General features: G+C 58.4%; 199 protein-coding genes, 2 tRNA genes, 1 other RNA gene and 7 pseudogenes. 116 read left to right on the plus strand and 93 right to left on the minus strand.

Going from position 1 to position 230397, the window contains the following annotated elements; genetic code table 11:
• Positions 1-147: 147 nt before the first annotated feature.
• Positions 148-843 carry a tRNA (adenine(22)-N(1))-methyltransferase gene (locus LIX91_RS11570; RefSeq protein ID WP_308460641.1) on the minus strand — a complete coding sequence of 232 codons (696 nt, stop codon included), beginning with the start codon at positions 841-843 and terminating at the stop codon, positions 148-150.
• Positions 844-1010: 167 nt separating this feature from the next.
• Here LIX91_RS11570 and LIX91_RS11575 point away from each other — a divergent pair, with 167 nt between their 5' ends.
• Both LIX91_RS11575 and hopI1 read left to right on the plus strand, forming a co-directional pair.
• On the plus strand, positions 1011-1394 hold the full coding sequence (locus LIX91_RS11575; RefSeq protein WP_003340858.1) for a RidA family protein: 384 nt from the start codon (positions 1011-1013) through the stop codon (positions 1392-1394).
• 122 nt (positions 1395-1516) lie between these two features.
• Entirely contained in the window at positions 1517-2530 is a 1014-nt protein-coding gene (gene hopI1, locus LIX91_RS11580; protein ID WP_226488512.1) for a type III secretion system effector HopI1, read from the plus strand.
• 92 nt (positions 2531-2622) lie between these two features.
• On the opposite strand, the pseudogene LIX91_RS11585 reads toward hopI1, so the two are convergent.
• A pseudogene (locus LIX91_RS11585) lies at positions 2623-3963 on the minus strand (PLP-dependent aminotransferase family protein).
• Positions 3964-4155: 192 nt separating this feature from the next.
• Between LIX91_RS11585 and LIX91_RS11590 the strand changes: the two are divergent.
• Positions 4156-5334 (plus strand): MFS transporter, encoded by a 1179-nt coding sequence (locus tag LIX91_RS11590; RefSeq protein WP_226488513.1) that lies wholly within the window; start codon positions 4156-4158, stop codon positions 5332-5334.
• Positions 5335-5905: 571 nt separating this feature from the next.
• Here the strand turns inward: LIX91_RS11590 and LIX91_RS11595 are convergent.
• Together LIX91_RS11595 and LIX91_RS11600 are read right to left on the minus strand one after the other, a co-directional pair.
• Complete coding sequence (locus LIX91_RS11595; RefSeq protein ID WP_226488514.1) at positions 5906-6274, minus strand: hypothetical protein; 369 nt, start codon at positions 6272-6274, stop codon at positions 5906-5908.
• A 245-nt stretch (positions 6275-6519) separates the two neighbouring features.
• Positions 6520-6756 (minus strand): annotated as a pseudogene (locus LIX91_RS11600) (mannose-1-phosphate guanylyltransferase/mannose-6-phosphate isomerase); the annotation flags it as partial.
• On the opposite strand from LIX91_RS11600, the gene LIX91_RS11605 reads away from it, so the two are divergent.
• The 3 genes from LIX91_RS11605 (at position 6757) to hrpB (ending at position 10273) form a co-directional block, all read left to right on the plus strand.
• Positions 6757-7332, plus strand: a complete 576-nt coding sequence (locus tag LIX91_RS11605) for a hypothetical protein (RefSeq protein ID WP_226488515.1) — start codon at positions 6757-6759, stop codon at positions 7330-7332.
• A 22-nt stretch (positions 7333-7354) separates the two neighbouring features.
• Entirely contained in the window at positions 7355-7636 is a 282-nt protein-coding gene (locus tag LIX91_RS11610) for a hypothetical protein (RefSeq protein ID WP_226488516.1), read from the plus strand.
• A 99-nt stretch (positions 7637-7735) separates the two neighbouring features.
• A complete protein-coding gene (gene hrpB / locus LIX91_RS11615; RefSeq protein ID WP_226488517.1) occupies positions 7736-10273 on the plus strand; it encodes an ATP-dependent helicase HrpB in 2538 nt (845 codons plus the stop codon).
• Between the two features lie 197 nt (positions 10274-10470).
• Here hrpB and LIX91_RS11620 read toward each other — a convergent pair whose 3' ends face one another.
• Together LIX91_RS11620 and LIX91_RS11625 are read right to left on the minus strand one after the other, a co-directional pair.
• Positions 10471-11367, minus strand: a complete 897-nt coding sequence (locus LIX91_RS11620) for an EamA family transporter (protein WP_153221677.1) — start codon at positions 11365-11367, stop codon at positions 10471-10473.
• Complete coding sequence (locus LIX91_RS11625; protein ID WP_410524753.1) at positions 11364-12605, minus strand: MFS transporter; 1242 nt, start codon at positions 12603-12605, stop codon at positions 11364-11366. Before LIX91_RS11625 ends, LIX91_RS11620 begins: the two co-directional genes overlap by 4 nt.
• A 185-nt stretch (positions 12606-12790) precedes the next feature.
• Between LIX91_RS11625 and LIX91_RS11630 the strand changes: the two genes are divergently transcribed.
• Positions 12791-13246 carry a winged helix-turn-helix transcriptional regulator gene (locus LIX91_RS11630; RefSeq protein WP_004411893.1) on the plus strand — a complete coding sequence of 152 codons (456 nt, stop codon included), beginning with the start codon at positions 12791-12793 and terminating at the stop codon, positions 13244-13246.
• A 60-nt stretch (positions 13247-13306) separates the two neighbouring features.
• On the plus strand, positions 13307-13669 hold the full coding sequence (locus LIX91_RS11635; protein ID WP_046236142.1) for a hypothetical protein: 363 nt from the start codon (positions 13307-13309) through the stop codon (positions 13667-13669).
• Between the two features lie 133 nt (positions 13670-13802).
• Here the strand turns inward: LIX91_RS11635 and LIX91_RS11640 are convergent, their stop codons facing one another.
• Entirely contained in the window at positions 13803-14060 is a 258-nt protein-coding gene (locus LIX91_RS11640; RefSeq protein WP_032703259.1) for a hypothetical protein, read from the minus strand.
• Positions 14061-14366: 306 nt separating this feature from the next.
• Here LIX91_RS11640 and LIX91_RS11645 point away from each other — a divergent pair, with 306 nt between their 5' ends.
• Positions 14367-15137 (plus strand): hypothetical protein, encoded by a 771-nt coding sequence (locus LIX91_RS11645; RefSeq protein ID WP_032703280.1) that lies wholly within the window; start codon positions 14367-14369, stop codon positions 15135-15137.
• 112 nt (positions 15138-15249) lie between these two features.
• On the opposite strand, the gene LIX91_RS11650 is transcribed toward LIX91_RS11645, so the two are convergent.
• From LIX91_RS11650 to LIX91_RS11675, 6 genes are all read right to left on the minus strand, one after another.
• The gene (locus tag LIX91_RS11650) at positions 15250-15459 is read right to left on the minus strand and encodes a hypothetical protein (RefSeq protein ID WP_032703258.1); all 210 of its coding nucleotides are present in this window, start codon (positions 15457-15459) and stop codon (positions 15250-15252) included.
• Positions 15460-15522: 63 nt separating this feature from the next.
• Positions 15523-16419: a DMT family transporter gene (locus tag LIX91_RS11655; protein WP_003419133.1), complete on the minus strand. Its 897-nt coding sequence runs from the start codon at positions 16417-16419 to the stop codon at positions 15523-15525.
• On the minus strand, positions 16416-17429 hold the full coding sequence (locus LIX91_RS11660; RefSeq protein ID WP_003419131.1) for a fatty acid desaturase family protein: 1014 nt from the start codon (positions 17427-17429) through the stop codon (positions 16416-16418). The genes LIX91_RS11655 and LIX91_RS11660 overlap by 4 nt, the downstream gene beginning before the upstream one ends.
• Positions 17413-17949 (minus strand): hypothetical protein, encoded by a 537-nt coding sequence (locus tag LIX91_RS11665; RefSeq protein WP_226488519.1) that lies wholly within the window; start codon positions 17947-17949, stop codon positions 17413-17415. The genes LIX91_RS11660 and LIX91_RS11665 overlap by 17 nt, the downstream gene beginning before the upstream one ends.
• 583 nt (positions 17950-18532) lie before the next feature.
• The gene (locus LIX91_RS11670; RefSeq protein WP_103696316.1) at positions 18533-19675 is read right to left on the minus strand and encodes an endonuclease/exonuclease/phosphatase family protein; all 1143 of its coding nucleotides are present in this window, start codon (positions 19673-19675) and stop codon (positions 18533-18535) included.
• Positions 19676-19708: 33 nt separating this feature from the next.
• Positions 19709-20371 carry a YciC family protein gene (locus LIX91_RS11675; protein ID WP_003368738.1) on the minus strand — a complete coding sequence of 221 codons (663 nt, stop codon included), beginning with the start codon at positions 20369-20371 and terminating at the stop codon, positions 19709-19711.
• Positions 20372-20568: 197 nt separating this feature from the next.
• On the opposite strand from LIX91_RS11675, the gene LIX91_RS11680 reads away from it, so the two are divergent.
• The 3 genes from LIX91_RS11680 to LIX91_RS11690 all read left to right on the plus strand — a co-directional run bounded on the left by LIX91_RS11680 (position 20569) and on the right by LIX91_RS11690 (position 22780).
• On the plus strand, positions 20569-21273 hold the full coding sequence (locus tag LIX91_RS11680) for a DUF2076 domain-containing protein (RefSeq protein ID WP_004411886.1): 705 nt from the start codon (positions 20569-20571) through the stop codon (positions 21271-21273).
• A gap of 397 nt (positions 21274-21670) precedes the next feature.
• On the plus strand, positions 21671-22147 hold the full coding sequence (locus LIX91_RS11685) for an NYN domain-containing protein (RefSeq protein WP_003419124.1): 477 nt from the start codon (positions 21671-21673) through the stop codon (positions 22145-22147).
• A 21-nt stretch (positions 22148-22168) separates the two neighbouring features.
• A complete protein-coding gene (locus LIX91_RS11690) occupies positions 22169-22780 on the plus strand; it encodes a PolC-type DNA polymerase III (RefSeq protein WP_003340797.1) in 612 nt (203 codons plus the stop codon).
• Between the two features lie 10 nt (positions 22781-22790).
• On the opposite strand, the gene LIX91_RS11695 is transcribed toward LIX91_RS11690, so the two are convergent.
• On the minus strand, positions 22791-23258 hold the full coding sequence (locus LIX91_RS11695) for an Lrp/AsnC family transcriptional regulator (RefSeq protein ID WP_003419123.1): 468 nt from the start codon (positions 23256-23258) through the stop codon (positions 22791-22793).
• Positions 23259-23425: 167 nt separating this feature from the next.
• Here LIX91_RS11695 and yedA point away from each other — a divergent pair, with 167 nt between their 5' ends.
• Both yedA and LIX91_RS11705 read left to right on the plus strand, forming a co-directional pair.
• Positions 23426-24340 carry a drug/metabolite exporter YedA gene (gene yedA / locus LIX91_RS11700; RefSeq protein WP_100073510.1) on the plus strand — a complete coding sequence of 305 codons (915 nt, stop codon included), beginning with the start codon at positions 23426-23428 and terminating at the stop codon, positions 24338-24340.
• 62 nt (positions 24341-24402) lie between these two features.
• Positions 24403-25731 (plus strand): DEAD/DEAH box helicase, encoded by a 1329-nt coding sequence (locus tag LIX91_RS11705; RefSeq protein WP_032703256.1) that lies wholly within the window; start codon positions 24403-24405, stop codon positions 25729-25731.
• Positions 25732-25979: 248 nt separating this feature from the next.
• Here LIX91_RS11705 and LIX91_RS11710 read toward each other — a convergent pair whose 3' ends face one another.
• Positions 25980-27218 (minus strand): TIGR03862 family flavoprotein, encoded by a 1239-nt coding sequence (locus tag LIX91_RS11710; RefSeq protein WP_226488551.1) that lies wholly within the window; start codon positions 27216-27218, stop codon positions 25980-25982.
• A 106-nt stretch (positions 27219-27324) separates the two neighbouring features.
• A complete protein-coding gene (locus tag LIX91_RS11715) occupies positions 27325-28242 on the minus strand; it encodes a histone deacetylase (protein ID WP_100073508.1) in 918 nt (305 codons plus the stop codon).
• Positions 28243-28362: 120 nt separating this feature from the next.
• Between LIX91_RS11715 and LIX91_RS11720 the strand changes: the two genes are divergently transcribed.
• From LIX91_RS11720 to LIX91_RS11730, 3 genes are all read left to right on the plus strand, one after another.
• A complete protein-coding gene (locus tag LIX91_RS11720) occupies positions 28363-28932 on the plus strand; it encodes a GNAT family N-acetyltransferase (RefSeq protein ID WP_003313831.1) in 570 nt (189 codons plus the stop codon).
• A gap of 139 nt (positions 28933-29071) precedes the next feature.
• Positions 29072-29941 (plus strand): acyl-CoA thioesterase II, encoded by an 870-nt coding sequence (gene tesB, locus LIX91_RS11725; RefSeq protein WP_003424653.1) that lies wholly within the window; start codon positions 29072-29074, stop codon positions 29939-29941.
• Positions 29938-30528, plus strand: coding sequence for an HAD family hydrolase (locus LIX91_RS11730; RefSeq protein WP_003419117.1), 591 nt, complete (start codon positions 29938-29940; stop codon positions 30526-30528). Before tesB ends, LIX91_RS11730 begins: the two co-directional genes overlap by 4 nt.
• A 240-nt stretch (positions 30529-30768) precedes the next feature.
• On the opposite strand, the gene LIX91_RS11735 is transcribed toward LIX91_RS11730, so the two are convergent.
• From LIX91_RS11735 to LIX91_RS11750, 4 genes are all read right to left on the minus strand, one after another.
• On the minus strand, positions 30769-31758 hold the full coding sequence (locus LIX91_RS11735; protein ID WP_003313828.1) for a hypothetical protein: 990 nt from the start codon (positions 31756-31758) through the stop codon (positions 30769-30771).
• A 4-nt stretch (positions 31759-31762) separates the two neighbouring features.
• Entirely contained in the window at positions 31763-32656 is an 894-nt protein-coding gene (locus LIX91_RS11740) for a neutral zinc metallopeptidase (protein WP_003313827.1), read from the minus strand.
• Between the two features lie 170 nt (positions 32657-32826).
• Entirely contained in the window at positions 32827-34113 is a 1287-nt protein-coding gene (locus tag LIX91_RS11745; RefSeq protein ID WP_226488520.1) for an MFS transporter, read from the minus strand.
• 137 nt (positions 34114-34250) lie between these two features.
• Positions 34251-34682 (minus strand): Bro-N domain-containing protein, encoded by a 432-nt coding sequence (locus LIX91_RS11750; RefSeq protein WP_003340777.1) that lies wholly within the window; start codon positions 34680-34682, stop codon positions 34251-34253.
• Positions 34683-35184: 502 nt separating this feature from the next.
• On the opposite strand from LIX91_RS11750, the gene LIX91_RS11755 reads away from it, so the two are divergent.
• Entirely contained in the window at positions 35185-36315 is a 1131-nt protein-coding gene (locus tag LIX91_RS11755) for a DUF6861 domain-containing protein (protein WP_003419110.1), read from the plus strand.
• The gene (locus LIX91_RS11760; protein ID WP_032703253.1) at positions 36315-36800 is read left to right on the plus strand and encodes a hypothetical protein; all 486 of its coding nucleotides are present in this window, start codon (positions 36315-36317) and stop codon (positions 36798-36800) included. The genes LIX91_RS11755 and LIX91_RS11760 overlap by 1 nt, the downstream gene beginning before the upstream one ends.
• Before the next feature lie 173 nt (positions 36801-36973).
• Here LIX91_RS11760 and trmA read toward each other — a convergent pair whose 3' ends face one another.
• Positions 36974-38059, minus strand: coding sequence for a tRNA (uridine(54)-C5)-methyltransferase TrmA (trmA, locus tag LIX91_RS11765; protein WP_003419108.1), 1086 nt, complete (start codon positions 38057-38059; stop codon positions 36974-36976).
• Complete coding sequence (locus LIX91_RS11770) at positions 38056-39351, minus strand: NCS2 family permease (RefSeq protein WP_003396212.1); 1296 nt, start codon at positions 39349-39351, stop codon at positions 38056-38058. The genes trmA and LIX91_RS11770 overlap by 4 nt, the downstream gene beginning before the upstream one ends.
• 265 nt (positions 39352-39616) lie before the next feature.
• Between LIX91_RS11770 and LIX91_RS11775 the strand changes: the two genes are divergently transcribed.
• The 6 genes from LIX91_RS11775 (at position 39617) to LIX91_RS11800 (ending at position 46377) form a co-directional block, all read left to right on the plus strand.
• Positions 39617-40147 carry a (2Fe-2S)-binding protein gene (locus LIX91_RS11775; protein WP_003368718.1) on the plus strand — a complete coding sequence of 177 codons (531 nt, stop codon included), beginning with the start codon at positions 39617-39619 and terminating at the stop codon, positions 40145-40147.
• Positions 40144-41133, plus strand: a complete 990-nt coding sequence (locus LIX91_RS11780; protein ID WP_003419107.1) for an FAD binding domain-containing protein — start codon at positions 40144-40146, stop codon at positions 41131-41133. Before LIX91_RS11775 ends, LIX91_RS11780 begins: the two co-directional genes overlap by 4 nt.
• Positions 41130-43331, plus strand: a complete 2202-nt coding sequence (locus LIX91_RS11785) for a xanthine dehydrogenase family protein molybdopterin-binding subunit (RefSeq protein ID WP_226488521.1) — start codon at positions 41130-41132, stop codon at positions 43329-43331. Before LIX91_RS11780 ends, LIX91_RS11785 begins: the two co-directional genes overlap by 4 nt.
• A 406-nt stretch (positions 43332-43737) precedes the next feature.
• A complete protein-coding gene (locus LIX91_RS11790; protein ID WP_003419102.1) occupies positions 43738-45177 on the plus strand; it encodes a cytochrome ubiquinol oxidase subunit I in 1440 nt (479 codons plus the stop codon).
• Between the two features lie 3 nt (positions 45178-45180).
• Positions 45181-46188: a cytochrome d ubiquinol oxidase subunit II gene (cydB, locus tag LIX91_RS11795; RefSeq protein WP_003419100.1), complete on the plus strand. Its 1008-nt coding sequence runs from the start codon at positions 45181-45183 to the stop codon at positions 46186-46188.
• Positions 46189-46209: 21 nt separating this feature from the next.
• Entirely contained in the window at positions 46210-46377 is a 168-nt protein-coding gene (locus tag LIX91_RS11800) for a DUF2474 domain-containing protein (protein ID WP_002555239.1), read from the plus strand.
• A gap of 92 nt (positions 46378-46469) precedes the next feature.
• Here the strand turns inward: LIX91_RS11800 and LIX91_RS11805 are convergent, their stop codons facing one another.
• A complete protein-coding gene (locus LIX91_RS11805; protein ID WP_003419098.1) occupies positions 46470-47594 on the minus strand; it encodes a methyltransferase in 1125 nt (374 codons plus the stop codon).
• Positions 47595-47724: 130 nt separating this feature from the next.
• Positions 47725-47958 carry a helix-turn-helix domain-containing protein gene (locus LIX91_RS11810; protein WP_003419096.1) on the minus strand — a complete coding sequence of 78 codons (234 nt, stop codon included), beginning with the start codon at positions 47956-47958 and terminating at the stop codon, positions 47725-47727.
• A 336-nt stretch (positions 47959-48294) separates the two neighbouring features.
• Between LIX91_RS11810 and LIX91_RS11815 the strand changes: the two genes are divergently transcribed.
• A complete protein-coding gene (locus LIX91_RS11815; RefSeq protein WP_004416059.1) occupies positions 48295-49071 on the plus strand; it encodes a ferredoxin--NADP reductase in 777 nt (258 codons plus the stop codon).
• Between the two features lie 138 nt (positions 49072-49209).
• Here LIX91_RS11815 and mscL read toward each other — a convergent pair whose 3' ends face one another.
• Complete coding sequence (gene mscL, locus LIX91_RS11820; protein WP_003313807.1) at positions 49210-49656, minus strand: large-conductance mechanosensitive channel protein MscL; 447 nt, start codon at positions 49654-49656, stop codon at positions 49210-49212.
• Between the two features lie 196 nt (positions 49657-49852).
• On the opposite strand from mscL, the gene radA reads away from it, so the two are divergent.
• Positions 49853-51220, plus strand: a complete 1368-nt coding sequence (radA, locus tag LIX91_RS11825) for a DNA repair protein RadA (protein ID WP_002555235.1) — start codon at positions 49853-49855, stop codon at positions 51218-51220.
• A 14-nt stretch (positions 51221-51234) separates the two neighbouring features.
• Here the strand turns inward: radA and LIX91_RS11830 are convergent, their stop codons facing one another.
• A complete protein-coding gene (locus LIX91_RS11830; RefSeq protein ID WP_003419091.1) occupies positions 51235-51609 on the minus strand; it encodes a PilZ domain-containing protein in 375 nt (124 codons plus the stop codon).
• A gap of 285 nt (positions 51610-51894) precedes the next feature.
• Here LIX91_RS11830 and LIX91_RS11835 point away from each other — a divergent pair, with 285 nt between their 5' ends.
• The 3 genes from LIX91_RS11835 to yjiA all read left to right on the plus strand — a co-directional run bounded on the left by LIX91_RS11835 (position 51895) and on the right by yjiA (position 55268).
• Positions 51895-53970 (plus strand): carbon starvation CstA family protein, encoded by a 2076-nt coding sequence (locus LIX91_RS11835; protein WP_003419090.1) that lies wholly within the window; start codon positions 51895-51897, stop codon positions 53968-53970.
• 27 nt (positions 53971-53997) lie between these two features.
• Positions 53998-54195, plus strand: coding sequence for a YbdD/YjiX family protein (locus tag LIX91_RS11840; protein ID WP_003419087.1), 198 nt, complete (start codon positions 53998-54000; stop codon positions 54193-54195).
• 95 nt (positions 54196-54290) lie between these two features.
• Entirely contained in the window at positions 54291-55268 is a 978-nt protein-coding gene (gene yjiA, locus LIX91_RS11845) for a GTPase (RefSeq protein ID WP_003419085.1), read from the plus strand.
• 106 nt (positions 55269-55374) lie between these two features.
• On the opposite strand, the gene glyA is transcribed toward yjiA, so the two are convergent.
• From glyA to LIX91_RS11870, 5 genes are all read right to left on the minus strand, one after another.
• On the minus strand, positions 55375-56628 hold the full coding sequence (gene glyA, locus LIX91_RS11850; RefSeq protein WP_003419083.1) for a serine hydroxymethyltransferase: 1254 nt from the start codon (positions 56626-56628) through the stop codon (positions 55375-55377).
• Positions 56629-56830: 202 nt separating this feature from the next.
• The gene (locus LIX91_RS11855; protein ID WP_226488522.1) at positions 56831-58282 is read right to left on the minus strand and encodes an amidase; all 1452 of its coding nucleotides are present in this window, start codon (positions 58280-58282) and stop codon (positions 56831-56833) included.
• A 47-nt stretch (positions 58283-58329) separates the two neighbouring features.
• Positions 58330-59265, minus strand: a complete 936-nt coding sequence (locus LIX91_RS11860; protein WP_226488523.1) for a transporter — start codon at positions 59263-59265, stop codon at positions 58330-58332.
• Positions 59266-59361: 96 nt separating this feature from the next.
• Positions 59362-60354 carry a helix-turn-helix transcriptional regulator gene (locus tag LIX91_RS11865; protein ID WP_003419076.1) on the minus strand — a complete coding sequence of 331 codons (993 nt, stop codon included), beginning with the start codon at positions 60352-60354 and terminating at the stop codon, positions 59362-59364.
• Between the two features lie 139 nt (positions 60355-60493).
• Positions 60494-64258: an EAL domain-containing protein gene (locus LIX91_RS11870; RefSeq protein ID WP_410524754.1), complete on the minus strand. Its 3765-nt coding sequence runs from the start codon at positions 64256-64258 to the stop codon at positions 60494-60496.
• Between the two features lie 454 nt (positions 64259-64712).
• Between LIX91_RS11870 and ettA the strand changes: the two genes are divergently transcribed.
• Positions 64713-66377, plus strand: coding sequence for an energy-dependent translational throttle protein EttA (gene ettA, locus LIX91_RS11875; RefSeq protein WP_003399986.1), 1665 nt, complete (start codon positions 64713-64715; stop codon positions 66375-66377).
• Positions 66378-66437: 60 nt separating this feature from the next.
• On the opposite strand, the gene LIX91_RS11880 is transcribed toward ettA, so the two are convergent.
• From LIX91_RS11880 to LIX91_RS11895, 4 genes are all read right to left on the minus strand, one after another.
• Positions 66438-66935 carry a GreA/GreB family elongation factor gene (locus tag LIX91_RS11880; protein WP_046236449.1) on the minus strand — a complete coding sequence of 166 codons (498 nt, stop codon included), beginning with the start codon at positions 66933-66935 and terminating at the stop codon, positions 66438-66440.
• 74 nt (positions 66936-67009) lie between these two features.
• Complete coding sequence (locus LIX91_RS11885) at positions 67010-67363, minus strand: lipoprotein (protein ID WP_003368687.1); 354 nt, start codon at positions 67361-67363, stop codon at positions 67010-67012.
• A gap of 134 nt (positions 67364-67497) precedes the next feature.
• A complete protein-coding gene (locus tag LIX91_RS11890; protein ID WP_226488525.1) occupies positions 67498-69354 on the minus strand; it encodes a DUF4105 domain-containing protein in 1857 nt (618 codons plus the stop codon).
• 62 nt (positions 69355-69416) lie between these two features.
• Positions 69417-69905: a DUF3015 domain-containing protein gene (locus LIX91_RS11895; protein WP_002555221.1), complete on the minus strand. Its 489-nt coding sequence runs from the start codon at positions 69903-69905 to the stop codon at positions 69417-69419.
• 276 nt (positions 69906-70181) lie between these two features.
• Between LIX91_RS11895 and LIX91_RS11900 the strand changes: the two genes are divergently transcribed.
• The 5 genes from LIX91_RS11900 to LIX91_RS11920 all read left to right on the plus strand — a co-directional run bounded on the left by LIX91_RS11900 (position 70182) and on the right by LIX91_RS11920 (position 75085).
• A complete protein-coding gene (locus LIX91_RS11900) occupies positions 70182-72617 on the plus strand; it encodes a Lon protease family protein (protein WP_226488526.1) in 2436 nt (811 codons plus the stop codon).
• A gap of 167 nt (positions 72618-72784) precedes the next feature.
• Positions 72785-73114, plus strand: a complete 330-nt coding sequence (locus LIX91_RS11905; protein WP_032703252.1) for a hypothetical protein — start codon at positions 72785-72787, stop codon at positions 73112-73114.
• 295 nt (positions 73115-73409) lie between these two features.
• Positions 73410-73898, plus strand: a complete 489-nt coding sequence (locus tag LIX91_RS11910; protein ID WP_003313787.1) for a TIGR00645 family protein — start codon at positions 73410-73412, stop codon at positions 73896-73898.
• Positions 73899-74006: 108 nt separating this feature from the next.
• On the plus strand, positions 74007-74315 hold the full coding sequence (locus LIX91_RS11915; RefSeq protein ID WP_004411837.1) for a DUF6482 family protein: 309 nt from the start codon (positions 74007-74009) through the stop codon (positions 74313-74315).
• A gap of 152 nt (positions 74316-74467) precedes the next feature.
• Complete coding sequence (locus tag LIX91_RS11920) at positions 74468-75085, plus strand: FKBP-type peptidyl-prolyl cis-trans isomerase (protein WP_003419060.1); 618 nt, start codon at positions 74468-74470, stop codon at positions 75083-75085.
• Positions 75086-75164: 79 nt separating this feature from the next.
• Here LIX91_RS11920 and LIX91_RS11925 read toward each other — a convergent pair whose 3' ends face one another.
• Both LIX91_RS11925 and LIX91_RS11930 read right to left on the minus strand, forming a co-directional pair.
• Complete coding sequence (locus tag LIX91_RS11925) at positions 75165-75407, minus strand: hypothetical protein (RefSeq protein WP_002555214.1); 243 nt, start codon at positions 75405-75407, stop codon at positions 75165-75167.
• Between the two features lie 456 nt (positions 75408-75863).
• A complete protein-coding gene (locus tag LIX91_RS11930; RefSeq protein WP_003396266.1) occupies positions 75864-77447 on the minus strand; it encodes a peptide chain release factor 3 in 1584 nt (527 codons plus the stop codon).
• Between the two features lie 343 nt (positions 77448-77790).
• On the opposite strand from LIX91_RS11930, the gene LIX91_RS11935 reads away from it, so the two are divergent.
• Genes LIX91_RS11935 through LIX91_RS11950 form a run of 4 tightly spaced genes read left to right on the plus strand, consistent with a single transcriptional unit; the run spans position 77791 to position 81233 of the window.
• On the plus strand, positions 77791-78504 hold the full coding sequence (locus LIX91_RS11935; protein WP_003340453.1) for an ABC transporter permease: 714 nt from the start codon (positions 77791-77793) through the stop codon (positions 78502-78504).
• Positions 78505-78518: 14 nt separating this feature from the next.
• Positions 78519-79412, plus strand: a complete 894-nt coding sequence (locus tag LIX91_RS11940; protein WP_003419047.1) for a glycine betaine ABC transporter substrate-binding protein — start codon at positions 78519-78521, stop codon at positions 79410-79412.
• Between the two features lie 13 nt (positions 79413-79425).
• On the plus strand, positions 79426-80079 hold the full coding sequence (locus tag LIX91_RS11945; protein WP_003313779.1) for an ABC transporter permease: 654 nt from the start codon (positions 79426-79428) through the stop codon (positions 80077-80079).
• On the plus strand, positions 80076-81233 hold the full coding sequence (locus LIX91_RS11950) for a betaine/proline/choline family ABC transporter ATP-binding protein (protein ID WP_003400013.1): 1158 nt from the start codon (positions 80076-80078) through the stop codon (positions 81231-81233). Before LIX91_RS11945 ends, LIX91_RS11950 begins: the two co-directional genes overlap by 4 nt.
• Positions 81234-81273: 40 nt before the next feature.
• Here LIX91_RS11950 and LIX91_RS11955 read toward each other — a convergent pair whose 3' ends face one another.
• The gene (locus LIX91_RS11955) at positions 81274-83754 is read right to left on the minus strand and encodes a M60 family metallopeptidase (RefSeq protein ID WP_226488527.1); all 2481 of its coding nucleotides are present in this window, start codon (positions 83752-83754) and stop codon (positions 81274-81276) included.
• Between the two features lie 477 nt (positions 83755-84231).
• Between LIX91_RS11955 and LIX91_RS11960 the strand changes: the two genes are divergently transcribed.
• Entirely contained in the window at positions 84232-85395 is a 1164-nt protein-coding gene (locus LIX91_RS11960; protein WP_003368674.1) for a type III PLP-dependent enzyme, read from the plus strand.
• Positions 85396-85456: 61 nt separating this feature from the next.
• Here the strand turns inward: LIX91_RS11960 and LIX91_RS11965 are convergent, their stop codons facing one another.
• The 3 genes from LIX91_RS11965 to LIX91_RS11975 all read right to left on the minus strand — a co-directional run bounded on the left by LIX91_RS11965 (position 85457) and on the right by LIX91_RS11975 (position 88624).
• A complete protein-coding gene (locus tag LIX91_RS11965; RefSeq protein ID WP_226488528.1) occupies positions 85457-86251 on the minus strand; it encodes a hypothetical protein in 795 nt (264 codons plus the stop codon).
• A 128-nt stretch (positions 86252-86379) separates the two neighbouring features.
• Positions 86380-87372: an alpha-xenorhabdolysin family binary toxin subunit B gene (locus LIX91_RS11970; RefSeq protein ID WP_032703249.1), complete on the minus strand. Its 993-nt coding sequence runs from the start codon at positions 87370-87372 to the stop codon at positions 86380-86382.
• A gap of 7 nt (positions 87373-87379) precedes the next feature.
• Positions 87380-88624 (minus strand): alpha-xenorhabdolysin family binary toxin subunit A, encoded by a 1245-nt coding sequence (locus LIX91_RS11975; protein ID WP_032703248.1) that lies wholly within the window; start codon positions 88622-88624, stop codon positions 87380-87382.
• Positions 88625-88966: 342 nt separating this feature from the next.
• Here LIX91_RS11975 and LIX91_RS11980 point away from each other — a divergent pair, with 342 nt between their 5' ends.
• Positions 88967-91489, plus strand: coding sequence for a PepSY domain-containing protein (locus tag LIX91_RS11980; RefSeq protein ID WP_226488529.1), 2523 nt, complete (start codon positions 88967-88969; stop codon positions 91487-91489).
• An 85-nt stretch (positions 91490-91574) separates the two neighbouring features.
• Here LIX91_RS11980 and LIX91_RS11985 read toward each other — a convergent pair whose 3' ends face one another.
• From LIX91_RS11985 to LIX91_RS12035, 11 genes are all read right to left on the minus strand, one after another.
• Entirely contained in the window at positions 91575-92549 is a 975-nt protein-coding gene (locus LIX91_RS11985) for a peptide ABC transporter ATP-binding protein (RefSeq protein WP_003313770.1), read from the minus strand.
• Positions 92549-93517 carry an ABC transporter ATP-binding protein gene (locus LIX91_RS11990; protein WP_003419031.1) on the minus strand — a complete coding sequence of 323 codons (969 nt, stop codon included), beginning with the start codon at positions 93515-93517 and terminating at the stop codon, positions 92549-92551. The genes LIX91_RS11985 and LIX91_RS11990 overlap by 1 nt, the downstream gene beginning before the upstream one ends.
• Before the next feature lie 10 nt (positions 93518-93527).
• Entirely contained in the window at positions 93528-94439 is a 912-nt protein-coding gene (locus LIX91_RS11995; RefSeq protein ID WP_003419030.1) for an ABC transporter permease subunit, read from the minus strand.
• A 10-nt stretch (positions 94440-94449) separates the two neighbouring features.
• On the minus strand, positions 94450-95460 hold the full coding sequence (locus LIX91_RS12000) for an ABC transporter permease subunit (protein ID WP_003400038.1): 1011 nt from the start codon (positions 95458-95460) through the stop codon (positions 94450-94452).
• A 74-nt stretch (positions 95461-95534) separates the two neighbouring features.
• Complete coding sequence (locus LIX91_RS12005) at positions 95535-97130, minus strand: ABC transporter substrate-binding protein (RefSeq protein WP_100072559.1); 1596 nt, start codon at positions 97128-97130, stop codon at positions 95535-95537.
• 66 nt (positions 97131-97196) lie between these two features.
• Positions 97197-98576, minus strand: coding sequence for an OprD family porin (locus LIX91_RS12010; protein WP_003419028.1), 1380 nt, complete (start codon positions 98574-98576; stop codon positions 97197-97199).
• Positions 98577-98732: 156 nt separating this feature from the next.
• Entirely contained in the window at positions 98733-100325 is a 1593-nt protein-coding gene (locus LIX91_RS12015) for an ABC transporter substrate-binding protein (RefSeq protein ID WP_226488530.1), read from the minus strand.
• Positions 100326-100644: 319 nt separating this feature from the next.
• Positions 100645-102273, minus strand: a complete 1629-nt coding sequence (locus tag LIX91_RS12020; RefSeq protein ID WP_003419025.1) for an ABC transporter substrate-binding protein — start codon at positions 102271-102273, stop codon at positions 100645-100647.
• A gap of 257 nt (positions 102274-102530) precedes the next feature.
• Complete coding sequence (locus LIX91_RS12025; RefSeq protein WP_226488531.1) at positions 102531-104138, minus strand: ABC transporter substrate-binding protein; 1608 nt, start codon at positions 104136-104138, stop codon at positions 102531-102533.
• 96 nt (positions 104139-104234) lie between these two features.
• Positions 104235-105791 carry an HET-C-related protein gene (locus LIX91_RS12030; RefSeq protein WP_003419021.1) on the minus strand — a complete coding sequence of 519 codons (1557 nt, stop codon included), beginning with the start codon at positions 105789-105791 and terminating at the stop codon, positions 104235-104237.
• Positions 105792-105997: 206 nt separating this feature from the next.
• On the minus strand, positions 105998-106711 hold the full coding sequence (locus LIX91_RS12035) for an SIMPL domain-containing protein (RefSeq protein WP_003419020.1): 714 nt from the start codon (positions 106709-106711) through the stop codon (positions 105998-106000).
• A gap of 192 nt (positions 106712-106903) precedes the next feature.
• On the opposite strand from LIX91_RS12035, the gene LIX91_RS12040 reads away from it, so the two are divergent.
• From LIX91_RS12040 to LIX91_RS12080, 9 genes are all read left to right on the plus strand, one after another.
• A complete protein-coding gene (locus LIX91_RS12040) occupies positions 106904-108163 on the plus strand; it encodes an ATP-binding protein (RefSeq protein WP_003419018.1) in 1260 nt (419 codons plus the stop codon).
• Positions 108160-108723: a response regulator transcription factor gene (locus LIX91_RS12045; RefSeq protein WP_003395104.1), complete on the plus strand. Its 564-nt coding sequence runs from the start codon at positions 108160-108162 to the stop codon at positions 108721-108723. Before LIX91_RS12040 ends, LIX91_RS12045 begins: the two co-directional genes overlap by 4 nt.
• Positions 108724-108812: 89 nt before the next feature.
• Positions 108813-110531 (plus strand): ABC transporter ATP-binding protein/permease, encoded by a 1719-nt coding sequence (locus tag LIX91_RS12050; protein WP_226488532.1) that lies wholly within the window; start codon positions 108813-108815, stop codon positions 110529-110531.
• Between the two features lie 113 nt (positions 110532-110644).
• A complete protein-coding gene (locus LIX91_RS12055; RefSeq protein ID WP_003313750.1) occupies positions 110645-111394 on the plus strand; it encodes a FadR/GntR family transcriptional regulator in 750 nt (249 codons plus the stop codon).
• 547 nt (positions 111395-111941) lie between these two features.
• Positions 111942-112853, plus strand: a complete 912-nt coding sequence (gene kdgD, locus LIX91_RS12060) for a 5-dehydro-4-deoxyglucarate dehydratase (protein WP_003313748.1) — start codon at positions 111942-111944, stop codon at positions 112851-112853.
• Between the two features lie 165 nt (positions 112854-113018).
• Positions 113019-114404 (plus strand): MFS transporter, encoded by a 1386-nt coding sequence (locus LIX91_RS12065; protein WP_100072553.1) that lies wholly within the window; start codon positions 113019-113021, stop codon positions 114402-114404.
• Between the two features lie 10 nt (positions 114405-114414).
• A complete protein-coding gene (gene garD, locus LIX91_RS12070) occupies positions 114415-115968 on the plus strand; it encodes a galactarate dehydratase (protein WP_003368648.1) in 1554 nt (517 codons plus the stop codon).
• Between the two features lie 461 nt (positions 115969-116429).
• Positions 116430-116669 (plus strand): PLDc N-terminal domain-containing protein, encoded by a 240-nt coding sequence (locus LIX91_RS12075; RefSeq protein WP_032703244.1) that lies wholly within the window; start codon positions 116430-116432, stop codon positions 116667-116669.
• 190 nt (positions 116670-116859) lie between these two features.
• Positions 116860-117054 carry a hypothetical protein gene (locus LIX91_RS12080; protein WP_046237380.1) on the plus strand — a complete coding sequence of 65 codons (195 nt, stop codon included), beginning with the start codon at positions 116860-116862 and terminating at the stop codon, positions 117052-117054.
• 251 nt (positions 117055-117305) lie between these two features.
• Here LIX91_RS12080 and LIX91_RS12085 read toward each other — a convergent pair whose 3' ends face one another.
• The 3 genes from LIX91_RS12085 to LIX91_RS12095 form a co-directional block, all read right to left on the minus strand.
• On the minus strand, positions 117306-117506 hold the full coding sequence (locus LIX91_RS12085; protein ID WP_003313743.1) for a hypothetical protein: 201 nt from the start codon (positions 117504-117506) through the stop codon (positions 117306-117308).
• A gap of 219 nt (positions 117507-117725) precedes the next feature.
• The gene (locus tag LIX91_RS12090; protein ID WP_003419013.1) at positions 117726-118511 is read right to left on the minus strand and encodes a sulfite exporter TauE/SafE family protein; all 786 of its coding nucleotides are present in this window, start codon (positions 118509-118511) and stop codon (positions 117726-117728) included.
• Positions 118512-118602: 91 nt separating this feature from the next.
• A complete protein-coding gene (locus tag LIX91_RS12095; RefSeq protein WP_003419009.1) occupies positions 118603-120426 on the minus strand; it encodes an EAL domain-containing protein in 1824 nt (607 codons plus the stop codon).
• 363 nt (positions 120427-120789) lie between these two features.
• Between LIX91_RS12095 and LIX91_RS12100 the strand changes: the two genes are divergently transcribed.
• Positions 120790-121245: a GNAT family N-acetyltransferase gene (locus tag LIX91_RS12100; RefSeq protein ID WP_003419007.1), complete on the plus strand. Its 456-nt coding sequence runs from the start codon at positions 120790-120792 to the stop codon at positions 121243-121245.
• Between the two features lie 13 nt (positions 121246-121258).
• On the opposite strand, the gene LIX91_RS12105 is transcribed toward LIX91_RS12100, so the two are convergent.
• The 5 genes and pseudogenes from LIX91_RS12105 to LIX91_RS12120 all read right to left on the minus strand — a co-directional run bounded on the left by LIX91_RS12105 (position 121259) and on the right by LIX91_RS12120 (position 125862).
• Complete coding sequence (locus LIX91_RS12105; RefSeq protein ID WP_004411778.1) at positions 121259-121759, minus strand: GAF domain-containing protein; 501 nt, start codon at positions 121757-121759, stop codon at positions 121259-121261.
• 408 nt (positions 121760-122167) lie between these two features.
• Positions 122168-123049: a methyl-accepting chemotaxis protein gene (locus tag LIX91_RS25810; protein ID WP_370737611.1), complete on the minus strand. Its 882-nt coding sequence runs from the start codon at positions 123047-123049 to the stop codon at positions 122168-122170.
• Positions 123026-123889, minus strand: a pseudogene (locus LIX91_RS25815) (MCP four helix bundle domain-containing protein); the annotation flags it as partial. The gene LIX91_RS25810 and the pseudogene LIX91_RS25815, both read right to left, overlap by 24 nt.
• A gap of 171 nt (positions 123890-124060) precedes the next feature.
• Positions 124061-125002, minus strand: coding sequence for a proline iminopeptidase-family hydrolase (locus LIX91_RS12115; protein ID WP_226488533.1), 942 nt, complete (start codon positions 125000-125002; stop codon positions 124061-124063).
• Between the two features lie 95 nt (positions 125003-125097).
• Entirely contained in the window at positions 125098-125862 is a 765-nt protein-coding gene (locus LIX91_RS12120) for a LuxR family transcriptional regulator (RefSeq protein ID WP_003368638.1), read from the minus strand.
• A gap of 326 nt (positions 125863-126188) precedes the next feature.
• Between LIX91_RS12120 and LIX91_RS12125 the strand changes: the two genes are divergently transcribed.
• The 9 genes and pseudogenes from LIX91_RS12125 to LIX91_RS25825 all read left to right on the plus strand — a co-directional run.
• Positions 126189-126344 carry a hypothetical protein gene (locus LIX91_RS12125; RefSeq protein ID WP_003368637.1) on the plus strand — a complete coding sequence of 52 codons (156 nt, stop codon included), beginning with the start codon at positions 126189-126191 and terminating at the stop codon, positions 126342-126344.
• Positions 126344-127291, plus strand: a complete 948-nt coding sequence (locus LIX91_RS12130; protein WP_003418995.1) for an ABC transporter permease — start codon at positions 126344-126346, stop codon at positions 127289-127291. The genes LIX91_RS12125 and LIX91_RS12130 overlap by 1 nt, the downstream gene beginning before the upstream one ends.
• The gene (locus LIX91_RS12135; RefSeq protein ID WP_226488534.1) at positions 127288-128151 is read left to right on the plus strand and encodes an ABC transporter permease; all 864 of its coding nucleotides are present in this window, start codon (positions 127288-127290) and stop codon (positions 128149-128151) included. The genes LIX91_RS12130 and LIX91_RS12135 overlap by 4 nt, the downstream gene beginning before the upstream one ends.
• Positions 128148-129140 (plus strand): ABC transporter ATP-binding protein, encoded by a 993-nt coding sequence (locus LIX91_RS12140; RefSeq protein ID WP_032703242.1) that lies wholly within the window; start codon positions 128148-128150, stop codon positions 129138-129140. Before LIX91_RS12135 ends, LIX91_RS12140 begins: the two co-directional genes overlap by 4 nt.
• Entirely contained in the window at positions 129137-130117 is a 981-nt protein-coding gene (locus LIX91_RS12145) for an ABC transporter ATP-binding protein (protein WP_226488535.1), read from the plus strand. Before LIX91_RS12140 ends, LIX91_RS12145 begins: the two co-directional genes overlap by 4 nt.
• A 49-nt stretch (positions 130118-130166) precedes the next feature.
• Positions 130167-131681, plus strand: a complete 1515-nt coding sequence (locus LIX91_RS12150; protein ID WP_226488536.1) for an ABC transporter substrate-binding protein — start codon at positions 130167-130169, stop codon at positions 131679-131681.
• Between the two features lie 166 nt (positions 131682-131847).
• Entirely contained in the window at positions 131848-133026 is a 1179-nt protein-coding gene (nhaA, locus tag LIX91_RS12155) for a Na+/H+ antiporter NhaA (RefSeq protein ID WP_226488537.1), read from the plus strand.
• Positions 133027-133585: 559 nt separating this feature from the next.
• Positions 133586-134305: pseudogene (locus LIX91_RS25820) on the plus strand (PAS domain-containing protein); the annotation flags it as partial.
• A gap of 21 nt (positions 134306-134326) precedes the next feature.
• Positions 134327-134593 (plus strand): annotated as a pseudogene (locus LIX91_RS25825) (methyl-accepting chemotaxis protein); the annotation flags it as partial.
• 89 nt (positions 134594-134682) lie between these two features.
• Here the strand turns inward: LIX91_RS25825 and katG are convergent.
• Positions 134683-136953, minus strand: coding sequence for a catalase/peroxidase HPI (katG, locus tag LIX91_RS12170; protein ID WP_226488538.1), 2271 nt, complete (start codon positions 136951-136953; stop codon positions 134683-134685).
• Between the two features lie 389 nt (positions 136954-137342).
• On the opposite strand from katG, the gene LIX91_RS12175 reads away from it, so the two are divergent.
• Entirely contained in the window at positions 137343-137774 is a 432-nt protein-coding gene (locus LIX91_RS12175) for a GNAT family N-acetyltransferase (RefSeq protein WP_004411750.1), read from the plus strand.
• 15 nt (positions 137775-137789) lie between these two features.
• On the opposite strand, the gene LIX91_RS12180 is transcribed toward LIX91_RS12175, so the two are convergent.
• Positions 137790-138875, minus strand: coding sequence for a GGDEF domain-containing protein (locus LIX91_RS12180; protein ID WP_226488539.1), 1086 nt, complete (start codon positions 138873-138875; stop codon positions 137790-137792).
• 807 nt (positions 138876-139682) lie between these two features.
• On the opposite strand from LIX91_RS12180, the gene LIX91_RS12185 reads away from it, so the two are divergent.
• The 3 genes from LIX91_RS12185 to LIX91_RS12195 all read left to right on the plus strand — a co-directional run bounded on the left by LIX91_RS12185 (position 139683) and on the right by LIX91_RS12195 (position 149489).
• Complete coding sequence (locus tag LIX91_RS12185; RefSeq protein ID WP_226488540.1) at positions 139683-147194, plus strand: neuraminidase-like domain-containing protein; 7512 nt, start codon at positions 139683-139685, stop codon at positions 147192-147194.
• Between the two features lie 444 nt (positions 147195-147638).
• Positions 147639-149216, plus strand: a complete 1578-nt coding sequence (locus LIX91_RS12190; protein WP_100072542.1) for an anti-phage dCTP deaminase — start codon at positions 147639-147641, stop codon at positions 149214-149216.
• Between the two features lie 6 nt (positions 149217-149222).
• Entirely contained in the window at positions 149223-149489 is a 267-nt protein-coding gene (locus tag LIX91_RS12195) for a hypothetical protein (protein ID WP_143524609.1), read from the plus strand.
• Positions 149490-149566: 77 nt separating this feature from the next.
• Here LIX91_RS12195 and LIX91_RS12200 read toward each other — a convergent pair.
• Positions 149567-149752, minus strand: a pseudogene (locus LIX91_RS12200) (site-specific integrase); the annotation flags it as partial.
• Here LIX91_RS12200 and LIX91_RS12205 point away from each other — a divergent pair.
• Positions 149747-150334, plus strand: a pseudogene (locus LIX91_RS12205) (SGNH/GDSL hydrolase family protein); the annotation flags it as partial. The pseudogenes LIX91_RS12200 and LIX91_RS12205 sit on opposite strands and share 6 nt — an antisense overlap.
• 81 nt (positions 150335-150415) lie before the next feature.
• On the opposite strand, the gene LIX91_RS12210 reads toward LIX91_RS12205, so the two are convergent.
• The 7 genes from LIX91_RS12210 to smpB all read right to left on the minus strand — a co-directional run bounded on the left by LIX91_RS12210 (position 150416) and on the right by smpB (position 154443).
• Complete coding sequence (locus tag LIX91_RS12210; RefSeq protein WP_100072541.1) at positions 150416-150841, minus strand: DUF1493 family protein; 426 nt, start codon at positions 150839-150841, stop codon at positions 150416-150418.
• A gap of 2 nt (positions 150842-150843) precedes the next feature.
• Positions 150844-151275: an STM2901 family protein gene (locus LIX91_RS25830; RefSeq protein WP_371675902.1), complete on the minus strand. Its 432-nt coding sequence runs from the start codon at positions 151273-151275 to the stop codon at positions 150844-150846.
• Between the two features lie 11 nt (positions 151276-151286).
• Positions 151287-151790 carry an Hcp family type VI secretion system effector gene (locus LIX91_RS12215; RefSeq protein ID WP_100072539.1) on the minus strand — a complete coding sequence of 168 codons (504 nt, stop codon included), beginning with the start codon at positions 151788-151790 and terminating at the stop codon, positions 151287-151289.
• Between the two features lie 185 nt (positions 151791-151975).
• Positions 151976-152701 carry a hypothetical protein gene (locus LIX91_RS12220; protein ID WP_143524608.1) on the minus strand — a complete coding sequence of 242 codons (726 nt, stop codon included), beginning with the start codon at positions 152699-152701 and terminating at the stop codon, positions 151976-151978.
• Between the two features lie 161 nt (positions 152702-152862).
• Positions 152863-153250: a transfer-messenger RNA gene (gene ssrA, locus LIX91_RS12225) on the minus strand.
• A gap of 110 nt (positions 153251-153360) precedes the next feature.
• Positions 153361-153645 carry a hypothetical protein gene (locus tag LIX91_RS12230; protein WP_003364180.1) on the minus strand — a complete coding sequence of 95 codons (285 nt, stop codon included), beginning with the start codon at positions 153643-153645 and terminating at the stop codon, positions 153361-153363.
• Between the two features lie 315 nt (positions 153646-153960).
• Positions 153961-154443 (minus strand): SsrA-binding protein SmpB, encoded by a 483-nt coding sequence (gene smpB / locus LIX91_RS12235; RefSeq protein ID WP_003400147.1) that lies wholly within the window; start codon positions 154441-154443, stop codon positions 153961-153963.
• A gap of 113 nt (positions 154444-154556) precedes the next feature.
• Here smpB and LIX91_RS12240 point away from each other — a divergent pair, with 113 nt between their 5' ends.
• The 3 genes from LIX91_RS12240 to LIX91_RS12250 are packed head-to-tail and all read left to right on the plus strand — an operon-like array spanning position 154557 to position 156709.
• Complete coding sequence (locus tag LIX91_RS12240) at positions 154557-155960, plus strand: sodium-dependent transporter (RefSeq protein ID WP_226488552.1); 1404 nt, start codon at positions 154557-154559, stop codon at positions 155958-155960.
• 7 nt (positions 155961-155967) lie between these two features.
• Positions 155968-156402, plus strand: coding sequence for a type II toxin-antitoxin system RatA family toxin (locus LIX91_RS12245; RefSeq protein WP_003400153.1), 435 nt, complete (start codon positions 155968-155970; stop codon positions 156400-156402).
• A complete protein-coding gene (locus tag LIX91_RS12250; RefSeq protein WP_004411727.1) occupies positions 156395-156709 on the plus strand; it encodes an RnfH family protein in 315 nt (104 codons plus the stop codon). Before LIX91_RS12245 ends, LIX91_RS12250 begins: the two co-directional genes overlap by 8 nt.
• A gap of 75 nt (positions 156710-156784) precedes the next feature.
• Here the strand turns inward: LIX91_RS12250 and LIX91_RS12255 are convergent, their stop codons facing one another.
• Positions 156785-157306, minus strand: a complete 522-nt coding sequence (locus LIX91_RS12255; RefSeq protein WP_003418851.1) for an outer membrane protein assembly factor BamE — start codon at positions 157304-157306, stop codon at positions 156785-156787.
• A 98-nt stretch (positions 157307-157404) separates the two neighbouring features.
• Between LIX91_RS12255 and fur the strand changes: the two genes are divergently transcribed.
• On the plus strand, positions 157405-157812 hold the full coding sequence (fur, locus tag LIX91_RS12260; RefSeq protein ID WP_003313643.1) for a ferric iron uptake transcriptional regulator: 408 nt from the start codon (positions 157405-157407) through the stop codon (positions 157810-157812).
• A 44-nt stretch (positions 157813-157856) separates the two neighbouring features.
• Here the strand turns inward: fur and recN are convergent, their stop codons facing one another.
• A complete protein-coding gene (gene recN / locus LIX91_RS12265) occupies positions 157857-159530 on the minus strand; it encodes a DNA repair protein RecN (RefSeq protein ID WP_003340554.1) in 1674 nt (557 codons plus the stop codon).
• A gap of 270 nt (positions 159531-159800) precedes the next feature.
• Here recN and grpE point away from each other — a divergent pair, with 270 nt between their 5' ends.
• The 7 genes from grpE (at position 159801) to greA (ending at position 169871) form a co-directional block, all read left to right on the plus strand.
• Complete coding sequence (grpE, locus tag LIX91_RS12270; RefSeq protein WP_046269279.1) at positions 159801-160364, plus strand: nucleotide exchange factor GrpE; 564 nt, start codon at positions 159801-159803, stop codon at positions 160362-160364.
• 111 nt (positions 160365-160475) lie between these two features.
• Positions 160476-162392, plus strand: a complete 1917-nt coding sequence (dnaK, locus tag LIX91_RS12275) for a molecular chaperone DnaK (RefSeq protein WP_003418845.1) — start codon at positions 160476-160478, stop codon at positions 162390-162392.
• 327 nt (positions 162393-162719) lie between these two features.
• Complete coding sequence (gene dnaJ, locus LIX91_RS12280; protein WP_003395180.1) at positions 162720-163862, plus strand: molecular chaperone DnaJ; 1143 nt, start codon at positions 162720-162722, stop codon at positions 163860-163862.
• A gap of 21 nt (positions 163863-163883) precedes the next feature.
• Positions 163884-164687, plus strand: a complete 804-nt coding sequence (gene dapB / locus LIX91_RS12285) for a 4-hydroxy-tetrahydrodipicolinate reductase (RefSeq protein ID WP_003418843.1) — start codon at positions 163884-163886, stop codon at positions 164685-164687.
• A 216-nt stretch (positions 164688-164903) separates the two neighbouring features.
• Positions 164904-166040 (plus strand): glutamine-hydrolyzing carbamoyl-phosphate synthase small subunit, encoded by a 1137-nt coding sequence (gene carA / locus LIX91_RS12290; protein WP_003418841.1) that lies wholly within the window; start codon positions 164904-164906, stop codon positions 166038-166040.
• A 136-nt stretch (positions 166041-166176) separates the two neighbouring features.
• The gene (gene carB, locus LIX91_RS12295; RefSeq protein ID WP_003340565.1) at positions 166177-169398 is read left to right on the plus strand and encodes a carbamoyl-phosphate synthase large subunit; all 3222 of its coding nucleotides are present in this window, start codon (positions 166177-166179) and stop codon (positions 169396-169398) included.
• Positions 169395-169871: a transcription elongation factor GreA gene (gene greA / locus LIX91_RS12300; RefSeq protein WP_003418840.1), complete on the plus strand. Its 477-nt coding sequence runs from the start codon at positions 169395-169397 to the stop codon at positions 169869-169871. Before carB ends, greA begins: the two co-directional genes overlap by 4 nt.
• Before the next feature lie 79 nt (positions 169872-169950).
• On the opposite strand, the gene LIX91_RS12305 is transcribed toward greA, so the two are convergent.
• Entirely contained in the window at positions 169951-170262 is a 312-nt protein-coding gene (locus LIX91_RS12305) for a YhbY family RNA-binding protein (RefSeq protein ID WP_003418838.1), read from the minus strand.
• Between the two features lie 103 nt (positions 170263-170365).
• Between LIX91_RS12305 and rlmE the strand changes: the two genes are divergently transcribed.
• The 16 genes from rlmE to LIX91_RS12385 all read left to right on the plus strand — a co-directional run bounded on the left by rlmE (position 170366) and on the right by LIX91_RS12385 (position 186378).
• Positions 170366-171016, plus strand: a complete 651-nt coding sequence (gene rlmE, locus LIX91_RS12310; protein ID WP_003313635.1) for a 23S rRNA (uridine(2552)-2'-O)-methyltransferase RlmE — start codon at positions 170366-170368, stop codon at positions 171014-171016.
• Positions 171017-171209: 193 nt separating this feature from the next.
• Complete coding sequence (gene ftsH, locus LIX91_RS12315; RefSeq protein WP_003313633.1) at positions 171210-173114, plus strand: ATP-dependent zinc metalloprotease FtsH; 1905 nt, start codon at positions 171210-171212, stop codon at positions 173112-173114.
• Positions 173115-173122: 8 nt separating this feature from the next.
• On the plus strand, positions 173123-173974 hold the full coding sequence (folP, locus tag LIX91_RS12320; protein ID WP_003418837.1) for a dihydropteroate synthase: 852 nt from the start codon (positions 173123-173125) through the stop codon (positions 173972-173974).
• A 16-nt stretch (positions 173975-173990) separates the two neighbouring features.
• Positions 173991-175334, plus strand: a complete 1344-nt coding sequence (gene glmM / locus LIX91_RS12325; protein ID WP_003395197.1) for a phosphoglucosamine mutase — start codon at positions 173991-173993, stop codon at positions 175332-175334.
• A 66-nt stretch (positions 175335-175400) separates the two neighbouring features.
• Positions 175401-176156 (plus strand): triose-phosphate isomerase, encoded by a 756-nt coding sequence (tpiA, locus tag LIX91_RS12330; protein WP_003400166.1) that lies wholly within the window; start codon positions 175401-175403, stop codon positions 176154-176156.
• Positions 176157-176160: 4 nt separating this feature from the next.
• Complete coding sequence (gene secG, locus LIX91_RS12335) at positions 176161-176541, plus strand: preprotein translocase subunit SecG (RefSeq protein WP_003313628.1); 381 nt, start codon at positions 176161-176163, stop codon at positions 176539-176541.
• A 46-nt stretch (positions 176542-176587) separates the two neighbouring features.
• A tRNA-Leu gene (locus LIX91_RS12340) sits at positions 176588-176673 on the plus strand.
• A gap of 95 nt (positions 176674-176768) precedes the next feature.
• Positions 176769-176845, plus strand: a tRNA-Met gene (locus LIX91_RS12345).
• Between the two features lie 130 nt (positions 176846-176975).
• Positions 176976-177434 (plus strand): ribosome maturation factor RimP, encoded by a 459-nt coding sequence (gene rimP / locus LIX91_RS12350; RefSeq protein WP_002555126.1) that lies wholly within the window; start codon positions 176976-176978, stop codon positions 177432-177434.
• A gap of 59 nt (positions 177435-177493) precedes the next feature.
• Positions 177494-178975, plus strand: coding sequence for a transcription termination factor NusA (gene nusA / locus LIX91_RS12355; protein ID WP_003340582.1), 1482 nt, complete (start codon positions 177494-177496; stop codon positions 178973-178975).
• A 27-nt stretch (positions 178976-179002) separates the two neighbouring features.
• Positions 179003-181528, plus strand: coding sequence for a translation initiation factor IF-2 (infB, locus tag LIX91_RS12360; RefSeq protein WP_003424545.1), 2526 nt, complete (start codon positions 179003-179005; stop codon positions 181526-181528).
• A 159-nt stretch (positions 181529-181687) separates the two neighbouring features.
• Complete coding sequence (rbfA, locus tag LIX91_RS12365; RefSeq protein ID WP_226488542.1) at positions 181688-182104, plus strand: 30S ribosome-binding factor RbfA; 417 nt, start codon at positions 181688-181690, stop codon at positions 182102-182104.
• 3 nt (positions 182105-182107) lie between these two features.
• Positions 182108-183025, plus strand: a complete 918-nt coding sequence (gene truB, locus LIX91_RS12370) for a tRNA pseudouridine(55) synthase TruB (protein ID WP_003400189.1) — start codon at positions 182108-182110, stop codon at positions 183023-183025.
• Between the two features lie 159 nt (positions 183026-183184).
• The gene (gene rpsO, locus LIX91_RS12375; protein WP_002555121.1) at positions 183185-183454 is read left to right on the plus strand and encodes a 30S ribosomal protein S15; all 270 of its coding nucleotides are present in this window, start codon (positions 183185-183187) and stop codon (positions 183452-183454) included.
• Positions 183455-183629: 175 nt separating this feature from the next.
• Positions 183630-185735 carry a polyribonucleotide nucleotidyltransferase gene (pnp, locus tag LIX91_RS12380; protein WP_226488543.1) on the plus strand — a complete coding sequence of 702 codons (2106 nt, stop codon included), beginning with the start codon at positions 183630-183632 and terminating at the stop codon, positions 185733-185735.
• 289 nt (positions 185736-186024) lie between these two features.
• Positions 186025-186378: a BON domain-containing protein gene (locus tag LIX91_RS12385; protein ID WP_003313621.1), complete on the plus strand. Its 354-nt coding sequence runs from the start codon at positions 186025-186027 to the stop codon at positions 186376-186378.
• A 145-nt stretch (positions 186379-186523) separates the two neighbouring features.
• Here the strand turns inward: LIX91_RS12385 and LIX91_RS12390 are convergent, their stop codons facing one another.
• The 3 genes from LIX91_RS12390 to LIX91_RS12400 all read right to left on the minus strand — a co-directional run bounded on the left by LIX91_RS12390 (position 186524) and on the right by LIX91_RS12400 (position 190983).
• Positions 186524-186862: a DUF2845 domain-containing protein gene (locus LIX91_RS12390; RefSeq protein ID WP_032703184.1), complete on the minus strand. Its 339-nt coding sequence runs from the start codon at positions 186860-186862 to the stop codon at positions 186524-186526.
• Positions 186859-189843, minus strand: a complete 2985-nt coding sequence (locus tag LIX91_RS12395; protein WP_226488544.1) for a DUF748 domain-containing protein — start codon at positions 189841-189843, stop codon at positions 186859-186861. Before LIX91_RS12395 ends, LIX91_RS12390 begins: the two co-directional genes overlap by 4 nt.
• Before the next feature lie 123 nt (positions 189844-189966).
• Positions 189967-190983, minus strand: a complete 1017-nt coding sequence (locus LIX91_RS12400) for a class I SAM-dependent rRNA methyltransferase (RefSeq protein ID WP_004411696.1) — start codon at positions 190981-190983, stop codon at positions 189967-189969.
• A gap of 157 nt (positions 190984-191140) precedes the next feature.
• Here LIX91_RS12400 and LIX91_RS12405 point away from each other — a divergent pair, with 157 nt between their 5' ends.
• Both LIX91_RS12405 and LIX91_RS12410 read left to right on the plus strand, forming a co-directional pair.
• A complete protein-coding gene (locus tag LIX91_RS12405; protein WP_226488545.1) occupies positions 191141-192724 on the plus strand; it encodes an alkaline phosphatase D family protein in 1584 nt (527 codons plus the stop codon).
• Between the two features lie 107 nt (positions 192725-192831).
• Positions 192832-193773, plus strand: a complete 942-nt coding sequence (locus LIX91_RS12410) for an AEC family transporter (protein ID WP_003395218.1) — start codon at positions 192832-192834, stop codon at positions 193771-193773.
• Here LIX91_RS12410 and LIX91_RS12415 read toward each other — a convergent pair.
• The 6 genes from LIX91_RS12415 to gatC all read right to left on the minus strand — a co-directional run bounded on the left by LIX91_RS12415 (position 193770) and on the right by gatC (position 199230).
• The gene (locus tag LIX91_RS12415) at positions 193770-194153 is read right to left on the minus strand and encodes a carboxymuconolactone decarboxylase family protein (protein WP_003400208.1); all 384 of its coding nucleotides are present in this window, start codon (positions 194151-194153) and stop codon (positions 193770-193772) included. The genes LIX91_RS12410 and LIX91_RS12415 overlap by 4 nt on opposite strands.
• A 33-nt stretch (positions 194154-194186) precedes the next feature.
• Positions 194187-195218: a calcium/sodium antiporter gene (locus tag LIX91_RS12420; RefSeq protein WP_226488546.1), complete on the minus strand. Its 1032-nt coding sequence runs from the start codon at positions 195216-195218 to the stop codon at positions 194187-194189.
• Between the two features lie 78 nt (positions 195219-195296).
• Positions 195297-195665 carry a septal ring lytic transglycosylase RlpA family protein gene (locus LIX91_RS12425; protein ID WP_024641676.1) on the minus strand — a complete coding sequence of 123 codons (369 nt, stop codon included), beginning with the start codon at positions 195663-195665 and terminating at the stop codon, positions 195297-195299.
• A gap of 355 nt (positions 195666-196020) precedes the next feature.
• Positions 196021-197466: an Asp-tRNA(Asn)/Glu-tRNA(Gln) amidotransferase subunit GatB gene (gene gatB, locus LIX91_RS12430; RefSeq protein WP_003313612.1), complete on the minus strand. Its 1446-nt coding sequence runs from the start codon at positions 197464-197466 to the stop codon at positions 196021-196023.
• Between the two features lie 10 nt (positions 197467-197476).
• Positions 197477-198928 carry an Asp-tRNA(Asn)/Glu-tRNA(Gln) amidotransferase subunit GatA gene (gene gatA / locus LIX91_RS12435; RefSeq protein WP_046269285.1) on the minus strand — a complete coding sequence of 484 codons (1452 nt, stop codon included), beginning with the start codon at positions 198926-198928 and terminating at the stop codon, positions 197477-197479.
• Positions 198929-198942: 14 nt separating this feature from the next.
• On the minus strand, positions 198943-199230 hold the full coding sequence (gene gatC, locus LIX91_RS12440; RefSeq protein ID WP_002555109.1) for an Asp-tRNA(Asn)/Glu-tRNA(Gln) amidotransferase subunit GatC: 288 nt from the start codon (positions 199228-199230) through the stop codon (positions 198943-198945).
• A gap of 205 nt (positions 199231-199435) precedes the next feature.
• Here gatC and mreB point away from each other — a divergent pair, with 205 nt between their 5' ends.
• The 8 genes from mreB (at position 199436) to tldD (ending at position 210712) form a co-directional block, all read left to right on the plus strand.
• On the plus strand, positions 199436-200473 hold the full coding sequence (gene mreB / locus LIX91_RS12445) for a rod shape-determining protein MreB (protein ID WP_002555108.1): 1038 nt from the start codon (positions 199436-199438) through the stop codon (positions 200471-200473).
• A gap of 231 nt (positions 200474-200704) precedes the next feature.
• Positions 200705-201772 carry a rod shape-determining protein MreC gene (mreC, locus tag LIX91_RS12450; RefSeq protein WP_003340611.1) on the plus strand — a complete coding sequence of 356 codons (1068 nt, stop codon included), beginning with the start codon at positions 200705-200707 and terminating at the stop codon, positions 201770-201772.
• Positions 201765-202256: a rod shape-determining protein MreD gene (gene mreD, locus LIX91_RS12455; RefSeq protein WP_003364106.1), complete on the plus strand. Its 492-nt coding sequence runs from the start codon at positions 201765-201767 to the stop codon at positions 202254-202256. The genes mreC and mreD overlap by 8 nt, the downstream gene beginning before the upstream one ends.
• Positions 202257-202323: 67 nt before the next feature.
• On the plus strand, positions 202324-202926 hold the full coding sequence (locus LIX91_RS12460; RefSeq protein ID WP_103688748.1) for a Maf family protein: 603 nt from the start codon (positions 202324-202326) through the stop codon (positions 202924-202926).
• On the plus strand, positions 202923-204380 hold the full coding sequence (gene rng / locus LIX91_RS12465) for a ribonuclease G (RefSeq protein ID WP_226488547.1): 1458 nt from the start codon (positions 202923-202925) through the stop codon (positions 204378-204380). The genes LIX91_RS12460 and rng overlap by 4 nt, the downstream gene beginning before the upstream one ends.
• A 180-nt stretch (positions 204381-204560) precedes the next feature.
• Entirely contained in the window at positions 204561-208376 is a 3816-nt protein-coding gene (locus tag LIX91_RS12470; RefSeq protein WP_103697172.1) for a YhdP family protein, read from the plus strand.
• Positions 208377-208424: 48 nt separating this feature from the next.
• Positions 208425-209270, plus strand: a complete 846-nt coding sequence (locus tag LIX91_RS12475) for a carbon-nitrogen hydrolase family protein (RefSeq protein WP_003418822.1) — start codon at positions 208425-208427, stop codon at positions 209268-209270.
• Positions 209271-209272: 2 nt separating this feature from the next.
• Entirely contained in the window at positions 209273-210712 is a 1440-nt protein-coding gene (tldD, locus tag LIX91_RS12480) for a metalloprotease TldD (RefSeq protein ID WP_003413412.1), read from the plus strand.
• Between the two features lie 48 nt (positions 210713-210760).
• On the opposite strand, the gene yjgA is transcribed toward tldD, so the two are convergent.
• Positions 210761-211282 carry a ribosome biogenesis factor YjgA gene (gene yjgA / locus LIX91_RS12485; protein WP_003364101.1) on the minus strand — a complete coding sequence of 174 codons (522 nt, stop codon included), beginning with the start codon at positions 211280-211282 and terminating at the stop codon, positions 210761-210763.
• 107 nt (positions 211283-211389) lie between these two features.
• On the opposite strand from yjgA, the gene pmbA reads away from it, so the two are divergent.
• The 3 genes from pmbA to LIX91_RS12505 all read left to right on the plus strand — a co-directional run bounded on the left by pmbA (position 211390) and on the right by LIX91_RS12505 (position 214713).
• A complete protein-coding gene (gene pmbA / locus LIX91_RS12490; RefSeq protein WP_032703230.1) occupies positions 211390-212736 on the plus strand; it encodes a metalloprotease PmbA in 1347 nt (448 codons plus the stop codon).
• A gap of 902 nt (positions 212737-213638) precedes the next feature.
• A complete protein-coding gene (locus LIX91_RS12500; protein WP_003418820.1) occupies positions 213639-214100 on the plus strand; it encodes a tetratricopeptide repeat protein in 462 nt (153 codons plus the stop codon).
• A gap of 1 nt (position 214101) precedes the next feature.
• On the plus strand, positions 214102-214713 hold the full coding sequence (locus LIX91_RS12505) for a superoxide dismutase (RefSeq protein WP_226488548.1): 612 nt from the start codon (positions 214102-214104) through the stop codon (positions 214711-214713).
• A 186-nt stretch (positions 214714-214899) separates the two neighbouring features.
• Here LIX91_RS12505 and LIX91_RS12510 read toward each other — a convergent pair whose 3' ends face one another.
• From LIX91_RS12510 to LIX91_RS12555, 10 genes are all read right to left on the minus strand, one after another.
• Positions 214900-215172, minus strand: a complete 273-nt coding sequence (locus tag LIX91_RS12510) for an HPr family phosphocarrier protein (protein WP_226488549.1) — start codon at positions 215170-215172, stop codon at positions 214900-214902.
• 15 nt (positions 215173-215187) lie between these two features.
• Positions 215188-216045, minus strand: coding sequence for an RNase adapter RapZ (rapZ, locus tag LIX91_RS12515; RefSeq protein ID WP_003413405.1), 858 nt, complete (start codon positions 216043-216045; stop codon positions 215188-215190).
• 2 nt (positions 216046-216047) lie between these two features.
• On the minus strand, positions 216048-216512 hold the full coding sequence (gene ptsN / locus LIX91_RS12520) for a PTS IIA-like nitrogen regulatory protein PtsN (protein WP_032699712.1): 465 nt from the start codon (positions 216510-216512) through the stop codon (positions 216048-216050).
• Positions 216513-216522: 10 nt separating this feature from the next.
• The gene (hpf, locus tag LIX91_RS12525; RefSeq protein WP_002555091.1) at positions 216523-216831 is read right to left on the minus strand and encodes a ribosome hibernation-promoting factor, HPF/YfiA family; all 309 of its coding nucleotides are present in this window, start codon (positions 216829-216831) and stop codon (positions 216523-216525) included.
• Positions 216832-216906: 75 nt separating this feature from the next.
• Entirely contained in the window at positions 216907-218400 is a 1494-nt protein-coding gene (locus tag LIX91_RS12530; RefSeq protein WP_003340639.1) for an RNA polymerase factor sigma-54, read from the minus strand.
• Between the two features lie 183 nt (positions 218401-218583).
• Positions 218584-219309, minus strand: coding sequence for an LPS export ABC transporter ATP-binding protein (gene lptB / locus LIX91_RS12535; protein WP_003313594.1), 726 nt, complete (start codon positions 219307-219309; stop codon positions 218584-218586).
• Positions 219310-219855 carry a lipopolysaccharide transport periplasmic protein LptA gene (lptA, locus tag LIX91_RS12540; protein ID WP_003413399.1) on the minus strand — a complete coding sequence of 182 codons (546 nt, stop codon included), beginning with the start codon at positions 219853-219855 and terminating at the stop codon, positions 219310-219312. It lies immediately after the preceding gene.
• Positions 219842-220414 carry an LPS export ABC transporter periplasmic protein LptC gene (gene lptC / locus LIX91_RS12545; RefSeq protein ID WP_003413393.1) on the minus strand — a complete coding sequence of 191 codons (573 nt, stop codon included), beginning with the start codon at positions 220412-220414 and terminating at the stop codon, positions 219842-219844. The genes lptA and lptC overlap by 14 nt, the downstream gene beginning before the upstream one ends.
• An 8-nt stretch (positions 220415-220422) precedes the next feature.
• A complete protein-coding gene (locus LIX91_RS12550; protein WP_226488550.1) occupies positions 220423-220962 on the minus strand; it encodes a KdsC family phosphatase in 540 nt (179 codons plus the stop codon).
• Positions 220962-221936: a KpsF/GutQ family sugar-phosphate isomerase gene (locus tag LIX91_RS12555; protein WP_003418815.1), complete on the minus strand. Its 975-nt coding sequence runs from the start codon at positions 221934-221936 to the stop codon at positions 220962-220964. Before LIX91_RS12555 ends, LIX91_RS12550 begins: the two co-directional genes overlap by 1 nt.
• A 304-nt stretch (positions 221937-222240) precedes the next feature.
• Between LIX91_RS12555 and LIX91_RS12560 the strand changes: the two genes are divergently transcribed.
• The 10 genes from LIX91_RS12560 (at position 222241) to hisC (ending at position 230232) form a co-directional block, all read left to right on the plus strand.
• Complete coding sequence (locus tag LIX91_RS12560; RefSeq protein ID WP_003313589.1) at positions 222241-223050, plus strand: ATP-binding cassette domain-containing protein; 810 nt, start codon at positions 222241-222243, stop codon at positions 223048-223050.
• A complete protein-coding gene (gene mlaE / locus LIX91_RS12565; RefSeq protein WP_003313588.1) occupies positions 223050-223847 on the plus strand; it encodes a lipid asymmetry maintenance ABC transporter permease subunit MlaE in 798 nt (265 codons plus the stop codon). The genes LIX91_RS12560 and mlaE overlap by 1 nt, the downstream gene beginning before the upstream one ends.
• The gene (gene mlaD, locus LIX91_RS12570; RefSeq protein WP_003313587.1) at positions 223847-224314 is read left to right on the plus strand and encodes an outer membrane lipid asymmetry maintenance protein MlaD; all 468 of its coding nucleotides are present in this window, start codon (positions 223847-223849) and stop codon (positions 224312-224314) included. The genes mlaE and mlaD overlap by 1 nt, the downstream gene beginning before the upstream one ends.
• Positions 224315-224324: 10 nt before the next feature.
• The gene (locus tag LIX91_RS12575) at positions 224325-224975 is read left to right on the plus strand and encodes a phospholipid-binding protein MlaC (protein WP_003418814.1); all 651 of its coding nucleotides are present in this window, start codon (positions 224325-224327) and stop codon (positions 224973-224975) included.
• Positions 224972-225277, plus strand: coding sequence for a lipid asymmetry maintenance protein MlaB (locus tag LIX91_RS12580; protein ID WP_003418813.1), 306 nt, complete (start codon positions 224972-224974; stop codon positions 225275-225277). The genes LIX91_RS12575 and LIX91_RS12580 overlap by 4 nt, the downstream gene beginning before the upstream one ends.
• A gap of 115 nt (positions 225278-225392) precedes the next feature.
• Positions 225393-225632, plus strand: coding sequence for a BolA family protein (locus tag LIX91_RS12585; RefSeq protein WP_002555079.1), 240 nt, complete (start codon positions 225393-225395; stop codon positions 225630-225632).
• Positions 225633-225654: 22 nt separating this feature from the next.
• Positions 225655-226920, plus strand: a complete 1266-nt coding sequence (murA, locus tag LIX91_RS12590) for a UDP-N-acetylglucosamine 1-carboxyvinyltransferase (protein ID WP_003418812.1) — start codon at positions 225655-225657, stop codon at positions 226918-226920.
• A 154-nt stretch (positions 226921-227074) separates the two neighbouring features.
• The gene (gene hisG, locus LIX91_RS12595) at positions 227075-227710 is read left to right on the plus strand and encodes an ATP phosphoribosyltransferase (RefSeq protein WP_002555077.1); all 636 of its coding nucleotides are present in this window, start codon (positions 227075-227077) and stop codon (positions 227708-227710) included.
• Between the two features lie 123 nt (positions 227711-227833).
• Positions 227834-229180: a histidinol dehydrogenase gene (hisD, locus tag LIX91_RS12600; protein WP_003418811.1), complete on the plus strand. Its 1347-nt coding sequence runs from the start codon at positions 227834-227836 to the stop codon at positions 229178-229180.
• Complete coding sequence (gene hisC / locus LIX91_RS12605) at positions 229180-230232, plus strand: histidinol-phosphate transaminase (protein WP_100072524.1); 1053 nt, start codon at positions 229180-229182, stop codon at positions 230230-230232. The genes hisD and hisC overlap by 1 nt, the downstream gene beginning before the upstream one ends.
• Positions 230233-230397 lie beyond the last annotated feature (165 nt).

A 230397-nucleotide genomic window follows, 5' to 3' on the forward strand; every position in this document is an offset into this window, starting at 1 on the left:
CTCCGCGTGGGAATGCAGTTCGTGACGCTCCGCGTCACCCATTGCAGCGTTGACGCCTGATTCAGGCTGTACCAGATGCAGGCAGCATTACAGCCTGAACTGCGGATCATGCGGGTTTGAGAGCCGGTTCGGGCATGAGTTCGATTTTCAGGCCAGCAACGCGGTAATCCAGCGGACCTGTTGCGCAACGTCCTGCCGCTTCTCTTCGTTCACGGCTTGCTGCGCGCGTTCGAAGTTGTGCAGCGTCTTGTGTTTCTTGCCCAGCAGACGCTGCCACTTGAGCAGAAACGCCGGGCTGCGCGCCTGCATCTGCAGCGGGCCGAAATACAACTCTTCAGCCGTGTACTCCACGGGGCCTGTGCGCTCGGCGACGATGATTTCGTAGTCGAAACGGTTTTCCCGCAGCACCTCTTCGCTGACGATGCGGTAGTCATGCTTCATCAGCCAGACGCGCAATGGTTGCTCGCCGCCGTTGGGTTGCAGGATCAAGCGCTCCTGACCGCTCAGGCGCGCCTTGCCCGCTTCAAGGATGTCGCGAATTGTCTCGCCGCCCATGCCGCAGAGGCTGATCGCCGTGATCGCGTCTTCCGCTTCGATCGCCGCCAGACCATCGGCCAGGCGCACACTGACCTGATCCTCCAGATCGTTCTCGCGCACGGTACGCTCGGCTGCGCAGAACGGCGTCAACGCCACCTCGCCAGCCACCGCTGCCGCGATGACACCCCGGTTCAGCAGCGCCACCGGCAGATAGCCGTGATCCGAGCCGATATCAGCCAGCCGTGCACCGGCGGGTACGTGCGTCGCCACACGCTCAAGGCGCATGGACAATCTCTGTTCGTTCAACGGCAACCCCTTTCACCCCAAACGCCCGACAGCGTGGCCGGGTCCGGGCGCGATTCTGTAGAGCAACGCGGCGCATTTCAACCTTCCGCGGCAAAGCCCACGGCTCGACCCCCACCTGTCGCTCGCGTAGGCTTGGCGTTTTCCATCCTTTGCAAAGCAGAGATCCCATGGCAAACGCAGACATCACCTTCACCCCCGATCCAGACCCGGAGTCCATCTCCTCGGACGTCGCCGACTTCAACGGCGTGCTGGTCAGCACCCAGATCCCCACCCATCCCGACGGCAGCCTGGAACTGGGTGGCATCACCGAGCAGAGCGAATGCACCCTGCGAGCCCTGAAAGACGCCCTCGAACGCGCCGGCAGCTCGATGGACCGGGTCATGCATCTGACCATCTACCTGACCGACATGGCCGATCGCGCTGCCTTCAACGAAGTGTACAAACGCTTCTTCAAAAAACCGTGGCCCGTGCGCGCAGCCGTGGGCGTGGCGGCGTTGGCGGTTGAGGGGATGCGGGTGGAAGTGACGGCGATGGCGGCCAAGGCGGGCTGACCGTTAGGCGCATACCGGACTGATGCTCGCGTCAGCGCTTTGCACCTGTGCAGAGTTGCACATCCTGTGGAACCGGATCTCGTTGCTTGCCACCAAGGCGGTATGAGTTTCCGGAGAAGCAGATGATCAACCTCACCAACCTTGCATCTTCGTTGGCGCGAGTGGCGCTCAGCGATTCGACAAAGCCAACGATAGACCGCGCGCTAAACGTCGTCAGCCATATCGCTGGCAAAGTGGCGTTGCAGGTCAACAGCTCATTGCTGGAGCAGAAAGGCCGGCTCAACGAGCGCCAGCAGAAAGGCCTCGAGGTGATTCTGGACGCATTGCTCGGCAAGGAGCCGGTGACCCATGTCGAGACGCACGAAGGGGGAGGCCGATTCAATCTGGCGCGAGCTGCCTTCGACGTGGCCAGCGTTGTCTGGGAGCGCGACCAGTCGATGCGCAACGTGATGAGCTTTTTGGGCGTCAGCGATAGCCAGGGCAAGATGTTGTTCTCTCTGGGCAAGACGCTGGCCGAGGCGATGGTTAAACCCGAACCTGAGCATGGCAAGCACAACAGTGGGGCGAACTACGCATTCTTCTCCAGCAACTTGAAGCTGAACAAACTGATGAACGACATCGCTGACCAGGTGATCAACGAGATTCATCAGCAGAACACCGATCGCGTGCGACGACCCACACCGGGACCCTCCTGGAGACCTGAAAGCACTCAACAGCAAGCGCGCCCGCAAACGCCTCCAAGCGCTCGCCCCCAGGCCAACAGCGCGCCGCCACCACCGCCGAAAGCCCAGCCCAATTCAGGCGCTCAGCGGCCGTCAACAGAGCGGCCCCACAAAACACCCGCTGCTGGCGCGTCCGCGAAGGTGGACGATTCCGCCCCCGCCAAGCCACCCGTCAAGCAGTTGTACGAGCACTTGGGCCTCTCGGACATGACGGCGGACCTCTCCGCAGTCAAAAAGGCTTACAAGAAGGCCTCGCTGAAGAATCATCCTGATAAGAACGTCGGTAACGAGGCTGAGGCGACTGAGCGTTTCAAAGTGATTTCAAATGCGTTCAGGATTTTGTCCGATCCAGAATTGCGCAAGAAATACGACAATGGCCTTATTGATGAGAAAGGTAACGAGTTCAATACCTGACTTTTCGGCGTGAGGCATGCTGGCGGCAGTGCTATTGAGCCGCGGGCTCAACGCGCAAGCAGCTCCGATAACTAAACGCTGTTCTTCGTTGATCACACTGAAAAGCGTTCTTCTATTGCCTCGGAAAAATGCGTGCAGTTTATTCGCGCAAAACGCTGGTAGTCGCGCGACACCGAGAACGCCGAGCCCGGCATCAGCAGGATCTTGTGTTGTTCAAGTTTCTTTATGAAGGGCTCCAGGTTAGGGATGTCCGGGTGATAGGCCCAGATGAACATGCCGCCCTGCGGTGCTATATCGAATTGCCAGCCTCTTGCTCGCAGGGCGCGTTGAGTCTGGACCTGCTGGCTGATAAGCCTCTGTTGAACATCCTGCATGTGCCGGGCATAAGTACCATCCGCCAGAATGGTGTTGACGAACCGCTCGCAGAACGCAGGAACGGCAACGCACGTCAGTAGTTTCAAGCGTGTCAGCGGCTCAATGAGCTCTTGTGAGCAGGCGATATAACCCACGCGCAGCGAAGCGGAAAGGCATTTGGAAAAACTGCCGACGTAGATCACACGATCCAGATTATCCAGCTCGGCAAACGTCTGGCGGACAGTGGGGCTGAAGTCGCCGTAGACATCATCTTCGACCACAAAGAACTCGTGCTCTACAGCAAGACGCAAAACCTTGAAGGCGTTGTGCGGGCTGATGTTGCTGCCGGTCGGATTGTGGAAGGTGCTATTGCAGAAAAACGCTTTGACCGTGCGCTTCGCCAGATAACTCTCCATCTCGGCGATGTCCGGCCCGTCCTGAGTCCGCCTTATACCCACTACATGACCGCCCGCCAACTGAATCAACCTGATCAGGTTGCCATTGCCCGGCTCGTCCACGAATACATGGTCACCGGGCTTGATCAATAGGCGGGCAACCAGGTCCAGGCCCTGCGTCGCTCCCAGAGTGGTGAGGATCTGACTGGGTCTGATGTCGATACGGGTGAGACGCTTCATGTGAACGCAAAGCTGTTTACGCATCGGGAGATAGCCGGAAATGTCGCCGTATTCGGCCAGCGAACTTTGCTCCAGCCGCGCCGTGCGCCGAATGGCCTTGGCCAGCAATTCGGTATCTCGCCATGCCGGTGGCAGCCAGCCACATCCCAGCTTGGTGTAGTGCGGCCCTGCCTGTAGCAGCCTGAACAGTGGGTCGGCGCCCATGCACTCTATTTCCCGCACGTTATCTACATGGGTAGCATGACTGCTCACAAAGTAGCCGCGTCCGGGAGAAGCCTACAGCACGCCGTCACTCACCAGACGCGCATAGGCCGAGACCGCATCGTGGTAACTCGCGTCGGCAGTCAAGGCCAGTTTCCTTATCGACGGCATGCGTTGTCCAGCCAGCCATTCGCCTGATTCAAGGCGCTGCTTAAGCGACTCATAAAGGGCGTTGGTGGGCATGGCGGCTTCGTCAAACTGATAGAAAAAATAGCCTAACAGTTAATCAGAAAGCTCGTCGACTGTGTGCCTGCGGACGCCGTACAGATGCGAGCATGCATCTGCTGCTGGGGCTGAGTACAAGGCGACGCATCCATTGATGTCTGAGCTTTTTGTCAAAAAGACGGCAGCTCCTTTCCACCATGAGCACTGTCCATGACGAACACGCTGCCTCGACGCACCTATCTGTATTTCACCGCGCAGTCCATTAATCTGACCACTGCCGTCATGTCTGTAACCATGGCAGCCATTGTCGGCTCGGCACTTGCACCCGATATCAGATTCTCGACCGTACCGTATGGCTTTCAATTCTTATTGCTGATGCTGGCGACATACCCCGTTTCCAGACTGATGAGTCGCATCGGCCGAAAAAAAGCTTTCATGCTGGGCGCTATCCCGCTGGTGATCTCTGGCCTGAGCGGCTTTTGGGCCGTTGAGCATCAGCATTTCCCACTGCTGGTTTTCAGCCATGCTGCGCTTGGGGTGTATATCGCTGTTGCCAACTTCAACCGGTTCGCGGCGACCGATAATCTGCATCAAACGTTAAAGCCCAAGGCTATCTCGCTGGTTGTAGCCGGCGGGGTCATCGCCGCCATCGTTGGGCCCACACTTACTGAGGTGCTCAGAGACTTGGGCGGCTATCCCCTGTTTTCGTTGTGCTATGCGTCGTTCATTGGCCTGGCAGCGTTATCGTTGTTGATAGCCGTTTGTCTGCCTGACGATCCGGTAATGCCTGTAACTCTCAGCGGAAATGGAGCGCCCGCGAATGAGCCCCGGAGCTCGATCACGCCGACGATCATGATTGCCATGGCAGTCGCAGCCTTGGGTTACGGAGTCATGAACTTGCTGATGATTCAGGCTTCGATGCACATGAAGCATATGCATCAGGACTTCTCGGATGTGCGCCTTGCGATTCAGTGGCATGTGATAGCCATGTTTGCGCCCTCTTTTTTCACCGGGGTGATCATCCAGAAAATCGGGATCAAAACCACCATCTGTGCAGGCTTGATCATGTTGATTGGTTGCTCGGCCATAAACATGGGATCGAGCAGTCATGAGGTCATGATTTTTTCGCTGATCGTTCTAGGGCTAGGCTGGAACCTGACCTATGTTGGAGGCGGCGCACTGTTGGCCAATGCTCAGCAGAGCAAATCGGTAGCCATGCAGATGCAAGGCAAAAACGATCTGGCTATCGCAATCCTTGCAACGATTGGCGCGTTCACTCCTTCGCTATTGCTCTGCACGGTAGGTTGGGCTGGCACCAACGCTATTTGCATGGCGCTGTGCATCGTGTTGTTGGTGGCGACTGCCGTTCAGCTAAAACACACCGCCTGATTCCCCAACACCACCCCGGTATACTCCCCGCATTTCTCCGGGAGCCCGCGTGGCCGTCCAGACGAGGGGGCGGTAAAAGCACCGACTGCGGTGTATGAGTCACACCTCTCGTGATGACCTGATAGCAGAGCTCTCGAAGGGGTATGCAGGCGGGCGACGAGATTCGATGTCGGCACCTCGGCAGGGGAGAGCTTGCGATTCTGGCTATCAGCAAAACAAGAAAGCCCTTCATCCGCTCCAACGCAAAACGGGCAACGCTTTGGAGGGATAGCGCAGAAGCAGGACCAGTCAGGTGAACAGGAGTACGGCGCCGAAAATCATCGTGTCGATCTCGCGATTGCAGGTGAGGGCATCGTACCGAAAGGGGAGGGAGAGACCAAATCGCTGATTTTGGTATCGCTGCGTTCGCGCGCGTGCCCGCGAAAGCTGAATCCCTGTAAGCGCTGCCGAGCGCGTGCGAAGGCTGCGATGCGATGGGTCATTAACTCGGATCGCAGCCTTCACTTGGGTTTGGCAGTTCCAACAGGTCAACCAGGCACGTAGATGAGGTGTTTGGTGGGCCAGGGGCCGATTAATCGACAACGGTGTACCGTTCTGACTTTATAGGAGCGGAAACTGCGCTTTCTCCTGACTGGGGCGAGTAACGTTCCCCCAGTATCAGTGACTTGATTTTTGGCCCGGCTATATAGTTCATCTCTTCCAGTGTCAGTTCAAATTGCGTCTCTCTGCCTGCAACAGGCTGCACGAAAGGTGCGGTTTCCACCGTATTTGCTGGAGTTCCATCGTCATTCTCGCGGTGGATTCCTATAGCTACGTAGGCAGGACGAACTCCATCAGATAGATAATCGGGCAAAATGATCGTTGCTGGCTGATTTCGTGTAATTTTGAAATCCTCAGCATTTTTAAACATTGGAATGGGGCGAATCGGTCCTTGATCCATTTTTTTTCTCCAGAGGTGAGTGCGGTAAAAAGGCTTTGTCACAGCAACACCAAGATAAGAAATTCAGGAGGCGATGAGTACTGTCACTAATGACAGTGCTTAGTCAGTTTCGCGATGAATGCAGAGGCTTTAATAGTCCACAACAAAACGGTATTCCCCGCACAATAAAAAGCCTCTGAAAACCCTCTGCGGATGGGGAATACGCAGAGGATTGACGGGGGCTAGTACTACTGGGTGAAGCGGTATTAACGGGCGATGGTCTGGGTCTTCACGCCGGCTTCGATACCTGGGGTGGAGCGGCCGTAGACGTCTTCGAAACGCTCGATGTCGTCTTCGCCCAGGTAGCTACCCGATTGAACTTCGATAATTTCCAACGGGATTTTGCCCGGGTTGCGCAGACGGTGAACCGAAGCAATCGGGATGTAGGTCGACTGGTTTTCGGTCAGCAGGAACACGTTGTCGTCACAGGTGACCTGAGCGGTATGGATAACACTGGATCAAATACAGTTCATGATGCATCGCCAGCCGCGCTGGGATTCTATTATCAGAGCCAGTTTGCATTGCTGACGCTGTTGTCTCAGATAGCTGATGACGCAGCTATGGCCGTGGAGAGATTGGACGATGTGGAGCTCAAGGCCGACGGGCAGAAGCTGCTCTTCCAGCTCAAGCATTCCGTCCAGCAAAATCCTCCCCCTGTCACTCTCGCATCCGTAGCTCTATGGAAGACAGTCAGGGTGTGGATCGATGCCTTGCCGTTGGTGTCACTGGCGGATACGACCTTCCATCTTGTCTCGGTGGGGAAGGTGCCCGACAACTCGCCATTACTGGCGTTGTGCAACAAGAATGCTGATCGCGAGGAGCTCCTCATTTCGATGGTTGAGGAGGCTGTCAGAGTGCTCAACGACCGTGCTAGCGCCAAGTCTGCGGGTGACAAAACTCCTCATGGGCCACGTGCCGCTGGTTGTGAAGCGTTTCTAGCTCTTGATGCTTCGGTCAGATTGAGTCTGCTCCGAAGAATTCACATTCAGCAGGACAGCGTCACCATCGGGCAAACGTGAGCGGGTCATCCAGCGTAGCGAGATGGAACACTGTATTTCCTCAGTCATTGCGCAGTTGGAAGAGGATAAGCTTGTAGCCGAGTTCGATATGGTCAGCCACCCCGAGGATTATCAGGCTGACGGCATGCTGTACCGCCAGATTGCTTTGGTCGGTGGCAAGGGATCGGATGTGTCCAAGGCTGTTCGCGAGCAATGGCGAGCAAAGGAGCAACGATCAAAATGGATCGTCGATAATCCGCAGATGCGCTCGAAGATAGCCGGCCTCCATTTACCCCGCGAAGCGATCAGGAAACCACCAGTTTGAGCGTCCAAGTGCTCAAGGTCGGATCTGGTCGTCGGGTATGTCGGTATGACGTGCCTGCCCCTGCAGCCTGTATAATCCGGTAATACTGCGGGAGACACCATGAATTCGCTGCCGATCGATGCCGCCCTGCCGGCCCTTCTCAAAGCCCTTCACGATCGCAATGAGGTAGTGCTCCAAGCTCCGCCAGGCGCAGGTAAAACTACACGCGTCCCTCTTGCGCTCCTTGATCAGTCATGGCTGGCCGGCCAGACAATCGTCATGCTCGAACCCCGTCGATTGGCAGCTCGTGCCGCAGCAGAAAGGATGGCAAAGGAAATCGGGGAGCAGGTGGGCGAAACTGTCGGCTATAGAATCCGTCTCGAAAGCCGGGTTGGCCCCAAGACCCGCATCGAAGTCGTGACTGAAGGTATTCTTGCACGCCGGCTGCAGGACGACCCTTCGTTGGATGGCGTAGGCCTGATTATCTTCGACGAGTTCCATTTGCGGAACCTGGACGCAGACTTGGCTCTGGCGCTCGCCTTGAATGGTCGTGAACTCTTCCGAGAAGACTTGCCGCTAAAGGTGTTGGTGATGTCCGCCACGCTGGACGGCGAGAGGATATCCGCACTGCTTAACGGTGCACCGATCGTGAGCAGTGAAGGCAGGATGTATCCTGTGGACGTTGTCTGGGGCAAATCCCTGCAACCAGGAGAGTATGTAGAGCCTCGCGTCGTTTCTGCCTGCATTGATGTGCTTGAAGAGCAGATGGGCAGTGTTCTGGTGTTCCTCCCAGGCCAAGCTGAAATTCGACGTGTACATCGTGATCTGGAGGATTGGCTCAGCAAGCAGTCACCTGGTCACGCTTCACAGATCCTGCTCTGTCCGCTGTACGGCGAGCTTTCGCTGAGCGAACAGCGGACAGCCATTGAGTCCGCGCCGTCCGGAAAACGCAAAGTTGTACTGGCCACCAACCTCGCGGAGACCAGCATCACTATCGAGGGCGTACGCATCGTCATCGACGCCGGCTTGGAGCGGGTGCCACGTTTCGATCCGCGCAGTTCAATGACCCGCCTCGCGACTCAGCGAATTTCCAAGGCCAGCGCCACTCAGCGGGCTGGCCGGGCAGGGCGGCTCGAGCCTGGAGTCTGCTATCGGTTGTGGTCAGAAGCCCAACATGAGCAACTCTCCAGCTTTAGCGCCCCAGAAATCCAGCAGGCCGATCTCGCGGCATTGGCCCTGAACTTGGCTCGCTGGGGTGTTACACCTGATCAGCTCCATTGGTTGGATGCCCCACCGACTGCAGCGTTCTCTCAAGCCTGTGATCTGCTCTGTCGGCTGGGTGCTCTGGATGCTAACGGTGTCCTCACACCCCATGGGCAAGCAATGGCGCAGTTGCCAGCTCAGCCTCGTATTGCCCATCTTCTCATTCGTGGGCATGACCTTGGCCTATCTCCGCAAGCCTGTGACCTCGCAGCCTTGCTGGGCGAGCGCGATATCTTGCGGGGTGCTGGCGCTGACTTGCACAGTCGCCTGACTCTGCTGGCAGGCACAGAACGCGCGGCGCGCGGCGCACAAGGCGGGGTACAACGGGCCAGACAACTGTCGCGGCAATATCGCGGGTATCTGCGCGGCGGGGCGAGCAGCCCGGTCAGCGATCCGGACCACTCACGCTGGCTGGGCGCCTTGCTGGCGCTGGCCTACCCGGATCGCGTCGCACAGCAACGCCGAGCGGGCGGAGCCGAATACCGACTGGCCAACGGCCGCGCGGCACTGTTTGCCGAGGCGGATGCACTGATGAAACAGCCATGGCTGGTCATCGCGGATTTGGGCAGTCGTCAGGGCCAGCGCGAAGAACGCATCTACCTCGCCGCCGAGTTCGATCCGGCACTGTTCGATTCGGTTTTGGCCGAGCAAGTCATCAGCGTGGACCAGATCGACTGGGACGAACGCGAAGGTGTATTCCGCGCCGAGCGACAGCGCAAAGTCGGTGAATTGATCATCAGTCGCGAACCACTGACCGGTCTCGACGAGACAACCCGCAGCCACGCGCTGCTGGCGCTGGTGCGTCGCAAAGGCCTGGAACTGCTGCCCTGGACGCCGGAACTGCGTCAGTGGCAGGCGCGTGTTGCACTGTTGCGCGGCCTGGATATCGAGAAAAGCTCAGCAAGCGAGTGGCCAGATCTGAGTGACGCACAACTGTTGGCGACACTCGAAAGCTGGCTGATGCCCTACCTGGGCAAAGTCACCCGGCTCAGTCATTTCAGCCAGCTCGACCTGTCCTCCATCCTGCGCAACCTCCTGCCATGGCCGTTGCCGCAACAGTTGGAGGCGCAGGCACCCCAGACCCTGCAAGTGCCGTCTGGCTCGAATATTCGTATCGACTACAGCGAACATCCGCCGATTCTGTCGGTGCGGCTGCAAGAGCTGTTTGGTTTGTCCGATACGCCGCGCATTGCCAACGGGCGGCAGGTGCTGAAACTGCACTTGCTGTCCCCGGCACGTCGCCCGGTGCAGGTGACGCAGGATCTGGCTAACTTCTGGCGGTCGACCTACATCGATGTGAAGAAAGACTTGAAGGGGCGCTATCCCAAGCATTATTGGCCGGATGATCCGTTGGTGGCGGAGGCGACGGCGCGGGTCAAGCCTAGGGGAACGTAGTAGGGCCAAACACTGGCTACGCCTTAGTAGGCCGGACGTTCTCTGGAGTCTTCCTTGACGCATCAGGCGTAAGGGCAACAGCGATAGTTTGAGGAAATGCCTTTTCAAACCGCCCGACGAAGCGCGAGCAGGAAAATCGCAGGGGGCTATCTACCCGTTCAAGCTCAGGCCCCTGCGTGGATAACCGGCTCAACCTGTCACCTCAAAACTCTGCCGTCCCGCCCAATCAACCCATCAAAAATCCGTCTTCCATACAACCCAACGCTCAGTCCCGTAACAATCAAAAGCACCGCCAGTACCTTGCCCGTCGACATATGCTCGTTGAATATCACAACCGAGCCCAGCATCCCGAAAATCGGCACCAACAGCGACAGCGGAGCCACAGTTGAAATGGGATAGGTCTTGAGCAACGAGTTCCATATCCAGTAGGCGAACAGGGTGTTGGGATAGACCTGAAACAGAATCGACAGTACTGCGGTGGTGCCGATATGGTTCACAAACATGATGTAGCCGACGCTGCCGTTAATGGCGTAATCAAGGGCGAACAGGGGGATAGGCGAGAAGGCGCTGGACCATACCAGAAAAGCAAAGACATCCCTGGTATTGGCTTTTTTGTTAATGATGTTGGCCACACTCATGGACAACGCTCCCACCAGCACCAGTAGCATGCCGAGAAGGCTGACCGAGCCGTCGCTGATCAATATGACGCTGAGCAGACCGCTGAGCGCAATGAGCATGCCCAATATCTGGAACCGGTTCAGTGCTTCCCTGAATACCCAACTGCCTAGGAGGATGCTGAAGAACGCGCTGAACTGCAGTACCAGCGAGGCGATCCCGGCCGAAAGCCCGGCTTTGATGCCCAGATTGACTATTCCCCAGAGCCCGATGCCGAAGACCAGCCCATAACCGATGAGATATCGCCAAGGCACATTGGGTCTACGGACGAAAAAGATCGCTGGCAGGGCGCAAAGACTAAAGCGCAGCCCTGCCAGAATGAGTGGATCGACGTTTGTCAGCCCCAGTTTGATCACTGAGAAGTTGATTCCCCAGATGGCCATGACCAGCACAGCCAGCGCTATGTGCAGTGGTTTCATTGATGATTTGCCTTGTCATGAATCACGGACGGAATTTGCAGGTACGCCCAGTACAGCAGCGCAATACCGCTGATGGCTGCCCCCAGTAGACATACAGCGACCCAGCCAGAATTCGCATAAGTGTAAGTGGCCGCCAGGGCGCCGACGCCGCTGCCCAACGAGTAGAAGCACATATAGGCGCCTAGCAGCCGGCTTTGCGCATCGGGCTTTGCAGCGAAGATCAGGCTCTGGTTGGTCACATGCACTGCTTGCACGGCAAAATCCAGCAGAATTACTCCGACGGCCAACGCCAGCAATGAGCTGTCAATAAATGCGCTTGGCAGCCACGACAAGGTCAGCAGTGCCAGCGCAATGCCTGTTGTGCGGTTACCTAGCCCTTTATCTGCGAGACGTCCCGCTTGCATTGCCGCAAGTGCACCAGCTATCCCGGCCAGGCCGAATAGGCCGATCTGCGTGTGTGAGAGCGAGTGAGGCGCTGCGCTGAGCGGAAGAACCATGGCGGTCCACAGCACGCTGAATGCCGCGAATATAAGCAGGGCAAAGGTGCCTCTGACGCGTAATGTGCGTTCGGTTCTGTAAAGCGTGAAAACAGAGCCCAGAAGCTGCCAGTAGTTACCTTTTTCTTGCGACACTTGAGACGTCGGCATGGCGCGATACAGCAGCAGTGACATGCCGACCATCAAGGCAGCCGAAACGAAGTAGACACCTCGCCAGCCCGCCAGATCAGCCATTGCGCCGGAAACGAAGCGCGCTAGCAAGATGCCCAGAATAACGCCGCTTGTCACCGTTCCTACGGCCTGACCACGTTGTTCGGGGCTCGTCAGCGATGCGGTGTAGGCCACGACCACTTGAACCACAACGGCCGTCAGCCCGACCAGCATCATTGCGCCGAGTAGCATGCCCCAATTCTGCGACAGGCCCACCGCGCACAAAGCCACGGCTGAGATCAGCATCTGCGTCAGGATTAGTGTCCTGCGGTTCAACATATCGCCCAGCGGCACCACGAACAGCAAGCCCAGGGCGTATCCGATCTGTGTCGCAGTGACGACTATGCCAATGACTCCTGTACCTACCGAAAGGCTGGCTGACATTGAATCCAGCAGTGGTTGAGCGAAATAGACGTTGGCAACGGACAAGGCGCAGGTGGTGGCAAACAAGAACATCAGGCGTCTGCTGATAGTGCGCGGTGTGTGCGAAAGCAATGCTGCCGTATTGCCGGATTCACGATCAGTTTCCATGCCTGCCTTCAAGGAAGATCGAGTATTCAGTGTCATAATTCGTCCCTGATGTGGTTTCTAATTAAAACCAGATGTTGATTTTTAGCAGCACTGGTTTTAATTTGCAACTACCGTTGTGGGTTTTGCATCCACCCGACAGAATGTCTTCTGCACACTATTTGGTTGGCGCCTGACGTCGGAGATACATGGCCAGACAGAAATTGATGGCACAAAGCGAATGCCCTGTGGCCCGCGCGCTTGAGGCAATTGGAGATCGCTGGGTATTGATGATCCTCCGAGAGGCCTTTGACGACGTTCGCCGTTTCAGCGAGTTTCAGAAAAACCTTGGGCTGGCCAAGAACATACTTGCTGCAAGGCTCAAGCTGCTGGTTGAGCTAGGAGTGTTTGATGTGCAGCCAGCGTCGGATGGCAGTGCTTACAAAGAGTACGTGCTTACCGAGATGGGGCACGCCGTATTTCCTGTTGTAGTAAGCATGCGCCAGTGGGGCGAACGCTTTCTGTTCAGCAAGGGCGATACTCATTCGGTACTGCTGGATAACGAATCGTCGCAGCCTGTGGAAACTCTCATGGTTCGCTCGAAAACCGGTAAGGCGTTGACTTCAGCAGACTGTCATCGGCTTCGGATCAAGCGTGAGTCCTGAAAGCTTCATGTTTATTTGTCAATTGCTCAAGTGAGCATGCCGCGTCATGAGGTTGGTTCTATGTACGTCGAAGACATCGAAACCCTCGCCTTGTCACCTGACGGCCGCTATCGGGTCGAGGCAACACCGTGGGAAGCGGGCAATTCACACTGGGTTTTTCCGCCCGTCATCATCGATACACAGCAAAACAGTTGTGTCTTTACGTTTAAAAGCAGCCTCTGGACAGCCGATCGAGCAATCTGGCTGGATGCAACAAGAGTCGAGCTGAAACTACGTAAATACCCCGGAGGGCTCACCGGGACCGGAATAACCGTCGCTATCGACTGCGCGCGCGGCATAGCTGTTTACGGAGCTGGGCTAGAAGTAGATTTATCGAAGTTCGAGGAGGCCCTCGATACGATGGTGAGTGATGTGAAGGCCTGAATGCCAATCTGGTCGGTGCTTTAGCATCGAATGCTTGCTATTCAACGTACCCGGTCTGGAACACTTAATCAAATGTTGGATATTCAGATACCCAGAGAACGCCAGGGCGCAACGCCCTGGCAGGCAGCAGATGTCACTTTTTCTTTTTAGCCTGCTTCTCAGCCTTTTCAACCTTATCTGATTTCTTGGCCTTTTCTGGCTTGCTATCCGCTTTTTTGGCCGCTTTCTTTGGCTCGGCGTCTTTTTTCTTGTCTTTCTTTTCGGAAGACTTGGAAAGCGTCGAGGCCGCTTCAGATTTCTTGGCAGGTGATGCCTTCTTGTCTTTCAAGTCCTTGCTGGCTTTCGAGGCTTCGCCTTTACTTTTCTTGTCGTCTTTAGCCATGTTGATCACCCTTTGGTGTATGCCGGTATTGGCACGTCGTCCATGGAAGTATCCATGGGCTAATCATTAGGCGAGCGCGCTCAGAAACCGTTCAAACTGTTTTGACCCTGTCGAACGCTGAAGGACGACATTCAGATGCTCGGTGACTCGCCAGCTTATCGACGGCTATAGGGCTGCCATTTTCGCTTGGCTCCGGTATTTTCAACCACGCGAATACTCAGGAATCGATCGCGGAACGTCGCCGAGCAATCGGGTAACCAGGGAAAGACATTGAACACTGCCAGATTTGTTTTCAAATCCCTTATCAAGCGCTGGATGAAAAGCATCTTTTCACGGGGTGATAACCGTAAACGCGAGTTCAAACCCCAGTGGACATCCCAAGGCCCGGGTTCAATCCTCATGGAGCGGTATCACCATATCGACGCCAGCGAGCAGGATAAGGACGGCTTCTACGACTATTACTATGAGTACGATATGTACTACTTCACGGAAGGCACCTTGTCCCTCGTCGCGCGCTGTTACACGGATGATGCTGATGAGGCCAACTTTATGGGCATCGAGTTTGATGGGTATGACCGCGCGCTTGAGCCTGACGATCGGTCTCTCCCGTTGGTGAACGCAGCCTTGGCCCAGTTGACGGCTGATGGAAAAACGAAATTCTTTACGTTCACCGGAAAAGGTTATGAGCCCATATTTGCGGGCAATGAGCATGAAGGCGACATCACGCACGGAGAGCGCATCGAAGTAATCGCGCTGTCCCCAAGTGCTCGCTACCGTGTTCAGGCGACGCCTTACGAGGCACTTGCCACGCAATGGATTTACCCACCCGAGATAATTGACGTCAGGCGCGGCATCCGTGTGTTTGCTTTCGAAGACAACGGCTGGTCGGTCGATCAAGCGCGCTGGCTGGACTGCTCTTGTGTCGAGCTGACCCTGCGCAAATACCCTGGAGGGCTCACCGGTGCTGGAATAGCGGTGATGATTGACTGTGCTCGTGGCTCGGCGGTTTACGGAGAGGGTATTGAGGTGGAGCTATCGAAGCTTGAGCAGGCCCTAGACGCGATGTTGGGTAATATTCAAACCTGAATGCTGGAGTTGACGCCGTTGGGTTTGGTGCTGATCTGGATTGCGCGATGATCGCCTTTTCGGCCTGGAAACATTCCGTGGTCCAGCGCTCCGAATGTTTTCAAGGAAGGTTTTACATAACCTGGCGAAGGTGGGTAGGGCGCAACTCGATGAGCGCATCGGCTCGGTAAAAACCAAAAACATGACGTGTCTTGTGTTCGTAGCAGCAGCTTACCAAATCGATATCACCCGATTCTTTCACGGGCATCAGGGGCGAGCAGACCTTCATTTCGTTGCCCCCCGTTCTCAAGCGCACAACCGTACCTTCGTTGAATAGCTGCATTCTTTTGGCTCCTAAGTCAGCTGTTTCGATATCTATTGCTGAGTCACCCGGGGCATCGAAAGATCAGGGGTTGACGTGGTTGACACCCGGTACAGTGCGTGACGCCAGAAGACTGCATAGCAGACCCACGATGACAAAACATGCCCCCCACGCCGCCGGCAGGCTTAAAACTTCTCCGAACAGAATGAAGGCGAACACAGTGGCAAATAGCGGGTCAGAGGTTTCAATAATTTGAACCCTGCCAGCTTCGCCCAACTTAATGGCCCGAGTCGTTAAATAGAACCCGCCGATAGTTGGAAATACCACCAAGGCTACCAGCGACAGCATTGCGGACAAAGAGGGTGCGCTGAAACCGGCGACGAGCGCTGGCGGGAACAGGTACAGGCTGCCAAAACCGAAAAGCCAGACTAATTGGCAAAGGCCACTGCCGATATTGTTGTATTTGGCGAAAAATATGAACAGTGCGTAACCCAGCCCGCCGAGGAGTGCCAGGGTAGCGCCTTTCATGGAGCCTGACATTTCGCTCCCGGCATTAAACATAAGAAGAATGCCAGCAATAATGGTCAGAAAGCTCACGAGCTTTAGCACCGTCAAGCGTTCCTTCAGGAAGATGGCAGAGAGGAGGATGGTAAAACCACCTGCCGCGTAAGTCAGAAAAGAAACTAGCGAGACGGACGCCTCTGCAAAGGCTTGTGTCTCAAAGAAATACAGGCTGAATATACCCAGGAACGCCAAAACCGCCAACGTTGGCCACTGTTTGCCGACGTTCAACAGTTCGCGTGCCTTGCCCGCCAACAGGCAATAGCCGAGCAGTAAGAAAAAGGCGATGAATGCTTTGGTAAAGGCAATTTGCGACGCCCCCACACCTTGCAGTAACGTCAGTCTGGTGAGCGGGCCAATCAAGCCGTTTAACGCGGCAGCGGTCAGCGCGCATATCGCAAAGTTATTGAAGATTTTCATTTGATCACTTCTGAGAATACGGGTGCGTTGGGCCTTGAAAACGGATGAAAATTTATGAGGTAGGCTAGTAAACTGACCTTTCCTGGCTCACTTGTAAAAATGCCACCCCAGAAATCATCCCATGCCTTGAAGGCTTCATTTTCTCTGAGGATCGCCGTCGCCTTTGCCAAATTCCAATGAGGAATACCTGGCAGGAGGTGGTGAGTCAAATGATAGTTATCCCCGTGCATGCCGATAAACAGTTTTTCGATCCCCCCCGCATAGCGGTTTCGTGAGAAAAAGCTACGACTCGAAAACGCCGCAGACATCATTGGAAAATGTTCCGCCAGCTCGCTGTACCAACCGACAAGCGGGTAGACGATCAAGAAGGGTAAAAACCACAGCAGCAGTACATCAGTGATAACGCCCATTGCGTAGCTGGCAAGTAACACGCCCAGATGAAAGGCAATGATGGCGAGCACTTCTCCACGTTCTTTGGGTGTTTGCAATGCCTTCCCAAGCCGTTCGCGAACGAGATAATAAATGTACTGAGGTGTGAGCCTTCCAAGTGCCGGGCTCAACAGAAAGCGCCACAGGAACGAGGCCCGGGACATTGTATCGTATACGCCAGAATCGACCATGTACTGATAGTCGGGATCGTGTTCCGGATTACCAATGTGGGGGTGGTGAGTCAGTACATGGGATTTGCGATAGCTGTCGAACGATTGGAGTATTGTCCAGCCACACAGTACCCTTCCCAACGTCACATTGAGCAGTTTCGACTTGAACAAGGTGCCGTGCGCCGCTTCGTGCAGGAGGCTGGCCAGCGCGCGCTGACGAGTCCCAATAATCAGAACTGCAATTATCCAGCCCAGCCAGCCAAGGGTTTGACTGGCAAGAACACCCACTGCGATCCAGGCCAGGCTTTCAAGAATAGACAGCATGCCTCTATAATTATTTCTGGCGTACAACGCTTTGATGCGCCGCTTTTGATCGGAGGTCAACACGACCTTATTAAAGTTTCCTTTCACAATACATTCCTGTTATCAATAAATTGCTAGGCGTTCCAAAACAATATTTAAACGCCTCTGTGAAGTTATTTAAAAATGCGGAGCCGAGCAAAAATACCAGCTCTAGAACGGCCTGTTGAAAAGTTGCGACCGACAGGCTCTCCGTAAACCAATAAAGCGCGATTAAAAACAGCACGGCAGCGCAAAGAACTTCCCGGCCCGGGGTGGTTACCTTTCTGACGATAGTATTAATGATTAAGGTGACTACTGGAATGACGCCTGCATAAGGCACCGAGACCGCAGGCGCCGACAAGTACTTTAATGAGTCATAGAGCCCGAACCTGTTGCCCGGCCTGACAATGTTGAGCGCTATCATCACAGGCAGAACTGTGCGGGCTGAAACGCGCACAAGCGCCGTGTCGGTTTTAACCTTGCTGACCACCCGCTCTAAAACAATATCTTTGGTGTACGACAATATGACGTACGAGAATACTAACAGCAGCCCGAGAGAATCACGGCCAAATAACCGATTGCGCGTCACGTTCAGGAGTCTTGCTGAAACATTGAAAAGCAACGACGAAGTCGTGGGGCGTTCAGGCCAGCAGATAATTGAGCTACATCGCACAGAGCGTGCAAGTAACAATCGGAATCTGGGGTGATGGATTTGGGGCGAGGCGCAAGAGCACCCTTCATATAGAGGGTGCAGCATGTGAGGAGGTTAGATGAACTCACCTCAGTACAAAAAACGTTCAAGCGAAAATAAAAACTATCTGACATTTTTACGCTTCCATGCTCGTTGAATCTGTCCGGGCGTGAATTTAATCAATTCTCGATTCTTATGTCAATCCTGTACAGCAGAAAAGACCGTTGTGGCCACTGATGATCAAGTTTATATGATGGTGTTATCGATTAAAGTAATGTTGTCAATTCGTGGCATAACATCCAGCATGAATGGACGCTTTTTGTTTTTCTGATGAATGACCGCGAGTCGTACCTCGCCGTTGTTTTGAACTCGTCTATGGGGCGCGGAGTGCCGCCGTCCCCAAAACAGCCTTGACGGTGCGGAGATTCTTTAATTTTATTTCCTTGATTTAAAACGTTATCTGATCACAGGGCCGACCCCCTCAGGGCAAAACCGGCAACAAAAACCTTCCAATCACCGGCAAATGATCAGAGATCAACAACGTGTCATCCCTGCGCACCCGCGCACTGACACGCTTCAGGCTTGGGCTGTAGAACAGATAATCCACAGTACGGTCCGGCCCGTTGATGCGGCTGTCGTTGGGGAAGCGCGTCAGCCATTTGCTGCGGTCGATGCCGCTGGATTCGGCGTTGTCGGGGATCATCGGGTATTTGTCCCACAGCTCGTGCAGTTCGCTGTCGGCGGCGTAGCCAAGACGCTGTTGCTCGGGGAGGCGCTGGTATTGGCCCAGCGGCAGCAGGTTGAAGTCGCCGCCGATCAGCCAGGGCGTGCCGCCGCTTTCCAGCTTGTCCAGCTGCGTTTCAGTGGCCGCGACCTGTTTTTGTGCGGTGTCGCCGGCGTGTCTGGCGGTGGTCAGGCTGGTGTTGATGACGGCCAGTTTGCCGCCGTCACGCAAGGGCAGGTAGCTGACCAGCAAGGCATCCTTTGGCTGGAACTGACGGCTGATGATGTTGGCGTCGGGCACCGGCAGTTGTATACGTTCGGCGCTGTCGATGTGGAAGCGGCTGAGGGTCGCCAGTTTTCTGCCGACGCTGCCCCAGATATGCGGGTTGGGTACGAACTCTGCCTTCCAGTAGAAGGCCTGCGTGCTGCACGGGTAGAGGTCCGCCACACGCTCCTTGATCAGCGCCAGCTGATCCTGATAGTCGGAGTTCTTGGCGCCATCGTCGACGCCTTGCAGCAGCACGACGTCGGGTTGTTCGTCACGGATGACCCGCGCCACTTCATCCAGATTGTAGGCAAGGTCTTCATGGGTCGGGCGTTCGTCCGGGCCGCTGCCGTCGGCCATGTCGTACCAGAACACGTAGCGTTTACCCGCCAGGTACTGGATGTTCCAGGTCATGACTTTCAGCGCTTGCCCCGGCACCAGTTTCGGTGCCTCGACCGCAGGGTTGCAACTGGCCGTGAGTAATTCACGGGCTGGAGGACGCCAGGTCAGTTGGAAAACCAGTAACAGCAATACGGCGACCAGCAGCAAGCCGTACAGGGTCAGACGTAGCAGTAAACGGGGCATCGGCTCGACTTGGAGCGCCTGGCGCTCAGTGAGGGATTCGGCATCGAGCATACCGAATCGACGCGCCTGACGTCAGCCTTTGCTTCAGGCGCGGTGTGCGGGCTCGCTGATCAGCATGAACAGGCGGAACGTCACAATGGTGGTGAACAGTTGCAGGAAGCTGCCGATGCTGTCGGTGATCACGGAAACCGCTGCACTTTGCGGCTCCGGAAACAGGTACAGGCTGGCGCCCTCAAGCAGCCACAGGGGAATGTAGACGCTCAGCACGCACACCAGAATGCGCGTGAAGTGTCCGGTGGTCATCTGCATGCTTTCGCGCATGGCCATGAACGGTGTGAGTTTGCGCAGAACCAGCAGGTATTCGCTGAACGCCAGTTTGATCATCACCCAGATGCCGGGCACGACGAACAGTGAAAGGCCGAACATGATCAGCAGGGTGCTCATGGCCGACAGCACGGCGAAGGTCGGCCACAGGCGCACGGCCATGGCCAGTACATCGCGGGTGTGTACGTCCTCGCCACGGCTGCGTGCGTCGAGAAACAGGATCAGCGCGGCCGTATAGACAGGGTAGAAAAACAGCCCGATCACCAATGCGTAGGCAGGTGACGTGTCGGCGGACATGGCGCTGCCCAGCGCTTGTTTGGCCAGCACTTCAAGGATCACGACAGGCAGGCACAGCAGCGCGATGCTGCCGAGATTGCGCCGAAAGAAATAAAGCGAATCCTGGATGATGTTCAACGGGTTCATGGAGATAGATCGCAGGCTAAAAGCAGGCGCACACTTTAGCCCATGGCCCCTGTCGAACCAAGCGCAGTGGTTTTCGACGCACGCCTTGTTATCTTTTTCTTCATGTCATTGAAGCGCGTCGATGAGGCCCCATTTTCTGCACATGGTCCTGCCATTGCGGCAGGGAAGAATTCCAGTGGCAACTCAGTGAGGTGGTCATGAACAGCGAAGAGCAAACCCTGATTGACGGTCTTTTCTCGAAACTGAAAGACGCTGAAACGGCATCCGCCCCGCGAGATGCTGCGGCCGAGGCGCGTATCAAGGAGCATCTGACCCGCCAGCCCGCTGCGCCGTATTACATGACGCAGGCGATTCTGGTGCAGGAAGCAGCCGTCAATCAGCTCAATCAGCAGGTAAAACAGCGCGACGAGCAGATTCAGCAGTTGCAGGCCGAGCTCCAGCAGGCCAAGGGGCAAGCCTCATCCGCGCCAGCGAGTGGCGGGTTTTTGTCGAGTATCTTTGGCAGCAGCGCCCCGCGCGCATCGCAGCCGCAACCGAGCCAGCCTTCCAGTGGCGGCTGGCGTGATGGTGGTGGTTTCAATCCTGCACCTGCGCCCGCAGCGCCGCAGGGCGGTTATGCTGCGCCGGCTCCGGCTGCCGGCAGTGGCTTTCTTGGCGGCGCGCTGAAGACCGCGGCCGGTGTAGCGGGCGGTGTGTTGCTGGCAGAAGGTATCAGCAGCATGTTCAGCCACCACAGCCAGCCGCAGGAGATCGTCGAAGTCATTCACGACGCGCCACAGGCTCAGGACACCGGCTCGTTCAATGATCAGGGCGGTTGGGGACAGCCGGATCAGCAGTACACGGCTGACGACAATTTCGACGATGGTGGCGACAGTTTCTCGGACGATGATTCGTTCGTTTGAGGATGTGACGGTCGTTCTTCACGTTCCAGCGCTCATCGTTATGCACAAATCTCCAAGAGCCCGAAAAGCGTGACTTTCGGGCTTCTGCCCGCAGGTCGGGGGCGGCGATCCGCGTTGCTCACGAATACGATGGTACAGATGCTCCATCTTCAGGGGTTACCGGCCTCTTCGCGAGCAAGCTCGCTCCCACGGCCTGCGGCCAGAATCAAGAGCAGACTTGTGTATAACGATGAGCGCTGGAGCGTGGGAACGATAATCTGTGCCATGACGCGCGGGCTTCGCAGCGGCCGGTACCGATCCATCCCTCAATTCCTTCCTCAAACTGGCATACTGGGCGCCGATTCACGTTCCGGATCGCTGTAACCCGTGGGCATGTTGCCCGCCATGAGGAATTGCGGTGAAGAAGATCGCGGTGTTCGCCGACGTGCAGAACCTGTATTACACCGTGCGCCAGGCGCATGGCTGTCATTTCAATTACGCCGCCTTGTGGGCGGATATCAGCAAGCGCGGCGAGATCGTTCACGCGTTTGCGTACGCCATCGATCGTGGCGACAGCAAGCAACAGCAGTTCCAGCAGATCCTGCGCAATCTGGGGTTCACGGTCAGGCTCAAGCCCTACATCCAGCGCAGCGATGGTTCGGCCAAAGGGGACTGGGATGTCGGCATCACCATCGATATCATGGATTTCGCGCCGCAAGTGGACGAAGTCGTGCTGGCGTCCGGTGATGGCGATTTCGACATGTTGCTCGAACGCGTGATCAGCAAGCATGGGGTCGAGGCGGTCGCCTATGGCGTGCCGGGGCTGACCGCGAACTCGTTGATCCGCGCCGCCAGCCATTACGTGCCGATCGAAGGCGCGTTGTTGTTGAAATGAATTTACAGGGCCAGGCCAGTGTTGGAACGTATTGCAGTCATCGACTTTGAAACCACCGGGATTTCCCCGGGCCATAGCTGCCGGGCGACCGAGATTGCGGTGGTGATCATGGAGCAGGGGCGTATCGTCGAGCGTTTTCAGAGCCTGATGAATGCGGGCGTGCGTATTCCTGCGTTCATCGAAGGGTTGACCGGCATCAGCAACAACATGATTCGTACCGCCCCCAGCGCCGAAAGGGTGATGGGCGATGTGGCGGATTTCGTCGGTTCGACCCCGCTGGTGGCGCACAACGCCTCGTTCGACCAGAAGTTCTGGGATTACGAGTTGTCGCGTATCGAGCGCACGCGCGAACAGAGCTTCGCCTGTTCGCTGCTGTTGGCCCGACGCCTGATGCCTGGCGCACCGAATCACAAGCTCGGCACGTTGACCCGTTATGCGCGGCTGCCCGACACCGGCAAGGCTCACCGGGCGATGGCCGATGCGGAAATGGCGGCCAACCTGACGGCGTACCTGACCAACGAATTGCGCCAGACCCACGGCATCTCTGCCATTTCTCACAAAATGCTGTGCTCCCTGCAGAAAGTCCCCGCCGCGAAGATCAACGAAACGCTGAAGCGCCAGCGCGGCGTCTGACCTGTTCTTGTCAGTGCTCCTTTTTGCCGTTGCTGATCAAGTAATCGGCCGGCAGGCTGCGCTCAACTGCCGTCGACAGCACGATTGACGTTTTGCTGAAGCCAAACTTGGCGATTCGGTTGATCAGGTCTTCCAGGTGCGGCATCGAATCGACCGCCGCGCGCATGATCACACACGGGTCGCCCGTCACCCGGTAACACTGGATCAGTTCGGGGACTTTCCACAGGTCCTTGTAGGCCTGCTGATTGCCATGGCTGCCCATGCGCAGTTCGATGATGCATTGAATCGGCAGGCCGACTTTCGACAGATCGACCTTGGCCTCGTAACCGGTAATCACGCCACTGGCTTCCAGCTTGGCGACCCGCTCGGCCACCGCGGGCGCGGACAGGTTGACCAGTTTCGCCAGCTGCGCAAAAGACGCCCGGCCATTTTTCAGCAGCTCATCGAGCAGAATCCGATCGTATTTATCCAGGGTCATGGCGTGCCTCGTGCCGAGCGATGGGCGGTTTTAAAATAAAAGGAAAGAAGGCCTGACAAGCATTGAATCGTAAGTTTCAGCGCGTTTTAAACAGGTTTGTCTGCTTAATATCCGCCTTCGGCCTTCATACAATAGGTCAACCATAACAATGATCCCAGAGCCTAGCCATGCCTCAATCCGTTCGCGTTTCGCCCTTGCTCATCGGCGCCTTTCTGGCTTTGTACCTGATCTGGGGTTCTACCTATCTGGTGATCCGCATCGGCGTGGAATCATGGCCGCCGTTGATGATGGCCGGTGTGCGCTTTCTGATTGCTGGTTGCCTGATGTACGGCTTTTTAAGGTTTCGCGGCGTGCCGGCGCCGACCTGGGCTGAGTGGAAAGCCGCGTTCGTGATTGGCTTCCTGCTGCTGGCCTGCGGTAACGGCGGTGTGACCCTGGCCGAACACGCAGGCGTTGCGTCAGGTGTGGCAGCGCTGGCGGTGGCGACCATGCCGCTGTTTACCCTGCTGTTCGGGCTGTTCTGGGGCAATCGCACCACTAACCTTGAATGGGCAGGCATCGCGCTGGGCCTGATCGGCATCGGCCTGTTGAACCTCGGCTCCAATTTGCAGGCCAGCCCTTATGGCGCCGCCGTGGTGATCTTTGCCGCCGCCGCCTGGGCATTCGGTTCGGTGCTGAGCAAGCACCTGCCGTTGCCGAAGGGGCCGATGGCCAGTGCGGCGGAAATGATCACGGCGGGAGCGACGCTGCTGATCGGCAGTGCCTTGAGTGGCGAGCGTCTAACGCATATGCCGACGGCGGCGGGCTGGGGCGCGCTGCTGTATCTGGTGGTGTTCGGCTCTATCGTCGCGTTCAGCGCTTATATGTACCTGCTCAAGAACGTGCGCCCGGCAGCGGCGACCAGCTACGCCTACGTCAACCCGGCTGTGGCAGTGATGCTCGGCGTGGTGTTCGCTGGCGAAACGATTGGTGTCGAAGAGTGCATGGCCATGGTGGTGATCATCAGTGCTGTGGTGCTGATTGGCCTGCCGCAATGGCGCCGGTCGCCGCCGCAAGAGGCCGTATCGACACGCACAAGCTAACCGAGGCGCGCCGGACAGGTTAAACTGCGCGCCTTGCGTTGAATCTTTCCTACGGTATTTCCATGACATTCGCCTCTCTCGGCCTGATCGAACCCTTGCTGCGCGCCCTCGAAGCGCTCGGTTACCAGACTCCGACGCCTGTACAGACTCAGGCAATTCCTCCGGTACTGGCGGGCCGCGATCTGATGGCTGCTGCGCAGACCGGCACCGGCAAGACCGCAGGTTTTGCCCTGCCGCTGCTGCAACGGCTGACCATGGAAGGCCCGAAAGTCGCGCCCAACTCGATTCGCGCGCTGGTGCTGGCGCCGACCCGCGAGCTGGCCGATCAGGTTCATGAAAGCATTCGTCAGTACGCCGAGCATCTGCCGCTGACCACCTACGCGGCTTACGGCGGTGTGAGCATCAACCCGCAGATGATGAAGCTGCGCAGGGGCGTGGACGTGCTGGTCGCGACCCCAGGCCGCTTGCTCGATCTGCATCGCCAGAACGCGGTCAAGTTCTCCCAGTTACAGGCGCTGATCCTCGATGAAGCTGACCGTATGCTCGACTTGGGCTTTGCCGAGGAATTGCGCGGTATTTATGCCGTGCTGCCCAAGCAGCGCCAGACCCTGCTGTTCTCCGCAACGTTCTCCGACGAGATTCGTCTGCTGGCCGCGCAGATGCTCAATGACCCGCTGACCATCGAAGTCAGCCCGCGCAATGTCGCGGCGTCGTCGGTCAAGCAATGGGTCGTGACTGTCGACAAGAAGCGCAAGGCGGATCTGTTCATCCATCTGATGAAGAAGCATCGCTGGGGGCAGGTGCTGGTGTTCGCCAAGACCCGGGTTGGCGTCGATCAACTGGTGGATCGCTTGCAGGGTTTGGGCATGAACGCCGACGGCATTCACGGCGACAAGCCGCAGGCCACCCGCCAGCGTGCGCTGGACCGCTTCAAGAGCAATGAAGTGAAGATTCTGGTGGCCACCGACGTGGCGGCGCGCGGTCTGGACATCGATGACCTGCCGACCGTGGTCAACCTGGACCTGCCGATTGTGGCCGAGGATTACATCCACCGTATTGGCCGCACCGGCCGTGCGGGGCTGACGGGCGAGGCGATTTCGCTGGTGTGTGCCGATGAGGTTGAGTTGCTGTCAGCCATCGAAGTGCTGACCCGCCAGACTCTGGAGCGCAAGGAAGAGCAGGACTTCGAACCGGAGCATCGCGTGCCGAGTACGGATGCCAGCGGCCAGATCCTGAAAAAGCCCAAGAAACCGAAGAAACCCAAGGTGTCGGGCAGCAAGCGCAACCTGGGCAAATGGGTCGACAGCGGCGAGTCCGAGCCTGCGCCGGTGGTCAAGCCGGTGCGTAAAGTCCCGGTCTTCAACACCGGTCCGCGCAAGAAGAAGCCTTGAAGCGCAGTGCGCATTCAACGCGGACGGAGCGCTCATTGCTATACACAAGTTCGTTTTTGATTCTGGCCGGAGGCCGTAGGAGCGAACTTGTTCGCGAAGGGGCCCGTATAATCGCCGAAAATGCATCGATTGAAACACCCTCTTCGCGAACAAGCGAAGCGTCGCCCGGTTCGCTCCCACGGCCTTCGGGCAGAATCAAAAGCGGACTTTTACATAACAATAAGCGCGGAGCGTGGCGACGATCATGATCAGCGCGATTGCAGCCACTCGACCATCCCCAACCCCGCAGCGCGGCCGCTGGCGAAGCAGGCGGTCAGCAGGTAGCCGCCGGTCGGCGCTTCCCAGTCGATCATTTCACCGGCGCAGAATACGCCGGGCAGTTGCCTGAGCATCAGGCGCTCGTCCATGGCCTCGAAGGTAACGCCCCCTGCGGTGCTAATGGCCTCATCAATGGGGCGCGGTTTGATCAGGGGCAGTGGCAGCGCCTTGATGGCCTCGCTCAACAGCTGCGGATCGGCAAACGCTTCACGAGGCGCCAGCTCGCGCAGCAGCGCTGCCTTCGCGCCGTCCAGCCCCAATTGGCTGTGCAGATGCTTAGACATCGAGCGAGAGCCGCGGGGTTTGCTCAGGGCTTTTTGAATGTCTGTCAGCGCTTTGCCGGGCAGCAGATCGATATCCACAACCGCTGAGCCGTAGAGGTTGATCTGTTCACGAATCTGCGCCGACAGCGCATACACCAGGCTACCTTCCACGCCCGTCGCGGTCAGCACACATTCGCCCAGACGCAGGGCATGGCCATGCAGGCCCATCGCGATATTTTTCAGTGGCGCACCGGCAAACTTGTCACGCAGCAGGTCGCTCCAGGCGCTCACCTCGAAACCACAATTGGCGGCCTGCAAAGGCGCAACCTCGACCTGCCTTGCCTGCAGCCATGGCAGCCAGGCCCCGTCAGACCCCAGCCGCGCCCAACTGGCGCCGCCCAGCGCCAGCAACGTGGCTGCAGGTTTGATCGCCAGTTCACCGTCAGCATTCGTGATACGCAGGCTGCCATCGGCGTTCCAGCCCGACCAGCGATGCCGCGTGTGAATCGTGACACCCGCGTCACGCAACCGCTTGAGCCAGGCGCGTAGCAGGGGGGCGGCTTTCATGTCTGTGGGAAACACGCGCCCCGAGCTGCCGACAAAGGTCTCGATGCCCAGTACATGAATCCACTGGCACAGCGCATCAGCGTCAAAGCCGCGCAACAGCGGTGCGATCATCGGCGACCGTTCGGCATAGCGCGCCAGAAAAGCCGGGTAGGGCTCGGAGTGGGTTATGTTCATACCGCCCACCCCGGCGAGCAGAAACTTGCGCCCAACCGACGGCATGCCGTCGTACAGGTCGACCCTCAGTCCGGCCTGGCTCAACACTTCTGCTGCCATCAGCCCCGCAGGGCCGCCTCCGATGATGGCGACGGTTCGGGCAGTGGAGGGGGCGAGGTCGGTCATGGTCAACGAAATATCGATAGCAGAGGGGTGGGGCATTCTACCCGAGCGCTCTTTCAAGGTGTGGCGCACGTCATGCGCTGCGACTGAGGCGAAGTACCGCGCAGGGTCACAGGCCCATGTCGTTCCAGACCCGTTGCGCACTGTGATGGAGGATCCCGTGGCGCCTTGCCAGTGCCTGGCGGTCCTTGCTGTAGCCACCGCCGATCACGCCCATGACCGGAATGTCGCGGCCCAGGCAATGACGCAGCACCGCTTCGTCGCGATTGGCCAGCCCCTGGTCGCTGAGCTGCAGATAGCCCAGCGCATCATCCTTGTGGACATCCACACCTGCGTCGTACAGCACCAGGTCAGGCTTGTAGAACGGCAGCAGGTAGTTGAGCAGGTCGTCGACCACATTGAGGTAATCGGCGTCGCCCATGCCCATTGGCAGCGGGATATCCCAGTCGCTCTGCGCTTTGCGTGCCGGGAAGTTCTTTTCGCAGTGCAGCGAGACGGTAATGGCGTCCTCGGTATCGGCCAGAATGCGCGCCGTGCCGTCACCCTGATGCACATCGCAGTCAAAGATCAGGACCTTGTCCACGCGGCCGCTTTGCAGCAGGTACTGACTGATCACCGCCAGGTCATTGAAAATGCAGAAACCCGCCGGGTAGTCATAGTGCGCATGGTGGGTGCCGCCCGCCAGATGACAGGCCAGGCCATGCGTGAGGGCCTGTTCGGCCGTCAGCAGTGAGCCGCCTACCGCACGGATGGTCCGGCGTGCCAGAGCCTCGCTCCACGGCAGTCCGAGACGCCGCTGGTCTTCGCGCGACAGATCGCCGCTAAGGTAGCGGCTGATGTAGGAAGGATCGTGAGCCAGCGCCAGAATGTCCGCCGGGCACAACTCGGGACGCATTAATTGAACGTCACTGGTCAGGCCGCTGTCGATCAAGTAATCGCGCAACAAACGAAACTTGTCCATCGGGAAGCGATGATCCGCCGGGAAGTCCGGGCTGTAGTCTTCGTGGTAGATAAGCGGTAGGGACATTTTGCGTCCGTTGAGGGGCCGAAGCCCGATAGTGCCAGTAAAGTATTCGCACGCCCAGTTGTGTGGCGCAGTGGATACCCGCACTGACGCCCATTCATGTCTCGTTACACGGGGGAATCGATGGAACCGATACTCAAGCTTGATAGCGCCCGGCTGCGGATGCGGCAGTGGCGTGACGATGACTTGCCGGCGTTCGCCCGGATGAGTGCGGACCCTCGCGTCATGCGCTATTTTCCGAAGCCCCTGAGCCACCTTGAAAGTGCTGCCATGATCGGGCGGCTGCGGGGTCATTTTGCCGAACTGGGTTTCGGGCTCTGGGCGCTGGAGCGCAAGGACACCGGCGAGTTCATCGGTTTTACCGGGCTGCATGTGGTGGGTTTCAAGGCGCCTTTCACCCCGGCCGTGGAGATCGGCTGGCGCCTGGCTTATGACCACTGGGGCCTGGGCTTTGCCAGCGAGGCGGCCTGGACCGCGCTGGGCTGTGGTTTCGAGCGCCTGGAGCTGAAGGAGATCGTGTCGTTCACGGCGGTCAATAATCAGCCGTCACAAAAGGTGATGCAGGCAATCGGTATGCAGCAGGATGAGTCCGGCAGTTTCGATCACCCGAACCTTGAGGACGGTCACCCGCTCAAGCCGCACGTGCTGTACCGGATCAGCCATGAGCAGTGGCTCAAGACGCTGAAGCCTTGATCAGGGTGCAGATTGAATTAAGCCAACCATCTTAAGTCTGTATCATTCCGTTCCAGTGGGATGGGCCCGAGGCCTGTCGGAAAATGCAGCGACTGCTGTTGCCGTACCAGTGCAAAGTCGATGTACGAGAGGAATGAGAATGAGCCAAGTGCTGGATGATCTGGTTGAGTTGCTGACGCTGGAAGCCATTGAAGAAAACCTGTTCCGCGGGCATAGCCAGGATTTGGGCTTTCGCCAATTGTTTGGTGGTCAGGTGCTGGGTCAGTCGTTGTCCGCCGCCAGTCAGACGGTCGAAGAGGACCGTCATGTTCACTCGTTGCACGGCTACTTCCTGCGTCCCGGCGATGCCGGTTTGCCGGTGGTCTATCAGGTGGACCGCGTACGTGACGGCGGCAGTTTCAGCACGCGCCACGTCACTGCCATCCAGAAGGGCAAGCCAATCTTCACCTGCAGTGCTTCGTTTCAGTACGACGAAGAGGGCTTCGAGCACCAGGCGACGATGCCGCAGATTGTCGGCCCGGAAGACCTGCCGTCCGAGCTGGAGTTGCTGACCCGCCGCGCGCACCTGATTCCTGAAGCGATGCACGACAAGTTTCTGCGCCCCAAACCGATCCAGTTCCGCCCGGTGACTTCCGAGGATCCCTACGACCCCAAGCCCGGCGAGCCCGTGAAATACGTGTGGTTCCGCGCCGATGGCAGCCTCTCGGATGTGCAGGCGCTGCATCGTTACATGCTCGCCTATGCCTCCGACTTCAACTTGCTGACCACATCATTGCTGCCGCACGGCAAGACGGTCTGGCAGCGCGACATGCAGGTTGCCAGCCTTGACCACTCGCTGTGGTTCCACAACGACCTGCGCACCGATGACTGGCTGCTCTACGCGATGGACAGCCCGTGGGCAGGCAACTCGCGCGGCTTCTCGCGCGGCAGTATCTTCAACCGCGCCGGGCAACTGGTCGCATCGGTCAGTCAGGAAGGGCTGATCCGCCATCGTAAGGATTGGGCATGACACTCGAAGGTATACGGCACTGGGTGTTCGACATGGACGGTACCTTGACCGTCCCTATCCACGACTTCCCGGCCATCAAACGTGAATTGGGCATCCCCCAGGACGACGACATTCTTGGGCATCTTGCTGCGTTGCCCGCTGAGGAATCGGCGGCCAAGCACGCCTGGCTGCTGGAGCATGAACGCGAGCTGGCACTGGCTTCGCAGCCTGCCGAGGGCGCGGTCGAACTGGTTCGCGAGTTGTCGGCGCGCGGTTATCAACTGGGCATACTCACCCGTAACGCTCAGGAGCTGGCGTATATCACCTTGAAGGCTATCGGCCTGGATGACTGCTTTGCCGTCGAGGATGTGCTGGGCCGCGACGAGGCGACTCCCAAACCGGACCCGGCAGGTTTGCTGCAGCTGGCCACTCGCTGGAGTGTCGAGCCGGAGCAGATGGTCATGATCGGCGACTATATGCATGACCTGAACTGCGGCCGTGCGGCGGGCGCCAAGACCGTTCTGGTCAACCTGAAGGACAACCCATGGCCAGAGCTGACTGACTGGCACGCGGTGGATTGCACAGTGCTGCGCGGGATGCTGGGGTGATCTGAGCTGCTTATTGTGCCAATGCGGAGCGCTCATCGTTATCCACAAGTCTTTGTGGGAGCGACCGGGGCGGCGATCCGCATTGCTCGCGAAGACGGTATTTCAGTCGATGCATTTTCGACGATTATGTTGACCCTTTCGCGAACAAGTTCGCTCCCACGGCCTCCGGCCAGAATCAAAAGCGGACTTGTATGTAGCGTTGAACGCGGAGCGTGGGGACGATAGTTATATCCATATCACTCAAAACGGCTTGAACAGCACCGCCTGGCCTTGCGGTGAGGTGAAGATCCCGTCGCCGTTGTGGCCGACTTTCGGCACGATCACCAGGCGCTGGTTCAACCCTTCCGGGTGACGCTTCTGCAGATAGTTGAAGTAGTTCTGCCCGCGAATCAGGCGGTAGGCGCCTTGCGCTTCGGCGGCACAGGTCTTGTCCAGCGCCGGGTGGTTGCGGTCGGTGTCCAGCTCGCCCATCAGGTAAGTGATGTCGCGCTTCACGTAATTCTTCTCGATGTCAGCCGGCTTTTCCTTGCCCGAGTAGAACGGCATCTTGTTGAGGCCGTATTTCCAGTCGTTGAAGTTCGGGCAGCTTTGCGCGGTTACCGGTTCAGGCCGTTCCGCGTCGAAGTAAGCGTAGGACGACGGATTGGCGATCACGTAGCGCAGCTTCACCCCTTCACGTTGCAGCAGGGCGTCTTCCTTGCCGCCGATCATTGCGTAGCGCTGCACCACCTGGGCACCACCGGAGTGCCCGGCAATGACGATTTCCTTCAGGTTGGGAAACAGCTTGCTGTCGCTCAGGCGCTTGAGGATGTGGTCCAGCACCAGGAACGAGCTGACCGGCTTGGGATCGGTGGAAGTCGCGCCTTCCATCCAGCTGTTCTGGCGCCAGCGCAGGATCGAGTCAGGCAAGTGGTGCGCAACGATATCCCTTTCATCCAGAAATTGCGGGGCGATCAGCAAGGTCTTGCCGCGCTCTCTGGACTGGTTGGCCGCGCGTTCTATGCTGCGCAGGTAGGTTTGCGCATTGCGCAGGCGACCGTGCAGGACGATCACCACGCGTTCGATCTTCGGCTTGGGGTGTACCCACTCCTGGCTCAGCCCGAGGGTCGCCTCTGCGCCATTGATGGCGAGGCGATCCGGGCTGATGGAATTGACCGCTTGATCCTCGGCATGCGCCCCGAGGCTCACGAAGGCAGTGCTCAACAACAGGACCAGAAGCGGTTTAATCATGTGCTCAGAGACTCTTGGCGGCGAATGTATCGCATTGATTGATTTGACCTTGGGCAAAGCCTGCCTTGAACCAGCGTACACGCTGTGCAGACGTGCCGTGAGTGAAGGAGTCTGGGGCGACTCGACCACTGCTTTGCTGTTGCAAGCGATCATCGCCGATAGCGTTGGCCGCGTTCAATGCTTCTTCAATATCACCCGGCTCGAGCCAGTTCAAACGATTTTGTGCGTTGTAGGCCCAAACACCGGCAAAGCAGTCCGCTTGCAGCTCCTGGCGGACCAGTAAACCGTTGGCACCTTCCATTTTCTGTCCGGCTTGGCGAGCCTTGTCGACCTTGGCGGAAATGCCCAGCAGGGTCTGCACATGGTGCCCGACTTCGTGGGCGATCACGTAAGCCTGAGCGAAGTCGCCAGCGGCGGAAAAGCGCTGGGCCATTTCACGGAAGAACTCCATGTCCAGATAGACCTGCTGGTCAGCCGGGCAATAGAACGGACCTGTTGCCGACGTGGCGCGACCGCAGGCGGAGTTGACCTGGCCGCTGAACAGCACCAGCGTAGGGTCCTTGTATTCGCGACCGTTCTGGGCGAATACGGCGCGCCAGGTGTCTTCGGTATCGCCAAGGATGCTGCGCACGAATTCGGCCTGCTGGTCGTTGGCCGGCGGCGCTTCACGCGTTTGCGCGCTGGGCGGGGCACTTTGCTCGGTCACTTGGCCGGTCAACTGGCCAAGAATCTGCATCGGGTCCTGGCCGGTCAGCAGGCCGATGGCGACGATGATCACGATGCCGCCGATACCCAGCCCTTTGCCGCCGATGCGCATGCCACCGCCGCCGCCACCACTGCTGCCGCCATCGCGCGCATCGACTACGTTGTCGCTGCGTCGGCCTTTTTTCCAGAGCATGTCGGATCCCTCTTCTTTTCGTGCAATGAGTGTCGCTGCTGATACGCGAATACGCCAGTCCGGCGTTCCGGCCAGCGTCGTGTGCAGAATGCGAGGGTATAGAGGTGTAACGGGGCTGATTGGTTCGCGCAAGCTGTGCCGCGGCTGTGTTTTGCTGAAACCTGCCGCTGTCAGGCCTGTTTCACGGGCTGCGCGTTGAGTACATCCGACGGCGAGGCGTCGGCAAAACGGTCGACCTGGCGCAACGATTTGAAGCCCGTCATCCAGGCGCCGACCACGCCCAGCGTGCAGACACCCCCCATAATTGCGGCAGGAATTGCGCCGACCAGCGAGGCGCTGGTGCCTGCACGGAACTCGCCCAGCTCGTTGGAGGAGCCAATAAACAGCATGTTCACCGCATTGACCCGGCCGCGCATGTTGTCCGGCGTCGAGAACTGCACCAGCGCCGAACGGATGAACACGCTGACCATGTCGGCCGCGCCCGCGATCAGCAGGGCCAGGCACGACAGCCAGAACAGGGTAGACAGTGCAAACACCAGATTCGCTACGCCGAACAGGCCGACGGCGAGAAACATGGTCATGCCGACGTTGCGCTGCAACGGGCGGATGCTCAGGTAAATGCCCACGCCCAGTTCTCCCAGGCTCATCGACGCCCGCAGCATGCCCAGCCCTTGCGGCCCGAGGTGCAGCACTTCATGGGCGTAGATCGGCAGCAGCGCCACCACGCCGCCGAGCAGCACGGCGAACAGGTCCAGCGAAATGGTGCCAAGTATGATCGGCCGCGAGCGAATGAAAGCAATGCCTGCGGTGAACCGGCCCCAGGCGCTGGAGCCCAGTTCCACCGGCTTGCCGGCAAAGGGCGTTGCCACGGGGGCCAGAAACAGGATGCCGGCTATGAATGCTGCGACGCAGACCGAATAGGTCAACTCTGCGCCGCCCAGCCAGTAAAGATAGCCACCGATCAGCGGGCCACCGACGGTCGAACAGCGCATGATCACGCTGTTGGTGGCGATGGCCGAGGCAAGCTGGTCGCGCGGGACAATCTGCGGCAACAGACTTTGCAGCGCCGGACCGGTAAAGGCGCGGGCGCAGCCGTACAGCATCAGCGCGCCGTAGATCAGCCGCAGGTCTTGCAGCTTCAGCGCCGAGAACACCAGCAGAATGACGCCACAGATCGCCTGCACACCCCAACTGAGCATCAGGATGACCTTGCGGTTGTAGCGGTCAATCAGATCCCCGGCAGGCATCAACAGCAGCAACATGGGAATGAACTGAGCAAGACCCACATAGGCCAGCGCCATCGGCTCGCGGGTCATGTCATAGACCTGCCAGGCAACGACCACCGCCTGAATCTGCATGGCAAACACGGCCATCAGGCGCGAGAGGATAAAACTGACGAAACCGGGCTGGCTGGACAACTTGACCGGTACAGAAGGCGCGGAAGACTCGGAGCTCAAGAAAAAGGATCCCATCGAAGCAGCTGATTCAGGTTTTGGTTTATACCCCAGCGTATCGATAGGAAGCTAATAAATATTCTGACAGTTTCGCGGTGATGAGCATGAACAGATGCACCCTTGCTCCTTATGCAGAGTGCTCACGCGGCGAACTTTTCTCTTGCAGGCGGCAGGCCAAGCATTCGACGCCACCAGACCACCGTAATGTGACGTGCAGGCGGTGTGAATTCGCTACGTAGCGTCGGAATTACTTCGCTGCTGAGCCATAGGCGCAATGCGCGGTTTTCCGGTACGTAGTGATGCACCAATAGCGCGTAAATGCCTGAATCGCTGATCATCAGGCATTTTTGCCATTCGCCATGACTGTGCAGCCACACATGGCGGTGTTGATCGCTGTCCAGTTTACGGGTCGAGCGCTCGTCCAGCGCCTTGCCCATCAGCCGAGCCATGTCCTGCAGGGAAAACCAGCATTGATACCCCAGGCGTACCGCACGCAGCGCACGGTGATGGCGGATGAATATCAGGGGTTCTACACAGTCGGTGCAAAGGATAAGTTTCGGGTCGGTCTTCATGGGGCACTCAGTCTTTGATGTTGAGTCACCAGCTGTCGTCGCTAAACAACAGGGTGGCGACTGTGCGCAGGTTAGCGAACCGGCCATCAAAGAAACCGGCAGACCCGAAGGCCTCCCACACACAGTCACCATAACAAGCACTCACGCATTGTAATGCGTGAGGCCGATTGCGGTGCACTGATGCTTTTGATGGTTCGGATCGCTAAATCCGGCCGCTGATTCAGCAGCGACGGCACGTAGACTAGAGTGGGGTTGGCGTGTGGACAAGTAGTCAACCGCGGGATCAGATTAGTCCTACATGTTGTAGCTGCTTATTCCCACAAATGAGGCTCAACGATGTCCAGCCAGAGGCACAGCGCTCGAAGGACATTTGAGCAAGTTGGCGCGTTGTAAGAACTTTCCGAATTTCACGGGTTTGATGTGCAGCCCCAAAACTCTTGCATGCCTTCTGGTAGGTTCCATTGGCAATGGGCTGTATCAAGAGTTGTCAGGGAGACACTGAATGTTGTTTTTCCACATGCTGCCTTCGTGGAGTGAGCTGCGACAAAGGCTGAACCACGACATGGGGTATCAGCCAGGCGGCCACTTTCGCAATCAACGTAACGAACCTGCACCTTCGCGATCGCTGATCATTCGTCGTTTTGATTGCGTAAGAAGGGCATTCGTCCTCGCTGAATGGGAGGCTGGTCGCATATTGGTACAGCGTTTTTCGGACCTCGACATCGCCAGCATCATCAAGGATTTGATCAATGTTGTTGCCCAGACGGCCATGATTGTAGTGGGCAGTGCCTTAACCGGAGGCTTGATAGGCGCAGGGGTTGGCTCAGCTTTCTTCGGGGTAGGTGCTTATCCCGGTGGCGCTCTCGGCACTGCGCTGGGATTACAGACCAGTACCTTCATTTTGGGAGTGCTGGGTCTGAAGTCCATCGCCGAGTACGTGGTCGATGGATTCCCGCGCATCGTCGGCTATTACTTGAGCGGCATCAAAACAGCATGGCAAGGGCCTCGCGAACAAGGGCTAAACCCGTTCATGAGCGACGATCCTTACGCCCAGAACAGCGCCACTCAAGACATCGCAAAAGGGCACGTGGAAGTCGTGCTGCTGTTGTTGGGCGCAATGGTTGAATACCTGACACGTGGCCGAGGCGACGCACGCCTTCTCGCGCAGGAAATGCGAGCCAGCCCCAGAGGCGAACGACTGGGGCAGTGGATGCTGAAGCATGAGGATGCACTGAAGAAGCGACCTGATTTGCAGAGGCCGGGGTCGAGCAAGAGTACGCTGGATGCTCAAGACGCTTTTACCCCCGTACCGTACTCTAACCGTGAAGGCGAAAAGAACCTAGAAAATGCAAAAGGCATAATCAAAGCGAGTGAAACTATTGGTCAGCCTGTAGAGGCTGTGATAAACGGACGCAAACGGCTGTTACGCGTTGATATCGAACCCAATGGTAAGCTTCAAATACAATCGGGTGGAGGAAAAGACTCCATCGTGGATTTCAGGCCCGATCTTTCCAAGCCGCTGGCCCCTCAGATCGATAAAGCCTTTAAACGCCTGCCTCAGTCCGTAAGAGATGAGTTGATCCGGAATGCGGAGAAAGGTCTGAAACGCTTGCAGGAAACGGGGAATATGTAATGACTGATAAATACGCTGTTGCTTTGGAATCGGGTGGCGTGTTGCCCGAAAGAGAAAATTTGATCCTCCAGGCATGGGGCGATGTACCGGTCTCGTATGTTCAAGATGAAGAATTTTTAAGTGCCTGCAGTTTTCTAGATTTGAAGATAAATAAATGGGAGGTCAATAAGCAATGGAGTACTCAGCAAGAAAGTGAACCTTGGATCAGGATGGAAATACTCAGAGGTCAGGCGCTTGAGGACTATTTTCAACACGATGGCAAAACCCTGCGTAATGCGGGTCAGTACAAAGCGCTGCTCATACTCGAACTGGACGAGGGGGGCGTGGAAGTTGATGGTTTCTTGTTCATGCGCCTAATCTCAGTCTTTAGTGAAAGTTTTAAGGTTTACCGTTTTTGCGATGGTGTTCAGGAAGTTGATGAAAAGGCCCTTGCTTCTATATCGGCACGAAATACTGTTATGGAGCGATTGGTTGGGTGCTGGTAACTATAGAGATTAAGAATCTCCAGGTAAATATCGAGGGTCGCTTGGGGCGCGGCTGAGCTGCCACTATATTTATTTTTCTGGTGCTAGATAGGAAGCGAGAAACGATAGGACGCGAAGCGTCCAGAACTACATACCGACGCGTAGCATCGGCACGATAGTCCGTCAGAGGAGGCTCAGCGCCTAACCAGCAGCACGCCTGATTCCATGTGGTGGGTGTACGGAAACTGATCGAACAGTGCGCAGCGCTCGACCCGGTGGGTGTCGTGCAGTTGGGCGATGTTGGCGGCCAGGGTTTCCGGGTTGCAGGATATGTACAGAATGCGCTCGAAGCGCCGGGTCAGTTCGCAGGTGTCCGGGTCCATGCCGGCGCGGGGCGGGTCGACGAACACGCTGCCGAAATCGTAGCTCTTCAAGTCCACACCGTGCAGACGGCGGAACGGGCGCACTTCATTCAGGGCTTCGGTCAGTTCTTCGGCGGACAGGCGCACCAGCGTGACGTTGTCCACGCCATTGTCATCCAGGTTGCTTAGCGCCGCATTGACCGAGGTCTTGCTGATTTCGGTCGCCAGCACCTTGCGCACGCGGGTGGCCAGCGGCAGGGTGAAGTTGCCATTGCCGCAATACAGCTCCAGCAGGTCGTCCTGCCGCTCGCCCAGGGCGTCGAAGGCCCAGTTGAGCATCTTGCCGTTCACCGTGCCGTTGGGCTGGGTGAAAGCGCCTTCCGGTTGCCGGTAGCTGAAGGTGCGGCCAGCCACGTCGAGCTTCTCGGTCACGTAATCATGGCCGATGACCAGCTTCTGACCCTTGGAACGGCCAATCAGGCTGACGTCCAGCTCGGCGGCCAGTTGCTCGGCTGCGGCCTGCCATTCGGCGTCCAGCGGGCGGTGATAGCACAGGGTGATCATCGCGTCGCCTGCCAGCGTGGTCAGGAAGTCCACCTGAAACAGCTTGTGGTTCAACGTCGGGCTGGCTTCCCAGCGCTCGCGCAGCACCGGCATCAGCGCGTTGATGCGCTCGCTGGCGATTGGCAGGCCTTCGAGCAGGATCGGCGTCCTGTTGTCGCCCGGCGCGAACATCGCGTAGTAGCGCTTCTGGTCTTCGCGCCACAGGCGGAACTCGGCGCGCAGCCGATAGTGTTCGCGTGGCGAGTCGAACACCTGCGGTTCGGGTGCATCGAACGGCGCCAGCAACTCGCGCAGGCGAACGGCTTTTTCTTCGAGCTGACGGTCGTAGCTCGCAGGATCGAAGGGAACACTCATGCGTTGAACCAGCCCAGCTTGATCACGAACAGGATCGACAGGATCACCAACGCCGAATTCAGCTCGCGCCAGCGTCCCGACAGCAGCTTGATCGCTGTCCAGGAAATGAAGCCAAAGGCAATGCCGTTGGCGATGGAGTAGGTGAATGGCATGGCCAGGGCCGTGATGACTACTGGCGCTGCGACCGTGATGTCATCCCAGTCGATTTCCGCCATGCCGGACGCCATCAACACGGCGACGAACAGCAGCGCGGGTGCGGTCGCGAAGGCGGGCACGCTGCCGGCCAGTGGAGCGAAGAACAGCGCCAGCAGAAACAGCACGGCGACCACCACGGCAGTCAGACCTGTGCGGCCACCGGCACTCACGCCTGCCGCCGACTCGATGTAGCTGGTAGTGGTCGAGGTGCCCAGCAGGGAGCCGGCCATCGCGGCAGTACTGTCGGCGATCAGCGCACGGCCCATCTTCGGCATGTGCCCGTCCTTGCCCATCAGCCCGGCGCGTTTGGCCACGCCGATCAGGGTGCCGGAGTTGTCGAAGATGTCGACGAACAGGAAGGCGAAGATGATGCTGACCAGACCGACGTCCAGCGCACCCATGATGTCCAGTTGCATGAAGGTCGGTGCCAGCGAAGGCGGCATCGACACCACACCGCCAAACGGCGAGAAGCCCAGGGCGATGGACACCAGGGTCACCGCTAGGATGCCGATCAGCACGGCGCCGCGCACCTTGAGGTAGTCCAGGGCCACGATCAGAAAGAAGCCCAGCGTCGCCAGTACCGGGGCGGGCTGCTTGAGATCGCCCATGCCGACCATGGTCGCCGGGTTGCTGACCACGATACCGGCGTTATGCAGGGCGATCAGCGCCAGGAACAGGCCGATACCGGCCGCAATCGCCGACCGCAGGGGCAGGGGAATGCTGTTGATGATCCATTCACGGATGCGGAAGATCGACAGGATGAAGAACATCACCGCTGAAATGAACACCGCGCCCAGCGCTACCTGCCAGCTGTGGCCCATGTGCAGGACCACGGTGTAGGTAAAGAAGGCGTTCAGGCCCATGCCCGGTGCCAGAGCAATCGGGTAGTTGGCGATCAGGCCCATCACCGTCGAGCCGATGGCCGCTGCCAGGCAGGTGGCAACGAATACCGCGCCCTTGTCCATGCCGGTCTCGCCGAGGATGCTCGGGTTGACGAACAGGATGTAAGCCATCGCCAGGAAAGTCGTGACGCCCGCAAGAATCTCGGTTCGCACGTTGGTGTTGTGTGCCTTGAGTTGAAACAGCCTTTCCAGCATGTCTGGCTCTCCGTGACGCGGCGCGCGTCGTGAATGATCGACTCCAACAGCAATGCACAGACTGCAGGGCAGCCCGTTTGATTTTTGCGGGTCGGAAAAAGCCGCGCATCATACCAGCAGCTTGGCGGGATGGCTGCCTGTGGATGACGGCCTTTCGATGACAAGTACGCTCATCAAGAAAGCCTGAACGTTGCAAACCTCGCGAAGTCCCACCCCTTAAGACGCATAAAAAGTGCGCTAAGTGACCGCCTACCGTGAGGTTTCCATGAGTGCAACGACCCCGAACCCCCAGGACTTCGCCACCCACGCGATCTCCCTGACCCTGAACGGACAGCTCCGCCAACTGGATGTGCTGCCCTGGACCACCTTGCTCGACCTGCTGCGCGATCAGCTCGATCTGGTCGGCACCAAGAAAGGCTGCGACCACGGTCAGTGCGGTGCGTGTACCGTACTGCGCGACGGCACGCGCATCAATGCCTGCCTGACGCTGGCGATCATGTGTGACGGCGCCGAGCTGACCACCATTGAAGGCCTGGCCGATGGCGACCAGTTGCACCCCATGCAGCAGGCGTTCATCAAGAACGATGCGTTTCAGTGCGGCTACTGCACGCCCGGGCAAATCTGCTCGGCAGTCGGGCTTGCCAATGAGGGGCGCGCCAGCACGCGTGCCGAGATCCAGGAACTGATGAGCGGTAACCTGTGCCGCTGCGGTGCCTACAGCAATATCCTCGCCGCCGTCGAAGAGGCGCTGCCGCAGTTCCACAATGCAGCGCCGAAGCCGGAGGTGAACGCATGAATCCGTTTACCTACAGCAAGCCGACCGACATCACCGCAGCGGTCAACCTGAGCGGACCGGCCACGCGTTTCATTGCAGGCGGCACCAATCTGCTCGACCTGATGAAAGAAAATGTCGCCACGCCCGAGCACCTGATCGACATCACCGGCCTGCCTTTAAGGGATGTCAGTGAAACCGCCTCGGGCGGTCTGATGATCGGTGCGTTGGTCAGCAACGCCGACCTGGCCTACCACCCGCTGATCGAAGCGCGTTACCCGCTGCTGAGCAAAGCCGTGCTGGCCGGTGCTTCGCCGCAGCTGCGCAACATGGCCAGTACCGGCGGCAACCTGCTGCAACGCACTCGCTGCTATTACTTCTACGACACCGGCGTGCCGTGCAACAAGCGCGAACCCGGCAGTGGCTGCCCGGCGCGCACGGGCCTGAATCGCATTCACGCGATCCTCGGTGCCAGCGAAGATTGCGTCGCGACTCACCCGTCCGACATGTGCGTGGCCCTGGCTGCGCTGGAAGCTGTGGTGCATGTTCAAGGACGTGCCGGTCGCCGCACCATCGAGTTCGCGGATTTCCATCGCCTGCCGGGTGATGCGCCGCAGCGTGACAATCAGTTGGCCGACGATGAGTTGATCGTCGCCGTCGAGCTGCCTGCAAACGGCTTTGTCAGCCACAACGCTTACCTGAAGATCCGCGACCGTGCGTCCTACGCGTTTGCCCTGATATCGGTGGCTGCCGCCATCGATCTGGACGGCGACGTGATTCGCGACGTGCGTCTGGCATTGGGCGGCGTCGCGCATAAACCGTGGCGCGACAAGGCCGTCGAGGCACTGTTGGTCGGCAAGCCGGTCACCCGCGAGAACTTCGCCGCTGCCGCAGACGCCATGCTGGAAGATGCCCAGCCTCTGGAGCACAACGGTTTCAAAGTCAGACTGGCCCGCCGCGCGATCATCCGTGCCTTGAGCGATGCCGCAACAGGAGGGAGCGCCCAATGAACCAGCCATTTTCGCCAATGGGCAAGCCTGTGGACCGCGTCGACGGCCGATTGAAAGTGACCGGTGGCGCACGTTACGCCGGCGAATACCCTGAAGAAGGGTTGCTGTATGGCAGCGTGGTCTCCAGCACCATCGCCAACGGTCGCGTCGCCAGCATCGATACAAGCGAGGCAATGAAGGTTCCGGGTGTGGTCGCTGTCATCGACCACACCAATCGTCCGTGGCTGGCCAGTTACGACGAAAACTATGAGGACGCCGATTCGGCCGACGGTTCTCCGTTTCGTCCTTTTTACAACGACAACGTGATGTACAGCGGCCAACCGCTGGCGCTGGTCGTTGCCGATACGCTGGAACTGGCCCGCCATGCAGGCTCGCTGGTGCGCATCGAATATGAGCAGCAGGAGCACCAGACCGATCTGCAGGCCATGCTCGACACCGCTTATGACGCGCCTGCCGAGTTGCCGCCGCCGCGTGGCAACTTCGAAGGTGAACTGGCCAGCTCGGCGTTGAGCGTGGACGTGACTTACAGCACGCCCAGCGAATACCACAACCCGATGGAACCGCATGCGTCGACCGTCCTGTATCAGGCCGACGGCAGCTTGCAGATTCACGACAAGACCCAGGGCACGCAAAACTGTCAGGACTACCTGCACAAGGTCTTCGGCCTGGAAAAAGACAAGATCCGTGTACTGGCCGCCTTTGTCGGTGGTGCTTTCGGTTCTGGCCTGCGCCCGCAATATCAGTTGCCGCTGGCGGTGATGGCTGCACTGCACCTCAAGCGCTCCGTGCGTCTGACGCTGACCCGGCAGCAGATGTTCACCTTCGGTTATCGCCCGCGCACCATTCAGCGTCTGCGTCTGGGCGCGGCTGCCAACGGCCGTTTGCTGGCGGTCGGTCATGAGGCGATCGGGCAGACTTCGCGTTTCGAGGACTTCAGCGAGCACGTCGTGGAGTGGAGCGGCATGCTCTACCACTGCGACAACGTGCAGTTGACCTACAAATTGGTCCCGCTGGACGTCTTTACACCGCTCGATATGCGTGCGCCAGGTGCTGCCCTGGGCATGATCGGCCTGGAATGCGCCATGGACGAGCTGGCTTACGCCTTGGCCATCGACCCGGTGCGCCTGCGCCTGACCAACTACGCCGAGCGCAACGGTAACGAAGACAAGCCGTATTCGAGCAAGGAATTGCGCGAATGCTACGCCCAGGGTGCCGAACGCTTTGGCTGGTCCAGCCGCAACCCTGAGCCACGCAGCATGCGCCAAGGCCGCCAGCTGGTTGGCTGGGGCATGGCGGGTGGTGTCTGGGAGGCTATGCAGATGAAAGCCAGCGCCAAGGCGCGTCTTGAGGCGGATGGCACTTTGGTGGTCAGCAGTGCCACGACTGACATCGGCACGGGAACGTACACCGTGATGACGCAGATCGCTGCTGAAGCCTCGGGCATTGATGTGGAGAATGTCACCTTTCTGCTGGGTGACTCTTCGTTGCCGACCGCGCCTTTGCAGGGCGGCTCGTTTACCGTGTCTTCAGTGGGTACAGCGGTGCAGCAGGCGTGTCAGGCCTTGCAGCGTCAGGTGCTGGAAGTGGCCAAGGGGCTTCATCCGCAGTTCGCATCTGCCACGCCGGATGAGGTGCGTTTTGAAGCAGGCAAGCTGTACGTCGGCGAGCAGGCGCTGTCGATGGCTGAACTGGCCGCGTCTCAGGCCCACGGTGTCATCGAGGTGCAAGTCGACGCCGAGCCGGACAAGAAGCGCGAAGCCTATGCGGCAGCCACGCACTCGGCGGTATTCGTCGAAGTGCTGGTCGACGAGGATCTGGGCACTATCAAGGTCAATCGTGTGGTCAGTGCCGTCGCAGCGGGCAGGGTCGTGAACCCGAAAATGGCGCGCAGCCAGATTCTGGGGGGCGTTGTATGGGGCATGGGCATGGCGCTTCAGGAAGAGGCGATGCTTGACCACGACCTGGGCCGTCCGATGAACCACAGCCTGGCCGAGTACCACATCCCGGTGAACGCTGACATTGGTGATATCGACGTGCTGTTTGTCGAAGAGCACGACGACATCGTCAACGCGCTGGGTTCCAAGGGCGTCGGCGAAATCGGCATCGTGGGTGTGCCGGCAGCGATTGCCAACGCTATCTATCACGCCACCGGCAAACGGATCCGCGAGTTTCCGATCACGCTGGATAAACTGTTGTAACAGCGAACGTAAATCCAACGGCCCATCGTGCCAATGCTTTGCATTGGCACACGGCTAGTGAGGATGGGCGGTGCGGCGCAGATGTGACGCGGGGCGTCACGAACGGCATTCCCACGCGGAGCGTGAGGAACGATAGGTGCTCGCAAGGACTCCGCTTCTGCACTCGCTCTGCAGGTGAGACAACCCGCCACGCGACAATAGACCACACGACTACACTGGCTGAACAGGACTACTCTTTGATGGTCGATTGATCTGCGTCATTGCATTCAGGCAATGATCAGTGCATCGATCAGCGTTTTCGCCATTGGAAACGCCAGAATAAAGAAACATTAGCACTCATTACCGTGGGGGCAATCGCTGTTGGCTTGTGGCCGGCAGCACGTTTCATCTGAGAGAGGAACATCTTATGTTCGGTTTAGAGGCTATAGATCTCGCCCGGATTCAGTTCGCATTCACGATTTCGTTCCACATCCTGTTTCCTGCCATCACCATCGGTCTGGCAAGTTACCTGGCTGTGCTCGAAGGTCTGTGGCTGAAGACCCGCGATGACGTCTACCGTGACCTGTACCACTTCTGGTCGAAGATTTTTGCAGTCAACTTCGGCATGGGCGTGGTTTCCGGGCTTGTCATGGCCTACCAGTTCGGTACCAACTGGAGCCGCTTCTCCGACTTCGCAGGTGCCGTGACCGGGCCGCTGCTGACCTACGAGGTGCTGACCGCGTTCTTCCTCGAAGCGGGCTTCCTCGGGGTCATGCTGTTCGGCTGGAATCGTGTCGGCCGCAGACTGCACTTCTTCTCCACGGTAATGGTTGCCATCGGCACGCTGATCTCCACCTTCTGGATTCTGTCGTCCAACAGCTGGATGCAGACACCGCAAGGGTTCGAGATCATCGACGGTCGGATTATTCCCACTGACTGGTTCGCCGTGATCTTCAACCCGTCGTTCCCTTATCGCCTGACGCACATGGCCATTGCCGCGTTCGTGGCGACGGCGTTCTTCGTCGGTTCGTCGGCCGCCTGGCACTTGTTGCGGGGCCGCGACACACCTGCGGTGCGCAAGATGCTCTCGATGGCCATGTGGATGGCCCTGCTGGTGGCGCCTGTCCAGGCTGTCGTTGGTGACTTCCACGGTCTGAACACGCTCAAGCATCAGCCTGCGAAGATTGCTGCCATTGAAGGTCACTGGGAGAACGTCGGTGACGAACCGACCCCGCTGATCCTGTTCGGCATTCCCGACATGAAGGAAGAACGAACCAAGTACGCGGTGGAAATTCCGTACCTGGGCAGCCTGATCCTGACCCACAGTCTCGACAAGCAAGTGCCTGCGCTCAAGGAATTCAAGCCCGAGGATCGCCCTAATTCGACGATCGTGTTCTGGTCGTTCCGGGTCATGGTCGCCCTTGGCATGCTGATGATCTTCACCGGTCTGTGGAGCCTGTGGCTGCGCAAGCGCGGCACGCTGTATAACTCGCGTCCGTTCCTGTACCTGGCGTTGTGGATGGGGCCGTCTGGCCTGATCGCGATTCTCGCCGGCTGGTTCACCACCGAAATCGGTCGTCAGCCGTGGGTCGTGTACGGCCTGATGCGTACCGCGGATGCTTCGTCCGGGCACAGCGTGGCGCAGATGAGCATCACCCTGGTGTTGTTCGTGGTCGTCTACTTCGTGCTCTTCGGCACAGGCCTTGGCTACATGATGCGTCTGGTTCGCAAAGGGCCGAAAGCCTATGTCGAACATGTGCCTCACGGTGGTCCCGGCCAGCAACGCACACCGGCCCGTCCGCTCTCCGCCGCTGTTGAAGGCGAAGAAGATGGCGACAATCTTGACCGTCACGGCAAGGGGATTTAAGCCATGGGTATCGATCTTCCGCTGATCTGGGCCATCATCATCGTCTTCGGCATCATGATGTACGTGGTGATGGACGGCTTCGATCTGGGTATCGGGATTCTCTTCCCGTTCATGAAGGACAGTTCCGACCGCGACGTGATGATGAATACCGTCGCGCCGGTCTGGGACGGCAACGAAACCTGGCTGGTGCTGGGCGGTGCGGCGCTGTTCGGCGCATTCCCGCTGGCTTACTCGGTGGTCCTGTCTGCGCTGTACCTGCCGCTGATGTTCATGCTCATGGGCCTGATCTTCCGTGGCGTGGCGTTCGAGTTCCGCTTCAAGGCGACCGAGCTGAAGCGTCACTGGTGGGACAAGGCGTTCATTGGCGGCTCGCTGGCTGCGACCTTCTTCCAGGGCGTGGCGCTGGGTGCCTACATTGAAGGCATCCCGGTGGTCGATCGCCAGTTTGCCGGGGGCTCGCTGGACTGGCTCTCGCCGTTCCCGATGTTCTGCGGGCTGGCCTTGATCGTCGCCTATGCGCTGCTGGGCTGCACCTGGCTGATCATGAAAACCGAAGGCTCGCTGCAGAAGGCGATGCATGATCTGGCACGTCCGCTAGCCCTTGCGGTGCTCGCGGTCATGGGCGTGGTCAGCCTGTGGACGCCGCTGGCCCACGCGGATATCGCGCATCGCTGGTTCAGCATGCCGAACCTGTTCTGGTTCATGCCGGTACCGATTCTGGTGCTGGTGACCATGTACGGTCTGTTCAAGGCGGTGGCCCGCAATGCCCACTACACGCCGTTTCTGCTGACCCTGTTGCTGATCTTCCTGGGTTACAGCGGTCTGGGCATCAGCCTGTGGCCAAACATCATTCCGCCTTCGGTATCGATCTGGGCAGCCGCCGCGCCGCCGCAGAGCCAGGGCTTCATGCTGGTGGGCACGCTGTTCATCATTCCGTTCATCCTGGGCTACACCTTCTGGAGCTACTACGTGTTCCGCGGCAAGGTGACGGCTGCAGACGGTTATCACTAGTCCGAACCGAGGAGAATGACGATGTCTGGTAAAAATTCCATGCACGATCCTGATCCGGCGCTGAGCAAGCCGCTCTGGCAACGACTGGCCTGGCTGGTCGGAATCTGGGCGGGCAGCGTATTCGCGCTGTTCATCGTGGCCAGCCTGATGCGCATGTTCATGAGCGCAGCGGGCCTGACGACACACTGATACTGAATTCCCGTTCGTGTCTGCGGACACGTTTTGCGACCCTCTTGCCACTCGCGTGGCAAGAGGGTCTTTTTTTGTGCCGTGGGCGTGGGTTATTTGCGGGCTTTCAGGATCACGAATTTCGGCGTAGCGGCGACCTGTTCGACGCCGCGGAACAGGCGCGACAGCTTGGTGTGATAACCCAGATGGCGATTGCCGACAATGTACAGCGCCCCGCCGGTCACCAACGCTGCGCGCGCTTGAAGAAACATCCGCCAGGCAAGAAAGTCGCCGACCACTTGTTGCTGATGGAAGGGTGGGTTGCACAGCACCACATCCAGCGAATCAGGCTCCTGCATTTCCAGACCGTCGCCTGCGCGAACCTGTACGTCGCGATCACCCAGCGTCGCTTGCCAGTTCTCGGCTGCCGATTGCACGGCCATGAACGACTCGTCGACCAGTGTGTAGTGCGCCTGCGGGTTGTCCAGCGCACTGGCAATGGCCAGCACGCCATTACCGCAGCCCAGGTCTGCGACCCTTGCCGTGCCAAGGTTTTTCGGCAGATGAGGCAGGAAGGCCCGAGTGCCGATGTCCAGCCCGTCGCGGCAGAACACATTGGCGTGGTTGAGCAGTTCGATGGCCGGCTCATCCAGTCGGTAGCGCGTCGGGTAGGGCGAGGTCCGCACTTCCATGGGCTGTGGCGTGGCAAACAACAGCCTGGCTTTTTTCACTGCCAGCGAGGCCTGCACCGGTCCGACATATTCCTCCAGCAAGTCGCCCGCCGAACGCGGCAAATGCTTGACCATTGCCGCGGCGATAACCCGAGCACCGGGGGCCAGCTGGCCTTGCAGGCGTATCAGTTGCTCCTCCAGCAGCGCCAGGGTCTTGGGCACCCGGATCAGCACCCAGTCGAAGGGTCCCTGCAACGCTTCGCTGGCCGGAATGTGCGGTACTGCGTCGTAGCTCATGCCGTTGCGCGCCAGATTCTTTTCCAGCGCCTGCGCCGCCAGAAACGAGTCGGTACTGCTGATCACCGTGGCATGCGGCGCGAGACTTGCCGCCAGCGCGCCGAAACTGTCATTGAGCACCAGAACCCGGCTTGGCAGGCTCAGCCCTGTTTGTGCAACATGATTGAGCAGGTACTCGTCAGCGGCATCGAAGGCCTGCAGGGGCTCATCCTGTTGCTCGGGTTGGCGAATGAGATCAAGTTCAGCGAAGGGACTGATGAGCAGGGGCATTGGCGGGAGAACTCTGTGCAATCGAAGGTATGTCAGCGAGCCCGATGACAGGTGGGCTCGCTGAGGCAGACGATTTTACGTATTTTTTCGTTTCGATACCTGTCTGATTACGCGGTGATTGCCCGTTTTGTCAGAACATCCCGCTGAGTGCGGCTTGTACGGCGGCAGCCGTCTTGTTGCAAACGCCCATTTTTTGAATGGCGCTGGCAATGTGGAAGTGAATGGTGCGCTCCTTCAGGCAGAGGATCATTGCGATGTCGCCAGCTGTTTTGCCTTCAGCGGACCATTTGAGGACTTCGATTTCTCTCTGAGTCAGGTTTTTTGCTGGCGAGGACTGTGAGAAATTTATGTCCATTGTGTTCATGTAGCCTCCTTGCAGTACGTGTACAGACCTTGCTGGGTGTTTATCCAGTCTAGGAACAAATAGACCGCAATCCGTCGGGCTGCGGATTGGCCGGACGGATGGGCTGATGGCACTTGGCAGCGTGTTCTGTGGCGGTCGGCTGAAACCCCCGCGCGAGAAGGGTCGGGGTAATCGGCTCTGTGGATGTTCGACCCGGCAAGGGCTGATCCAAGAACCAAATACTCTAAGCGGCAGAGCCCGTTGCCGGGTAATCCATCACAAACAGCCGGTGTTTATCGAGCCTGCTTTGCGGGACACTGGGCTCTGCTTTCCATATTCAGGAGTTCAAAGCGCACCATGACCGTCAGTGACGACAAATTCACCCGACAGACACTGCAGCGTGTCACGCCGCTGACCGCGAACCTGTTTACCCTGCGCACCACGCGTGATCCCGGTTTTCGCTTTCGTGCCGGACAGTTTGCGCGTCTCGGGGTGACCAAGGCCGACGGCTCGGTGGTATGGCGTGCCTATTCGATGGTTTCTTCTCCGCACGATGAGTTTCTGGAGTTCTTTTCCATCGTGGTGCCGGATGGCGAGTTCACCAGCGAGTTGAGCCGCTTGCGTGAGGGCGACAGTCTGTTGGTGGAAAAGCAGGCGTTTGGTTATCTGACCCTGGATCGCTTTGTCGATGGGCGCGATCTCTGGCTGTTATCCACAGGCACGGGTGTCGCGCCGTTTCTGTCGATCCTTCAGGATTTCGAGGTCTGGGAGAAGTTCGAGCGGGTGATTCTGGTGTACAGCGTTCGTGAGTCGCGTGAGCTGGCTTATCAGCAGTTGATTGCCGAATTGATGCAGCGTGAGTACCTGGCTGAATACGCGGACAAGTTTCTGTTTCTGCCTACGGTGACCCGCGAGCAGCATCCGGGCGCGTTGAATGGGCGTATCACGCAGTTGATCGAAAACGGAGAGCTTGAGCGCGCGGCGGGCATTGCTCTCACGCCGGAGCATTCGCGGGTGATGTTGTGCGGCAATCCGCAGATGATCGATGACACTCGGGCGATTCTCAAGCAGCGCGAGATGCGCTTGAGCCTGTCGCGCAAGCCGGGGCAGGTGGCGGTGGAGACGTATTGGTGAGGGTTGGCGGCTAACTCGGCGTCCTGCCGAGTTGCCCCCGGATCAGCGCCAGGACTCAGCCATCACTTACGTCGCAATTTGCGTCGTCAGTGCCATCGTGGTTAGGGCCGATGGCCTGCAGGTGCAGGCCTTGCTCAATCAAAGCGTACGCGCAGGATCCACGGTAATGGGCGCTGCCGGTTTGCTCTGCTCTTTGAGCAGGTCGCGAATCTCGCCCAGCAGGACTTCTTCTTTGGAGGGTGTTGGCGGCAGGGTAGGGGCTTTGGCTTCTTCGCGTTTCAGGCGGTTGATGGCCTTGACGCCCATGAAGATCGCGAACGCGACGATGATGAAGTCGAGGACGGTCTGGATGAACTTGCCGTACGCCAGCAGTACCGCAGGTGCAGTCCCTTGCGCGGGGCGCAGGGTGACGGCCAGGTCGCTGAAGTCGACGCCACCAATCAGCAGGCCCAGCGGCGGCATGATGACATCGCCGACGAACGAAGAAACGATCTTGCCGAATGCCGCGCCGATGATAATACCGACGGCCATATCAACTACGTTGCCTTTGACCGCGAATGCCTTGAATTCCTTAAGCACGCTCATGGGGTAATTCCTTGTAGCAGATAAATTTGATCCGGATGAGTGTAGCCCAGACGTACTGTTGCCGCCCGTGCCACATTCAATCGACCGGAGTCGTCCGCGTAAGTTTTATCCGGTTTTCAAAAGCAGTCGTCGCCCAGCGACTGGCAGGTGTTGCAACCTGCGTTATCATGGGCGTTTTCTAACGACTGGGGTTGTCATGGCCAAGGCCAAACGCTTGTACGGCTGCACCGAGTGCGGCGCGACATTTCCCAAGTGGGCGGGCCAGTGCAGCGAATGCGGTGCCTGGAACACACTGGTCGAAACCATGATTGAAAGCGGTGCCGCCGCGCCGCCTACCGGGCGCACCGGCTGGACCGGTTCCCAGGCGCAGATCAGGACCCTGGCGGAGGTCAGCGTCGAAGAAATCCCGCGCTTCTCCACCAACTCCACCGAGCTGGACAGGGTACTCGGCGGCGGTCTGGTTGACGGTTCGGTGGTGCTGATTGGCGGCGACCCCGGCATCGGCAAGTCCACGATCCTCTTGCAGACGCTGTGCAACATCGCCCAGCGCATGCCCGCGCTGTATGTCACCGGTGAGGAATCCCAACAGCAGGTTGCCATGCGTGCCCGGCGCCTGGGTCTGCCGCAGGACAAGCTGCGGGTCATGACCGAAACCTGCATCGAGACCATCATTGCCACTGCCAAGGTCGAGAAGCCCAAGGTGATGGTGATCGATTCGATCCAGACGATTTTCACCGAACAGCTGCAGTCGGCCCCTGGCGGCGTGTCGCAGGTTCGTGAAAGCGCCGCCTTGCTGGTGCGTTACGCCAAGCAGAGCGGCACGGCGATCTTCCTGGTCGGCCACGTCACCAAGGAAGGCGCCCTGGCCGGTCCGCGTGTGCTTGAGCACATGGTCGACACCGTGCTGTATTTCGAGGGCGAGTCGGATGGTCGCCTGCGCCTGTTACGAGCGGTGAAGAACCGCTTTGGCGCGGTCAATGAGCTGGGCGTGTTCGGCATGACCGACAAGGGCCTGAAAGAAGTCTCCAACCCGTCGGCGATCTTTCTCACTCGTGCGCAGGAAGAGGTGCCGGGCAGTGTGGTCATGGCCACCTGGGAAGGCACGCGGCCGATGCTGGTGGAAGTGCAGGCGCTGGTGGACGACAGTCACATGTCCAACCCGCGCCGCGTGACGTTGGGGCTGGATCAGAATCGTCTGGCCATGCTGCTGGCAGTCCTGCATCGCCATGGCGGCATTCCCACTCACGATCAGGACGTGTTCCTCAACGTGGTAGGCGGCGTGAAAGTGCTGGAAACCGCCTCCGACCTGGCCTTGATGGCCGCGGTCATGTCCAGCCTGCGCAATCGTCCGCTGCCGCATGACTTGCTTGTGTTCGGTGAGGTAGGGCTGTCGGGTGAAGTCAGGCCGGTGCCCAGCGGCCAGGAGCGCCTCAAGGAGGCCGCCAAACACGGTTTCAAACGCGCCATCGTGCCCAAGGGCAACGCGCCGAAAGAAGCGCCGCCCGGCTTGCAGATCATTGCCGTTACGCGACTTGAACAGGCCCTGGATGCGCTGTTCGAGTAACCTCGCCCTGAGGATTATTCCTGCAGTTCGATCAAGGCTGCCAGTTCCCGATCCAGTTCCTCGGGGTCTCCGAGGTTCAATTCGACCAGCCGCCTAAGGTGGCTGATTGACTCCAGCCCAATGTGCCTGCAAACGAATCCCAGTTGCCGGTTGTTGTCATGGGTGATTTCGACATCCATTTTCACATGGGCATCGTTGCTTAGAATGATGTCGACTTCAAAGGGCTGCGTCTGATCACCGTTCCACGGATCAGGCCGGTCGATCAGCAACCCTTTGAGAGAAAGGTCGACCAGTTTCACTTTCCAGCTTTTGTCGCCTTGCTTCAGATCGGTCTTGGCATCAAAGGCAATACGTTTGAAACGACGGCGATCTGCAGGTGAGTCGGTCATCGAATGAACTCTCTTGTTGACCGCCACCGGAGTCAGCGCGCAGGTCGTTATCTGATCTATTCTGTTGCCCATGCACGATAGACCGGAAAGCAATTGCAGAACAGTTCCGCATCGCGGTTTTGTGATCGGAACGCCATCTGTCGAGGCCATTCCAGCCCTCTATGCCGGGTATCTGCCGCAATTGATCAAATTTCGACCTAGACCTTGGTTGGGGGTGGTCTTTCGCTGATCCGGCGCTAAACTCGCATGGCTTGCCTTCTAGTCAACTCTGCTGGAATAAAAAAAATGAAAAATAATAATAGTCTGATGCGCCATGTTCCCTGGCTCATCGTCGCAATTGTCGGGGCATGTGCCCTTGGGGTCGTGGCCTTGCGTCGCGGAGAGGCGATCAACGCTTTGTGGATCGTGGTCGCTGCGGTAGCTATCTATCTGGTTGCCTATCGTTACTACAGTCTTTTCATCGCCACTCACGTCATGCAGATCGATCCGCTGCGTGCGACACCGGCGGTGGTCAACAACGACGGTCTGGACTATGTGCCGACCAACAAACACATCCTCTTCGGTCACCACTTTGCAGCCATCGCCGGCGCAGGCCCGCTGGTAGGCCCGGTACTGGCAGCGCAAATGGGCTATCTGCCCGGTACGCTCTGGCTGATTGCCGGCGTGGTGCTGGCCGGTGCTGTGCAGGACTTCATGATCCTGTTCCTTTCGACGCGCCGTGACGGACGCTCGCTGGGCGACATGGTCCGCGAGGAGATGGGCCGTATTCCCGGCACCATTGCACTGTTCGGCTGTTTCCTGATCATGATCATCATCCTGGCGGTGCTGGCGCTGATCGTGGTCAAGGCCCTGGCCGAGAGCCCGTGGGGCATGTTCACGGTCATGGCGACGATCCCGATCGCGATGTTCATGGGCATTTATATGCGCTACATCCGTCCGGGGCGCATTGGTGAAATCTCCATCGTCGGCGTCATTCTGTTGCTCGGCTCCATCTGGGTCGGCGGCATGGTTGCGGCGGATCCGACCTGGGGGCCGATGTTCACGTTTACCGGCGTGCAGATCACCTGGATGCTGGTCGGTTACGGTTTTGTAGCGGCCATGCTGCCGGTCTGGCTGCTGCTTGCGCCCCGTGACTACCTGTCGACCTTCCTGAAAATCGGCACCATTCTGGCACTCGCGATCGGCATCCTGATTCTGGCGCCCGAGCTGAAAATGCCGGCACTGACCCAGTTCACCAACGGCACAGGCCCGGTCTGGAAGGGCGCACTGTTCCCGTTCCTGTTCATCACCATCGCTTGCGGTGCGGTGTCGGGTTTCCACGCGCTGATCTCGTCGGGCACCACGCCCAAGCTGCTGGATAACGAGAAGAACGCCCGTTACATCGGTTACGGCGGCATGCTGATGGAGTCCTTCGTGGCCATCATGGCGATGGTTGCCGCGTCGGTGATCGAGCCGGGTGTGTACTTCGCCATGAACAGCCCGGCTGCCGTGGTCGGCAGTGACGTGGTGACCGTCGCGCAGACCGTGTCCAGTTGGGGCTTTGCCATCACGCCTGAGCAACTGACCGCTGTCGCAAAAGACATCGGTGAAAACACTGTGCTGGCCCGTGCCGGTGGTGCTCCGACGCTGGCCGTCGGTATCGCGCAGATCCTTCATCAGGTGCTGCCGGGTGAAAACACCATGGCGTTCTGGTACCACTTCGCGATTCTGTTCGAGGCGCTGTTCATCCTGACCGCAGTCGACGCCGGTACACGTGCCGGACGCTTCATGCTGCAGGACTTGCTGGGCAGCTTCGTTCCGGCCCTGAAGCGCACCGAGTCGTGGACGGCCAACGCCATCGGCACCGGCGGTTGCGTGGCGCTGTGGGGTTATCTGCTCTATCAGGGCGTGATCGACCCGCTGGGCGGCATCAATACCCTGTGGCCGCTGTTCGGTATCTCCAACCAGATGCTCGCCGGTATCGCCCTGATGCTGGCCAGCGTGGTGCTGATCAAGATGAAGCGTCAGCGCTATGTCTGGGTGACCATGCTGCCTGCCACCTGGCTGCTGATCTGCACCGTGACCGCTGGTTTGATCAAGCTGTTCGACGCCAACCCTGCGGTAGGTTTCCTGGCTCTGGCCAAGAAATACAGCGCGGCGGCCGATGCCGGTCAGATTCTGGCCCCGGCCAAGACCATGGACCAGATGCAGCACGTTATCTTCAACGCTTACACCAACGCCGGGCTGACCATATTGTTCCTGTTCGTGGTGGTCAGCATCCTGTTCTACGCCATTAAAGTCGGCCGTGCGGCCTGGAGCACCAAGGAGCGCACCGACAAGGAAGCTCCGTTCCAGGCCATGCCGCCAGCGTCACAGGTGTGATGATGGATACCCACAGAGGATTTGCCCATGTTCAATGACCTGAGTCGCCTCGGCAAATACCTCGGTCAGGCCGCGCGCCTGATGGTGGGCATGCCGGACTACGACACCTATGTCGAACACATGCAGAACACTCATCCGGACAAGCCGGTGATGACCTACGAGCAGTTCTTTCGGGAGCGGCAAGAGGCCCGTTACGGCGGCAAGGGCGGTCCGAAGTGCTGTTGATCCGCTGATCTGCGTTATGGTTTGATCCGACGCGCCGCAGGCCATCACCTGTGGCGCGTTTTCATTTCAGCTGAATGCCTCACGCCAGGAGCCTTATGACTGAGTTGCAACCCATCCCCGTGACCGTGCTGACCGGTTTTCTGGGGGCCGGCAAGACCACCTTGCTGCGCCACCTGCTCAAGGCCGAACACGGCCTGAAAATCGCCGTGATCGAAAACGAATTCAGTGATGCAGGCATCGACAGCCAGTTGCTCGGCACCGACCCTGTGCAGATCATGACCCTGTCCAACGGTTGCGTGTGCTGCACCATCCACACTGACCTGACCAAGGCGCTCTACCTGTTGCTGGAGCGTCTGGACAGCGGCGAGATCGCGTTCGACCGACTGGTGATCGAATGCACCGGGCTGGCCGATCCCGCGCCGGTCGCGCAGACTTTTTTCATCGATGAAGAGCTGCGCGAGCGTTACATCCTCGACGGCATCATCACCCTGGTCGACGCCGCGCACGCCGATACCCACCTGGCGCAAACCATCGCTCAGGCGCAGATCGGCTTCGCCGACCGGTTGCTGGTCAGCAAGCGTGATCTGGTTGACGACGCAGCCTTCGAAGCCCTCAGTGCACGCCTGACCCGCATCAACCGCCGTGCGCCGGTCCGTATCGTCGAGCACGGCAAAATCGACCTCGCCGAACTGCTTGACGTGCGCGGCTTCAACCTCAATGCCGACCTCGGCGGCGGCATGATCCTGCGCCCGCTGGCCCCGGTCGGCAACTCCGCTGACCGCATCAGCAGCTTGGTCCTGCGCAGCGAAAAACCGCTGAACCTGGACCGCCTCAGCGAGTTCATGAACGAACTGCTGGAAGACCACGGCAAACAACTGCTGCGTTACAAGGGCGTGCTCAACATCGAAGACGAACCACGCAAGATGGTGTTTCAGGGCGTGCTCAAACTGTATGGCTTCGACTGGGACACCGAGTGGGCCGAAGGCGAAAAACGCGAGAGCGTGATTGTGTTCATTGCCGATGAGTTGCCGGAGGAGAAGATGCGGGCGGGGTTCGAGAGGGTATGTGGGTGAGGGGACGAATAGCGGCTGAGCTTCTGCCCGTACCGTGAACCGCCCAACAAAAAGCCCCGGCTCTCACGAGTCGGGGCTTTTTGGTACTGCGTTTAAGCCAGGCTTATCAAGCGCCGTAAACCGGCAGCTTGGCGCAGATGGCCTTGACCTTCTCGCGAACCGCGTCGATCACGGCTTCGTTGTTCAGGTCAGCCAGGATGTCGCAGATCCAGCCGGCCAGTTCCTTGCACTCAGCTTCCTTGAAGCCGCGAGTGGTCACTGCCGGGGTGCCGAAGCGCAGGCCGGAGGTGACGAACGGGGAGCGTGGGTCGTTTGGTACGGAGTTCTTGTTGACGGTGATGAAGGCACGACCCAGAGCAGCGTCAGCGTCTTTGCCGGAGATGTCTTGCTTGATCAGCGACAGCAGGAACAGGTGATTCTCGGTACCGCCCGACACGACGTCGAAGCCACGCTCGATGAACACGCCGGCCATTGCCTTGGCGTTCTTCACCACTTGCTGCTGGTAGGTCTTGAACTCAGGCTGCAGCGCTTCCTTGAAGCACACGGCCTTGGCTGCGATGACGTGCTCCAGCGGACCGCCCTGGGAGCCAGGGAATACTGCAGAGTTCAGCTTCTTCTCGATCTCGGCGTTGGCGCGCGCCAGGATCAGGCCGCCACGTGGACCGCGCAGGGTCTTGTGCGTGGTGGTGGTCACGACGTCGGCGAATGGCACCGGGTTCGGGTAGACGCCTGCGGCGACCAGACCGGCTACGTGAGCCATGTCGACGAACAGGTAGGCACCGACCTTGTCAGCGATTGCACGGAAGCGCGGGAAGTCGAGGATCTGCGAGTAGGCAGAAAAACCGGCGACGATCATTTTTGGCTTGTGCTCGACAGCCAGTCGCTCGACTTCGTCGTAGTCGATCATGCCGTTGGCATCGATACCGTACTGAACGGCGTTGTACAGCTTGCCCGAGGACGAAACACTGGCGCCGTGGGTCAGGTGACCACCGTGAGCCAGGCTCATGCCCAGAATAGTGTCGCCGCCTTGCAGCAGGGCCAGGTAAACCGCCGAGTTGGCTTGCGAACCGGCGTGCGGCTGAACGTTGGCGTAATCAGCGCCGAACAGCTCCTTGGCGCGGTCGATGGCCAGTTGCTCGATAATGTCGACGTACTCGCAACCACCGTAGTAGCGCTTGCCTGGATAGCCTTCGGCGTACTTGTTGGTCAGGGCAGAGCCCTGAGCTTCCATGACGGCCGGACTGGTGTAGTTTTCCGAGGCAATCAGCTCGATGTGTTCTTCCTGACGCAGAGCTTCTTGCTCCATGGCGGCAAACAGATCGGCGTCGTACTTGGCGATAGTCAAATCACGGCTGAACATGGCAGTCCTCAAGGGGGCATGGCGGAAAAGGCGGCTATTCTACCCCATCGGGTTTTATCTGGCATATGAAAGGCAGTCATCTTGAACAGTGAAGAGGTTCACGCAGCACAGTAAAATGCGCGGCATCCTCGGTTCTGTTGGCTTCTGCAGGCAAGACCACGCCGGTGGCCTGGCCTGCGTCGCTGGCAAAAATCCCTTTGCATCAACCCGTATAAGCGCTCAAAGGCGGCCTGCGTGCGGCCCACGGCTGGGCGCGTTCCAGTTGCCCGGCGAGGCTCAGCAAGGTCAGTTCGTCGCCAAACCGCGCGGCGAAGTGAGAGCCCAGCGGCAGCGAATCGGCTGTCCAGTAGAGGGGCACGGACATGGCTGGCTGGCCAGTCGCGTTGAAGATCGCCGTGTAGGGCGAGTAGCTGTGTGAAAGCGCGATGAAGTCCTGCAGGGACCGGCTGTCGTCGTCGAAGGCCAGTTCTCCCAGGCGCGGCGGCGCGCGGTTGAGCGTCGGGGTGAGGACAATGTCGTACTCTTCGAAGAAGCCGGCCATCGCCCGGCCCAATGCATGCATCGCTTCGACCGCGGAAATGTAGCGTGTCGCCGGCAGTTGCCCGCGTTCGCGCAGAATCACACGGGTGCGCGGCTCCAGTTCGTCCATAGAGACCGGGAAACCGCGCATTTTGCCCAGCAGATCGAGGTAGCCCTGGGTGTGTGAGCCGATGATGTCGAACGTCGCGTCGAGGAATTCAGGCAGCCGGACCGGCAACGTCGCCGGCACCACGTAATGGCCGAGCGTCTCCAGCAAGGCCGCCGTGTGCTGCAGTGCTGCCAGGGCTTCCGGTTCGGCGGGCCAGGGTGATATTGCCGAGATCAGGGCGATTTTCAGGCGCCTGGGATCGCGTCCTGCGGCGTGTGCAAACGGCGTCGCCGGCACGGGCGCCGCATAGGGAGCCCCCAGGTCACTCCCTGCAGTGGCGTCGAGCAGGGCGGCGCTGTCGCCTACCGACAGGGTGATCGCATGGGCCGTGCTCAGGCCTGCCCAGCCCTCGCCGACCATCGGGCCGGACGGCAGCAGACCGCGCGATGGCTTGAAGCCGAATACGCCGCAGCAGGAAGCCGGCACGCGAAGCGAGCCGCCGCCATCGTTGCCATGGGCGAAAGGGATGGCGCGCGCCGCAACCAGCGCCGCTGCGCCCCCGCTGGAACCGCCCGCGCTGTGCTGCAGATTCCACGGATTGCGGGTCGCGCCGAAGCGTTGCGATTCGGTGCTGTAGGACACGCCGAATTCAGGCGCGGTGGTCGTGCCGATCAGTTGGCAGCCTGCCTGACGCAGGCGGCTGACGATTTCGCAGTCGATGTCTGAGCGAAACTCGCCCAGCGCATGCGAGCCACTGGTCATGCGAGCCCCGGTCATCGGCGTGAACATGTCTTTCACCAGGGTCGGTACGCCTGCCATGACGCCCTGTCTGACACTGCTCCCGCTCGCCTGGCTGCGCGCCTGATCGTAAAGCCTTTCGCTGACGGCGTTCAGGCCGGGCTCGACCTGCTCGACCCGCTCAATAGCGGTTTCCAGCAGCTCGCCGGGGGTGACCTCGCCGTTGCGTACCAGTGTTGCCAGGCCTCGGCCGTCCAGCGTATTGAATAATTCGTGCAGGTCTTTCATTGATCGTCTCCAGGATTGAAAGCGTGTCGTCGCGTTGCGCACGCCACTTAAAAGCTGATGCCGGTACGCAGCGCTACGGTGTAGCCCTCGGCACGGTTGTGGGCGTCGAACTCCTTGTAGGCGTGCAACCAGATGGGCGGCAGACCGGAGTCGGGTTTGAAGTAACTCACTGCAGGGCCTGCGGCGATTACCCGGGCGCGGTTGCCGCGGGTCAGCGCCGGCGCGTCGTCGTCCGACAGCTGCCGGTAGTAGTAGCCGCCAATGCCGATAGTCCAGTCGCCCACATGCTGGCCCACTGCAAACTCATGTCGGTACTCAACACCACTGCGGTAATTGGTGTCGGGGTTGCGCGCGTTTATATCGATCTGGAAACTCGAGGAAACCTCGAAGCCTCCGGGTGAAATGTAGGTCGCGTTCAACAGCGGAGAAACCGTCCAGTGGTTGGTGCCAGGGCTGACCAGACGGTTTTTGTCATAGTCCCCGGTGGGCGCCTGAAACATCAGTTGGGCATTGATGCCCAGCCCCGGCCCGAGCTTCCAGTCCAGGATGATCGGCACCACTTGCAGGTCCGCCTGACGAAACAGCGATGCACTGTCGTTGAATACCCGCTGCCCTCCGGCGTTCACGCCCAGGTCTGCATCCATCTTGAAAAAGATCGGCACCACCGCGAAACCATAGCGGGCCCCCAAAAACTCCTGCTCGGTCATTCGCAAGTAGGCGAGGCCGATCGCCAGGACGTTGATCTGGAAGTCGTTGGGGCTGTCATTGCCGTGGCTGTCTTTGATGACATCCGCGTGGTAGTTGCTGATGCGCATGCCGACGGTGCCATTGGGGGTGGTGGGCGGCATGAAACCTGCGCCAAAGTCAAAAACGCCAGCGGCTGTCGTGGGCGCCGCATTCTCGGTGGCGCACGCTGTGGACGATAACCACAGGATCGCCATGGCGAGCCCGGAAGCGCTAAGGAAGTGGTTTTTTAATGACATGGGTAAGTGCCTTGTTATTTTTATGGGCGAGCACGGCCCTCCCTTGCGGGGTGGCAGTTATTGGAAAAACCGGAAATGGGGTAGAACGCGTTGGCGTCAGCCGTCAGTCAAATGCAGTAACTGAGCGATCTGCGCTTTACGGGTGACACCGAGCTTGTTGTAGATCTTTCTCAAGTGGTGCCGGACGGTGCAGGGGGACATACCGATATTGCGTGCGACTTCCTTGTACGTCTGTCCGACCGCAAAGCCTCGGGCGACCTGAAGTTCGCGCGTGCTCAACAGTTCCAGACTGCTGCGTCGGCGCGCCGTCAATAGAACGAGGTCGCCCACCGGCTGCGACGTGATGTGCAGGTTATGACTCGAATAGCCCGCTTGAGGGTTGCACTGTCGGGGCAGACGATTGGACGGCCTGTCAGGCCATTCCGAGCCGAGCATCGACGAGAACGCAGGCTCCATGGAAAGCAGCACGCCGTAACGATCGCTCACTGCCATGGCGGTCTCATCGTAGGCGCCCTGAGTCTCGCGCAGGGTCGTGAGCGTGCGCAGATAACTGGCCTGTTCAGCGGCGATCAGATGCGGCATCAGCCACTCGATCAGGCGTTTGTCCAAGGGCGAAAAGGGCGTGTGGTCGGCCGAGCGAAACAGCGTCAAATGCACGCCCTGCTGGGTGTGCGGGTCGGTCAGGACAATGCCCAGCGCGAAGCACAGATCGTACTGGCGTCCGAGTTCGGCAAGCGCGGGAGGCGCATCCGCTGCCGTGCAGTGAATGACCTGACAGACGCCCTGGGTCTGATGCATTTTGCCGACACTGGCATCCGAGGTCTTGAGTTGCTCCCACTCGGCGGCGTAACCGGTGGGCAGGCCGAGCAAAAAGGAACTGTGCTCGACGGGCCAGTTGTCACGCCAGGTGGATCTTCCCCACCAGGCCTTGTCGAACTGCACCAGCGCGCGCACCCGCTCAAGCGCCTGTTGATGAAACGTAGCGATCGACGCGCTGCTGACCTCGGTCTGAAGCTCGAGAATCACCTTGTTCAAGGCTTCAACGACCTGACAGGAAACACTGTCCAGGGATGTGGTATCGCTGATCATGCTACCCCCTTGTGTTCTTTGTTATGGGTAGAGCGCTCGCTGTCATTGACGCGGTGCGAGGCAGTGGCTCAAGTCTACTCATATTCAAGGGTTCGGCTATCGTTCAAATGGACGATGGCGACGTTGCGAGAACTGGCCCTTAATCCAGCATGAACAATGCGTCATTACTGAATTGCGCTTCGAACTGCGCGGGGGGCATCGGGCGGCCGAACAGGTAGCCCTGGACTTCGTCGCAGTCGTGTTCGCGAAGAAACTCCAGTTGCTCATGGGTCTCCACGCCCTCGGCGATCACCGACAGATTGAGGCTGTGGGCCATGGCGATGATGGCGCGGGCGATCTGGGCGTCCTGCTCGCCGGATGGCAGGCCGTCGACGAAGGTGCGGTCGATCTTCAGCACGTCGATGGGGAACTGTTTGAGGTAGTTCAGCGACGAGTAGCCGGTGCCGAAGTCATCGACGGCGATGCTCAGGCCAAGGTTCTTGAGACCATCGAGTATCTGCATGGCCTCGGTGACCTCGCGCATCAGGATGCTTTCGGTCAGTTCCAGCTCCAGGCAGGCGGGTGACAGGCCGGTCTGTTCGAGTATGCGGGCGATACGCTTGCCGAGCTGACCGTCCGAGAACTGCCGTGCCGAGATGTTGACCGACACCTTGGGCACGCGAACCCTGGCCTGATGCCAGTGTTTGAGTTGGCGGCAGGCCTCGGCCAGAACCCAATCGCCGACTTCCACGACCAGCCCGAGCTCTTCGAGCACCGGGATGAAGTCGTTGGGCGGCACCAGCCCGCGGCGCGGATGGCGCCAGCGCAGCAGCGCTTCTGCGCCCGTCAGGCGTTTGCCGTCGCCGCTGAACTGCGGTTGATAGAAGAGGGTGAATTCCTTCTGCTCCAGGGCATGGCGCAAGTCGCTTTCCAGCTCCAGACGCTCCAGAGCGGTGGCGTTCATGTCTGCCTGATAGAACTGGAAGTTGTTCTTGCCGCGCTCTTTGGCGTGATACATCGCCGTGTCGGCGTTCTTCATCAACTGACTCAGTTCTTTGCCGTCCTGCGGGCTGAGGGCGATGCCGATACTGGCGGTCACAAAGAACTCGCGGCCTTCGAGCACGAACGGCGTAATCAGGCTGGTCAGAATGCGTTCGGCAACGTGAATCGCGCGGCTTAGCGCGGCTTCACGGGTTTCATCCGGTTCCAGCAGCAGGGTGAATTCATCCCCGCCCATGCGGGCCACGGTGTCATCCACCGACACACAGGCAAGCAGCCGTGTGGCCATTTCCTGCAGCATCCGGTCGCCAGCGGCATGGCCCAGGGAGTCGTTGATCGGTTTGAAACGGTCGAGGTCGAGGAACATCAGCACGACCCAGGCCTGCTGGCGCTCGGCGTGCTGCAGCGCCGAATGCAGGCGATCCTGGAACAGGGTGCGGTTGGGCAGATGAGTCAGCGCATCGTAGTAGGCCAGACGGTGGATACGGTCCTCGCTGGCCTTGCGTTCGCTGATGTCGCTGAAGAAGCACACGTAGCTGGCCAGATCGCCTTCATCGTCGAGGACGGCGGTAATGCCGACCCAGGCTGGGTAGTGTTCGCCGTTACGCCGTTTGAGCCGGATTTCACCTTCCCACGTGCCTTGTCCGTTCAACTGCCTGAGGATGTGGCGCAGGCGGGTTTCCTGTTCGGATTCCACGGTGAGCATGCCCGGCAGCTGATCGAGCACCTGAGCCACTTCATAGCCACTGACGCGCGTAAAGGCCTCGTTGGCCTGCACGATATAGCCGGCCGGGTCGGTAATCAGGATGGCGGATGTCGAATGCTCGAACACAGTGGCAGCCATGCGCAGGTCTTTCTCGGCCCGACGCTGCTGGCTGATGTCCCGGCCCACGCCGAAGATGCCCTCGAAATTGCCGTGTTCGCCCCACACCAGCACCACGCGCAGTTCCACCGGGATCTTGCGACCGTCGGCACGCAGGCAGTCGAACAGAAACATTCGGGTGGTGACTTCTTCGCGCAGCCGGGCGAGTTCCTGAGGTTTGTCGAGGACCTTGTCGATGCGGCCCATGAGCGCATCAAAACCGACTGTTTGCTGGGGGTTGGCAATGGCGGCGGACCAGCCGTTCTGCAGGATCCACTCGGCGCTGTAGCCCAGCGCACGTTCTACCGAAGGGCTGACGTAGTTGACTGCCAGCCGGCCATCGGTGGAGAAAATCACATCACTGATGCTTTCGGCGAGCATGCGGTAACGCTGCTCGCTGTCACGCAGCGACTGGCTGGACGCGACCTGCTCGGTAATGTCCTTGGCAATGCCGATGATCCGGGTGACCCGGTCCTCTGCATCCCAGGCCAGCGCCTGTTCGCGAATATCGAAGCTCCGCCAGTTGCTCTCGCGGTCCCGAAAGCGCAGCACGCGTTGCAGTAATTCATTATGCCCGTGGTGACGCTGGCGCAGGCGCATGTCCTGATAGTTACGGGCGTCGTCGGGGTGCAGCAGGACTTCCCAGAAAAACTCGCCCATGGCGTGCAGTTCTGACTTGTTGTAACCCAACGTATAGCCGAAGTGATGGTTGCTGTAGATCACCCGCTGGCTGAGTACGTCCTGAACGTACAAATGGTCCGGTACGGTGCGTACCACGTCGGACCAGAAGCTCTCGCGGTCCAGCAAAGACAGCTCGACCTGTTTACGGCTGGTGATGTCGCCAATGCTGAGAATCACCGCATCGAAGTCGCTGCGTGTCTCGGGCAGGCGCATGACCAGCCACAGGTGCTGATCCTCACCGTCTGCGCGGCTCAGGCAGATTTCCAGTTCCAGTCGCGGCTGTCCGGCGAGCACCGCCTGAATGATCGGAATGCCGACGCCCGGACGCGAGCGTGATTCGCCCTCGATCAACGGTTGCCATGCCTGTTCGCGGTGCTTGATGTCCAGCAGGCCCAGAGCGACTTCGTTGAGTTCGCTGATGCGCAATTGCTGCAACAGGCGTTTCAGCGAGGCTGGCTGGCTTTTGACCAGCCGCTCGAAGTCCTCGCCGGTCCTGACCTCGAGTGCTTCGAGTTGCTCCTGAAGGCCGGACATGTCCATGACACAGATTGCGACGCCCGCGCCCTCGAAGATATCCCGGTAGCGGCGCCGGCTCTGCAGCAGTTGACGCTGGCGTCTGCGCAGGCTCATCAGCGCGATCAGCGGCAGGATCGAAATCATCAGGCCGATCAGGCACTTGCCGATCAGTGGCGCAAGCAGTTCGCTGCGGGCCTTGTAAGTGTCGAACAGCCCCCGCAGTTGCCAGTCACTGTTGCTCAGCGGCTGAAGCAGAATGGTGTCGGACAGGCCACTTTCCGCTTCGTTGGCAGGGACCGGTTCATGGAGAATGACACGCTGCGTCTTGCGCTGTTCAAGACGCCACAGGTGCTGAAAGTTCTGCGCTGGCTGGCTGGCCAGTTCCTTCAAGGCGTCGGGCGCTACACGCACTGCCCAGTAATCGCCGCTCACGCCGTTGCCCAGGCGAATCAGTATATAAATCTGGTTGCCGTCTTCCGAGCCGGTATAAAAGTAGGGGCGACCTCGCGCCTGTTTCATGGCCTGTTCGAGAAACTCGCCATCGCGGGAGGCCTCGGCGCTGTCACCGACAATCTCACCCTCCCGGTTCAGGCGAGCGACGCTGCGCAGGGCGGGCAGGGCAGTGCGCAGATTAACCAGCGTCGTCGGCTGCTCCAGCCGCTCCCCGGAGGATAGCGCCTCGTCCAGCAGGTTCATGGCGATCTGCGCCTTGAGCGCCATGTTCAGACTCATCCGGTCGGACAGCTGCACGCTGTACTCCAGGCTGCGCTGACGCTGGCGCTCCTGAGTCTGATGAAATTGCTCGATCAATTGCCAGAGCAACAGGGCAAGCACCACCAGAACCAGGCCTGCCAGTATGCCTTTCACTGACCCACGCAGAGGCCTGGTCGCACTGTCTGTAGCGACACTGGATGACGACAGAGGCGTTGAAATGGGCAAATCGCTGTTCCTGACTGCTGGACTGAAGCAGTGGTGCTTTAGGTAAAATAGGCGGGTCGCCCAAAGAGGGCGGCTAGCATGCCTTTAGTTGTGGCAAAGTGCCAGTCCCGTTGGGCCGTATCGTTTGCCCTGCACGCAGCATTCGGGTAGCTTTGCGCAACGCGTGGTATCCACCGACTCCTGCATGAGTGACTCCACTTTTTGCAATATCGATCAGGCTTTATATTTGCCAGCACTGCCCGGCAGGTTTCCAACTGAGTTTATTCAAGGCTCGGAATGGTCTCGCGGCAAGTCTCAAGGACAAATAAAAGCTTTTTTCCGGCCGGAGCTTTAAGCTCGTTACCCAAATCGGTCCTCATTACAGACGCTAGGTTTTCATTTCATGGCTCAATACGTCTACACCATGCATCGGCTGAGCAAAGTTGTGCCGCCGAAGCGTGAAATCCTGAAAAACATCTCTCTGTCTTTCTTTCCCGGTGCCAAGATCGGCGTGCTGGGCCTCAACGGTTCGGGTAAATCCACGCTGTTGAAAATCATGGCGGGTGTCGACACCGAGTTTGATGGTGAAGCGCGTCCGATGCCGGAGCTCAATGTGGGTTATCTGCCGCAGGAGCCACAACTTGACCCGAACAAGACGGTCCGTGAGGTCGTGGAAGAGGCGGTCAGCGTGATCAAGGACGCCCAGGCGCGTCTCGATCAGGTATACGCCGAGTACGCCGAGCCGGACGCTGATTTCGACAAGCTGGCTGCCGAGCAGGCCAAGCTCGAATCCATCCTGCAGGCCAGCGATGGCCATAATCTGGAGCGTCAGCTGGAAGTCGCCGCCGACGCGCTGCGCCTGCCGGCCTGGGATGCGAAGGTTTCGGTCCTTTCCGGTGGCGAAAAGCGCCGTGTCGCGCTGTGCCGCCTGCTGCTCTCCGCACCGGACATGCTGCTCCTCGACGAACCGACCAACCACCTGGATGCCGACTCTGTCGCCTGGCTGGAGCATTTCCTCCACGACTTCCCGGGAACTGTGGTCGCGATCACGCACGACCGTTACTTCCTGGACAACGTGGCTGGCTGGATTCTGGAACTCGACCGCGGCGCGGGCATCCCTTACGAGGGCAACTATTCCGGCTGGCTCGAAGCCAAGTCGGACCGCCTGGCGCAGGAATCCAAGCAGCAGACCGCTCACGAAAAAGCCATGAAAGACGAGCTGGAATGGGTCCGCAAGGGTGCCAAGGCGCGTCAGTCCAAATCCAAGGCGCGTCTGCAACGCTTCGAAGAGATGCAGTCGCAGGAATTCCAGAAGCGCAGCGAGACCAACGAGATCTACATCCCGGCCGGTCCGCGTCTGGGCGACAAGGTTATCGAGTTCAAGAACGTCACCAAGGGCTATGGCGACCGCGTGCTGATCGACAACCTGTCGTTCTCCATGCCTAAAGGCGCCATCGTTGGCGTGATCGGCGGTAACGGTGCCGGTAAGTCGACATTGTTCCGCATGCTGATGGGCAAGGAACAGCCGGATTCGGGCAGCATCGAAGTCGGTGAAACCGTGCAGCTGGCCTGCGTGGACCAGAGCCGTGATGACCTGGACGGCAGCAAATCGGTGTTCCAGGCCGTGTCCGACGGTTCCGACGTGATCCGTATCGGTAACTATGAGATCCCGTCGCGTACCTACGTCGGTCGCTTCAATTTCAAGGGCGGCGATCAGCAGAAGTTCGTCAAGGACCTCTCCGGTGGTGAGCGTGGTCGTCTGCACCTGGCGCTGACCCTGAAAGAGGGCGGCAACGTGCTGCTGCTCGACGAACCGTCCAACGACCTCGACGTGGAAACCCTGCGTTCACTGGAGGAAGCGCTGCTGGACTTCCCGGGCGCTGCCATTGTGATCTCTCACGATCGGTGGTTCCTTGACCGTGTAGCCACGCACATCCTGGCGTATGAAGACGATTCGCAAGCGATCTTCTTCGAAGGCAACTACACCGAGTATGAAGCCGATCGCAAGAAGCGTCTGGGCGAAGCGGCTGCCCAGCCGCATCGTGTGCGTCACAAAAAGCTGGCCTGATCAGCGTTCAGGCACGCGCCGCTCCCTGCAAGGAGCGGCGCTGCCGTCGGCTGGCCAGGCTCACGCGTCAGGTTCGATCAACAGCACTTCAATCGACTGATCGCCCGCCGGGCGCTGCCACAACACTTCATCGCCTTTCTGCGCGCCGATCAGGGCGCGGCCCAGTGGCGACCCCCAATTGATCTGTCCATTGGCTGCATCGGCCTGATCCTCTCCGACCAGATGCACGCGCTGCTGGTTGTCCTGTTCATCCGCGAACGTCACCCAACTGCCGATCTGCACTTTTTCGGTCGACACGGCCGGTGCGACGACCTGCGCGCTTTGCAGGCGCTGGTTGAAGTAGCGCAGGTCGCGTTCCAGGTCGGCCAGTCGCTGCTTGTCCGCCGCTTCGCCCAACGCGGTTTGCGTGCTGTGCTGCGCCTGCAGGCTGCTGACGTGTTTCTTCAACAAGGTCAGGCCTTCGGCCGTGACGTAGTTGATCTGTGTGCTGACCAGCCGCTCGACCGGTTGTTCGGCCTCGGCGGCAGCGTTGTCTTCGTTTACGAATGCGCGGCTCATGAAATGTCCTCCCTAATAGGCTTTGGGCCACAGCAGGACATCATTGGTTTCGTCGATTTTCCACGCTTTGCGGGTCAGTTCGGACGATAGGCCTTGGCGGCACTGCGGGTCTTTTCCTGCTCCCAGGCGCGGTCACGCTCATTGAAGACCTGGCCGGGATCGAGCCGGTCGCGATTGTCCTGCGAGGTCTCGCACTGGCGAAAGCCATCGGTCCAGCCCTGGGCGTAGAGCTTGTCTTTCAGGTAACGGGGCACGTTTTTGCGGAATTGGCCGGTCGTGGCGCCTGCTGCGTCCCTGCCGCTGCTGCAACCGTCCTGATAGCCGTCTGCAAAACCCGGCGGATAACCCTCGGCCAGCATCTGGTCACGGGTGGACTGACAACCCGCCAGCACGATGGCCAGCGACAACAACAGCCAATACCGCTTCATGGTGATTCCCTCTGCTTATGAGAGGAGTCTAGAAGGTAATTTGTGAGTTATTCGTAAAAGCGATGTAGGGAACGTGTAATGGCAGTGTGCTTTTATTTTCGACGCACACTGCCGGCGATTCACTACTGACCCGGTCAGTAGTGATACCACTTCACCTCGAGCATCACCTCGTTCTGCGGCGAGCTCATCTGGCTGAATTCGCGCTGGGCACTCAGGCGCAGGCCGAGGTTGCGCGACAGCTCCCATTGCTGATTGAGGCTGACGCTGCGGCGCACTTCGCCATTGGTGAAATAGTCGCCCTTGGCTTCCAGGCTCAGGTTGCCCAGCGGGTTGCGCCACAGCACGCCGGTGTTGAAGCCTGCGGCGGGGGAAATGAATTCGGCGAAATCGTTGTTGTGCTCGACCCGCACGGTGCCCAGTGCAAAGCCGAGCATGTCGTCGGTCAGTTGCCAGGTGCCGCCGCCCCCACCGTTGACATGGCTGACGAGGTTTTCGTCGCCGTGCTTGCCGAGAACCCGCTCCAGACCCCCGGTGACTTGCCATGACCAGGGTTTCAGCAGCTCGGTACGCGGGGTCAGTGAGCGAATGGTCGCCAGGTCCAGTTGTTGCACCTGCCAGTCATTGCCTTCGTATTGACGCACCTTGAGCTGAAGAATCTCGATCTGCGCACCCAGCGGGAAGCCATAAGCGTTGTCGTTCAGGTCGTGATAGGCCATGCGCAGGCCATATTCGGCAAACGCCTTGTCACCGCGTGTGCCCGCTCCCAACTGCCAGGTGCGTGATTCATGGCCTTCTTCCGGCAGGCCGGGGCGCGGGATGTCCAGTTGTGGCGGCGGGTTCTGATTGATCGCCTGCAACAGCTCGAAGCTGCGTTGTGAGCGTTGTGTATCGCGCTCAAGGCCGTTGGCGCGGTAGCGTTCCAGACGGTAGGCGGCGTCCTGAATCAATGCGCGGCGTTCTTTGGGCTGCGCAAGGTACTCGCTATTCTGCAGCTGTTTCTGATCGGCGCTGACCTTCAATACCCACTGTTGCTCATCTGCATCGAGCGGCGCGGCGCGGCTCAGCAGTTCGCGTTCGCGTGACGGGCGATAGTCGATCTTCTCCACCAGCCCGGCGGCCTTGATTGCCTTGACCGTATCGGTCGGGATCGCGGTCAGGCCGAACTGATCGGTAAGCTTCAGGCCCGGGCGGGCGACCTGCAGCAATTCCAGCAGCCGGTACGAGCAGTTTTCGTCGAAGAAGAAATAACTGAAACGGATCTGTTTCAGCTCCCAGACGTGCTCGACCATGCGCCCGGTTTCTTCCGCAGTCAGGTTCAGGCGGTATTCCCACAGGTCACGGTTTTCCAGGCTGCGGTATTCCGACAGTTTTTCCTGATAGGGCACCAGCGCGAACAACCCGGGATAGCCGCCTGCCAGACCTTTCCACGCGTACAGAATGCTGTTGTCCATGCCTTCGATGTAGGCACCGAAGTTGATCGCGTAGCTCAGTAAGGTGGTGTTGTTGGTTTTCGCGCTGGCCGGATCGATGCGCAGCAGCGTATGGCCAAACATCGACGAGGGACTGTTGAGGTACGCGGCCGGGAAAATCAGCACGGTGCTGTCCGGCGCCACATCCTTGTACCAGGCCTTGAATTCCTTGCAGTCCGGCGTCGGCAGGCCCGTCAGGTGCAACTGGTCACGCAGCCAGCGGGTGCGTGCCGGGTACACGCACTGGGCGTGGGTCTGTTCGTTACTGACGGGTGCGTAAATAGCGTCGAGTGTTGCGCTCAGCTCCGCCTGCGGGTCGTGTGCACCGTTGGCGGCGAGAAAGAATTTGGGGTCTGTGACATAGCTGCGCCAGCCACCAAGCTTGCCGGCTTCGTAGTGACCCAGGGAAATCCAGAACGGCTCATTGGCCAACTGCTGCAAACGGTCAGCGCTGGCATGAGGTGCCGCGGACAAAAAAGGGGCACAGACGAACAGCGCCAGCGATACAAGACGTTTGAGCATAGAGGGCAACTAGTCAGAAAAGGGGATCCCGCCCTTTGCGAAGAAAGGGCGGGCGAACGACTTTAAGCCTGGGTAGCGTACTTGGCCAGAGTCGGATCGTTTTTCAGAACATTGACGGTGTTGGTGTGGACGTCTTCGGCAGTGGCGTCGGCCTTGCTGAAGATTTGCGAGAAGTGCTCGTGGGTGACGGCGGCGAAGTGCTCGCGGTCTTCTGGTGCAACGCCCAGTACCACAGCGTAGGTTGTCAGTGCTTCGCCCTGACCCATGGCCATGTCCTTGGAGAGTTCATCCATCATGCCGTTCATGGCAAGCCAGGATTTACCGCCATAGGTCAGTGCGCCGTTGGTGGAGCAGCCGTTGGTCCCGGAGGTCATGCCGAAGGTGGCGTTACCCGAAGTACCGTTGGTGGTCGAAGCCAGGAAGTGAGCTGGAGTACCGCGTTGACCTTCAAACAGCATGTTGCCCCAACCGCAGTCAGGGCCGCCTGGTGCTTGAGCCATAGCGTTGATCGATACAGCGGCGAAGAGCGTTCCAAGAAGAATCCGTTTCATAGCTTTTTCTCTTTTTAGTTCAGCCAAGGGTCGAGTTTCTTGAGTCGTTACATCAAGACAGACGGCCAGCCAGCAACCACCTGTTCAGTTTGGAGTTTAGGCACGTTCCAAGGGTTCCGTGAGTGATTACAGATTATTACCTGAAAACGGCTTTTTTCAGGACGCGGCTCGTGGCGCTGCACACGCAAATGCTTTTCGGCTCTTTCCTGCCTTGCAAGTCGTGTACAGCGAGCGCCAGAATGCCGACATCTGCCCCGCCTGATGTAAGGATTACTGATGCCCGATTCTGTCGCAGCCAACCTACGCCTGGCGCCCAACGCGCTGACCCGTCCGTTTTCCGCTGAGCAGTTCAGCTTTGCGACCACCCACGAGCTCGAACCCTTTCGCGGTGTCCTTGGCCAGGAGAGAGCCGTAGAGGCCCTGCAGTTCGGCGTTGCCATGCCGCGCCCCGGTTACAACGTGTTTGTCATGGGCGAGCCCGGCACCGGGCGCTTTTCGTTCGTCAAACGCTACCTCAAGGCCGAAGGCAAACGGATGCAGACGCCGTCGGACTGGGTCTACGTCAATAACTTCGACGAGCCCCGCGAGCCCAAGGCGCTGGAGCTGCCACCGGGCTCCGCTCATGAATTCACCGCCGACATAGGCGGCCTGATCGACAACCTGCTGGTGACCTTCCCGGCGGTTTTCGAGCACCCGTCGTATCAGCAGAAGAAAAGCTCGATCGACCGCGCGTTCAATCAGCGCTACGACCGTGCACTTGATGTCATCGAGCGCCTGTCGCTGGAAAAGGACATCGCGCTGTATCGCGACAGCTCCAACATCGCGTTCACGCCGATGGCCGACGGCAAGGCGCTGGACGAGGCCGAGTTTTCGCAGTTGCCCGAAGCGGATCGCGAGCGTTTTCACGAAGAGATCTCCGCGCTCGAGGAGCGTCTCAACGAAGAGCTGGCCAGCCTGCCGCAGTGGAAGCGCGAGTCCAACAATCAGCTGCGTCAGTTGAATGAAGAAACCATCACCCTGACCCTGCAACCCTTGCTGGCACCTCTCTCGGAAAAATACGCCGAGAACGCTGCGGTCTGCGCCTACCTGCAGGCCATGCAGGTGTACCTGCTCAAGACGCTGGTCGAGCAACTGGTCGATGACGCCAAGACCGACGCCCAGGCGCGCAAGCTGCTGGAAGAGCAGTACAGCCCGAGCCTGGTGGTCGGGAATACCCGTGACGGCGGTGCGCCGGTGGTTTTCGAACAGCACCCCACCTATGACAACCTGTTCGGGCGCATCGAATACAGCACCGATCAGGGCGCGCTGTACACCACGTATCGGCAACTGCGCCCCGGCGCGCTGCATCGCGCCAACGGCGGTTTCCTGATTCTGGAAGCCGAGAAGATGCTGGGCGAGCCGTTCGTCTGGGATGCGCTCAAGCGTACCCTGCAATCGCGCAAGCTGAAGATGGAGTCGCCGCTGGGCGAGCTTGGCCGCGTTGCCACCGTGAGCCTGACGCCGCAGGTGATCCCGTGGAACGTCAAAATCATCATCATCGGTTCGCGTTCGCTGTACTACACCCTGCAAGACCTTGATCCTGACTTCCAGGAGATGTTCCGGGTGCTGGTCGACTTCGATGAAGAGATTCCGATGGTCGACGAGACGCTCGAGCAATTCGCTCAACTGCTCAAGACCCGGACCTCGGAAGAGGGCATGGCGCCGCTGACCGCCGACGCGGTGGCACGACTGGCGACTTACAGCGCCCGTTTGGCCGAGCATCAGGGGCGTTTGTCGGCGCGTATCGGTGACCTGTTCCAGCTGGTCAGCGAGGCCGATTTCATCCGCCAGCTGGCCAACGACGACAAGACCGACGCCGGGCATATCGAGCGTGCGCTCAAGGCCAAGGCCACCCGTACCGGGCGGGTTTCGGCACGGATTCTCGATGACATGATGGCTGGCGTGATCCTGATCGACACTGACGGTGCGGCGGTCGGCAAATGCAACGGCCTGACGGTACTGGAGGTCGGCGACTCGGCCTTCGGCGTCCCCGCGCGCATTTCCGCCACGGTTTACCCGGGCGGCAGCGGGATCGTCGACATCGAGCGAGAGGTCAACCTTGGCCAGCCGATTCACTCCAAGGGCGTGATGATCCTTACCGGCTACCTCGGCAGTCGTTATGCCCAGGAATTCCCGCTGGCGATTTCCGCGAGCATCGCGCTCGAGCAGTCCTATGGTTACGTGGACGGCGACAGTGCGTCGCTGGGTGAGGTCTGCACGCTGATCTCGGCACTGTCGCGCACTCCACTCAAGCAGTGCTTCGCGATTACCGGCTCCATCAACCAGTTTGGTGAGGTTCAGGCGGTGGGCGGGGTCAATGAAAAGATCGAGGGCTTCTTCCGCCTCTGCGAAGCCCGTGGGCTGACCGGCGAGCAGGGCGCGATCATTCCGCACGCCAACGTCACCACGCTGATGCTGGATGAACGTGTGGTGCAGGCTGTACGTGCCGGGCAATTCCACATCTACGCGGTGCGTCAGGCCGATGAGGCGCTGAGCCTGCTGGTGGGCGAACCTGCCGGTGCGCCTGACGAGCACGGCGAGTTCCCTGATGGCAGCGTCAATGCGCGCGTGGTGGAGCGTTTGCGCGATATCGCAGAGATGCTCAGCGACGAAGACCTCAAGGAGGAGCTGGAAAAGGAGCCTGCGCAGTTGCAGCCGGAACTCAAGGTCTGACAGCGCAGGAGCCGGGCGGTGAGGGCCGCCCGGTGCTCCGTTCATCAGGGATAGTTTCTCGCAGGGTGGTTTTCTTCTAGTCTTGAGGTGATCGCAGTGGCCAAAGAGATTGGCGTGCATCCTGCTAAACGAGAAGGATGAATACTGTTGCTGATCAGGAGCGCATCATGCAGCGTAGCCTTTGCCTTACCCGAGAATGCATGGGGCTGATGACCCGTATCGAGTGTGTCGTCCGGCCTCTGCGCAGTGACAGCGGACAGTGGATGGTACTTTTCGCCGCCGGCATGGCCGAAGAACAGCCGTCCGCAATCAAGTCCCAAGGGCCTTTCAAAGGCCTGCCCGCAGCGCAAACGGTGCTCACCAGCGTTATCGAAAGCCTGTCGTTGCATGGTTATCAATGTGCCGATGACGTTCCTATCTGGACGCTGCACATTCAGGCTGAACTGCGCCGTATTGATAGCGACAGGATGGTTTGTCAAAGCTCGTCGCTGTTCTAGGCTCTGTACGAAAAGTGGCTGCGCTCGGTGATGCTTCGTTAAAAACAGGCTCGGATGCGAGTCCAATCGGAATGCTCATTTACAACACGTAGAGTCGAACGCGACCCCGGCCGTTCCTCGCCTGTTTTTGCCTCGCCTGACCTTCGCTCGCCGACTTTTCGTACAGAGCCTAGGCTTCAATTCGGTTCCTCAGCAGCGCGCTAACGGCCGCTGTGCGATATTTTGTCGCACGCTCAGAGCTGCGCATTACCGCTGATATACTCGCCCGCTCCTTTAAAACACCTTGCGAGTATCAATGGAACGTTTTTTTGAAAATGCCATGTACGCATCGCGCTGGCTGCTGGCGCCGATCTATTTCGGCCTGTCCCTTGGCCTGCTGGCGTTGTGTCTGAAGTTTTTCCAGGAAATCTTTCACGTCATCCCCAACATCTTCTCGCTGGCCGAAGCTGACCTGATTCTGGTGCTGCTGTCGCTGATCGACATGGCGCTGGTAGGTGGCTTGCTGGTGATGGTGATGATCTCCGGCTACGAGAACTTCGTGTCGCAGCTGGACATCGACGAGGACAAGGAAAAGCTCAACTGGCTGGGCACTATGGATTCGTCTTCGCTGAAGATGAAAGTTGCAGCATCGATTGTGGCGATTTCTTCCATCCACCTGTTGCGGGTGTTCATGGACGCCACCAACATCAAGCCCGAATACCTGATGTGGTACGTGATTATCCACATGACGTTCGTGATATCGGCGTTTGCGATGGGCTATCTGGACAAGGTCACCAAGCACTGAGACAACGCTGAATGACAGGGACGGGCGTTATCGTTTCTGGCATGTCGGCGCTGTGTGTTGTAAAACGTCCGTTCCGATGCATCAGGCGTTTGCGCAGGAGGTTCGATCATGAATTATCAGGAATTTATCGGCCACGCCCAGGCCGGGCGGGTCGATGAGCTGAACCTGATCTCCATCGAAGGCGGCATCTACCTGCTGGATGTGCGCATGAATGGCACTTCGGTGATGCTCAAGGACCCGGCGGGCAAGACCCTGCATCTTCGCTCGGTAGAGCATGCCCGGGATTTGCTCAAGGACATACCGGTGGTGCCTTTTTACCTGGTCCATTGCGTGGTCCATGACGAGCTGTGCGGCATGCCGGTCAATGACCGCTCTGAAATGCGCCTGCCGATCTCGTTTCATTCTTCATGGTCCTGATCGCCAACTGCGGATTGCGGCTGCGGTAGGGGCTGCAGCGGCAATTGTGCTAGGCTGCTCGGCCTTTTGGTTCGGGGCGCATCAGCGTATAGCGTGATTGCCGTTCAGGTTTTGCGTGATACCGACTGCGTGCCCCTCTACGGAGCAGTGTCATGTCCGAAGTCAATCTGTCCACCGACGAAACCCGCGTCAGCTACGGCATTGGCCGTCAGTTGGGCGATCAGTTGCGCGACAACCCGCCACCGGGCGTCGATCTGGAAGCCATCGTCGCAGGCCTGCGCGATGCGTTTGGCGGTCAGCCAAGCCGTGTCGGTCAGGAAGAGATGTCCGCCAGCTTCAAGGTCATCCGCGAAATCATGCAGGCTGAAGCAGCCGCCAAGGCTGAACAGGCTGCGGGCGCCGGCAAGGCCTACCTGGCTGAAAACGCCAAGCGCGAAGGCGTGACCACGCTGGCCTCGGGTCTGCAATTCGAAGTCGTGACCGCTGGCACTGGCGCCAAGCCAACCCGTGAAGATCAGGTACGCGTTCACTACCACGGCACGTTGATCGACGGTAATGTCTTCGACAGCTCCTACGATCGTGGCGAGCCGGCCGAATTTCCGGTCAGCGGCGTAATTGCCGGCTGGACCGAGGCGCTGCAACTGATGAACGCCGGCAGCAAATGGCGTCTGCACGTGCCGAGCGAGCTGGCTTACGGCGCTCAGGGCGTAGGCAGCATCGCACCGCACAGCGTGCTGGTGTTTGACGTGGAACTGCTGGACGTTCTGTAAGCGACCCGGTCGATGCAGATAGTCGCTGAACGGATCGCGCCGATTCGTTCAGCGACGCAGTTGTGCTGATGCTTCATGCTCAGTGCAACTCACCCATGGGGCGCAACGCCCGCGCGTAGCAGAACAGAAACAGGTTTCTCACCAGTTCCTTGAGCACCAATGGCTCGCTGGAGCTCAAGCTGCACACATCCAGATCGCCCTGATCGCGTAATTCCTCCAGCGCTTCCTCTTCCAGTACGGCACACACTTCCCCCGTCTCGCGATGGAGAATTCTCAGGTAAGGGTGGGGTCTGTCCAGCCATGCATCGATCAAATAGGTCATGTCTCATCTCCTGTGCAAGTCAGATGAGAATAATTCTTATTGGGATAATAGCAAGGCTCTATTGAGATTAATTCTCATTTTGCGCTGAATGGTTGATCCAGATCAGCGAATGCCGGTCGAGAGAGGACGCGGAGCGTCCAGAACTGCATGCCGACGCGGAGCATCGGCACGATAGTTGGAGAGCTATCGTTCCTCACGCTCAGCGTGGGAATGCCGTTCGTGACGCTCTGCGTCACAAATCTGCGCCACGCCGCAAGTCTAGGACAGGACGCGGAGCGTCCAGAACTGCATGCCGACGCGGAGCATCGGCACGATAGGTGTTCTCTCGGACGCTAATCATTCCTCACGCCTGACGCAGGGCATCGGCACGATAGTTACAGAACTATCGTTCCTCACGCTCCAGCGTGGGAACGCCGTTCGTGACGCTCTGCGTCACACAGCGATGCCATCAGCCGGTCAGTGGTGCTCGCGGGTAGCGCGGAATTTCACGTCGGGCCAGCGTTCTTCCATCAGCGCCAGGTTCACGCGGGTAGGGGCGAGGTAGGTCAGATGACCGCCGCCGTCTACTGCCAGGTTTTCCACCGCCTTGTTCTCAAACTCTTCGAGCTTCTTCTTGTCGTCGCAGTCGATCCAGCGGGCTGACCACACAGTGATCGGCTCGTAGGCGCATTCGACCTTGTATTCTTCCTTGAGACGGCTGGCGACCACATCGAACTGCAGCACACCGACGGCGCCGAGGATGATGTCGTTGCTGCGCTGCGGGAAGAACACCTGCGTGGCGCCTTCTTCGGCCAGCTGTTGCAGACCCTGACGCAGTTGCTTGGACTTGAGCGGGTCCTTCAGGCGTACGCGACGGAACAGCTCCGGGGCGAAGTGCGGGATACCTGTGAAGCCCAGCGCTTCGCCTTCGGTGAAGGTATCGCCGATCTGGATGGTGCCGTGGTTGTGCAAGCCGATGATGTCGCCGGCGTAGGCTTCTTCCAGCTGCTCGCGTTCCGACGAGAAGAACGTCAGTGCGTCGCCGATCCGTACGTCCTTGCCCAGGCGCACATGGCGCATTTTCATGCCCTTGTCGTAACGGCCCGAGCAGATACGCATGAAGGCGATGCGGTCGCGGTGCTTGGGGTCCATGTTCGCCTGGATCTTGAACACGAAACCGCTGAATTTCTCTTCCGCCGGCTCGACGGTGCGCTCGTTGGCCACACGTGCCAGCGGCTTGGGCGCCCAGTTCACCACGGCATCGAGTACATGATCGACGCCGAAGTTGCCCAGCGCGGTACCGAAGAACACCGGGGTCAGCTGACCGTCGATGAATTCCTGCTGGTTGAATTCGTGGCAGGCACCCTGCACCAGCTCCAGTTGCTCGACGAAGCGCTCGTATTCATCGCCCAGGTGGGCGCGGGCTTCGTCCGAATCGAGCTTCTCGATGATTTTGGTTTCGGTGCGCTCGTGGCCGTGACCTGCGGTGTAGACAATGATGTAGTCATCGGCCAGGTGATAGACACCCTTGAAGTCCCGGTAGCAACCGATCGGCCAGGTGATCGGTGCCGCCTTGATCTTGAGGACCGCTTCGATTTCATCGAGCAGCTCGATCGGGTCGCGGATATCGCGGTCGAGCTTGTTGATGAAACTGACGATGGGCGTGTCACGCAGACGGCAGACATCCATCAGCGCGATGGTGCGCGGCTCGACGCCTTTACCGCCGTCGAGGACCATCAAAGCCGAGTCGACCGCCGTCAGGGTGCGGTAGGTGTCTTCGGAGAAGTCTTCGTGGCCCGGGGTGTCGAGCAGGTTGATCATGTGGTCGCGATACGGAAACTGCATCACGGACGTGGTAATGGAAATACCGCGCTGTTTCTCCATTTCCATCCAGTCGGAGGTGGCGTGACGGTCGGATTTACGCGACTTGACCGTACCGGCGACGGAAATGGCCTTGCCCATCAGCAGGAGTTTTTCCGTGATGGTGGTTTTACCCGCATCCGGGTGGGAAATAATGGCGAAAGTGCGGCGTTTCGCGACTTCGGCGGCCTGTTGGGTCATGGGAAATCGCCTGGGATGGGATTGAAAAAGGGCGCAGATTATAGCTCAACTCGCGGCAATAACCGAACCGTTCAGACAATAAACGATGGCCAGATAATGTCTCGTGTGGGAACCTTTCAGGTCGTGGAGACGTCCACTCCCCCGTCAAGGCTCGCAACGAAGCCAACGCAAGGGGCTGATTCATCAGCATGTTGGTTTGACGAAGCTGCGCTTATGGCTTGTGTTTTCGCCGAGGTTAAACCCTTACCGGCGACCCACCCGCTGCTCTTCGCGAACGTTATTGCCGGCGTCCTCTCGGACGTCCAGGTCAACGCGTTCGCCGACTGAAATAAGGAGTCCGCCTGTGGCAAATCGCTATGGCAAGGGGCTATTGGGAGGTGCGGTTGCGATCGCACTCCTGGCCCTGCTGATCCACTGGATCGGCGTTAGTACTATCAAGCAATACCAGGATGACCTGCTGTTCTATCTTCAGGCTCACCTGATTCTGGTTGTGGTTTCAATGTTGGCGGCCCTGGTGGTCGGCATCCCTGCGGGCATTGCCCTCAGCCGACCGAGTATGGTTGGACGCGCCGAACGCTTCATGCAGATATTCAACATTGGCAACACCGTTCCTCCTCTTGCCGTTCTGGCCATTGCCCTCGGGATTCTCGGGATCGGCAGTGGGCCGGCGATCTTCGCGCTGTTCCTCGCCTCGCTGTTGCCGATCGTGCGCAACACCTACGAGGGCTTGAAAAACGTTCAGGGTTCACTCAAGGAAGCTGCTGTCGGTATTGGTATGACTCCGCGCCAGGTGCTGTGGCGTGTCGAGCTGCCCAACGCTGTACCGATCATTATCGGTGGCGTGCGGGTCGCGCTGGCGATCAATGTCGGGACTGCGCCCCTGGCGTTTCTCATCGGTGCCAACAGCCTTGGCAGTCTGATTTTCCCGGGCATTGCCTTGAACAACCAGCCGCAACTGGTGCTGGGTGCGGCGTGTACTGCTCTCCTCGCGCTGCTGCTCGATGGTCTGGTGATACTGGCCAGTCGTCTTTGGCTGGAACGCGGACTGGCTCGCTGAGCGAAGGAAATCTCATGAAAAGAATATGCTTGTTTTTAGGCTTTGCCTTGTTGTTTCCGGCATTGGCCCAAGCGGCTGATAAACCGCTGCTGCGCGTTGGCGCGCGAGTTTTCACCGAGCAGACCATTTTGTCTGAACTCACTGCGCAATACCTGCGGACCAAAAATTACGACGTGCAAGTCACCGGCGGCCTGGGCAGCACCCTGGCGCGCAGTGCCCAGGAAAGCGGCCAGCTGGATCTGATCTGGGAGTACACCGGTGTATCGCTGGTCAATTACAACCACATCGATGAAAAGCTCGACAGCGCGCAGACCTATGCCCGGGTCAAGGAAGTCGACGCAAAAAAAGGTCTGGTCTGGCTTTCCCCGTCGAAGTTCAGCAACACCTATGCCTTGGCCTTGCCGCAGAAAGTCGCCGACAAGTACCCACAGGTCAACACCATGACCGATCTGACTAAAGTCCTCAAGGACGAAGCCAAAGAGGGTCATCTCGTAGCGCTGGACACCGAGTTCGCCAACCGTTCTGACGGATTGCTCGGCATGGTCAAGCATTACGACATGAATCTTGGTCGTGAGAACACGCGGCAGATGGACGCCGGGCTGGTCTACACCGCGTTGCGTAACAGCCAGGTGTTCGCCGGGCTGGTGTACACCACGGACGGCCGCTTGAACGCCTTCAAACTCAAGGTTCTGCAAGACGACAAAAGCTACTTCCCGGACTACACCGCTGCTCCGGTCATCCGTCAGGACTATCTGGACAAGCATCCGGACATCGCCGCATTGCTCAAGCCACTGGCCGACCTGCTGGACACCCAGACCATGATCGACCTCAACGCTCGCGTGGACGTCGGCCATGAAAGCCCAACCACGGTTGCTGCAGATTTTCTGCGCCAGCACCCATTGAATTAAGGAAGGAGACGATATGAGTTTCTTGAGCGCCTTCTCCCATCTGGACTGGGCACAGGTCCTGCACCTGACCTGGCAGCACATTACGCTGGTGGGCATCGCCGTGACCCTGGCGATTGTCGTCGGTGTGCCGTTGGGCGTGTTGATGACGCGTTTTCCAGTGCTGGCGGGCCCTTTGCAGGCCAGCGCCACGGTGTTGCTGACCGTGCCGTCGATCGCCCTGTTCGGTCTGCTGCTGCCGTTCTACTCCAAGTTCGGCCAGGGCCTTGGCCCGATGCCGGCGATTACCGCGGTGTTCCTTTACTCGCTGCTGCCGATCATGCGTAACACCTATCTGGCCCTCACAGGCGTAGAGCCGGGTATCCGCGAAGCCGCCAAAGGCATCGGTATGACCTTCGGCCAGCGTCTGCGCATGGTCGAGCTGCCCATCGCAGTGCCTGTGATCCTCGCCGGTGTGCGCACCGCCGTGGTGATGAATATCGGTGTCATGACCATCGCCGCGACCATCGGTGCCGGTGGTCTGGGTGTACTCATTCTTGCTTCTATCAGCCGCAGCGATATGTCGATGCTGATCGTCGGCGCGCTACTGGTCAGCATTCTGGCCATCATCGCCGACCTTCTCCTGCAATGGCTGCAACGCACGCTGACTCCAAAAGGATTACTGAAATGATCGAACTCCAGAACCTCTCCAAGACTTTCCAGAGCAACGGCAAAGAAGTGAAGGCTGTCGATTCGGTCAGCCTCACGGTCAACGAAGGCGAAATCTGCGTCTTCCTCGGCCCGTCGGGCTGCGGCAAGAGCACCACGCTGAAAATGATCAACCGCCTGATCATGCCGACCTCCGGCAAAGTGCTGATCAATGGCGAAGACACCACCGGTCTGGACGAAGTGACCCTGCGTCGCAACATCGGCTACGTGATTCAGCAGATCGGTCTGTTCCCGAACATGACCATCGAAGAGAACATCGTGGTCGTGCCCAAGCTGCTCGGCTGGGACAAGCAGCGTTGCCATGATCGTGCTCGCGAACTGATGAGCATGATCAAGCTGGAGCCCAAGCAGTACCTGCATCGCTACCCGCGTGAACTGTCCGGCGGCCAGCAACAGCGTATTGGTGTGATCCGTGCCCTGGCAGCCGACGCACCCTTGCTGTTGATGGACGAACCGTTCGGTGCGGTCGACCCGATCAACCGCGAGATGATCCAGAACGAGTTCTTCGAGATGCAGCGCGCGCTGAACAAGACCGTGATCATGGTCAGCCACGACATCGACGAAGCCATCAAGCTGGGCGACAAGATCGCTATCTTCCGTGGCGGCAAACTGCTGCAGATCGATCACCCGGACACCTTGCTCGCGCATCCGGCCGACGACTTCGTCAGCAGCTTCGTCGGCCAGGACAGCACCCTCAAGCGTCTGCTGTTGGTCAAGGCCGAAGACGCCGCCGACAACGCGCCGTCGGTCAGCCCGGAAACCCCGGTCGCCGACGCACTGGAAGTGATGGACGAAAACGACCGTCGCTATATCGTTGTCACCGACAGCGAGAACAAGGCGATGGGCTATGTGCGTCGTCGTGACCTGCACCGCCAGCAGGGCACCTGCGCGCAGTTTTTGCGTGAATTCAACGCCACTGCCGCTTACGACGAGCACTTGCGCATCCTGCTGTCGCGCATGTACGAGTTCAACCGCGCCTGGCTGCCGGTGCTGGATGCCGAGAACGTGTTCCTGGGTGAAGTGACGCAAGAGTCCATTGCGGCTTATCTGAGCTCGGGCCGTTCGCGTGGCATGAAGACCAGTATTGTCTCGCCAGCCGAGCAAGTGGCTTCCTGACCGGCTGCGTTGCCGCCAGCACCATGGCTGGCGGCAATGTTCACACCTGGAATTTCTCCAGGCCACATTGAGTGGCGTCGTTTTCCTGCAATGCAGACGCAGTCATGGCGTCTGCAGCGTCGCTCTCATACAACGTTGTCACGACCCCCTGATACTCGACGTTCACTTCACAGTGGTCATTACCCTCGAACTTCTCGCTGCTGGTCCAGACCCGGTTGGACACACTTGAATAGTAGGCTTTGCCTTGGGTGATCTCGGAGGCATAGAGGTCGTTGACGAAAAGCTTGTAGTTATGCTTTTTAAAGGTGTCGCCCTCGAAATACACCTCCAGCAGGTCATCTGTTCTGACGACCTTCGCAACTGTCAGTCGCAACAACATGCTCTGGGCAATGGCCAGATAAGAACGGTAGGACGCCCGGTTTGTCACGCTGATGAGCGGGTTGCCGTTGACGGTCATGTACAGGGCATCAACGCTTGCCTGATCGACGCCTGCTACCAGTTGGGTCATCGTGGAGTCCGTGAAGAGCTGGCGGACAGGCAGGGCGATTTTTGCCTGTTCGACGTTGCCGGAGAACAGGGTATAGGTTTTCCCGATGCCTCCAGCTGCCGTGATGGTCACCTCTTGATGGCCTACGCCGCCGGGGCGTATCCAGGTGTTTTCAACAAGTTCTGAGCCGTTGGGGTAGCCCTTCTCAAGCGTTGCATAAGGAGGGGCTCCAAAGATGATCGTGTAATCATGACTCTTGAAAGCCTCATCCTCGAACGTGACCTGAACAAGTCCTGAGCTGACGATCACGCTACTTATGGTTTTTTGCAGGAGCAACCGTTGTGCACGGTTCAATAGTCGGCCGTGTGGTTCATCGGTCTTTGCTTCCTCCAGATTGAAGAAAAGAACGTCCAGCCTTGGCTGGGTAATGCCGGGCCTGAGTTCAGCGCAACGGTCATCGGTAAACAATGCCTTGATATTGAACAGCAGGATGGGACGTGATGCGGTACTGGCCGCGGTATATAGCTTGCCTCCAGCAAACACCTTGACCGACGCCTCATCCCCTTCGGAGATGGGTGTGTCGGCTTCAACGTAGGCGACGCCTTCTTCGATACGGGCTTCACAACCCACGCATTCGCCATTGTCTGTCCATGCCACTAACGTTCCGTTGAGCATTATTTCGTAGCGGTATGGCGTGTACCATTGCTCGGCAACCGTAAACTTTATCCGGTCTTGAAAGGTAGCGTGCACGCTGGACAGGATATGGGCGAGCTCCGGGATATAAGTGGTCAGCGGCAGAGCGATTGAAATCGTCGTCTCAGCGTCATTTTCCCAAATGGCCTTTGTCAACGGGGGCAGATCTGCGATCTGGTTGAGGGTTTCAGGGTTTGGGTACAATCCCCAGCGATCGAAGAATTCCGCCAGGTTGAGGTGGCTCAGCAGCGAGGTTTCGACGATAAAGCGCTGCGCTTTATCATCGCTGACGGTGGGCGGGTTGTGCATGAGCCGATAGCGCTGGTGCAATTGCGGGTAGAACGACGTACCGAAGCTAAGACGCAATTGCCAGAGCATGACAAGCTTGTGTCCGGCCTCCTTGATGTTGTCGTACTCTCGCAGGCTACTGGCCAGGTACTCTTTCATGGGGAGGTAACTGGAGTCGGCGCCTGTAGCACGGTCAAGGAAAAACTCTTGGGCGGCCATCGAATAGAGATTGACCGTGACCTCTGTCATTCCGGTGCCGGTGCCCCATGTCATGGGGCTGAGTTGTCGTTGATGGCCGCTTTCGTGCCAAGGGCCCCAACCATCCTCAGGTGCGGTTGACAGCAATCGCGCCAGCGCAGCCGATCCGTTAAACCCCATATGACCGTCTGTAGCAAACATGTAAAGCCGATCCGCTTCCACGTAGAAATGTTTACTGGGATCGAGCGCCCATTCCGTCGTGCCGTAATCGATCAGGCCTGAAATCCCATCCTGCGCTCTAATGGCATCATCGAAATTGCCCATCAGCTTCACGGGATTGGTCAGGTAGAGCTGTGCGCTCTGATAGCGCACCACGACAATAGCCCTCGGGCTGGTAAGCAGCACGACAGGCGCTTGGCTGTAGTGCGCCATTTGCTGTTCCCATTCCAGATTGGTCATATCCATCCTGAAAAACGGCACATGGTTGTACTGTCCTGTTATGTCCAGAACCACGTGACCAAGCGGGTCCAGATTGGTAAAGCCCAGCAGGCCTGTGTTGGTAGCGACAAGAACGTTCAGGCCACGTTGCAGCGGGTAGGAGGTGGGGGTCTCCAGTTCCGGCACCCCGATCACTGCAGACACCAGATTCATGTACAGACTGGTTGCTGTTATTTCCAGCCGATCGCCTTTCGTTACATAAATGTTAGTCGGCTGAAAGTCGGTGTGCCCTCTGGCCCGGGCCTGCCGTTGGCGATGACTTTCGGCAGAGCCGAAGCCCAAGGCTTGCCACCGGGTTTGGGCTTGAACTGCACTGGGCGCAACGGAGCTTGCGGCGTGAGGGTGTCGGTCATCCATGATCGTTACCTGAAAGGGCGGTCTGAGCTGTTTATTGAGCGCGCGACCTCTGCATCCGTCTACTGACAGAACTGACAGAACTGACAGGCTGATTGGCTTTGCGTGCCGGTGAATAAGGTGATGCCCAGCGTGCTGCGAAAAGGCATTGGCGAAGGCGGTGGGGAACATCTGCCTGTCATGCAGGTCGGTTAAACAGGTCCTTGGGAAGGCAACTCAAGAGCCCTGTGCAAAAACGCGACATTTTTTGTTGATATCCGGTCCCTCAGGTCCTAAAGTTCGCGCCGAACGTCCATGCTGGAAACGATCCATCCGGCTCAAGTACTGACGACGAGACAGCAAGGCCAGGAAGGCAGCCCTTCAGGGCCTTTTTGCTTTCGGCGACATGCCTTGGGAAGTAGGCGAACCAAAGTGGGGATACGGAGGGCGTTCATTTGTACCCATTGACCAATACCGTTTGCCAATAGGAGTTCCAGCAGCATGCCGATCAATGTCGAAGACTACTACTCAGCCGAAACCTTCAAGAAAATGAAGGCGTTCGCTGACAAGCAAGAAACCCCGTTCGTGGTCATTGATACTGACATCATCAGCAAGGCATATGACGACCTGCGTGCGGGCTTCGAATTCGCCAAGGTTTATTATGCGGTCAAGGCCAACCCTGCCGTTGAAGTCATCAATCTGCTCAAGGAAAAGGGTTCGAGCTTCGACATCGCGTCGATCTACGAGCTGGACAAGGTTCTGAGCTGTGGTGTCGGCCCGGAGCGCATGAGCTACGGCAACACCATCAAGAAATCCAAGGACATTCGCTACTTCTACGAGAAGGGCGTGCGTCTGTTCGCCACCGACTCCGAAGCCGACCTGCGCAACATCGCCAAGGCTGCACCGGGCGCGAAAGTCTATGTGCGCATCCTGACCGAAGGTTCGACCACTGCCGACTGGCCTCTGTCGCGCAAATTCGGCTGCCAGACCGACATGGCCATGGACCTGCTGATTCTTGCCCGCGACCTGGGTCTGGTGCCTTACGGCATCTCGTTCCACGTCGGCTCGCAGCAGCGCGACATCAGCGTCTGGGATGCTGCCATCGCCAAGGTCAAAGTGATCTTCGAGCGTCTGAAAGAAGAAGACGGCATCGTTCTCAAGCTGATCAACATGGGTGGCGGCTTCCCGGCCAACTACATCACCCGCACCAACAGCCTGGAAACCTACGCTGAAGAGATCATCCGCTTCCTCAAGGAAGACTTCGGTGATGACCTGCCGGAAATCATTCTCGAGCCAGGCCGTTCGTTGATCTCCAACGCAGGCATCCTGGTCAGCGAAGTGGTACTGGTTGCCCGCAAGTCGCGTACCGCGGTCGAGCGTTGGGTATACACCGACGTGGGCAAGTTCTCCGGTCTGATCGAAACCATGGACGAAGCCATCAAGTTTCCGATCTGGACCGAGAAGAAAGGCGAAATGGAAGAAGTGGTCATCGCCGGTCCTACCTGCGACAGCGCCGACATCATGTACGAAAACTACAAGTACGGCCTGCCACTCAACCTGGCCATCGGTGATCGTATGTACTGGTTGTCCACCGGTGCCTACACCACCAGCTACAGCGCAGTGGAATTCAATGGCTTCCCGCCGCTGAAGTCGTTCTACCTGTAAGCACTGTCCCGATATGAAAACCCGCGAGTGATCGCGGGTTTTTTTTGCGCTTCATCCGGGGTCAGGCAGTCAGGTCCTGCCCAGTATCGAACCCTTTGGAAAGACGCTGGATTTCCCGCACGTTGACCAGTAGCAGTCCTGATTCCAGGCGGTAACGCGAAGGTTTGTCAGCTTTACGCACGCCGATAATACGGCCTACACAGGCCCAGAGCAGTTCCCACATTCGCGACAGGTAGGCACCCAGATTACTGGCGGCCGTGTAGGCGCGGGTGTACCACCCGGACGCGCGGTACACATAACCTTGTGCACGAAACAGTCGTTCTTGCGCATCGATCGCTTCCGGCGTACCGAATGACAGCGGCGGGGCGTTTGCCAGATTTTCCCGGAGAGGGTTGCCCGGCGTCAGTCCGAACGTGCGGCTATAGCTAGAGATGGCGTCGTTCAGGAAGTCGATAAGTCGCGGCAGGATGGTGCAGATACCCTGGGTCAGTTTCTGTACTGTCTGGTCCTCGTTATCGAACTCTTTCTCGAACGCCATCAGCCGACCGCCTGCGGAGCCCCTCAGGTGCACGGCCAACTCCTGGTGCTGCGTTGCACTTGCGGAAAACTGCGTGAGTTCTGCCGTCAGGGCGTCGAGTCGTCGGTGCATCGCCATCAGCCTGGGCAAAAGCGTCGACCAGACAGACAAGTCCTTGTCGGCCCTTTCAAGCACATGGCGTAGTTCGGGAATGGGGTAGGCGCTGCGTCTGGCCAACGGCACCTGATCAAGATGGACCTTGAAAGAGCGGGTCAATGCCGGAAGCCTCTGCAAGACCTGCAGGTAAGTGGTGAGGTCCTTGAAATCGCTTTGGTACAAGAGTTGTCCTGTCATGCTGGACCCTCGAGAATTGATGACTTTTTCGCTGCTGTCGAACGGCAGGTGCACAAATGCGGGTTGCAAGGGGCGTACAGGCCATTCCCCTTGCAACCCGGGTTTGGGTGCTATCAGCGAATGCGGTTCAAGTAGCTGATCAACTGTCGGCCCGATTCGATCAGGCGCATGCTGCGTTGGCTGTCATCGGATGTGCCCGTGGTGTTGATGTCCAGAAAGCTGTCCAGCGTGTTTTTGATCTTCTGGTATTGCTCGACATAAGCGGCACGCTGCTCGTCAAAAGCGTTGAAGCATTCAAGCAGTTCAATGCGCTGCGCGAACCCCATTTTGTCCTTGTCCAGGCTTGCCAATTGCTGGGAAAGGGCATTGATGCGCTCGCGAAAGCCATCACGGCGTTTGATCATCGCGATGAGGTTGATCCCCGCAGCACCCTTTTCCAGGGTCGCCTTCATTTGCTCGAGCGCTAGCATGATCACGGCGAGTTGCGGAGGCTGCATTCCCAGGCTGAGCACCTTCTCCGCAGTGATCAAGGTGTCCTTGGCAATACTCGCCAGCCCTTTGCTTTCCAGAGCGTCAATAGCGCTGCTCAGCACTTGACGCTCGTCTTTCAACTTCGCCAGGCTGGTGTGAGAAGCATCAAGTTCGATGCCGGTTTTTGCTATGTCACCTTCCAGACTCTGTACAAACTCGGCAGTCTGCTGTCGATCGATACCTTGGGTCATGCCACTCACAGCACTGGCCAGTTGGTCGGCCGTTGCAGTGACATTGCTCACAAGGCGCTGACACTGAGCTTCAATATCTTCCAGATCCTCAGCATCCATGGGAGTAGCGGAGGATTGAGCGTACTGCCTCAGCAGGGCGGTCTTCGACTCGATATCGATGAGCAGGCGTTCAGCGTGTTCTCCGAGGCGCTGCTGTTCAGTGACGGCCAGGATGTTCAGGCGCGTGAGCTTTTCATAAAGGTTGGGCAGGTACTGGGTCTTGGCAAACAGCAGGTCTGCCTTTACCAGACTGTTACGCATGAGTTGCAGACTGCGAGTCATGACAGCGCGGTCAGGTACTTGAGCCGAGAAGGCGGTGTCATTGAGCGTGAGCGTATTTTTCATTGTCGAGTTATCCATAAATCCGTTTATATTCTTCATCGGCTTCCTTGAACACATTAAGCAATGCGTCCGAGTCGTCTTCGATGGTCTTCCAGGGTTGAACGACTTGTCTGAAGTGATTCATAAATTGCCTTAAAGACAAGGCGTCGTTTATTTCGGACGCCGATCCCGCAGACGCCTCAATGAACAGAAACAGCTTGTTCCATACGGTAATCAGGTTTTTAGTGGCCACGTCGGCATCGACCACAATCGTCGCCAGGTTCTGCAAATTAAACTTTACCCTGCTCAATGAACCCAGAATATTGTTCTTGCCTTGCAAGGTGTCTATGTCGGTGGCTTGTTGCGCCATTAATTCATTGCGTGCGTGCCTGACATTTTCAGCCTCGACGCCAAAGTAAATGCCCAGTGCCAGGCCGGCAATGTTCAAGCCACTGACCGAATTCAACGATTGTTGTACCGTCGCCTTGTATTCCTTGTTTTTTTCATCAATGTCCTTTGCGCGCTGTTCGATATCCAGGGTCAGCTTCGCCACGTCGGCCGGCAGTGAGCTGTTGTCGATGGCAACCATCTTGCGCTGTATCTCAGGCCCGACATACAGCGACAGGTCCAGGCCAAACTGATCCAGTTCCTTCTTGATGGTTTGGGCATCGGCCAGATTGGCGATGATCAGGTCCAGTATATCGGTGAGGTGGTAGCCGATTTCCTTGGTGATCTCCTTATCGTTTTCATCCAGCACGATGCCCGGGAAGTCCTTGCCCAGTTCAAGGGTCAAGCGTTTAACATCCTCCAGTGTCTTGATCTGATAATGATCAACGATTTTCCCGGCCCTGATGTCGTCGTTGATTTCTTCCATGCTTTGGCCGTACACCAGCATCTTGCCTGCGAAAACTTTCAGTTTGCTGCCTATGCCCAGGAGGTCGGTGCGCAGAGGACTCCAGCGACGCGCATGCCGGTGAATAAGGTTGAAGCTTTTCAGGAAGTCTTCAGGCTCAAGCCCGGCACCGGCGCCTTTTGAATAGCCGAGATAAACAATGACGTCTTCCAGTTCAACGGGCAGGGCGAGGCCCGCCAATTCATATTTCTTGAGGTTGATAATCTGCTCTTTGGTCAGAATCAAACCGGGTGCACGGGTGACCTGCTTGTTATTGGCAGACGACATCGTACCGAACAGTTCGGCCGTTTTTATCGCTTCGTCCGCCTTGAGGTCACCGGATATAGGTTCTGCCTTCATGACGTCATAAAACATTGGGTTCATGGATATGTCCTTATTTCCACTGGGAGAACAGAAATTGGTCCCCTCCACGAGTTGATGTTCTCGTGCTGAAAAGATTAGAGTTTCAAGGGCGAGGGCGTCAAAGCAGAAACATGGTTTAAAGATGTAAGATAAATGACTCTTTACAGTCAGTCTGTCGTGGGCAACTGCCTTTTTAAATGAAGGTGGTATATGTGTAGATTTAATGTTCTTGATCGGGATGTTTTGTACTCGTCAGCGGCGCGGATGAACAGGGAAACCCGCGTTGCCTCGATTTAAAGATGAGAATGTGTCGCGGTTGGAGCATAATGCGCGCCGCAGCCCGCAGAGGGGGGAGCGTCGGCGTTGAAGAAAGTCCTGTTTCAACTGCACTGGTTCTTCGGGATCACGGCAGGTCTGGTGTTGACCCTCATGGGGATAACCGGTGCGTTGTATTCGTTCGAGGACGAAATTCTCGATGCGCTGAATCCGGATGTACTGTTGGTCGAGTCGCGTGGTGCCACGCTGCCACCTGTTGAACTGGTGCGCAGGCTGGAGGCCGCGACCGGCCTGACGGTCGCTATCCTGCGTGTCGAAACCACCGGCAATCGTGTCGCCCAGGTCTTCTTCACGCCCAAAGCGGGTGAGCGTCGAGGTCCCAAACGCAATTTCGACCCCTACACGGGGGAGCTGAAAGGCAATGCGGTGGGGGAGGGTTTTTTCGACTTTGTCCTTAAGCTGCACCGTTATCTGGTCATGGGCGAGGCGGGCAAGCAGGTTACGGCGGCGTGTACGCTGATTCTGGTGTTCTTTTGCCTGTCCGGGCTGTACCTGCGCTGGCCTCGCGCAGCGCGGAACTGGCGAGTCTGGCTGACGGTTGACTGGGCGAAGAAAGGCCGCAGTTTCAACTGGGACCTGCATTCGATCTTCGGCACCTGGTGCCTGTTGTTCTACCTGTTGTTCGCCCTAACGGGACTCACCTGGTCGTATGACTGGGTGAGCAGCGGCCTGAATAAACTCATCGGTGATTCGCCCCTCGAGGAAGGCGTCGCTGCGCCAGCCAAGGCTGCTGAAAGATTGCCGCTGGTGGTCGATTACGTGGCGGTCTGGGACAGTGTCCAGAAGACCGCGGGGCCGGACTTGCGCGCTTACAATCTGCGCCTGCCTGCTGCCGGCGGTCAGCCTGCCACGGTGTTTTACCTGCTCAAGGATTCTCCGCACCCGCGTGCGCTGAACACCATCACCCTTGATCCGGCCAATGGTCAGGTCAGCTCGGTCGTACGTTATGCCGAACGCAGTTTCGGTGCGCAATTGCTGGCCAGCAATTACGCGCTGCACGTCGGCAGCTACTTCGGGCTCGTCGGGCGAATCATCATGACCGGCGCATCGTTGCTGATGCCGCTGTTCTTCATTACTGGCTGGTTGCTGTACCTGGATCGACGTCGCAAGCAGCGTGATATCCAGCGTGCTCGCGGTGAGGTTCAGGGGGATGACCACGACGCTGACGCATCCTGGCTGGTCTGTTTCGCCAGTCAAAGCGGCTTCGCGGAACAATTGGCCTGGCAGACCGCTGGCCAGTTGCAGGCCTCAGGATTGTCGGTGCGCGTGAAGCGGCTGGGCGATCTGAGCGAAGAAGAGCTGTGCCAAAGCCGCAATGCCTTGTTCGTCGTCAGTACTTTTGGTGACGGAGAGGCGCCAGACAGTGCCCGACGTTTCGAGCGCAAGCTGCTGGGTGGTCCGCTTTCACTGAACCAGCTCGATTATGCCGTTCTGGCGCTGGGCGACCGGCAGTACCCGCATTTTTGCGGCTTTGCCCATCGTTTGCATGACTGGTTGACCGAGCGGGGCGCTCGCAGCGTGTTCCCGCCCGTTGAAGTGGACAGCGCCGATCCTGCGGCCCTGCAACACTGGCAGCAGCAATTGGGGACGTTGACCGGCTCCGTGCCGACAGCGCACTGGCAGATACCGGTTTTCGTGAACTGGACGCTGGCCCGGCGTGTGCTATTGAACGCTGGCAGCAGTGGTTCGAAGGTTTACCTGCTGGACCTGACGCCGCCAACCTCTGCGCACTGGCAGGCGGGGGATCTGGTCGAGGTGATGCCGCGCCACACGCTAGGGGTCATCGAGCCGTTTCTCGCCGGGTTGGGTGTCGATCCGGGCGCATCGGTCAGCGTGGATGGCTTGCAGGAGCCGCTCGCACAGGCGCTGGAAAGCCGTCAGTTACCGCAGAACCGTTCGCATCTGGTAGGGCTGCATGCGCAGGCGTTGATCGAGGCGCTGGTGCCGGTCTCCGTACGCGAATACTCGATTGCCTCGATTGCGCAGGACGGCTGCCTGCAGCTTATCGTACGTCAGGAAGTGCATGCCGACGGCAGCCTGGGGCTGGGCTCGGGATGGCTTACCGAACATTGTGCCGTTGGCGGTGCCGTCAGCCTGCGTTTGCGCCGCAACAGCAGCTTTCATCTGCCTGTCGAACCCGTCCCGATGATCCTGTTGGGTAATGGCACGGGGCTGGCCGGTTTGCGCAGCCTGCTCAAGGCGCGTATCGCTCAAGGGCAGGTGCGCAACTGGTTTTTGTTCGGCGAACGCAACCGTGCGCATGACTTTCATTGCGGCGCCGAATTGCAGGGCTGGCTGCAGGCTGGCCATCTGACCCGCCTGGACCTGGCCTTTTCCCGCGACCAAGCGGAAAAAATCTACGTGCAGGATCGCTTGCGCGAGGCGGCCGATGAGCTTCGTGTGTGGCTCGATGAGGGGGCAGCGATTTACATCTGTGGCAGCTTGCTGGGTATGGCGGCGGGTGTGGATCAGGTGTTGAACGAGGTGCTGGGCGAGCAGGCAGTCAGCGAACTGATCGAGGAAGGGCGTTATCGGCGAGACGTGTATTGACTAGCGAAGATCGGACGCAGAGCGTCCAGAACTGCGTGCCCACGCAGAGCGTGGGCACGATAGTCTTGTAGCTTGTAGCTTCCAGCTACGCCGCTACAAATTGCTCGGCGTAATGGCAAGCCACCTGGCGGTTATCCACCAGGCGCAGCTCTGGCACTTCGGCTGCACAACGCTCGGTCGCATAGGGGCAGCGCTTGTGGAAAGCGCAGCCGCTTGGCGGGTTGAGCGGGTTGGGCAGCTCGCCGACGATCTTGATCTTCGGCTTGAGCGGGTCCGGGTGGATGGTCGGGGTTGCCGACAGCAGCGCCTGGGTATACGGGTGCAGTGGACGGTTGTAGATCTCTTCCTTGGGACCCATTTCCGCAGGCCGGCCCAGGTACATCACCAATACCGTATCGGCGACATGACGCACCACCGACAGGTTGTGGGAGATGAACACGTAGGCGGTGTTGAATTCCTGCTGCAGGTCCATGAACAGGTTCAGTACCTGCGCCTGAATCGATACGTCCAGCGCTGAAGTCGGCTCGTCCGCTACCAGCACTTTGGGCTGAAGCATCATTGCACGGGCCAGCGCGATACGCTGACGCTGACCGCCGGAGAACATGTGCGGGTAGCGCTGATAGTGCTCAGGGCGCAAACCGACCTGGGCCATCATTGCCTGCACTTTCTCGCGGCGCTCGGCGGCTGACAGGCTGGTGTTGATCAGCAGCGGCTCGCCAAGCTGATCCCCGACTTTCTGCCTTGGGTTGAGCGAGGCATAAGGGCTCTGGAAGACCATCTGCACGTCCTTGCGCAACTGCTTGCGCTCGGCCTTGCTGGCCCCGGCAACTTCCTGGCCGGCGATTTTCAGCGAGCCCGATGACGGCTCTTCGATCAGCGTCAGCGCGCGCGCCAGTGTCGATTTGCCACAGCCGGACTCGCCGACCACAGCCAGGGTCTTGCCGGCTTCCAGTTCGAAGGACACGCCGTTAAGCGCACGCACCAGCGCTGTGCCCTTGAACAGGCCGCGGGAGACTTCGTAGTGACGGGTAAGGTCGCGGGCGGTCAGTACGACGCTCATTACGCCACCTCCTGATTCAAGGGATAGAAGCAGCGCGCCAGACTGTGCGCCTTGGGATCAAGGGCAGGGCGTTCGGTTCGGCAGTTGTCGCGCACGTACGGGCAGCGCGGTGACAGCAGGCAACCCTGTGGACGGTCATAGCGGCCCGGGACCATGCCCGGCAGCGTGGCGAGGCGCTCTGCGCCCATGCTGTGCTCGGGAATGGCGGCCAGCAAGGCTTCGCTGTACGGGTGGGCAGGGACATCGAACAGCCCCGGCACCTGACCGACTTCGACAGCCTGACCGGCGTACATCACGCAGACACGCTGGGCAGTTTCGGCCACCACAGCCAGGTCGTGAGTGATCAGCACCAGTGCCATGTCCTGCTCTTTTTGCAGGCTCAGCAGCAGTTCCATGATCTGCGCCTGAATGGTCACGTCCAGGGCGGTGGTCGGTTCGTCGGCGATCAGCAGTTTCGGTTCGCCGGCAATCGCCATGGCAATCGCCACACGCTGGCTCATGCCACCGGACAATTGGTGCGGGTAAGCATTCAGGCGCGCGGCGGCGCCAGGGATCTCGACCTTTTCCAGCAGTTCCAGTGCACGCTGGCGTGCGGCCTTGCCCGACATGTTCAGGTGCTGGCGCAGCACTTCCTCGATCTGGAAACCCACGGTGTAGCTGGGGTTCAGAGCGGTCATCGGGTCCTGAAAGACCATCGCCAGATCTTTGCCGATGATGCGTCGACGCTGCCGCGAGTTGAGCTTGAGCAGGTCGTTGCCGTCGAAATTGAGTGCGTCGGCGGTGATGATGCCGGGGGAATCGATCAACCCCATCAGCGCCATCATGGTCACCGATTTACCGGAACCCGATTCGCCGACGATGGCCAGTACTTCACCCCGGTCTACGCTCAGGGACAGGCCGTCCACAACAGGTACGGCCTTGGTGTCGCCGAAGCGGACGTTGAGATTCTTGATTTCAAGAAGTGACATGCGAATCTCCTCAGGCGGCGTTCTTGAGTTTCGGGTCCAGCGCATCGCGCAGACCGTCGCCCATCAGGTTGATTGCCAGCACGCTGAGCAAAATGGTCAGACCGGGCAGGCTCACGACCCACCAGGCACGTTCGATGTAGTCGCGCGCCGAGGCGAGCATGGTGCCCCACTCAGGCGTCGGTGGCTGTACGCCCAGACCCAGGAAGCCCAGCGCAGCGGCGTCGAGAATCGCCGACGAGAAGCTCAGGGTGGCCTGAACGATCAGCGGTGCCATGCAGTTGGGCAGCACGGTGATGAACATCAGGCGCGGCAGGGTGGCACCGGCCAGACGGGCAGCCGTCACGTAGTCGCGGTTCAGCTCGCCCATTACCGCAGCGCGGGTCAGACGAACATAGGAAGGCAGCGACACGATGGCGATGGCGATCACGGTGTTGATCAGGCCAGGGCCGAGAATCGCCACGATGGCCACAGCCAGCAGCAGCGAGGGCAGGGCCAGCATGATGTCCATCAGGCGCATGACCGAAGGGCCGAGCACGCGAGGGAAGAAGCCCGCCAGCAGACCCAGGAGAATGCCGGGTATCAGCGACATGACCACCGATGCCAGACCGATCAGCAGCGACAGGCGCGAACCCTGGATCAGGCGTGACAGCAGGTCGCGGCCCAGTTCGTCGGTGCCGAGGATGAATTGCCATTGACCGCCTTCGAGCCACACCGGCGGCGTCAGCAGGAAGTCGCGGTATTGCTCGCTCGGGTCATGGGGGGCAACCCACGGCGCGAAAAGGGCGCAGAACACGATCAGGGTCATGAACATCAGACCGGCAACCGCGCCTTTGTTTTTCGAGAAGGCTTGCCAGAATTCTTTGTACGGGGATGGGTAAAGCAGGCTTTGATCGACTGCTACCGCAGGAGTAGGGGTGCTCATATCGATGATCTCAGCGCTGGTGACGAATGCGTGGGTTGGCAAAGCCGTAGAGGATATCCACCACGAAATTGACCAGGATCACCAGACAGGCGATCAGCAGAATGCCGTTTTGCACGACCGGGTAGTCACGGGCGCCAATGGCCTCGATCAACCACTTGCCGATACCCGGCCAGGAGAAGATCGTTTCGGTCAGTACCGCACCGGCCAGCAGCGTACCGATTTGCAGACCGAACACGGTCAGTACCGGAATCAGCGCGTTGCGCAGGCCGTGAACGAAGACCACACGGGCAGGCGACAGGCCTTTGGCGCGAGCGGTACGCACGTAGTCTTCACGCAGCACTTCGAGCATCGACGAGCGGGTCATCCGGGCGATCACCGCCAGCGGGATGGTGCCCAGCACGATGGCCGGCAGAATCATGTGGTGCAGGGCATCGAGGAACGAACCCTGTTCGTCACTGAGCAGCGTGTCGATCAGCATGAAGCCGGTGACTGGCGGAATGTCGTACAGCAGGTCGATCCGCCCGGAAACCGGGGTCCAGCCCAGCGTTACCGAGAAGAACATGATGAGGATCAGGCCCCACCAGAAGATCGGCATGGAATAACCGGCGAGGGAAATCCCCATGACCCCATGGTCGAACAGGGACCCTCGCTTGAGGGCGGCGATCACCCCGGCCAGCAGGCCGAGAATACCCGCGAAAATCAGCGCCGCCAGCGACAACTCCAGGGTTGCCGGGAACAGCGAAGTGAATTCGGACCAGACACTGGTGCGCGTACGCAATGATTCACCGAGGTCGCCCTGGGCGAGCTTGCCGATGTAATCGATGTACTGGGCGTAGAGGGGTTTGTTCAGACCCAGACGTTCCATGGCCTGAGCGTGCATTTCCGGATCGACACGGCGCTCACCCATCATGACTTCGACCGGGTCGCCCGGAATCAGACGAATCAGGGCGAAGGTCAATAAGGTGATGCCGAAGAAAGTGGGTATCAGCAACCCCACTCGGCGGGCGATAAAACTAAACATCTTGGTGTGTACCTCATCAGCCGGTTAGGCGTGCTCCGGCGAGTCTCGGGTTATGAGCTCGCCGGATTATTTTTCTACTTCACCCTGGTAGTGGCGAAGTTGTTATTGGTCAGCGGGCTTATTTGAAAGCCTTCGACATCTTTGCGCATTGCCACGAACAGTTTCGGGTAAGCCAGGCTGATCCAGGGCTGTTCGTTATTGAACACTTGTTGAGCCTTCTTATAGAGGGCGGCACGTTCCGCCGGTTCGGTTATTTTCCGGGCTTGAGTGATTGCGTCCTCGAACGCCTCGTTGCACCAGCGGGCATAGTTCTCGCCATTTTTGGCCGCGTCACAGCTCAGGTTGGGCGTCAGGAAGTTATCCGGATCGCCATTGTCGCCAGCCCATCCGGCAAAAACCATGTCATGTTCGCCATTTTTGGCGCGCTTGAGCATTTCGCCCCATTCCATGATGCGAATGTCTATCTTGATCCCGACCTTGGCCATATCCGACTGAAGCATCTGTGCGCCTACCATCGGGTTCGGGTTGGTCACCGCGCCGCCATTTCGAGCAAACAGGGTGAACACCTGACCCTCAGGTACGCCGGCTTCCTTGAGCAGCGCACGGGCTTTGTCAGGATCGTATGCGGGGCTCTTGCTGTCGGTGTCGTAACCCATCATGGTCGGTGGATACGGGCCGACACCTTCAGTGGCCTTGCCTTCGCCAAACAGTGCCCTGATGTAGGACTTCTTGTCGAAGGCCAGATTGATCGCTTGCCGCACGCGCGCATCGCTCAGGTATTTGTGCGAGGTGTTCATGGCCACGTAGCTGGTCATCATGGACTCCATCTCGTCGATCTTGAGATTGGGGGCATCCTTGATGTTGGCAATATCGTCAGGTTTTGGGTAAAGCGCAACCTGACATTCATTCGCCTTGAGCTTCTGCAGGCGTGTGTTGTTGTCCAGAGTGATGGCAAAGATCAGCGCTTCACTCGGCACTTTGCCTTTCCAGTAATTCGGGTTGGCTTTATAGCGGACTTGGGCGTCCTTGGCATAGCGAGTCAGGATGAACGGGCCGGTGCCAATCGGTTTGCTGTTGAGTTCGGCGGTCTTGCTGCTCTTGAGCAACTGGTCGGCGTATTCGGCGGAATAGATCGAGGTGAACGGCATCGCCAGATCACGCAGGAATGGCGACTCGGGATGCGTAAGGGTGAACTTGACGGTGGAGTCGTCAACTTTTTCGACGTCCTTGAGCAAGTTCTGGAAGCCCATGCTTTCAAAATAGGGGTAGCCGACCAGCGAAAGTGCATGCCACGGATGCTTGGGGTCCAACTGGCGCTTGAAGCTCCAGACCACGTCATCGGCATTCATTTCGCGGGTGGGCTTGAAGTAGTCGGTGGTGTGGAATTTGACGCCCTTTCGCAGTTTGAAAGTGTACGTCAGACCGTCGGGGCTTATCTCCCAGCTTTCAGCCAGGCCCGGTACGGTATCAGTGGTGCCTGGGGTGAAAGCTACCAGGCGTTCAAGAATGGTTTCGGCCGAGGCATCTGCCGTGACGGCGGTCGTGTACTGCACTATGTCGAAACCTTCAGGGCTCGCCTCGGTGCAGACCACCAGCGGTTTGGCCGAAACGGTTGCGGCGGCGCTGAGCAGCGCAATGGCAATCGACGCGCGGAGCGATAGCAGTTTCAATAGAAGCCTCCTTGTTAATCGAATAAGCCGTGACTGACCCTGTGTCAGTCACGGCTACGGGACCACTTAAAGAATGTTGAACGGAACGGTGGTCACCAGACGGAATTCGTTGATGTTGCCATCAGCCTGATTCTCGCTGGCGCGGTGCGTGGTGTAGGTGGCGCGGATGGCAGTGGCCTTGAGCGGGCCGGACTGCACGGAGTACGACGAACCAATGCCGTATTCGTAGTGAGTCTCGCCGTCCATTGCCAGTACGTCGGTGTAGCCGGTGCCTTTGTAGTGCGTACCGTCGATGTCCCAGCCACGTGCCTGGTAGATGTTGAATTTCAGGCCCGGCACGCCGTATTCGGCCATGTTCAGTACGTAGGCGACCTGCAGGGATTTCTCGTTCGGGCCGTTGAAGTCCGAGAGCAGGGAGTTGGCCAGGAAGATCGCGTTGGTGTCGTGGGCGTAGTCGAAATATTCGTTGCCGTTAACTTCCTGGTACGCAACGCTGATGCTGTGCGCGTTATGTGTACCGGTGAAGGACAGGCTGTAGGTATCGTTATCGATCGCGCCCAGCTTGCTCTGACCTGCATCCTTGGTCTTGTAGTAGTTCAGGTTGGTGCTGAGGGCGAACACCTTGCTGTCACCCAGTTCGTGGGTGAAGCCGAAGTAGTACTGGTGCCAGAAGTCTTCGAGATTGGATGCGTAGAAGCTGGCGGTCAGGCTGTCGGTCGGCTTGTAGTCACCACCAAACATGTCCAGACGGTCGGCGGTCTTGCTGCGATCACCGTACTCGGAGCGGAACTTGTCCAGGCTCTGTTCCATACGTGGCGATACGCGGTCGAAGCTGCCGCCCTGCAGGGACAGGTTGTTGAACTCGTCGCTCTGGATTGCAAAACCCTGGAAGCTGGACGGCAGTGCGCGGTTGCCGATGAAGGCGATGACCGGGGTGTTCACCGATTGGCGACCCATGGTCAGGACGGTGTTGGAAACCCGCGCCTTGACGTTGCCCAGGCCCATCTTGCTCCACTGACCGACTGCATCGCCGTCGCTGTGTGCCAGGGTGCGGTTGGAGTTGCCGGCAAAGTCGTCGGTGTCACGGTCCAGCGCAATGGCGTTGTACAGCGCCAGTTCGGTGGAGAAACCTACAACGCCCTGCGTATAACCGGAGGTGTAGTTGACGATCGTGCCCTGCTGCCAGTTGATGCGACGCGAGGTCTGCTCGGCAACGCCATTGTCGTTGTAGCGGAATACTTCGCCGCGACGCTTGAGTTCATTGGCGTACCAGTTACGGGTCGTGCCGGTCAGGTGTTGGTCTTCGATAAAGCCGTTGGCGTCGGCCTGTGCATTCTTTGAACTCAGCTCGGTCGGTACGAACGTCTGGCTTGCCGGTTCAGCCTGAACCAGTGCGCCGAACGACGAGAGAGACAATGCCAATAACGCAGTGCTAGTTGTTTTCACGATGTGCAGCTCCCTTTATCACTTTTTTATATGCCAGTTCTTTGAGCCTGGCTTTTGGTGGTGCAGGACTTTGGGTCCTGCGTTGTTATAGGTATCGACGCGCAAGTGCCCGCTCTCGCCGCGACACAAGACGGCGAGGGCGTGCGGGGTTTTCGATCAATCGACGATGCTGACGCCTGAGAAGTTGTTGCGACCGAACGGGCTGACGTGGAAGTCCCTGACCTCGGCGCGCAATGGCTGATTGACGGTCGAGTGGGCAATCGGTGTGATCGGCACCTGCTCCTTCAGGTAGCGCTGCGCCTGTTGGTACAGGTCGGTACGCTTCGCGCGGTCAGTGGTCGCAACGGCGGCCTTGACCAGATGGTCGTATTTTTCGTCGCACCACATCGAGTAGTTGTTGCCGCCAATCGCCGCGCAGCTGTAAAGCGTGCCCAGCCAGTTGTCCGGGTCACCGTTGTCGCCGGTCCAGCCGATCAGCGAGATATCGTGCTCGCCATTTTTGGTGCGTTTGAGGTATTCACCCCATTCGAAACTGACGATCTTGACCTTGATGCCGACCTTGGCCCAGTCGGCCTGAAGCATTTCGGCCATCAGCTTGGCGTTGGGGTTGTAGGGACGCTGAACCGGCATGGCCCATAGTGTCAGCTCGGTGCCTTCCTTGACGCCGGCAGCACGCAGCAGGGTCTTGGCTTTTTCCGGGTCGTAGGGCGCGTCCTTGATGCTGCTGTCATAGGACCACTGGGTCGGTGGCATGGCGTTGACTGCCAGTTGCCCCGCGCCCTGGTAAACCGCGTTGATGATCGCCTTCTTGTTGACGGCCATGTCCAGCGCCTGACGCACTTCCAGCTTGCCCAACGGTTCGTGGCGCACGTTGTAGGAAATGTAGCCGAGGTTGAAGCCAGGCTTCTCGATGATCTGCAGGCTTTTGTCTGCCTTGAGGCTGGCGAGGTCCGCCGGACGCGGGTTGACCGAGACCTGGCATTCGTTGGCCTTGAGCTTTTGCATGCGCGCAGAGGCGTCGGTCACGATGGCGAAGATCAACTGGTCGATTTTCACCCGGCTCGGGTCCCAGAACTCCTTGTTGCCCTTGTAGCGAATCTGCGAATCCTTCTGATAGCGCTGAAACACGAACGGCCCTGTGCCGATCGGCTGCTGGTTGATGTCGCGAACGTCACCCTTGGCCATCAGCTGTTCGGCGTACTCGGCGGAGAGAATGCCGGCGAAGTTCATCGCGATGTTCTGGATGAAGGCCGCATCGACGGTATTAAGGGTGAATACGACGGTCAGCGGGTCGGTCTTCTCGACGGACTTGATCTTCTTGTTCAGGCCCATACTGGTGAAGTAGGGGAACTCGGTCGGGTAAGCGACCCGGAACGGATGATCGGGCTTGAGCATGCGATTGAAGGTGAACAGCACGTCGTCGGCGTTGAAGTTACGGCTGGGCTTGAAGTTCTTATTGCTGTGGAACTTCACACCCTCGCGCAGATGAAACGTGTAGACCAGACCGTCTTCCGAGATGTCCCAGGAAGTCGCCAGCGCTGGAACCACGGTGGTATCGCCTTGCTTGAATTCGGTGAGTCGATTGTAGATCGGCTCGGATGCATCGTTATCGGTGGAGGAGGTGTATTGCGCACCGTCGAAGCCGGCCGGGCTCGCTTCGGAGCAAAACACCAGATTGCTTGCCGCCTGGGCAAACGGGGCCAGTGCCAACAGTCCCAGGCACGACGTCATCGCAAGAGTTTTACGCATGATGATCCCTATCCTCGAAGGATGAGCCGAGGCTCGAATGTCTAACTGGCCCAAAGGCGTCGCCCCACGCAACTTCGCACGACATGCCCGGTGCACCTGGACACGAAGCGACTGGCTTCCTGCCATTGCCGCTGCCCTTCGACGGTAAGTCGTCAGAGGTCCGCGGTATATAGGCTCGAAGGCTGCAAAGCTCGTAGGAAATATCTTAGTGATAGTAGAAGAGTGCCGTTATCGGCACGTTTTCAACCCATCGCTCGGGGCTTATATTCAAGTAGAGCGGTTTGCTGCGCCGGGTGAGCGGCGCAGCAAGCTGTCACTTTTACTTGGCGCTCACGCTCACACCGTAAAAGGAGTTCAAGCCAAACGGGCTGATCTTGAAGTCCTGTACTTTGGAGCTCATGGGTTGATAGACCGTCGAGTGCGCAATAGGCGTCATTGGCACGGCGTCTTTCAGGAGGTGTTGCGCCTGTTTGTACAGCTCGGTGCGCTTGGCCTGATCGGACGTTTCCTTGGCCTGATGGATCAGCGTGTCGAACGGCTTGTCGCACCATTTGGCAAAGTTGTTGCCATTCAGGGCGTCGCAGCCGAACAGGGTGCCGAGCCAGTTGTCCGGGTCACCATTGTCACCGCTCCAGCCAATCAGCATGGCGCCGTTTTCGCCATTCTTGGCGCGCTTGATGTACTCGCCCCATTCATAGCTGACGATCTTGGCGTTGATACCGATCTTCTTCCAGTCGGACTGGAGCATCTCGGCCATCAGTTTGGCGTTGGGGTTGTAAGGACGCTGAACCGGCATCGCCCACAGGGTGATTTCGGTGCCTTCCTTGATGCCGGCTTCCTTGAGCAGCTGGCGAGCCTTCTCGGGATCGTACTTGGCGTCCTTGATGGTGGTGTCATAGGACCACTGGGTCGGCGGCATGGCGTTGACCGCCAATTGACCTGCACCCTGATAAACCGAGTCGATGATCTGCTGCTTGTTGACCGCCATGTCCAGTGCCTGACGCACTTTCAATTGAGCCAACGGGTTTGGATGGTCTTCGCCCTTGATCTCAGGCATCACGTTGTAGGCGATGTAACCCAGGTTGAAGCCCGCCTGATCAGGCATCTTCAGGTTTTTGTCGGCCTTGAGCGGTTCGAGGTCGGCAGGACGCGGGTAAGCGGTGATCTGGCATTCGTTTTTCTTGAGCTTCTGTATGCGTACCGAGGGGTCGGTGGTGATGGCGAAGATCAGGTTGTCGACCTTGACGTCCTCAGGCTTCCAGTAGTCCTTGTTGCCGGTGTAGCGAATGTTGGAATCTTTCTGATAGCTCTTGAACACGAACGGGCCAGTGCCGATCGGCTGCTGGTTGATCAGCTCCGGCTTGCCTTCCTTGAGCAGCTTGGCGGCGTACTCTGCAGACTGGATGGACGCGAAGCTCATCGCCATGTTCTGGATGAACGCGGCGTCGACCTTGCCCAGAATGAACTTGACGGTGTGGTCGTCGATCTTCTCGATTTTGGTGATGTTGGTGTCCATCGCCATATCGGTGAAGTACGGGAATTCGGTCGGATACGCTTTGCGGTAAGGCATGTCCTTGTCGATCATGCGATTGAACGTGAACAGCACGTCATCGGCATTGAATTCACGGGTCGGCTTGAAGTACGGCGTGGTGTGGAACTTGACGCCTTCGCGAAGGTGGAAGGTGTACGTCAGGCCGTCGTCGGAGATGTCCCATTTGGTTGCCAGGCCCGGCACTACGGCGGTGCCGCCGCGCTCAAACTGGCTCAGGCGGTTGAAGATGGTCTCTGCCGAGGCGTCGAAGTCAGTACCTGTGGTGTATTGACCTGGATCGAAGCCGGCAGGGCTGCCTTCGGAACAGAACACCAGATTCGATGCAGCGTGAGCGAAAGGTGCGCTGGCGAGCAAGCTGGCGCCGACCAGAAACGGAATGACCGCGTGTTTGAGCATGGTTGCCTCAGTTGTTGTCATTTTTGATTAGAGGGAACGACCTCGTGAGCCGATCCGTCCGATACTTATGCAGGGGCCATACCCAAAGCAAGACAGTGAGGCGAAAGAAGCGACAAAGAGTGGCACGATCGTACAGGAATGTCGCGAAAGTGTAACTTTCTTGAGAGTTGATCGTTTGCGCGATGCTTTTTCGATTGTTTCGCGCACCATTGAGGTGCAACCGGGTGAGAAAAATGCACCCGGTTGGCGCTGTGTTGTTACTTCACTGTTCCCAGGCTGACACCATAAAAGGGTGTCAGGCCGAAGGGACTGATCTTGAAGTCCTGCACTCCCTGACGCATTGGCTGAAACACCTTGGAGTTGGCAATCGGGGTGATCGGCACCTGCTGCTTGAGAATGTGCTGAGCCTGCTTGTAGAGCTTGATGCGCTCATCGCGGTTGCTGGTCAGCTTGGCCTGCTGCACCAGCTTGTCGTAAGCCGGGTCGCACCATTTGGCGTAGTTGCTGCCTTTGACGGCCGCGCAGCTGTAAAGCACGCCGAGCCAGTTGTCGGGGTCGCCGTTGTCACCGGTCCAGCCGTAGATCATTGCGTCATGCTCGCCGGCCTTGGCGCGCTTGATGTATTCGCCCCACTCATAACTGACGATGTTGGCCTTGATACCGATCTTCTCCCAGTCGGACTGGATCATCTGTGCCGACATGCGTGCATTGGGGTTCGACGCGCGCTGGACGGTCATGGCCCACAGATCGATTTTGGTGCCCGGCGCCACACCTGCTTCCTTGAGCAGTTGTCTGGCTTTGGTCAGGTCGTGCGGAGCATCCTTGATGGTCGGATCGAAGCTCCACTGACCCGGCGGCAGGGCATTTTCAGCCAACTGGCCTGCGCTCTGATAAACCGCCTTGATGATCGCCGGCTTGTCGATGGCCATGTCCAGCGCCTGACGCACCTTGAGCTGGTCCAGCGGCGGATGCGTGACGTTGTAGGCCAGGAAGCCGAGGTTGAAGCCCGGCTGACTGAGAACCTTGATTTCCGGGTCCTTTTTCATCTCCTCGATGTCCTGCGGACGCGGATAGCCGCTGACCTGGCATTCGTTGGCCTTGAGCTTCTGCAGACGCACGGCGGCATCGCTGCTGATCGAGAAGATCAGGTTGTCGATCTTCACATCCTCCGGTTTCCAGTACTCGGTATTGCCGACGTAACGGATCTGCGAATCCTTCTGATAGCGCTTGAAGACGAACGGGCCAGTGCCGATGGGCTTCTGGTTCAAGTCCTCGGCCTTGCCTTCCTTGAGCAGTTTGTCTGCGTACTCGGCAGACTGGATGGAGGCGAAGCTCATGGCCAGGTTCTGCACGAAGGCCGCATCGATGTTGTTCAGGGTGAACTTGACGGTCAGCGGGTCGACTTTCTCGACGCTCTTGATCGTCGTATTCAGGCCCATGTCGGTGAAATAGGGCGACTCGGACGGATACGCCTTGCGGAACGGGTGGTTGGCATCGAGCAGGCGGTTGAACGTGAACAGCACGTCATCGGCGTTGAACGTGCGAGTCGGGGTGAAATAATCCGTGGTATGGAATTTCACGCCGTCGCGCAGGTGAAAGGTGTAGGTCAGGCCATCCGGCGAAACGTCCCAGCGCGTGGCCAGGCCTGGCTCCACTTCCGTACCGCCACGCTTGAACTGAGTCAGGCGGTTGAAAACGGTTTCGGCCGAGGCATCGAAGTCGGTACCGCTGGTGTACTGGCTGGGGTCGAAACCGGCCGGGCTGGCTTCAGAGCAGTACACCAGCGTGCTTGCCGCTTGGGCCAAAGGTGCGCAGGCCAGCAGCGCGGTGGTCAACAGCAGCGGTTTGAAAAGTGTGTGTCCCATGGATCCCTCGCGTGGTACGGCAGTAACCGTGCTTGAAAGTCGACAATCAGATAGACAACGGATAGTGCCGTACTTGGTCGGGGTCGGACAATACGCTTACTTGCCGGTAATCCTCGCCCAAAGGTCTGCCAGCGAAACACTTTCGAAAAACACGTCCAGAAAATCGCTGCCGTCCTGGCTGAAACGCTGCAAGTCCTTTTGCGCGCTGCGCTGCAATTGAATTCTGGACTGGTCCAGCTCACTCTTGAGCGTCGCCCGCTCGACCTGTTCGGGATTGGCCTCGGCCCATTCCCGGACAATCGAGTCCTGCCAGTCGCAGTCCATGGGGTGAGTGAAGAACCGCGTAGCTACCTGGACCGGATGTTCGGCACCTTCCTTGCCATGCCATTGGCCCAGCACGGCCTGACCTACTTGCAGCACGGCTTTTCGCGCGAGGGTTGCGGCAAGCACATGCAGCGGGTGCTGCGCATGATCCTTGGCCAGTTGCGAATGTGACGGATCGGTCGAACCGCTGCTATTGGGGTCTTCATCGAGCAGGGTTTGCAGGTCGTCGACGCTGTTGCCGAGCCAGATGGCCAGACTTTGCATGACGACGCCGAATGCATTGCCAAGCAATCGCCCTGGCGTACCGATGAAAGCGTAGAACTGTTCGACCTGTTCGGAGTAAGGCTGGCTGGCCCATTGGTCCCGCGCTTCGAGAAAGGCCTCGTAACCCGCGAGCAGTCGCGGGTCAGGGTGCTCGCCCAGAACGATCTGAATAATCTGGTCGCGCTCGTAACGTTCTCCAGCCTTGATCGCTTCGAACGGCTTTTCGTCTGTCGAGAACAGAATCCTGCCAAGCGGCTCGGCGAGGCTGGCGATGATATCGCTGCCGCCGAACGTACCGGTTACCAGCGGCAGACGGTGCTTGCAGTCTGCTGCGGACGTCCAGGGCAGAATGCGCTCATGGCCGAGCTTGATCAGGCTGAGTTCGGCGAAGTTGGAGTGGGCGAAGAAGTCTTCGAGAATGTGCAACGCCGCGCCCATGTCACGCAGACCGTCGGTAGACCCTGGGCCGCCATTGACCGCCGATTCCAGCCCCGCAGCCATCACTTCCACCGAGCGCTGAATGTAGCGCTTCATCGAGGTGTCAGGGTCGACCTTCAATAGCGGATCGTCAGGCAGCACCCAGGCGTCGAAGTCGGCGTCGCGCTCTTTTGGATTGGCCGGCTTGGGGTCAAGGGTTCTGGGGTTGTCGATGTGTTCGGCAGGGCGATAGACGCCGAGTCGCGCTGCGGTCACGACGAAGCGCGAGCGGTCTATCTTCATCAGATCGGTGAATTCCTTGACTGCCAGCACGTCCACGATGCGCGTCAGTGCGTCACGGGAAAGCAGGTCAGGGAAGCTTTTCGGCATGCTTGTCGCCCTGACGATTTTCGGATCGAGCAATTGCGAATAGTCGCGCAGCCAGTTGCCGAAATAGATCGCGCGGATTTCCTCGGGTCTGAAGCCGGCAGACTCGAGAACACTCTCGATAGCACCGTGGGTATGTTTGTGTTTGTCGCCTTCACCGGCTTCGAATCTTAAGGGGGTTGGAAGCGGCTCGCTGTGGGTAGCCATGTTCTGATCAATGACAGCAGCAGGGTTGCGGGAGGCGTTATGCGGGGGATTCATCCTTGATTCCTTGATGGTAAGCGCGTTGGCCGGGTCGCTTAGCCAGGGCGATAGTGTTCGAAAGTGAGACGGCAAGTTTCGCCAGCCGCGAGGTCACCGACAATCAGGCAGCGCGTCAACAAACGTAGGAGATTGCCGAGGAAGAAGGGGAGAAAGGAGGAGGGGAGCGTGGAAAAGGGCGGTAGTCGACACTACCGCCCTGTCATTCAAGGAATCGCGACTTCGATCACGCCATCCGCCGCGACGCTGACCTGGCTGGTGCCAGCCTCGACGTCGGGTGTCGGGGCTGCGTCTTCACGCGAGGACTTGGCCATCATCATGACCGGCGCGCGCAGATACGGCTGCGGGTAGCCCGAGGTGTTCAGGTTCAGGTTGACCAGCTTGTAGCCTGTACCGCCCAGCGCCTCGGTGACCAGTTGCGCACGAGCCTTGAACGCCGTCACGGCGTCCTTGAGCAGGGCGTCTTCGCTGGTCTTGCGCGTCGATGGCGAAATCGAGAAGTCCATGCCGCCCATTTTCAGGTCGGTCAGCAGCTCGCCGGTCAGCTTGGACAGCACGGCAAAGTCTGCGCTTTCCAGGCGCAGTTCGGCGCGTTCACGCCAGCCGGTGATCTTCTGGCCTTTATCGTCGTAGACCGGGTAGCTGTTGCGGCTGCCCTGGCGAATCTTCACGTCCTTGACCTGGCGCGCCTGCCCCAGCGCCTTGTTCAGCGTCTCGGTGATCTGCGCAGCCAGTTTGGCCGGATCGCTGTCCTGCGCTTCGGTGTACAGCGTGACGAGCATCAGGTCGCGCTGCACCTCCTGATTGACCTCGGCGCGCAATGAAATCTGGTTGTAACGGGCTTCTTCAGCCATGGCGGGCAGGCTGGACAAAGCAGCAGCCAGCGCGACGAGGGTGGCGGCAGGGCGAAGGTTGAACATGAGAGCTCCTTGTTATCAAACGGCCTCCGACGGTGGTCGGGCGGCGCAAAGTGTTCTGACTGTAGCGCTTTGGTCCGGTTCCTGCGATGACCGAGTACTCTGGCGTGCGGTGCGTTGACGCACTTTTTCAGTTTTGCCTCCCGCTTGGTTATACTCGCTGCGATCCGCCTGGAGCACTCATCAGGAGAGCTCATGCTCGCCCCCGTTCAAATGCTTTCAGCCACACGGCAAAACCTGTGGCGCCTGACATTCATCCGTATTCTGGTGCTGGCCGCGCAGGCTGGCTCGGTCGGTATGGCCTGGCTGTTCGACTTTCTGCCGCTGCCGTGGCTGCAGCTATCGATCACTCTGGGCTGCTCGCTGGTGCTCTGCGGGCTGACGGTCATTCGTCTGCGCACCTCGCTGCCGCTCACCGAGCTTGAATATGCGCTGCAACTGGCGCTGGACCTGCTGATTCACAGCGCGCTGCTGTATTACTCGGGCGGCTCGGCCAACCCGTTCGTTTCCTATTATCTGGTGCCGCTGACCATTGCCGCCGCCACGCTGCCATGGCGTTATTCGCTGATTCTGTCCGGCTTTGCGCTGAGTATGTACACCTTGCTGATGGTGCGTTCCTATCCGCTGGAAACCGACTCCATCGCCCGGGAAAACATGCAGATCTACGGCATGTGGCTGAGTTTTGCGCTGGCCGCTGCGGTGATTACCTTTTTTGCTGCGAAGATGGCCGAAGAGCTGCGTCGCCAGGAGCAACTGCGTGCCGAGCGTCGCGAAGAAGGCCTGCGTGATCAGCAGTTGCTCGCCGTCGCGACCCAGGCCGCAGGGGCCGCCCATGAATTGGGAACGCCGCTGGCAACCATGAGCGTGCTGCTCAAGGAAATGCGCCAGGACCACAGCGACCCGGCGTTGCAGGATGACCTGTCCGTGCTGCAGGAGCAGGTCAAGCAGTGCAAGCAGACCCTGCAGCAGCTGGTGCGCGCCGCCGAAGCCAATCGGCGCATGGCCGTCGAATATCAGGCTGCCACCCGCTGGCTGGACGAGTCCCTCAACCGCTGGCATCTGATGCGCCCGGAAGTGAGTTACCGTTTCTATCAATTGGGCAAGGGCGAAGCGCCGATGCTGGCGCCGCCGCCGGACCTGACCCAGGCGCTGCTCAACCTGCTTAACAACGCTGCCGATGCCTGCCCCGATGGCCTTGAAGTCAATCTGGACTGGGACAGTGCGGAAATCTGCATCAGCATTCGCGACCATGGCGCGGGTGTGCCGCTGGCGATTGCCGAACAGATCGGCAAACCGTTCTTTACTACCAAGGGCAAAGGTTTCGGCCTGGGTCTGTTCCTGAGCAAGGCCAGCGTCACCCGTGCGGGTGGCTCGGTGAAGCTCTACAGTCATGAAGAAGGCGGTACGCTCACCGAGCTGCGCCTGCCCCGAGATACGCGAGGAGAAGAAGCATGAGTGACGATGACATCCAGGTCGAAGGCGAAGAGCTGCCGCATCTGTTGCTGGTCGATGACGACGCGACGTTCACCCGTGTGATGGCGAGGGCCATGAGCCGTCGTGGGTTTCGCGTGAGCACCGCCGGCTCGGCTGAAGAAGGGCTGGCCCTGGCGCAACAGGACATCCCCGAATACGCCGCGCTGGACCTGAAGATGGACGGCGATTCCGGTCTGGTGCTGCTGCCCAAGCTGCTGGAAATGGACCCGGACATGCGCGTGGTGATTCTCACCGGTTATTCGAGCATTGCCACGGCGGTCGAAGCGATCAAGCGCGGCGCGTGCAACTACCTGTGCAAACCGGCTGACGCGGATGACGTACTCGCGGCCCTGCTGTCCGAGCACGCCAACCTCGACACGCTGGTCCCCGAGAATCCGATGTCGGTGGATCGCTTGCAGTGGGAGCATATCCAGCGCGTACTGACCGAGCACGAGGGCAATATTTCAGCGACTGCGCGGGCGCTGGGCATGCACCGCCGGACCTTGCAGCGCAAGTTGCAGAAGCGCCCCGTACGGCGTTGATGAAGGTTTTTTCATAGTGATCGCGTAGGCGTTTTTTTGCTTCATTGTGCTCAGGCATCGTACGTTCAAAGAGAGCGAGCCTGAACCACATGAATCGCAATGCTGAATATTCTGCCGTCAACGATACTGTGCAAGGAGCCTTTCTACCCCGGGTCTGGAAGCTGATAACGCCGTACTGGCGCAGTGAGGAAAAAACCACTGCCTGGCTGCTGCTGGTCTCGGTGATCGCGCTGTCGCTGTTCAGCGTGCAGGTCTCGGTGTTCTTCAACAGTTGGTACCGAGACTTTTACAACGCTCTGCAGAACAAGGATCTGGCTGCGTTCACCCACCTGATCCTGTACTTCAGTGGCATCGCCGCGATCGCCATTCTGGCTGCGGTCTATCGCTTGTACCTGACCCAGTTGCTGACCATCCGCTGGCGTCGCTGGCTGACGGAGCAACACTTCGCGCGCTGGCTCGCCGACAAGAATTACTACCAGCTGGAGCAGGGCGGTTACACCGATAACCCTGACCAGCGTCTGTCCGAAGACCTTAACGAGTTCACCACCAGCACGCTCAGCCTGGGGCTGGGGCTGATGAGCTCGGTGGTCAGTCTGGTGTCGTTTTCGGTGATTCTCTGGGGCGTGTCGGGCAGTATCGAGCTGTTCGGCGTGACCATTCCCGGCTACATGTTCTGGGCCGCCATGCTTTATGCGCTGGTGGGCAGCCTGCTGACGCACTGGATCGGCAAGCGGCTGATCCCGTTGAACAACCAGCAGGAGCGATTCGAGGCAGACCTGCGTTTCGCGCTGGTGCGGGTGCGCGAAAACGCCGAAAGCATTGCCTTGTCCGAGGGTGAACGCAATGAAAACCAGCGCCTGAGCGCGCGCTTCATGATGATCTGGAATAACTTCCGGGCCTCGATGAAGGTTCAGAAGCGGCTGACGTTTTTCACCTCGGGCTATTCGCAGATTGCGCTGATCTTTCCGTTCATCGTGGCCGCGCCACGGTATTTCGCCGGCAAGATCGAGCTGGGCGATCTGATGCAGATCAACTCGGCCTTCGGCAACGTGCAGGAGAACTTCAGCTGGTTCATCAGCGCCTATGGCACGCTGGCGTCATGGCGCGCCACCAGCGACCGTCTGCTGAGCTTCCGCCAGGCCATGACTGACAACGAAGATCGGCAGCCGGCCATCGAAAGAATTCACGCCAACGACACGCTGGACCTGCGCAATCTGGGCTTGAGCCTTGCTGGCGGTCGTCAATTGCTGAGCGACGCCAGTCTGCAGGTCGGCGCGGGAGAGCGGGTGATGCTCAGCGGTCGTTCTGGCAGTGGCAAAAGCTCGTTATTGAGGGCGCTGGGCGGTCTCTGGCCCGAGGGTTCGGGACAGATTCGCTTGCCCACCGGCACGGCGCTGTTCCTGCCGCAACGGCCTTACCTGCCCATCGGTACATTGCGTGAGGCGATGAGTTATCCACAACCCGCCGAACATTACCCGGCCCGGCGCTTTGCCGAGGTACTGGAGCAGTGCCGTCTGGAGCATCTGATACCGCGTCTGGACGAAAGCAATCACTGGCAGCGTTTCCTCTCGCCGGGCGAGCAGCAGCGGGTGGCGTTTGCGCGCGCGTTACTGGTCGCGCCGAGCTGGCTGTATGTGGATGAGGCCACCTCGGCCATGGACGAAGATGACGAAGCGGCCATGCATCAGGCAGTCATCGACGGGCTGCCGGGCCTTACGCTGATCAGTGTCGGGCACCGCAGCAGCCTGAAACGCTTCCATGGCCGGCATGTGCGTGTCGAGGGCGGCAAATTGATCGAGCGAGCGTGATCAGCAACGTTTTGAGGTTGATGCTATAGGGGACACGGCGCTTTTGAGGGTGTGATCATACAACCGCTGAGCTATGATTAGCCCATGTTTAGCAGTCCAGAGATCGATGTTGGATGGAAAATCAAAGCGCTCTGCCCCGCGCCCGCAGAAAACACCGCAGCCTCGCGCAGGAGCTGGTGACAGAGCTGTCCGAGCGTATTCGCAGCGGTCAGCTCAAGCGCGGCGACAAACTGCCCACCGAATCCGCAATCATGGAAGAGCAGGGCGTCAGCAGGACGGTCGTGCGTGAGGCGATTTCGCGTCTGCAGGCCTCCGGTCTGGTCGAGACCCGTCATGGCATCGGCACCTTCGTGCTCGACACGCCAAGCCCCAGTGGCTTCCGGATTGACCCGGCGACCATCGTCACCCTGCGTGATGTACTGGCGATTCTCGAATTGCGCATCAGCCTTGAGGTCGAGTCGGCAGGCCTGGCAGCCCAGCGGCGCAGTGATGAACAGCTGGCAGCCATGCGTTCGGCGCTGGACGCGCTCAATGAAAGCGCGGCACACGCCACCGATGCCGTGGCGTCGGACTTCCAGTTCCATCTGCAGATTGCCTTGTCGACCGGCAATCGCTACTTCACCGACATCATGACCCACCTGGGCACCAGCATTATCCCGCGTACCCGGCTGAATTCGGCGCGTCTGGCGCATGATGACCAGCAGCACTACATGGATCGGCTGAGCCGCGAGCACGAAGAAATCTTCGACGCCATCGCCCGCCAGGATTCCGATGCGGCCCGCGCCGCCATGCGCCTGCACCTCACCAACAGCCGCGAACGCCTGCGCCATGCGCATGAAGAGGCTGAATCGCAGCGGGCTTGAGGCTTAAAAAGAGGACGCAGAGCGTCCTGAACTGACCCCGAAAAGTTGGACGGTTGACTATCGTTCCCATGCTCCGCGTGGGAATGCAGTTCGTGACGCTCTGCGTCACACGGCGGTTTTTCGTTGTCAGGTGGATCGAGGTTCGACTCAGGTCACCTTTTCGCCCCTCGGCGAGTCACTTTGAAGGGGCCAAAGTGACCAAAGCCCCTGGCTCTGTTTCCGGCCCGACTTCGTCGGGTTCCTTCGCCCTGTCACTTACGTCGCACTCTGCGTCGTCTGTGCCATCGTGGTAGAAAAGCACTTTTGCGGCAGTGGCTGCGGTTTTGACTATCGTTGCGCACGCTCCAGCGTGGGAATGCCGGTCTTGACGCTCCGCGTCAAACATCTGCGCCGCAGCGTAAAAATCAAAACCGGACCTCGTCCTCTCCCTCTGAAAAAACCCGAAAATCCTTGTTGAGTGATTTTATTATCAGTTGTACGATGACTTACGACATCGGCACTGACCCGGTGATCCTCTAACAATTATGTCCTCCAGGGTGTTCGAATAATGAATCCACAAGAACTGAAGTCCATCCTCTCATCCGGTCTGCTGTCCTTCCCGGTTACCGATTTCAATGCCCAGGGCGACTTCCACCGCGCCGGCTACATCAAACGTCTCGAGTGGCTGGCCCCTTATGGCGCAAGCGCTCTGTTCGCCGCGGGCGGCACAGGTGAGTTTTTCTCCCTGGCTGCCAGCGAATACTCCGAAATCATCAAGACTGCCGTCGACACCTGCGCCACCAGCGTGCCAATCCTGGCCGGTGTAGGCGGTGCGACTCGTCAGGCCATCGAGTACGCTCAGGAAGCCGAGCGTCTGGGCGCCAAGGGCTTGTTGCTGCTGCCGCACTACCTGACCGAAGCCAGCCAGGACGGCGTTGCCGCGCACGTCGAAGCCGTGTGCAAATCGGTGAAGATCGGTGTGGTGGTCTACAACCGTAACGTCTGCCGCCTGACGCCAACCCTGCTGGAACAACTGGCCGAGCGTTGCCCGAACCTGATCGGTTACAAGGATGGCCTGGGTGATATCGAACTGATGGTTTCGATCCGCCGCCGTCTCGGTGACCGCTTCTCGTACCTGGGCGGCCTGCCGACCGCTGAAGTCTATGCCGCGGCCTACAAGGCGCTGGGCGTGCCGGTCTACTCGTCCGCAGTGTTCAACTTCGTACCGAAACTGGCGATGGACTTCTACCACGCCATCGCCCGCGATGATCATCAGGCGGTCGGTAAATACATCGACGATTTCTTCCTGCCTTACCTGGAAATCCGCAACCGCAAGGCTGGCTATGCCGTGAGCATCGTCAAAGCCGGCGCGAAGATCGCCGGTTATGACGCAGGTCCTGTACGCGCACCATTGACCGATCTGACGCCAGACGAGTGCGACATGCTCGCTGCACTGATGGACAAGCAAGGCAAGCAATAACACCTGCCACGACAAAGCCGCTGAGCGATCAGCGGTTTTTTCGTTGCACTGCATGACCCTTACAGGTGGCAGAGGTCGTCGCCGTGACACTGCCAAGGGGCCTGTAACGCTACACCCAAAAAACAGCTTTACCCGCGTAAAAAAATAATCAGTGGGAGCTCTACCATGCAAAAGTCCAAGCCGACGCACGTCCGCTATTTGATCCTGTTGATGCTGTTTCTGGTCACTACGATCAACTACGCCGACCGCGCCACCATCGCTATCGCTGGTTCCAGCATTCAGAAAGACCTGGGCATCAGTGCCGTCACGCTGGGCTATATTTTCTCCGCATTCGGCTGGGCCTACGTGGCCGGTCAGATTCCCGGTGGCTGGCTGCTCGACCGTTTCGGGTCGAAGAAAGTCTACGCCATGAGCATTTTCACCTGGTCGCTGTTCACCCTGCTGCAAGGCTATGTGGGCGAGTTCGGCGTCTCCACGGCAATCGTTGCGCTGTTCATGCTGCGCTTTCTGGTCGGTCTGGCCGAAGCGCCGTCCTTCCCGGGCAACGCGCGCATTGTCGCCGCCTGGTTCCCGACTGCCGAACGCGGTACTGCTTCGGCGATCTTCAACTCGGCGCAGTACTTCGCCACCGTACTGTTCGCTCCGCTGATGGGCTGGATTGTCTACACCTACGGCTGGCAGCACGTGTTCGTCGTGATGGGCGCGTTCGGTATCGTGTTCTCCATGATCTGGATGAAGGTCATCTACGGCCCGCGCAACCACCCGATGATCAACGAGGCCGAACTGGAGCACATTTCCAGCAATGGCGCGCTGGTCGATCTGGATCAGGACAAGAGCAAAGGCGCGCAAAAAACAGCCAGCAGCGGTCCCAAGTGGGATTACATCCGCCAGTTGCTGACCAACCGCATGATGCTGGGTATCTACCTCAGCCAATACTGCATCAACGGCATCACCTACTTCTTCCTGACCTGGTTCCCGGTGTACCTGGTTCAGGAGCGCGGCATGACCATCCTCAAGGCCGGCATCATCGCGTCTCTGCCAGCGATCTGCGGTTTCATCGGCGGCGTGTTGGGCGGGATCATTTCCGACTACCTGCTGCGCAAGGGCCATTCGCTGACCTTCGCACGCAAGGCGCCGATCATCGGTGGCCTGCTGCTGTCGACCTCGATCGTGACCTGCAACTATGTCGATATCGAATGGGTGGTCGTGGGCTTCATGGCCCTGGCATTCTTCGGCAAGGGCGTGGGTGCGCTGGGCTGGGCTGTGATGTCCGACGTATCGCCCAAGCAGATCGCCGGTTTGAGCGGCGGCCTGTTCAACACCTTCGGTAACATTGCATCGATCACCACTCCGATCGTGATTGGCTACATCATCAGCAGCACCGGCTCGTTCAAATGGGCGCTGGTGTTCGTGGGCGCCAACGCGCTGCTGGCGGTGATCAGTTACATTTTCATCGTGGGTGAAATCAAGCGTGTGGAATTGAAAGAGCCGCCTGCCAAGGGGCCATTGCTGAACGACTCGGTCAGCGACCTTTCCGAAGCAAAATCCTGAGGAAACCGTGATGAACCTGATTCAACATGCCGATTCGCCACGTTATATCCGGCTGCATCCGCTGGATAACGTCGTGGTTGTGGTCAACGACCAGGGTGTACCGGCCGGAACCGAATTCGACAACGGCCTGGTCACTGTCGATAACGTACCGCAGAGCCACAAGGTCAGTACCGTTGACCTGGCCGTGGGCGAGGCCGTGATTCGTTACGGCCACACCATTGGCTACGCACTGCAACCGATACCCCGCGGCAGTTGGGTCAGGGAAGACCAGTTGCGCATGCCTTCCGCGCCTGCGCTCGACAGCCTGCCGATGTCCGATGCCGTGCCGGAAAAGCAGGCGCCGCTCGAGGGTTACACCTTCGAAGGCTATCGCAACGCCGACGGCACCGTGGGCACTCGCAACATTCTGGGCATCACCACCACCGTGCAGTGCGTGACCGGTGTGCTCGACCATGCGGTCAAACGCATCCGTGACGAGTTGTTGCCCAAGTATCCGAACGTCGATGACGTCGTGGCGCTGACCCACAGCTATGGCTGCGGCGTGGCCATTACGGCCACCGATGCCTACATCCCGATCCGCACGGTGCGCAATCTGGCACGCAACCCGAATCTGGGCGGCGAGGCGCTGGTGATCAGCCTGGGCTGTGAGAAGCTGCAGGCCGGGCAGGTCATGCATGAGGGCGACAGCTCGGTGGACCTCAGCGAGCCTTGGCTGTATCGCCTGCAGGACTCCAGCCACGGTTTCAATGAAATGATCGAGCAGATCATGGAGCTGGCCGAGACGCGTTTGAAAAAGCTGGATCTGCGGCGTCGCGAAACGGTTCCGGCGTCCGAGTTGATTCTGGGCATGCAGTGCGGCGGCAGTGATGCGTTTTCCGGCATTACCGCCAACCCGGCACTGGGTTACGCATCGGATCTGCTGCTTCGCGCTGGTGCGACAGTGATGTTCTCCGAAGTAACCGAAGTGCGGGATGCCATCTATTTGCTGACTTCCCGCGCACAGGATCAGGACGTCGCACAGGCGCTGGTGCGGGAGATGGACTGGTACGACCGCTATCTGGCCAAAGGCGAGGCAGATCGCAGCGCCAACACCACGCCGGGCAACAAGAAGGGCGGGTTGTCGAATATCGTCGAGAAGTCTCTGGGATCGATCGTCAAATCAGGCAGCAGCGCCATCAACGGCGTACTCGGCCCGGGCGAGCGGGTCAGCGGCAAGGGATTGATCTTCTGCGCGACACCGGCCAGTGACTTCGTCTGCGGCACCTTGCAACTGGCTGCCGGCATGAACCTGCACGTGTTCACCACAGGACGCGGTACGCCGTATGGTCTGGCGATGGCGCCGGTGGTGAAGGTTTCGACCCGTACCGAACTGGCCCAGCGCTGGCCTGACCTGATCGATATAGACGCCGGACGCATCGCGACCGGACGCGCGAGCATCGAGGACCTGGGCTGGGAGCTTTTCCACTTCTACCTGGACGTGGCCAGCGGCAAGAAGAAGACCTGGACCGAGCATTACCGCCTGCACAACGACATCACGCTCTTCAACCCGGCACCGATTACCTGACTGGAGCGTCACGAACGGCATGCCCACGCTGTAGACTGCAGTTCCCGACGCTCTGCGTCGCAAGAGGACGCGGAGCGTCCAGAAAGGCATACGACGCAGAGCGCCGCACGATAGTTGAGATGATCGTTCCGCACGCTCCGCGTGGGAATGCAGTTCCCGACGCTCTGCGTCGCAAGAGGACGCAGAGCGTCCGGAAAGGCATACGACGCAGAGCGCCGCACGATCGTTGAGATGATCGTTCCGCATGCTCCGCGTGAGGAACGATGTGCGGGTGAATACGCCTATCGTGCCCAAGCTCTGCCTGGGCATGCCGTTCTGAACGCTCTGCGTCCGTTCTTGCCTCTGCGCTGAGCACCCGGTCACAATCCGAAATATTCTCTGAACTTTAAGGCTCTTTTTGACCTCTTCTACAGTAGGGCAGCCGGTCTGGTTGCCTTCGTTGATGGTGCAGGAGATTTCAAATGGGTTGGATATCGGAAAATCATTTGTGGATGTTCGCAGCGCTGACCGCCCTGATCGTGATTTCGGACATCTGGGCAGTACTGCGTATTCGCAAGAGCAAGACACAATCCAGCAACAAGCTGATGTGGATCATTGTCGTTGTTGCCGTGCCGATCGTTGGCGTGCTGGCTCTGCTGATTGCGGGTCCGAGTCATGTGGACACACCGGCCAGACCTGAGCAGCAAAGCACCAAGTACTGACCCCGCTTTTCAAAAATACCCCGCCTGCGGGCGTGGGTATTTTCCCTCGTAGACCGCTCCCTTCTGTTTTTCGACACCTTTGCTCACGAAGGTGAAATATCGGCTGGCAAAAATAAAAATCTCTGCAATTCTTCTGCAATGGTGAGGTGTTTACATGCTTGCCATCCAGACCTGAACAAGGAGAAAGCGTATGTCGATCTTGACCAAGTGGGCGTTACAGGCAGCTGCGTTGTTTGTGCTGGGCTGGATGGCAGTTTCGGTGGCGAGCTGGAGCAATCACGTTGCCAATGGCACCGGCAGTGATCGGCTGGCAGAGCTGAATGCTGGCGTATTGAGCAGCCAGGTGCTGGCTGTGTCATCGTCTCCCACAGCGCAAGGCGAGTAATCCTGCCGCATCAGCGCGGGAGCACCGGCACTTTTCTGCAGGCAAAAAAATGGCCCACAACGGGGTGGGCCAAATGGGATTCATCAAAGGAGTAGGGCCAATTTACGCAGCCGGACGTGAAGGGGATGTGAAACGGATGTCATGGAAACGAGAAGTGGTTGGATAATTCAAGCGGCGTCATGACGGGGTGAAACAGCGTCGCCCATTGCCTGGCAACGCTGTATGGATTAATTCGCGGGGAGGGCGTCGGTCTAGCGGGCTGCCGCCTGAACGCTTATTTCAGCGGCTGCGCGGCGTGCCATATGCGGCAGCGAATGAGGCGCGTCGATTCTGGATTTCATGCGGTCGGCAAATTCTCTGGCTTCCTGCCAGCTCCGGCATTTGACCGGGTAGTCGTCCAGTATTACAACCCAAGCGTCGCCATATACACCTTCTTCAATTCGGATGAGCATTGTTGGCATCTCCTTTCAGTGAGGGTAAGTCTGTGCCGGGTCATCGGCGCTAAAGCAGACGCACAAAATCCTGCGCCGAAAATCGGTGTCTCGCTACAAAAAATTACAATTCCCGATGAGTGCGCACAGCCTGCCAGCAAACGGGCTCTGCGGCTATCGAGGCTGTGTTCGTGGGCAAGCCTGACTCAGAAATGTGACAGGCTGATGGATAAGCGCCGATCAGAACGCCAGCTTGAAGCCGATGGTGCCCAGCATGATGGCCAGGAAGGGTCGTAGCAGGTCATCGGAGACGCGGCCGGCCATATGGCTGCCCAAGTAGATACCGGGCAGTGAGCCCATCAGCAGCCAGCCCAGCAATTCCCAGTTCATGTTGCCCATGCTCGCATGACCCAGGCCTGCGACCAGCGTGAGAGGCACCGCGTGGGCGATCTCCGTACCCACCAGACGCCGGGTCGGCAGCAGTGGATAGAGGATGAACAATGCCACCGTGCCCAGCGCGCCCGCACCGATGGAGGTGAGAGCGACCATGGTGCCGAGGATCAGGCCGGTGATGACGGTCAGTACCGTCAGGCTGGTGCCGCTGAAAAACGAGTAGCCGTCCCCTCGCCGGTGAGCGAAGGCCAGCAGTTTTTTCTTGAACAGCACGGCGAGTGCAGTGAGCAGCAGCACGAACCCGAGTGCCTGTTTGATGATCGCATTGAGCGCTTCGGGAGCGGTATGCAGGGTGCTCAGAAACCACAGCGTCATGAGCACCGCCGGGACGCTGCCCAGAGTCAGCAGCCCGGTGACTTTCCAGTCGATGTTGTCGTGCTTGCGATGGACCAGAACCCCGCCGGATTTGGTAATCGCCGCGTACAGCAAGTCAGTGCCGACCGCCGTGGCCGGATTGATGCCGAACCACAACAGGATCGGCGTCATCAGCGAGCCGCCGCCGACCCCGGTCATGCCAACGATGAAACCGACTACCAGCCCTGCAACGACAAAACCCAGACCACCCGCTTCCATATCCAACCTTTTTCAAGCAAACGCATAGGCAAAAAGTGGCGGGCAGCATAACGGCTTGTGGTGTAAACGGTTATGAAGATGTGTTCTAAGGTTATAACCGTTTGTCGCGCACGATTGCCGCTTCTGCGGCTTGCGCAGCACTCTGCAGGAGTTGGTTCGGACCAATCCAGTTCAGAAGAGCCTCGGCTTCCATGGGTTTGGCGATCAGGTAGCCCTGGCCTTCATCGCAGCCCCATTGTTTGACCAGGCGACGAATCTCATCGGTTTCGATGCCCTCGGCCACGACGCAGTAACCGAGTTTCTTGGCCAGGCCGATCAATGCCTTGACCAGACGCTGATCGGTTTTGTCGGACGCCAGATTGCGGATCAGCGACTGGTCGAGCTTGACCGTCGTCGCAGGCAACTGCCGCAGATAATTCCAGTTGCTGTAGCCCGTGCCGAAGTCATCGATTGCCACATCCATGCCCATCTGACGCATGCGCTCCAGCTGGTGGCGTACTTCTGCCGGGTTGTGCATCAACGCGCCTTCAGTGAACTCCAGCTCGAAGCGGGTAGGGTCGATCTTGTGCTTGCCCAGCAGACGGATCATCCGGTCGGTGAACGCCGGGCCGGTGAGGTCTCCGGGCGTCACGTTGATCGCAATACGGAAATCGAAGCCCTGTTGCTGCCAGCGAGCGGCCTGTTCGATGGCACGGGTCAGCACCCAAAGGCTCAGCGGGCGCATCAGCGCGGTCTTCTCGGCCAGCGGCACGAACTCGGCAGGCCCGATGGCCCCGAGCGTGGGGTGATTCCAGCGCAGCAAGGCCTCTACCGACGTGCACAGGCCGGAGTCGAGGTCGATGCGCGGCTGGTAGACCAGACGCAGTTGATCGTCAGCGTGCACCGCTCCGGTCAACGAACTCAGCAGTTTGAAAGCACGCTGCTGGGCGGCGTCGAAGTGCGGTTCATACATCGCCCAGCCGAGATCACGATCGCGGGCATCGTCGGCGGCGCTGATCACCATGCGCATCCAGTCCTGTTCTTCGACCGGATTGCGGTTCAGGGTCACGACCCCGAGCCCGACCTGCATCTGAACGGGAATGCCCCGACACTCAACGGGCGTCTCGAAGTCTTTGAGGATGGTGCGGAACAGGTGTTCGGGGGTACGTTCCCCTGCCAACAGAAAGCCGAAGCGCGTAGGGCTGACCTTGTACAGTGAGCAGGTTGGCGGCAGCAGGCTCTCCAGGCGGCTCTTGATCGCCGTCACCAGATCCTGCGAAAAGCTGTAACCCAGGGCCTTGACGATGTCGTTGAGGAACGCGGAGGTAATCATGTCCACCACGACCAACTGATAATCGACACTGGATGCCACTGCCTGAGTGATGTCTTCCTGCAGGCGTGAGCGGTTGTACAAGCCGGTGGGCTGATCAATGAAGCAACTGAGCCTGAGGCCGACAATGCGCTTCATGACCAGCGACGCAAAGCGCTTGAGCATCTCGGTCTGGTATTCGGTCATCGGCTCGCGCGGCTTGGTATCGATCACGCACAGACTGCCCAGAGCAATGCCGTCATCGGTGATCAGTGGCGCGCCTGCGTAGTAACGAATGTCAGGATGGCCGGTCACCAGGCTGTTGTTCACGAAGCGCTGGTCGAGCGTCGCGTCGGGAATCTCGAACAGCGTGTCGGACAGGATGGTGTAGGCGCAGAAGGACACGTTACGCGGTGTTTCACGGGCATTCAGGCCCACCCTGGCACGGAACCACTGACGGTGCTCATCGACGATCGAGATCAAGGCAATCGGCGTCTCGAAAAATGCAGCGGTCATCGCGACGATTTCATCGAATACGTCATCGGACGTATCTTCAAGTACGCACAGCTCCCGTATGCGCAACAGACGTTGCGTTTCATTCAGAGGAATAGGGGCGCTGGCGTTCATGACGATTCTCAATGGATACTCGATGATGACTATATGACATCACGAAACTCACTTTAACAGACGAAAAGATTCCGACCACAGCGGCGAGATACCGATTAATCGGCCGCAGATCGGATTTTTTGAACGGCATCGTTGTTCAAGCCGCGCACGGCGAGGGGTTGGCCGTTTGTTTACGGGATGTGGCAAGCACTACCATTCGTCGACTGGCCGAAAATAAGTGAATCGAGCGTCATCATGCAGGCGCTTCGGCTACCTTTTTTACGTGCTGAGTGAGCAAAGGCTTCATCGTATGAAGGCGTGTGTTGCTTGCCTGCTCTCTCTGAAAATGAGCTCACCCATCGCAAGATAATCAGGAGCCACACCATGAACATCGAGGTGCGACCCGCCCGCATGGCGGACGCTGATGCCATCAGTCGCGTGGTATTGGCGGCCTTGCGAACCAGCAATGCCAAGGACTATCCCGCCAGTGTGATCGAGCGCGTGCAATTGAGTTTCAGCCCGGCTGCGATCGAGCGGCTCATGCAGCAGCGGCAAGTATTCGTGGCGTCAGAGGGCAACGTGGTGGTGGGCACTGCGAGTCTGGAGGGAGAGATCGTGCGTTCGGTATTCGTCGACCCTGACAGGCATCGGCAGGGGATCGGGCGTTTGTTGATGGCCGAGCTGGAGGTTGTCGCACGCAAGGCGGGCGCGGCGCGGATGGTTGTACCGTCATCCTTGACTGCGCGGGAGTTCTATCTGGCACTGGGCTTCAGCGTGGTGCGGGAACATCTGGAGGGAGAAGAGCGCACGTTTATCATGGAGCGGCAACTGTGCGTCTGAGGCATTCCATGCCTTAAGCGGTAACTTCCTGCATTTCCTGAAGTTGATAGTGCGCGTACAGCGTGCTGGCGATCAGCGTACAGAATACTTTCAGGGTATCGAGGGTATTGGCATCATCGAGTGGCGCAGGCTTGGTATCCAGGCCGCACAGGGTGCCGAAGAAATCGCCGTTGGGAAAAATGATCGGCAACGAGAAATAGCTCTGGAAACCATACATTTTAGTAATGGGATGTTCTGCGTAGACGGGGTCGGTCGCGACTTCGTTGATCACGATAGGCTGGCGATGCTGACGCAATTCATTGCAGAACGTGGTCTCCAGCTTGAGCTGATGACCGGCTTCCAGCCCGAACTGGATTTCGTCGTAAACAGCGCATGCAGTCCAGCTGGCCTCGGTGACTTTGGCGATTGCCGCAAATCTCAGCCCGGTCAGCCGGGTTACCAGCCGTAGCAGACTGGAAGTGGCCTCGATTTCACTGATGACTGCCAGCTCTGCGGAAGTCAGGTTGTTGTTCAAAATGTCTCATCCTGGTCATAAAAGCACTGATGCGGCCTTGGCAGTACGCCGGGCGCTGCCGATCCCGTGCAGGAAGTGATCGTGTCATACCTGATCGTGGCTTACATGAAATATTTTGTTGTTCGCCGCCAACTATCGAATGAGTTTAATGCCCCTGTCAACGTTACGGGCTTTTTCAATTAGTCTGAGCTGGTCAACAGGTCTTCATGGATCCTATTTCAACTAGTGAAGGCAATGCGTCTGACAGGCTGTCAGCAGAGGGGGGCGGCTTGCAGGTTTTGAAAGGAGGGGGCTGTAGGAGCGGGACCGTTATCGGTTTTTTGTCGAGCGCGGCTGGCTCTATATAAAGAAGGGCAGCAGACGAATCTGCTGCCCTTCTGTCATGCCTGGTCAGCGTGGATGCCAGGATTACGTCTTGAAGCGCAGAACCAGATCATTCAGGTTGACCGCCAACTGTGAAAGTTCGGTACTGGCGATCAGGGTCTGCCGCGTGCCTTCGCTGCTCTGCACGGCCAGGTCACGAATGCTGACCAGACTTCTGTCGACATCGCGCGCGACATGCGCCTGCTGCTCGGAAGCCGCCGCGATCTGCAGGTTACGGTTATTGATTTCGAGTACCGAGTCGGTGATCTGGCGCAGCGACTCTCCGGCGTCTTCTGCGGTCTTGCGAGTGCTGTGAACTTCCTGAGTGCTCTTCTGCATGGACTCGACGGTGGCGGAAGAACCGGCCTGAATCGCTGAAATCATCTGTTCGACTTCTTGCGTGGACGTCTGTGTGCGGTGCGCCAGAGCCCGTACTTCATCGGCGACCACAGCGAAGCCGCGACCCTGTTCGCCAGCACGTGCAGCTTCGATGGCGGCGTTGAGTGCCAGCAGGTTGGTCTGTTCGGCAATGCCGCGAATCACGCCCAATACTTTGCTGATGTTCTGAGCCTGACCGGCAAGCGCAGTAACCTGCGCGGAAGAGCCCTCGACCAGGCCTGTCAGGTTCTGCATGGCGGTAAGGGTTTCGGCAACGCGCTGGTTACCCAGATCGGCGGAAAGGCTCGACTGTTGGGCAGCCTGCGAGGTCGACGTAGCATTACGAGCGACCTCTTCTACGGCAGCACTCATTTCGTTTACCGCGGTAGCTGCCTGCTCGATTTCACTGTTCTGTTGTTGCAGTGTGCGGTCGGCGCTTTCGGTGATCGACGTCATCTCGACGGCGGCAGTGCTCAGTTGTGCGGAGGCGCCGGAAATTTCGTGAATGGTGGTGCGTAGATTCCCCGACATGGTATTCAGGGCCGTCATCAAGCGTGAGGCTTCATCGCTGCCGCTAACGCTCAATTGCCTGGTCAGGTCACCGGCGGCGATGTCTTCCGCCAGTTTCAGCGAGACGCTGATCGGGTCGACAATGCTGCGTGTCAGTGCAATCGCGAGTACCACGGTAAGCAGGAACGCTGCGATCAGCACAGTCATCAACACGTTGACGCTGTGGTCGTAGACTGCAGTGGCATCTTTCCCGGAGACGACCGCTTCTTCAGCATTGTGCCCGCGTAGCGCAGTAAGTTTTTCCTGATAGACAGTGGCCTTTTGGGCTTGCTCGCCGTTGGCAAGGGAGACCGCTCTTTCGTGATCAGAACTGTCCAGCGCGACAACTTGTTTCAAGCCGTCAATGTAAACACCCATCTTGTTATTGGCTTCTTCGAATTGCGCCCGGTCGGCTTCCCCCGACAGCAGGTGTTTTTGATAGAAGTCGCTGTTGGTACGCAGCGCCTCGATCGCTTCCCGGACCTTGGCCTCTGCGGTGGCGTGTACGCTAGGATCGTTGCTGGCGAGCATCCTGATGCTTTCCAGGCGGGCGTGAAGCAGGGCGATCTGAATGTCGTCGACGACCTGAATGCTGGGCAGTGAGTTTTCTTCTATGTTCTGCTCGGCGACGCGCAAGTGGCCGATCTGTACATAGGAGAAGGCACCCAGACCGATCAACAGCAAGGTAATGACGCCAAAGCACAGGGAGGCCCTGCGTGAAATACTTAACGATCTGAGGTTCATGGTTGCCTCCAGCGGCAAAACAGGCGGAAGGCAAGTACTTTCCTTCCAATAACTGTTTTTCTGCTGAAAACGAGAGAGCTTTAACAAAACAGCCATGAAAGTTATTTCATAATGGCTTTATGCAATCATTCGCTGTCAGGCAACCGTATGTTATGAAAAAGTTCCAGTAATACTGTGAACAAAGTTAACCGTTAGTCGGGTGAATGTTATTAAAGTATTCGCTCTAATAATACAACTCCAAAGGCATGGCCCCGTCAGTCCTGAACGTCAAGCTGCGGACTCTTCAACCGGTTCGACCAACGTGTCCAGAAAACCTGCAATGCATCCCATGCAGGCCATTCGTTCTTCTACATGGGGCATGTGACTGGACTCTTCGAAAACAGACCAACTGATGTTGGGGACATTATCCACATAGGGCTTCACGACGAGCGGTGTGGCTTCGTCATACTTCCCGGAAATCAGCAAGGTCGGAACGCTGATGCGTTTCAGGCGATTGACGATGGTCCACTCCTTCATCGTGCCGATAACGTGAAACTCGGTAGGGCCATTCATGGCGTGGTAGACGGTCGGATCGGCGTCAATCGCGTCGAAGGTACGTTTTACCTCCTCCGGCCATGGGGTGATGCGGCAGACATGGCGGTCATAAAATCCCCGCGAGGCTTTCAGGTATTCCGGGTCTTTCAAGGTTCCCGCCTCTTCGTGCTTGAGCAACGTAGCCTGCACATCGGCTGGCAGATCCTCGCGCAGCCGGTTGGCCTCGTTTACCCAAGTGAGCATGTCTGCGGGGGAGTTGGCGATGATCAGTGCCTTAAGCCCGTTGGATGAGTTTTCGGGCGAAGGTTCACGCACGGCATGCTCTGCCGCCAGCATGCCGCCCCACGACTGGCCCAGCAATGCGTAGTCGTTTTCGATGCCCAGGTGCTCAAGCAGGTTGTCGAGTTCGCTCAAGAACAGATCGACCGTCCAGAAGTCATCACCTATTTTTGGCAGTCGAGTCGACTTTCCGTTACCCAACTGATCGTAGTGAATAACGGCCCGGCCGGTGCTGGCGATGTCCTTGAACGAATCGACGTAGTCATGCGTACAACCGGGGCCGCCGTGCAGAATGACCAGTGGTGTGCCGGGACCGTGCAGGTCACCTGTGATGCGATACCACGTCTGATGGTCGCCAAAGGGCGCGAAACCTTCCTTGATCGTCATATCTGCCATGTCGCCGGTCCCTGCTGGATAGTTTGGGGGCACCATAGCGCGGCGTCTTGCGTCTCATAACTATAGAAAATGATAGGTTTTGGCCGATAAACCGGTCAGTGGTCGAGTAAACGGTAATGAACGGCACGCACCACCGCCTGTACACGGTTTTTGGCCCCCAGCTTCTGCATGGCCGAATTCAGGTGCAAGGTCACCGTGGCGACAGAACGGTTGAGCTGATCGGCAATCTCTCTGGCCGTCAGGCCCTCGGCAGACCAGCTGAGGCATTCGCGCTCGCGCGGGGTCAGCCTGATCGCATTGCACGAGCGTATTTTCTGGTCGAACAGCGGGTAGGCGACCTCCTGAAAGGCGTGAGCAAGCAGGCCAAACTCGGCCAGGCTCTGGCGCGCGTCCTCAAGGGCGACGTCGCTGCCGTCCGCACACAGACCGGTCAATGTTGCGAAACCGCCTTTGGGCATGTGGATCGGCACCGTCACGCCACAGGTCATGTGTGAGTCATGCAGATAGCGCACCACCGGCTTGTGCATATCCGTGATGAACGTTTTCAGGACCGTCTCGGCCCTGGGCTGGTATGACCATACAAAAGGCGAGACGCTGGCGACGGCCAGGTGTTGCACCGGATCGATCTGGTAATAGCCCTGACTGCACCAAAGCGCGTACCAGTCCGCAGGCGTATTGCGCAATGACAGCAGCGACGGGGTGATCAGTGCTCCATCATGGGACACCGGCACCGGGCTGTAGTCGTAAATCACAGCATCGAATCCGAGATCCGATGCCAGCAGCAGCGCGCAATCCATTTGCTGATCCAGCGTGGATGCAGACTGCAGCCGCGAATTGAAATCCGACAACCTGATATGCATGGCATGACCTCCTTTGTCATTAAGCCGATATAGGGCTCTAGGCTCTGTACGAAAAGTGGCTGCGCTCGGTGATGCTTCGTTAAAAACAGGCTCGGAATGCTCATTTACAACACGTAGACTCCGCTTCCTCGCCTGTTTTTGCCTCGCCTGACCTTCGCTCGCCGACTTTTCGTACAGAGCCTAATATAACAATTAGCAAGGACGGTGCCACGCGTGCGCCCAATCGGCTGCCAGTCCTGTAAAACCTATAAGAATTGCTAGCTGTCTGCGCTCGCCTTGCAGGATAGGGTTGATGCCATGAGCGTCGTCCGCAAAGGTGCAGTGCAATGGGCTATGAACACAGGCCGGATGAGCTGAAAACAATCAAAGTCGACGGATGGTCAATGTTCGACTACAACTTTGCTCTGCCCTTTTACGTAGAGGGGGCGGCGGCGTACTTTCCGGTCCTGCTGAATTTTCTGTCACAGCATCGGGGCGTCTGATGAATCTGGGTCGTTATCGTTTCATTCTCCAGCGTCCGTTGCAGCTGCTGCCGGTGCTGTTCGGCATCAGCCTGGTTACCTTCATTCTGGTGCGTTCGATCCCCGGCGATCCGGCGCGCATCCTGCTGGGTTCGCGTTCCACACCGCAGGCCCTGGCCAACATCCGTGCCCAGTATGGTCTGGATGAGCCCCTGTGGACGCAGTACGTGTATTTCATGAAAAACCTGGTGCAGGGCGATATGGGCAAATCGCTGCTGTACAAGATAGACGTACTCAAGCTGATCAGCACACGGATCGAGCCCACCGTATTTCTGGTGTTGGGCAGCGTTCTGCTGGCGCTGCTGATCGCCGTGCCCCTGGCTACGCTCGCGGCGCGCAACAAAGGCCGTTGGAGCGACAACCTGATCCGCGTCTTTACCACCACAGGGCTGGGCATGCCGGCGTTCTGGCTGGGCATCATGCTGATCCTGATGTTCAGTGTGCAGCTTGGCTGGTTTCCGGTGTCAGGCTACGGCAGCGACTGGCTGGACAAGGTTCATCACCTGGTGCTGCCTTGTCTGACCATTGCGCTGGCCCTGTCTGCGGTGCTGATTCGCAACCTGCGTGCGAGCATGCTTGTGGAGCTGCAAGCCGATCATGTGACGGCGGCCCGGGCGCGTGGCCTCAGTGAAGGTGCGTTGTTTCGGCGCCACGTGTTGCCCAATTCACTGGTGCCTTCGATCAACCTGCTGGCGGTGAACATCGGCTGGCTGATCAGCGGCACCGTGGTGATCGAAAGTCTGTTTGCGATTCCCGGCATCGGTCAGTTGCTGGTGCGCGGCATCTTCAGTCGCGATTACATGGTGGTGCAGGGGGTGGCCATGGTGCTGGCCTGTGCCACGGTGATCGTGAACTTCCTGGCCGATGTGGCCACGGTGGCCATTGACCCGCGGGTGAATATCAAATGACCGTGGCTCATGCCCATCTTCGTCCGCACGGGCGTTCCCGGCTGCGCCTGCGTTTGCGCAATGGCCGGCTGGCGATGCTGCTGGGCGGCTCTTTATTGGGCGGGTGGCTGATACTGGCGCTGTTTGCGCCATGGCTGGCACCTTACGATCCGATCTACCAGAACACCGAGCTGCGCATGCTCGCGCCGCACCTCGCGCATCCGTTCGGCACCGACAATTTCGGTCGCGACATTCTGTCCAGAGTGATCTGGGCGGCACGCGTCGACCTGCAGATCTGCGTGATCGGGGTGATCTTCCCGTTCATGATCGGGACCTTCGTCGGCGCCTTGTCGGGCTACATCGGCGGACGCTTCGACAACCTGTGCATGCGCGTGATCGACATCGTGCTGGCGTTCCCGTTTCTGGTGCTGATGCTGGCGATCATCGCGATTCTCGGGCCAGGCCTGGGCAGCTTCTACATCGCCATGGCACTGGTGGGCTGGGTGTCTTATGCGCGGCTGATCCGCTCACAGATTCTGGTGCTCAAGGAGAGCGATTTTGCCCTGGCAGCCAAGAGCCTGGGTTTTGGTCACTTGCGTATCCTGTTCCGCCATCTGCTGCCCAACGCGATGTTCGGCTCGATTGTGTTTTCCATGTCTGACGCGGTTCTGGTGTTGCTCAGCGGCGCATCGGTCAGCTACCTGGGCCTGGGGGTGCAACCACCGATGGCGGAGTGGGGGACCATGGTCGCCGAAGGGCAGGCCTTCCTCACTTCTGCGTGGTGGATCTGCACCTTTCCGGGCCTGGCCATCGTGACCTTGGCCATGGGCTTCAGCCTGTTGGCGGACGGCGTCGCCGAAACCCTGGGAGAACGGCAATGAGTACGCCCGTGCTGCAGGTCAGCGAGATGAGCGTGGTGGCGAGCCATCGTGGCCGCGATGTGACGCTGGTCGACCGGTTGTCGTTCGACCTGCACCAGGGCGAGATTCTCGGGCTGGTCGGTGAAAGCGGCTCTGGCAAGACCATGGCCTGCCGGGCGCTGATGCAATTGATGCCGTCGCCGGATCTGCACGTGCGTGGCGGCTCGGTACGCCTCAATGATGTCGACCTGTTGAAGCTGGATGCCGCTGGAATGCGGGCCATGCGCGGGCGGCGGATCGGCATGATTTTCCAGAACCCCAGTAGCCACCTGGACCCGCTGATGCGTATCGGCGAGCAGATCGCCGAAGGTGTTCGTCTGCATCAGGGCGCGTCGAAGCGTGAAGCCCGGGCGCAGGCCGTCGATCTTTTGCGCCAGGTCGGCATTCCCGATCCGGCGTCGCGTGTGGATAACTTTCCCCATGAGTTTTCCGGTGGCATGCGCCAGCGCGCGATGATTGCCGTGGCGCTGGGCTGTGGGCCGCAGGTCCTGATCGCCGACGAGCCGACCACCGCACTGGATGTGACGGTGCAGGCGCAAATCCTGCGTCTGTTGCTGGACCTGCGCGATCGTCACGGGCTGTCGTTGATCATGATCACCCACGATCTCGGCGTGGTGGCGCAAACCTGCGACTCCATCGCGGTGATGTACGCCGGCCGCCTGTGTGAGCACGGCAGCAAGCGCGACGTGCTTGCTCGCGCATGCCATCCTTATACCCACGGCCTGATCGAATGCCAGCCCGCCAGCGGTGCGGGCAGCGACCTGCTACGGACCATTCCCGGTCAGCCGCCTTTGCTCGATGCACTGCCAGGCGGATGTCGTTTTCATGCCCGCTGCGGTCACGCAGGGGCAGACTGTCCTGACAGGCTACCGCTGATGCGGCCGATGGGCGTTGCCCATGCTGCGGCCTGTCACTACCCGTTGGTGCAATCCCGGGAGGCCGTCTCATGAGCGGCACCACACTGCTGAACGTCAATGATCTGGTGGTGCGCTTCCCGGCACCCGGCTCGGGTTTCCTGGGCCTCAACAAGCGTTGGGTGCATGCCGTCAACGGCGTATCGCTGAGCATTTGTGCGGGTGAAACGCTGGGGCTGGTCGGCGAGTCCGGCAGCGGCAAGAGCACGCTGGGGCGGGCCATTCTCCGCCTGAATGACATTACCTCCGGGCAGATCGTCTTCGATGACGTCGACATGGCCCAGGGCAGCGGTATCAATCTGCAACGCCTGCGCAGCGAAACCGCGATGGTCTTTCAGGACCCGTCCTCTTCGCTCAACCCGCGAATGACCATCGGTGCGACGCTGGCCGAAGTGCTTGCCGTGCAGCGCAAGGTCGCCACTTCCGACATTCCGGCGCGGGTCATCGAGCTGCTCGACATGGTCGGTCTGCGGCCCGAATTTGCCGAACGCAAGCCGGGTGCCTTGAGTGGCGGACAATGTCAGCGTGTCGGTATCGCCCGCGCGCTGGCCATCGAGCCACGGCTGATCATTGCCGACGAATGCGTGGCGGCGCTGGACGTTTCGATTCAGGGGCAGATCATCAACCTGCTGCTGGAGCTGCGCCAGCGCATGAATCTGGCGATTCTGTTCATTGCCCATGACCTGGCCATCGTGCGTCGCCTGTGCGATCGGGTGGCGGTCATGTACCTGGGCAGAATCGTTGAAGAAGGCCCGGTAGAGGACGTCTTTGTTTCGCCGCGCCACCCCTATACCGCGGCGCTGATTCAGGCGATTCCGGAAATCGATCCGGATCGTCCTTTGTCCGGCGAGCCGTTGCAGGGTGAGCCGCCAAGCCCCCTGAATTTACCCGACGGCTGCGCGTTTCATCCGCGTTGCCGGTTTGCCAGGCCGACCTGTTCCAGCGTCGCGCCACCGACCCGGCATGTCGGCCAGCAGCGCTACGACTGTGTGCTGGAAACCCCGATTTTTTGATCCTGACCTGTAACGACATCTGTCCCGACATCGACAAGGAGTTCTGTGTATGAAAGCTCGACCAATGAAAATGCTGACCGTCGCCATGCTGGCGGCCTGTTCCCTGGCGGCGGGTGTGGCCGAAGCTGCGGGCGTGCTGACCATCGGCCGTCGTGAGGACGGCACCACGTTCGACCCGATCAAAAGTGCGCAGAACATCGACAACTGGGTGTTTTCCAACGTCTACGACGTGCTGATCCGCGTAGATGACAAAGGCACCAAGCTGGTACCGGGGCTGGCAGAAAGCTGGTCGATCTCGCCTGACGGGCTGACCTACACGCTCAAGATGCGTCCGGCCAAATTCTCCGACGGCTCGGACCTGACGGCCAGTGACGCAGTGTTCAGCCTGCTGCGAATTCGCGACGACAAGGGTTCGCTGTGGAGCGATTCCTACAAGATTATCGACAAGGCCGTCGCGACAGATCCGCATACGCTGGTGATCACGCTGAAGAATCCTTCGGCCTCGTTCCTCTCGCAACTGGCCCTGCCCAACGTGTCGATTCTCTCCGAGAAAGCCATGAAGAGCATGGGCGAAGAGGCGTATGCCGAGCAGCCTGTCAGCTCCGGCGCGTTTACCGTGAAGGAATGGCGGCGCGGTGACCGGGTGATTCTGGCGAAGAACCCCAACTTCTGGGAAGCGCCGAGCGTGAGCCTGGACGGTGTCGAGTGGATCTCGGTGCCGGACGACAACACCCGCACGCTCATGGTCCAGAAGGGCGAGCTCGATGCTGCGATATGGATACCGTTCTCGCGTATCGCAAATCTGCAGAAGGACCCCGATCTGGTGGTCCATCTCGACCCCTCCACCCGTGAAGATCACTTGCTGATCAATCATGAACACGGCGCATTGGCCAAGCCGGAAGTGCGTCAGGCGCTGGACATGGCCATCGACAAGAAATCGCTGGTCGAGGCCGCCACCTTCGGGCTGGGCACCGTGGCCAGTTCCTACATTCCCAAAGGCGCGCTGTACCACTACGCCGACAACCTGCAACGCCCTTATGACCCGGTCAAGGCCAAGCAGATGCTGGCGGACGCCGGTGCATCGGACCTGAAACTCAATTACGTGGTCAACGCGGGCAACGAGGTCGACGAGCAAATCGCGGTCATGCTGCAACAGCAACTGGCCAAGGTCGGCGTGACCACAACGCTGCAGAAAGTCGACCCGAGCCAGAGCTGGGACATGCTGATTGCCGGTGACTACGACATCTCCGTGATGTACTGGACCAACGACATCCTCGACCCGGACCAGAAGACCACCTTCGTGCTCGGCCACGACACCAACAACAACTACATGACCCGTTACAAGAACGACAAGGTCAAGGAGCTGGTCGCTGCCGCACGGGTCGAGATGGACCCGAAAAAGCGTGAGCAGATGTACATCGACCTGCAGAAAATGGCCAAGGCGGACGTCAACTGGATTGACCTCTACTACAGTCCCTACATCAGTGTGTCGCGCAAGAACATCGAGCACTTCGGTCAGAACCCGCTGGGCCGCTTTACGCTCGAAGAAACGGTCAAGAAGTGACATGAGCAGGGCGCCTGCCTGATCGGCAGGCACTCTTTTGCGACGTTTCCCGGCCTGCGTTTGGTCGGGAAGCGTTAATTTGTATCCTCAGGTTTACCAAGCGTTTCACAGGTTCTGCGGGTGGTAAAATTTCGGCCTTTTTGCGCTGTACCCCCGCGGAGCTGTCATGCACAAACCCACCCCCCGTACCGAATCCCCGAACGCGCTGGCGTTCATCACGCGTTTCTTCGCTGCTGAATCCGCTGGCGGGCTGGTACTAATGGCGGCTGCGCTGGCGGCCCTGATCGTTGCCAACTCACCGCTGGCCGACAGCTACTTCGCCGCGCTGCACGCAGTGTTCGCCGGTTTGTCGGTTTCGCACTGGATCAACGACGGTCTGATGGCGATCTTCTTCATGCTCGTCGGCCTGGAGATCAAGCGTGAAGTGCTCGCCGGTCAGCTCGCCTCCTGGAGCCAGAGGGCCTTACCAGGCTTTGCGGCCTTGGGCGGCATGCTGGTTCCTGCGCTGATCTACGTGGCCTTCAACTGGGGGCGTGCAGACACCATCGGCGGCTGGGCCATTCCGGCAGCGACCGACATCGCGTTCGCCCTGGGTGTGCTGTCACTGCTGGGCAAGCGCGTGCCGCTGTCGCTGAAGATCTTCCTGTCGGCACTGGCGATTCTCGATGATCTCGGCGCGGTGCTGATCATCGCGTTGTTCTACACCAGCGATCTCTCCATTCCCATGCTGCTCGCAGCGCTGGGCTCCATCGCCGTGCTCGTCGCGCTGAATCGTCTGGGTGTTAAAAAACTGCTGCCTTACCTGGTTGTAGGCGCGCTGCTGTGGTTCTTCATGCTCCAGTCCGGTATCCACGCCACCCTGGCGGGCGTCGCGCTGGCGCTGTGCATCCCGTTGGGCAAACCCGATGAAGAGGCTAGCTCGCCACTGCTGCATCTGGAAGAAAAGCTGCACCCGTGGGTGGCGTTTGCCGTCGTACCGATCTTCGGTTTTGCCAACGCTGGCGTGTCACTGTCGGGCATTACCGCCGACAAGCTCGTGGACCCGGTTCCGCTCGGCGTTGCGCTAGGGCTGCTGGTCGGCAAGCAGGTCGGCATATTCGCCATGGCCGCGCTGGCGATTCGCGCTGGCCTGGCGCGCTTGCCGGACGGCAGCAACTGGGGCCAGTTGTATGGCGTCGCAGCCTTGTGTGGTATCGGCTTCACCATGAGCCTGTTCATTGGCGCACTGGCCTTCCCGGGCGCGCCGGAACTGGTCGACGAGGTCAAGGTGGGCGTGCTGATCGGGTCGGTGTTGTCGGCTGTGCTGGGTGTGGTGGTATTGCGCAGGTTTGCGCCGCAGGCGTGAAACTGCAGTAGTCCTTGGCACGATAGTTACAAGACTATCGTTACTCACGCTCCAGCGTGGGAATGCCGTTCTGGACGCTCTGCGTCCACATCCGGGTAGCGAAGTCGGTGGCAGGGGCGCAAACCGATCAGCAGGCCGTGAAGTTGATGCTGGAACGAGTGACCATTATCTGATTGCAATCTGGCATTACAGAAACCGGGCGGCAGGACGATAAAGACGGGACGTGCCAGGGACTCGGCCAACTTCTCCTACTTTGAGAGCCCACAGCATGCTTCACCTGTTCAGCCCCCGTCGTGACAAAAAGGCCCTTCAGCAACTGATCTCCTCGCTCAAGGGCGGCACTGAGCCCGCGGTAGGGGGATGTGCGGAAAAGACCGCGGTACTTGAATGCTGGAGCTCGCTGAGCACCCAGCGTCGCCTCGACGAGCAACGTATTGCCGCGCTTGAGCAAGAACTGGAAACCGCCCGCCATCTGTTGGGCGAAGCCTCTGCCTCGGCTGCCGCTTATGAAACCCGCTTTGATCTGGTCAACCGCGCGTCAAGTGAGGGCCTCTGGGACATGGAGGTGGTCGCGGGCGATCCGGTCAACCCGAACAATCGATTCTGGTGGTCGCAGCAATTTCGCACATTGCTCGGTTTCAACGACGAGCGCGATTTCCCCAACGTACTGGCGAGCTGGGCAGACCGGCTTCATCCTCAGGATAAACAAGCCTCGCTGGACGCATTTGCCAAACACCTGAATGACCGTTCCGGCAACACGCCGTATCGGATCAAGAATCGTCTGGCGATGAAGAACGGCACTTATCGCTGGTTTTATGCCCAGGGCGAAACGTTAAGAGACGCACGCGGAACGCCGCTGCGGGTCGCCGGTTCTCTGCGGGATATCCACGACGAGCTTGAACGTGATCTTGAACACGATGTGATCATTACCCGCTTCGAACTGGCTCGGGAGATGCTCTCCGACGGTCTTTGGGACATGGAGGTCATTGCCGGCGACCCGGTCAATGCGCGCAATCCGTTCTGGTGGTCCCCCCAGTTCAGGCGCCTGCTGGGTTTTGAAACGGTCGAAGAGTTTCCCGACGTGCTGGATAGCTGGGCGTCACGGCTGCACCCTGAAGACAAGGAGCGCAGTCTGACGGCATTCGGTGCGCACTTGAATGACCGGACTGGCAAGACTCCGTTCGATATCGAGTACCGCCTGAAGATGAAAACCGGCGAGTATCGCTGGTTCCGTGCGCGTGGCCAGACTCGGCGCAATCCCGAAGGTGTTCCGCTGAGGGTGGTCGGGGCGTTGGTGGATGTGCATTTGAAACATGAGCAGGACGCTCTTCGCGACACCGAAGCACAGCATCAGAAAAACCTGGAAGAGAACATCGCTCAACTGACCCAGATAGTTGGCACCATCCAGAGCATTGCCAGCCAGACCAACCTTCTGGCGCTCAATGCGGCAATCGAAGCTGCACGCGCCGGTGAAGCAGGGCGGGGCTTCGCGGTTGTGGCGGATGAAGTCCGCAAGCTGGCGACCAGAACCACCGAAGCGACGGAGCAGGCGGCAAGCATGATGAGCCGCTGATAAAATCAGCCTTCGCTTTTTGATAGCCGCAAAAAAAACGCCTCCGCAAGGGAGGCGTTTTTCAACTCAGCACATCAGACACATCAAGCCAGGTCGAAGCGGTCCAGGTTCATCACCTTGGTCCAGGCTGCCACGAAGTCTTTGACGAACTTCTCGTGGGCATCGGAGCTGCCATACACCTCGGCAATCGCACGCAGTTGAGCATGCGAGCCGAAGACCAGATCGACACGGGTGCCGGTCCATTTCACTGCGCCAGTCTTGCGGTCACGGGCCTCGAAGGTATCAGTGCCACCCGCGGTCGCTTTCCACTCTACGCCCATGTCCAGCAGGTTCTTGAAGAAGTCGTTGGTCAGGGTGCCTGGCTGATCAGTGAAGACGCCATGCTTGCTCTGTCCGACGTTGATGTTCAAGACCCGCAGGCCGCCCAGCAGTACAGTCATCTCCGGTGCAGTCAGGGTCAACAGTTGCGCCTTGTCGACCAGCAACGATTCTGCCGAGACCTTGTAATGCCCCTTCTGATAGTTGCGGAAACCATCGGCGATCGGCTCGAGGAAGCTGAACGACTCAACATCGGTCTGCTCCTGAGACGCATCGGCGCGACCCGGTGCGAACGGAACGGTGACGTGCTGACCTGCATGTTTCGCAGCCTGCTCGACACCTGCGTTACCCGCCAGAACGATCAGATCGGCGATTGAAACCTTCTTGCCGTTCGACTGAGCTGCGTTGAACTCGCTCTGAATGCCTTCGATAGTCTTCAGCACGCCCGCCAGATGCGCAGGCTGGTTGACTGCCCAATCCTTCTGTGGAGCCAGACGCAGGCGGCCGCCATTGGCACCACCGCGCTTGTCCGAGCCACGGAAGGTAGAAGCTGCCGCCCAAGCCGTCGATACCAGCTGCGAGACCGACAGGCCCGAAGCGAGAATCCTGGCCTTGAGTGCGGCCACATCCTGATCATCCACCAACGCATGATCAACGTGTGGAATCGGGTCTTGCCACAGCAGCTCTTCGGCCGGTGTCTCCGGGCCGAGGTAGCGGGCCAGCGGGCCCATGTCACGGTGAGTCAGCTTGAACCAGGCGCGGGCGAACGCGTCGGCCAGTTGCTCAGGGTTGTTCAGGAAGCGACGGGAGATCTGCTCGTAAGCCGGATCGAAGCGCAGCGCCAGGTCAGAGGTCAGCATGCTCGGTGCATGACGCTTGGATGGATCGTGGGCATCCGGAATCTTGCCGGCGCCAGCGCCGTTCTTCGGCGTCCACTGGTGCGCGCCTGCCGGGCTCTTGGTCAGCTCCCATTCGAAGCCAAAGAGGTTTTCGAGGTACTCGTTGCTCCATTTGGTCGGCGTCGAAGTCCAGGTTACTTCCAGGCCGCTGGTGATGGTGTCGCCACCCTTGCCGCTGCCGAACTTGTTTCTCCAGCCAAAACCCTGCTCTTCAAGGCCGGCTGCTTCAGGCTCCGGACCAACGTTGTCGGCAGGGCCGGCACCGTGGGTCTTGCCGAACGCGTGACCACCGGCGATCAGCGCCACGGTCTCTTCGTCATTCATCGCCATACGACCGAAGGTTTCGCGGATATCCCTTGCCGAAGCAACCGGGTCCGGCACACCTTCAGGGCCTTCAGGGTTCACGTAGATCAAGCCCATCTGCACGGCGGCGAGCGGGTTTTCCAGATTGCGTTCGCCACTGGCGGTACGGCTTTCTTCGTTGGCGTGATTTTCCGGCTCGGCCACCAGCGTGCCGTCGCCCGGTTGCTGCATTTTCTTCTGCGCGCCGTAGCGTTCTTCACCACCCAGCCAGGTGGTCTCGGAACCCCAGTACACGTCTTCTTCCGGTTCCCAGACATCCGCGCGCCCCCCGGAGAAACCGAAGGTCTTGAAGCCCATGGATTCGAGCGCGACGTTACCGGTCAGCACGATCAGGTCAGCCCAGGAGATCTTGCGGCCGTACTTCTGCTTGACCGGCCAGATCAGGCGGCGCGCCTTGTCCAGGCTGACGTTGTCAGGCCAGCTGTTGAGCGGCGCAAAACGTTGCTGGCCAGCACCTGCACCGCCACGACCATCGCCTGTGCGGTAGGTACCGGCGCTGTGCCAGGCCATACGAATGAACAGTGGGCCGTAGTGGCCGAAGTCTGCCGGCCACCAGTCCTGAGACTGGGTCATGACGTTGCGCAGGTCCTGTTTGACCGCTTCGATGTCAAGGCTCTTGAACTCCTTGGCATAGTCGAAACTCTCGCCCATCGGGTCAGAGAGCGAGGAATGCTGATGCAGGATCTTCAGATTCAGCTGCTTGGGCCACCAGTCACGGTTGGTGGTGCCGCCGCCGGCAGCGTGGTTGAAGGGGCATTTCGATTCAGTTGACATGCTTGATACACCTTTTTGTCATTTGCATCCGGCCATCCAGTCCACTCGTGGGACCTCAGACAGTGATGACGGAACTCAACAGCACTGGGTTCATGCCGGCCGTTCGGTCAACGATCAGGCCAGCTCTACAGATACGCAGCACAGCGATCATCAGATTGCTGCGAGCCGAGCCCACAGCGTGCGTCGCAAACTTGAGCTCATTGTTATCTCCTTATCAGGGTGAAACCGCACGACTCTCGCCGATGCTTATGCAGATTAGCCTTCTTCACGAAGATTTCTAATAGAAAGAACATTACGGGGCGATAGGCAGGCTCTGGCAACGCTGTCATCAAGGCATCAAGCGGCTCTGCTAACCTGTGCAGCCCATGAGACGGCAGGCCGCTTAGCCCATGATCACGATTCGCAGCATGACCCTGGACGACTACGACACGGTCATCGAACTGATGCGCAGCACACCGGGCATTTCCCTGCGCGACGCCGATTCACGCGAAGCCACCGCACGCTACCTCGAACGCAACCCTGGCATGAGCTTCGTCGCCGAGGCGGACGGCGCCTTGTGCGGCTGCGTGATGTGCGGGCATGACGGCCGCCGCGGTTATCTGCAGCATTTGATTGTGCTGCCCGAGTATCGCCGGCGCGGTATTGCCCATGAGCTGGTCGAACGCTGCCTCGAGTGTCTGGATGCGCTGGGTATTTACAAATGTCATCTGGATGTTATGAAGAGCAATGAAGCGGCCGGACGTTATTGGCACCGGCAGGGGTGGACGTTGCGGGAGGATATCGATCGGTATTCGAACGTGCGGCGCGGCGGCAATGTTTGAAGGGGCAGACGGGCGCTACGCGTGCGTAGGCGCGTCAACTGATTGCGTTGCTTGATTCTGCTTCGTCGTACTTGCAGCGCTCGACGAAACTATCCTGCCCTCAAAGGAAATACATTTTCTGCCACTGCGCTTGGCGTGATACAGGTTCTCATCGGCCTCTTTCAACAGGTCATTGACCGTTTCAACCCGCGACAAACTCGCAACACCGCCACTGAATGAATAGGGCACTTGAGCCGCTTCGTCTTTTTGCGCGAGCATCAATAACTCTTCCAGTGCGTGTACAGCGTCTCGGGCGTTCGCCGCCGATAAGATTACGCCAAACTCTTCCCCGCCCAGACGCCCGAAGGCGATCCGTCCCTTTGTGCCTTTGAGGAGTGTCGCAAAACCAACAAGGACGTGATCGCCCACGTCATGTCCATGGGTGTCGTTGATACTTTTAAAGTGATCCAGATCAAGCATGGCAAACCACAACGACGATTTTTCAGCGGACGCCAGCGCAGTATTCAGACTGGCAACCAGTGCGCGGCGGTTGGGGGCGTGCGTCAGGGTGTCGGTTTCGGACAGTTCCTGATAGCGGTCCCTGGCTGCCATGGTCTGCATGATCAGACTCAGGAAGGTTGCATTCAGGCAGCCGCCCAGCAAGGTCGAGCTGATCAGGAACACATAAAACAGAGGTGCATGATTGACGCCGACGGCCGTAAGGTCCATTTGCCACATGATCAACCAGATCAACGCCGCCGCAGCGATGTAATCAATAAACTTGACGAAGAATACGCTCATGCCCGTGATGAGCAGGGAGGTGACAACCAGGCCCCACATCGACGCTTCCACGCCCATGCGTTCGATCTGTTCCCTGAACAGAAAGGTCAGCGATGCCATGTAAATGATGCCAAACAGACGCCACGCCAGCATGCTCCTGCTATTGGACGTGACAATGATCGACAGCGTCGCCCCCGCCAGCGCGCAGGAGATGAATATATCCAGTGATCGATCAATGGACGGGTTCAGGCACCAACTGATAACCCAACTGAAAAGACCGATCAATTGAGACAGCTTCAGGGGGACGAAAATAGAGTTTTTCAGGTTTCTTCGTTGCGGCATGTGCTGTTTTCCATACTTATGCCGGTCGAAGCGTTATCGACGGCACACGCCTTGGTCGAGAGGGTTGATGATATATGGCCACTATACTTTATTGTCAGATGAGCGGGATGGCCGCTGGTCTTACGGTGGCGGGGGGCAGGCTTGGGTGGATGAAGGGCAAGGCAGCGGCCGGTCTGGTCTACAGTTGCTTGCGCAGCCAGACGTAGCCCGATGGTCCGATGTAGAAAGTATGGGCGCTTCCGCCCTGGCCCATGAATGCGGGCAATACGAAGATTGCCTCCAGCTCCCTGCTCTTGAGATGGGTCAGCCCTGTTGCCACTGGAATTCTATCGACGCGGGCCAGGTAAATAATCTTGTTCCACCCAGGATCTGTATTTATCCGAGGTTTACAGCGTTACGAAATGCTCAGCCAGTCCGATACGTTTTGCAACGCAAAGGGACAGGAAACGTTGAATAAAATCCCACGCAGACGTGAGACGCTTGAAACCTTAAACGTAAAGCGAGTTATTTAGAAAACAGCACACTGGAATAAGCGCGACGTCATCAGCTACATCGATCTATAAACTTGCTCGCCTAAAGCATTCTCGACTAAAAGACGAGCGTCCGGTTTCAACCGGTCATCATGAGTTTAATGGTTTCATGTTGCTAAAGATTAGTTCATGGCTACGCTCAACTATCATGAACAACACTTGAGCGCCAGGCTCCTCACTCCGAGAGGTGGCAATGTATTTCCGACTGTAATTGTGACAATGCTTTCATAGCCCCAAACATAGCCATGTGTGCGAATTTAATTATAAGGATATTTCCATGGGTCTTAATAGATTGTCCAGAATAAAACGCTTGTCAGCGCGTGCGGGGCTGGATTCACTGGCTGCGCAGGCGTTGACCTCCGTCGCAGCCTTCCGTCAGAAGCTATCGACTCGCGAGTTATTATCCAGTGAGGTCGACGAACTGTACGAGGCTGCCCGAGAGGAGCGAGATGCGGCGCTCATTTACGAGAAATGCTTGCTGGCTCGATCCTCTCCATTGCTGAAAAACGCAGTGCGTTTGGGCATCAACCCTCCGGACGAATCGCTACGTGATTATGAAGAGCAGTTTGGTAATCGCGCCAGTGCCTATACTTCACCAGGCTCTGTATCATCGATGTTCTCACCCGCGGCCTACCTGACGGCTCTCTACCGGAATGCTCGCGGCTTGTACCCGGAAGAGTCGCCTTATCACATTGATAAGCGCCGGCCCGACCTAAAGGGGTTATTACTCAGCCAGAGCAATATGAGCAAGGAGGTTTCTGCACTCTCGCTCTCCAACGAGGTGTTAATGACCTTGGCTGGCGAATCGCGGAAGCTGGAGGGAGGCGAAGAGGATCAGGATTCGATATTGGAATGGCTGTCTACGTATCGACTCAGTGGCTCGACACCGTATCACCACCCCCATGCTCGTTTGCGTCAGAGTCGAATACAGAAGGACCCCAAGTTTAAACAGTTGGCGGCTAACCCTCGGGTGACGGGGTTGTTTTCCGGGACCACCATGGCGGCAATGGCGTTTGATATTCCTCCTGAGTTGTACACTATTTTGACGGAGGAGGTCATGGCGGGAAACGCGGAAGAATTATACGTCAGAAACTTTGGCGATATTGATCCGGAGGCGTTAATCGCGCCACAGAGCCTGCGTCGTTATTACGGACTTAGTGATGAGGAAGTGGCGCTATTTTTAACAGATTATGCTAGTGGGGAGGAGGGGGGTGAAGAATATATCAACAATGTATTGGTGACTAAGATTGGGGATAAGGTTTATCGTCTACAAAGCGGAATTCCTACGAATACGTTAAACTACGCTTGGTTGCTGCCTCAGGCGGACGGAACGTGGTTGTTGAAATTTAGTTTTAGTGATTCTCATCCTGGTTATGATATTTTTCAGGTGAGAGTTGAATCTGCAGAAGTTATAATATATCAAGAAAACCAAGGGTGGGGGGATTTTATTCCTGGGCAATCTTATACTGTAAAAATTGAGGCTTCGGATCTTCTGCAGGGCGAATTTACAATGTCTTTGCGGCGTTATATTTATTCTGGCTCATACGTTGGTGGGCTTGTAAGCTATAATATAAGTATTGCTGATTCGTTCCAGTTTTACGTACTTAATTTGAATAAAACCATACGCCTGTGGCGTGCCACGGGTCTGCATCCTAAAAGCGTGGAGGTTATTGTCAATAGTGTTAGTCCTGACAATATTACCGATGAGACATTGCAGCTTCTGTTTCAGGTTCAGCGATGCGTACAGCGTTATGGCGTTGAGCCTGAAGAAGCCTTGGTGCTCTGCGGAGGATTGTTGTCTCAATCGGGTTATGACGACAATCAAAGCCTGTTCGATCAGGTATTTAATAGTCCGCCGCTCAATGGCGATTCATTCGCGCCGTCGACGACCCAGATAAACCTGCTGCCGGATAACGCGGCCGACCACTCTTTTGAAAAAGCTGTTTTGAAACGCGCGTTCAACGTTGATGACGTGGGTCTTTTTACGTTGCTAAGTATATTCGACAATAGCGTATCTACAGGCGCATTTACCCTTAACCTGAAAAATCTTTCAGCGATGTACGCCTTGAGTCGTTGGGCACGACTGCATGGGCTTAGTGTGGCGGAGCTAGGGCAATTACTAAAAGCTGCTGACTTGCCCAGGCTCACCTCCGAGCTAGAGAATACTCAGCTATGGTCAGGTTGGCTGCAAAAGGTCGACAGCCTGACGCAGTGGCTTAACGCCCGAAAACTGACCGTTGCCTCCGTTGAGCTGCTAACACGCCCCACATTTATGCAGGTGGCCAGTACCGAAATTTCGGCGCTACTGGACGAAGTCAAGCGAGTGATAGACGCTAACGGTGACGTCGATACGTTGGCTAAACGTATCTCTCTTCTTGCACCCGTTTTGGTTTCGTCTTTAGCGCTACCGTCCGCCGCAGTGGCTGAGTCGGTTCTTGCCTGGGCCAATGGCCTCCAGCCCGCTGAGTGGACCGTGGACCAATTCTGGGATGGGGCAGCGACCAACGATGTGAAGGCCATTGCCTTTTGCTACGGCCTGGCGCAATTGGCGCTGATTTATCACGCCACAGGTATCAACCCTCAAGCCTTTGCATTGTTTGTAGCCAGTCCTGCTCGGCTCTTGGGTCCTGTACCAGAGATCGTGGTGTTGCCGCGTGCTTTGGCAACGGTACAAGCGCTCTGTAACTTTAGTGCCTGGCTAAAAAGCCTGGGTGATGGTGCGTCTACCTTACTGGCAGCCTTTGTGGCGGACACCCTCACCCCGGCCGATCTTGCCATTGCGCTGAATGACGATGCGGCAAGGTTCGAGCAGGCTACTGAGCAAGCATTTGCCCAGGCTCAAGCCGCTTCAGACACACAGCTGAGTGCGTGGTCGGAGATCGACGCTGTGTTGCAGTGGGCGGCATTGAGCGCCGCCTTTGGTGTGACACCCGTGAATATCGGGGAGCTTCTTGCGCTGGACTATGCAGCAGATAATCAGCCGGCATGGGACGACTGGGTGCGCGTTGCAGATGCGTTCTCAGCCGGACTATCGCAAAACGAGACGAAAGGCATGGAGGCCGCTTTGGCCTCCGGACTCAGCGCCGCCCTGTCCGGTTATTTGCTCAAGTCCGGGATGACTGCCCAGTTGGCAAATAGCTCCCGCGAAGGGCTCTATCAATATCTGCTTTTGGACAACCTTAACGGGCCGCAGGTCATGACCTCTCGAGTGGCTGAAGCCATCGTGAGCTTGCAGACATTTATACAACGGACCTTAAGTGCCCCCGAGTCACAAGGTTTCGTGGATAAGACGACAGTGACGGGGCAATTCTTCACCGACTGGGAACGCTATAACCAGCGCTACAGCACCTGGGCAGGCGCGGCGAAGTTAGTCTACTACCCGGAGAACTACGTTGATCCCACGGTGCGTCTCGGCCAAAGCGGCATGATGAATACGATGCTGCAAACGTTGGGGCAGGCGCAACTCAATATCGATACGGTCGGGGACGCATTCAACACCTACCTCAACAGTTTTGAGGAGGTGGCCAATCTCAGGGTGATCAGTGGCTATCACGACAACCTGGACGTCCACGAGGGGAAGACCTACTTCATCGGAACTAACCAGAGCGAAGTGCGTGAATTCTACTGGCGCAGCGCTGACGAAGGCCGGCGCGGTGAAGACGGTCAGTTAGCGGCGAACGCCTGGACAGACTGGCGCAAGATAGAGTGTGCCGCACAGCCGTGGGGAGACTGTATCCGGCCAGTGATTTTCAAATCGCGCCTTTATCTTTGCTGGCTAGAGCGAAAAGACGTGACACCGCCTGATGCGCAAGGTATGCCGGGCACTACGAAAGTGTTTGATTACGCCATCAATATTTCCTACCTGCGTTACGACGGTAACTGGACGTCACCGAAAATCATTGATGTGACTGACAAAATAAAGTCATTTGCAGGGGCCGTTGAGTCAGGCACTGAGCCGCCAGGTCTGTATTGCACTAGTTATGACACTGAAACAACTATGGCGGTGCTGCTCTATAAAAAAGGGGAGAGTTATGCATCAGATGAGCCGGCTGAAAGTGACATGCATTTAGTCTATGTTTATGAGGACATGACGTCGGATCAGAGGGAAGACTCCGCTCCCACTTTTCTTGCATCCATGAAGTACGAGCTTGATACCGCTAAAGAAAATATTATAAATAATAAATATACTCACGGGTTGAGTGTGTTGGGGGAAGTGCCTGCCACGGCATATATGCCAAATTATATTTTCTCATATTGGTCTGGAAGTTATACGGTCGACTCAAATGGGTCAGAACCTAATGCGCTACTTTCCATAGCTAAGCAGGTAAATATTTCACCGCGCATTCCTGAGGCTGTGAAAACGATATCTTTAATTGATAGCAGCTTTACTGAAGTGTCTTTATTTAGACAATTGCACTCTGATGACGACAATGTATGGTTTGTTAGATATAATAAAAAAATAGTTGTGCTTTTTAGATATTCTATGTCGCCCATAAAGCCTCTTTCGGTTACTGTGAATTATGGAATTCATGGCCCTCAGGTTTTAGTGGGTGGTAGCGTAAGTTTAAGGTCATATTACGTCGTGGTTTATGATGATCCGTTTCCTGATTCGACGCTTGCTCCGGGTGAGCGTGGCCATTATGTGAGAATAGATTTTTTATACTACCTTTATGGGTTTTATACGCAGCCTCAATGGATGCTCAATACTCTTCACCCTCTTTCACCTGAAGCCGTTATACTAAATGTTTATGACGGCAAAAAAAATCAGACTTTTTCGGCCATAGATTATGTCGATCCTCTTCCTCCATTTAATGGCGAAGATGGGATGCTTTACAATTTTAATGTTAATGATATTGAAATTAGTAAAGACTGGGGGGGGACTCCCTCTTATGATTTGGCTTTCAGTTTAACCATTTTAAGTGCTGATCATATGGATTGGCTTGTCACCCTAAATCGCAATGCTTCTGATGCAACAAACATCATCAAAATAAAAAACACCCATGAAAAAGCTCAATATATGGAGGTCGACGCCTATCGCACACGTCTCAATACACTGTTTGCCCGCCAGTTGGTGGAGCGGGCTGCTTCAGGTATTGACACTATTCTTAGCTACGAGACGCAAGAGATTCAGGAACCTCAGCTGGGCGAGGGGTTTTTTGTGACGCTTAATTTGCCCGTCTATGACCAGGCGCAACACGGCGATGAGAAATGGGTAAGGATTTATTATCAATCATTTGCTGAGGTTGATGATAACTATCTCGCGTGGTCAGGGAATCTCAGTGATCAGGCTATAAAGCCAGTGGAACTATTTGTTCCCTATCCTGACGACGGTTGGTTTTTGGAACAGGATATTCATCTGCGGATCCAGTATCAATGTGCAGACTTCAACCAAGCTAATAGCCAAAGTGTTTGGATTGGTTACTTACCTGGCAGTCGATCTGTCGATATCGCAAGACCCGGACGACATGCTCTTGCTCCGCATATTGTCCAAAGCGTTACTGGGCGTGATAATAGCACCGTGCCGATGGACTTCTCTGGCGCCAATGCCCTGTACTTCTGGGAGCTGTTCTACTACACCCCAATGATGTCGGCGCAACGCTTCCTGCAAGAACAACAGTTCACATTGGCTGATCAATGGTTGCGCTATGTATGGAGCCCGTCGGGTTATGTTGTACGCGGTCAGCATGTCGACCGTAACTGGAACGTGCGCCCACTCCAAGAGGACACCCGTTGGAACGACGCCCCACTCAAAGCCGTAGATCCTGATGCCGTGGCGCAAAATGACCCTATGCATTACAAGGTGGCTACCTTCATGCGGGCGTTGGACTTGCTTATTGCTCGAGGCGACTCTGCCTACCGTAAACTTGAGCGAGATACCCTCACCGAGGCAAAAGTCTGGTACAGCCAGGCCCTGAACCTGCTGGGTGAACAGCCCTACATCCGCGCTAATGCGCAGTGGACTGAGCCATCGCTAGGCGAGGCATCCTCTCAGGCGTTGGCTGAGCAACACGTGACCGTATTGAGCTTACTGCGCGAGGGGAAAGCCGAAACCATTAAGGCTATGGCATCGACAAACACGGCCACTGCAAGTTCATTGTTCCTGCCTGAAGTCAACGAGGTGATGCAGGGCTACTGGTTAACGTTGCGCCAACGCATGTACAACTTGCGGCATAACCTGACGCTGGACGGCCAACCGTTACTGTTGCCGCTGTTTGCCAAGCCGGCCGATCCAAAGGCTTTGCTCAACGCTGCCGTGGCGGCGGAGGGTAGTGGTGGGTCAGATCTCCCCGTCACATCTCTTCCTTTGTGGCGCTTCGAGCCGATGCTCGACAGTGCTCGTGGTTTGGTGTTCCAGCTCATACAGTTCGGTAATGCTGTCCAGGGTGTGCTTGAACGGCAGGATGCAGAATCACTGAATGCCTTATTACAAAATCAGGGCACTGAGTTGATGGCCAGCAGTATCCGCGTACAAGAAGGCACGCTCAGAGAGCTTGAGGCTGAAAAAGCGGTCCTTTCTAAAGCCAAAGACAGTGCACAGAAGCGATTCGACAGTTATTCCCGCATGCATGATGAAAACATTAATGCTCGCGAACGTTTGTCCATGGAGATGCAAGTAGCTTCACAATCGGTTGCGGCTGGAGCAAAGGTTGCGCATATGACCGCAGCTGCTTTAGGCCTTGCGCCAAATATCTTCGGGCTCGCCAATGGCGGTATGAAGTATGAAGGTGTAGGCAATGCGGTCGGCATTGGTATTACGATGGCGTCCGATGTGTTGATGATAACGAGTTTACGCATCGCTCAGGAAGAGATGTACCGTCGCCGGCGTGAGGAGTGGGAGATCCAGCGCAACAATGCAGAAGGTGATATCCATCAGATTGAGGCTCAACTGGCGGCTCTGGATGTACGTATAGAGTCTGCTGAGCTGCAGAAAACTCATCTGGAGATGCAGCAAGGACAAGCACAGGCGCAGTTGGACTTTCTGCAGACCAAGTTTAGTAATAGCGCTCTATACAGCTGGCTGCGTGGTCGTTTGGCAACCATTTACTTCCAGTTTTACGACCTGGCTGCGTCTCGGTGCCTGATGGCCGAAAAGGCGTGGCACTGGGAGAGTGGTAAGAGCGATACCTACATTCGCGGTGGTGGATGGCAGGGTACCTGGGCCGGACTTACCTGTGGCGAGGGACTTATGCTCAATCTGGCGCAGTTGGAAACCGCACGGATGAAGTGGTCTAAACGTGCTCTTGAAGTCACACGCACTGTTTCGCTGGCTGATTTTTATCGCAGCACATTGGCAGAAACCGATCAGTTTGAGCTGTCAGCTGCGGTGTCGGCGTTGCTGAGCGGTGACACGCCTCCAGAGGGCAGCGCCGAGCGTGTCAGGCTGGACGAGAGCGGCGCGTTAACGGCTTCAATTACACTGGCGGATCTGAATATAGTTGATGACTACCCCAGCGGGCTGGGAGATCAACGCCGAATCAAGCAGGTCAGCGTATCACTGCCTGCCTTGTTAGGACCTTATCAGGATGTTCAGGCGGTACTCAATTATACCGTTGGGGGGAACGGTTTACCGCCGGGCTGCGACAACATGGCAATCTCGCGAGGCGTGAATGACAGCGGTCAGTTTCAGGCCGACTTTAATGACCCGCGTTGGTTACCGTTTGAAGGGGCAGATATCAGGGAGGGCAGCATGATAATCAGCTTCCCGCAGGCCGAAACGAAACAGAAGGCGCTGTTGGAAAGCCTGACCGATATCATTTTGCACATCAACTACACTATCCGCTCTCTATAGTCTTCCTGGCTGGACCCGCCTGCAAAGGAGCGGGTCCTTTAAAGAGTCATGTGAGCGACCCGGTTTCCATGGCATCGCTGCTCCCCCAGTGCTTCTTAGGTCATCATTCGCGGTGCTAGCGGCTTGCCCGCGCGTTTCCAAAAGCTCGCATCAGGTGCATTGGAATACCATTTGGAGCGCCAATATCAATAGCACTCCAAAAGCGTCGAAACCCTTGTATTTTCTGAATCACAGACACAAAAAAGACGCCCTGGGGCGTCTTCATTTGCAATTTGGTGGAGCCGGGGGGATTTGAACCCGCATCCGAGCCTTTTAAAACGCGGCTCGCAGGCTCAAGGCTGGCATAAAGCTGTCATTCCTCGCGCTGCGTGATGGAGTATGTCATTCTCATGCTCAAGCCTTTTTCGCCGATAAAGGGAAAAGTTTTACACGGAAGGACTCCAAATGGCCGTACCTGTCGCCGCAGCTGCTAACAACCCCGATGGGGGCGTCAGCCCAACCTTTGATGACCAAGGAGCATATCTTAGATCTCTGACTCCTGAGATTGTGATCGCGCTCTGTGGACCTATGGGGACGCCATTGCACGAAGTCGGGAAAACATTTCAGGACCTTCTTCGAGGAACTGACTTTGGATACGCAGATGTAAAAATCTTGCGCTTGAGTGATCAGATCAAGCGCCTGAAGAAGTTGGAAAATGAAAAGTCAATTGACCGCCTCATCGAAGCAGGTAACGAGCTTCGACGAGATTACGGGAACGCTGTGCTTGCTAAGTTAGCTATTCAAGAAATTTTGTTATCTAGGGCTGAACATCAAGAGCTCCATAATTCCGAATTGCGAGATAAAGATCCAGACGCTGCGTCGGATCCTGATGTCTCGATGCCCCGTGCACCAAGGAAGTGCTGCCACATTATCGATTCGATAAAAAACATCGACGAGCTGGCTCTTCTCAGATCGGTCTATGGTGACATGTTACATGTCATAGGTGTCTACTCACCTATTGAAATGCGCGTTGACCGCTTGGGCCGAATAAAAGGTCCTGACGATGAAATACACAAGCTCATCGATAGAGACTCAGGCGAAGAAGTCAAGTATGGTCAAAGTGTCGAGGACACATTTCCTCGCTGCGATTTTTTTCTTCGAGTCGATTCCGCTACTGACTCCCAACGTAATACGAGGGTAAGACGATTTCTTGAGTTGATGCTCGGAACCAGGATTATTACGCCGACTGTAAACGAGCGAGCTATGTACGCGGCATATTCAGCTGCACGTAACTCTGCGTGCCTCTCTCGACAGGTTGGCGCAGCGATCACAAACGCTGATGGAGAAATTCTCGCTTCCGGTTGGAACGATGTACCTAAAGCATTTGGCGGGCTTTACCACACTGTAGATCAGAATTCATCAACTGACGATGATCGCAGGTGCTGGAACATTGATGGTGGCAGATGTTTCAACGATGACGAGAAAACTACTATTGCTAATGCAATGGTAGACCGTTTGATAGTTACGGGGCTGGTCGAAGAGGCCAATAGGGCTTCTGCTTTTGAAATGCTCAGAAAAGATTCTCAGCTTAAGAGTCTAATTGAGTTTTCGCGGGCGGTGCATGCTGAAATGCATGCCCTTCTTACTGCTGGAGAAACAAAAGGTGGGCAGATCAGAAATGGTAAGCTGTTTGTGACTACCTATCCCTGTCATTCTTGCGCCAGGCATTTAGTGGCTGCGGGCGTGAAGGAGGTTTACTTTCTTGAGCCCTACCGAAAAAGCTTGGCGACTAGGCTGCATTCCGACTCTATTACAGAGCGCGAAAGCGACGATTCTAAGGTGCGTTTGATGCCTTTTGATGGAGTCGCTCCTTCCAGATTCTTGAGGTTCTTCTCTGCGCATCCAAGCGGCAGAAAGGATCCAAAAGGAATCATGCATGTTCATGAGGCCTCGCCCGTGACTTCCATCACGCTTGAGGCTATACATACGCTTGAAGCTTTTACCTTAAGAGCATTAGAATCCGCCGGCTTGAACAAACGGTGACCGAAAATGTCTGAAATTGATCTCAATCTTGTGGAAGCTAGCATGGAACATCACGTCCAACTTACCCTTGATTTTCATGGCGTTGGGGAACGCATGGGTGATTTTCCAGAATTCGTGAAGCCCCTTCCTGGTGCGTTCCATCATCGGTTTCGGTTAAGTCCTGAAAAGCCATCGTCCAATGTTGTGCTTCTGAATACTCGCATGTCCGCGACCGTCAGTCGCAATAATGATCTGATCGGGAGGATTCTCAGGAGCGTTCGCTTTCACGGCTAAGGCTTGTGGAATCTGAGCACGTGGCTCAATAGACGCTCAGCTTTTTTGCCAGTGGTCGCATCTGCGGCAGGCATTCACCTGCCGTAAACCCTCGTGATCATTGTCCAGTCACTATGGCCCACTTGTGACGCTACCCACATAGGGTGTTCGCCCGCAGAAAGCATCATTGAGGCGTAAGTATGTCGGGTCTGGTACGGACGGCGGTACCGGACGCCTGCCTTCTTCATCGCTGGTACCCACATTGTTTTCCGGATCGGGCCATCCGCCCGTTCGGCTGCCTCAATGCCAGCCCGCTGCTGGCGGGCACTGTCGGCTCGCTACCGGCGGGGGTGAATGCTGTGGCCGGGTCGGTGCTGGCGGACGGCTACAAGGCTGTCGGCTTTGGGCTGACCGGTATCACGACGCGGTGGTACAAGGAGCCTGCTGCCTATGGCGAGGCGCAGTGCATCGAGTTGCGTGGCAACATGGCTGCGGCGGGCGGCTACATCTACGTGCAACCCACGGCCACCGTGGTACAGACTAACCTGGCGGCTGGCGACGTTATCGAAATGGTGTCGGCGGTCGAGATCGACGGCTCATCGCGCGGAGTACTGGCCTGGGAAGCTGAGTTGACCATCACGAAGACAGTGGGCGGGGCCTCGTCCACGTTCTACTATCGGTCGATGGACAAGTACCAAGAGCCGTTCACGATGCCGGCCAGCTTTTCCGGGGAGCTGGAAACGCAGCGCGGCACGATTGACCTGACTGAAACCGTAATCACCTCGCGCATGGGCCTGTACCTGGCTGCAGGCGTGCCGCAGGACTCGACGGTCAAGACCGCTCAGTTCGGGATTCGTAAGGTTTAAATATTTATACCGAGCATGAGGAGCGCTTTTGAACGAGCTCAGTCATTTGTGCTTCTGCTCAGCTATCCTCCGATATAAATATCATCTGGTTTTTATGCTAAAACCCTCAATAGGGATTTCTTCGGTACGATTGTAAATTGGTAAAGTGCTAAAGTTAATCTTTTCAAGAGTTTCGCAGCTCCATGCCTTGCTTTGGGCTGCGTTATACAACATGCCTAATGTCATTGCCGTCTTTGCGCGCCGATCTTTAGATCTGAAGAATACGAAAATGTCAGTCCCTTCTGGCTTAAAGTAACGATAGTGGTCGTAGTCACCGGGGGCGACGCCAAAGTTTTCGAAAAAATCTTGCATAAAGTCATTTGCGTCGTCACCGTCAAGCCCTAGATCCCAACTGACTCTTGTAGCGAGGCTGAGAGTCTCGAAAGCTTTTCGGCCAAATCCAACATAAAAGTAGATTCTCTCTACGAGATAGTCAACTATCTCACGATTTAGATTGTTTCTATCCATTTTTAAAAAACCTGATCTTGTTCATCTACGATAGAATTGTAGGTGTTCACCGTTATGTAACCTATTTTGCCAAGCTCGTATGCAGTATATGACCATCCTATAACGGGTGTTGCTCGCGCGATGAAGCCACCAATGCTTCGTGTCCATCGGAGGTGCGGCGGGAACCATCCTGTAAGAGAAGGTGCTCTGAAGTCTCCAGGAAACTTGCGGTTGTTTAGAGTGCGCCGCATGACTATAGACATGACGGAAGTGTTATTAATCGCTCCGCCAGGCTTTGTTCTAGTTGGTATTATGTTGGCGCCTAAGACGATGCCTAATGCAGCCCCTACATCGTCCAGTCCAAACTCATCCATTGCCACCTCTGTGGCAATAACATAAAGTAGTTCATTTGCAGTTAGTCCGCAGTCACCGTCATAACAATATATTCTCGCCACTTAAAATATCCTTATGCGTAAGTGCTATTTCGTATTTGATCCCAGCCACCGGAGATCTGTCCAATTATCAAGCCGGTGGTCCGGCTTTGCTGTGAATACTGCATGCTGACTTTGGCGTAACTAAATCTTATCACCTCCTCGGGAAAATTTGAGGGCGATCGCTCGAATAGATTGCCGGAGGCAACGCCACTTATGATGACTTCGTCAAACACATATTCCAGATATTTTTGCTTTTCGCCGCCAGCACGACGTACGTACAGCTTCATTTGCTTAATATGTTGGCCTGCGCAACATGCCTCGAAAATCTTAGGGGTCGCAGTGTCAACAGCTTTTACAATGCTGAAGTCACTTAAGTAAACCCGACCGACTGTAGCCCCACCAGCCGAGCTTGCGGTTCTTGACACCGACTGAGCGGCTGATAAGCAAAAAGTGGTAATCTCAACCCAGTTCTTGCAGTCAGAGTCCGTAGACTCTCCATTAATACCATCAATCCAAAGATATGCATCTATACTCATTCCAGCTCCTTGGAACATCTCTTAATGTGGTTCATTGCCGTAGGACGATAGCACAAAGTCTGCCTTTACGACTCGTGAATGCCCTTTTCGTCGGCGCAGATTTGCGTCCTCCGACACAGCATTCCAAACTTAAGCCACCAAATTTTTGGACTGAAGCTATCACCTATCACCTATCACCTGATCGACTAGCTCAGTAAAAACAACGTGGATATCGGGGCTAGCGCTGGTGCAATGAGTTGGTAACTAGATGCAAGATCATTCGCTCTTCCTAACAAGTCGACGAAGCGGCTGATCTTCGTATCTCCGGAGGCATGTTCCGATACTAGATTCTGGTGGCGAAAAAGAGAGCCTAAAGCTTGCTCAACGGCTGCTTCCAGTCCTTCAGGGCCTGTGATTTTGTAGGTCATCAAGGCGGTTCTTATAGAATGCAATTGCCGGACCAATGCAGCTTTAAGCTTGTCATTCATTGTGGCGGCAAGGCATTCTTCCAATAGCTCATCCACGCTCTGAAGTAAAAGTTCTATCTGCGCTTCCTGATCTGACGGAGTGGCACCGAAGTATGCATCCAATTGATGCTCCATAAACGTCAGAGACACAATCATGGCGTCATTTGGAAAACCGGGCACAGAGGTCATTGGTGTCTGCATTTGCATATGTGCGCACAGCTGCTCAATCTGCCGAAAAGGAGCTAGATAAAAATCAGGGCAGTTTTCTATATACCTTTCGGTCGCAGCACGCGCATCGTCGTTCAGCTTCATAACACTGAGCATCCCTTCCATTATCTTGCGGGTCTCGCTCGGCTCGCAGCCGAGTACTTTGCACCACACTCTAGAGATTGAGGCCCCCTGATTGTGATAGCCCGTGAACTGCCCCATGGTATCTTTGAGTCTGCCAACCGGATTATTTTTCACTGATGCACCCTGTGCTTGGAACACTAGCCCCACGTGGAGCTTTGTCGCGTTGAGGTTGCGGAAGCTGTCATAAAGCTGGCATTACTGAGCCAATACGGCCCAAAAAGGCACAAAAAAAGCACTTGCGATAAACGCCAAGTGCTTTATTTGTAACGCTTGTTTGGTGGAGCCGGGGGGATTTGAACCCCCGTCCGCCAGTACTCCGCTGTCGGTACTACATGCTTAGCCGTGTCTATTAAGTTAACCCTCAGCGACCCGACGGGCAGGGTGCTTTGGGCGAGCTGTGTAATTTTTAGCCGATTCGTCCACAGCGTACTGCACGGCGATTCTGTTCTATATGACAATCATTTCGGGTTTACAGACATCCCCTGATGATTGCTGGAGCCGAAGCTACCAGAAGTGCGGCTAGGCTGCTTACGCAGCTAGTTGAGCACCGTAGTTTTCGTCATTGGCAACTATAGAAAGTTGCAACAGTGGATTTACGAGTTCTGTTACCAACTCGGCATGCACCTAAAGTTTCATCACCGGCGTCGAATCCAAATCGGCCCCGAGACTGCTTTCGCAGTCGCTGGGGCGCAGTGTACGCCAATTGGCGTGGCACGTCGACCCGTATGCTGCAATCGTTCAGGCCAGCCTGGGTGGCTGGCCTGCTCGAAGGTTTACTTGGTGCCTTCGCTGCCCGAACCGGTGTTTTTCAGGGAAGTGATGGTCTTGGTGGTGATCTCGACGCATTTTTTCTCGTCGTTCTGCGCTTGGGCCGCTTTGGCGTTCTTCACAGTCGTCTCGAGCATTGTCTTGTTTTCTGGACTCAAGTTGGTGCTGGACGAGGTGTTGGCGTTTTCGATGGTCTTGATGTTTGCGGCGCACAAATCATCGGCGGCAAAAACCGGCGAAGCCAACAGGGCGGCGCTGAGGAACAATCCAGTGAGGGCGGTACGCTTCATGTGTCTCTCCTTGTAACCTGTGGACTCGGTATGGCCGGTGTTTGAGGCCGTCGCCCGAGGTTTTGAAAGCCCGTTTAATAGTTGGGCCTAAAGGATTGACTGTGGTGGAACGCAGGCGTTCTATTTTATTTTCGGAATACTGCGAAATAGCCACGCTGCGCATTCAAGCACCCAAATGAGGCGATCTTCGCTTGGAGGTATCGAACGGGTTGAAGCAGGGAGTGGGGCGGGGTATGGGGGTTATGGGGGTAAAGGGGTAGATATGAAGTGCCAAATATCCGGGTCAGGACATTTGGCACACGCCAGCGCCAGAAGCTAGTCGTCCTTGCCCTTGGAGCGCACGGCACGCTGCAGCTCACGGTCCGAATCGCGTTCGCGTTCGGTGTGACGCTTGTCGTATTCCTTCTTGCCTTTACCCAGCGCAATTTCGCACTTGACCAGGTGCTCCTTCCAGTAAACGGAAAGGGCGACGCAGGCGTAGCCTTTCTGCTGAACCGAGCTGGTGAGCTTTTCGAGCTCGCGCTTGTTCAGCAGCAGTTTGCGGGTGCGTGTCGGGTCAGCGATGACGTGTGTGCTGGCAGTCTTGAGAGGCGTGATGTGGCAACCCATCAGCCAGGCCTCGCCATCCTTGAGCAGCACATAACTGTCGACCAGCTGTACCTTGGTGGCACGCAGGCTTTTTACTTCCCAGCCAGACAGGACCAGACCGGCCTCGAACTTGTGTTCGATGAAGTAATCGTGACGCGCTTTCTTATTTTGCGCGATGGTCCCTGTAGGGTGTTTCTTGAGCTTAGCCATAGGGGGCGCATTATAGGCAGTTGCATCAATGTCGGCTACGGGAAAGCGCGTGCTTGAGCACAAAGGTTGAATCCCGGACAATGCGCGATCTTTTTTGGCTGGGCGTTTCGATAATGTCGACGGACAAGGTTTCGGTCCACGGTAGCTGGGCAAGTCGCTGGGTGTTCATCCTGGCTGCCACCGGCTCTGCTGTGGGGCTGGGCAGTATCTGGAAATTTCCGTACATGGTCGGTGCCTATGGCGGCGGTGCATTCGTGCTGGTTTTTCTGGCGTGCATCGCGCTGATCGGTATTCCGGTGATGATCGCCGAGACGCTGATTGGCCGTCGTTCCCGGCTCAGTCCTGCGAATGCGCTCAAGACGCTGGCGCAGGAAGCGGGGCATTCGCCGCGCTGGTCCTGGGGCGCGTTCGCCGGGATGATCACGGCGCTGCTGATTCTCTCCTTTTATAGTGTGGTGGGCGGCTGGTCGCTGGATTACATCATCGACATGGGGCGCGGCGACTTTCAGGGTGTGTCGCCGGATCAGGTCGGTGCATATTTCGGTGCGGTGATTGCCGACCCATGGCGTCTGATTCTGTGGCACACCATTTTCATGCTGCTGTCGGCGGTGGTGATCGGCAAGGGGGTCGAGGCCGGACTGGAGAAAAGCCTGCGCATCATGATGCCGATGCTGTTCCTGCTGATGCTCGCGCTGTTGGGCTATAGCCTGACCACCGGGCATTTCATGGAAGGCGTGCATTTCATGTTCGACTTCAACCCCGAGAAGGTGCTGGATGGCTTGCTGCCCGCGATGGGCCATGCGTTCTTTTCCCTGAGCGTCGGTGTCGGCTCGATCATGGTCTACGGCGCGTATATGACCAAAGGCGCGTCGATCAGCAGCACCGTCGTCGGCATCGCGTTGCTCGATACCTTCGTTTCGCTGTTGGCCGGCCTTGCGCTGTTCCCGATCGTGTTCGCCGCAGGCCTGAACCCCAGCGAGGGGCCGGGCCTGATGTTCGTCACGCTGCCTTATGCATTCGGCAACGTCGCGTTCGGCCAGTTGATGGGCATCGTGTTCTTCGTGTTGGTGGCCGTTGCAGCCTGGAGTTCGGCGATTTCGTTGCTTGAGCCGATGGTTGCCTACCTGGTCGAGCGCACCCGTATTCGCCGCGCCTGGGTGACGTTCTGTCTGGCCTTTACCTGCTGGTTTGTGGGCCTGGGTACGGTGTTCTCGTTCAATATCTGGCAAAAAGCCAAGTTTTTCGTGAACGATGGAGGCGCATTCCACCTCTATCAATGGGGCGCATCGACTGGCCTGGACTTCTTCGGAGTCATTGATTTCTTCACTTCGCGGATCATGTTGCCGCTGGGTGGGTTGTGTTTTGTAGTATTCGCTGGTTGGGTGATGGGCCGTGAGACAGTGCGCTACGAATTGTCGATTCGCAGTCCGCTGCTCTTCAACCTGACGTACTTTTTGATGCGCTACGTGGCGCCGCTCGGCATTCTTGTGGTGTTTGCCGCTCAGCTCTGGAAATGACGCTCACATGACTACGCATATACAACGCTCTGCTTTACTGCCGTACCCGGCCGGGTTCCTTTATGACCTGGTCAATGATGTGGCTCGTTATCCCGAGTTCCTGCCGTGGTGCTCGTCCGCTACCGTGGTTGAAGCCAGTGAGGCGCAGATGCGCGCCAGCCTGGAGATCGCCAAGGGTGGTCTGAGCCAGAAGTTCATGACGCGCAACACGCTGGTTCCCGGCGAGTCGATCGTGATGGACCTGGTCGAAGGGCCGTTCGAACAGTTTCACGGTGTCTGGACGTTCAAGCCGTTGGGCGAGAAAGCCTGCAAGATCAGTCTGGATCTGTCCTTCGATTATGCCGGCACTATCGTTCGCGCCACGCTGGGGCCGCTGTTCAATCAGGCAGCCAACACGCTGGTGGATGCGTTCTGCCAGCGAGCGAAAGAGCTGCATGGCTGACGCATCGATTCAGATAGAGGTGGTCTACGCCTCAGTGCAGCGCCAGGTATTGAAGACGGTCGATGTCCCGGCCGGCTCTTCGGTACGTCAGGCGCTGGCACTCAGCGGTATGGACAAGGAGTTTCCCGAGCTGGATCTGAGCCTGTGCGCCGTCGGTATCTTCGGCAAGGTGGTGGCTGATCCTGCTGCGCGGATGCTGGAGGCGGGTGAGCGGATAGAGATTTATCGTCCGCTGGTGGCCGACCCGATGGAGATCAGACGTCTGCGCGCGGCCAAGGCGCGTGAGAAAAGAACGCCTACAGGATGAGCTCGGGCTGAACGCTGGCTGAATGGAATACACAAAAAAGCCCGGCATGCCGGGCTTTTTGTTGGGCGCTTTGGACTACCGGGTGTTGGTGTCCAGCGGCTCTTGGGTCGGGACTGGTACGGTCTCGACGCTGTCCACGTCCTTCTGGATTGTATCCAGCAACGAACCTGGCTTGGCCGGTTCTTCAGGCTGCTGCACTGGCTGGTTCTCTGCCGGGACAGTGGTGTCGCTGTCCTTGCCGAGAATGGCTTCATCGCGGCTGACGCCGGGCATGAAGTCGCCAGACAGGCTCACGAGCTGGTCATTGCCGTTGAATATAAGGCTGACACGCTCCTGCTGGCGTTCACCGCCACCTGGCTGCAGGCTGTACAGGTAATCCCACCGATCGGAGTGGAAAGTGTCGGTCAGCAGGGGGTTGCCCATGATAAACCGTACTTGCCGCCGGGTCATTCCGGGGCGTAACTGGTCTATCATGTCCTGCGTGACGACATTACCCTGCTGGATGTCGATTTTGTAAACCCCGGGGAATGAACAACCGGCGAGTGCGAGCAGTCCCACGAAGGTGAAACTGGTTAGCAAGAGCTTGGTGTTTTGCATCGGTGGGCGACTTCCACTATCTTGGCTGGGACAACGTAAACTCCGATCATACCTGCATTAAGAGAAGCTGCGAAGCAGCGTCTGCGAGAAAGCTGACCATGGTTGAAAATAACGAACTACGTAAAGTAGGACTCAAGGTAACCTTACCGAGGGTCAAAATACTGCAAATGCTCGATTCTGCAGAGCAACGCCACATGAGTGCCGAGGATGTCTACAAGGCTCTCATGGAGGCCAGCGAGGACGTCGGTCTGGCCACGGTTTACCGTGTTCTGACTCAGTTCGAGTCCGCTGGACTGGTGGTGCGCCACAATTTCGACGGCGGTCATGCTGTGTTCGAGCTGGCTGATGGCGGCCACCACGACCACATGGTCAACGTGGAATCGGGTGAGGTGATCGAATTCTTCGACGAAGAAATCGAGAAGCTTCAGAAAGCCATCGTCGAAAGACACGGCTTTGACCTGGTGGACCACAATCTGGTGCTCTACGTCCGTAACAAGAAGGCGTAATCAGCAACAGGGGCGACCGCGGTCGCCTTTGTGCTTTCTATCGCTCAGCTTTTAGCCGTAACGACCATCTTTTTGGCGTGCGCCAGGGATTCCTTGGTCAAGTCGATGCCGCCCAGCATTCGGGCGACTTCCTCTATACGTTCAGTCTTGCTGAGCTTGGACACGGCTGTGCGCGTTGCGTCGTTGTCCCGCACCTTGTGCACGAACAGGTGCTGATGGCCTTGCGCCGCGACCTGCGGCAGGTGAGTGACGGTCATGACCTGGCCACGCTCGCCCAGGCGGCGCAGCAGTTGCCCTACGATCTCGGCGGTCGGTCCGCCAATCCCCACATCCACTTCGTCGAATACCAGCGTCGGCACCCGCGAGGTTTGCGCGGTGATGACCTGAATCGCCAGGCTGATGCGCGAAAGCTCGCCACCCGACGCGACTTTCGCCAGTGCTTTGAGTGGTTGGCCGGGGTTGGCGCTGACCAGTAGCTCTACCTGCTCCAGGCCGTGAGGCGAGGGTTCTACGCTGGCGTTGGCTTTGAGGTCGATCTGGAAACGGCCGCCGGGCATGCCCAGGCGATGAATTTCCTGTTCTACGGCGCTGGCCAGTTTCGTCGCCGAATTGTGACGCAGGTCGCTCAGCTCGCGGGCTTTATCCTGATAGTGCCGCGCGAATGCCTGCACTTCATGCTCCAGCCGTTCGATGGATTCGTCGTTGGCATTCAGCGTTTCTATTTCATCCAGCAGCTTTTGTTGCAGTGTCGCCACTTCGCCTGGCTGGATGCGGTGCTTGCGCGCCAGCGTATAGATAGCATCGAGTCGTTCTTCAAGCTGTTGCAGGCGGGCAGGGTCGGCATCGAAGTGATCCAGAAAGCGATTCAGCTCGCCTACCGCTTCTTCTACCTGTATCTGCGCGCTGGACAGCAGTCCTGTGGCCTCGCTCAGGGCGGACGGGGAATGGTCGACGCTGCCAAGACGATGCAGGCTGGCGGTCAGGGCATTGAGCACGTTGCCGGAATCGCTTTCGCTGCACTGCTCGACCACTTGTCGGCAAATGCTCAGCAGGCTTTCGGCGTTGGTCAGGTCCTTGTGTTCCTGTTCGAGCTGTTCGAGCTCGTTTTCGCCCAGGCTCAGGCTTTCCAGCTCTTCGAGCTGATAGCTCAGCAACTGATGACGTGCGCGTTGTTCGTCACCCGAGTTGGAGAGGCGCTCGAGCTCCTGCCGCGTCTGCCGCCAGCGCTGTGCGGCGAGATGGACCTGACGGGCCAGATCGGTCGCACCTGCGTATTCGTCGAGCAGGCGTCGGTGGGTGTCGGTCTTGAGCAGCGACTGGTGTTCATGCTGGCTGTGAATATCGATGAGCAGTTCGCCCAGCGCCTTCAGGTCGCCCTGAGGGCAAGGCGAGCCATTGATATAGGAGCGTGACCGACCTTCGGCGGTGATGACCCGGCGCAGGATGCAGGGGCCGTCGTTGTCCAGGTCGCGCTCTTTGAGCCAGGTCTGTGCCTCGGGAATATCGCCCAGGTCGAACGTGGCCAGGATGTCGGCCTTGTCGGCGCCTGGCCGGACCACGCCGCTGTCGGCACGGTCGCCCAGGGTCAGGCCCAGGGCGTCGAGCATGATCGACTTGCCAGCGCCGGTTTCGCCGGTGATGACGCTCATGCCTCGATCCAGTTCAAGGTCAAGGTGTTCGACAATGGCGTAGTTGTGTACGGAAAGGTGCACCAGCATTGAGCGGCTCCCGGGCTGTTTGTCTGGTTATTTATACAGTGTTTTATTTGTGGCTGACAATGCCCTTGCTTAGCTCGATTTGATCGGTCTGAAGTGGTTTTTAGTCCCTCTTGTGTCAATGCGCCATTTTTTGTAGGGCCGGAATACGGATTATTTGTCAGGGAATGCGTATCTCGATCACACGAAACCCTTGAAGCCGGAAAATCCGATCCCATATAGGTGGGCAGAAGCGCGAATCGGGATCGCGGACGTTTTTAGAGGAGAAGATGTATGGCTGACGAACAGAATCTGGATGCGCAGGCTCAGGATCAGGCTGCCGAGGCGGGCACGGGTGATGAACTGACAACCCGCGTGCAGGTGCTCGAAGAGCAACTGGCTGCTGCGCAGGACCAATCCCTTCGGGTGGCTGCGGATCTGCAGAATGTCCGCCGCCGTGCCGAACAGGATGTTGAAAAGGCGCACAAGTTTGCGCTGGAAAAATTTGCCGGTGATCTGTTGCCGATCATCGACAGTCTGGAGCGAGGCCTTGATCTGTCCAGTCCGGAAGATGAAAGCATTCGCCCTATGCGTGAAGGCATCGAGCTGACCTTGAAGATGTTCCAGGACACCCTCAAGCGTTATCAGCTGGAAGCCATCGATCCGCACGGCCAACCCTTCAGTGCCGACCAGCACCAGGCGATGGCCATGCAGGAAAGTGCCGACGTTGAGCCCAACACGGTGCTCAAGGTATTTCAAAAGGGTTATCAGCTTAATGGTCGCCTGTTGCGCCCGGCCATGGTCGTGGTCAGCAAGGCACCATCGCCTGCAACGCCGTCAATCAACGAGCAGGCTTGAAATCAGCTGTAAGGCCCCCATTTAAAGGTCAAGCGTTTAAGAGCTACCGCACGGTGTAAACGCACTGGCGGCAACCAAATCCAAGTTTTGCAAGTTTCGGGAGAGTCAAAGATGGGCAGAATTATCGGTATCGACCTGGGGACTACCAACTCCTGCGTCTCCATTCTGGAAAACGGTAACGTCAAGGTTATCGAGAACGCCGAAGGTACTCGTACTACGCCTTCGATCATCGCTTATGCAAACGATAACGAGATCCTGGTCGGTCAATCCGCCAAGCGTCAGGCGGTCACCAACCCGCACAACACGCTGTACGCGGTGAAGCGTCTGATCGGTCGCAAGTTCGAAGAGGATGTCGTTCAGAAAGACATCCAGATGGTCCCTTACAAGATCGTCAAGGCTGACAACGGTGACGCCTGGGTTGAAGTGAATGGCCAGAAAATGGCGCCTCCTCAGATTTCCGCTGAAATCCTGAAGAAAATGAAGAAGACTGCCGAAGACTACCTCGGCGAAGCGGTTACCGAAGCGGTCATCACCGTTCCGGCCTACTTCAACGACAGTCAGCGTCAGGCTACCAAGGACGCTGGCCGTATCGCCGGTCTGGACGTCAAGCGAATCATCAACGAACCTACCGCAGCCGCGCTGGCTTACGGTATGGACAAGGCCAAGGGCGACCACACTGTCATCGTTTATGACCTGGGTGGCGGTACCTTTGACGTCTCGGTCATCGAGATCGCTGAAGTCGATGGCGAGCACCAGTTCGAAGTGTTGGCCACCAACGGCGACACGTTCCTGGGTGGTGAAGACTTCGACATTCGTCTGATCGACTACTTCGTCGACGAATTCAAGAAAGAAAGCGGCATGAGCCTCAAGGGTGACCCGCTGGCCATGCAGCGCCTGAAAGAGGCTGCTGAAAAAGCCAAGATCGAGCTGTCTTCCAGCACCCAGACCGAAGTCAACCTGCCGTACATCACTGCAGACGCAACCGGTCCTAAGCACCTGGTAGTCAAGATCTCCCGCTCCAAGCTGGAATCGCTGGTTGAAGACCTGGTTCAGCGCACTATCGAGCCTTGCCGCATGGCGTTGAAAGACGCGGGTATCGATATCAGCAAGATCAACGACGTGATTCTGGTCGGTGGTCAGACGCGTATGCCGCTGGTTCAGAAGCTGGTGACCGAGTTTTTCGGCAAAGAAGCACGTAAAGACGTCAACCCGGACGAAGCCGTTGCCATGGGTGCTGCCATTCAGGGCGCAGTCCTGGCCGGTGATGTCAAAGACGTTCTGCTGCTGGACGTCAGCCCGCTGACCCTGGGTATCGAAACCATGGGCGGCGTGATGACTGCGCTGATCGAGAAAAACACCACGATTCCTACCAAGAAATCCCAGGTGTTCTCGACTGCCGATGACAACCAGAACGCGGTAACCATCCACGTCCTGCAGGGTGAGCGTAAGCAAGCCGGTCAGAACAAGTCGCTGGGCAAGTTCGACCTGGCCGAGATTCCACCTGCTCCACGTGGCGTGCCACAGATCGAAGTGACCTTCGACATCGACGCAAACGGCATCCTGCACGTTGGCGCGAAAGACAAGGCCACCGGCAAGCAGCAGTCCATCGTGATCAAGGCCAACTCCGGTCTGTCCGAGGAAGAAATTCAGCAGATGGTTCGCGATGCTGAAGTCAACTCCGAAGAAGATCGCAAGTTCGAAGAGCTGGCCTCTGCCCGTAACCAGGGTGATGCGCTGGTCCACTCGACTCGCAAGATGATCGCTGACGCGGGTGACAAGGTCACCGCTGAAGAGAAGACTGCGGTAGAAGCTGCACTGGTTGCTCTGGAAGCCGCTATCAAAGGCGACGACAAGGCTGCCATTGAAGCCAAGGTCGAAGAGCTGTCGAAGGTTTCCGCGCCAATCGCTCAGAAGATGTACGCCGAGCAGGCTGAAAACCCGGACGCTGCGGCCAAGCCAGCTGAAGAAACTGCCAAGGCTGACGATGTGGTCGACGCCGAGTTTGAAGAAGTAAAAGACCACAAGTAAGCGCAGGCTCACTTGAAAGCCGGTTGACCTCTTTCGAGCGCTGACTGGTAGGATGTCGCCGCGCGGGAGCTTGCTCCCGCGTTGGCGTGTCTGGAACAAGCAAAAATTTCGGCGTGTGGAGTTGCTCCGCACGCCACGTGGCAAGATCGCGACGCTCCTGCGTGGCGAATCATTCTGCCGCTTTCTCGGCCGGATGCATCTGGCTGCTGAACGAAGACCAGGATCGTTGAATCGACGTGAGTTGGGTCCGGGCCTGTATGGGGCTCAACGAGTTTGGTGCGGCTCAGGAGAGCCTTCGCCGAACGTCCTCAAGAGTGCGGAAGAATTATGGCAAAGCGTGATTATTACGAAGTGTTGGGAGTGGAGCGAGGCTCCAGCGAGGCGGATCTGAAGAAGGCTTATCGCCGTCTGGCGATGAAGCATCACCCTGACCGCAACCCTGATGACAAAGCATCGGAAGAGCTGTTCAAAGAGGCCAACGAAGCCTACGAAGTGCTTTCCGACGCCAGCAAGCGCGCGGCCTACGATCAGTATGGCCATGCCGGTGTCGACCCGAGCATGGGTGGCGGCGGTGGTTTTGGTGGCGGTGCCGGTGGCGCCAACTTCTCCGATATCTTCGGCGATGTGTTCAGCGACTTCTTTGGTGGCGGCCGTGCCGGTGGCGGCGGTGGTCGTGGCGGCGCTCAGCGTGGCAGCGACCTGCGCTATACGCTGGAGCTGAATCTGGAGGAGGCGGTTCGCGGTACTAACGTGAATATCCGCGTTCCGACGCTGGTCAACTGCAAGCCGTGCGACGGCAGCGGTGCCAAGAAAGGTTCTTCGCCGGTCACATGCCCTACGTGCGGCGGCATTGGTCAGGTGCGCATGCAGCAGGGTTTCTTCTCTGTGCAGCAAACCTGTCCGCGCTGCCACGGCCACGGCAAGATCATTTCCGATCCGTGCGACTCCTGCCATGGCGAAGGCCGCGTCGAAGAGTCCAAGACGCTTTCCGTCAAAGTGCCGCCAGGTGTCGATACCGGTGACCGCATTCGCCTGTCCGGCGAAGGCGAGGCGGGTACCCAGGGTGGTCCGACCGGCGACCTGTATGTCGTGATCAATGTGCGCGAACACGCGATCTTCCAGCGTGACGGCAAGCACCTGTTCTGCGAAGTGCCTATCAGCTTTACCGATGCAGCGCTGGGCGGCGAGCTTGAAGTGCCGACGCTGGACGGTCGCGTCAAACTGAAAATCCCCGAAGGTACCCAGACCGGCAAGCAGTTCCGCTTGCGTGGCAAGGGCGTCGCTCCAGTGCGTGGCGGCGGTGCCGGTGACTTGATGTGCCGCGTTGCAGTCGAAACCCCGGTCAACCTGAGCAAGCGCCAGCGCGAGCTGCTTGAAGAGTTCCGCACCTCGCTTGAAAACGACGAGTCCCACTCTCCGAAAGCCAGTGGCTGGTTTGAGGGTGTGAAGCGTTTCTTCGGCGATCTGTAAGGCTATCAACGGGAGCAGGGCATGCGACGTATTGCTGTAGTAGGCGCCGCCGGGCGTATGGGCAAGACCTTGATAGAGGCGGTTCAGCAGGCGCTTGGCGCCGGGCTGACCGCCGCTATCGATCGTCCTGACAGCACGCTGGTAGGCGCTGATGCGGGCGAACTGGCTGCGCTGGGTCGTATCGGTGTGCCGCTGTCAGGTGATCTGGCAAAGGTGGCGGACGAGTTCGACGTTCTGATCGACTTTACTCATCCTTCGGTGACGCTAAAAAATCTGGCGTTCTGTCGCAAGGCAGGCAAGGCGATGATTATCGGTACCACCGGTTTCAGCGCGGAAGAAAAGCAGCGTCTGGAAGAGGCGGGTAAAGACATTCCGATCGTCTTTGCTGCCAATTTCAGCGTTGGTGTGAATCTGTGTCTGAAGCTGCTCGACACCGCTGCGCGCGTTCTGGGTGATGAGGTCGATATCGAAATTACCGAGGCGCACCATCGGCACAAGGTCGATGCGCCGTCCGGCACCGCCTTGCGTATGGGTGAAGTGGTTGCCAATGCGCTGGGTCGCGATCTGGAAAAAGTCGCGGTCTACGGTCGTGAAGGCCAGACCGGCGCGCGTGATCGTCAGACCATCGGGTTTGCGACCATTCGTGCCGGTGATGTGGTGGGCGACCACACCGTGCTGTTCGCAGCGGACGGTGAGCGGGTCGAGATAACGCACAAGGCGTCCAGTCGCATGACCTTCGCCAAGGGTGCCGTTCGGGCTGCAATGTGGCTCGACGGCAAGGCGCCAGGGCTTTACGACATGCAGGATGTGTTGGGTCTGCATTGATTTCATACAGGGCCATTCGTGGCCCTGTCGCATTTTCCCGCATTTCAGGCCCATTGGTGGTAGACCAAAATGGGCCTTTTCTGTAAGCTACAGCTTTAGTGTGTCCACTAAAAGCGCGCAGATGATTCCATAAGAAAGCGGGGTGACGTAACTACGTCATTCCGCTTTTTTGCAGCCTGCGATCGCCCTTTCAGGTTTTATTTACGGGAGGTCTTCTTGACTAAGCCAGCCATACTCGCCCTTGCTGATGGCAGCATTTTTCGCGGCGAAGCCATTGGAGCCGACGGTCAGACCGTTGGTGAGGTGGTGTTCAACACCGCAATGACAGGCTATCAGGAAATTCTTACCGATCCTTCCTACGCCCAGCAGATCGTTACCCTGACTTACCCGCATATCGGCAACACCGGCACCACTCCTGAAGACGCAGAGTCTGATCGCGTCTGGTCCGCCGGCCTGGTCATTCGCGACCTGCCTCTGGTAGCCAGCAACTGGCGTAACAAGCTGTCCCTCGGTGATTACCTGAAAGCCAATAACGTCGTTGCCATCGCTGGCATCGACACGCGCCGCCTGACCCGCATCCTGCGTGAGAAAGGCGCCCAGAACGGCTGCATCCTGGCCGGCGATAACATCACCGAAGAGGCGGCCATCGCCGCTGCCCGCAGCTTCCCGGGCCTCAAGGGCATGGACCTGGCCAAGGAAGTCTGCACCAAGGACACCTACGAGTGGCGTTCCAGCGTCTGGGATCTGAAAACCGACAGCCATCCTGAAATCGCCGCCTCCGAGCTGCCTTATCACGTGGTCGCCTACGATTATGGCGTCAAGGTCAACATCCTGCGCATGCTGGTCGAGCGCGGTTGCCGCGTAACCGTGGTGCCAGCGCAAATGCCTGCCAGTGAAGTGCTCGCCTACAAGCCGGACGGCGTTTTCCTGTCCAACGGCCCTGGTGACCCGGAGCCGTGCGACTACGCCATCAAGGCGATCAGGGAAGTGCTGGAAACCGACATTCCGGTGTTCGGCATCTGCCTCGGCCATCAGCTTCTGGCGTTGGCTGCGGGTGCCAAGACCGTGAAGATGGGCCACGGCCACCACGGTGCCAACCACCCGGTCCAGGATCTGGACACCGGTGTGGTCATGATCACCAGCCAGAACCACGGTTTTGCGGTGGATGAGGCAACCCTGCCGAGCAACGTTCGCGCCATTCACAAGTCGCTGTTCGACGGCACCCTGCAGGGTATCGAACTGACCGACAAGAGCGCATTCAGCTTCCAGGGTCACCCTGAAGCGAGTCCGGGCCCGAACGACGTCGCGCCTTTGTTCGATCGCTTTATCGAAGCCATGGCCAAGCGCCGCTGACCGGTTGCCTTGAGACTGTAATACGCAGGTGCCCAGGGCGGCCCCGGACTCAGTGTCCGGTCGCTGCCGCCCAGGCCACCTCAGACAAATGTTCAAGACGGCTTGCCGACTGACCTGCGGATTTGAGTGACAACCCATGCCAAAACGTACAGATATTAAAAGCATCCTGATTCTCGGCGCCGGCCCCATCGTGATCGGCCAGGCCTGTGAATTCGATTACTCCGGCGCCCAGGCCTGCAAGGCTCTGCGTGAGGAGGGTTACCGCGTCATCCTGGTGAACTCCAACCCGGCCACCATCATGACCGACCCGGCCATGGCTGACGCCACCTACATCGAGCCGATCAAGTGGCAGACCGTTGCCAAGATCATCGAAAAAGAGCGTCCTGACGCACTCCTGCCGACCATGGGTGGCCAGACGGCTCTGAACTGCGCACTGGATCTGGAGCGCGAAGGTGTTCTGGAGAAGTTCGGTGTTGAAATGATCGGCGCCAACGCTGACACCATCGACAAGGCTGAAGACCGTTCGCGCTTCGACAAGGCGATGAAGTCCATCGGCCTGGCGTGCCCGCGCTCCGGCATCGCGCACAGCATGGAAGAAGCCAACGCGGTGCTTGAAAAGCTCGGCTTCCCTTGCATCATCCGTCCGTCGTTCACCATGGGTGGCACCGGCGGCGGTATCGCTTACAACCGTGAAGAGTTCGAGGAAATCTGCGCCCGTGGTCTGGACCTGTCGCCAACCAAGGAATTGCTGATCGACGAATCGCTGATCGGCTGGAAAGAGTACGAAATGGAAGTTGTCCGCGACAAAAAGGACAACTGCATCATCGTCTGCTCGATCGAGAACTTCGACCCGATGGGTGTGCACACTGGTGACTCGATCACCGTAGCGCCGGCACAGACCCTGACCGACAAGGAATACCAGATCCTGCGTAATGCCTCGCTGGCAGTACTGCGCGAGATCGGCGTTGAAACCGGTGGTTCCAACGTTCAGTTCGGCATCTGCCCGAACACCGGCCGCATGGTCGTGATCGAGATGAACCCGCGTGTATCGCGCTCCTCGGCGCTGGCCTCCAAGGCGACCGGCTTCCCGATCGCCCGCGTTGCCGCCAAGCTGGCCGTGGGCTACACCCTTGACGAGCTGTCGAACGAAATCACTGGCGGCAAGACCCCGGCATCGTTCGAACCGTCGATCGACTACGTCGTCACCAAGCTGCCGCGCTTTGCCTTCGAGAAATTCGCCAAGGCCGATGCGCGTCTGACCACTCAGATGAAGTCGGTCGGTGAAGTCATGGCCATCGGCCGTACCTTCCAGGAATCCCTGCAGAAAGCCCTGCGCGGCCTGGAAGTCGGCGTGTGCGGTCTTGATCCGAAGCTGGACCTGAGCCATCCGGAAAGCATGAGCACGCTCAAGCGCGAGCTGACCGTGCCGGGCGCCGAGCGTATCTGGTACGTCGCCGACGCCTTCCGCGCCGGCATGACGGTCGAAGAAATCTTCGCCATGAACATGATCGACCCTTGGTTCCTGGTGCAGATCGAAGACCTGATCAAGGACGAAGAGAAGATCAAGACCCTGGGTCTGTCGGCAATCGACCGTGACGTCATGTTCCGTCTCAAGCGCAAGGGCTTCTCCGACGCGCGTCTGGCCAAACTGCTGGGCGTTACCGAGAAGAACCTGCGGACGCATCGTCACAAGCTCGAAGTGTTCCCGGTCTACAAGCGCGTCGACACCTGCGCAGCCGAGTTCGCAACCGACACCGCGTACCTGTACTCGACCTACGAGGAAGAGTGCGAAGCCAACCCGTCGACGCGTGACAAGATCATGATCCTGGGTGGCGGCCCGAACCGCATCGGCCAGGGTATCGAGTTCGATTACTGCTGCGTGCACGCCGCGCTGGCACTGCGTGAAGACGGTTACGAGACCATCATGGTCAACTGCAACCCGGAAACCGTCTCCACCGACTACGACACCTCGGACCGTCTGTACTTCGAGCCTGTCACCCTGGAAGACGTGCTGGAAATCGTCCGTGTCGAGAAGCCGAAAGGTGTGATCGTCCAGTACGGTGGCCAGACGCCTCTGAAACTGGCCCGTGCTCTTGAAGCCGCCGGCGTGCCGATCATCGGTACCAGCCCTGATGCCATCGACCGTGCCGAAGACCGCGAGCGCTTCCAGCACATGGTCGAGCGTCTGAACCTGCGTCAGCCGCCAAACGCCACTGTGCGCAGCGAAGACGAAGCGATTCGTGCCGCAGCGAAGATCGGTTATCCACTGGTTGTGCGTCCGTCCTATGTACTGGGTGGCCGTGCGATGGAAATCGTTTACCAGGAAGACGAACTCAAGCGTTACCTGCGCGAAGCCGTTCAGGTGTCCAACGACAGCCCGGTGCTGCTGGACCACTTCCTGAACTGCGCAATCGAGATGGACGTCGATGCGGTCTGCGACGGTACTGACGTGGTTATTGGCGCGATCATGCAGCACATCGAGCAGGCGGGTGTTCACTCCGGTGATTCCGCATGTTCGCTGCCGCCTTACTCGCTGCCGGCTCATATCCAGGACGAGATGCGCGAGCAGGTCAAGAAGATGGCGCTGGAACTGGGCGTTGTCGGCCTGATGAACGTGCAGCTGGCGCTTCAGGGCGAAGACATCTATGTCATTGAAGTCAACCCGCGCGCATCGCGTACCGTGCCGTTCGTTTCCAAGTGCATCGGTGTTTCCCTGGCGATGATCGCTGCCCGCGTGATGGCAGGCAAAACCCTGAAAGAGCTGAACTTCACCAAGGAAATCATTCCGAACTTCTACAGCGTGAAAGAGGCCGTGTTCCCGTTTGCCAAATTCCCTGGCGTTGACCCGATCCTCGGCCCGGAAATGAAATCGACCGGTGAAGTGATGGGTGTGGGTGATACCTTCGGTGAAGCGTTTGCCAAGGCCCAGATGGGCGCGAGCGAAGTGCTGCCGACTGGCGGTACCGCGTTCATCAGCGTACGTGACGATGACAAGCCTCTGGTTGAAGCGGTCGCTCGTGACCTCATCAATCTTGGTTTCGAGATCGTTGCCACCGCAGGCACCGCCAAGCTGATCGAAGCGGCAGGCCTGAAAGTGCGTCGCGTCAACAAGGTGACCGAAGGCCGTCCGCATGTGGTCGACATGATCAAGAACGACGAAGTCACTCTGATCATCAACACCACCGAAGGTCGCCAGTCGATCGCGGATTCCTACTCCATCCGTCGCAACGCCCTGCAGCACAAGATTTACTGCACCACTACCATTGCAGCAGGCGAAGCGATCTGTGAAGCGCTCAAGTTCGGTCCGGAGAAGACCGTACGTCGTTTGCAGGATCTCCATGCAGGATTGAAGGCATGATCAAATACCCAATGACCGTCCAGGGCGCTCGCGCCCTGGAAGAAGAGCTGACCCACCTGACCAAGGTGATTCGTCCCAAGTTGAGCCAGGACATCGGTACTGCGCGCGAGCTGGGCGACCTCAAGGAAAACGCCGAATACCATGCTGCCCGCGAGCAGCAGGGGATGGTCGAAGCGCGTATTCGTGATATCGAAGGCCGCATGCAGAACGCTGTGATCATCGACGTCACGACTATTCCGCACACCGGCAAGGTGATTTTCGGTACGACGGTCGAAATCGCCAACGTCGAGACTGACGAAAGCGTGGTCTATCAGATCGTGGGTGAGGACGAAGCGGATATCAAGAAAGGCAAGATTTCAGTGGGTTCGCCCATTGCCCGTGCCTTGATTGCCAAGGAAGAGGGTGATGTCGTCGTCGTGAAGACGCCGAGTGGCGTGATCGAGTACGAAATCATCGAAGTGCGTCATATCTGATGCTGGCGCCCGTTTTTACGGGCGCTTTCGGCGGCAAAAAAGAGTCAGGGCGCGCTTTTGGCGGCCCTGACTTCTGTTTTTATCCGTGTGCGCGGTGGACGTTGGACAGTTGCTTGTTTACCTTTGGGTTCTTGCGATAGATCAACGCCATTTTGCCGATGACCTGAACCAGGTCGGCAGAACCGGCCTTGCACAGTTCTGCGATGGCACCGATACGGCTTTCGCGGTCGAGGATGTTGAGCTTGATCTTGATCAGCTCATGATCGCTCAGTGCGCGTTCAAGCTCTGCAAGTACACCTTCAGTCAAACCATTGTCAGCCACGATCAATACCGGTTTCAGATGGTGGCCAATGGATTTGTATTGTTTCTTCTGCTCTGGAGTGAGCGGCATAATCTGACCTCTGCGTCTGATCTTTTAAAAGCGGCGGCCAGTTTACCCGAGCGAGTCCGGGACCGCCCAGTTAATCACGACTCGTTTATTTTTGAGGTGCCCCGTGGCCCGTTCCAAGACAAGCCATAACTGGCTCAAAGAACACTTCGACGACAAGTACGTCAAAATGGCGCAGAAGGACGGTTACCGTTCGCGTGCCAGTTACAAGCTGCTCGAGATCCAGGAAAAGGACAAACTCATCCGCCCGGGCATGACTGTGATCGATCTCGGCGCAGCACCGGGAGGCTGGTCGCAGGTGACCAGTCGTCTGATCGGCGGTCAAGGTCGTCTGATCGCTTCCGACATCCTTGAAATGGACAGCATCCCCGATGTGACCTTCATTCAGGGGGATTTTACCGAGGATGCGATTCTTGAGCAGATCCTCGAGGCAGTCGGTAATACGCAGGTAGACCTTGTGATTTCCGATATGGCCCCCAATATGAGTGGATTGAGCGCTGTAGATATGCCGCGTGCAATGTTTCTCTGCGAATTGGCGCTCGATCTTGCTGGTCGGGTACTGCGTCCCGGTGGCGATTTTCTGATCAAGGTCTTCCAGGGTGAAGGCTTCGATGTCTACCACAAGGATATCCGCAAGCTGTTCGACAAGGTGCAGATGCGCAAGCCGTCGTCGTCCCGCGACAGGTCACGCGAGCAATACCTGCTGGCTCGCGGCTTTCGCGGCATTGATGGCGCGGCCAGCATCGAACGTTTTTGACAAGGCGCGATAGCTTTTTTCAAATGGCGTTACCGATGCAGCATGACTGAACATTATGTTGTCAAAGTTTCACAAAGGGTTACAGACGGTGTCTGCCGTATCTGTAGGTTCTGTAGTAAGTTAGGCCGGTGAATATCATGCGAGGCACGCTTGCTGCGTGGAGCTTGCTTCAGAGGGTAGCTAATTGAACGATATGGCAAAGAATTTGATCCTGTGGTTGATCATCGCGGCTGTCCTTGTGACGGTGATGAACAACTTCTCCAGCCCGAACGAGCCGCAGAACCTCAACTATTCCGAGTTCATCCAGCAGGTCAAGGATGGCAAGGTCGAGAAGGTTTCTGTCGACGGCTACGTCATTACGGGCAAGCGCAGCGATGGCGACACCTTCAAGACCATCCGCCCGAACATCCCGGACAATGGCCTGATCGGTGATCTGGTCAGCAACAACGTCGTGATCGAAGGCAAGCAGCCTGAGCAGCAGAGCATCTGGACCCAGTTGCTGGTGGCCAGCTTCCCGATACTGGTGATCATCGCGGTGTTCATGTTCTTCATGCGCCAGATGCAGGGCGGGGCGGGCGGCAAGGGCGGCCCGATGAGCTTCGGCAAGAGCAAGGCGCGTCTGTTGTCAGAAGATCAGGTCAAGACGACCTTGGCTGACGTTGCCGGTTGCGACGAAGCCAAGGAAGAAGTCGGCGAGCTGGTCGAATTCCTCCGCGATCCGGGCAAGTTCCAGCGCCTGGGCGGTCGTATCCCGCGCGGCGTGCTGATGGTTGGCCCTCCAGGTACTGGTAAGACGCTGATTGCCAAGGCCATTGCCGGCGAAGCGAAGGTCCCGTTCTTCACGATTTCCGGTTCCGACTTTGTCGAAATGTTCGTGGGTGTTGGTGCGAGCCGCGTTCGCGACATGTTCGAGCAAGCCAAGAAACACGCGCCATGCATCATCTTCATCGACGAAATCGACGCGGTCGGTCGCCATCGTGGCGCCGGCATGGGCGGTGGTCATGACGAGCGCGAGCAGACACTCAACCAGTTGCTGGTCGAGATGGACGGTTTTGAAATGAATGACGGCATCATCGTCATTGCCGCAACCAACCGCCCTGACGTACTGGATCCGGCTCTGCTGCGTCCAGGTCGTTTCGACCGCCAGGTAGTTGTAGGTCTGCCGGACATTCGTGGCCGTGAGCAGATCCTCAAGGTTCACATGCGCAAAGTGCCGATGGGCGAAGACGTCAACCCGGGCGTTATCGCTCGCGGTACGCCGGGCTTCTCCGGTGCGGACCTGGCCAACCTGGTCAACGAAGCGTCGCTGTTCGCTGCTCGCTCCGGCAAGCGCGTTGTAGAGATGAAAGAGTTCGAACTGGCCAAGGACAAGATCATGATGGGCGCCGAGCGCAAATCGATGGTCATGTCCGATAAGGAAAAGCGCAACACGGCTTACCACGAGGCGGGTCACGCTATCGTTGGTCGTCTGGTGCCAGAGCATGATCCGGTCTACAAGGTCTCCATCATCCCGCGCGGTCGTGCGTTGGGTGTGACGATGTTCCTGCCGGAAGAAGACCGTTACAGCCTGTCCAAGCGTGCGTTGATCAGCCAGATCTGCTCGCTGTACGGTGGTCGTATTGCGGAAGAAATGACCCTGGGCTTCGATGGCGTCACAACCGGTGCCTCCAATGACATCATGCGTGCCAGCCAGATCGCCCGGAACATGGTCACCAAGTGGGGGCTGTCTGAAAAGCTCGGCCCGCTGATGTACTCGGAAGACGAAGATGCAGGTTACCTGGGTCGCGGCGGAAGCCAGAACTCCAGTGTTTCCGGCGATACTGCCAAGCTTATCGACTCCGAAGTGCGCAGCATCATCGACCACTGCTACGGCACCGCCAAGCAGCTGTTGACGGATAATCGCGACAAGCTGGAAGCGATGGCCGACGCGCTGATGAAGTATGAAACCATTGATGCCGACCAGATCGACGACATCATGACCGGTCGTACTCCGCGTGAGCCGCGTGACTGGGGTGGAGGTTCGGGTACCAACGGTACTCCGATCACGCCTGACCCTCGTCCGGAAACTCCGATTGGCGGCCCTGCTGCCGAGCACTAAGGTCTGACATGACATCTGCGCTGTACCCAACCCGGTTGCCTTGCGGCAACCGGGTTCTTGATTTGGCCCATACGCACGTGATGGGCATCCTCAACGCAACCCCGGACTCATTTTCCGATGGCGGCCGCTACAGCCAGCTCGATGCGGCGCTGCGTCACGCCGAGGCAATGGTGCAGGCTGGCGCGACGCTTATCGATATCGGTGGCGAGTCAACGCGTCCAGGCGCGCGTCCTGTCTCTGCGTCGGAAGAGGTCGAACGTGTGGCCCCGCTGGTCGAGGTCATCGCGCGCGAGCTGGATGTGATCATCTCGGTCGATACCTCCACGCCTGAGGTCATGCTGGCGACGGCTGGCCTGGGTGCCGGGCTCATTAACGACGTTCGCTCGCTGCAGCGCCCAGGCGCGCTTGAGGCGGCCGCAAGCACCGGTTTGCCGGTCTGTCTCATGCATATGCTGGGCGAGCCGGGAACCATGCAGAATGACCCGCACTACGATGACCTGGTGGGCGAGGTCTGTGCCTTCCTGGCTGAGCGCATGAAGCAGTGCGTCGCTGCAGGCATCGGTCAGCAGCAGATCATTCTTGATCCGGGCTTTGGCTTTGCCAAGACACTGGAGCACAATCTGAGCCTGTTCAAGCATATGGAAGCGCTGCATGTGCTCGGCCGCCCTTTGCTGGTGGGTGTTTCGCGCAAGAGCATGATCGGTGCTGTGCTGGGGCGTCCCGTCGACCAGCGTCTGTCCGGCGGGCTCGCCCTGGCGGTTCTGGCGATGGCCAAAGGGGCAAGAATTCTACGTGTGCATGATGTCGCCGAAACGGCTGACGTGGTGCGCATGATCGCAGCTGTCGAAGCAGCTGAATAACAACAGTGGGGCATCCATGACTACCAGAAAATATTTCGGAACCGACGGCATTCGCGGTCGTGTAGGGCAATTCCCGATCACTCCCGAGTTCATGCTGAAACTGGGTTGGGCCGCCGGCATGGCTTTCCGCAAGATGGGCGCCTGCCGGATTCTCGTTGGCAAGGACACGCGCATCTCCGGCTACATGTTCGAGTCTGCCCTCGAGGCCGGCCTCTCCGCTGCGGGCGCTGACGTTCTCTTGCTGGGCCCGATGCCGACACCGGCCATCGCCTACCTGACACGTACCTTCCATGCCGAGGCTGGCATCGTCATCAGCGCCTCGCATAACCCGCACTACGACAACGGCATCAAGTTCTTCTCCGGTCAGGGCACCAAGCTGCCTGACGAGATCGAAATGATGATCGAAGAGCTGCTCGACGCACCGATGACCGTGGCCGAGTCCGAGAACCTCGGCAAGGTCTCGCGTATCAACGATGCGGCCGGGCGTTACATCGAATTCTGCAAAAGCAGCGTGCCTACCAGCACCGACTTCGCCGGCCTCAAGGTCGTCATCGACTGTGCCCACGGTGCGACCTACAAGGTGGCGCCCAACGTATTTCGTGAGCTGGGCGCGCAGGTCGTGGTGCTTTCCGCGCAACCTGACGGGCTCAATATCAACAAGGACTGTGGCTCCACGCACATGGAAGCCCTGCAGGCGGCCGTGCTTGCCGAGCATGCGGACATGGGCATCGGTTTCGACGGTGACGGCGACCGTGTGTTGATGGTCGATCACACCGGGACCATCGTCGATGGCGACGAATTGCTTTACATCATCGCCCGCGACCTGCATGAGCGGGGTCGCTTGCAGGGCGGCGTCGTCGGCACACTGATGAGCAACCTGGGGCTTGAACTGGCCCTGGCCGAGCAGGGCATTCCTTTTGTTCGGGCCAATGTCGGCGACCGCTACGTGATCGCCGAGCTGCTCGAGCGCAACTGGCAGATTGGCGGCGAAAACTCCGGTCATATCGTCTGTTTCCAGCACGCCACCACCGGTGATGCGATTATTGCCTCACTGCAGGTGATATTGGCTCTGCGCCGCAGCGGTGTAAGCCTGGCCGAGGCGCGTCTGAAATTGCGTAAGTGCCCGCAGATCCTGATCAACGTGCGCTTCGCCGGGTCGGGTGTAGACCCGGTTTCGCATCCGTCGGTCCAGGAGGCCTGCGCCCGCGTCACCGAGCAGATGGCCGGGCGTGGCAGGGTGCTGCTGCGCAAATCGGGTACCGAGCCGTTGGTGCGCGTCATGGTCGAAGGCGAGGACGAAACGCAGGTCAGGGCGTACGCCGAAGAACTCGCAAAACTGGTTACTGAAGTTTGCGCCTGATTTCGGCTTGCCAGTGTCTGAACTGTTGGGTAACATCTGCGCCCACTTTGACCCACGAGGTGTAGCATGCGTCGCCCAATGGTAGCTGGTAACTGGAAAATGCACGGTACCCGCGCCAGCGTCGCTGAGCTGATCGAGGGTTTGTGCAAGCAGTCGTTGCCAGGCAGCGTCGATATCGCCGTGATGCCTCCCAGTCTGTTTACCTGTCAGGTGGTCGAAGGGCTCAAGGCAACGTCGATCATCGTTGGTGCGCAGGATGCAGCCATTCAGGCTGAGCAGGGCGCGCTGACGGGTGAAGTTGCATCGAGCCAGCTGGCTGATGCAGGTTGCAAGCTGGTACTTGTCGGGCACTCCGAGCGTCGTCAGTTGATTGGCGAACAGGATGATGTTCTGAACAAGAAGTTTGCGGCGATCCAGGCGAAAGGTCTGACACCTGTGCTTTGCGTAGGTGAAACCCTGGAAGAGCGCAAGGCGGGGCAAACGCTTGAAGTGGTAGGGCGTCAGCTGGACAGTGTCATCGCCGAGTTTGGCGTCAATGCACTGGTCAACGCCGTCATTGCCTACGAGCCGGTCTGGGCCATTGGCACCGGATTGACTGCTTCGCCTCAGGAAGCGCAGGAAGTGCACGCAGCCATCCGTGCGCAACTGGCAAAAGAGAATGCCGAAGTCGCACAAGGCGTGCGACTTCTCTATGGCGGCAGCGTGAAGGCGGCCAATGCGGTCGAGCTCTTCAGCATGCCGGATATCGATGGGGGGCTCATTGGTGGAGCTTCCCTGAATGCAGATGAGTTCGGTGCGATCTGTCGCGCCGCGGGAAACTGAAAAAATGCTGGAAACAGTCGTAATCGTTTTTCACCTGTTGGGCGCTCTGGGCGTTGTCGCTCTGGTATTGCTGCAGCAGGGTAAAGGTGCCGACGCAGGCGCGTCGTTCGGAGCAGGTGCATCAAATACTGTCTTCGGAGGTCAAGGAACCTCTACCTTTCTCAGTAAGTTTACTGCTATACTTGCGGCATGTTTTTTCATAACCAGCTTGGGGTTAGGTTACTTTGCTAAAGAGAAAGCTCAACAGCTGACTCAAGTAGGTTTGCCAGACCCTGCAGTACTGGAAGTGAAGCAAAAGCCGGCAGCAGATGATGTACCGGTTCTCGAAGGGCAAAAGCCAGCCGCTGTTCCAGCTGACGTACCTCAAGCCCCAGAGAAGAAGTAATACAGAATTCGGCGATGTTCGTGAGGTCGCCAAAAAGAGTTGTAATGCCGAGGTGGTGGAATTGGTAGACACGCAACCTTGAGGTGGTTGTGCCCATAGGGTGTAGGGGTTCGAGTCCCCTTCTCGGTACCAATTAACAGGAGAGCCCGCACTAGCGGGCTTTCTTGTAGGTGGATGTTGGATTGACCCAGCAATGGATCGGTCGTATACTTCCGCCCCAGCTTTGTCGCGGGGTGGAGCAGTTTGGTAGCTCGTCGGGCTCATAACCCGAAGGTCGTTGGTTCAAATCCAGCCCCCGCAACCAGTTTTAGCGGAGCCCCTTTTAAGGGGCTTTTTGTTAGCTGGACAGTACATGACGTCGATGTTCAGCGGCGTTTTCAGGGATGGGCTTTTGCCCATTTTTTTATTTCTAAAGCATGCACGAGGGGGTTCAGGTGTCGAGCAAGCTAGAACAGTTGCAGGACTTGTTGGCCCCAGTGGTCGTGGCCCTTGGCTACCAATGCTGGGGAATCGATTTCAGTTCCCAGGGCAAGCATTCGGTGCTGCGCATTTATATCGACAAGGAAGGGGGCGTTCTGGTCGACGACTGTGCAATCGTCAGTCGCCAGATCAGCGGTGTGCTGGACGTAGAAGATCCAATCAGCACCGAGTACACCCTCGAAGTATCTTCTCCTGGCATGGAGCGCCCGCTGTTCACTATTGAGCAGTTTGCTTCGTACGCCGGGGAACAAGTGAAAATAAAGCTGCGTTCACCTTTCGAAGGTCGACGCAACTTTCAAGGCCTTCTCCGCGGGGTGGAGGAGCAGGATGTCGTGGTGCAGGTTGAAGACCATGAGTTCCTGTTGCCGATCGACATGATCGACAAGGCCAACATTATTCCCACGTTTGACTGAGACGTGCCGGTTACTGCGGATCCCGCGGATCCAATGGCTTGCGAAAGGCGAGGCGTACGATGAGCAAAGAAGTACTGCTGGTTGTTGAGTCGGTGTCCAATGAAAAGGGCGTTCCGGCAAGTGTCATTTTTGAAGCGCTGGAGCTGGCTCTGGCCACTGCTACCAAGAAACGTTTTGAAGATGAAGTAGAACTGCGTGTAGAGATCAATCGCCAGACAGGCAACTACGAGACTTTCCGTCGCTGGACAGTTGTCGAAGACGAAGATCTGGACGATCCTGCTTACGAATTGGCTGTGGATCAGGCCCAGGCGAAAAAGCCGGGTGCTGTTGCCGGCGACCTGATCGAAGAAAAAATCGATTCCATCGAATTCGGTCGTATCGCTGCGCAAACCGCCAAGCAAGTCATTGTGCAGAAAGTTCGCGAAGCCGAGCGTGCTCAGGTAGTCGACGCCTACCGCGAGCGTCTGGGTGAAATCATTTCTGGTACTGTTAAAAAGGTTACACGTGACAATGTCATCGTTGACCTGGGTAACAATGCCGAAGCCTTGCTGGCTCGTGAAGACATCATTTCCCGGGAAACTTTCCGGGTCGGTGTTCGCGTCCGTGCTCTGCTGAAGGAAATTCGCACCGAAAACCGTGGCCCTCAGCTGATCCTGTCGCGTACTGCGCCAGAGATGCTGATCGAGCTTTTCCGCATTGAAGTGCCGGAAATTGCCGAAGGTCTCATCGAGGTGATGGCTGCCTCCCGTGACCCGGGTTCTCGTGCGAAAATCGCTGTTCGCTCCAAGGATAAACGAATCGACCCGCAAGGTGCCTGTATCGGCATGCGCGGTTCGCGAGTTCAGGCTGTTTCCGGCGAGCTGGGTGGCGAGCGTGTGGATATCGTTCTTTGGGACGATAACCCGGCGCAGTTTGTGATCAATGCAATGTCCCCTGCAGAAGTAGCGGCAATCATCGTAGATGAAGACGCGCATGCAATGGATATCGCAGTGGGAGCGGACAACCTGGCCCAGGCTATTGGTCGTGGCGGTCAGAACGTGCGTCTGGCAAGTCAACTGACTGGCTGGACCCTGAACGTAATGACCGAATCGGACATCCAGGCCAAGCAGCAAGCTGAAACCGGTGACATCCTGCGCAATTTCATCGAAGAACTCGAAGTCGATGAAGAATTGGCACAGGTGCTGGTTGATGAAGGCTTCACCAGCCTGGAAGAGATTGCCTACGTACCGTTGGAAGAAATGCTCAACATCGACGGCTTTGACGAAGACATCGTCAACGAGCTTCGCGCTCGTGCCAAGGATCGTTTGTTGACTAAAGCCATCGCTACAGAGGAAAAGCTGGCAGACGCCCATCCGGCCGAAGACCTGCTCTCGCTTGAGGGTATGGACAAGGATTTGGCGATGGAACTGGCGGTGCGCGGCGTAATTACCCGCGAAGACCTGGCCGAGCAGTCTATAGATGACCTGCTCGACATCGACGGCATTGACGATGATCGTGCCGGCAAGTTGATCATGGCCGCCCGAGCCCACTGGTTCGAGTAATTGGGCGCGGCCTGAGGAGAGAAGTGCATGACGCAAGTCACGGTGAAAGAACTGGCCAAAGTGGTCGACACACCGGTAGAGCGCCTGTTACAGCAGATGCGTGAGGCAGGTCTGCCGCACACCGCCGCCGAGCAAGTTGTGACCGATAACGAAAAACAAGCCTTGTTGACGCACCTGAAAAGCGGTCACAAGGCCAAGGTGGAAGAGCCTCGCAAGATTACCTTGCAGCGCAAGACCACCAGCACCCTGCGCGTTGCTGGCAGCAAGAGCATCAGCGTTGAAGTGCGCAAGAAGAAAGTCTTTGTGCAGCGTAGCCCGGAAGAGATCGAAGCCGAGCGCAAGCGCGAGATGGACGAACGCCGTGCGGTAGAAAATGCCGCTCGTCAAAAGGCTGAAGAAGAAGCCAAGCGTCGCGCTGAAGAAGATGCGCGCAATCAGCCTGCTGCAAGCCAGCCAGCTTCGGCTGCTGCCGAGCCTGTTGCTGCCGCCGAGCCTGTGCGTGAAGCATCGCCAGCCGCTGCTCCGGCACCGGCCAGCGCAGCGCCTTCTGCCGATGCTCGCAAGCGTGACGAACAACGTCGCCCTGACAAGCCTCGTGCTGACGACCGCAACGCCCGTGGCGGCGACGGCGAGCGTAAAAACGCTCCGCATCGCGCTTCGGTCAAGGAGAAGGCTCCGGCCCCTCGCGTTGCTCCTCGCACTACCGACGAAGAAAGCGACAGCTTCCGTCGTGGTGGTCGTGGCAAGGGCAAGCTGAAGAAGCGTAACGCGCATGGTTTCCAGAGCCCTACCGGCCCGGTCATCCGTGACGTTGCCATTGGCGAGACCATCACTGTCGGCGAATTGTCGGCACAGATGTCGGTCAAGGCTGCTGAAGTCATCAAGTTCATGTTCAAGATGGGCACCCCGGTGACCATCAACCAGGTACTGGATCAGGAAACTGCCCAGTTGATCGCCGAAGAGCTGGGCCACAAGGTCACGCTGGTCAGCGACAACGCCCTGGAAGATTCCCTGGCCGAATCGCTGAAGTTCGAAGGTGAGTCGTTCTCCCGTGCACCGGTTGTGACCGTAATGGGCCACGTCGACCACGGTAAGACCTCGCTGCTCGACTACATCCGTCGTGCCAAGGTTGCAGCTGGCGAAGCCGGCGGCATCACCCAGCACATCGGTGCCTACCACGTTGAAACCGAACGCGGCATGGTCACGTTCCTCGACACCCCTGGTCACGCCGCGTTTACCGCCATGCGTGCCCGCGGTGCCAAGGCAACGGATATCGTGATTCTGGTTGTTGCAGCTGACGACGGCGTGATGCCTCAGACCATCGAAGCTGTTCAGCATGCTGTTGCGGCTGGCGTTCCGCTGGTTGTTGCGGTGAACAAGATCGACAAGCCTGGTGCTGACCTCGATCGTATCCGCAGCGAGCTGTCGGTCCATGGCGTGACGTCCGAAGAGTGGGGCGGTGATACGCCTTTCGTTTCGGTCTCCGCGAAGATGGGTACTGGCGTCGACGAATTGCTGGAAGCTGTTCTGCTGCAGGCCGAAGTTCTGGAACTCAAGGCAACCCCGTCGGCCCCTGGTCGTGGTGTTGTTGTCGAGTCCCGTCTGGACAAAGGCCGTGGTCCGGTCGCTACTGTTCTGGTTCAGGACGGTACGCTGCGTCAGGGCGACATGGTTCTGGTCGGTTCGAACTTCGGCCGCATCCGCGCCATGCTCGACGAGAACGGCAAGCCGGTCAAAGAAGCAGGTCCTTCCATCCCTGTCGAGATCCTCGGCCTGGACGGTACACCGGACGCTGGCGACGAGATGAGCGTGCTGTCGGACGAGAAGAAAGCCCGTGAAGTGGCTCTGTTCCGTCAAGGCAAGTTCCGCGAAGTCAAACTGGCCCGTGCTCACGCTGGCAAGCTGGAAAACATCTTCGAGAACATGGGTCAGGCAGAGAAGAAGACGCTCAACATCGTCCTCAAATCTGACGTACGCGGTTCCCTCGAAGCGTTGAACGGCGCCTTGAACGGCCTGGGTAACGACGAAGTGCAAGTGCGCGTGGTCGGTGGCGGTGTCGGTGGTATCACCGAGAGCGACGCCAACCTGGCACTGGCCTCCAACGCTGTACTGTTCGGTTTCAACGTGCGTGCCGATGCTGGCGCGCGCAAGATCGTCGAGCAGGAAGGTCTGGACATGCGTTACTACAACGTGATCTACGACATCATCGAAGACGTCAAGAAAGCCCTTACCGGCATGCTTGGCAGCGACGTCCGGGAGAATATCCTGGGTATCGCTGAAGTCCGCGATGTGTTCCGTTCGCCGAAATTCGGCGCGATCGCAGGGTGTATGGTTCTGGAAGGCACTGTCTACCGTAACCGTCCGATTCGTGTTCTGCGCGAAGACATCGTTATCTTTGAAGGCGAGCTGGAATCCCTGCGCCGCTTCAAGGACGACGCTGCCGAAGTACGTGCAGGCATGGAATGCGGTATCGGCGTCAAGAGCTACAACGACGTTAAGGTCGGTGACAAGATCGAAGTCTTCGAGAAGGTCCAAGTGGCTCGCAGCCTCTAAATCGCGAGCTTCAGGAGTCATGGTGGGAGCCTTGCATGCAAATGCCCTGCTTTCCCCATGGGCTCTAAACGCAACGCCCGGTCTGGCAATTGTCAGGCCGGGCGTTTGCCGCTTTCAGACTGTCAGGGTTTGGTCCCGGATCAGTAACAGGTAACAAGCATGGCAAAAGAATACAGCCGTACCCAACGTATCGGCGATCAGATGCAGCGCGAACTGGCGCAGCTGATCCGTCGCGAAATCAAGGACCCACGTGTGGGTCTGGTCACCATCACCGCCGTAGACGTCAGCCGTGACGTGGGTCATGCGAAGATTTTCATGACCGTCATGGGCCAGGACAGCGCGGAAGAAATCGCGCAGACCATCAAGGTGCTCAACGCTGCCGCAGGTTTCCTGCGTATGCAGCTGGCCCGCGAAATGAAGCTGCGCAGCGTGCCTCAACTGCATTTCCACTATGACGAAAGCGTCGTACGTGGCGCGCATCTCTCGGCACTGATCGAGCGTGCCGTGGCAGAAGACGGTCAGCATCAGGAAAGCCCTGCATCGGCGGATGCAAAGCCTGAAAGTACCGAGGAATAAAGAGTGGCTCAGGTCAAGCGTATACGCCGCAATGTCAGCGGGATCATCCTGCTCGACAAGCCGCTGGGTTTCACTTCCAACGCCGCTCTGCAAAAGGTTCGCTGGCTGCTCAATGCCGAGAAAGCCGGGCACACCGGCAGCCTTGATCCTCTGGCAACGGGTGTTCTGCCGTTGTGCTTTGGTGAAGCGACCAAGTTCTCTCAGTACCTGCTCGATTCGGACAAGTCCTACGAGACCCTGGCGCAACTGGGCAAGACCACTACCACTGCCGACTCTGAAGGCGAGGTTTTGCTCACGCGTCCGGTGACCGTTGGTCGCGACGATATCGAAGCGGCTCTGCCGCATTTTCGCGGACAAATCAGCCAGATACCTCCCATGTACTCGGCCCTCAAGCGTGATGGCCAGCCACTTTACAAGCTGGCGCGTGCAGGGGAAGTAGTGGAGCGCGAGCCCCGTTCTGTTACTATTGCGCGCCTGGAATTACTTGCTTGCGAAGGCGACACGGCACGTCTGTCCGTCGATTGCAGCAAAGGCACCTATATCCGCACGCTGGTCGAGGATATCGGTGAGAAGCTTGGTTGTGGTGCTTACGTCGCAGAGCTGCGTCGTACCCAGGCCGGGCCTTTCACGCTGGCTCAGACAGTGACGCTGGAAGAGCTCGAGCAGGTGCATGCCGACGGCGGCAATGAGGCGGTTGACCGTTTCCTGATGCCATCGGACAGCGGTCTGCTGGACTGGCCGCTGTTGAAGTTTTCGGAACACAGTTCGTTTTACTGGTTGCATGGTCAGCCAGTACGCGCGCCGGACGCACCGAAATTCGGTATGGTTCGCGTGCAGGATCACGAAGGTCGCTTCATCGGTATCGGTGAAGTCGCCGAAGACGGGCGCATTGCGCCGCGTCGCCTGATTCGGTCAGAGTGACCGAAACCAGTCCAGCCGTCGGCTTGCCGGCGAGTGGGGTGGAACGAGGATGGCTGTCAACAGGCACGGTCATACCTCATTTTTTAATACGAGGATCTGTCCTCGGCCTGTTGGAAACGTTTCTCCGGAAGCGCTTCCTTGCACAAAAGGATTGCCCACATGGCACTCAGCGTTGAAGAAAAAGCTCAGATCGTAACCGACTACCAGCAAGCTGTTGGTGATACTGGTTCGCCAGAAGTGCAAGTTGCACTGCTGACCGCCAACATCAACAAACTGCAAGGCCACTTCAAGGCCAACGGTAAGGACCACCACTCGCGTCGTGGTCTGATCCGTATGGTAAACCAGCGTCGCAAGCTGCTGGATTACCTGAAAGGTAAGGACGTTAGCCGTTACAGCGCCCTGATCGGTCGTCTGGGTCTGCGTCGCTAATAACGACGTTGCTAGAGGTTGGTTGTCTGTCACGATCCGTCGGGTTTTCCCGGTGGTTCTGGCAGGCTCCCAGCCTCAAGTTTTATCTGGGCTGTGGAAGGGGCCGATTCCCCACGCTGCCCAAGAATTCGCAAGAAACCAGTTCCCCAAGAGCCACAAAGAAAGGTAGGAAACCGTGAACCCGGTAATCAAAAAGTTTCAGTTCGGTCAATCGACCGTAACCCTCGAGACAGGCCGTATCGCCCGTCAAGCCTCTGGTGCAGTATTGGTCACCGTTGACGACGACGTCAGCGTACTCGTGACTGTGGTCGGCGCCAAACAGGCTGACGCTGGCAAAGGCTTCTTCCCTCTGTCCGTGCACTATCAGGAAAAAACCTACGCTGCCGGCAAGATTCCTGGTGGTTTCTTCAAGCGTGAAGGCCGTCCTTCCGAGAAAGAAACCCTGACTTCGCGCCTGATCGACCGTCCGATCCGCCCGTTGTTTCCAGAAGGCTTCATGAACGAAGTGCAGGTTGTCTGCACCGTCGTCTCCACCAGCAAGAAAATCGATCCGGACATCGCTGCGATGATCGGTACTTCGGCTGCCCTGGCCATCTCCGGTATCCCGTTTGACGGTCCGGTCGGTGCTGCCCGCGTTGCTTTCCACGAAAGCACCGGCTACCTGTTGAACCCGACTTACGAGCAGCTGCAGGCTTCGAGCCTGGACATGGTCGTTGCCGGTACTTCCGAAGCCGTTCTGATGGTCGAGTCGGAAGCCAAAGAGCTGACCGAAGACCAGATGCTGGGCGCCGTGCTGTTCGCGCATGACGAGTTCCAGGTCGTGATCAACGCCATCAAGGAACTGGCTGCCGAAGCCGCCAAGCCTACCTGGGCCTGGCAGCCGAAGCCTGAGGCGACTGAACTGCTGAGCGCTATCCGCTCCGAGTTCGGCGAAGCGATTTCCCAGGCTTACACCATCACCGTCAAAGCCGACCGTTATGCGCGTCTTGGCGAGCTGAAAGATCAGATCGTTGCCAAACTGGCCGTGGAAGAAGGCAGCCCGTCTGCCAGCGAAGTCAAAGCCGCTTTCGGCGAAATCGAATACCGCACCGTTCGCGAAAACATCGTTAACGGCAAGCCGCGTATCGATGGTCGTGACACGCGCACCGTTCGTCCTCTGAACATCGAAGTCGGCGTTCTGCCGAAGACTCACGGTTCGGCACTGTTCACCCGTGGCGAAACTCAGGCGCTGGTTGTTGCCACGCTGGGTACTGCACGTGACGCGCAGCTGCTCGATACCCTCGAAGGCGAGAAAAAAGACCCCTTCATGCTGCACTACAACTTCCCTCCGTTCTCGGTGGGCGAGTGTGGTCGCATGGGCGGCGCAGGTCGTCGTGAAATCGGTCACGGCCGTCTGGCCCGTCGCAGTGTCCAGGCCATGCTGCCAGGCGCTGACGTGTTCCCGTACACCATCCGTGTCGTGTCGGAAATCACCGAGTCCAACGGCTCCAGCTCCATGGCTTCGGTCTGCGGTGCTTCCCTGGCTCTGATGGACGCTGGTGTGCCGATGAAGGCGCCGGTTGCCGGTATCGCCATGGGTCTGGTCAAGGAAGGCGAGAAGTTCGCCATTCTGACCGACATCCTGGGTGACGAAGACCACCTGGGTGACATGGACTTCAAGGTAGCCGGTACCTCCAAAGGTGTTACCGCGCTGCAGATGGACATCAAGATCAAAGGCATCACCGAAGAAATCATGGAGATCGCCCTGGGCCAGGCCCTGGAAGCTCGCCTGAACATCCTCGGCCAGATGAACCAGATCATCGGTCAGTCGCGTAACGAACTGTCGGCCAACGCTCCGACCATGATCGCGATGAAGATCGACACCGACAAGATCCGTGACGTGATCGGCAAGGGTGGCGCAACCATCCGTGCCATCTGCGAAGAGACCAAGGCTTCGATCGACATCGAAGACGACGGCTCGATCAAGATCTTCGGTGAGTCCAAGGAAGCGGCTGAGGCAGCACGTCAGCGCGTTCTGGGCATCACCGCAGAAGCGGAAATCGGCAAGATCTACGTCGGTAAGGTTGAGCGCATCGTCGATTTCGGCGCATTCGTCAACATCCTGCCGGGCAAGGACGGTCTGGTTCACATCTCCATGCTGAGCGATGCTCGCGTAGAGAAAGTGACCGACATCCTCAAGGAAGGTCAGGAAGTCGAAGTACTGGTACTGGACGTGGATAACCGCGGCCGTATCAAGCTGTCGTTCAAAGACGTAGCCGCAGCGAAAGCGTCGGGCGTCTGATCGATCTGAGCGGTATGTGAAAAAGGGACTCTTCGGAGTCCTTTTTTTATGAGCGCAATTAGAGGCTTACACATGGAGCATGCAAACTGCTCGGTGCAAACATGCATCTTGCAAGCCCGGTTTTGCACGAACGGGCAATCTGCACGACTCAGCAAAATAGCGCAAAACATAAGTAATTGATTTTAAAGGCTATTTTGACTGTCTCATTTTTGGCACACCGCTTGCGATATACCTGTTAACCCTGCCACCACATGCTGGTGCAGATTTTGAGAAAAACAGGAGTTATCGTATGAAGAAGTTCGCTATTGCCGCTGCTACCGCTACTGCCCTGACTCTGACCATGGCCAACGCTGCTTTCGCACAGACCTCGGCTCAAGCGCCAATGGTTCTGGCAGCTAACACCACTACTCAAGAAGTCAAAGAAGATACTTCTGATACCTGGATCACCACCAAAGTCAAAGCCGACCTGCTGACCGAAAAAGGCATCCCAGGCTCGGACATCAAGGTTGAGACCAACAAAGGCGTGGTTTCCCTGTCCTCCATGGTAAAAGTGACTGAAGCTCAGAAAACTACTGCCGTCGCTATCGCCAAGAAAATCAAAGGCGTTAAAGACGTATCGGCTGCTGGCCTGAAAGCCGAGTAATCGAATACTGCTCATGAACAGCCGCAGTCATTGATTGATGGAAGGTTCATGCGAGGCTACAAGGATGTAGCCATTAAAGGCCCCGACTGAAGAGTCGGGGCCTTTTCTATGGGCGCTACGAAACAGATCAAGAGAAGCAGGGGGATCAGTTGCGGCGTTTGCTCTCGATGCCCACCAGGCGCCCGCCTTCGAAGCGCAGGTACTGATACATGCCGTTATCAGGACCGTAGATCCATTCCTCGATCCTTACGGCTTCGGACCTTCGATAATTGCTATTGAAGGTTTCCTGAGTGCCGAGCACTTCCTGGCTGACCGGTTCGCCGCACTTCTGCTGGACTTCGAATGCCCGGTCGCCGGTGCTGACCACTTGGCTACCGCAGCGCAGGGTTGAGCTGGCGTGTGCTGAGCCTACAACTGACCCGGCCATGGCGGCGAGGGTCAGGTTGATCAGCCGTTTGATTCGGGTGTGTGCCAAAGGCTTCATTCGCTGTCGAGGTGGAGGGGGCTGATGACTTTACCATCCGGTTGGGCCTGACCCAGTTGCGCGTCGACGAAGTACACGCGAGCGTCTTCGAGCTTGCCCTTGTCCACCAGGTAATCCTTGATGCTGCTGGCTCTGCTCTGGCCCAGTTCGCGCAGCAGCACCTCATTGCTGCTCCAGAACTTGAGCACAGCGGCACGCATCTGGGCGGCACGTTGCTCCTTGCCCAGACTGGCCCATTCAGCGGGCGGTTGCTGTTTCAGGCGTGTCCTGTAGATACCTTCGAGCATAGGCGCCTTTTCCTCTTCCGGGACCTCTATCAAGCCGGCCCTGGCTGGAACCTTGTCGCCGCGTCGCTGGAGGATCTTGTAATACGTGTACTGGTATTCGCGTTCCAGCCTTTGCTGGGCGATCAATGGACCGTCACTGCTGGCGGCGCTGGTGCCTTCGATCTCCAGTTTCAGGTCCGGACGCTCCTTGAGCGCTACCGAGAGCTTGTCCAGGGCCTTTTGCGCCTCTGCCGACAAGTCACTGGCGCCTGGCGCGAAACTTACGCTGCCGAGGTCCTCGGAGCTTCCACCGGCAACCAGCCCGCCGAGCATCTTGAACGGGGCCTGCGCGGCACGCAGTACCAGGTTGCGCAGGGTCTGCCAGACGATCGGCATGACGCTGAACTGCGGGTTGTTCAGGTCGCCTTCGATGGGCAGCTCAAGGGAAATACGGCCCTTGGTATCCTTGAGCAGCGCGACCGCCAGACGAATAGGCAGGTCCAGCGCATCCGGGCTGTCGACCCGCTCACCCAGTTGCAACTGCTCCACCAGCACCTTGTTCTGGGCCTTGAGCTGGCCCTTGGTGATCAGGTAGTGCAGGTCGAGATTGAGCCGGCCCTTACGGATCCGGAAACCTGCGAACTTGCCGGAGTAAGGGGTCAGGTTGGTCAGCTCGACACGCTTGAAGCTGGTGGTGATATCCAGGCTGGCCATCGGGTCGAACGGGTTGAGGCTGCCCTTGATGGTCACCGGTGCATAGCGGTCGACCTTGCCCTCGATATTCACGGGCGCCGGTGTAGGCTTGCGATTGTCGATGGTGCCGATACGCCCATTGAGTTGCTGCACGGCGGTGGCGAAGTTGGGGGTCAGGGTCATGTCGGCAAAGTTTGCCGAGCCATTGTTGATATTCACTTCACCCACGTAGATCGCCAGCGGGTTTTCCTTCTTGCCTGCGGCTTGGGTTTTGACTGCCTTTGGCTGGGCGGCGGTCTTGCCAGTAGCTGCGTCGGCTGGCTGCGGGATCAACAGATCGTCGATGTTAGTGGTCCGGTCCTCATTGATCATGAAGCGCGCGTAAGGCTGATCCATGTTCACTTTGGCAATCGACAGGCCCTTGCCGTGCTGGTAGTCCAGCCCCTCCAGCGCCAATTGCTGCCACTTCAGGAAGTCGCGCTGTTTGAGCGTATCCAGCGTGTGCAGCTGATTGACCTGTGCTTTACCGGTGACGCTGAACGCCAGTGGCTCGGTGCTTTTCAGGTCGACCGCCAGATCGCTGCCGAGCATGCCGCTGCGCAGCTCCAGACGAATGAACGGGCTGATGTAGGCCTGGGCGAGGCGCAGGTCGATGTCGCGGGTGGTTACGTTGAGTCGTGCGCTGACCGGGTTGAGGTTCACGTCACCGGCGGCAGTGAGATTGCCCTGTTTGCCCAGCCCGGTATCCAGCTTGAGCGTGAAGGGCGCCTTGTTCAGGCTGTCGAAATTCTGGATGTCCAGATTCAGCGGACCAACGTCCAGCGCGACCGGCTCTTGAGGCACGCGATCGGCCAGGTGGACCATGTAGTTGCGTAACTGCACATCCCGCAACAGGACCTGCCAGGGTTTGCTCTGCGCCACGGGTTGAGCGCTGGCCTTGGCTGCGGCCTCGGTGGCGGGGGCCGGCTCGGCGGCTTTTTCGTCCACGGCTGGGGTGTGCGCTGCTGCGGGCTTGCCAGGTTGGCTGGCAAACAGTTTTTGCCAGTCCAGTTGCCCGTCGGCTTCACGCGCGGCCCAGGTTTCCAGCTTCTGGCTGCGCACCTTGCCTACGGTAATCAGCTGCTTTGCCAGGTCGACCGATGTTTCGCTGACGTCCAGGCGTTGCAGACGTACCAGCGGGCGACCGTCGGGAGCGTTGAGCGCGAATGGCGCGACACTGGCCGACACGTTGGTCAGCTTCAGCTCGGTTTCCCTGGACAGATTCAGTGTGTAGGCCGTGCTGAAATTCAGCACGCCGTCCTCGAGCGCCAGCGGCAAGGCATCACGCACATAAGGCCACCACAGCTTCATCTTGCTGTCAGTGACTTTCAACGTGCCTTCGGAGGCGATCGGGATCAGGCTGATACGGCCGACCCAGTCGATCTGCCCACCGTCCGGCCCCGCCGCGACCAGGGTCATGTCGGCATTGTCTTCAGGCAGTGTGCTGAGGTTCTTGAGCTCGAAATCCAGCGCGTCGTAGAGAAACTCGATGGGCTGGCTGGGGCGCAGGTCCTGGAAGTGAACGTAGCCTCCCGCCAGTTTGATTTCGGCGATACGCAGCGGGAATGGCTTGCTGGCGGGTTCGTCCTGTGTCGGCTCGCTGGCGGGCAGCTTGAACAGCTGTGCCAGATTGAGCTTGCCCTGTTTGTCGAACAGCAGCTCGGTGCGCGGTTTGATCAGCTCGACGCGTTGCAGATGCAGGGCCCGCGTCCACAGGCTGTTGATTTGCAGATTGGCATAAAGCTTTTCAAACGCCACCTGCTCCTTCCCCGGCGTGCCGATGTTCAGGCCCCAGAGCGTCAGCTCCAGCGTGAAGGGGTTGAATTCCAGGCGTTCGAGCTTTGCCGGCACTGTGGCGTAATTGGCCAGTTGCTGGTTCGCGATCCGCAGAGCGACGCCGGGAAGAATGAAAAATCCCAATAAACTGTAGAGCGCGATCACAGCCAGCAGGGAGCCAAGTGTGCGTTTCAATCCTCTGGACATGGGCAGCGGCGTCTCTCTCTTTTGGAAGCCCTTGGAGTATGGCATGCCTGTTCGGTTCCGAAGGCACTGCCATCGCGGCTTGTAGGAACTTTCCGGTTGTACTTTACGATATCAAGCGCCGGATCAGAGTTGCAGGATCAGCGTTTTCAGCGGCGGTTGATTATCCTGAGACGGGAAGTCTGCGGCGGGGCGCATCTCCTGGCAGTCGCGCACCGGACGCCCGGCCTTGGTGGCACAGCGCAGTACCTGCTCACGCCAGTCTTGCATGCTGACTTTCGCCAGATTGTTGCAGCAGATCAGCACACCATCGTCCGCCGTGGTCAACAGCGCAGGTTTGAGCAGGCTTTGATAGTCGCGCAGCAAATCAACGGTGCCGAACGCGCTCTTGGCCCAGGCTGGTGGGTCGAGCAGGACCAGATCATATTGGCGCTGTTGCAGTTTCACGTAGCTGGGCAATTGCTGGCTGCGGCGCGCGGCAATGGGCAGCCCGGCCAACTGGCGGATCGCCGGAAAATAATCCGACTGAATGAATTGCATGGGCGGCAGTTGCGGATTGAGCGCACCATTCTCGCGACCCACCGCCAGATTGCCCTCGGCGAAGTCCAGGTTGCACACTTCACTCGCGCCACCGGCCGCAGCACTCAGACCGACGCCGCAGGTGTAGGCGAACAGGTTCAGCACGCTTTTGCCGGCGCTGTGCTGCTTGACCCAGCCGCGGGTGTTGCGCAGGTCGAGAAACAACAGCGGGTCCTGGCCTGCATGCCGGCCGCGGACCCGGTAATTGAGCCCCCATTCGTGGCCGACATGATCGGCCAGCGCTGCTTCTTCAGCCTTGTACACGGTGTCATGGCGATCCACGCGCGAGTTGCCTTGCGAGCGATCGTTATAGACCAGCAGGGTGTCCAGGCCCAGGCGCGTGTTGACCTGTTCATGCAATGCCAGCAGGACGTCGCGATCCAGGCGAGAGTGAAAGCTTTGCACCAGCAATTGCGGGCCGTAGCGGTCGATGGTCAGCCCGCTGGCACCTTCCTGGCTGCCGTGAAACAGTCGATAGCAGTCCGTGCCCTGTCCATGCAGTTCGTCAAGCAACGCCTGGCGATTGTCGAGGGCGACGCTGAGCGCCTGATTCAAGGAAGACATGCTGAGCGCCTCGGGCTGGAATAAGGCGCGGGAGTTTACCAGTTACCGGGCGCCGGAGGTTTTTGGCGTCTGTCATGCGCTTGATCTCCTGCGTTGTCATACAGCGCCAATATTCCCCTGCTACGGTGCTTTTTTGCCTGTCAGCGAGGGGATAACCGTGAGCCAGTTCGATCTCAAGCGTCGCCGTGTCATCCAGGCCGTCGGAACGGTAGGTGCCGGTCTGCTGTTACCGGGTGTTGCGCCGGCGGTTATCGCCTCGGTGCAGGATCGTCCGAAGATGATGGATGGCGTGCAGTCCGGCGATGTGTTCGGCGACAAGGCGATCGTCTGGAGCCGTAGCGACCGGCCCTCGCGCATGGTCGTCGAGTGGGACACACGCAGCATGTTCACCCAGCCGCGCCGCGTGGTGTCGGCGCTGGCCGATCAGCGTACCGACTTTACCGCGCGGGTCGAGTTGAGCGGGCTGCCGGTCGATCAGGCGATTTTTTACCGGGTGTCTTTCGAGGATGCGCAGAGCGGTGTCGCCGGTGAGCCGTGGTTCGGTCATTTGCGCAGCACACCGCAGCAGCGCCGCGACATCCGCTTCGTCTGGAGCGGCGACACGGTAGGGCAGGGCTTTGGCATCAACCCCGATATTGGCGGCATGCGTATCTACGAAGCCATGCGTTTGCGCTTGCCGGACTTTTTTATCCACAGCGGTGACACCATCTACGCCGACAGCCCGGTGCCGGAGCAGCTCACCACGGAGGGCGGGCGCGTCTGGCGCAATATCACCACCGAGGCGAAAAGCAAGGTGGCGGAGACCCTCGACGAATACCGGGGCAATTACCGCTACAACCTGATGGATGAAAACCTGCGCCGCTTCAACGCCGAAGTGCCGCAGATCTGGCAGTGGGACGATCACGAAGTGACCAACAACTGGTCGCCCAGCAAACAGCTCGATGATCGCTACAAGGTCAAGGACATCGGCCTGCTGTCCTCGCGTGCCCGCCAGGCTTATCTGGAATACGCGCCGCTGCGCTTGCAGGAAGCCGACAACGGCGGACGCATTTATCGCAAGATCCCCTACGGTCCGATGCTCGACGTGTTCGTCCTCGATATGCGCAGTTACCGCGCCGGCAACGATGCCAACCTGGCCGACAAACCGGGTCCGACCACCGCATTCATGGGCCGTGAGCAACTGGACTGGCTCAAGCGCGAGCTCACTGCATCGCGTGCGCAGTGGAAAGTAATCGCGGCGGACATGCCCATTGGCCTGGGCGTGCCGGATGGCGAGGTCAGCCCCGGCGTACAGCGTTGGGAGGCCATCGCCAACGGCAATGACGGCCCGGCGTTGGGGCGTGAGCTGGAGGTCGCCGAATTGCTGGCGTACCTGCGCGCGCAGAAGATTCGCGATTGTGTCTGGCTGACGGCCGACGTGCATTACTGCGCTGCGCATCATTACCAGCCGGATCTGGCTGTGTTTCAGGACTTCGACCCGTTCTGGGAGTTCGTCGCCGGGCCATTGAATGCCGGTAGCTATGGTCCCAATGTGCTGGACAAGACCTTTGGCCCCGAGCTGGTGTTCCAGAAGGCGCCCCCTGCGCAGAACACCTCGCCATTTGCGGGTTTTCAGTTCTTTGGCGAAGTGAATATCGACGGGCAGACCGGTGAGATGACCGTGGCGCTGCGCGATCTGGACGGCGTCTCGGTCTTCGAGCGCAAGCTCCAGCCTGTGAAGGAAGTCAGCCGCATCGTCTGATGAGCAACAGGCGCTGCGGGGTGATCAGGGTTTCGGAAATTCCGTGCAACATGCTTGTCCTCGGTGGCCTATCATGAGCGACCTAACGACGGGACCGGACGCGTTGCATGCTGGCTATTTTTCTCGAAACCCTGAACATCACCGCCCCGGTTTTTGCCATGCTGTTTCTGGGCGTGTTCCTCAGGCGAATCGGCGCGATCAATGATGGTTTCATCGTTGCGGCTTCCGGTCTGGTGTTCAACGTCACCATGCCTGCGCTGCTGTTTCTGGGCATTATTCACGCCGACCTGCGCACCGCCCTGCAGCCCAAGCTGCTGATTTTTTTCAGCATCGCCACGCTTCTGAGTTTTGCATTCGCCTGGTGCTGGGCGATCTGGCGCTGCCCGCACGAAGAGCGAGGGATCTACGTTCAGGGCGCGTTTCGTGGCAATAACGGGGTCATCGGTCTCGCCCTGGCGGCCAGCATGTACGGGCCTGATGGCATTTCACTGGGCGCCATTCTCGCCGCGCTGGTCATCGTCTTCTACAACACGTTATCGACGGTGGTATTGGCGGTTTACAGCCCGGTGATCAAGTCCGACCCGTGGAGCATCTTCAAAAGCGTGCTGGCCAATCCACTGATCATCAGCGTGATCATCGCCTCACCCTTTGCTTACTTCGCCATCGGCCTGCCCAAATGGCTGGAAACCTCTGGCAGCTACCTGGCCCAGATGACCCTGCCGCTGGCACTGATCTGCATCGGCGGCACGTTGTCGCTGGCTTCGTTGCGCAAGAGTGGGAAGCTGGCTATCAGTGCCAGCGTCATGAAGATGATCACGCTGCCAGTGCTGTGCACGCTGGCCGCCTGGCTGGCGGGTTTTCGCGGCGCTGAACTGGGGATTCTGTTCCTGTATTTCGGCAGCCCGACAGCGGCAGCCAGCTACATCATGGCGCGCACGGCCAACGGCAATTACGAACTGGCCGCTGCGATCATCGTCATCACCACGCTGGCGGCAGCAGTCACGACCAACGTGGGGATTTTCATCCTGCAATGGGGCGGCTGGATCTAATCCGCTTTGACGTAGCTGTCGATCACTTCCTGCGCCGCACGAAACGCGTCGATGGCTGCTGGCACGCCGGCGTACACCGCGCAGTGCAGCAGGGCTTCGCGAATCTCCTCGACCGTGCAGCCATTGTTCAGTGCGCCACGAACGTGGCCCTTCAGTTCTTGCGGGCATTTCAGGGCGGTGAGGGTGGCCAGGGTGATCAGGCTGCGGGTTTTCAATGGCAGGCCCTCGCGACTCCAGACGCTGCCCCAGGCGTGCTCGTTGACGAAATCCTGCAGCGGCTGGCTGAACTCGGTGGCATTGCCCAGCGCGCGGTCGACGTAGACATCGCCCATCACCTGGCGACGGATCTGTTCGCCATCGCTGATCGTCTTGTCTGTCATGGCCTTGCTCCTTGTATCGATGCGGGTTGGAGGTCAGTGCTGGCGTCGCCAGGCGCGAATCGTGCCCCAGACAACCACAGCGCCCAGCACAGGTAACACCAGCGTGAGCATTTTGCTTTCAAGCCGTTCGGCCAGCGCCATACCGGTGCTGATCGACAGGATATGCAGCCCGTAGGTCAGGTACAACGACAGCAGAAACAGGCCTTCGAGACGGTCTATGCGGTATCCGGAATAAAACAGCGGCACACACAGCAGCGACACGCCGAGCATGATCGGCAGGTCGAACACCAGTGCATTTGGCGAGATCGTCAGCGGCACCGGGGCGACCAGTGCGGTCAGCCCCAGCACGCCCAGCAGATTGAACAGGTTGCTGCCGATCACGTTGCCCACGGCAATATCGCGTTCGCCGCGAAACGCTGCGATCAGCGAGGTCATCAGTGCCGGCAATGAGGTGCCAATGGCAATGATGGTCAGACCGACGATGCGTTCGGAAAGCCCCAGGTGGATGGCAATCACCACTGAGGCGTCGACCAGCAGGTGTCCGCCAGCGGTCAACAGCAGCAAGCCCGTGGCAAGCATGAGGAGGCGCGTGAAGGTACGAGGTTTTTCGGTTGTCTCGGCCTGTCCGTGACGCGGCGCATGGCCGCCCTGGCGGATGATGACGATCAGGCAGAACAGCAACCCGGCGAGCAGCAGTGCGCCGTCAAGCTTGCTGAATTCGCCGCTCCACGACAGGCCGATAGCCAGCAGGCAGGCACCGATCATCAGCGGAATGTCGACGTGCAACACCTGACGGGCAACGCGTAACGGAATGATCAGCGCACACAGGCCAAGGATCACCAACACATTGAAAATGTTACCGCCGATGACACTGCCCACCGCGATGTCGGTGTTATCGGCAAACGCGGCTTGCAGGCTTACTGCCATCTGCGGCGCGCTAGTGCCCATCGCCACGACGGTCAGGCCGACGATCAGTGGCCGGACCTTGAAAATAGCCGCCAGATGCACCGCTGCGCGCACTGACAGTTCTGCCCCGATCAGCAGCAATAACAAGCCACTGAGCATCTGGATGAGCGCGGGGGCGGGCAGGGCCGATAGCTGGAGAATACGAGTGTCCTTATCGGAGGTAATCGAGAGTCGGGGTTAATCCAGGGCCTGTACGCGGACTGGCGCTGTCCCGCTGCGCAGCATACCCAGTTGTTCGGCCGCTTCGCGAGAGACATCGATCAGACGGCCACGCGTGTGAGGGCCGCGATCATTGACGCGTACGACGACCGACCTGTCGTTGTCGAGGTTGGTCACTTTGACGCGCGTGCCGAAAGGCAGCTGTCGATGTGCAGCGGTCAGCGCATTCTGATTGAACGGTTCGCCGCTGGCAGTGCGGTTGCCATGATGGCGGGCGCCGTAATAGGCGGCGGTGCCGGTCTCGTCGTAACCATGGGGGTCGATGATGTGATTGGCGCATCCTGCCAGTAAGGTCAGCAGGCTGCAGGTAAAAATAAGGCGGCGCATGGGGTGGGTTCCTGAGTGCCGGAGTAGTTGTGGTTGACGCTCGTGCCAAGGCTCCATGTTGGCATGCGTTTTGTGACGTTCCGCGTACTCAACAGCGGACGCAGAGCGTCCGGAACTGCATTCCCACGCGGAGCGCTCAGCGTTATACATAAGTCATGAAGAGCCCCGAAGGCGGGGTCTTTGACCGCAATCGCGATGTGAATAAAGATCTCCGTGGGAGTGAGCTTGCTCACGAAGACCTTGGTCCAAACGCCCTGGCTCTAGAGGCTGTACCGGCCTATTCGCGAGCAAGCTCGCTCCCACAAGACTCGTGTATAACGCTGATCGCATAGCGTGGGAACGAGAGTGACGAGGATCAGCCCTCCAGCTTGGCCTTCAGCAGTTCGTTGACCTGCTGCGGGTTGGCTTTGCCTTTGGAAGCTTTCATCGCCTGACCGACGAAGAAGCCGAACATCTTGCCGCGCTTGGCTTCGTCCGCGGCACGATACTGTTCGACCTGTTCCGCGTTGGCTGCCAGCACTTCGTCGAGCATCGATTCGATGGCGCCGCTGTCGGTGACCTGCTTCAGGCCGCGCTTTTCTATGACTTCATCGGCGCTGCCTTCACCATTGGCCATCGCCTCGAAGACCATTTTCGCGATCTTGCCGGAAATGGTGTTGTCGGTGATGCGCTTGAGCATGCCGCCCAACTGCTCGGCACTCACCGGCGACTGGTCGATCTCCAGGCCCTGCTTGTTCAGCAGGCTGCCCAGCTCGACCATGACCCAGTTGGCTGCCAGTTTGGCGTCACCGCTGATGCTCACCACCTGTTCGAAGTAGTCAGCCTGCTCGCGGCTCGAAGCCAATACGCTGGCGTCGTAGGTCGACAGACCGAACTGGCTCTGGAAGCGTTCGCGTTTCTGCGGTGGCAGCTCCGGCAAGGTGGCGCGGGTTTCTTCGAGGAACGAGTCCTCGATGATCACCGGCAACAGATCCGGGTCGGGGAAGTAACGGTAGTCGTTGGCTTCCTCTTTGCTGCGCATGGCGCGGGTTTCGTTGGTGTTCGGGTCATACAGGCGCGTCTGCTGGATAACCTTGCCACCGTCTTCGATCAGGTCGATCTGGCGCTGAATCTCGCTGTTGATCGCCTTTTCGATGAAGCGGAACGAGTTGACGTTCTTGATTTCGCAACGCGTGCCGAACTCGACCTGGCCCTTGGGACGAATCGATACGTTGCAGTCGCAGCGCAGCGAACCTTCGGCCATGTTGCCGTCACAGATGCCCAGGTAGCGGACAATTGCGTGGATCGCCTTGACGTAAGCCACGGCTTCCTTGGCGTTGCGCATGTCCGGCTCGGAAACGATCTCCAGCAGCGGGGTGCCGGCACGGTTCAGGTCGATACCGGTCATGCCCTGGAAGTCTTCATGCAGGCTCTTGCCCGCGTCCTCTTCCAGGTGCGCACGGGTGATGCCGATGCGCTTGACGGTGCCGTCTTCAAGGGGGATGTCCAGGTGGCCTTTGCCGACAATCGGCAGCTCCATCTGGCTGATCTGATAGCCCTTGGGCAGGTCCGGGTAGAAGTAGTTCTTGCGGGCAAACACGTTGTGCTGGCCGATTTCGGCGTTGACTGCCAGGCCGAACTTGACGGCCATGCGCACGGCTTCCTTGTTCAGCACCGGCAATACGCCGGGCATGCCCAGGTCGACGAGGCTGGCCTGCGTGTTGGGCTCGGAGCCGAACGTGGTCGCGCTACCGGAAAAAATCTTTGATTGGGTCGAAAGCTGGGTATGAATCTCCAGCCCGATGACGACTTCCCATTGCATGTGTTTCTCCTCAGAAGCCTTCAGGTGCGCGAGTGTGCCAGTCGGTGACTTGCTGATACTGATGCGCCACATTCAAGAGACGGCCTTCCTGGAAATACGGAGCGAGCAGCTGCACGCCGACCGGCAGACCGTCGACGAAGCCAGCTGGCATGGACAAGCCGGGCAGGCCCGCCAGGTTGGCGGTGATGGTGTAGAAGTCTTCCAGGTATTCGGCAATCGGATCGTTGGTCTTGGCGCCGATTTTCCAGGCCGGGTTGGGCGTGGTCGGGCCGAGAATCACGTCGACATCGGCGAACGCGCTCATGAAATCGTTCTTGATCAGGCGACGGATTTTCTGCGCCTGCAGGTAATAGGCGTCGTAGTAACCCGCCGACAGCGCGTAGGCGCCGACCATGATGCGTCGCTGGACTTCCGGGCCGAAGCCTTCGGCGCGCGAGCGCTTGTACAGGTCGGTCAGGTCCTTCGGGTCTTCGCAGCGGTAGCCGAAACGCACACCGTCGAAGCGCGACAGGTTGGACGAGGCTTCAGCCGGGGCGATGACGTAGTAGGCCGGGATCGCGTGCTGCAGGTTAGGCAGGCTGACTTCCTTGACGATCACGCCGAGCTTTTCCAGCTCCTTGACGCTTTCATGCACCAACTGCGCGATGCGCGGGTCGAGGCCTGCGCTGAAATATTCTTTCGGCACACCGATACGCAGGCCCTTGAGCGAGGTATTGAGGCTGGCGGAGTAGTCCGGAACCGGCTCGTCGATGCTGGTCGAGTCCTGCGGGTCGAAACCGGCCATGCCTTGCAGCAGCAGTGCGCAATCTTCGGCCGTGCGTGCCATCGGGCCCGCCTGATCAAGGCTTGATGCGTAGGCAATCATGCCCCAGCGCGATACGCGGCCGTAGGTCGGCTTGAGGCCGGTGAGGTTGGTCAATGCCGCAGGCTGGCGAATCGAGCCTCCGGTGTCGGTGCCGGTCGCAGCGGGCAACAGGCGCGCAGCAACAGCGGCGGCCGAACCACCGGAAGAACCGCCAGGCACGCATTCCAGGTTCCACGGGTTTTTCACCGCGCCGTAATGGCTGGATTCGTTCGCCGAACCCATGGCGAATTCGTCCATGTTGGTCTTGCCCAGGGTCACTGTGCCGGCCGATGCCAGACGCGAAACGACCGTGGCATCGTAGGGTGCCTTGAAATTGTCGAGCATCAGCGAGCCGCAGCTGGTGCGGATGCCCTGGGTGCAGAACAGGTCCTTGTGGGCCAGCGGCGCACCGAGCAGCGGGCCGTTTTCACCGGCTGCACGGCGCGCGTCTGCCGCCTGCGCCTGGGTGATGGCCAGGTCTTCGGTGAGGCTGATGAAGCTGTTGAGCTGCGGGTCGAGCGTCGCGATGCGCGACAGCAGAACGCGAGTCAGCTCTTCGGAAGAAAACTTTTTATCGGCGAGTCCGCGAGCGATCTCGGCCAGAGTCATTTGATGCATGCAGGCGCTTTCCCTTACTCGATGACTTTCGGAACCAGATAGAGGCCGTCTTGGACCGCTGGTGCGATGGCTTGGTAAGTGTCACGACGATTTCGCTCGGTGACGGCGTCTTCGCGCAGGCGCTGGGTGGCTTCCAGCGGGTGAGCCAGCGGCTCGATGCCAGTGGTGTCGACCGCTTGCATCTGATCGACCAGCCCAAGAATACTGTTAAGTGCTTCGGTGGTACGCGGGATATCGGCGTCATTGAGGCCCAGTCGGGCCAGATGAGCGATCTTTTCCACGTCGGAGCGTTCAAGCGCCATGGGGTATCTCCAGTGGAATGCTTATGGATTTGCTTTGTTGCCAATTGCGGAACACTATCGCGTTATTACTGTCTCAAGCCGCTAACGTCGAGGGTGGTGTTCGGAAAACCGCCAATTTAGCATATTGGCTCCTTGCCCAAAATCCCTGTCGTTGTTAGAGTTTGCCGCACTTTTTTTACCACGCGTTCCCTAGGGTCCCTTTCCCATGTTCAAGAAACTGCGTGGCATGTTTTCCAGTGATCTATCCATCGACCTGGGCACTGCCAACACCCTTATTTACGTGCGTGAGCGCGGTATCGTTCTGAATGAACCCTCTGTCGTTGCCATTCGTACTCACGGCAACCAGAAGAGTGTCGTGGCCGTCGGTACCGAAGCCAAGCGCATGCTGGGCCGTACTCCAGGCAACATCGCAGCCATTCGTCCAATGAAAGACGGCGTTATCGCCGACTTCAGCGTCTGCGAAAAAATGTTGCAGTACTTCATCAACAAGGTTCATGAAAACAGCTTTCTGCAGCCCAGCCCTCGTGTGCTGATCTGCGTTCCGTGCAAATCCACTCAGGTTGAGCGTCGCGCCATTCGCGAGTCGGCCCTGGGTGCAGGCGCACGCGAAGTATTCCTGATCGAAGAGCCAATGGCCGCTGCAATCGGTGCCGGCCTGCCGGTGGAAGAAGCTCGCGGTTCGATGGTTGTCGACATCGGCGGCGGTACCACCGAAATCGCCCTGATCTCCCTGAACGGTGTGGTGTATGCCGAATCCGTACGGGTCGGCGGTGACCGTTTCGACGAAGCGATCATCACCTACGTGCGCCGCAATTACGGCAGCCTGATCGGCGAATCGACTGCCGAGCGCATCAAGCAGGAAATCGGTACTGCCTATCCGGGCGGTGAAGTGCGTGAAGTCGACGTCCGTGGCCGCAACCTGGCTGAAGGCGTTCCACGTGCGTTCACCCTGAACTCCAATGAAGTGCTCGAGGCACTGCAGGAGTCGCTGGCGACCATCGTTCAGGCGGTCAAGAGCGCTCTGGAGCAATCGCCTCCGGAACTGGCCTCGGACATCGCCGAGCGTGGTCTGGTCCTGACCGGTGGCGGTGCGCTGCTGCGTGATCTGGACAAGTTGCTGGCTCAGGAAACCGGTCTGCCGGTGATCGTCGCCGAAGACCCGCTGACCTGTGTAGCGCGTGGCGGTGGCCGTGCGCTGGAAATGATGGATAAGCACACCATGGATCTGCTCTCCAGCGAATAATTCGCCGGGGTGCCTTTCACGGAGTCTTTTGTATGCAGGTGGCGTATATGCTACCTGTATGCTTCGGGCTGACGCCGAAACAGGGTGCCTATCTCTCTCATTTGTCCGGGCCGGTTACATACCGCATGAATAATTGCCAATCGAAGTTCGATCCAACGATCGCATGCCCCGGAGGAGCGGCCTATTAAACCGCTTTTCTCAAAAGGCCCGTCGCTGGGTGTACGTCTGCTGGTGCTGGCCGTTCTGTCGGTTGCGTTGATGGTTGTCGACGCCCGCTTTACGATCCTCAAGCCCGTGCGCAGCCAGATGTCGATGGTGCTCATGCAGTCCTACTGGATCGTCGACCTGCCACAGCGTCTGTATCAAGGCGTCGCCAGTCAGTTCGGCAGCCGCACAGAGCTGATCGCCGAAAACGAAAAACTCAAGACCGAAGCCCTGCTCCTGCAAGGTCGCCTGCAAAAGCTGGCGGCACTGACCGAGCAGAACGTTCGGCTGCGTGAGTTGCTGAACTCCTCGGCGCTGGTCAACGAAAAGGTCGAGGTCGCCGAGCTGATCGGTATGGACCCGAACCCCTTCACCCATCGCATCATCATCAACAAAGGCGAACGCGACGGCGTCGTGCTCGGCCAGCCTGTGCTCGATGCACGCGGTCTGATGGGGCAGGTGGTCGAGTTGATGCCCTATACCTCACGCGTTTTGTTGCTGACTGACACGACCCACAGCATCCCGGTGCAGGTCAACCGCAACGGCCTACGGGCCATCGCCAGCGGCACCGGTAACCCGGAACGTCTGGAGCTTCGGCATGTGGCGGACACCGCAGACATCAAGGAAGGCGACCTGCTGGTCAGTTCGGGCCTTGGTCAGCGTTTCCCGGCCGGTTACCCGGTGGCGACGGTCAAGGAGGTGATTCACGACTCCGGCCAGCCGTTCGCGATCGTTCGTGCGGTGCCAACCGCCGCGTTGAATCGCAGTCGCTATTTGTTGCTGGTGTTCTCTGACGGCCGCTCGCCGGAAGAGCGCGCTGCCGATGCGGCGCAAGCACAGGAATCCCTCGACAAGGGCGTCGAGCCTTCCGTGATGGCAACACTGCCGCCGCCGACACCGGCTTTCCCGATGTGGCCGCAGGCATTCGTTCCGGTCTTTCCGGGCAGCACGCTGACGCACAAGCCGGCGGCGCAGTCGGCAACACCTGCACCGGCGGCAACGCCCGCGACACCTGCAAGGCCTGCCGCCCGGCCTGCGGCGTCACAGCCGCCTGCCTCCAGACCTTCCACTGCCCGGGAGCCTATCGATGGTTAGTCATGTTTCCGGGCGCAACGGCTGGGTGGTCTGGCTGACGTTTGCGATCGGTCTGCTGCTGAGCGTTTCGCCGCTGCCGCAATTCATGGAAATCTTCCGGCCGCTGTGGCTGGCCCTGCTGCTGACCTTCTGGGTTCTGGCGCTGCCGCACAAATACGGTATGACCACCGCGTGGATACTGGGCCTGATGGAGGATGTGCTGTACGGCACATTGCTTGGCCAGAATGCCCTGATCCTCAGTCTGATTACCTTTCTGGTGATGTCCTTGCAGCAGCGCCTGCGCATGTTTCCGATGTGGCAACAGTGCCTGGTGCTATTGGTGGTATTCGGTCTGGCGCAGCTTGCGCAGCTCTGGCTGAGTGCGCTGACCGGCAACCGTCAGCCTACGCTGGCGCTGGTGCTGCCCGCGTTGGTCAGCGCTCTGTTGTGGCCCTGGATCAGTTATGGCCTGCGTGGATTGCGCAAACGTTTGAAAATCAATTAAGCGCAAGGTGAGCGCGACGCCCCGCTGCGTTGTTCGCGCTCACCCGCACAGACACGGAGATGTCCTTATGCCCTCGCTTTATCTGGCTTCTGGCTCGCCGCGCCGCCGCGAACTTCTGACTCAGATCGGTGTGCCCTTTACCGTACTGAGCGCTCAGATCGACGAAACCCCCTTCGACCATGAAACCCCCGATGCCTATGTCGAGCGTCTTGCGCTGGGCAAGGCTCAGGCCGGGCTGTCCGTGTTGCCAGCCGAACAACAGGCCTGCGTGATGGGCGCTGACACGGCGGTGGTGCTCGATGGACGCATTCTCGGCAAGCCGGTCGATGAAGCGGATGCTCTTGCCATGCTGATGGCCCTGTCCGGGCGCGAGCATCAAGTGCTGACGGCTGTCGCGCTCTGTGATCGGCAACGCAGCGATACCCGTATTGTTACCAGTCGTGTGCGCTTTCGCCCGATTCAAACCCATGAAGCCCAAGCCTACTGGACCAGTGGCGAGCCCGCCGACAAGGCTGGCGGCTATGCCATCCAGGGGTTGGCAGCGATTTTCGTCGAGGGTCTGCAAGGCAGCTATTCTGGGGTGGTGGGTCTGCCCCTGTGCGAAACCGCAGAACTGCTTGGCCATTTCGGCATACCCTGCTGGCAATGCCTGGAAGGTGACAAGTCATGAGTGAAGAGATTCTGATCAACATCACGCCGATGGAATCGCGCGTGGCAGTGGTGGAAAACGGGGTTCTGCAAGAAGTGCATGTCGAGCGTACCCAGCGTCGCGGCATCGTCGGCAATATCTACAAAGGCAAGGTTGTGCGGGTGCTTCCCGGCATGCAGGCGGCGTTCATCGACATCGGTCTGGATCGCGCGGCGTTCATTCATGCATCGGAAATATCCATGCGTGAAGGGCCCGCGGTCGAGAGCATTGCGTCGCTGGTACATGATGGCCAGAGCCTTGTCGTGCAAGTCACCAAAGACCCTATCGGCAGCAAGGGCGCACGGCTGACCACGCAACTCTCCATTCCGTCGCGTTATCTGGTGTACATGCCGCGCACTGCGCATGTGGGCATTTCGCTGAAAATCGAGGACGAAGCCGAGCGCGAACGACTCAAGAAAGTGGTCAGCGATTGTGTTGCCCGGGAAGGTATCAAGGAAGCTGGAGGTTTCATTCTGCGCACCGCTGCCGAAGGCGCCGGGGCGGATGAAATCCTCATGGACATCCGCTATCTGCGCAGACTCTGGGATCAGATCGGCGAGCAGATCAAGACGGTCAGCCCGCCCACGGTGATTTACGAAGACCTGGGCCTGGCGCTGCGCACCTTGCGCGATCTGGTCAGCCCGCGCATCGAGAAGATCCGTATCGACTCGCGGGAAACCTTTCAGAAAACCACTCAGTTCGTGGCCGAGCTGATGCCGGAGATCGCCGATAGGCTCGAGCACTATCCGGGCGAGCGGCCGATCTTCGACCTCTATGGGGTCGAGGACGAAATCCAGAAGGCCCTTGAGCGCAAGGTGCCGCTCAAGTCGGGCGGCTATCTGGTCATCGATCCAGCCGAAGCGATGAGCACCATCGACGTCAACACCGGCGCGTTCGTAGGGCATCGCAACCTCGAAGAAACCATCTTCAAGACCAACCTGGAAGCTGCCACGGCCATCGCCCGGCAGCTGCGCCTGCGCAATCTGGGCGGCATCATCATCATCGATTTCATCGACATGGAAGACGGTGAACACCAGCGTCAGGTGCTGCGCACGCTGGAGAAACAGCTGGAACGCGATCACGCCAAGACCAACATCATCGGCATCACCGAGCTGGGTCTGGTGCAGATGACCCGCAAGCGCACCCGCGAAAGTCTCGAACAGGTGCTGTGCGAACCGTGTCATTGCTGCGCAGGGCGGGGCAAGCTGAAGACCCCCGAGACCATCTGCTACGAAATCTTCCGGGAAATCCTGCGCGAGGCCAGGGCCTATCAGGCAGTGGGCTATCGCGTTCTGGCCAATCAGCGCGTGGTGGATCGCCTGCTCGACGAGGAGTCCGGCAACGTGGCTGAGCTGGAGAGCTTTATTGGCCGCACTATCCGTTTTCAGGTAGAAACCATGTACTCGCAGGAACAATACGACGTGGTGCTGCTCTGAGGGTGCTGATCGTTTGAAATATATGACAAGTGCCCTAAGGGTTTCTGGCAGGTATGCCGTTTTATCGAGAATGATGCGTGGCGAATGAGCAAAACCTGTACCTGACCGCACCTGCGCATCCGAGCCGGACTCCGTTCGCCGATTCTGCTCCTTGCACCCCGCAGTGGAGGACCTCCTGAGATGGGACGTCTTCCTCGCCTCGTCGCAACCCTGACCCGCTGGGGGCTGAGCCTGTGCGCACTGATTCTGGTGCTTGCGGCGCTGTACGTGAGCCTCGGCCGTCAGTTGACGCCGCTGGTTGCCGAATACCGTGTCGATGTGGAAACCCGTGCCAGCAGCGCGCTGGGCATACCGCTGAGCATCGGCAGCCTGGAAGGCAGTTGGAGCCGCTTTGCCCCGGTATTGCTGGCCCACGACGTGATGGTCGGCGAGGGTGCCAGTGCTCTGCGTCTGGATCGCGTAAGGGTGGTTCCCGACCTTTGGGAAAGCCTGCTGGCGCGTGACGTGCGCATCGCTCATCTTGAAGTGGACGGCCTGCAGTTCAGCCTCAGGCAGGACAAGGACGGCGCGTGGTCGGTTCAGGGCTTGCCGGTGCACAACGACAGCCCGTTCGATCCCGAGCAGGTGCTCAAGCAGATGCAGATGGTCGCGCATGTGTCGTTGCTCGACAGCCAGGTCACGGTGCAACCGTTTGACGCTGCGCCGCTGACCCTCACCTACGTAAACCTCAGCCTGGACACCGGCAGCTATGCCCAGCGACTTGACGCACGCCTGACCCTGCCGGATGGTCAGCCGGTCGCGCTCAACGTGCGCTCGCGTATCCAGGCCAGTCAGTGGAAGGACGGCGAGGCCGATGTCTACGCCAGCCTGCCGCAAAGCGACTGGGCCAAGTGGCTGCCGAAAAGCCTCACGCGCGAATGGACACTGTCGAAGCTGCAGGCCGGCGGCGAGGTCTGGTTGAGTTGGGGCAAGGGCACCGTGCAAAGCGCGACCACGCGCCTCAATGCACCGCAGGTCAAAGGCGTTTATGCCGGTCGCAAACCGTCGACGATCGATAACCTTGCGCTGAACGCATGGTTTGCACGGACTGAAACAGGTTTCGACCTGAACCTCGATTCACTGGCGATGAGCCTTGGCGACACGCGTTGGGAAAGCCGCGTGCAACTGACGCAAACCGCCGCGACGCCTGACAGTGAAGAGCTCTGGCACGTGCAGGCGGATCGTCTGGACCTGACTCCTGTCACGCCGCTGATCGACTCGCTCGCGCCCCTGCCTGACAAGGCCATGGCAGTGGTCGACGGCCTCAAGGTGACAGGCGGGCTGCATAACGTGCTGCTCGACTACCGGCCACAGGCAGTCGGCGACAAGCGCCTGAGCTTTGCGGCTAATCTGGACAAGGTGGGTTTCAACGCGTATCGCGGGGCGCCAGCGGCCGGAAATGTCACCGGTGCCATCAGCGGTGATCTGGGGCAGGGCGAGCTGCGCCTCGACACCGACGACTTCATGCTGCACCTGGACCCGATCTTCGCCAAACCCTGGCGTTACCAGAAGGCCAATGCCCGTCTGACCTGGAAACTGGATGACCAGGCGTTCACGCTGATCGCCCCGTACATCAAGGTGCTTGGCGACGAAGGCAAGATTGCGGCGGACTTTCTGATCAAGATTCATCTGAATCATGATCAGGAAGACTACATGGACCTGCGGGTCGGCATGGTTGACGGCGACGGCCGTTACACCAGCAAGTACCTGCCGACCGCGCTCAGTCCGGAGCTTGATCACTGGTTGCGCACCGCCGTGGTAAGTGGCGCGGTCAAGCAGGGTTTCTTCCAGTATCAAGGGTCGCTGAACAAGAACTCGCCCGATACGGCGCGTGTCATCAGCCTGTTCTTCGACGTCAACAACGCAACGCTGGCGTTCCAGCCGGGCTGGCCGTCGCTGACCGGGGTGGATGGCAAGGTCTACGTCGAAAACAGCGGTGTACGTGTCAAGGCAAGCAAAGGTCAGTTGCTGGATACCAAGGTCAGCAATGTGCTGGTCAATATTCCTCATGTGCCGTCAGGTCAGGACAGTCACCTGCTGGTGGACGGTAATTTCTCTGGAAACCTGATCGACGGCCTGAAGATTCTCCAGCAGGCGCCCATCGGTACGGGCAGCACGTTTGCCGGCTGGCAGGGCGAGGGCCCGCTGGACGGCAAGCTGAAGCTGGATATACCGCTGGCCAAGGGCGTCGAGCCAAAGGTCGTGGTGGACTTCAGCACCGACAATGCACGCTTGAAACTGGCTGACCCGGTGCTGGAGCTGACTCGCCTGAAAGGCGACTTCCGTTTTGACAGCTCCAGCGGGCTGAGCGGCAAGGGCATCAAGGCCCAGGCATTCGATCGCCCTGTCACCGCAGAGATCGCCGCCGAGGGCAAGCCTGGCGACAACGTGACGCGCATTGTGGCGAACGGGCAAATCACCGTGAAGCGGCTCACCGACTGGCTGAACGTGACCCAGCCGCTGCCGGTCTCCGGTGACCTGCCGTATCAGCTGCAGCTCATTCTGGACAGCAAGGACAGCCCGCTGGTAATCAACTCCACGCTCAAGGGCGTGGCGATCGATTTGCCCGCACCGTTTGGCAAGACCGCCGAGCAGGAGCGCCCCAGCGAATTCCGCATGACCCTGCAAGGCGCGGAGCGCAGGCTCGGCGCGGCCTATAACGATCAGGCCAACTTTGCGTTCGCAGCACCGAATGGCAAGTTTGCCGAAGGTCGTGGCGAGCTGTATCTGGGGCGCGGAGGGGCGATCGTACCGGACGCCAAGGGCTTGCGGATCCGTGGAGAGTTGTCCGAACTGGACATCGCGCCCTGGCAGGAACTGGCCGCTCGCTACACCGGGAATGATCCGGGCGGCAACGCAAAACAACTGCTTAACAGCGTTGATCTGCAGATCGGCAAGCTGACCGCGATGGGCACCACACTCAATGACGTGCGTGTCCAGCTGCAGCGCAACGCGGCAGCCTGGGCCCTGTCGCTGGACAGCGCACTGGCCAAAGGCACTGCAACGCTGCCCGACGCCAAGTCTGCACCGATCGGCGTCAACATGCTCTACGTTCGGCTGCCTGCATCCGATCCGACAGCGACCGTGGTGGAGAACGCACCTGATCCTCTGGCGGATATCGACCCGCACAATATCCCTGCGCTGGACGTGAAGATCTCCCAGCTGTTTCAGGGCGATCAGTTGCTCGGGGCCTGGGCATTGAAAACCCGGCCGACACCTGCCGGCATGCGCATGTCGGACATGAGCCTGGGGCTCAAAGGTATTCTGCTGGAGGGTGACGCTACCTGGGAGGGCACGCCCGGGGCCAGCAGCAGTTCGTTCAAAGGCCGTCTGGCGGGCAAGAACCTCGCGGATGTGCTCAAGGCCTGGAACTTCGCACCCACTGTTACCAGTGAACGCTTCGAGATGAACGTGGACGGACGCTGGCCGGGTTCGCCTGCCTGGGTCGGTCTGAAGCGCTATTCCGGCAGTCTGGATGCCACGCTGAACAGAGGCCAGTTTGTCGAAGTCGAGGGCGGTGCTCAGGCGTTGCGGGTGTTCGGGCTATTGAATTTCAACTCCATCGGCCGGCGTCTGCGCCTGGACTTCTCCGACCTGCTGGGCAAAGGCCTGAGCTACGACCGGGTCAAAGGGCTGCTGGTCGCCAGCGACGGTGTCTATGTGACGCGCAACCCGATCACCCTGACCGGGCCGTCGAGCAATCTGGAGCTCAACGGGACGCTGGACATGGTTCGCGATCGTGTCGATGCGAAGCTGCTGGTGACCTTGCCGGTGACCAATAACCTGCCTATCGCTGCACTGATTGTCGGCGCGCCAGCCATTGGCGGGGCACTGTTTCTGGTCGACAAGCTGCTGGGCGACCGGGTTGCGCGTTTCGCCAGCGTGCAATACAAGGTCGAAGGGCCCTGGAAAGAGCCGAAGATCACGTTCGACAAGCCATTTGAAAAGCCCCAATAGCGTCTCATGGAGTACAGTGGTGGCCATGTCATTCAGGAGCGGGTTGCCATGTCCTTCGCGGTGATTCAGATGGTCAGCCAAAGCGACGTCCTGGCCAATCTGGCCAGCGCTCGACGTCTGCTGGAACAGGCTGCCGAAGGTGGCGCGCGACTGGCGGTACTGCCTGAAAACTTCGTCGCAATGGGGCGCCGCGACGTCGCCGATATCGGGCGTGCCGAGGCTCAGGGGCACGGACCGATCCTGCCATGGTTGAAACTGGCCGCTCGCGACCTCAAGTTATGGATCGTTGCCGGAACCTTGCCACTGCCGCCGAATGAGCGGCCGGATGGCAAGGTGACGGCGTGTTCGCTGTTGATCGATGAGCACGGTGAGCAGGTGGCCCGTTATGACAAACTGCATCTGTTCGATGTGGACGTCGCTGACAATCGTGGCCGCTATCGTGAATCGGATGACTATGCTCATGGGAGTAGGGTGGTGGTAGCCGATACGCCTGTGGGGCGTCTGGGGCTGACCGTCTGTTATGACCTGCGCTTTCCCGAGCTGTACACCGCGCTGCGTGAAGCCGGTGCTGAACTGATTACCGCGCCGTCAGCGTTCACTGCGGTAACGGGGGCTGCGCACTGGGACATTCTGATCCGCGCGCGTGCCATCGAAACCCAGTGTTACGTGCTGGCGGCCGCACAGGGCGGGGTCCATCCGGGGCCTCGCGAGACTTACGGACACGCGGCCATCGTTGATCCATGGGGCCGCGTACTGGCCGAGCAGGCGCAGGGTGAAGCGGTGCTGCTGGCCACACGCGACAGTGAAGAACAGGCGTCCATACGGGCGCGGATGCCGGTGTCCAGTCACCGGCGCTTTTTTTCGCAGGACGCCATGCGGCCTGCTTCGGAGTGAATATGAGTGATCTGTCCTCAGTCAGCGAACACCTTCTGGCACCCGGCGGCCTGAGCCTCGACAGCCTGCAGTCCGTGCTGGGCGATCTGGCCGGGCCAGGAATCGACGCGGCCGATCTGTATTTTCAGGGCATGATCTCCGAGTCCTGGTCGCTCGAAGACGGGATCGTCAAGGAAGGCAGTTTCAATCTCGATCAAGGCGTGGGCGTGCGTGCCCAGTCGGGCGAGAAAACCGGCTTTGCGTACAGCAACGCGATCACCCCCGAGGCCTTGCGCACCGCCGCACAGGCCGCGCGCTCTATTTCCCGCGCTGGCCAGAATGGCCGTGTACAAGCCTTCACCTCGCAGGACGTGGCGCAGTTGTATGCCCCGGATAACCCGCTGGAAGTGCTGAGCCGCGCCGAGAAGGTCGAGTTGCTCAAGCGCATCGACGTTGCGACGCGTGCGCTGGACTCGCGTATCCAGCAGGTTTCGGTGAGCATGGCCGGTGTCTGGGAGCGCATCCTGGTGGCCGCCGCGGATGGCAGCCTGGCCGCTGATGTGCGTCCGCTGGTGCGTTTCAACGTCAGTGTCATCGTCGAGCAGAATGGCCGCCGCGAGCGGGGCGGGCACGGCGGCGGCGGGCGTACCGACTACCGTTATTTCCTGACCGACGATCGCGCCATGGGCTACGCCCGTGAGGCCCTGCGTCAGGCACTGGTCAACCTGGAAGCGATTCCTGCACCGGCAGGCACCTTGCCGGTGGTGCTCGGCTCCGGCTGGTCCGGTGTGCTGCTGCACGAAGCGGTCGGCCACGGCCTTGAGGGCGACTTCAACCGCAAGGGCAGTTCGGCCTACAGCGGGCGCATGGGCGAGATGGTTGCGTCGAAACTCTGCACCATCGTCGACGACGGCACCCTGGCGGGGCGTCGTGGCTCGCTGAGCGTCGATGACGAAGGCACACCGACCGAATGCACCACGCTGATCGAAAACGGCGTGCTCAAGGGCTACATGCAGGACAAGCTCAATGCACGCCTGATGGGCGTGGCCCGCACCGGCAACGGCCGTCGCGAGTCCTATGCCCACCTGCCGATGCCGCGCATGACCAACACCTACATGCTGGGCGGGCAGAGCGATCCGCAGGAAATCATCGCCTCAGTGAAGCGCGGCATCTACTGCGCCAACCTGGGCGGTGGCCAGGTGGATATCACCAGCGGCAAGTTCGTGTTTTCGACCAGTGAGGCTTATTTGATCGAAGACGGCAAGATCACTGCGCCGGTCAAAGGCGCGACCTTGATCGGTAACGGGCCGGAAGCCATGAGCAGGGTGTCGATGGTGGGTAACGATCTGTCGCTGGACAGCGGCGTCGGTACGTGCGGGAAAGATGGCCAGTCGCTGCCGGTCGGTGTGGGTCAGCCTACGCTGAAAATCGACGCTATTACCGTGGGTGGCACCGGTAGCTGAATGTGAGTCGGGGCCGGCTGCTTGCTGCTGCCGGCCCCGAGGGCGAAATCAACGCAGACCGCGTTGAAGTTCGTCCAGCTCACGGATGTATTTGAAGATTTTGCGGCTGGTGGCCGGCGGTTTGTTGCGTGCAACTTCGTGTTGCGCCTGACGGATCAGCGAACGCAGCTGCTGACGGTCGGCATCGGGGTATTCGACAACGAATTTCTCGAGGTCGGCGTCATCGCCCGCGATCAGGCGATCACGCCAGCGCTCCAGATTGTGGAAACGTTCATTGTATTGGCGAGTGGAGGCATCGAGTTGGTCCAGCAATACCAGAATGGCTTCCTGGTCCTGATCGCGCATCAGCTTGCCGATGAACAGAATATGCCGCTTTCGCGCGATGTTCGCCGTGTGCTTGGGCGCTTCGGCCAGGGCCTTGCGCAAAGCGTCGGTCAGCGGCAGCTTGGCCAGCACATCGGCTTTGAGTGTTGTCAGTCGCTCGCCGAGGTCGACCAGAGCATGCAGCTCTCGTTTGACCTGGGTTTTGCTTTTCTCCCCGTCGAGGGAGTCGTCGTAAGAATCAACCATGGGGGCAGTCCGCAAAGAAACGCCGCCATGATAACCAGTCGTGGGCCGCTTGTCCGGCCCGGTCGGTATTCGGCCTGTGCTGAAAGAAGAATTTGATGGAGAAAGTCATGAGTGCAACCCAAAGCGTCGGCCCACAAGCCTTGCCCGAGCTGCAGGAACAGGTCGAGCAGATCATCGCCGAAGCCCGGCGTCAGGGCGCCAGCGCCTGCGAAGTCGCGGTGTCGGTGGATCAGGGGCTGTCGACATCGGTCCGTCAGCGTGAAGTCGAAACCGTCGAGTTCAACCGCGATCAGGGCTTTGGTATCACCCTGTATGTCGGACAGCGCAAGGGCTCGGCCAGCACGTCGGCAACCGGCGCCGATGCGATTCGTGAAACGGTCGCCGCTGCCCTGGCGATTGCCGAACACACCTCCGAGGATGAAAGCTCCGGGCTGGCCGACGCTGCGCTGATGGCCAAAGAGGTCATGGATTTTGACCTTTATCACACCTGGGACATCACGCCCGAGCAGGCCATTGAGAAAGCGTTGCTCTGCGAAGCGGCGGCCTTCGATGCCGACAGCCGCATCAAGAACGCCGACGGCACCACGCTCAATACCCATCAGGGCTGCCGTGTATACGGCAACAGCAATGGCTTCATCGGTGGTTATGCGTCAACGCGGCACAGCCTCAGCTGTGTGATGATCGCCGAGGGCGAAGGCCAGATGCAGCGCGATTACTGGTATGACGTCAACCGCAAAGGCGATCTGCTGGCCGATGCGCAGAGTATTGGCCGCAAGGCTGCGTTGCGTGCAGCGAGCCGTCTGGGCGCGCGTCCTGTGCCGACCTGTGAAGTGCCGGTGCTGTTTGCTGCGGAGCTGGCAGGCGGCCTGTTCGGCAGCTTTCTCGGCGCCATTTCCGGCGGCACCCTGTACCGCAAGTCGTCGTTCCTCGAAGGCGCGCTGGGTCAGCGGCTGTTCCCTGAGTGGATGACCATCGATGAGCGCCCGCACCTGAAGCATGCGATGGGCAGTTCGGCGTTCGACAGTGATGGTCTGGCGACCTTCGCCAAACCGTTCGTGGAAGGTGGGGATCTGGTTTCCTACGTGCTGAGCACGTATTCCGGCCGCAAGCTGGGCATGCCGAGCACTGCCAACGCGGGCGGTGTGCACAACCTGTTCGTTACCCACGGTTCGGACGACCAGGCTGCACTGATCCGGCGAATGGGACGTGGCTTGCTGGTGACCGAACTGATGGGCAGTGGCCTGAATATGGTCACCGGCGACTATTCGCGCGGCGCGGCAGGCTTCTGGGTCGAGAATGGCGAGATTCAGTTCCCGGTTCAGGAAGTGACCATTGCCGGCAACATGCGCGACATGTTCAAGCAGATCGTCGCCGTTGGCAGCGATCTTGAGCTGCGCAGCAACATCCGCACCGGCTCGGTACTGATCGAGCGAATGACCGTAGCGGGTAGCTGACAGGCTCCCGGTTCTGGCTATCGTGCCCATGAACGTAGAGCGTGGGCACGATAGTTGCGATCATCGTTCCCTACGCTCCAGCGTGGGAACGCAGTTCACGACGCTTTGCGCCGTCAAGAGGACGCAGAGCGTCCGGAACGGCATGCGACGCAGAGCGTCGCACGATAGTTGCGATCATCGTTCCCTACGCTCCAGCGTGGGAATGCAGTTCACGACGCTTTGCGCCGTCAAGAGGACGCAGAGCGTCCGGAAAGGCATACGACGCGGAGCGCCGCACGATAGTTGCGATCATCGTTCCCTACGCTCCAGCGTGGGAACGCAGTTCACGACGCTTTGCGCCGTCAAGAGGACGCAGAGCGTCCGGAGCGGCATGCGACGCGGAGCGCCGCACGATAGTTGCGATCATCGTTCCCTACGCTCCAGCGTGGGAATGCAGTTCTCGACGCTCTGCGTCGCAAGAGGACGCAGAGCGTCGCACGATAGTTGAGGTTATCGTTCCCTACGCTCCAGCGTGGGAATGCATTTCGTGACGCTCTGCGTCACCCATCCGCTTGCGGCGTTGACCACCAATAACCTCCGTCCGAACCCGCGTTTTACGTTTCCCTCAAAGCATGTTCACGCTCACCGGCGCAAGGCGGTGAAGCGATCGGGCTTGTGTTGATTCTGTATCTCATTTAATAATGAATATCATTTCTAAAATGAAATGCGATCATGGGGTCTGTTCTGAGCGAGTTGTCTTGGCTGGAAACCAGCGTGGCTTGAGTCTGCGGATTCGTTGTGCGCTTGAAACCGACGATCCTCTGCTGATCGAGCATTACCTCGCCAAGAGGCGTCCCTGGCGCGATTGACCGCCACGCCCCGGCCCATGGTCGCTGCCTAGCCAACGTTCCTGGAGGTACTTCATGCAGCATTGGAAACGCACCATCGAGCAGGCCAATCGCTGTTTCAATCTCGGCGAGTGGGTCGAGGCCCGCGAGTTGTACCTTCAGGCGCTGGCGTTGGCGCAGGTCTTGTTCGAGCGCTGGGCGGATGTCGACGAAGCCGTCGCGGCCTGTGTGATTTCTCACCATAACCTGGCGGATCTGCACCTGAGTCTGGGCCAGCCGGAGGAGAGCGCCGAGTACCTGTGCGCCATCCACCAGCACCTGTTGCGGACCCTGCAGGATCAACGTCTTTCGCCCGCCCTGCGTGAAGCGGCCTTGCGCCACAGCAGCAAAACCTACGCCGAGCTGCTGAGTTTCATCAGCGAACACGGCGAATACCCGCGCACTCATCGGTTGCTGAACAGCAGCAGCGAGCATACGCGCTCAGCGCTGCAGCGCCATTCGGCAGCCCCTTCCGGACTTTTCTACGGAGCACATTGAAATGCCCTACACCTTGCCAGCACTGCCTTACGCATACGACGCCCTTGAGCCGCATATCGATGCGCAAACCATGGAAATCCACTACACCAAGCATCACCAGACGTACATCAACAACCTCAATGCGGCAATCGAAGGCACGGAGTTCGCCGACTGGTCTGTGGAGAAACTGGTCGCCAGTATCCAACAGTTGCCTGAAAATCTGCGCCCCGCAGTGATCAATCAGGGTGGCGGCCATGCCAATCATTCGTTGTTCTGGGAGGTCATGGTGCCGGGCGGGGGAGGTTTACCCAAAGGCGCTGTCGCGTCGGCGATTGACGAACAACTGGGCGGCTACGAACGCTTCAAGGAGGCATTCACCAAGGCCGCGTTGACCCGGTTTGGCAGTGGCTGGGCATGGCTGAGCGTCACGCCTGACAAGAAGCTGGTGGTGGAAAGCAGTGGTAACCAGGACAGCCCGTTGATGAACGGCAACACGCCGATTCTGGGGCTGGACGTGTGGGAGCACGCTTACTACCTGCGCTATCAGAACCGTCGTCCCGAATACATCAATGCGTTCTACAACGTGATCAATTGGGATGAGGTGTCCCGCCGTTATCAGGCCGCTCTGGCCTGAGCCTGGCAGCCGGACCCAAGGCGGCGTATGCGCTCCGGATTCCTCACGCTCAGCAATGTGCGGTTATTTCGTCTGGCGGTCGGGAGCGTGTTGCTGTTGGCGGGTATGGCGCTCCTGGTTGCCCATGGGCTGAACTGGATGCGCGTTCAAGGCTGGTGGTGACGGATACCGAGTTTGTCCGAGGGCTTATTCGCCTTCATCAAACCGGTTGTCGATCAGCTCGACCAGACCCTCGAGCGCTTCCTGTTCGAATTCGCCTTCGGTGTGCAGGTGGATCTCGGTGCCCTTGCCGGCAGCCAGCATCATCACGGCCATGATGCTTTTGCCGTCGACCATGCTCTCCGGAGTGCGGCCGACCCTGATCTTGCAGGGAAACTTGCCTGCGACGCCGACGAATTTGGCGGCAGCGCGGGCGTGCAGGCCCAGTTTGTTGATGATGGTGATTTGACGAGCGGGCATCGCAGTGAAAATCCTTCAGCTGAGGTCGCGGTGGCGAACCTGAACGTTCTTGAGTGATTGTTGCAAGACCTGACCAAGCCGCTCGGTCAGGTAGACCGAACGGTGGTGTCCGCCGGTGCAGCCGATGGCAATGGTAACGTAAGAACGGTTACTGGCTGCAAACCGGGGTAGCCATTTGTTCAGGTAAGCGAAGATGTCCTGAAACATTTCTTCGACATCAGGCTGCACCGACAGGTAGTCGATTACGGGTTGTTCAAGCCCCGAGTGGTCGCGCAGTTCTGGCTTCCAGTACGGATTGGGCAGGCAGCGCACGTCGAATACCAGGTCTGCATCGACAGGCATGCCGCGCTTGAAACCAAACGACTCGATCAGAAACGCAGTGCCTGGTTCGGGCTTGTTCAGCAGACGAAGCTTGAGCGCGTCGCGCAACTGATAGAGGTTCAGGTGGGTGGTGTTGATCTTCAGGTCGGCCAGATCGATGATCGGGCCAAGCAGTGCAGTCTCGTCGCGTATCGCTTCGGCCAGCGAACGATCTGCCGTGCTCAGGGGGTGGCGGCGCCGGGTTTCCGAGAAGCGCTTGAGCAGGGTGGCTTCGTCTGCATCCAGGTACAGCACGTCGCACTGAATATTGCGCGAACGTACTTCATCCAGCATCTGCGGAAAACGGGTCAGATGGCTGGGCAGGTTGCGGGCATCTATCGAAACCGCCAGCAAGGGTTCGGCGAGTTCTGTGTTGATCAGCGCGCGTTCGGCCAGCTCCGGCAACAGGCCGGCCGGCAGGTTATCGACGCAGTAAAAGCCGCTGTCTTCCAGTACATCGAGCGCCGTACTCTTGCCTGAGCCGGAGCGACCGCTGACGATGATCATGCGCATGGTCAGTTTCCGTTCTGCACGTCCAGCACCACCTGATAAAGCGCCTCAGCGCTTTGGGCGCTGCGCAGACGCTTACGCACATCTTTGTCGTCGAGCATGCTGGCGATCTGGCGCAGCAGCTCCAGATGCTCATCGGTAGCGGCTTGCGGGACCAGCAGTACGAACAGCAGGTCAACCGGCGCGCCATCGATGGCGTCGAAATCCACGGGTGTAGCGAGGTGAATCACTGCGCTGACAGGCTCGCTGCAGTCAGCGAGGCGGCAGTGGGGGATGGCAATACCGTTGCCAAAACCGGTCGAGCCCAGTTTTTCCCGGGCGACGAGGCTTGCGAATACCGTGTCCGAAACCATGCCCGGCACTTCACGGCCGATCAGGTTGGCAATTTCTTCGAGTACACGCTTTTTGCTGCCACCCGGCACGTTCACGAGGGAGCGGCCGGGGGTCAGGATATTTTCGATTCGGATCATTAAATGGGCGTTAGCGAGCGGCCGCACCTTTGAGGATGCTTTGCTGCTTTTCCTTATGCTTGAGCAATTGTCGGTCTAGCTTGTCAGTGAGCAGGTCGATGGCAGCGTACATGTCATCATGTTCAGCATTGGCAACGACCTCTCCACCATGGATGTGCAACGTGGCTTCGATCTTCTGCTTGAGCTTTTCGACCGTCATCGTGACCTGCACGTTGGTAATCTTGTCAAAATGCCCTTCGAGCTTCTTGAGCTTGAGCTCAACGTATTCACGAAGGGGTTTGGTCACTTCCAGTTGGTGTCCACTGATGTTGACTTGCATACAGCTTTCTCCTTTGCCAGTGCATAAAGAGGCAGGCATGGCGCCTGCCACTGGAACGCTGTGGCTCGGCCTGCATCACATCAGTCGCTTACGCTCACTGGAAGGGGCGATCCCGAGAGACTCACGGTACTTGGCGACTGTGCGACGGGCTACTTGAATGCCTTGTGCCTCCAGTAAACCAGCGATCTTGCTATCACTCAACGGCTTTTTCTGATTTTCCGCCGCAACCAGTTTTTTGATGATTGCGCGAATTGCCGTGGACGAGCATTCACCGCCTTCGGAGGTGCTCACATGGCTTGAGAAGAAGTATTTCAGCTCGTAAATGCCGCGTGGGGTGTGCATGAATTTCTGCGTGGTCACCCGCGAGATGGTCGATTCGTGCATGCCCACTGCCTCGGCAATATCGTGCAGCACGAGCGGCTTCATGGCCTCGTCGCCGTACTCGAGAAAACCGCGCTGATGTTCGACGATCTGCGTGGCAACCTTCATCAGCGTTTCGTTGCGGCTTTGCAGGCTCTTGATGAACCAGCGTGCTTCCTGCAACTGATTGCGCATGAAGGTGTTGTCTGCACTGGTGTCGGCGCGCCGCACGAAGCCCGCGTATTGCGGATTGACGCGCAGGCGCGGCACCGACTCCTGATTGAGTTCGACCAGCCAGCGTTCGTTGTCCTTGCGCACGATCACGTCCGGAATGACGTATTCGGCTTCGGTGGATTCGATCTGTGAGCCGGGACGCGGGTTGAGGCTCTGCACCAGCTCGATGACCTGGCGCAGCTCGTCTTCCTTGAGTTTCATGCGCCGCATCAGCTGGCCGTAGTCGCGGCTTCCGAGCAGATCGATGTAGTCGCTGACCAGGCGTTGTGCTTCCGTCAGCCAGGGCGTTTTTGCCGGTAGCTGGCGCAGTTGCAGCAGCAGGCATTCGCTCAGGTTGCGTGCGCCGATGCCGGCAGGTTCAAACTGCTGGATGCGGTGCAGTACCGCTTCGATCTCGTCGAGCTCGATGTCCAGCTCGGGATCGAACGACTCGAGAATCTCATCGAGCGTCTCATCGAGGTAACCCTGGTTGTTGATGCAGTCGATCAGCGTGACTGCCACCAGGCGGTCCTTGTCGGACATCGGCGCAACATTCAGTTGCCACAGCAGGTGGCTTTGCAGGCTTTCGCCGACAGAGGTGCGTGTGGTGAAGTCCCACTCGTCGTCATCGTTGCTTGGCAGGCTGCTGGCGCTGGTCTGGTAGATGTCTTCCCAGGCGGTATCGACGGGCAGCTCGTTGGGAATGCGTTCGTTCCATTCGCCTTCTTCAAGGTTGTCCACGGTAGGCGCGGATTCCTGATAAGTCGGTTCCTGAACGTCGGGGTTGGGCTTTTGTTCGATGTTGTCGGCAAGCGGGTCGGAGTGGTCGAAGTCGTCGCCTTCTTCCTGCCGCTCCAGCATAGGGTTTGACTCCAGCGCCTCCTGGATCTCCTGCTGGAGATCCAGAGTGGAAAGCTGGAGTAAACGGATTGCCTGTTGCAGCTGCGGTGTCATCGTCAGCTGCTGGCCCATTCTCAAGACTAGCGATGGTTTCATGGCAGGGGCTAAACACCTTATTCGCCGGCGCGCATGCGCCATCTACTACAGGCGCCGTGGCGCCAACTTAAGCAAATTATATGCCTGAAACCTGTGCATTTGCCTAGAGTGGTATGACAAATAAAATCTTGTCAATACACTGCGTAGGCATCAATCGGCTGCGAAGCGCAAAGGGGCAGTCGATTAAAGGCGGAACTCGTGGCCGAGGTAGACCTCTTTCACCAGCTGATTCGCCAGAATGGTCTCGGAGTCGCCTTCCGCAATCAACTGTCCATCGTTGACGATGTAGGCCATTTCGCAGATATCCAGCGTTTCCCGGACGTTGTGGTCAGTGATCAGTACACCGATACCCTTGGCCTTGAGGTGGTGAATGATCTGCTTGATGTCGCCTACCGAAATAGGGTCGACACCTGCGAACGGTTCATCCAGGAGGATGAATTTCGGTGCGGTGGCCAAGGCTCGAGCGATTTCCACGCGGCGACGTTCACCACCCGACAGGCTCATGCCCAGGTTGTCGCGGATATGGGTAATGTGGAACTCCTGCAGCAGGCTTTCCAGTTCCTTGCGGCGTGCACCGGCATCGAGCTCCTTGCGGGTCTCGAGAATCGCCATTATGTTGTCGGATACCGACAGCTTGCGGAAAATCGAGGCTTCCTGAGGCAGGTAGCCGATACCCGCGCGGGCGCGACCGTGCATGGGTTGATGGCTGACATCCAGATCGTCAATCAGCACACGACCCTGATCAGCCTGGACCAGACCCACGATCATGTAGAAGCAAGTGGTCTTGCCGGCGCCGTTCGGGCCCAGCAGGCCGACGATCTGGCCGCTGTCGATGGAGATGCTCACATCGCGCACGACCTGCCGGCTTTTGTAGCTTTTAGCCAGATGCTGGGCTTTGAGCGTCGCCATTTACTGGGCCTTCTGAGGTTGATCGGTTTTCTTTTTCGGCTGGATGACCATGTCGATACGCGGACGTGGTGTAGTCACCTTGGCGCCATTGGCCCGACCGGCGCTGACGACCTGTCTGACCGTGTCGTAGACGATCTTCTCGCCTTCCGAGGTGTTGCCATCATTGATGACCTTGGCCTTGTCGATCAGGACGATACGGTCCTGGCCGGCGTAATACTGGATGGTGACGGCATAGGCCTGCACGATCGGTTTGTCCACGGCAGGCTTCTGCTCGTAGTAGGCCAGGTTGCCGACGGAGGTGAATATGTCGACTTCGCCCTGGGCATTACGCGTGATCGTCACGGTGTTGCCCGTGATTTTCATCGAGCCCTGAGTGATGATGACATTGCCCTTGTAAGTCGCCACGCCTTTCTTGTCATCGAGCTGAGCATCGTCAGACTGGATGTGGATAGGCTGATCTCGGTCGGTTGGCAGGGACCAGGCGCTCGCGCTTCCCAGTGCTGCGCCCAGGCCGAGCAATAAAGGAAGAGTTTTAACGAGCCTCATACTGTCCTCTTACGTTGGACAGCAGGTCCATCCTGCTGTCTTTCAAATACGCTTTCATTCCCTTGGCCGTAGTGACACCGCCCGCGCCGTCGATTCTAACGTCTTGGTCGGTCTCCGCATATTCCTTCTGAGGAAATACGGTCATGCGACTGCTGGTAATAATGGTCGTACGCTGTTTTTCATCGGTGCGCTCAACACGAACGGAATCCATCAGCTCGACCTGATCGCCCCCGGACGAAACTTCACCTCGTTTGCTTTGCACGTGCCACGGAAATGCTCCGCCGCGGTACATGTTCAGATTGGGTGTCGTCAGCAGGCTCACATCTGTGGCCTTCACATGCTCGACCTTGTCGGAGGTCATGTCGTACTGAAGTGTGCCATCTGGCAGATACTGCACGCTGCGAGTATTGACCGCATAGTAGTCGATCGCCGTGTCGTCAATCGACGCATCAGGCTGGTCCATGAAGCTTTCCGGGCTGATGTTCCAGTAGCCGACCGCTGCCAGCAGCAGCGCCAGTACCCCGAGAAGCAGGAACTTGCGAAATTTTTTAGTGAACATAATGGCTTCTATAAATAGGCGGAGTGAGCCGCTTCAAGGTTGCCTTGCGCACTCAGAATCAGTTCGCAGAATTCGCGCGCTGCACCTTCGCCGCCTCGCGCCCTGGTTATTCCGTGTGCATGCTCGCGTACGAAGCCGGCAGCATTGGCCACTGCCATGCCCAGGCCGACGCGTCTGATGACGGGCAAGTCTGGCAGATCATCACCCAGATAGGCGACCTGTTCGTAACTCAGATTGAGTTCTGCCAGCAACTTGTCCAGCACTACCAGCTTGTCTTCACGTCCCTGGAACAGGTGTTCAATGCCCAGGCTCTTTGCCCGGCGCTCGACTATCTCGGTCTTGCGGCCACTGATGATCGCCGTGGTGACGCCTGAGGCTATCAGCATTTTAATGCCTTGGCCGTCGAGGGTATTGAATGTCTTTATCTCGCTGCCATCTTCCATGAAGTAAAGGCGGCCATCGGTCAGTACGCCATCGACGTCGAAGACTGCCAGCTTGATGGCCTTGCCGCGTTGCATGAGATCCTGGGTCATTATTTCGGTTTCCATTACATGACGCCTGCGCGCAGGAGATCCTGCAGGTTGAATGCGCCAACCGGACGGTCGTTCTGGTCTACGACAACAAGCGCACTGATTTTGTTGTCCTCCATGATTTTCAGCGCCTCGGCGGCGAGCATCTCGGCGTGGGCGGTCTTGCCATGAAGCGTCATGACCTCATCGATGATGGTCTGGCGGATATCGACAGGGCGGTCCAGGGTCCGGCGCAAATCACCGTCGGTGAAGATGCCGGCCAGTGTGCCATCCGCTTCGACGATGGCGGTCATACCCAAACCTTTACGAGTCATTTCAAGCAGCGCGTCGCGCAGCAGGGTGCCGCGTTGCACGCTAGGCAGTGATTCGCCGGAGTGCATCACATTCTCGACCTTGAGCAGCAGGCGGCGACCCAATGCGCCGCCCGGATGGGAGAATGCGAAATCTTCGGCGGTGAAACCGCGTGCGTCGAGCAGCGCCACGGCGAGGGCGTCGCCCATGACCAGTGCGGCGGTCGTCGAGGACGTCGGCGCCAGATTGAGCGGGCAGGCCTCATGCACGACATGCGCGTTGAGGTTGATGTCGGCAGCCTTGGCCAGAATGGACTCGGGGTCGCCGGTCAGGCTGATCATCTTTATGCCCAGGCGTTTGATCAGTGGCAGCAGGGTGACGATTTCGTTGGTGCTGCCGGAGTTCGACAGGGCCAGGATGATGTCATCACGGGTGATCATGCCCATGTCGCCGTGGCTGGCTTCGGCCGGATGCACGAAAAACGAGGTGGTGCCGGTGCTCGCCAGCGTCGCAGCGATCTTGTTGCCGATGTGTCCGGACTTGCCCATGCCGACCACGACCACACGCCCTTTGCTGGCGAGGATCATTTCGCACGCGCGCACGAAATCGCCGTCAAGACGTTCAAGCAAGCCTTGTATGGCTTCTATCTCAAGGCGAATGGTGCGTTGCGCCGATTGGATCAGGTCACTGGATTGGTTCATGTCTGGAGAGGGTCAGCCTGCTGAAAGGCGGCGATTATAGCGGTAATGAACGATTCCCTCACGTCTGATCGTCGTTGTGTTGTTTTTAAACGAATTTCCTACGCACCTGCGGGTCTGTATTCAAGCCTGTGGCCATAACATTGTGGTACAGAATAATTCAGCCAATACCTGAACCGCTCGGTTCTCTTCTTGGGGGCGGGTGGCTGCGGTGATATAGTTCGCGGCCTGTTCGGCACGCCTGGGCAGCCTCTCGGTGTTCAAAAACCGGCGGCTCGGGGTGGAAGCTGTATCGCAAGGAGTTTAGATGAGTCCTGATGACGCCTATGCGGTCGAGTTGAAAGGTGTGTCTTTCAAACGCGGTGCGCGCAGCATTTTCAATAACGTTGATATTCGTATTCCGCGCGGCAAGGTCACCGGGATCATGGGGCCGTCAGGCTGCGGCAAGACAACCCTGCTGCGCCTGATGGGTGCCCAGTTGCGCCCGAGCGAAGGGCAGGTGTGGGTCAACGGCCAGAATCTGCCGGAGCTGTCGCGCAGTGATCTGTTCGATGCCCGCAAGCAGATGGGCGTTTTGTTTCAGAGCGGTGCGCTGTTTACCGATCTGGATGTATTCGAAAACGTCGCCTTTCCCCTGCGCGTGCACACCGAGCTGCCGGAAGAAATGATCCGCGACATCGTTCTGCTCAAGCTTCAGGCCGTAGGCCTGCGCGGCGCGGTGGAACTGATGCCGGACGAATTGTCGGGCGGCATGAAGCGTCGTGTCGCGCTGGCGCGCGCAATCGCGCTCGACCCGCAGATTCTCATGTATGACGAGCCCTTCGTCGGGCAGGACCCGATTGCGATGGGGGTGCTGGTGCGCCTGATCCGCCTGCTCAACGACGCGCTGGGTATCACCAGTATCGTGGTGTCCCATGACCTCAGCGAGACGGCGAGCATTGCCGACTATCTATATGTTGTCGGCGACGGGCAGGTGCTGGGGCAGGGTACGCCTCAGGAACTGATGTCCTCGGACAATCCACGTATTCGTCAATTCATGACCGGTGAGCCGGACGGCCCTGTACCGTTCCACTATCCGGCGCCGGATTTTCGCGAAGATCTATTGGGGAAGCGCTGATGCGCAATAAGTCACTGATGGACCGGGTTCGCCTGCTGGGGCGCTCGGCCATCGATATTGTTACTGTTCTGGGGCGTTCCGGTCTGTTTCTGGTGCATGCCTTGCTCGGTCGCGGCGGTGCGGGCAGCAGTTTTCAACTGCTGGTCAGGCAGCTGTATTCGGTGGGTGTCATGTCGCTGGTCATCATTGTGGTGTCCGGCATGTTCATCGGCATGGTGCTGGCGCTGCAGGGTTTCAGCATCCTGACCAAATACGGTTCGGAGCAGGCGGTAGGCCAGATGGTTGCCCTGACCCTGCTGCGTGAACTCGGCCCTGTGGTGACAGCCTTGCTGTTCGCCGGTCGTGCAGGTTCTGCATTGACCGCCGAGATCGGCAACATGAAATCCACCGAGCAGCTGTCGAGCCTGGAAATGATCGGTGTCGACCCGCTCAAGTACATCGTTGCGCCGCGTCTGTGGGCCGGGTTTATCTCGCTGCCGATTCTGGCGATGATTTTCAGCGTGGTTGGTATCTGGGGAGCTTCCTGGGTGGCGATCGATTGGCTGGGAGTCTATGACGGTTCTTTCTGGTCGAACATGCAGAACAGCGTTTCTTTCACGAACGATGTGCTCAATGGGGTGATCAAAAGCGTCGTATTTGCCTTCGTGGTGACATGGATTGCCGTTTTCCAGGGTTACGATTGCGAGCCTACTTCCGAGGGGATCAGTCGCGCGACGACCAGAACCGTCGTTTACGCCTCGTTGGCCGTGCTGGGACTGGACTTTATTTTGACCGCTTTGATGTTTGGAGATTTCTGATGCAAAACCGTGCCATCGAAACCGGAGTCGGTCTGTTCCTGCTGGCGGGGATACTGGCTCTGCTCCTGCTGGCCCTGCGAGTCAGTGGTCTGAGCACGAGCGCGAGCACCGACACCTATAAACTTTATGCCTACTTCGACAATATTGCCGGTTTGACTGTCAGAGCCAAGGTAAGCATGGCTGGCGTCACGATCGGCAAGGTGACGGCGATCGATCTGGATCGCGATACCTTCACCGGTCGCGTCACGCTGGAGATCCAGAAGAAGGTCGATAACCTGCCTTCGGACTCGACTGCGTCGATTCTGACTGCCGGTTTGCTGGGTGAAAAATACATTGGTCTCAGCGTTGGTGGCGATGACAAGTTGCTCAAGGATGGCGGGACTATCCATGACACACAGTCGTCGCTGGTGCTGGAAGACCTGATCGGAAAATTCCTGCTCAATACTGTTAGTAAAGACGCCAAGTGAGGAGCTTCAAATGATCTCTATTCTGCGCCGTGGCCTGCTGGTATTGCTGGCCACTCTGCCAATGCTGGCGAATGCTGCGGCCACCCCGTCGGCTCACGACCTGGTGGAGCGCACCACCAAGGAACTGTTGAGTGATCTGGCGACCAATCGCGAACAGTACAAAACCAACCCAAGCGCGTTCTACGATGCACTGAACCGCATCGTCGGTCCTGTCGTGGATGCCGATGGCATCTCCAAAAGCATCATGACCGTGAAGTATTCCCGCAAGGCGACGCCCAAGCAGGTCCAGACATTTCAGGAAAACTTCAAGCGCAGCCTGATGCAGTTCTACGGCAATGCGTTGCTTGAATTCAACAATCAGGGCATCACCGTCGCACCTGCCAAGGACGAAGGCGATGATCGCACCAGCGTGGACATGCAGGTCAAGGGCAATAACGGCGCGGTCTATCCGGTCTCCTACACGCTGGTCAAGCTGAACGGCGAGTGGAAAGTGCGTAACGTTGTCATCAACGGTATCAATATCGGCAAGCTGTTCCGTGATCAGTTCGCTGATGCGATGCAGCGCAACGGCAACAATCTGGATACCACCATCAACAACTGGGCTGGCGAAGTGGCCAAGACCAAATCTACCGTTGATGCGACGCAGAAGACGGCACAATGACCGAATCTGCCGTCCGCCTTATCGGGCCGGGTGAGCTCAGTCTGATCGGTGTGCTGGATTACCGCACAGGGCCGCAACTGCGCAAGCAGGGTGCGGCACTGATCAAGTCCGGTGATCTGGCAGACCTCACGCTGGACTGCTCGGGTGTCGAGAAGTCCAGCAGCGTCGGCCTGGCCTTGTTGCTGGCGTTCATGCGTGATGCCAGGGATGCGGGCAAGTCGATGACTATCCGCTCACTCCCCGAAGACATGCGCCAGATAGCTCGCGTATCAGGTTTGACCGAGCTGCTGGGCGCCCACTGAAAGGCATTATCGAAAAAGCCCTTTATCCGGGACCTGCTTGTCGGGCTTCGCATAACATGGGCTTTTTTTGTATGATGCCAGACCCGCGCGCGTACAGCGCCGATCGAGGTTAAGCATGCAGGCCGTAGAAGTTAAAAGCTTCCTTGAAGGAAAGCTGCCGGAAATCAAAGTGGAAGTCGAAGGCGAAGGCTGCAACTTCCAGCTGAACATCATCAGCGACGAGTTGGCCGGCCTGAGCCCGGTCAAACGTCAGCAACAGATTTATACCCATCTGAACCCCTGGATTGCCGATGGCAGCATCCACGCGGTGACCATGAAATTTTTCAGCCGCGCTGCATGGGCCGAGCGTTCCTGAGCCAATTGGTGTCGAGACTCTAATGGATAAATTGATTATTACCGGCGGCGTTCGTCTTGATGGCGAAATTCGCATTTCCGGGGCAAAGAACTCTGCCCTGCCGATCCTTGCTGCCACGTTGCTGGCGGACGGACCCGTTACCGTTCAGAACCTGCCGCACCTGCACGACATCACGACCATGATCGAGCTGTTCGGTCGCATGGGCATCGAGCCTGTGATCGACGAAAAGCTCAGTGTCGAAATCGACCCGCGCACCATCAAGACCCTGATCGCCCCGTACGAGCTGGTGAAAACCATGCGTGCGTCGATTCTGGTGCTGGGCCCTATGGTCGCTCGCTTCGGCGAGGCCGAAGTGGCTCTGCCAGGTGGCTGCGCCATCGGTTCGCGTCCGGTCGACCTGCACATCCGTGGTCTTGAAGCCATGGGCGCGATCATCGATGTCGAAGGTGGCTACATCAAGGCCAAGGCACCGGAAGGTGGCTTGCGTGGTGCGCATTTCTTCTTCGATACCGTGAGCGTGACCGGTACTGAAAACATCATGATGGCTGCCAGCCTCGCTAACGGTCGCAGCGTGCTGGAGAACGCCGCGCGCGAGCCAGAGGTTGTCGATCTGGCCAACTTCCTGATCGCAATGGGTGCCAAGATTCACGGCGCAGGTACCGACACCATCACCATCGACGGCGTCAAGCGTCTGGGCCCGGCCACTTACAAGGTCATGCCTGACCGTATCGAGACCGGCACCTACCTGGTGGCCGCTGCCGTTACCGGCGGTCGCGTCAAGGTCAAGGACACCGATCCGACCATCCTCGAAGCTGTGCTGCTCAAGCTTCAGGAAGCCGGTGCGGAAATTACGACTGGTGAAGACTGGATCGAGCTGAACATGCACGGCAAGCGTCCGAAAGCCGTCAATGTGCGTACCGCGCCTTATCCGGCGTTCCCGACCGACATGCAGGCGCAGTTCATTTCGCTCAACGCGATTGCCGAAGGCACGGGGGCGGTCATCGAGACCATCTTCGAAAACCGCTTCATGCACGTGTATGAAATGCACCGCATGGGCGCTCAGATTCAGGTTGAAGGCAACACCGCCATTGTTACCGGTACCGAAGTGCTCAAGGGCGCGCCAGTCATGGCGACCGACCTGCGTGCATCGGCCAGTCTGGTGATCTCGGCGCTGGTTGCCCAGGGCGACACGCTGATCGACCGCATCTACCACATAGACCGTGGTTACGAGTGCATCGAAGAGAAGCTGCAAATGCTGGGTGCCAAGATCCGCCGCGTTCCGGGCTAGCAGCATGCGGTCCTGATGCCGCCTGGCATCGGGGCCGCCTGTTCTGTCGCGGGTGTGATTTCTGATTCGTTTCACTTCAGGTCAACAGGCCTGAGGGTTGTCACGCGCCGCTTGCGTCGTGACAAAAGTTTCCTGATAAGGACTTACGTTTCCCATGTTGACCATCGCACTGTCCAAGGGCCGCATTCTTGATGACACCCTGCCGCTTCTCGCTGAAGCGGGCATCGTGCCGACCGAGAATCCGGACAAGAGCCGCAAGCTCATCATCCCCACGACTCAGGCCGATGTGCGCCTGCTGATCGTGCGTGCCACCGACGTGCCGACCTATGTCGAGCATGGTGCCGCCGACCTGGGTGTCGCGGGCAAGGATGTGTTGATGGAATACACCGGTCAGGGCCTGTACGAGCCGCTGGACCTGCAGATTGCCAAGTGCAAGCTGATGACCGCGGGTGCCATCGGTGCGGTCGAGCCCAAGGGCCGTCTGCGCGTGGCGACCAAGTTCGTCAACGTTGCCAAGCGTTACTACGCCGAGCAGGGCCGTCAGGTCGATATCATCAAGTTGTACGGCTCCATGGAGCTGGCACCGCTGATTGGCCTGGCAGACAAGATCATCGATGTGGTCGACACCGGTAACACCTTGCGCGCCAACGGCCTCGAGCCCCAGGAACTGATCGCGACCATCAGCTCGCGTCTGGTGGTCAACAAGGCCTCTATGAAGATGCAGCACGCACGTATTCAGGCCCTCATCGACACCCTGCGCAAGGCAGTGGAGTCGCGACACCGTAGCTGATCCCTTCACGCAACGTTGAGTTGCGTCCAGCTATCCGTGTCATAGCCAAATTTCTCAGGTGCCTGCGCGGATAGCTTGGTAGCTTTAGGCTCCTGAGCATCCGCCAATTATTGAGGCCCCGCTATGACCACTCCCACTGCAATTCGCCGACTCGACGCTGCTGACCCGGATTTCGCACGACATCTGGATCATCTGCTGAGCTGGGAAAGTGTGTCTGACGACTCGGTCAACCAGCGCGTGCTCGACATCATCAAGGCGGTGCGTGAGCGGGGCGACGCGGCGCTGGTCGAGTTCACCCAGAAGTTCGACGGGCTGCAGGTTGCGTCGATGGCTGACCTGATCCTGCCCCGCGAGCGCCTGGAACTGGCGTTGACGCGCATTACTGCGGTTCAGCGCGAAGCCCTGGAAAAGGCCGCCGAGCGTGTGCGCAGCTACCACGAAAAGCAGAAGCAGGATTCCTGGAGCTACACCGAGGCCGACGGCACGGTGCTGGGCCAGAAGGTCACGCCGTTGGACCGTGCAGGCCTGTACGTTCCGGGTGGCAAGGCTTCCTATCCGTCTTCGGTATTGATGAACGCCATACCGGCCAAAGTGGCAGGCGTGACCGAAGTGGTCATGGTCGTGCCGACGCCGCGTGGTGAAATCAACGAGCTGGTGCTGGCCGCTGCCTGCATTGCAGGGGTCGACCGGGTGTTCACCATCGGCGGGGCGCAGGCTGTTGCAGCGCTGGCTTACGGCACTGAAAGCGTGCCGAAAGTCGACAAAGTGGTCGGCCCTGGCAACATCTATGTGGCGACCGCCAAGCGTCACGTGTTCGGTCAAGTGGGGATCGACATGATCGCCGGTCCTTCCGAGATTCTGGTGGTGTGTGACGGCCAGACCGATCCTGACTGGATCGCCATGGACCTGTTCTCCCAGGCCGAGCACGACGAAGATGCCCAGGCCATTCTGGTCAGTCCGGATGCCGAATTTCTCGACAAGGTGGCGGCCAGCATCACCCGTCTGCTGCCGACCATGGAGCGGGCGGCCATCGTCGAAACGTCGATCAACGGTCGCGGCGCGCTGATAAAGGTGGCTGATATGGCCCAGGCCATCGAAGTCGCCAATCGCATCGCGCCCGAGCACCTCGAACTGTCGGTCGCCGATCCGGAAGCCTGGCTGCCGCAGATCCGCCATGCGGGTGCGATCTTTATGGGGCGCCACACCTCCGAAGCGCTGGGCGATTACTGTGCCGGCCCCAACCACGTGCTGCCGACCTCCGGCACGGCGCGTTTTTCCTCGCCGCTGGGCGTCTACGATTTCCAGAAGCGCTCGTCGATCATCTATTGCTCGCCGCAAGGTGCGTCCGAGCTGGGCAAGACAGCGTCCGTGCTGGCTCGTGGCGAGTCTCTGAGCGGCCACGCGCGCAGTGCCGAATATCGAATCACTGACCCTGACTGGAAAGCAGGCAACACAGAGGACGGCAAATAATGAGCAAATTCTGGAGCCCTTTTGTCAGCGATCTGGTGCCTTATGTACCGGGCGAACAGCCGAAGCTGACCCGACTGGTCAAGCTCAATACCAATGAAAACCCGTATGGCCCTTCGCCAAAGGCCATCGACGCCATGCGCGCTGCGCTGACCGACGACTTGCGCCTGTACCCGGACCCCAACAGCGATCTGCTCAAGCACGCTGTCGCCGATTACTACAAGGTGCAGCCCAATCAGGTGTTCCTGGGTAACGGCTCGGACGAGGTGCTCGCGCACATCTTCAACGGCTTGTTCCGCCACGAGGCGCCGCTGCTGTTCCCGGATATCAGCTACAGCTTCTATCCGGTGTATTGCGGCCTGTATGGCATCGACTATGAAACGGTCCCGTTGGACGAGCAGTTCCAGATTCGTGCCGAAGACTACGCCAGGCCGAACGCCGGGATCATCTTCCCCAACCCGAATGCGCCGACCGGTTGCCTGCTCGGTCTGGACAAGGTCGAGCAGATCATCAAGGCCAGCCCTGACTCGGTAGTGGTCGTCGATGAAGCGTATATCGACTTTGGTGGCGAGACAGCCATTACGCTGGTCGATCGTTACCCGAATCTGCTGGTCACCCAGACCCTGTCCAAGTCGCGCTCGCTGGCCGGCCTGCGCGTCGGTTTGGCGGTGGGGCATCCTGACCTGATCGAGGCGCTGGAGCGGATCAAGAACAGCTTCAACTCCTATCCGCTGGACCGCATGGCCAATGTGGGCGGGGCGGCCGCTTTCGAGGATCGCGAGCACTTCGAGATGACCCGTAACAAGGTCATCGAAAGCCGCGAGGCACTGGTCGAGCAGTTGCAGGGCAAAGGCTTTGAGGTGCTGCCATCGGCAGCCAACTTCATCTTCGCCCGCCACCCGCAACATGATGCCGCAGCACTGGCCGCCAAACTGCGCGAGCAGGGCGTCATCGTCCGCCACTTCAAACAGCAGCGAATCGCCCAGTTCCTGCGCATCAGCATCGGCACGCCAGAGCAGCATCAGGCATTGCTGGAAGGTCTGAGCGACCTCTGAGAAGCGGATCGGTCAGCCCGAAAACGGGCTGACTCTGCGCTGTCACTCATCGCCGACCTGTGTGAGTAATCCACATGGCTCGAAAACACCCCGTACCTGTGGGAGCGAGCTTGCTCGCGAAAGGGCCTGTACAAACGCCAAAAATGCATCGACTGAAACACCGTC

This window comes from Pseudomonas sp. B20 (assembly GCF_020515755.1).
In the GTDB taxonomy this organism is placed as follows: domain Bacteria; phylum Pseudomonadota; class Gammaproteobacteria; order Pseudomonadales; family Pseudomonadaceae; genus Aquipseudomonas; species Aquipseudomonas syringae.

Coding starts and splice junctions, on each gene's coding strand:
- LIX91_RS12555 (WP_003418815.1), bottom strand. CDS start 221,936: ATGAACCAATCCAGTGACCTGATCCAATCGGCGCAACGCACCATTCGC.
- katG (WP_226488538.1), bottom strand. CDS start 136,953: ATGTCAACTGAATCGAAATGCCCCTTCAACCACGCTGCCGGCGGCGGC.
- rpsO (WP_002555121.1), top strand. CDS start 183,185: ATGGCACTCAGCGTTGAAGAAAAAGCTCAGATCGTAACCGACTACCAG.
- LIX91_RS11780 (WP_003419107.1), top strand. CDS start 40,144: ATGAATCCGTTTACCTACAGCAAGCCGACCGACATCACCGCAGCGGTC.
- LIX91_RS12215 (WP_100072539.1), bottom strand. CDS start 151,790: ATGAGTATAGATGCATATCTTTGGATTGATGGTATTAATGGAGAGTCT.
- LIX91_RS11645 (WP_032703280.1), top strand. CDS start 14,367: ATGAAAAGCATCTTTTCACGGGGTGATAACCGTAAACGCGAGTTCAAA.
- LIX91_RS11810 (WP_003419096.1), bottom strand. CDS start 47,958: ATGAACACAATGGACATAAATTTCTCACAGTCCTCGCCAGCAAAAAAC.
- LIX91_RS11910 (WP_003313787.1), top strand. CDS start 73,410: ATGGAACGTTTTTTTGAAAATGCCATGTACGCATCGCGCTGGCTGCTG.
- LIX91_RS11885 (WP_003368687.1), bottom strand. CDS start 67,363: ATGAAGCGGTATTGGCTGTTGTTGTCGCTGGCCATCGTGCTGGCGGGT.
- gatB (WP_003313612.1), bottom strand. CDS start 197,466: ATGCAATGGGAAGTCGTCATCGGGCTGGAGATTCATACCCAGCTTTCG.
- smpB (WP_003400147.1), bottom strand. CDS start 154,443: ATGGCTAAGCTCAAGAAACACCCTACAGGGACCATCGCGCAAAATAAG.
- hisC (WP_100072524.1), top strand. CDS start 229,180: ATGAGCAAATTCTGGAGCCCTTTTGTCAGCGATCTGGTGCCTTATGTA.
- ftsH (WP_003313633.1), top strand. CDS start 171,210: ATGGCAAAGAATTTGATCCTGTGGTTGATCATCGCGGCTGTCCTTGTG.
- hisG (WP_002555077.1), top strand. CDS start 227,075: ATGTTGACCATCGCACTGTCCAAGGGCCGCATTCTTGATGACACCCTG.
- rbfA (WP_226488542.1), top strand. CDS start 181,688: ATGGCAAAAGAATACAGCCGTACCCAACGTATCGGCGATCAGATGCAG.
- LIX91_RS12460 (WP_103688748.1), top strand. CDS start 202,324: ATGCCCTCGCTTTATCTGGCTTCTGGCTCGCCGCGCCGCCGCGAACTT.
- hrpB (WP_226488517.1), top strand. CDS start 7,736: ATGAATTCGCTGCCGATCGATGCCGCCCTGCCGGCCCTTCTCAAAGCC.
- LIX91_RS11595 (WP_226488514.1), bottom strand. CDS start 6,274: ATGGATCAAGGACCGATTCGCCCCATTCCAATGTTTAAAAATGCTGAG.
- LIX91_RS11785 (WP_226488521.1), top strand. CDS start 41,130: ATGAACCAGCCATTTTCGCCAATGGGCAAGCCTGTGGACCGCGTCGAC.
- LIX91_RS11995 (WP_003419030.1), bottom strand. CDS start 94,439: ATGAGCACCCCTACTCCTGCGGTAGCAGTCGATCAAAGCCTGCTTTAC.
- LIX91_RS11830 (WP_003419091.1), bottom strand. CDS start 51,609: ATGACCGACTCACCTGCAGATCGCCGTCGTTTCAAACGTATTGCCTTT.
- recN (WP_003340554.1), bottom strand. CDS start 159,530: ATGCTGGTGCACCTTTCCGTACACAACTACGCCATTGTCGAACACCTT.
- rapZ (WP_003413405.1), bottom strand. CDS start 216,045: ATGCGCATGATCATCGTCAGCGGTCGCTCCGGCTCAGGCAAGAGTACG.
- LIX91_RS12140 (WP_032703242.1), top strand. CDS start 128,148: ATGAGTACGCCCGTGCTGCAGGTCAGCGAGATGAGCGTGGTGGCGAGC.
- LIX91_RS12085 (WP_003313743.1), bottom strand. CDS start 117,506: ATGCTCATCCGAATTGAAGAAGGTGTATATGGCGACGCTTGGGTTGTA.
- LIX91_RS11720 (WP_003313831.1), top strand. CDS start 28,363: ATGGAACCGATACTCAAGCTTGATAGCGCCCGGCTGCGGATGCGGCAG.
- LIX91_RS12425 (WP_024641676.1), bottom strand. CDS start 195,665: ATGCGCCGCCTTATTTTTACCTGCAGCCTGCTGACCTTACTGGCAGGA.
- LIX91_RS11735 (WP_003313828.1), bottom strand. CDS start 31,758: ATGATTAAACCGCTTCTGGTCCTGTTGTTGAGCACTGCCTTCGTGAGC.
- LIX91_RS11590 (WP_226488513.1), top strand. CDS start 4,156: ATGACGAACACGCTGCCTCGACGCACCTATCTGTATTTCACCGCGCAG.
- LIX91_RS12175 (WP_004411750.1), top strand. CDS start 137,343: ATGATCACGATTCGCAGCATGACCCTGGACGACTACGACACGGTCATC.
- LIX91_RS12390 (WP_032703184.1), bottom strand. CDS start 186,862: ATGAAGCCTTTGGCACACACCCGAATCAAACGGCTGATCAACCTGACC.
- LIX91_RS11800 (WP_002555239.1), top strand. CDS start 46,210: ATGTCTGGTAAAAATTCCATGCACGATCCTGATCCGGCGCTGAGCAAG.
- trmA (WP_003419108.1), bottom strand. CDS start 38,059: ATGAGTGTTCCCTTCGATCCTGCGAGCTACGACCGTCAGCTCGAAGAA.
- LIX91_RS12500 (WP_003418820.1), top strand. CDS start 213,639: ATGCAGCATTGGAAACGCACCATCGAGCAGGCCAATCGCTGTTTCAAT.
- LIX91_RS25810 (WP_370737611.1), bottom strand. CDS start 123,049: ATGACGGCCCTGAATACCATGTCGGGGAATCTACGCACCACCATTCAC.
- LIX91_RS12065 (WP_100072553.1), top strand. CDS start 113,019: ATGCAAAAGTCCAAGCCGACGCACGTCCGCTATTTGATCCTGTTGATG.
- LIX91_RS12045 (WP_003395104.1), top strand. CDS start 108,160: ATGAGTGACGATGACATCCAGGTCGAAGGCGAAGAGCTGCCGCATCTG.
- gatA (WP_046269285.1), bottom strand. CDS start 198,928: ATGCATCAAATGACTCTGGCCGAGATCGCTCGCGGACTCGCCGATAAA.
- LIX91_RS11710 (WP_226488551.1), bottom strand. CDS start 27,218: ATGACCGACCTCGCCCCCTCCACTGCCCGAACCGTCGCCATCATCGGA.
- LIX91_RS12040 (WP_003419018.1), top strand. CDS start 106,904: ATGCTCGCCCCCGTTCAAATGCTTTCAGCCACACGGCAAAACCTGTGG.
- LIX91_RS11610 (WP_226488516.1), top strand. CDS start 7,355: ATGGAACACTGTATTTCCTCAGTCATTGCGCAGTTGGAAGAGGATAAG.
- LIX91_RS12400 (WP_004411696.1), bottom strand. CDS start 190,983: ATGTCTTCCTTGAATCAGGCGCTCAGCGTCGCCCTCGACAATCGCCAG.
- hopI1 (WP_226488512.1), top strand. CDS start 1,517: ATGATCAACCTCACCAACCTTGCATCTTCGTTGGCGCGAGTGGCGCTC.
- LIX91_RS12560 (WP_003313589.1), top strand. CDS start 222,241: ATGAGTCCTGATGACGCCTATGCGGTCGAGTTGAAAGGTGTGTCTTTC.
- LIX91_RS12185 (WP_226488540.1), top strand. CDS start 139,683: ATGGGTCTTAATAGATTGTCCAGAATAAAACGCTTGTCAGCGCGTGCG.
- radA (WP_002555235.1), top strand. CDS start 49,853: ATGGCCAAGGCCAAACGCTTGTACGGCTGCACCGAGTGCGGCGCGACA.
- murA (WP_003418812.1), top strand. CDS start 225,655: ATGGATAAATTGATTATTACCGGCGGCGTTCGTCTTGATGGCGAAATT.
- mlaD (WP_003313587.1), top strand. CDS start 223,847: ATGCAAAACCGTGCCATCGAAACCGGAGTCGGTCTGTTCCTGCTGGCG.
- LIX91_RS11945 (WP_003313779.1), top strand. CDS start 79,426: ATGAGTTTCTTGAGCGCCTTCTCCCATCTGGACTGGGCACAGGTCCTG.
- LIX91_RS11950 (WP_003400013.1), top strand. CDS start 80,076: ATGATCGAACTCCAGAACCTCTCCAAGACTTTCCAGAGCAACGGCAAA.
- LIX91_RS11760 (WP_032703253.1), top strand. CDS start 36,315: ATGACTGATAAATACGCTGTTGCTTTGGAATCGGGTGGCGTGTTGCCC.
- LIX91_RS11755 (WP_003419110.1), top strand. CDS start 35,185: ATGTTGTTTTTCCACATGCTGCCTTCGTGGAGTGAGCTGCGACAAAGG.
- LIX91_RS12410 (WP_003395218.1), top strand. CDS start 192,832: ATGCTGGCTATTTTTCTCGAAACCCTGAACATCACCGCCCCGGTTTTT.
- LIX91_RS11895 (WP_002555221.1), bottom strand. CDS start 69,905: ATGAAACGGATTCTTCTTGGAACGCTCTTCGCCGCTGTATCGATCAAC.
- LIX91_RS12180 (WP_226488539.1), bottom strand. CDS start 138,875: ATGCCGCAACGAAGAAACCTGAAAAACTCTATTTTCGTCCCCCTGAAG.
- LIX91_RS11740 (WP_003313827.1), bottom strand. CDS start 32,656: ATGCTCTGGAAAAAAGGCCGACGCAGCGACAACGTAGTCGATGCGCGC.
- LIX91_RS12385 (WP_003313621.1), top strand. CDS start 186,025: ATGAAGAAGTTCGCTATTGCCGCTGCTACCGCTACTGCCCTGACTCTG.
- LIX91_RS11620 (WP_153221677.1), bottom strand. CDS start 11,367: ATGAAACCACTGCACATAGCGCTGGCTGTGCTGGTCATGGCCATCTGG.
- LIX91_RS11955 (WP_226488527.1), bottom strand. CDS start 83,754: ATGGATGACCGACACCCTCACGCCGCAAGCTCCGTTGCGCCCAGTGCA.
- glmM (WP_003395197.1), top strand. CDS start 173,991: ATGACTACCAGAAAATATTTCGGAACCGACGGCATTCGCGGTCGTGTA.
- LIX91_RS11730 (WP_003419117.1), top strand. CDS start 29,938: ATGACACTCGAAGGTATACGGCACTGGGTGTTCGACATGGACGGTACC.
- LIX91_RS12505 (WP_226488548.1), top strand. CDS start 214,102: ATGCCCTACACCTTGCCAGCACTGCCTTACGCATACGACGCCCTTGAG.
- LIX91_RS12475 (WP_003418822.1), top strand. CDS start 208,425: ATGTCCTTCGCGGTGATTCAGATGGTCAGCCAAAGCGACGTCCTGGCC.
- LIX91_RS11890 (WP_226488525.1), bottom strand. CDS start 69,354: ATGCTCAAACGTCTTGTATCGCTGGCGCTGTTCGTCTGTGCCCCTTTT.
- LIX91_RS12530 (WP_003340639.1), bottom strand. CDS start 218,400: ATGAAACCATCGCTAGTCTTGAGAATGGGCCAGCAGCTGACGATGACA.
- LIX91_RS11865 (WP_003419076.1), bottom strand. CDS start 60,354: ATGATCAGCGATACCACATCCCTGGACAGTGTTTCCTGTCAGGTCGTT.
- LIX91_RS11680 (WP_004411886.1), top strand. CDS start 20,569: ATGAACAGCGAAGAGCAAACCCTGATTGACGGTCTTTTCTCGAAACTG.
- LIX91_RS12150 (WP_226488536.1), top strand. CDS start 130,167: ATGAAAGCTCGACCAATGAAAATGCTGACCGTCGCCATGCTGGCGGCC.
- LIX91_RS11805 (WP_003419098.1), bottom strand. CDS start 47,594: ATGCCCCTGCTCATCAGTCCCTTCGCTGAACTTGATCTCATTCGCCAA.
- yedA (WP_100073510.1), top strand. CDS start 23,426: ATGCCTCAATCCGTTCGCGTTTCGCCCTTGCTCATCGGCGCCTTTCTG.
- dnaJ (WP_003395180.1), top strand. CDS start 162,720: ATGGCAAAGCGTGATTATTACGAAGTGTTGGGAGTGGAGCGAGGCTCC.
- LIX91_RS12470 (WP_103697172.1), top strand. CDS start 204,561: ATGGGACGTCTTCCTCGCCTCGTCGCAACCCTGACCCGCTGGGGGCTG.
- garD (WP_003368648.1), top strand. CDS start 114,415: ATGAACCTGATTCAACATGCCGATTCGCCACGTTATATCCGGCTGCAT.
- LIX91_RS12395 (WP_226488544.1), bottom strand. CDS start 189,843: ATGTCCAGAGGATTGAAACGCACACTTGGCTCCCTGCTGGCTGTGATC.
- LIX91_RS11915 (WP_004411837.1), top strand. CDS start 74,007: ATGAATTATCAGGAATTTATCGGCCACGCCCAGGCCGGGCGGGTCGAT.
- LIX91_RS11940 (WP_003419047.1), top strand. CDS start 78,519: ATGAAAAGAATATGCTTGTTTTTAGGCTTTGCCTTGTTGTTTCCGGCA.
- dapB (WP_003418843.1), top strand. CDS start 163,884: ATGCGACGTATTGCTGTAGTAGGCGCCGCCGGGCGTATGGGCAAGACC.
- hisD (WP_003418811.1), top strand. CDS start 227,834: ATGACCACTCCCACTGCAATTCGCCGACTCGACGCTGCTGACCCGGAT.
- LIX91_RS12030 (WP_003419021.1), bottom strand. CDS start 105,791: ATGAATCCCCCGCATAACGCCTCCCGCAACCCTGCTGCTGTCATTGAT.
- LIX91_RS12240 (WP_226488552.1), top strand. CDS start 154,557: ATGTCGACGGACAAGGTTTCGGTCCACGGTAGCTGGGCAAGTCGCTGG.
- greA (WP_003418840.1), top strand. CDS start 169,395: ATGATCAAATACCCAATGACCGTCCAGGGCGCTCGCGCCCTGGAAGAA.
- LIX91_RS11985 (WP_003313770.1), bottom strand. CDS start 92,549: ATGAGCGTCGTACTGACCGCCCGCGACCTTACCCGTCACTACGAAGTC.
- nusA (WP_003340582.1), top strand. CDS start 177,494: ATGAGCAAAGAAGTACTGCTGGTTGTTGAGTCGGTGTCCAATGAAAAG.
- LIX91_RS12115 (WP_226488533.1), bottom strand. CDS start 125,002: ATGGCAGATATGACGATCAAGGAAGGTTTCGCGCCCTTTGGCGACCAT.
- LIX91_RS12100 (WP_003419007.1), top strand. CDS start 120,790: ATGAACATCGAGGTGCGACCCGCCCGCATGGCGGACGCTGATGCCATC.
- secG (WP_003313628.1), top strand. CDS start 176,161: ATGCTGGAAACAGTCGTAATCGTTTTTCACCTGTTGGGCGCTCTGGGC.
- LIX91_RS12250 (WP_004411727.1), top strand. CDS start 156,395: ATGGCTGACGCATCGATTCAGATAGAGGTGGTCTACGCCTCAGTGCAG.
- mscL (WP_003313807.1), bottom strand. CDS start 49,656: ATGAGCGTGCTTAAGGAATTCAAGGCATTCGCGGTCAAAGGCAACGTA.
- carB (WP_003340565.1), top strand. CDS start 166,177: ATGCCAAAACGTACAGATATTAAAAGCATCCTGATTCTCGGCGCCGGC.
- LIX91_RS11770 (WP_003396212.1), bottom strand. CDS start 39,351: ATGCTGGAAAGGCTGTTTCAACTCAAGGCACACAACACCAACGTGCGA.
- LIX91_RS11695 (WP_003419123.1), bottom strand. CDS start 23,258: ATGACCCTGGATAAATACGATCGGATTCTGCTCGATGAGCTGCTGAAA.
- LIX91_RS12130 (WP_003418995.1), top strand. CDS start 126,344: ATGAATCTGGGTCGTTATCGTTTCATTCTCCAGCGTCCGTTGCAGCTG.
- LIX91_RS11675 (WP_003368738.1), bottom strand. CDS start 20,371: ATGAACCCGTTGAACATCATCCAGGATTCGCTTTATTTCTTTCGGCGC.
- LIX91_RS12550 (WP_226488550.1), bottom strand. CDS start 220,962: ATGGAAACCGAAATAATGACCCAGGATCTCATGCAACGCGGCAAGGCC.
- LIX91_RS12575 (WP_003418814.1), top strand. CDS start 224,325: ATGATCTCTATTCTGCGCCGTGGCCTGCTGGTATTGCTGGCCACTCTG.
- LIX91_RS11630 (WP_004411893.1), top strand. CDS start 12,791: ATGGCCAGACAGAAATTGATGGCACAAAGCGAATGCCCTGTGGCCCGC.
- tpiA (WP_003400166.1), top strand. CDS start 175,401: ATGCGTCGCCCAATGGTAGCTGGTAACTGGAAAATGCACGGTACCCGC.
- LIX91_RS12050 (WP_226488532.1), top strand. CDS start 108,813: ATGAATCGCAATGCTGAATATTCTGCCGTCAACGATACTGTGCAAGGA.
- dnaK (WP_003418845.1), top strand. CDS start 160,476: ATGGGCAGAATTATCGGTATCGACCTGGGGACTACCAACTCCTGCGTC.
- LIX91_RS12230 (WP_003364180.1), bottom strand. CDS start 153,645: ATGAAGCGTACCGCCCTCACTGGATTGTTCCTCAGCGCCGCCCTGTTG.
- fur (WP_003313643.1), top strand. CDS start 157,405: ATGGTTGAAAATAACGAACTACGTAAAGTAGGACTCAAGGTAACCTTA.
- LIX91_RS12080 (WP_046237380.1), top strand. CDS start 116,860: ATGTCGATCTTGACCAAGTGGGCGTTACAGGCAGCTGCGTTGTTTGTG.
- rng (WP_226488547.1), top strand. CDS start 202,923: ATGAGTGAAGAGATTCTGATCAACATCACGCCGATGGAATCGCGCGTG.
- LIX91_RS12035 (WP_003419020.1), bottom strand. CDS start 106,711: ATGTTCAACCTTCGCCCTGCCGCCACCCTCGTCGCGCTGGCTGCTGCT.
- LIX91_RS12025 (WP_226488531.1), bottom strand. CDS start 104,138: ATGGGACACACACTTTTCAAACCGCTGCTGTTGACCACCGCGCTGCTG.
- LIX91_RS12210 (WP_100072541.1), bottom strand. CDS start 150,841: ATGGATAGAAACAATCTAAATCGTGAGATAGTTGACTATCTCGTAGAG.
- hpf (WP_002555091.1), bottom strand. CDS start 216,831: ATGCAAGTCAACATCAGTGGACACCAACTGGAAGTGACCAAACCCCTT.
- mlaE (WP_003313588.1), top strand. CDS start 223,050: ATGCGCAATAAGTCACTGATGGACCGGGTTCGCCTGCTGGGGCGCTCG.
- lptA (WP_003413399.1), bottom strand. CDS start 219,855: ATGAGGCTCGTTAAAACTCTTCCTTTATTGCTCGGCCTGGGCGCAGCA.
- LIX91_RS12195 (WP_143524609.1), top strand. CDS start 149,223: ATGTCTGAAATTGATCTCAATCTTGTGGAAGCTAGCATGGAACATCAC.
- LIX91_RS12090 (WP_003419013.1), bottom strand. CDS start 118,511: ATGGAAGCGGGTGGTCTGGGTTTTGTCGTTGCAGGGCTGGTAGTCGGT.
- LIX91_RS11815 (WP_004416059.1), top strand. CDS start 48,295: ATGACCGTCAGTGACGACAAATTCACCCGACAGACACTGCAGCGTGTC.
- LIX91_RS12415 (WP_003400208.1), bottom strand. CDS start 194,153: ATGACAGACAAGACGATCAGCGATGGCGAACAGATCCGTCGCCAGGTG.
- LIX91_RS11575 (WP_003340858.1), top strand. CDS start 1,011: ATGGCAAACGCAGACATCACCTTCACCCCCGATCCAGACCCGGAGTCC.
- LIX91_RS12135 (WP_226488534.1), top strand. CDS start 127,288: ATGACCGTGGCTCATGCCCATCTTCGTCCGCACGGGCGTTCCCGGCTG.
- LIX91_RS11855 (WP_226488522.1), bottom strand. CDS start 58,282: ATGAAAGACCTGCACGAATTATTCAATACGCTGGACGGCCGAGGCCTG.
- LIX91_RS12305 (WP_003418838.1), bottom strand. CDS start 170,262: ATGCCGCTCACTCCAGAGCAGAAGAAACAATACAAATCCATTGGCCAC.
- LIX91_RS11790 (WP_003419102.1), top strand. CDS start 43,738: ATGTTCGGTTTAGAGGCTATAGATCTCGCCCGGATTCAGTTCGCATTC.
- LIX91_RS12095 (WP_003419009.1), bottom strand. CDS start 120,426: ATGAACGCCAGCGCCCCTATTCCTCTGAATGAAACGCAACGTCTGTTG.
- LIX91_RS11930 (WP_003396266.1), bottom strand. CDS start 77,447: ATGACCCAACAGGCCGCCGAAGTCGCGAAACGCCGCACTTTCGCCATT.
- LIX91_RS11705 (WP_032703256.1), top strand. CDS start 24,403: ATGACATTCGCCTCTCTCGGCCTGATCGAACCCTTGCTGCGCGCCCTC.
- LIX91_RS11920 (WP_003419060.1), top strand. CDS start 74,468: ATGTCCGAAGTCAATCTGTCCACCGACGAAACCCGCGTCAGCTACGGC.
- LIX91_RS12015 (WP_226488530.1), bottom strand. CDS start 100,325: ATGCGTAAAACTCTTGCGATGACGTCGTGCCTGGGACTGTTGGCACTG.
- LIX91_RS11905 (WP_032703252.1), top strand. CDS start 72,785: ATGCAGCGTAGCCTTTGCCTTACCCGAGAATGCATGGGGCTGATGACC.
- LIX91_RS11715 (WP_100073508.1), bottom strand. CDS start 28,242: ATGTCCCTACCGCTTATCTACCACGAAGACTACAGCCCGGACTTCCCG.
- nhaA (WP_226488537.1), top strand. CDS start 131,848: ATGCACAAACCCACCCCCCGTACCGAATCCCCGAACGCGCTGGCGTTC.
- LIX91_RS11970 (WP_032703249.1), bottom strand. CDS start 87,372: ATGAAAAATACGCTCACGCTCAATGACACCGCCTTCTCGGCTCAAGTA.
- LIX91_RS11840 (WP_003419087.1), top strand. CDS start 53,998: ATGTTCAATGACCTGAGTCGCCTCGGCAAATACCTCGGTCAGGCCGCG.
- LIX91_RS11975 (WP_032703248.1), bottom strand. CDS start 88,624: ATGAACCCAATGTTTTATGACGTCATGAAGGCAGAACCTATATCCGGT.
- grpE (WP_046269279.1), top strand. CDS start 159,801: ATGGCTGACGAACAGAATCTGGATGCGCAGGCTCAGGATCAGGCTGCC.
- LIX91_RS12145 (WP_226488535.1), top strand. CDS start 129,137: ATGAGCGGCACCACACTGCTGAACGTCAATGATCTGGTGGTGCGCTTC.
- LIX91_RS12055 (WP_003313750.1), top strand. CDS start 110,645: ATGGAAAATCAAAGCGCTCTGCCCCGCGCCCGCAGAAAACACCGCAGC.
- ettA (WP_003399986.1), top strand. CDS start 64,713: ATGGCTCAATACGTCTACACCATGCATCGGCTGAGCAAAGTTGTGCCG.
- LIX91_RS11650 (WP_032703258.1), bottom strand. CDS start 15,459: ATGCAGCTATTCAACGAAGGTACGGTTGTGCGCTTGAGAACGGGGGGC.
- glyA (WP_003419083.1), bottom strand. CDS start 56,628: ATGTTCAGCCGTGATTTGACTATCGCCAAGTACGACGCCGATCTGTTT.
- yjiA (WP_003419085.1), top strand. CDS start 54,291: ATGACTGAGTTGCAACCCATCCCCGTGACCGTGCTGACCGGTTTTCTG.
- LIX91_RS11960 (WP_003368674.1), top strand. CDS start 84,232: ATGCCGATCAATGTCGAAGACTACTACTCAGCCGAAACCTTCAAGAAA.
- infB (WP_003424545.1), top strand. CDS start 179,003: ATGACGCAAGTCACGGTGAAAGAACTGGCCAAAGTGGTCGACACACCG.
- LIX91_RS12510 (WP_226488549.1), bottom strand. CDS start 215,172: ATGCCCGCTCGTCAAATCACCATCATCAACAAACTGGGCCTGCACGCC.
- folP (WP_003418837.1), top strand. CDS start 173,123: ATGACATCTGCGCTGTACCCAACCCGGTTGCCTTGCGGCAACCGGGTT.
- LIX91_RS11655 (WP_003419133.1), bottom strand. CDS start 16,419: ATGAAAATCTTCAATAACTTTGCGATATGCGCGCTGACCGCTGCCGCG.
- LIX91_RS11775 (WP_003368718.1), top strand. CDS start 39,617: ATGAGTGCAACGACCCCGAACCCCCAGGACTTCGCCACCCACGCGATC.
- yjgA (WP_003364101.1), bottom strand. CDS start 211,282: ATGGTTGATTCTTACGACGACTCCCTCGACGGGGAGAAAAGCAAAACC.
- LIX91_RS11990 (WP_003419031.1), bottom strand. CDS start 93,517: ATGTCACTTCTTGAAATCAAGAATCTCAACGTCCGCTTCGGCGACACC.
- LIX91_RS12190 (WP_100072542.1), top strand. CDS start 147,639: ATGGCCGTACCTGTCGCCGCAGCTGCTAACAACCCCGATGGGGGCGTC.
- LIX91_RS12255 (WP_003418851.1), bottom strand. CDS start 157,306: ATGCAAAACACCAAGCTCTTGCTAACCAGTTTCACCTTCGTGGGACTG.
- LIX91_RS12000 (WP_003400038.1), bottom strand. CDS start 95,460: ATGTTTAGTTTTATCGCCCGCCGAGTGGGGTTGCTGATACCCACTTTC.
- LIX91_RS12245 (WP_003400153.1), top strand. CDS start 155,968: ATGACTACGCATATACAACGCTCTGCTTTACTGCCGTACCCGGCCGGG.
- LIX91_RS11605 (WP_226488515.1), top strand. CDS start 6,757: ATGGATAACACTGGATCAAATACAGTTCATGATGCATCGCCAGCCGCG.
- LIX91_RS11635 (WP_046236142.1), top strand. CDS start 13,307: ATGTACGTCGAAGACATCGAAACCCTCGCCTTGTCACCTGACGGCCGC.
- lptB (WP_003313594.1), bottom strand. CDS start 219,309: ATGGCGACGCTCAAAGCCCAGCATCTGGCTAAAAGCTACAAAAGCCGG.
- LIX91_RS12120 (WP_003368638.1), bottom strand. CDS start 125,862: ATGCATATCAGGTTGTCGGATTTCAATTCGCGGCTGCAGTCTGCATCC.
- LIX91_RS11750 (WP_003340777.1), bottom strand. CDS start 34,682: ATGAAGACCGACCCGAAACTTATCCTTTGCACCGACTGTGTAGAACCC.
- tldD (WP_003413412.1), top strand. CDS start 209,273: ATGAGTGATCTGTCCTCAGTCAGCGAACACCTTCTGGCACCCGGCGGC.
- cydB (WP_003419100.1), top strand. CDS start 45,181: ATGGGTATCGATCTTCCGCTGATCTGGGCCATCATCATCGTCTTCGGC.
- LIX91_RS12580 (WP_003418813.1), top strand. CDS start 224,972: ATGACCGAATCTGCCGTCCGCCTTATCGGGCCGGGTGAGCTCAGTCTG.
- LIX91_RS12585 (WP_002555079.1), top strand. CDS start 225,393: ATGCAGGCCGTAGAAGTTAAAAGCTTCCTTGAAGGAAAGCTGCCGGAA.
- LIX91_RS11835 (WP_003419090.1), top strand. CDS start 51,895: ATGAAAAATAATAATAGTCTGATGCGCCATGTTCCCTGGCTCATCGTC.
- LIX91_RS12125 (WP_003368637.1), top strand. CDS start 126,189: ATGGGCTATGAACACAGGCCGGATGAGCTGAAAACAATCAAAGTCGAC.
- pmbA (WP_032703230.1), top strand. CDS start 211,390: ATGAGTGCAACCCAAAGCGTCGGCCCACAAGCCTTGCCCGAGCTGCAG.
- LIX91_RS11860 (WP_226488523.1), bottom strand. CDS start 59,265: ATGTCATTAAAAAACCACTTCCTTAGCGCTTCCGGGCTCGCCATGGCG.
- LIX91_RS12020 (WP_003419025.1), bottom strand. CDS start 102,273: ATGCTCAAACACGCGGTCATTCCGTTTCTGGTCGGCGCCAGCTTGCTC.
- kdgD (WP_003313748.1), top strand. CDS start 111,942: ATGAATCCACAAGAACTGAAGTCCATCCTCTCATCCGGTCTGCTGTCC.
- LIX91_RS12420 (WP_226488546.1), bottom strand. CDS start 195,218: ATGCTCAGTGGCTTGTTATTGCTGCTGATCGGGGCAGAACTGTCAGTG.
- tesB (WP_003424653.1), top strand. CDS start 29,072: ATGAGCCAAGTGCTGGATGATCTGGTTGAGTTGCTGACGCTGGAAGCC.
- LIX91_RS11925 (WP_002555214.1), bottom strand. CDS start 75,407: ATGACCTATTTGATCGATGCATGGCTGGACAGACCCCACCCTTACCTG.
- LIX91_RS11900 (WP_226488526.1), top strand. CDS start 70,182: ATGCCCGATTCTGTCGCAGCCAACCTACGCCTGGCGCCCAACGCGCTG.
- ptsN (WP_032699712.1), bottom strand. CDS start 216,512: ATGATCCGAATCGAAAATATCCTGACCCCCGGCCGCTCCCTCGTGAAC.
- LIX91_RS11625 (WP_410524753.1), bottom strand. CDS start 12,605: ATGGAAACTGATCGTGAATCCGGCAATACGGCAGCATTGCTTTCGCAC.
- lptC (WP_003413393.1), bottom strand. CDS start 220,414: ATGTTCACTAAAAAATTTCGCAAGTTCCTGCTTCTCGGGGTACTGGCG.
- LIX91_RS12075 (WP_032703244.1), top strand. CDS start 116,430: ATGGGTTGGATATCGGAAAATCATTTGTGGATGTTCGCAGCGCTGACC.
- gatC (WP_002555109.1), bottom strand. CDS start 199,230: ATGGCGCTTGAACGCTCCGACGTGGAAAAGATCGCTCATCTGGCCCGA.
- LIX91_RS11880 (WP_046236449.1), bottom strand. CDS start 66,935: ATGAGCCGCGCATTCGTAAACGAAGACAACGCTGCCGCCGAGGCCGAA.
- mreB (WP_002555108.1), top strand. CDS start 199,436: ATGTTCAAGAAACTGCGTGGCATGTTTTCCAGTGATCTATCCATCGAC.
- LIX91_RS11670 (WP_103696316.1), bottom strand. CDS start 19,675: ATGCTCGATGCCGAATCCCTCACTGAGCGCCAGGCGCTCCAAGTCGAG.
- mreD (WP_003364106.1), top strand. CDS start 201,765: ATGGTTAGTCATGTTTCCGGGCGCAACGGCTGGGTGGTCTGGCTGACG.